This window comes from Rhodanobacter sp. UC4437_H4 (genome assembly GCF_052978425.1).
In genome coordinates this window covers 2,141,037-2,371,722 of the sequence record NZ_CM129673.1, presented here as the reverse complement: position 1 = coordinate 2,371,722, position 230,686 = coordinate 2,141,037, and the positions used below count along the sequence as shown (strand labels likewise).

Below are 230,686 nucleotides of genomic sequence, written 5' to 3'. Positions count from 1 at the left end.
CAGGCCACCGGCGACCGCGCCGTGCTCGACGTGCCGGTGTTCTACATCGAAGGCCGCGCGCTGCACGCCGGCGAGGAATCCTGGTACGACCTGCCGCAGCCCTCGGGCCTGTTCGAGCCGCTGTACAAGCACTGCGTGCGCGCGATCGAACGCAGCTTCATCCTGCGCGGCGAACGCGGCCTGCCGCTGATCGGCGGCGGCGACTGGAACGACGGCATGAACCGCGTCGGCGAAGGCGGTCGCGGCGAGAGCGTGTGGCTGGGCTTCTTCAGCTGCGAGGTGCTGCAGCGCTTCGCCGAGGTGGCGCGTGGGCACGGCGACGCGGCATTCGCGCAGCGCTGCGAAGAAGAAGTGGCCAGGCTTCGCGGCGCGCTGGAGCAGCACGCCTGGGACGGCGCCTGGTATCGCCGCGCCTGGTTCGACGACGGCACGCCGCTGGGCGCCGCCGGCAACCTCGAGTGCCGCATCGACTCGATCGCGCAAAGCTGGTCGGTGCTCTCCGGCATCGGCGCGCCGGCGCGCCAGCGCCAGGCCATGGAGTCGCTGGACCAGCACCTGGTGCGCCGCGACGCCGGCCTGGTGCAACTGCTGGACCCGCCCTTCGACAAGACACCGATGGACCCGGGCTACATCAAGGGCTACGTGCCCGGCGTGCGCGAGAACGGCGGCCAGTACACCCACGCCGCGATCTGGGCCACGATGGCCTTTGCCGAACTCGGCGACAGCGCCCGCGCATGGGAACTGCTGCGCATGATCAACCCGGTCGCCCACGGCACCGACGCCGGGCAGATGGACGTCTACAAGGTCGAGCCCTACGTGGTCAGCGCCGACGTCTATGCGGTTGCCCCGCACGTCGGCCGCGGCGGCTGGAGCTGGTACACCGGCTCCGCCGGCTGGATGTACCGGCTGATCGTGGAATCACTGCTGGGCCTGCGCCTGGAAGCCGGCACGCTGCGCTTCGCGCCGGTGCTTCCGGCGGAGTGGGAGGGCTTCACGCTGGACTACCGCCACCGCGACACGCTCTACCGCATCGACCTGCGCCAGAGCGACGCCGGCACGCCGGGCACCGTCTGGCTCGATGGCGAAGTGCAGGCCGACGGCCGCATCTCGCTCGCCGACGACGGCGCCGAGCACAGCGTGCAGCTCAACCATCCGCGCAGCCCCCCGCACCCCCTGTAGGAGCGCACCCCGTGCGCGATGCCTTCCCCCGCAAGATCCGTCACGCAACGCCACCCGCGCACGCGCCCACTCCCGTCCCGGTTCTGCCGTTCACCGATCCAGCGGACTCAACACCCCATGCCCGCCACGATTGAGCACATGCGTGTAGATCTGCGTGGTTCTCACGTCCTTGTGGCCCAGCAACTCCTGCACCGTGCGGATATCGCTGCCTGATTCCAGCAGATGGGTGGCGAAGGAGTGGCGCAAGGTGTGCGCACTCACCGGCTTGGCAATGCCTGCCTCGCGACACGCCTTCTTCAAAGCCCGCGCCAGCAAGGCATCGTCGAAATGGTGTCGCCGTTCGCAGCCATCACGGGGGTCGCGCGAGCGGCGAGCCGCCGGGAACACATACTGCCAACCGAACTCGCGCGGCGCCGATGGATACTTGCGTGCCAACGCAAACGGTAGCCAAACCGCACCAAAACCCTCCTGAAGATCGGCCTGATGCAACTGGCGCGCCCGCTCCATTTCGCGGCGCAAGGGCTCGGCCAGCGACCTTGGCAGCATGGTGTGACGATCCTTGCCGCCCTTGCCATCGCGCACGGTAATTTCGCCGCGATCAAAGTCCACGTCCTTCACGCGCAGACGCAGCGCCTCCATCAAACGCAGCCCCGCCCCGTACAGCAGGCTTGCCAGCAGCCAAGGCCGCCCATCCAGACGCGCCAGCAGACGCGTCACCTCATCGCGCGAAAGCACGGCAGGAACCCGCGCAGGCCGTTTGGCCCGGGTCACCCCTTCAAGCCAGGGCAGCTGCACCTGCAGCACCTCGCGATACAGGAACAGCAGCGCCGAAAGTGCCTGGTTCTGGGTGCTTGCCGCCACCTGTCCCTGCACCGCCAACTGCGACAGGAACTGCTCCACCTCAGCCGGCCCCATGTCGCGAGGGTGTCGTTTGCCGTTGGCCAGAATAAAACGGCGAATCCAGCCCACGTAAACGTGCTCCGTACGCAGACTGTAGTGCTTTACCCGAAGCACTCTCCGTACTTCGTCCAGCAGCCGCGGCGGCTTGCCTGCGCCAGCATGCATATCGGCGTTTTCGGGGCGATAAGGCATACACACCTCATTTCGCGAGATATGCAAACCAGCATCCGCTTTTGCGGCGGGCCAAGGCAGCCGGGCAAACTCTTGATGGAACGTAGGACTTCCCCGCTTGACGGCGCCGCAGCGGGCGCGGAGCATGGCGTGCATATGCCCCGATCTGGGGTCTACTTAGCGTTAGACCCACATGTCAGACAATATCGTAGTTCAATCGGATACACGCACAGCACTTGAAGAAGTTGCTGAATCATTGGTTGATCGTACTGACTACTGGCCTTGGTATCCCGATCAACGTCCCATCAGAGTCGCCTCAACGCTGGCTCAGCTCCGACGCCAGCTGCTAAAAGCAAATGATCTTGTTGCGCGGCACGAACTTAGAAACGAACGACCAATCTTCTATTCTGAGACGCCTGACGACTGGAACTGGCTTACTTACATTGTTGACCTTGATGTCATTCCAATTTACGAGGACGGGATCACAGTCTCATCTAGGAAGCTAATTGCCACGCCCAAGGAAATACCATACTTAGTTCGTTTCATAACGGCCACAGGAACAAACAACGGGTTGGATGTTGAGAACCATAACTTCGGGTATCACTTCCACTTTGGAAACGTAAAGCGGAACAAGCTACACCGGACAAACCTGCTTCTGACATTCAAGCCAACAGATCCCCACGGCCCAAGCGTTCCTCTATATGCAGAGAAGCACGGGAACTACACACCCATTGATGTTGCCACCATAGGCAGCAATAAGCGGCGACCAATCTACGACGTGTGTCATACGGAGATGACAAAGAGGGGCATCGCGAACTTCAAGACGCCCGCAAATGGATCAAGTATTTTTTATCCATAAATGCGGGTCTAACAATTCATTCAAGCCGACGCCGCTTCGCGGCGCGGCTTAATTCAGGTGTTAGGCCTGCATGTGCAAATGAGCCTTATAGTCCCAGCAATTTTTTTGCTCGCTTTGGCGGTCATTCTGCCGTTGTATGCGATGTACTTCATTTCGCTTCATCGCTTCGGAAAGGAGTTCAGGCAATTTCATCCTGGCCTCTACGAGAAATTGCTCGCGACAGGTCGTCCTTCGCTGTCTCCTGTCAACGGTAACTATCGGGCCTTCCAAGCCATCCAGTCTGGCAAAGTTTCAGTTGAAGCATTGAACCCTCTTGTGCTTTCTTCGTACCGACTCGCACGCAAAAGACTGCTGCTTGGCCTTTCGTGCTTCATGGTGTTGTTGTTTTCCGGCCTTGCTATAAGCCTCAACAAATAGGCTGTAAGGTAGGGCCTAACCAGTCATTCGAGGCGGACGGCTGCGCCGCCGCTCAATTCCAGCGTTAGCCTTCATCAATCAGCTACAGGGGATCTGAAATGGCAGCATGGTTCACCGTTCTTAAGGCGTCGCTCCCGTACGTCACTCAAATTGTCACAACGGCAATCCCGGCGTTCACATCAAAGCCAGAGGCAAGCAAAATCGACCCTGTGGTCGCAAAGCAGATTGAGGAGCTGCAATCTGCCGCGACAAAGAACGCCGAGTCAACGCAGGGTTTGGCGGAGAGGCTGCAACAAACGATTCAAGGGATTGAGGCTGCTGCTACCAATCTTCAGAAACAAGTAGCGACGTTCAAGGTGCTTTTATTTTCCTCATTCGTTATCTCGTTGCTCGCGTTAGCCACTTCTGTGTGGGCGGTCACGCATTGAAGTATCGCGGGTGCTCATGTTCATCTAGGCACCCACCGCAATCGGCTAACAATTCGTTCAAGGCGGACGGCTACGCCGCCGCTTAACTCAAGCGTTAGACGTTCTTGGAAGCTACAGGGGATGCATAGTGAAAACCGCCATAGTCATCGCACTCGTCGCCGTTGTCCTTAGCGCATGCGCATCCAACTCTGGCGTCGTCCAGATGGGCAACGACACGTACTTCATCTCCAAGCAAGCAGCAACTGGTTTCACTGGCTTGGGCAGCTTGCGCGGCGACGCCATGCGTGACGCCTATTCGCAATGTAGCAAGACCGGCAAGTCTGTTGAGGTCACCAACACCGATCAATCAAGCCCGCCATACTTGTTGGGCAATTTCCCCAGGGTAGACATCACCTTCCGGTGCGTTACAAAGTAAGCAACGTGCGGGGCACGTCTAACATCTCGTTCAAGGCGGACGGCTTCGCCGCCGCTTAACTCCAGCGTTATACCAACAGGGGGAAGTTCGGTGAACCCGGCAACTATTGTTTCTGGAGCACTGCTGTCTCAGATATTAATGGTTGCCATCCTGTTCGTGGGTGGCGGCATTCTCAGCGGCGCATCAACGCGCAATGCGTGGTGGAAAGGCGAGCGCGTGTATCGCGCCGTGTGGTGGGAGCTTCTAGTACTCCTATTGGTCACTGCGGGTGCTTTGGTCTTCACCGCGACCATGTCATCCGTTTGGTCTCCTCTCTTCCATGGCACGTCATTCTCTGGACTCAGTGATGGGCGTGCCCTTCTCATTGTGTTCGTCTTGGACATCATCGTGGTAACCCGGCTTGTGTACAGCACCGGTGGCAGTGTGGGCAGTCCGTTTCAGCCGCTTTTCTTTTTCATTCCCACAATCGCCCTTCTCCTTCGCGAGTCTGTGCTTAGAGAATCGTCATCTACTGCCTACTAATATCCGTCGCATTCCTTGTCCTTCTGTATCAGTCGGCACCACCGCCATCGGAACGTCCGGGTCGCGTCAAGCAGGCGTACGGGTTCGTCACCGTTGCCTGCCTAGCGCTCACAATGCTGGTTGGGGTGCTCACCCGCACGTAAAGTTAAGCGTATAACTACTCGTTCAAGGCGGACGGCTTCGCCGCCGCTTAACTCAAGCGTTAGGCTGCTGCTATTGGAGGTTAAGGCAAATGGACAAGTCGGTACTCATCGCCCGTGCAAATGCTGTTCTGCCCCAAGACTTGTGGGCAAATGAAAAGACTCTTCGGTCACCGCACTGGCTTGCAGCTAGGCGGGTCGAGCAACGACTTATCGGTAGGCTCGTTGCGCCCGGAATACTTCTTGGCGGCGCTGCGGCCTGGGCATTGCATGGCGGCCTTTTACTCGGCGCGGGGGCGGGTGTTGCTGCAAGCCTCGTGGCTGGCTTCTTATGGGTTGCGTGGCGTCGTCGCTCAGCAGCAGCCTAACATCTCGTTCAAGGCGGACGGCTTCGCCGCCGCTTAACTCCAGCGTTAGATCGTCGGGGAGCGTATGCGCAAGCCAGACAAACGACCTCAATTTGCGAAGCAGGCAGTGTCAGGTGGCACGCACACGAACGACGGTAAATCTACACGCCGATGCCTCGTGTGCGGCAAGAAAAAACGTATGTTTCCGCACGAGCGCATGTGCCTCCAATGCAGAGTGTTGCCACCCGAAGAACGCAAGCAAATTCGAGCAGCTCACGGCGGCAAGCGCAGGAGAAGCATCTACACAATTTCCGGCGGTCTCCCTTCGCTAGGTAAGCGAAACTAGGCACGCAATCTAACATTTCATTCGAGGCGGACGGCTTCGCCGCCGCTCAATTCCAGCGTTAGTCGGTAGCTCGTGTGGGTTCTTCGTTGCATGTGTTTCGCCCAGCCTCGCGCTGGCTTGTCGTCCGTCGCCGCAGCAAGTTTTCGCGCGGCATCGTCCCAAGCCTGGGCATTCAGAGCTGGCAGCTTTGGGGTAGTCGGTTGCTCAAGCTGTGCGTTCGTCGTGGCAGTCGTTGTCGCCCGAGCATGCAGCGTCGCAACCGTCTAACATCTCGTCCAAGCGGACGCGCGAAAAGCCGCGCGCCGCTTAACTCAAGCGTTAGGCTGCTGCTATTGGAGGTTAAGGCAAATGGACAAGTCGGTACTCATCGCCCGTGCAAATGCTGTTCTGCCCCAAGACTTGTGGGCAAATGAAAAGACTCTTCGGTCACCGCACTGGCTTGCAGCTAGGCGGGTCGAGCAACGACTTATCGGTAGGCTCGTTGCGCCCGGAATACTTCTTGGCGGCGCTGCGGCCTGGGCATTGCATGGCGGCCTTTTACTCGGCGCGGGGGCGGGTGTTGCTGCAAGCCTCGTGGCTGGCTTCTTATGGGTTGCGTGGCGTCGTCGCTCAGCAGCAGCCTAACATCTCGTTCAAGGCGGACGGCTTCGCCGCCGCTTAACTCCAGCGTTAGGCCGCTCAAAACGGTATCGTCGTAATCGCTGCATTTCTTTCAATTGCAAAGGGGAGTTGCTCATGAAGGTCTTCGAATCTGCGTTGCTTTTAGTCGTGGGTACGGTGTTGCTTACGTTCAGCGCCATCTCGCTTGGACTTTTCCCGCGCCCACTCACGCTCAGCAATCCCACGCTATTCGTTGAGGCGCTCGCCATCGCCGGCTTGGTTCTTTTCGGTCTTGGTGTACGCGGTCTCTATCGCGTTCATCGCGTCATTTCCGGCAACAGCTCGTACGCTCCGTCCCGCAGCGCAGCGGCCTAACCCGTCGTCCAAGCGGACGCGCGAAAAAGCCGCGCGCCGCTTAACTCCAGCGTTAGGTGCCGCAGAAACAATTCCGCTAAATGCAAGGAAAGAGCATGAGTGTCACACGCGTACTGGATAAAACAAGCAGCTTGGGGTCACTCGTTGCTGCCATGTCCTGTGCCGGCTGCTTTCCAGCACTTGGCTCGCTTGGTGTCGCACTCGGTCTTGGTTTTCTAGGGCAATACGAGGGCTTCTTGTTCAGAAAGTTGCTCCCTGCTCTGGCATTGCTGGCGCTCATAGTGAACGCATGGGCATGGTATCGGCACCGGCGCTTCGCACGCGGCCTGCTCTCAGTTCTTGGACCGCTCGCCGTTCTATCAGCGTTGCTTCTCTTCTGGAGCTACGACTGGAGCATTTACCTGTTCTACGCGGGCATTGCCCTCATGCTCGTCATGTCGGTCCTGGATCTTTTGCGCCCCGCCCGAGCTGCCCAATGTCCGCCCCCAAACTAGAATCGATCATCACTTGCCCAGAGTGTGGTGCCAGTGCATGCGAAACCATGCCCACCAATGCGTGCCAGTGGTTTTATGAGTGCACAGCTTGCCATGCCGTGCTCAAGCCCCTGCCGGGTGATTGCTGCGTGTACTGTTCTTATGGCACCGTCAAGTGTCCGCCCATCCAGCAGGGGGGTTCCTGTTGCACCGGCGGCACCTAACATTGCGTTCAAGCCGAAATTGCATCGCTACGCCGTCAACATGGCAGAAAGAGCTTGCCATGTTGCCAGCTACGCGCTGCAATTCGGCTTAACTTAGGCGTTAGACCTCACAGCAGATGACGTTGCACATGGACTTCTATATGGCCAAAACATTCCAGAAGGCTTGTTCCATTTGTGGCAGGACCTATCCCGCGCAAGAGTTCAGCTACGGCAACAAAGACAATCGGTCGTATTGCAGAGCTTGTGACAAGGCTGAGAAATCGGCGTACTCAGCAGGTGGCACCGAGGCGGCGCGCCAGTTCCGCGAGCAACAGCGTGCCAAGTGGCAGAGTAAGGTCTAACATTTCATTCAAGCCGACACCGCTTCGCGGCGCGGCTTAATTCAGGCGTTAGCCACCAAGGGGGAGTTGCAATGAACTTGTTGAATAGAACTGTCTTCGCCGCAATCATCGCCGCAAGTGCCACCGCGCAAGCCTCAGGCCCGCAGCCGCCCAGCCACGCGCAACACAGCTACTCCTTTACCTGCCCATCTGGCGCTAGCGGTCAGGTTAGCTACGCTGAAGACTCCGGCCATGCGGGACATTCTGGTCTCACCATGTGGGTCAACGGTCAATACATTCAGTCACAACAGAGGGTGGTAGCGGCGCTGCAGGGCAAGAGCATCAGTCAAGCGCGTGGTGGCTGCGACGGTGAAAGGACCACTGTGCTTTTGGAAGTCTCCGACCAGAAAGCGCCCGTGGGCACAGGGAATAACTGGGTCACTGTCCTCGTGGACCGTACTGGCCATGTCACTTGGGTTGGTGTCTAACTATTCGTCCAAGCGGACGGCCCATTCGGGCCGCCGCTTAACTCAGGCGTTAGGCCGCACAGGGGAGTATTGCGATGTTCCTAGATTCTAAAGAATCCGTGCTCAGCCAGATCCGCGCACTCACGGACTCTCAACCTAAACACAAGCCTATACGCATTGCGGTTGCATTTTGGGGGAATGGTGCCCAAGCGGTTTTTCATCCATCGAGGCAATACGAGGTGATCTGCAACCTAACGACCGGCGGAACAAACCCAGCTGTAATCCGAGATCTACGTACCATGCCAAATGTCCGAATCCGTCATTTGACCCAACTTCACGCGAAAGTCATTCTGGCTGACAAGCGAGCGATTGTTGGCTCCGCAAATTTTTCGGCCAACGGCCTTGGGTTCGAAGGGTCAGAGGTCGAAGGATGGCTGGAGGCGGCGGCCGTGATTGACGGAGCGGATGTAGACCGCTGGTTTGACCACTATTGGAGGACCTCCGCCGAAATTTCGGACGGCGATCTAGCTTTCGCGGAATTGATGTGGACCAACCGCACGCGACCCAACTTTTCCGAGCCTTCGCTTGACCACCAGCCCCAGATCCCTGAACCCGTTCCAGTGCTTCTGGAAGCAGATCTCTTCAAACCGCAAATTACCGGGGGCAATAAAATTCGCATGGCGGCTAGGGCAATTGAGCTGATCTATTTTGGAGAGATCGAGGCTGAGACGAAACGGAGTGTCTGGAATCCTGCATATGCAGCGAGTTTGGTGTGGACAACCGCTGGCAATAGCATTCGCACACGGATCGAGCACTGCGAATACTTTAAGACTCCTTCAGATGTCTTGGCGCGGGCAAAGCACGCGAAAACGATCGAGAAAGTTCACCGTTTCGTACAAGTCCTCTCTAGCCACACAGATGTCCCGCCCGCTGTTCGCTACTGGGCCGGCCAGTACATTCAGAGTATGGCCTAACAGTTCGTCCAAGCGGACGGCTTCGCCGCCGCTTAACTCCAGCGTTAGAACTCATGCCGACCAACACTGCAAGCACATGCTCAATAGTTGGCAAAACCTCGCGCCTAAGCCTTGCGTTCTTCGGTGAACCCCAAGTGTGCGCGAGCTGCGGGCATCCCATGGAGTTCGCTCGTACGTGGCAACGCGTTGCTTTGGCCGCGCAGATCATTCTGTCTTTCGCAGCCATTGTTTTGCTCGTCCGGGGAAGCAGCGTATTTACAAGTCTCAGCTGCATTGCAGCAGCTGTTGCCTTTCAGGTTGGCTTGTGGGTACTTGCTCCCATCCAGCATCAGTCGCCAACGTCGGTGAGGGCGCGAAATAGCTTCTATCTCGTCTGCACCATCGCACTCTTAGCATTCGCGGCATGGATGTTGTCGCACAATGTGTTCTAACCACTCGTTCGAGGCGGACGGCTACGCCGCCGCTCAACTCAAGCGTTAGGCGGCATTCCAGCCATACAGGGGGTTTCATGTCCAAGAAAGAAAGCTACGACCTCACTACTGCGGAGGGTGCTAAGAATGCTGCTGTGCTACTGGCAAAGCACTATCCATTTTTCGCACTAGGCGGCCCCATTGGGCTGCTCGCAAAGATCGCTTATGACAGAGTCTTTGAGTCCTCTGAGGACGTGGTTGCCGCACAGGCAAAAGCAGCCGCAGACATCATTCGAGCCGGCGCAGAGAACAACGCATCTGAAATTGACATCACACTGAGTCAAGAAGCTGGCGCACATTTCAAGGCTGACTTTGAGGGCAATCCAGTTAAATTCACGCTCGGCAAATCGGGCACCGTAAAGATGACGGTTAAGTACAAAGATGCCGCCTAACAATTCATTCAAGCCGAACCCGCTTCGCGGGTCGGCTTAATTCAGGTGTTAGGTGCCCACGGTGAAATTCCGCACTTTGACAAAGGTTCTCACCTTCCTTGTAGGCGCATGCATCGCCTTACTCGGGGTAGCTTGGGTCTTCATAGCGGCATCGGGCGCGGTCAAAACCGATCAAGTCGCAGGTTATGTTGCTGGTGTTGGGTTTTTGCTGATAGCAGCGCCACTTCTGGCATTTCCCTTCTCTTCTCGCGTCGCCAAGTCCTTGCTTGTTCTTGCCATGTTCGTTCTCGCGTTCGGCATGCTTTGGCTCGCATTCCAGTCCAACTCGTCTGCCAGTCATCCAGCGCTTGTCCAGGTGGCTGCTATCGCATTTGCTGTAATGTTGCTCGCACGTGTTGTTCTGGTTCTGCGCCGTAAACGTTCTGCGTTGGGCACCTAACCAGTCGTTCAAGGCGGACGGCTTCGCCGCCGCTTAACTCCAGCGTTAGACGTTCAAGAGCACGACCATCTTGATTCCGACAATCCTATTCAAAACCAAGCGTGTCGCTCTTTGGCTTTGGCTTGGTGCCGCTATTTGCATAGCATCGTCGGCGTGGGCAAATCACATGGGCTGGGGCACCGTCGCAAACATTCTCTCCGGTGGCATATGGCTTTTTGCCCTGTCTTTTGGTGCTTGCGTCGTTCTCACCATCGTTGTCATATGTATGCTGCTCTTCAGGTTCCTCATCGGTCGTCGCCGCAACGTCTAACAATTCGTTCAAGACGGACGGCTTCGCCGCCGCTTAACTCCAGCGTTAGTCGGTAGCTCGTGTGGGTTCTTCGTTGCATGTGTTTCGCCCAGCCTCGCGCTGGCTTGTCGTCCGTCGCCGCAGCAAGTTTTCGCGCGGCATCGTCCCAAGCCTGGGCATTCAGAGCTGGCAGCTTTGGGGTAGTCGGTTGCTCAAGCTGTGCGTTCGTCGTGGCAGTCGTTGTCGCCCGAGCATGCAGCGTCGCAACCGTCTAACATCTCGTCCAAGCGGACGCGCGAAAAGCCGCGCGCCGCTTAACTCAAGCGTTAGTCGGTAGCTCGTGTTGGTTCTTCGAGTGGTGTGTTTCGCCCAGCTTCGCGCTGGCTTGTCGTCCGTCGGCGCAGCAGCATTTCGCGCGGCGTCGCGGCAAGTCCTCAGCTTTCAGAGCTGGTAGTTTGTGGGGGTCGGTTGCTCATCGTTCTTCGCTTGTCCTGGCCCGCGGCCTCGCCCAAGCGCACCTCGTCGCAACCGTCTAACTTCTCATTCAAGCGGACGGCTACGCCGCCGCTTAATTCAAGCGTTAGACGGCACAACAAACGGAGGGTCGCTCGTATGGATTATCAGGCGCTGTGGATCATTGCAATCATCGGTACTGGAACGCTTGTTGGTGTCTTCTGGCGAATGAAAGGTGGTTTTGGGCCATTAAACTTAAGGGCGGTCGGTCTTGTCCTAATAGCGGTTATAGCGGCACTTTTAGCTGTCGCAAAAACGGACAACTTGAACGCGGCCATGGGTATTCTTGCTGCAATAGCAGGCTACCTTTTCGGTGCGAACGATAGATCGAATAAAAAAGAGTCGAGCGATTCTCACCTTGATGCTTCGGCGGCTACATTTGGGGACAATGCGCGTCTAGCGGGCCGTGACTTAAATGAAACGGTAAACAACATCAACGCACGTGTTCACGAACTAGGCGAGCTTCTGTCGCGCGAAGGAGCCAAGATTGATCGGCTTGTTGCATCCGAGGATGCTACACAATCTCGTTCGATGCAGTACTTGGTTAACACCATTTATGAACGTGGACTAGGCGAGGCAGGAAAAGCCATCGGTGATGTGGTAACGCACTGGGAGTCCGACGGCTGGAAGCTCATGGGTATTTCGTCGGACTACCAAGGTATGGACGGCATTTTTGTTCTGTTTCAGCGCCCGAGTGAACAAGGTGAACCACTGATGCATCTATATCACGGATCAAGCAGGCGAAATCCCTAGGGTGTCGTCTAACATCTCGTTCAAGGCGGACGGCTACGCCGCCGCTTAACTCAAGCGTTAGAGCGACCAGAGAGCATGTTGGCAATCACAACTATCACAATAGCCGTCTTGGCAGCTCTTCTTGCAACTTGGCGTTATGCGGTTAAAGCGGAGCCTCTGTCAGCATCGGTAGGCCGCTTGCGTTTTGTAGCATGCATCTTTGTTTTCGGTCCCTTGGCGCTCTACTCTTTCTATTTGCTGTACAACGCTGATCTGACGGGTACGTTTGCTTGTAGCTCAGCGCGCTGTGGTAGTAGCGATGCGCATCTGGCCACCGGGCCATTGCGTTACTGGTTGCTCTATTGCATGTACTGGTTTTTGGGTTTTGTCAGCACGTTTTTAGGTACTAGTGCAGCTGTGGTCGCCGTTAAGCGCAGCGCCAAGTCGCTCTAACAAATCGTTCAAGGCGGACGGCTGCGCCGCCGCTTAACTCCAGCGTTAGATCGTCGGGGAGCGTATGCGCAAGCCAGACAAACGACCTCAATTTGCGAAGCAGGCAGTGTCAGGTGGCACGCACACGAACGACGGTAAATCTACACGCCGATGCCTCGTGTGCGGCAAGAAAAAACGTATGTTTCCGCACGAGCGCATGTGCCTCCAATGCAGAGTGTTGCCACCCGAAGAACGCAAGCAAATTCGAGCAGCTCACGGCGGCAAGCGCAGGAGAAGCATCTACACAATTTCCGGCGGTCTCCCTTCGCTAGGTAAGCGAAACTAGGCACGCAATCTAACATTTCATTCGAGGCGGACGGCTTCGCCGCCGCTCAATTCCAGCGTTAGGCAACATGAGCAAGATTGCGGCGGGTCAATTTGCCGAGATGAGCGCCCCATTGCTTCGACTAACCGAAGCAAAGTACCTGTTTGAGCAATTCAAGTCCGCCCGTAACGCCGAGCCGAACCATGGCCTATTTCTGCTTACGGTCTACTTCGACTCTTTGTTGTTCTGCCTCATCTCAGTTGAAGAGATGGTGGATGAGAAAACTCGCAAAACCTTGCGCGGCCTCAACTCTTTCCTCTTCTTCAAGGCGCTCCGCAACATCACAACGCATCACAGCGTACTTTCGGGGGTGAAAGGAAAGTTCGCCAGGCCAATCTCACGCATCGTCTCTGTCGGAGTTGGCTGCAGGCCCGAGTTCTCTGAGCAGTTCTTCCTGATTCCTGAGAGGCTTAGGGAGATATTTGACAGCGTACTGGCGGAGCGTCCCGGCGAGCGACACACCTTGCAAGGTGCGCGCGACTACTTGGATCAACTAGAGGCAACGGGCACGCAAATAATGCTCGTAGAGACAGTACAAGCAGCGATCTCTGAGATTGAGGTGCATGTTGCCTAACAATGCGTTCAAGCCGAAACCGCTTCGTTACGGCAAAGGCATGGCAGGAAAAGCTTGCCATGCCTTTGCCTCCACTACGCGGTTCGGCTTAACTTAGGCGTTATGCCCCAATGAAAAGGTTACGCGGATGATTGCATTTCTTGGGTGGGGGTCTCTCGTTTGGGATCCAGGCGCCCTTCCCATCCATCGTCAATGGCACACCGATGGCCCATTTGTCCGTGCCGAGTTTCTTCGGCAGTCCAACAATGGGCGTCTTACCCTCGTCCTGGCGCAAGACGTAGAGCCAGTCCGTTCACTTTGGGCTACGTTTACTGGCTCTGACCTTGCTCAAGCACGCGAAGAATTGTGCAAGCGCGAAGGCATTCCTTCTAAAAATATAGAAGCATCTATTGGGTCATGGTCGCTAGGCGATGCAAATCCATCCCACGTTCTAGACCTTGAGCCTTGGGCAGCGGCGAGAGGTATCAAGTCCGTGGTTTGGACCGCACTACCGCCAAAATTCGCGGGCACAAGTAACACTGCCCCAACCATCGAGCAGGCCGTTTCATACCTTGCAGGGCTTACCGGGCCAGCTCGCGATCTCGCGGAGCAGTACATTCGTCGTACACCGTCTCAAGTAGACACTGCGTACCGTCGCCGCATTGAGGCAGCATTGGGGTGGTCACATGCTTAGCATCATCGTGTTGGGGCATAACATTTCGCTGCAGCCGACCGCCATCCCGCTACGCGGGCTGTCGGCGGCTGAGCTCAAGCGTTAGGCCGCAGAGGGGGCTGCAACGATGACTGAAATGCAAATGTGGGGAGTTATCGGCGGGCTGGTAGCCGCGGTGTGCGTTCTGGTGGGTGCACTGTCGAGACTTGAAGGTAAGCTCGCCCGTATCCAGCAGCAAAGTGATCGTCAGTTAGACATGCTTATTGCGCTGCTCCAGAGGAACGGCATTGATCCAGTTAGCCTCAATGTGCACTACTAAATCCGCCGCGCGGCCGCCTAACAGTTCGTTCAAGGCGGACGGCTTCGCCGCCGCTTAACTCTAGCGTTAGGGCCCATGACAGATTCACCGGGACACGGAACATTGGCAGTAGGCGGAGACTTCGCCAACGTCTTGGACGGCGAAGACTACTTGGCCATGCTCAACTCTCGAGACGAAGCAGCGGTAGTGCTCAAGGCTCACCTGATCCTTGAAGAGTTTCTCAATATCTGGGCGTCTAGGCTGACCGGCACTGAAGACTTGTTCGCCGGCGGATTCGTGAGCTTCAAGACCAAGCTGAGTATCGCCCGCAACTTGGGGCTCGCTCACGACCTGTACAAGGCTCTGGACAAGTACAACGACATCCGAAACAAGTATTCACACCGCAGGAAGTACCAAGCGGATGGCCAACTTGTCAGCTCCCTAGCCGGCGTAGTGGACGCTGCTGTCCCAAATCTGAAAATGGTCAGCTGCACGACTTTTAAGATTGAAAGCTCAGGCCTTGATCAGAACGGTGTACGAGATCAGATGAACTACGCCTGGCCGGAGTGTGATAACGGCAAGAAGTTCCTTATCATCCTTATCGTGCTCGTGTTGAAGCTTACCCACTGGATGCAGGTGTCTTTCCAAGAGCGCGGAATCAGTTACACGCTAATCACATCTCTACCCACGCATGATCGCGGTGGGCCCTAACAATGCGTTCAAGCCGAAGCCGCTTCGTTACGCAAAGCACATGGCAGGTACAGCTTGCCATGTGCTTCGCTCCACTACGCGTCTCGGCTTAACTTAGGCGTTAGGCCGTCAACAAACACCACAGGGGGGCGTGAATATGTTCAGGGCAATGGTTGCATCACTCGTGCTAGCCGCAACTTCTTTTGGTGCATACGCACAAAGTAGCTGCTACACAGACACTTATGGCAACACCACCTGCCGCGACAGTTCTGGTAACACAGTCCGCGGTTACACCGACACTTACGGCAATAGCACCTATCACGACAATAACGGCAATACAATTCGCGGCTACTCCGACAACTACGGCAATAGCACCTACCGCGACAACAGCGGAAATACTATCCGCGGCTATTCAGACGCCTACGGCAATAGCACCTATCGTGACAACAATGGCAATACGGTCCGCGGCTACACTGATGCCTACGGCAACAGCACTTATCGCGACAACAATGGCAATACTACTCGGTGCTACACAGACACTTACGGCAACACGACCTGCCACTGAGCCGGCCTAACCCATCATTCAAGCGGACGCGCGAAAAACCGCTCGCCGCTTAACTCAAGCGTTAGCAGGAAGAAAGAATGGACGGTCTCACCTTTACCGTTGGAATAGTGAAGGCACTGGCGTGGCCGGTTGCGATCGTCGTCATTGCACTGATATTTCGCAAGCAGTTAATTGGGCTGTTGGCTACGATCAAGCGTGGCAAGTTTGGCCCTGCGGAGGTCGAGTTTGAGCGGGGGGTGAGAGCAATCGAAGCGTCTGCCCCGGAGCTTCCTAGGGTTTCAACGTCGTCCGCGGCAGTCGAGCGCGCCACAATCAGTCCACGGCTTGCTGTCCTTGAGGCTTGGCTGCGGCTCGAAGATCAGGTCATAGACGTAGCGATGCGTCGTGGGCTTACTCAACCAACCGCGCATCGGTATGCTCGTGGTGCGTTTAAGGGGCTCAAACAGTCTGGCCTGCTCAAACCGGAGCACCTCCAGCTCCTGGAAGAGCTGGAGAATCTTCGCAATTGGGCAGTGCACTACCCCGAGTTTTCGCCAGATCCATCAGCAGTCGTGTCATACATCCAGTCGGCTGCAGCGCTGGGTGCGGAGCTTGAGGCGCTGGCACAGTGAGGCATATCTTCCTGCTAACAACTCAATCCAGCGGACGCAAACCCGCTGCGCGGGTTCGCGCCGCTGATTTCGGGCGTTAGGTGTCAAGACAAACATGGTCGAGTGTCCCTACTGTCACAAGCAAGCTATGTCCCAGCTCCGGAAGTCGTGTTTGGGACCCATCCTTACGGCTTCTTGCCGGTCTTGCCACAAGCCAGTCTCTGTACATCCGGCAGCCATGCTTGCTGTAACCCCGTTTCTGTTTAGCATCGTCCTTGCAGGGCTCGTCGTGTCTCAGGGCTGGTGGCTTACCGCCACTTCATTATTTGTCGGTGCTGCATGCATGTTCGCAATTCATGCGTTTCTCGTCCCACTGGTGCCGCGCGGCACCTAACCAGTCATTCAAGCGGACGGCTTCGCCGCCGCTTAATTCCAGCGTTAGGCCTCATGCCATATTTCCGTGTGCGTGTCGAAGGTAAGGACATTTCCGTCCCAATGGACGACACGATTGCAGTCGGGTTCTTCACAACTCGCGCAGTACGCGCGCAGTCGCCCGTGGAGGCAGTTGAGAAAGTACGCTCCATGCTCACCGCAGCCTGGACTACTGGGCCGTATGGAGCATGGAATAACGGAGCCGCTCCAACAATCCTTGTCGAAGAGGTCTGGCGTTCACCGTGGTACAAGAACATATTCTTCAAGAATGAAGGCCATGTCTTCTATCCAGACGGAGATGAGGAAGATGAGGCCTAACAATTCATTCAAGCCGACACCGCTTCGCGGCGCGGCTTAATTCAGGCGTTGAGGTTGTAGAAAAATTCGGTTTGCCAAGTTGATCGCGGCGGCGCCGAAAATCGCCCTCACAGGAGGCGCTAGAATCGACGCGCAGCACCTTGGGAGGGGTCGAAGTACCCCCGGAAATCGGCAAATTTCTTGACCAAGGACTTTTTCTACAACCTCGTTAGGGCCCACTTGGGGAGACCGTGGATGACTCGCCTTCCGGAAATGTGGAGCTGCATCCGCTCCGGCTTGCCGCGCGGCAAGTGGACCAGCCTGGATGATATTTACGCGCTAGTCTCTTCCAGCGTCGAGCTCGACCATGAAGATCATCTCCCACAGTCGCCCTCGTCTGACATCCCAAAGTGGAAGCGCAACGTCCGCAACGTCCTGCAGTACCGCAAGGGAACCGGCGAAATCCAGTGGGTCGGCAATGCCCGTTATAAGGTCTGAGGGTTCGCGCGCCGTGAGCCCTAACATTTCATTCAGGCGGACGGCTCCGCTGCCGCTCAACTCCAGCGTCAGACACCAATGCTCAGCAAAATGGCCAACCTGGTAGATCGCGGAATCTCCCATGGCTGCTTCGTGGCGGTTCTGCTGTTCGCCTGGCTCATGCTTGCACCGCTGTCGCTGCTGGCACTCCTGGGCCCTCCGGTATCTTTCTTGCTCGGCTTCAGTGGTCTGGCTGGACTGCTGGGGGCATCGACTCGCATTTTTCTCGGCCCACGTTTCTTCCTGCTGTCACGTGGGCGCCAACGACTCCTGGTTGGTTGTCTGGCCGTGGGAGCGGCAGCCACTTTTCTCGCGTTCGCTATCCTGCCCGCACGCATCTACTGGGCCACGCCGATCTGGTTTGTCAGCCTCGCAGGCATCCTGGTGCTGCTGGGCTCCATCACGGGCCCCGAGTCGGGTTCTCACCTTTCGTCCACGCGCACGCGCGGCGCGCGTCGCCGAGTTCAAGCGTCAGGCCACAAGACATGACTCTATCTTTCTCCGTACTTCCCCAACGCTTCGCAGTCGCCAGGCTGGAGCCGGGCGCTGAGGTGCCGAACGCCGTCCTGACTTCACGCGACTTCATGTCAATCACCCGGACGGATGAGGAGCTTTCGATCGTCTGCTCGGAGAGCATTGCAAACGACTTGACCAAAGTGGATCGACCATGGCGTGCGATCAAGGTGCATGGCCCATTTGCCTTTGATCAGACTGGAGTCCTGGCTGCATTCCTCGGCCCTCTCGCCAACGCCTCCATCGGCATCTTTGCAACCAGCACTTTCGACACGGACTACATATTGGTCAAGTCGGAGAATATCGAGCCTGCCATACAGGCACTGCAAGCGGCCGGCCACCGCTTCGTGGCCGCCTGACAATTTGTTCAGTCCGCAGCCGTTCAAGGAAGGCTGCCTGGGAAACTGCCTGAAGGCGCCGGATCCCGGCTTTCGCTGGCATGACGAGCAAAGGACGTGGTCAGAGAATCCTCAATCCGAGGATCAGACCTTGCCGGTAGAATGGCTATCTTCTGGAACGCGGTGCCCCGGTGTACGCACCACGTGCGGTGACGCTCAGCCCAGGCGCAGCCAGCGACGCACCGCGGCGAGGTTGCGGCGGCTGATCTCCGGGCTGTGTTCGCTGCCGTCGAGGCGGGCCAGCACGCGACCGTCGGGCAGGCTGCGCAGTCCGACCAGGCGCGTGCGTGGCACCAGGCAGTTGCGATGCAGGCGGATCAGCTGGTCGGGCCAGGCTTCCTCCAGCTGGCGCAGCGATTCCTCGATCAGCAGCTCGCCGCCGGCGTGCTGCACGACCACGTACTTTTCCTCGGCCAGGAGGCACACGACGTCGGCCAGCGCCACGCGGATCTCCTCGCCGCGCTGGCGGCCGCGCAGGAAGGCGCCTGATTCGCGCGGGGTCTCGTCGAGACGCCGCCGCGCGCGCTGCAGCGCGTCGCGCAGGCGCTCGAGGCGCACCGGCTTGAGCAGGTAATCCGCCGCGCCCAAGTCGAACGCCTGCAGCGCGTGCGCCTCGTAGGCGGTGCAGAAGACCACCTGGGGCCGCGCGCGCCCGGCCAGGCGCCGGGCCAGCGAGACACCGTCGATGCCGGGCATGTTGATGTCCAGCAGCAGCACGTCAGGCTGCAGTTCGTCCAGCGCCGCCAGCGCGGCTTCGCCGTCGGCGAGCGTGCCCACCAGCTCCACGTCGCTGCATTCGCCCAGCAGCGCGGCCATGCGTGCGCGGGCCAGCGGTTCGTCGTCGACGATCAGCACGCGCATCACGGCGATGCCCTCGGCAGGCGCAGCAAGACGACATAGTGGCCGCCCTGCGGCGCGGCCTCGACCACCGCGCGCGGCCCGTAACGGAACGCCACGCGCTGGCGCACGCTGCGCAGGCCGTGGCCGTTGCCCGCCACGCTTGGCTGCGGCGGCAGCGGGTTGCGGATCTCGATGCGGATGCCGTCACCGTCGCGGGCGCCGCCCAGCATCACCTCGCCGCCTTCGCGCAGCGGCTGGATGCCGTGGCGCACGGCGTTCTCCACCAGTGGCTGCAGCAGCAGGCGTGGCAGCGGGAAATCCGCCGGCAGGTCGTGCAGTTCGCGGCGGATGCGCAGGCGAGGGCCGAGCCGCAGCTGCTCGATCGCGAGGTAGCGCTCGATCAGTTCGAGCTCCTCGCCCAGCGTGCCGTCGCCGCGATCGGGCGAGCCCAGCGCGGCGCGGAACAGTTCGGACAGATCCTCCACCGTGCGCTCGGCCGCGGCCGGGTCGACGCGGATCAGCGCGGCCACGGTGTTCATGCTGTTGAACAGAAAGTGCGGGCGGATGCGCGCCTGCAGAGCCTCCACCTGCGCGCGGGTGACCGCGGCCAGGCGCGCCTGCCACTGCGCCAGCACGTAGAAATAGCGCAGCATGGCGGCGCCGAGCAGGGCCGCGATGATGGTGTTGTCGCGCACGAAGGCGATCATGGGGCTGCCGATCAGGCCGGTCTGCAGCGCGCCGTCGAGCCAGCGCGCGGTGGCGCTGGCGAGCAGCACGATCAGCACGATCAGCAGCCACACCGCAACGTACGGCATGTGTCCGGGCAGGCGCTGCAGCAGGTGGCGCAGCTTGCACAGCGCCAGCGCGACCACCATCGCCAGCCAGGTGACGAAGAACATGCTGACGCTGTAGGCGGGCCAGTCCTGGCGATCGTCGCGGGCCAGCCACATCACGGTCACCGTCAGCGCGCCCACCACGAACAGTGCGAACAGCGCCGGCAGCTGGCAGAAGTCCGGCAGCGGGCTGTGTTCGGCGCGGCCGCGGACGTCGCTGGCGGGCGTGGATTCGGGCATGCGGCAAGTATGCCGCATGCGTCCGGACTAGAGCCGGCGGGCGGTGCCCGCCCTACGCAGCGCGATGCAAGGCAGGCGCTCCCGCCATGGAGCTGCCTCAAGCGGTCAGCCGGGTGCCCAGCCAGTGGCGCAGGTCGGCGATTTCCTCGGCGCATACCGCATGGGCCATCGGGTAGCTGTGCCAGTCCACCGTGCAGCCCAGCGCCTGCAGGTGGTCGCGCGAATCGATGCCGCGTTGCATGACCACCACCGGGTCGGCGTTGCCGTGGGCCTGGAAGATCGGCGTGGCGGCATTGGCGGGGCTGCGCTCGCGCGCCACCACCTCGGCGATCGGCAGGTAGGTGGACAGCGCCACGATGCCGGCCAGCGTCTGCGCGTGGCACAGCCCGGCGGCCAGCGCGATCGCGCCGCCTTGCGAGAAGCCCGCCAGCACGATCCGCCCGGCGGGCACGCCGCGCGCGTGCTCGCGCGCGACCAGCGCCTCCACCGCGGCGATCGAGGCACGGATGCCGGCCTCGTCCTGCGGCGCGCGCGCGTCGAAACCCGCGATGTCATACCACGCCCGCATCGGCATGCCGTTGTTGACCGTCACCGGCCGCACCGGCGCGTGCGGAAACACGAAGCGCAACGCCGGCCAGGCGGGGTCGACCAGCTCCGGCACGATCGGCGCGAAGTCATGCCCGTCCGCGCCCAGGCCGTGCAGCCAGATGACGCTGTGGGTGGGGTTGGCGGCGGTTTCGTGTTCGACGGCGGGGAGGGTCATGGGGTGGATCGATGGCGGAGGAACGTCATCGTAGCAGTCCAGATGACAGCCCTGACGGGTAGGAGCCCGCTGGCGGGCGATGCTCCTGCTCTGGCCTTTGCGAATCCCAAATCCCGAATCCCTGCCTTCAAGGCATCGCCCGCGAGCGGGCTCCTACCCATCAGGGCGGCTACTTGCTGGTGTCCAGCCCCAGCTCGTGCGCGAAGAAGGTCAGGCCGATCGCGGTGTCGCCGACGCGCTGGCTGAACGGGGCGCCGATGCCGTGGCCGGCGTGCATGCGGGTCAGCAGCAGGATCGGCTCGTGCGACGTGGTGGCGTTCTGCAGGGCGGCGGTGAACTTGCGCGACTGCCACGGCGCCACGCGCGGGTCGTTCTCGCCGGTGGTCATCAGCACCGCCGGGTAGGCGGTGCGTGGCTTGACGTTCTGCAAGGGCGAGTACGCCAGGGTGGCCTTGAACTGCGCCGGGTCGGCGATGCTGCCGTACTCGGGGATGTTGTACGGGCCGTTGGCGAAGTCGGTCTCGTGGCGCAGCATGTCGTAGATGCCCACGCGCGCGACCACGGCGCGGTAGTCGGCGGGGTGCTGCACGATCTGCGTGCCCATCAGCAGGCCGCCGTTGCTGCCGCCGAGGATGCCCAGGTGCTGGCGGTCGGTCCAGTGGGTGTCGAACAAGGCCAGCGCGGCGGCGTGGAAGTCGTCGAACACGTTCTGCTTGTGCAGCTTCTGGCCCTGCGCATGCCACTGCTGGCCGTTCTCGTTGCCGCCGCGGAGGTTGGCGTAGGCGAGCACGCCGCCGCGTTCGAGCCAGGCCAGGTTGGCGCCGATGAAGCCGGGCTTGATCGGGATGTCGAAGCCGCCGTAGCCGTAGAGGATGGTCGGGCGCGCGCCGTCGGGCGTGATGCCGGGCATCGACAGCACGGTGACCGGGATCGTGGTGCCGTCCTTCGAGGTGCCTTCGATGCGCTGCACGACCACCTTCGAGTAATCGGCGGCGGGCTGCACCGCGAACACCGTTTTCAGCGTGCCCCGGTTGCCGTCGTATGCCACCCAGCGGGTGGGCGTGGTCCAGCCGCCGTAGCTGATCAGGGCGTCGGACCGGCCCGACTCGGAGGCGATGTCGCCGATGCCGATGCCCTGCGCCGGCAGCGGCACGCGTCGCACGACATTCGCGCGCGCGTCGTACTGCTCGATCCACCAGTCCGGACCCTGGCTGCGCACCACCAGGAAGCCGTCGCCGAGCGGGGCGATCTGCTGGATCGCGCCGTCGCGCTGGGCCAGCACCGGCGTCACCTTGCCGTCATCGGTGATGGCCACGATCCGGCCGCGCGGCGCGTCGTCGAACGCGGCCGCGTACAGCCGTCCATCCACCCACGCGGCGGTACGCACGTTGGCGTCGCGACCGAGCACGCGGGTGAACGTGCCGCCGCGGCGCACGAACACCTCGGCCGGGCCGCCATCGCCGTCGTAGGCGAGCACGGCGGCCTGCGCGGTGGCGGGGGAATCGACCAGCACGTATTCGGCGGTTTTCGAATAGCCGCGGCCGAACACCACGGCGTCGGCGTCGGCGGCCTGGCCCAGCGCGTGATGCACCAGGGTGGCGTCGAACTGCACCACCTCCTGGCCGGCGGCCGGCGGCGCGAAGCGCACGTAGGTGAAGCCGGTTTCGTCCGCGTCCCAGGCCACGCCCTGCGGCGTGGTGCCGCCGCCGGCCCAGGGCAGGGTGTCGGGCAGGGTCTTGCCGCTGGCCACGTCGAGCACGTGGAGCGTGGTCAGTTCGCTGCCGCCTTCGGCGGTGCCGTAAGCCAGGTAGCGTCCGCGCGGCGAGGGCCAGTAGCCGGTGATCGCGGTGCCGCCGTGGTCGGCGTTCGGATCGACCAGGGTCTTCGCCGCGCCCTCCGGCCAGGCCTGCGCCACCAGCACCGGCTGCGCCTGCGGCGGCGTCTGCTGCAGGTAGAACAAGGTGCCGCCGGCCAGCATCGGGCCGGAACGCGTGGTGGAGGTGATCGCCAGCTGCTGCACGCGCGCGGTGAGCGCCTTGCCTTGCGGCATCGCCGCCAGCGTCGCCTCGGTGTAGGCGTTCTGCGCGGCGATCCACTGGCGCACGGCCTGGTCGGCGGGGTTTTCCAGCCAGCGGTAGGGGTCGGCCACGCGCGTGCCGTGGATGGTGCTGGACGCGCTGCGCTGCGGCGACGGCGGCGGCAGGAGCGGCGATTCGCCGATCAGTGCCTGCTGGTGCGGCGCCTGGTGCGGCACGGCTTGCGTGGGCAACTGGCTGGCGACGGCGCCGTCGGCAACAAGCAGCAACAGGGCGAGGAGCGGGGCGTGGCGCATGGCGAGGATTTCCGGGGCAGGACGCGAATACCTGCGAGGGTAGCGCCAACCGCGGCCGCTGCGGCGGCGCTCCCCTGACTTTCGGCACACTCCCCGTCTCGTGGCGAACGCTAGGTTAGGGTGCTCTCTTGCCTGGGGAATGAAGATCATGCATCGCTTGCTGCTCGCCAGCCTCGCCGCTCTGCTGGCGCTTCCTGCCGCGGCGGCCACGCCGAACACCGGCGCATCGGCCCCGCTGGACCTGGAAACCATCATGGCCGACGCGGACTGGATGGGTCAGCCGGTGGAGAATCCCTACTGGAGCGTGGATGGCCGCAGCCTGTACTACGAACTGAAGCGCGACGGCAGCTCGGTGCGCGACCTGTACCGCGTCGACCCGGCCAGCGGCAGCAGCGTGAAGCTCGACCCGGCGGCGATGGCCGGCGCCGACGGTCCGGCGGTGTTCGACCGGGCGCACCGGCACGCCGCCTTCGTCCTGCACGGCGACATCTTCCTGGTCGACCTCGGCAGCGGCCGGCGCCAGCAGGTCACGCAGACCACGCAGCGCGAATCCTCGCCGCAGTTTTCCGCCGACGGCCGCGCGCTGCAGTACCGCTCGGGCACCGACTGGTACCGCTACGACCTGGCCCGTGGCGTCAGCGCGCCGGTGGCCGAGCTGAAGTTCGCCGACGACCCGCAGGCGAAGCAGCCCGACGAGTTGGGCCAGCTGCAGCTGGACCTGTTCAAGACCCTGCGCGCGATCAAGGCCGACAAGGAGGCGGTGCGCGAGCACACGCAGGCGCTGGAGGCGGCCGATGCCGGCCGCGCGCCGCGGCCGTTCTGGCTGGGCGGCAAGATCAAGGCGGTCGACAGCACGCTGTCGCCGAACGGCCGCTGGCTGCTGCTGGTGACCGAGCCCAAGCAATACAAGGCCGGCAAGGCCTCGGTGGTCAACCACTACGTCACCGACAGCGGCTACACCGAGGCGGAAGACGCGCGCAGCTACGTCGGCCGCGCCGATCCCGCGCCGCAGTCGCTGCTGCTGCTGGACCTGGCGCAGCACCAGAGCTACCCGCTGGCGACCGACACGCTGCCCGGCATCACCACCGATCCGCTGGCCGCCTTGCGCAAGCAGACGGTGGCCGCGCTGGAGAAGGCCGGCAAGAGCGAGCAGGCGAAGGCGCTGAAGGCGCCCGACGTGCGGCCGGTCACGGTGAACTTCCGCGGCTTCGCGTGGAGCGATGACGGAGCCAACCTGGCCGTGCAGCTGCGCGCGATCGACAACAAGGACCGCTGGATCGCCAGCGTCGATTTCGCGCGGCACGCGCTGGTCACTCAGCAGCGGCTGACCGACCCGGCCTGGATCAACTGGAGCTTCAACGACTTCGGCTGGCTCAAGGACGGCCGCACGCTGTGGTACCTGAGCGAGCAGGACGGCTACTCGCGGCTGTACGCCAAGCCGCTCGACGGCAAGGCGCGCGCGCTCACCGGCTCCGGCAGGTTCGAGGTCAGCGCGCCGCAGCTGAGCGAGGACGGTCAGTGGTTCTACGTGCTGGCCAACAAGGTTGCGCCGTACAGCTACGACGTCTACCGCGTGCCTTCCGCCGGTGGTGAGCTGAGCCGGCTGACGCAGCTCCAGGGCGTGGAAAGTTTCGTGCTGTCGCCGGACGACCGGCAGCTGGCCGTGCTGCACGGCTCGCCTTACCGGTTCGACCAGCTCGCGGTGGTGGATGCCGCCGGCGGCGCCGCGAAGGAGCTCACCCAGACCATGAAGAGCGCCTACCTGGCGCACGACTGGATCGCGCCGAAGATCGTCCAGGTGCCCTCCTCGCACGGCGCCGGGGTGGTTTATGCCAAGTACTACGGCCCGGCCGACGAGGCCGCCGCGCCGGCCTCGCGCCCGGCGGTGATCTTCATCCACGGCGCCGGCTACCTGCAGGACGTGACGCTGCAGGCCACGCCGTATTTCCGCGAGCAGATGTTCAACAACCTGCTGGTGCAGCAGGGCTACGTGGTGCTGGACATGGATTACCGCGGCTCGGCCGGCTACGGCCGCGACTGGCGCACCGCGATCTACCGCAACATGGGCCACCCGGAACTGGAGGACCTGCTCGACGGCAAGGCCTGGCTGGTCAAGCATCACGGCGTCGATCCGCAGCGCGTGGGCCTGTACGGCGGCAGCTACGGCGGCTTCATGACCGAGATGGCCTTGCTGCGCGCGCCCGGCGAGTTCGCCGCCGGCGCGGCGCAGCGTCCGGTCACCGACTGGACCAGCTACAACCACGAGTACACCTCCAACATCCTCAACGACCCGCAGCTCGACCCGGAGGCGTACAAGACCAGCTCGCCGATCGAGTACGCCGCCAACCTGCGCGACCCGTTGCTGATGCAGCACGGCCTGATCGACAACAACGTGATGGCCAGCGACACCATCCGGCTGTACCAGCGCTTCATCGAGCTGCACAAGAAGAACTTCTGGATGTCGCTGTACCCGATGGAACGCCACGGCTTCGTCCACGCCGATTCCTGGTACGACGAATACCGCCGCATCGACGAGCTGTTCGACACCTACGTGAAGCCGGTGCGCGAGCGCGCGCACTGAGCTACTGAACGCCACCGCCCGCCCGCGGCGGGCGGTGGCGCCGGGATCGCGTGCCGTGGCGGGCTACAATGGCCGGCCCTCCGCCTGCCCGGTACCGCCCGATGCCCCGCCTCCGCCTCGCCGAACCGCTCGTGATGCTGGCGACGGTGCTGCAGTGGCTGGTGCTGTCGATCGTCACCGGCGCGGTGATCGGGGTGGGCTGCAGCCTGTTCCTGCGCGCGCTGTTCGCCACCTCCGGGCACACCTATGCGATCTCGTGGTGGGCGCAGGCCGGGCTGCTGCTGGCCGGCGGCCTGGCCAACGGCCTGCTGCTGCATTACGGCTACCGCCTGCGGCGCAGCACGTTCGACGACTCGCCGATCGTGGCGGTCAACGAGCAGCGCGGCAAGATGCCGTTCCGCACCTTGTGGATCAAGCCGGTGGCGGCGCTGATCACGCTCGGCTGCGGCGGTTCGGCCGGCAAGGAAGGGCCGTGCTCGCACCTGGGCGCCAGCCTCGCGGCGGGCATCGGCCGGGTGCTGCACCTGAATCCGGAGCTGCGCAAGCGGCTGCTGGCCTGCGGCGTCAGCGCCGGTTTCGCCAGCGTGTTCGGCACCCCGATCGCCGGCGCGATCTACGGCGTGGAGATGCTGGCGATCGGCCGCATCCGCCACGATTTCCTGTTCCCCGGCATCGTCGCCGGGGTCACCGCGTTCGAGGTCAGCAAGGCGCTTGGCGTGCCCTACCCGGTCTACCACATCGCCTTCGTCGGCGATTTCACCGAACTGCTGTTCCTCAAGACGGTGCTGATCGGCATCCTGTGCGGCGCGGCGGCGTGGGTGTTCGTGGAACTGCTGCAGAGCATCCGCCGCGCGTTCGTCACCCTGCGCGAGCGCCGGGCGCTGTGGCCGCCGCTGCTGCCGGTGCTCGGCGGGGCGGTGCTGGCGCTGCTGATCCTGGTGGTGCCGACCGATTACCTGGGGCTGAGCCTGCCGCTGATGGATCGCGCACTGGACGGGCAGTCGATGCCGACGCTGGGTTTCCTGTGGAAGGCGCTGCTGGTGGCGATCACCCTGGGCTCGGGCTTCTACGGCGGCATCGTCACGCCGCAGTTCGTGATCGGCGCCGTGCTGGGCGGCGCGTTCGCCCCGATGCTGGGGCTGGCGCCCGCGCTCGGCGCGGCAGTGGGCCTGGTGGCGGTGGTGGCCTCGGCCTCCAACGCGCCGATCGCGGCGATCCTGATGGGCGTGGAACTGTTCGGAGCCGACTCGACCCTGTACGTGGCCGGCGCCTGCGTGGCGGCGTATCTCATCATCGGCCATCGCAGCGTGTATCCGGCGCAGCAGATCGCCTTCAGCAAGTCGTCGTGGATCTTCGCCCGCGCCGACCTGCCGGTGGGGCAGGAAAAGGTGCGCCTGTCCTACGGCCTGCTGCGCTGGTGGACCAAGCGGCGGCGGCTGCTGGGGCGACGCGACGACGATCGCCGGCTGTGAGCCGCAGGCTGCCGGGGCGGGCATAGAATCGGGGTTCCCTCCGCGCTTCGAGCACCGCCATGTCACGACGCAGCCTGAACCTGGACGACACCTTGTATCGCTACCTGCTCGATCACTCGCTGCGCGAGCATCCGCAGCAGGCGGCGCTGCGCGAGGCGACGCAGGCGCATGCCCGCGCGCGGATGCAGATCTCGCCCGAGCAGGGGCAGTTCATGGCCCTGCTGGTGAAGCTGACCGGTGCGCGGCGCTGCATCGAGGTCGGCGTGTTCACCGGCTACAGCGCGCTGTCGGTGGCGCTGGCGCTGCCCGCGGGCGGCTACCTGCTGGCCTGCGACGTCAGCGCCGAGTACACCGCCATCGGCCAGCCGTACTGGGCGCGCGCCGGCGTGGCCGCGAAGATCGACCTGCGCCTGGCGCCGGCGCGCGACACGCTCGATGAGCGCCTCGCCGCGGGCGAGGGCGCCACCTACGACTTCGCCTTCGTCGACGCGGACAAGACCGGCTACGACGACTACTACGAGCGATGCCTGCACCTGCTGCGCCCCGGCGGCCTGCTGGCGATCGACAACGTGCTGTGGAGCGGCGCGGTGGCGCAGCCGGCCGCGGATGAGGACACGCGCGCGCTGCAGGCGCTGAACGACAAGCTGCACCACGACGAGCGCATCGACCTGTCGATGCTGCCGCTGGGCGACGGCCTCAGCCTGGCGCGCAAGCGCTGAGCGCCGTGATTTCTTTCGACCATCCGGCCAGCAGGCGCGGTGCGGATTTTGCACCGGCTTCACCCGCGCGCAGGCAGACTTGCCGCGATGCGGCTTTCCGATCGGAGCGCATCGAACCACCGCCGGCCCGTCCCGGGCCCCGCGACTGATCGGCGTTTCGATCCACCCCGCCCCAACCGGAGAAACTCCCGCGATGGCAACATCCCGCTCGGACGCATTGGTCTTTTTCGGCGCCACCGGCGACCTGGCCTACAAGAAGGTCTTCCCGGCGCTGCTGGCGATGACGCGCGACGGCGACCTGGAGGTGCCGGTGATCGGCGTCGCCAAGTCGGGCTGGACGGTGAAGCAGCTGCGCCAGCGCGCGCTCGACAGCGTGCGGCAGGCGGCGAAGGAACACGGAGAGAAGCTCGACAAGGCGGTCTTCGACAAGCTGGCGGCGCGGTTGCAGTACGTCGACGGCGACTACGCCGACCCCGACACCTTCGCCCGCCTGCGCAAGGCGCTGGGCACGGCGAAGCGGCCGCTGCATTACCTCGCCATCCCGCCCGGCCTGTTCGGCACCGTGGTCAAGGGGCTGCAGCAGGCCGGCTGCGCCGATGGCGCGCGGGTGGTGGTGGAGAAGCCGTTCGGCCACGACCTGGCCTCCGCGCGCGCGCTCAACCGCACGCTGCGCTCGGTGTTCCCCGACGAGGCGATCTTCCGCATCGATCACTTCCTGGGCAAGGAAGCGATCATGAACCTGCTGTATTTCCGCTTCGCCAACTCCTTCCTCGAACCGATCTGGAACCGCGACCACATCGCCAGCGTGGAGATCACCCTGGCCGAGCAGTTCGGCGTGAAGGGGCGCGGCGCGTTCTACGATGGCGCCGGCTGCCTGCGCGACGTGATCCAGAACCACCTCATGCAGATCGTGGCGCTGCTGGCGATGGAGCCGCCGGCGTACCAGGGCTTCGAGGCGGTGCACGCGGAGAAGGCCAAGGTGTTCCAGGCGATGCGCCCGCTGAAGCCCGACGACCTGGTGCGCGGACAATACCGCGGCTACCGCAAGGAGCCGGGCGTGGCCAAGGGCTCGGACGTGGAAACCTATTGCGCGCTGCGCCTGTTCATCGACTCGTGGCGCTGGGGCGGCGTGCCCTGGTACCTGCGCTCGGGCAAGTGCCTGGCCGAGACGGCGACCGAGATCATGGTGGTGCTCAAGCCGCCGCCGCAGCAGCTGTTCGACGACGCGGCCACCAGTCCGGCCCGCGCCAACTACCTGCGCCTGCGCATCTCGCCCACCACCGCGATGGCGCTGGCCGCTCGGGTCAAGCGCGTGGGCAAGGATTTCGTCGGCGACCAGCGCGAGCTGTTGCTGATGGACGAGCAGACCGGCGAGGAACTGCCCTACGAGCGCCTGCTCGGCGACGCCATGGACGGCGACGGCGCGCTGTTCACGCGCGAGGCGGCGGTCGAGGCGGCGTGGCAGGTGGTCGACCCGGTGCTGACCCGTCACCATCCGGCGATCCCGTATCGCCCCGGCAGCTGGGGCCCGAAACAGGCCGATGCGCTGATCGCCGCCGACGGCGGCTGGCACAACCCGGTGCTCGACGGGCATGCGGAGCGCACGTCATGAGCGAGGCCGCCGCGCTGGTGTTCCTGCTGGACGTGGACAACACCCTGCTGGACAACGACCGCTTCGGCGCCGAGCTCGGCGACACCGTGGCCACGGCGTTCGGCGCCGAACAGCGCGATCGCTACTGGGCGATCTACGGGGAGCTGCGCGACGAGCTCGGCTACGCCGACTACCTGGGCGCGCTGCAGCGCTTCCGCAGCGGACTGGACAACGAACCGGCGCTGCTGCAGATGTCGAAGTACCTGCTGGAGTACCCGTTCGAGCAGCGGCTGTACCCGCACGCGCTGGAGACCGTCGCCCACCTGCGCTCGCTGGCGCCCACGGCGATCCTCTCCGACGGCGACATCGTGTTCCAGCCGCACAAGATCCGCCGCGCCGGCCTGTGGTCGGCGGTGCGCGGCGAGGTGCTGGTCTACATCCACAAGCAGCGCATGCTGGTGGCCACGCAGCAGCGCTATCCGGCCGCCCACTACGTGATGGTCGACGACAAGCCGCAGCTGCTGGCGGAGATGAAGCGCCAGCTCGGGCCGCGCCTCACCACCGTGTTCGTGCGCCAGGGCCACTACGCCGCCGCCGGTGAACACGAGCGCATCGAGCCGCCGCCGGACCAGACCATCGCGTGCATCGGCGAGTTGCGCGGGCGTAAGCTTGAAGACTTCCTGCCGAGCGCGCCCGTCATCGCGCTCGCGGCCGATTGAACGCGCCGGCGGCAGGGCGATCGACACATCGAACCGGAATCCCTGGAGCAAGCATGAAAGCGACCCGACAACTGCACGACCTCGGCCAGAGCCTGTGGCTGGACAACATCACCCGCACCCTGCTCGACGACGGCACCCTGGCGCGCTACATCAACGAGGATTCGATCACCGGGCTGACCTCCAACCCGAGCATCTTCGACAAGGCGATCGGCGACGGCGACGCCTACGACGCCGGCATCCACGCCAAGACCCTGGCCGGGCTCTCCGGCGAGAAGCTGTTCACCGAACTGGCGCTGGAGGACCTGCGCCGCGCCGCCGACCTGTTCGCGCCGGTGTACCAGCGCACCGGCGGGGTGGACGGCTGGGTCTCGATGGAAGTCTCGCCGCTGCTCGCGGCCGACACCGCCGGCTCGATCGCCGCGGCAAAACAGATCCACGCCGCCGGCAAGCGCGACAACCTGTTCGTCAAGATCCCCGGCACGCCCGAGGGCGTGGGCGCGATCGAGGAGTCGATCTTCCTCGGCATCCCGATCAACGTGACCCTGCTGTTTTCCTGCGCGCAGTACGAGGCCGCGTCGGAGGCGTACCTGCGCGGCATCGAGCGGCGCATCGAGGCGGGGCTCGACCCGCGCGTGCGCTCGGTGGCCTCGCTGTTCGTCAGCCGCTGGGACGTGGCCGCCAACGCGCAGCTGCCGGAGGCGATGCACAACCAGCTCGGCATCGCGGTGGCGCGGCAGGCCTATCGTTCCTACCGCCGGCTGCTGGCCTCCGACCGCTGGCAGAAGCTCGCCGGCGCCGGGGCGCAGCCGCAGCGCCTGCTGTGGGCCAGCACCGGCACCAAGGACCCGAAGGCCTCTGACACGCTGTACGTCGGTACGCTGGCGGCGCCCAACACGATCAACACGATGCCGGAGAACACCCTGCACGCGTTCGCCGAGCACGGCCAGCTCGACGGCGTGATGCCGCTGGACGGCGGCGACGCCGACGCGGTGGTGCGCAAGATCGCCCAGGCCGGGGTGGACGTCGACGCGCTGGCGGACAAGCTGCAGCGCGACGGCGCCGAGGCCTTCGTCAAATCGTGGAACCAGCTGCTGCAACGCATCGCCGACAAGGCCGCGGCACTGGGCGACAAGGGCCAGGGACCGGCGATGTCATGAACCAGCCCCTGCCGACCACGCTGCCCGCCTGGCGGGCGCTGCAGCAGCACGCCGCCGTCATCGGCCGCAAACATCTGCGCCAGTTGTTCGCCGACGATCCGCAGCGCGGCGAAACGTTCGCGCTGGCGGACGTCGAGCTGTACCTGGACTATTCCAAGCAGCGCGTCGACGCCGACACGCTGCGCCTGCTGCGCGAGCTGGCGCTGGCCTGCCACCTGCCGGAGCGCACCGCGGCGATGTTCCGCGGCGAGCGGATCAACCGCACCGAGGACCGCGCCGTGCTCCACGTGGCGCTGCGCGCGCCGCGCGGCGAGCGCATCGAGGTGGACGGCCGCGACGTGGTCGAGGACGTGCATGCGGTGCTCGACCGCATGGCCGCTTTCGCCGACCGCGTGCGCAACGGCGAGTGGCGCGGGCACAGCGGCAAGCCGATCCGCAACGTGATCAGCATCGGCATCGGCGGCTCCGACCTCGGCCCGGTGATGGCCTACGAGGCGCTGCGCGACTACAGCCGGCGCGACATGTGCTTCCGCTTCGTCTCCAACGTCGACGGCACCGATTTCGTCGAGGCCACGCGCGACCTGGATGCGGCCGAGACGCTGTTCATCGTCTGCTCCAAGACCTTCACCACGCTGGAGACGCTGACCAATGCGCACGCCGCGCGGGCCTGGTGCCTCGCCGCGCTGGGCGACGAGTCGGCGGTGGCGAAGCACTTCGTGGCGGTATCCACCAATGCCGCCGAGGTGGCAAAGTTCGGCATCGACACTGCGCAGATGTTCGGTTTCTGGGACTGGGTCGGCGGGCGCTACTCGATGGATTCGGCGATCGGCCTGTCCACCATGCTGGCGGTCGGGCCGGAGCATTTCCGCGAGATGCTGGCCGGCTTCCATGCCATGGACGAGCATTTCCGCCACGCGCCGTACGAACGCAACCTGCCGGTGCTGATGGGCCTGCTGGCGATCTGGAACAACAACTTCCTGGATGCCGCCACCGTCGCCGTGCTGCCCTACGAGCAGTACCTCAAGCGCTTCCCGGCCTACCTGCAGCAGCTCACCATGGAGAGCAACGGCAAGCGCGTCACGCTGGACGGCACGGCGGTGGACTACGCCACCGGCCCGATCTACTGGGGCGAGCCGGGCACCAACGGGCAGCACTCGTTCTACCAGCTGATCCACCAGGGCACGCGCCTGGTGCCGTGCGACTTCATCGGCTTCGCGCAGACGCTCAACCCGCTGGGCGACCAGCACGACCTGCTGATGGCGAACCTGATCGCCCAGGGCGAGGCGCTGGCCTTCGGCAAGACCACCGAGGAGGTGCGCGCCGCCGGCACCGACGCGGCGCTGGCGCCGCATCGCACCTTCCCCGGCAACCGCCCCAGCAGCACCCTCCTGGCCCGGCGCCTGACCCCGCGCGTGCTGGGCAGCCTGATCGCGCTGTACGAGCACAGCGTGTTCGTGCAGGGCGTGATCTGGAACATCGACTCGTTCGACCAGTGGGGCGTGGAACTGGGCAAGCAGCTGGCCAAGACCACCATCGCCGAGCTGACCGCCGCCGACGAGCCGAAGCTCGCCCACGACAGCTCCACCAACACCCTGATCCGCCGCTACCGCCAACTGCGCGACGGTCACACCTGACGTTTCATCTTCGCGGGAGCGCACTTGTGTGCGATGCCTTTCGTGACGTGACGGAGGGCATCGCGCACAAGTGCGCTCCTACGGGCATTCGCATTCCCATCGCAAGATTCCCGAGACCCCATGAGCCAGAACATCAGCCCGCTCGCCGGCAAGCCGGCGCCGAAGTCCATCCTGGTCGACGTGCCGAAGCTGCTCGCCGCCTACGCCGACACCCGGCCCGATCCGTCGGTGCCCGCGCAGCGCGTGGCATTCGGCACCTCCGGCCACCGCGGCAGCTCGCTGCAGGGCAGCTTCAACGAGTGGCACATCCTGGCGATCACCCAGGCGATCTGCGAATACCGCACCTCGAAGGGCATCGACGGCCCGCTGTTCATCGGCTTCGACACCCATGCGCTGTCGCAGCCGGCGTTCGAGAGCGCGCTGGAGGTGCTGGCCGCGCACGGCGTGCCCACCCTGATCTCCAGCGGCGGCGAGTTCACCCCCACGCCGGCGATCTCGCACGCGATCCTGGTGCACAACCGCGGGCGCACGAGCGGCCTGGCCGACGGCATCGTGGTCACGCCCTCGCACAACCCGCCGGACAACGGCGGCTTCAAGTACAACCCGCCCAACGGCGGCCCGGCCGACACCGACATCACCAAGTGGGTGGAGAACCGCGCCAACGCGCTGATCGAGGGCGGCCTGAAGGACGTGAAGCGCATGCCGTTCGCGCAGGCGCGCAAGGCGGCCACCACGCGCGAGCACGACTACCTCGACCGCTACGTGGCCGACCTCGCCAGCATCGTCGATTTCGACGTCATCCGCGGCGCCGGCGTGCACATGGGCGTCGACCCGCTGGGTGGCGCCGGTGTGCACTACTGGGCGCCGATCGCCGAGCGCTACCAGCTCGACCTCACCGTGGTCAGCGACGTGGTCGATCCGCAATTCGCCTTCATGAGCGTGGACTGGGACGGCAAGATCCGCATGGATCCGTCGTCGAAGTACGCGATGCAGCGGCTGATCGGCCTGAAGGACCAGTACGACGTGGCCTTCGCCTGCGACACCGACCACGACCGCCACGGCGTGGTCACCCGCTCTGCCGGGTTGATGGAGCCGAACCACTACCTGTCGGTGCTGGTCGACTACCTGTTCCGCCACCGTCCGCACTGGAGCGCGGACGCCGCGGTGGGCAAGACCGTGGTCAGCACCGCGCTGATCGACCGCGTGGTCAAGCGGCTCGGGCGCAAGCTGGTCGAGGTGCCGGTCGGCTTCAAGTGGTTCGCCGAAGGGTTGTTCGACGGTTCGCTCGGCTTCGGTTGCGAGGAAAGCGCCGGCGCCTCGCTGCTGCGCCGCGACGGCTCGGTGTGGGCCACCGACAAGGACGGCCTGGTGCCCTCGCTGCTCGCCGCCGAGATCACCGCGCGCGAGGGCCGCGACCCGGGCGAGCTGTACCGCCAGCTCACCGACGAACTCGGCCGACCCTTCAGCAACCGCGTCGAAGCCGCCGCCACCCCGGCGCAGAAGGCGAAGCTGGCCAAGCTCTCGCCCGACCAGTTGCACACTGATCGATTGGCCGGCGAGAAGATCGAGCAGGTGCTGGACAAGGCGCCCGGCAACGGCGCGGCGATCGGCGGCATCAAGGCAGTGGCCGCCAGCGGCTGGTTCGCCGCGCGCCCGTCGGGCACCGAGGCGATCTACAAGATCTACGCCGAGAGTTTCAAGGACGAGCGGCACCTGCAAGCCCTGCTCGACGAGGCCCAGAAGATCGTCGACACCGCCATCGCGTAGGGCGGGCACCGCCCGCCAGCCGTCGGCGGGAGCCGACGGCGCATCGCGTCCATTCCATCGGAGAAATCATCATGTCCCACGACCTCGACCAGCAATGCATCAACACGCTTCGCTTCCTGTCGGTGGACATGGTGCAGAAGGCCAACAGCGGCCACCCCGGCCTGCCGCTGGACGCCGCGCCGATGGCCTACGTGCTGTGGACAAAGCACATGAAGTTCCATCCGGCCGACCCGCACTGGCCGGACCGCGACCGCTTCGTGCTCTCCGCCGGCCACGGCTCGGCCCTGCTCTACAGCCTGCTGCACGTCACCGGCTACGACCTGTCGCTGGACGACATCAAGCAATTCCGCCAGTGGGGCAGCAAGGCGCCGGGCCATCCCGAGTACGGCCACACGCCGGGCGTGGAGATCACCACCGGGCCGCTCGGCCAGGGCCTGGCCAACGCGGTGGGCATGGCGATCGGCGAAGCGCAGCTGGCGGCCACCTACAACCGCGACGGCCACACCGTGATCGACCATCGCACCTGGGCCATCGTCAGCGACGGCGACCTGATGGAAGGCGTGGCCTCCGAGGCCGCCTCGCTGGCCGGCCATCTCAAGCTGGGCAAGCTGGTGTGCCTGTACGACGACAACTACGTCACCCTGGCCGCCGGCACCGACATCACCTTCTCCGAGGATCGCGCCAAACGCTTCGAGGCGTACGGCTGGCAGACGATCAAGGTTGATGACGGCAACGACATCGCGGCGATCGACCAGGCATTGAACGACGCCGTGGCGGAAACCTCGCGGCCCAGCCTGATCCTGGTGCGCACCCACATCGGCTACGGCTCGCCCAAGCAGGACAGCTACAAGGCGCACGGCTCGCCGCTGGGCAAGGACGACGTCAAGGCCACCAAGGAAAACCTGGGCTGGCCGACGGAACCCGATTTCCTGGTGCCCGAGCCCGCGCTGAAGCATTTCCACCAGGCCGGGCAGCGCGGCGCGCAGGCGCAGTCCGAATGGAACAGCCGTCTGGACGGCTATGCGAAGGCCTTCCCCGAACTGGCCGCCGAGCTGCGCGGGCGCCTGCGCGGCGAGCTGCCGGACGGCTGGGACGCCGACATCCCCGGTTTCGATGCCGACCCCAAGGGCATGGCCACGCGCGAGGCCGGCGGCAAGGTGATGAACGCGATCGCGCCGCATCTGCCGGCATTGTTCGGCGGCTCGGCCGACCTCGACTCCTCTACCTTCACCAACTTGAAGGGCTTCGGCGACTTCAATCCCGCGGCCACCAAGGGCCTCGACACGCAGGGTTCGGACAGCGCCGGCTGGAGCAACGCCGGCCGCAACCTGCACTTCGGCGTACGCGAGCATGCGATGGGCGCGATCGTCAACGGCCTGGCCGTGCACGGCGGCTTCATCCCGTACGGCTCGACCTTCCTGATCTTCTCCGACTACATGCGCCCGGCGATCCGGCTGGCCGCGCTGATGGGCGTGCACGCGATCCACGTGTTCACCCACGACAGCATCGCGCTGGGCGAAGACGGCCCCACCCACCAGCCGATCGAGCAACTGGCCAGCCTGCGCGCGATACCCAACCTCGTGCTGATCCGCCCCGCCGATGCCAACGAGACCGCGGTGGCGTGGAAGGTGGCGCTGGCCACCACCGGCAAGCCGGTGCTGTTCGCGCTGTCGCGGCAGAAACTGCCCACGCTCGACCGCAGCCGCTGCGCCAGCGCCGACGGCCTGCGCCAGGGTGCCTACGTGCTGCGCGATGCGAAGGACGGCCAGAAGCCGGCGTTGATCCTGATCGCCAGCGGTTCGGAGGTCGACCTGATCGTGCAGGCCGCCGAGCAGCTCGAAGGCCGAGGTATAGCCGTTCGCTGCGTGTCGATGCCCAGCTGGGAACTGTTCGAGGCGCAGTCGCAGGCCTACCGCGATGAAGTGCTGCCGCCTGACGTCACCGCCCGGCTGGCGGTGGAACTGGGCGTGGCCCAGGGCTGGCAACGCTACACCGGCGCCCACGGCGACATGCTCGGCATCGACCGCTTCGGTGCCTCCGCCCCGGCCGAGGTGCTGCTGCGCGAATACGGCTTTACCGTGGAAAACGTGGTGCAGCGGGCGAAGGCCTTGCTGCAGCGCTGACCGTCACACGGAGCCCTGCCAACGCGAAGGCTTGCGCGATCGCGTCGGCCGGCCTGGTTCCGATGCGTGCCGGTTCGAGCGGATCAGAGCAGCGGGATGTCTTCGGGCTTGTATGGATGGCCAAGCCCCTGCCGATATCGCGCCCAGCGGCCCATCTCGTCCGTGCGTGGGATGCCGTGATCGCGCAACCAGTGCTGACACTTGCGCTGCCATTCGATGACGTCAGGCTTGATGACGTCCGCGTAGTAGATGTCCTCGACCATCGGCATGCGGCCATAATTCGGCGTGCCGGGATCGGCCCTCATTCTGCGGGTGGGATCGGCACCGTGCTGTAGCAGCCAGTACGCCTGTTCGAAGTCGCCGTACTGCGTGTACCAGCTCAACACGGCGTCGTAGTCGTCGCGGCTGTAAAGCGGCTGGTTGATATCGGCACCGCGTTCGATCAGCAACTGCACGTTGGGCCAGACATGATGCAGCGTGGCGACGTAGGTGAGCTGCTCGTTGTTGGAGCTCATCGTGTTCGGATCGCCGCCGCGATCAAGCAGCAGCTTGAGGTAGCGCTGGTCGGGCAGGCCTGCAGCGAAGACCATGGCGTTGTTGCGCTGCTTGCCATACTTGCGCAGCGGTTCGACCTTGCGCGCATTGGGGTTGGCGCCGTTGTCCAGCAGCAGGCGCAGGCCGTCGAAGTTCTGGTTGATGATCGGCCAGGCGACCATCGGCATGTTGGCCTGGTCGAAGATCGTGTCGGGATTGACCCCCTCGTCCTTGATCAGGTGGCGGATGGCGGCGCCATGCTTGCGATCCACTGCTTGCGCCAGTTCCAGTGCCTTGCCCTGGAAGTGGTCGGTGGCGCGGAACGGTTGCCTGGCCGGTGGTGGCGGGATCGAACAGGCCACCAGGCCGCCGAGGATGAGCAGCCAGGCCACAGCCGCCGCGCGCAGATGTCGATGCCGACGTTCCATGTCGTGTCGCTTCCTTGGGGTTACAGCAGCGGGATGTCTTCCGGTTTGTACGGATCGCCCAGTCCCTCGCGATACCTTGCCCAACGACCCATTTCGTTCGTGCGGCGAATGCCATGGGTGCGCAACCAGTGCTGACACTTGCGCTGCCATTCGATGACGTCAGGTTTGATGACGTCCGCGTAGTAGATGTCCTCGACCATCGGCATGCGGCCATAATTCGGCGTGCCGGGATCGGCCCTCATTCTGCGGGTGGGATCGGCACCGTGCTGTAGCAGCCAGTACGCCTGTTCGAAGTCGCCGTACTGCGTGTACCAGCTCAACACGGCGTCGTAGTCGTCGCGGCTGTAAAGCGGCTGGTTGATATCGGCGCCGCGTTCGATCAACAGCTGCACGTTGGGCCAGACGTGATGCAGCGTGGCGACGTAGGTGAGCTGCTCGTCGTTGGAGCTCATCGTGTTCGGATCGCCGCCACGGTCGAGCAGCAGTTTGAGATAGCGCTGATCGGGCAACCCGGCGGCGAAGACCAAGGCGTTGTCTTCTCCCGCCTTGCCGCGCTCGCGCAGCGGCATCATCTTGCGCGCATTGGGGTTGGCGCCGTTGTCCAGCAGCAGGCGCAGGCCGTCGAAGTTCTGGTTGATGATCGGCCAGGCGACCATCGGCATGTTGGCCTGGTCGAAGATCGTGTCCGGGTTGACGCCCTCGTCCTTGATCAGGTGTCGGATGGCGGCGGCATCCTTGCGATCCACTGCTTGCGCCAGTTCCAGCGCCTTGCCCTGGAAGTGGTCGGTGGCGCGGAACGGTTGCCTGGCCGGTGGTGGCGGGATCGAACAGGCCACCAGGCCGAGGCCACCGAGGATGAGCAGCCAGGCCACAGCCGCCGCGCGCAGATGTCGATGCCAACGTTCCATGTCGTATCGCTTCCTTGGGATTACAGCAGCGGAATGTCCTTCGGATCGCTCGCCACGCCAAGCTTCTTGCGGTAGTCGCCCCAGACGCCCATTTCGGGCGTGCGCTGGATGCCATGGTCGCGCAGCCAGTGCTGGCACTTGCGCTGCCATGCCACGCCGTCGGGCCGCACCGGCGCGTAGTAGATGTCCTCGACCATCGGCATGCGGCCGTAATTGGGCGTGCCGGGGTCAGCCTTGATCTTGCGGGTCGGGTCGGCGCCGTGTTGCAGAAGCCAGTAGACCTCTTCAAAGTCTGCGTACTTGCTGTACCAACTCAGCACGGCGTTGTAATCGTCGTCGCTGTAAAGCGGCTGGTTGATGTTGGCGCCGCGCTCGATCAACAGCTGCACATTGGGCCAGACGTGATGCAGCGTGGCGACGTAGGTGAGCTGCTCGTCGTTGGAGCTCATCGTGTTCGGATCGCCGCCACGGTCGAGCAGCAGTTTGAGATAGCGCTGATCGGGCAACCCGGCGGCGAAGACCAAGGCGTTGTCTTCTCCCGCCTTGCCGCGCTCGCGCAGCGGCATCATCTTGCGCGCATTGGGGTTGGCGCCGTTGTCCAGCAGCAGGCGCAGGCCGTCGAAGTTCTGGTTGATGATCGGCCAGGCGACCATCGGCATGTTGGCCTGGTCGAAGATCGTGTCCGGGTTGACGCCCTCGTCCTTGATCAGGTGTCGGATGGCGGCGGCATCCTTGCGATCCACTGCTTGCGCCAGTTCCAGCGCCTTGCCCTGGAAGTGGTCGGTGGCGCGGAACGGTTGCCTGGCCGGTGGCGGCGGGATCGAACAGGCCACCAGGCCGAGGCCGCCGAGGATGAGCAGCCAGGCCACAGCCGCCGCGCGCAGATGTCGATGCCGACGTTCCATGTCGTGTCGCTTCCTTGGGGTTACAGCAGCGGGATGTCCTTCTCTTCACTGGGCAGGCCAAGTCTTTCGAGATCGGCCTGCATGGCCGGGCGTATCGGTGGCCGACCGATGCCATTGTCGCGCAGCCAGTGCTGGCACTTGCGCTTCCAATCGATTTCGCGAGGTTGGACCGGTTTGTAATAAATGTCCTCGACCATTGGCATGCGGCCGTAGTTGCGTGTGCCGGGATCGGCCTTGATCTTTCGAGTCGGGTCGGCACCGTGGAGCAGCAGCCAATAGGCCTGCTTGAAGTCACCGAACTCGGTGTACCAATTGAGCACGGTGTTATAGCCATCAGTGGAGTAAAGCGGCTGGTTGATATCGGCGCCGCGTTCGATCAACAGCTGCACGTTGGGCCAGACGTGATGCAGCGTGGCGACGTAAGTGAGCTGCTCGTCGTTGGAGCTCATCGTGTTCGGATCGCCGCCGCGATCAAGCAGCAGCTTGAGGTAGCGCTGGTCGGGCAGGCCGGCGGCGAAGACCAGGGCGTTGTCTTCTCCCGCCTTGCCGCGCTCGCGCAGCGGCATCATCTTGCGCGCATTGGGGCTGGCGCCGTTGTCCAGCAGCAGGCGCAGGCCGTCGAAGTTCTGGTTGATGATCGGCCAGGCGACCATCGGCATGTTGGCCTGGTCGAAGATCGTGTCGGGATTGACGCCCTCGTCCTTGATCAGATGGCGGATGGCAGCGGCATCCTTGCGATCCACTGCTTGCGCCAGTTCCAGCGCCTTGCCCTGGAAGTGGTCGGTGGCGCGGAACGGTTGCCTGGCCGGTGGTGGCGGGATCGAACAAGCCCCCAGAACCAAACCACCGAACACGACCAACAACAGCAACCGAGCGAAACGTCCCTGAATTCGCATGTGGCATACCCTAGTGAGTTGCCGAAAAGCTTACCCGATTGACGCGCCCGCGGACCATGTCCATAGTGCGAACCTCGTGCAGTCAGATGGATCTGTGCGGCTCATCATGGAATCAGGGAGAACGATCATGCCGACCATGCCCGGTGATCCGGTATTGCCCGAGCAATCGCCGCATACGCTGCAGGAAAAGATCGAACAGGTACGACAGCGGCAGGAATTGCTGGCGCAATGGCGCGCCACGGGCAATCCCGAGTTGATCGAACGCGCCGATGTTCTGGACGGGCTATACCATGCTCGCGACATGGCCGAGTTGGACGACGATGTCTACCGTTCTGGAGCGCATGAACCAGTCTCACCTGGCCTCGGCTGGATACGCATCAGCGAGCATCCCGAGTTGCTTGAACAGCGGATGGGTGTGGACTGGAGCGAGCATGAGATTAGAGACCGCCTTCAGCCTCTGCATTCCGACTTCCGGGCAGAGATCTACGTGCCAGACCCCAAGGTCTACGGACCGGAAGTCAACCCCGCCGTTGCGCTGAAGGGTTCGAATGGGCCGGTTGCGGTGCCGGATGGCAAAGGCGGCATTGTCCTGCGCGAGTCCGCGCTGGAGGACTGGATCGAAAATGGCCGTCAAGGTGTTGGTTTGGAGAGCGACCACGCCGATCGAGCGATGAAGTTGAGCACAGATTTAAAGCACGACTTCGAGGGAATATTCGATCTCACAGGTCACTCCAAAGGAGGAGCTGGCGCCAGCGCCGCTGCCGAGGTGACCGGCATGCCGACATACACGTTCAACAGTGCCGGGCTGCATCCCAACACCGCGCACCGTTACGTGGAGCAGCACGGTGGGACGCTCTACGGGACCTCGTCCATCCACAGCTACTACGTCCACGGCGAAATGCTCCACGACGCCCAGAGTGGCGCCCACGACATGGACGCGGTGACGCGGGCGCAGCTGGGACTGGCCGCGCGGCAGCTGGGCGAACTGGGACAGCTGGACGGCATGCAGGATCTGCTGCGCGCGCGACTCGCTCAGGCGCTGCCGTACGACCGCAAGATGCAGGACGACGCGATGGAGCTGGTGGCCTATCTCAGCTCCCATTCCGGCGCGAAGATCCTGGCCGGCGTGCCGCTCGCCGCCGGCGCCCACCCGATCGAACTGCCGCCGAAGATGCGCGATGCGCAGGGCCAGCTGGTGGATCGTCCGGCGCAGCCGTCGCTTGGCGAGCTCGGCGCCGATGCCGGCCCGCTGATGAACGTGGTGTCCGGCGCGCTTGCCGGCGGCGCGGGCGGCAAGCGCGTTGGCGATGCCATCGCTGCCGGCGGTCGCGGCATCGAGCACAACGCGCAGCGCACCGGCGACCACGTGCAGCGCGGCATGCAGGTTTTCGGCTACGTGCTGAACGAGGGCGTGCAGGGTCACGGCCGGCTGGTGGCGGGCGCCATGCATTACGGTGCCGCCGCGGTCGCCGACCTGCGCGTGGTGCACGGCGAGGTCCGCGCCTCGGTCGAGCGCGGGCTGGGCACGCTGGCGCAACTGAGCGCGGACCTGGACGGCGCCGTGCTTCGTGCGGGCAGCCATGTTCCCGGCTTGCAGGGTCTGCGCCAGGTCGCCGACAACGAGGCGCGCCTCGCCGCCGCCCGCGCCGGGCATCATCAGGCGCAGGCCGACCGCGAATGGCACGAGGCGCAGCGCGATGCCGGCGCGATACGCCGGTTCGCCGACGTGGGCGCGGATCGCGTCCGGCATGCATCGAGCGTCGCCGGGCAGACGCTGGAACGTGAGGCACGGCAAGGCGGCGCGCGCATCGGTGACGGTTATCGCGCCTACGGCGCATCGGTGCGCCGCGCCACCGAACATGCTCCCGAAGCCGGCGCCGCCGTCGGTGCCGTCGCTGGCGCCGGCGCGGTCGCCGCCGGCGAGCTGCTGACCCATCCGGCTGGAACCGTGCGGCAGAGCAGCCACGTCGCGCAGCATGGCGAGGCCACCGTGGCCGAAGCGGTCAACCGCCACAGCATGAAAGACACGGTGTTGCCCAGCCTGGATGCAGACATCCGTCGCCAGGAACACGCGGGCATGGCATTGCTCCACACGCTGCAGCGCCCCGCGACCTCCGCGCGCATGCCGGCGACGGTCGGACAGGACCCGAGCGCCTTTGTGCAAGGCATGCTGGATTCCGCGCAATCCGGCAACTGGGATGCCTTTCGCCAGGGCACAAGGACGCTGGCGAGTCTGCCGGCGGGGCAGGCGCTGCACGCCGAGGCCATGCTTGCCGTGGATCGCCAGCAGCAGGCGGCCGCGTGGCAGGCACTGTCACCCCAGCAGGCGGAGCCGCAAGCCGGCGCGCTGACGATGATGCGCTGAAGCGGCCGTCGGCATACAGGGAAGCCAAGCCATGAACGAGACCGAATGCATGACCCTGGTCAGCCAGGCCGCGCAGTTGATGGAGCAGTTCGAGCGACGATGCGACCACCTCGGCGGGCGCCTGCAGGGGCTGATGCAGGACATGCAGGCGCTGGCCACGCAACTGCCCCGCGTCGTGGAGCAGGCCGCCGATGCCTCCATGCAGGCGCTGCCGGCGCGGGTAGCCCACGAGACGCGCGAAGGGCTGGGGCAGGCCGTGCAGTACTACCGGCAGCACCTGCAGGCATCGGGCGAGGAGGTGTCCGGCAGCGCCCACGCGCTGGCCGAACGGATCGAGCGCCTGGAGCGACTGCACCGGCATCTGCTGTGGAAGACCTTCGGCGCGGTGGCGCTGTGCCTGGCCCTGCTGCTCGCCGGCGGCGCGTGGCTGTCGCTGCACTATCGCAAGGTCATCGAGCAGAACCAGCTTTCCGCGCAGTTGCTGAAGGCATACAACGATGCCGATGTGAATCTGTGCGATGGGCAGTTGTGCGCCCGCGTGGACCTCAAGGCGCCGCGTTTCGGCGAACGCCGGCAATACCTGCCGGTGCTGCCGCGCTGAGCCCGGCGCGACGCGTCAGCGCCGTTCCCGCAATTCATTCGCCTCGCGCGCCAGCAGCTCGATGCCGGCCCAGTCGCCTGCCGCCAGTTTGTCGGCGGGGGTGAGCCAGGAGCCGCCCACGCACAGCACGTTGGGCAAGGCCAGGAAATCCGTGGCGTTGGCGAGGCTGATGCCGCCGGTGGGGCAGAAGCGAATCTGCGGCAGCGGGCCGGCCCAGGCGCCGAGCAGCTTGTGGCCACCGGCGGGCACGGCGGGGAAGAACTTCAGGTGGCGGTAGCCGCGCTCGAGCAGGCTCATCGCCTCGCTGGCGGTGGCTGCGCCGGGCAGCAGCGGCAGCGTGCTGTCGTCGGCCGCATCGAGCAGGCGCGGCGAGATGCCGGGCGACACCGCGAAGCGGGCGCCGGCCGCTTGCGCCGCGCGCAGGTCGCCAGCGCCGAGCACGGTGCCGACCCCCACCGTGGCGCCTTCGACCTCCGCGGCGATCGCGCGGATCGCGTCCAGCGCCACGCTCGTGCGCAAGGTCACCTCGATCGCCGGCGCACCGCCGGCAACCAGCGCACGCGCCATCGGCACCGCGTCCCTCAGCGCATGGATCACCACCACCGGAATCACCGGCGCCAGGCGCATAGTGGCTTCGATCTGTTCCTGCTTCTGCTCGATGAGGCTGGTCATGACATGGCTCGGTGGGTTGATGATCGGCATTTTCGGCGCTGGGCGAGTGGAGAAGGCTGCGGACGCCTTCGCGGTGTAGGGCGGGCACTGCCCGCCGCTGCCGTTTGGCCGCGAAGTCGGGAGAAAAAGGCCGGCGGGCAATGCCCGCCCTACATCGCCTATAGCACCCCCGCGCCGAAATCGGCGCTGGTGGCGGCCTGCCGGAACAGGCCGAACAGCTCACGGCCCATGCCGGTGTGGTCGTGCGACAGGTCGGCGAGGTGCGGCAGGCGGGCGTCCAGTTCGTCCGTCTCGACAAGGACGTCCAGACGTCCATTTGCAGCGTCGAGCCGGATCATGTCGCCATCGCGGATCTTCGCGATGTTGCCACCGGCGACCGCCTCGGGCGTCACGTGAATCGCCGCCGGCACGCGGCCGGAAGCCCCGGACATGCGCCCGTCGGTGAGCAGGGCGATGCGGTGGCCGCGGTCCTGCAGCACCGCCAGCGTGGGGGTGAGCTTGTGCAGCTCGGGCATGCCGTTGGCGCGCGGACCCTGGAAGCGCACCACCGCCACGAAATCGCGGTTGAGCTCGCCGCGCTGGTAGGCGCCGGCGACCTCGTCCTGGTCGTTGAACACGATCGCCGGCGCCTCGATCAGCAGGCGATCCTCCGGCACCGAGGAGACCTTGATCACGGCGCGGCCGAGGTTGCCGTCGAGCAGGCGCAAGCCGCCGTCGGGGCGGAACGGCTCGTCCACGCCGCGCAGCACGCCACGGTTGCCGCTCTGCTTCGGCACGGGTTTCCAGCGCAGCGTGCCGCTGTCGTCCAGATACGGTACCTGCGCGTAGCCCTCCAGGCCGGTGCCGAAGATGGTCTTGACGTCGCCGTGCAGCAGGCCGGCGCCGAGCAGCTGGTCGATCAGGAAGGCCATGCCGCCGGCGTCGTGGAACTGGTTCACGTCGGCGTAGCCGTTCGGATAGACGCGCGCCAGCAGCGGGATCACCCCGGACAGCGCGTCGAAATCGTCCCAGCGCAACTGGATGCCCGCGGCCTGCGCCATCGCCACCAGGTGCAGCAGGTGGTTGGTCGAGCCGCCGGTAGCGTGCAGCCCGATCACGCCGTTGATGATGGCGCGCTCGTCGAGATGGTGGCCGAGCGGCAGGTAATGTCCGCCCAGTGCGCTGTTGGCGGCGACGCGGCGCACCACCTCGGCGGTGAGCGCGTCGCGCAGCGGCGTGTCCGGCGCGGTGAAGCTGGCGCCGGGCAGGTGCAGGCCCATGATCTCCATCAGCATCTGGTTGGAGTTGGCGGTGCCGTAGAAGGTGCAGGTGCCGGCGGTGTGGTATGACGCGGCCTCCGCCTCGAGCAACTCGGCCTTGCTCGCCTTGCCGTCGGCGAACGCCTGGCGCACTTTCGACTTCTGTTCGTTGGGGATGCCGCTGGGCATCGGGCCGCTGGGCACGAAGGCCGCGGGAAGATGACCGAAGCTGAGCGCCGCGATCAGCAGGCCCGGCACGATCTTGTCGCAGATGCCGAGGAACAGCGCGCCGTCGAACATGTCGTGCGACAGCGCCACCGCGGTGGCCAGCGCGATCACGTCGCGCGAGAACAGCGACAGCTGCATGCCGGCACGGCCCTGGGTGATGCCGTCGCACATCGCCGGCACGCCGCCGGCGACCTGCGCGGTGAAGCCAGCGTCGCGCGCTATCTGGCGGATCAGCGCCGGATAGCGTTCGTACGGCTGGTGCGCCGAGAGCATGTCGTTGTAGGCGGTGACGATGGCCAGGTTGGCGCGGTGGCCGTTGCGCAGCGCGTCCTTGTCTTCGCTGCCGCACGCGGCGAACCCGTGCGCAAGGTTGCCGCAGGACAGGTGCCCGCGCCGCGGCCCGCTGCGATCCACCGCGTCGATCCGCGCGAGATACGCCGCGCGCGTCTCGCGGCTGCGTTCGCGCAGGCGTTCGGTGACTTCGGCGACGACGGGATGCAGCGTGGTCATGATTCAAATCCAGAAATGAGTGAAGACGAGTGAGAAACGAGAGACGGCGGGAGTGGCGGGTGTGGTTCACTCATTTCTCACCCCTCCCCACTCGTTTCTCGCTCTCAAGGGCACCAGTACACCGCCACCGGCACGCGTTGCTGGGTCAGCACGGCGCGCACCGGATAGTCGCGCGCGGCACCCAGGCCAAGCCGCGCGTCGGCGAGTACGTCGCGCTTCTTCTCGCCGGCCACCAGCAGGTACAACGCGCGCGTTTGCAGCAGCGTGGGCAAGGTCAGCGTGATGCGCGGCTCGTCGGCACCGGGCGCGTGCATCGGCAGTACGCGCATGCTGCCGTGCGGGTCCAGCGCTTCGGCGAGGTGGTCGCCGCCGGGAAAGAACGAAGCGGTGTGGCCGTCGTCACCCATGCCCAACACCACCGCGTCGAACGGCAGCGGCAACGTGGCGATGCGTGCTTCGGCGCGGGCCAGGCCGGCCTCCGGGCTGGCGTCGCCGGTGTACAGCGGAATGAATGGCGCCGCGGCAGCGGCGTGCTGCAGCAGGTGCGTATGCACCAGTCGCGCGTTGGAGCGCACGTCGCTTTCGGGCACCCAGCGTTCGTCGACCAGGGTCACCTGCACCCTGGTCCAGTCCAGTGCCTGGCGCGACAGCTGCTCGAAGAAATCCTTCGGCGTGCTGCCGCCGGAGACCGCCAGCACGGCCTGGCCGCGTTGCGCCAGGCCGTCGCGCAGGCGTTCGGCCACGCGCTCGGCCAGCGCCACGGCTTGCGCCTGGCATCCGGTGAAGCTGTGGGTGGTGACGTTGGTGGGTGCGGACATGGCGGGTTCGATCGGCGGCGAGGTGATGCGTTCCAGTGTGGTTGGGGCGGCGCAGGCAGCAGGTGAAGTGCGCGCCTATTCGTTGTCGTCGTGCCAGGTGCGGCCGTCGCGCTCGATCAGCGCCACCGACGCGCTCGGCCCCCAGCTGCCGGCCGCGTACGGCCGCGGCGCTTCGCCGCTGTCGCTCCACGCGGCCAGGATGGGGCCGGCCCAGCGCCAGGCCGCTTCCACTTCGTCGCGGCGCATGAACAAGGTGGGATTGCCGCGCACCACGTCCAGCAGCAGGCGTTCGTAGGCGTCGGGCTGCGACACGCCGAACGCCTCGGCGAAGCTCATGTCCAACGGCACGTGGCGCAGGCGCAGGCCGCCGGGGCCGGGGTGCTTGATGGTCAGCCACAGCTTCACGCCCTCGTCCGGCTGCAGCCGCAGCACCAGCCGGTTCTGCGCCAGCGACCCGGAGGCGGCGTCGAAGATGGAATGCGGCACCGGCTTGAAGGTCACCGCGATCTCCGACACCCGATGCGCGAGGCGCTTGCCGGTGCGCAGGTAGAACGGCACGCCGGCCCAGCGCCAGTTGCCGATCTCGGCTTTCAGCGCGACGAAGGTCTCGGTATCGGATTTCGCGTTGCCCAGTTCCTCGCCGTAGCCGGGCACGCTGGCGCCCTCGGCCACGCCGGCGCGGTACTGGCCGCGCACGGTGAGCTGGCCGGCGTTGCTCGCGTCGATGGGCTTGAGCGAGTGCAGCACCTTGAGCTTCTCGTCGCGCACCGCGTCCGGCGCCAGCGACGAGGGCGGTTCCATGGCCACCATGCACAGCAGTTGCAGCATGTGGTTCTGCACCATGTCGCGCAGCGCGCCGGCACGGTCGTAATAGGCGCCGCGGTGGCCCACGCCCAGCGTCTCGGCCACGGTGATCTGCACGTGGTCGATGTGCGCGGAGTTCCACAGCGGCTCGAACAGCGCGTTGCCGAAGCGCAGCACCAGCAGGTTCTGCACCGTCTCCTTGCCGAGGTAGTGGTCGATGCGGAAGGTCTGGGTTTCGTCGAACACCTGGCCGACCGCGTCGTTGATCCGGTTGGCGCTGTCCAGGTCGCGGCCGATGGGCTTCTCCAGCACCACGCGCGACTTGCCCTGGTTCAAGCCGTAATGGCCCAGCCGCTTGCAGATGTCGACGAACAGTTCGGGCGAGGTCGACAGGTAGAACACCCGCACGTGGTCGGGCTCGGCGCCGATGAAGGCGGCGAAATCGTCCCAGCCCTCGTCCTTGCGCGCATCCAGCGGACGGTAGAACACCTGCTGCAGGAACTCGTCCAGCTGGCGGGCATCGCAGATCGCGATCAGCGCCTCGCGCAGTTGCGCGCGATAGCCGGCGTCGTCCAGCGCCTCGCGCGCCACGCCGACGATGCGGCTGCTGGGCGGCAATTGGTGGTCGAGAAAGCGGTGGAACAGCGCCGGCAGCAATTTGCGCGCGGCGAGATCGCCGGTGCCGCCGAAAATCACCAGGTCGAATGGCTCGACGGTTTGGGGGGAAGCAGTCACGCGATCACCTCGACTCGATGCCGGCTGGCGGGCCGCGGCCGGATGCCGCTGCCCGGGTTTTTGCCGATGGTACCAGTGAAATACCAGAGCGACTACCCGGTTGCATACGAATTCATCGGCGGCCCCAGCAGAACGATCCGCAGGCAGTCCCGTCACCCCCGTTCTCCCTGAGCGCAGGCCGTTCCCGCAGGCCGTACGCGGGGAGCAGCCAGGGATGGCTGTGCCTTGGGGAGCAAGGAAGTCGAAGGGTCCGGTCACCCGGCGATGCACTTCGACCCCGCTCGCCGGCGCGAGCCACGCTCGGTGCGAACGGCTGGGGATGGCCGAGCGTTTGCTGGCGGGCATATCGCACCGTCATGGCTTGCGGCCGGTGGATCGCTATTGGTATGGTGCGCGCCATGGAAACCACCTTGTCCAAGGAATACCGCCGGATCTGCCGCGACCCGGCCAATCACCAGCCGCTGGCCTACCTGCGACTGCGCCAGGCGATCCGCAACGTGGTGCAGCAGCACGACGTCGAGCCGGGCCACGCGCTGCCCAGCGAACGCGACCTGGCGCTGGTGCTGAAGCTCTCGCGGGTCACCGTGCGCAAGGCGATCGCCGGCCTGGTCGAGGAAGGCCTGCTGACCCAGCGCCACGGCGCCGGCACCTTCATCGCCGAGCGCATCGTCAAGCCGATGTCGCGGCTGACCAGTTTCACCGAGGACCTGCGCGAGCGCGGACTGCGCCCGCGTTCGGAGTTCTTCGAGCGGGTGATCGGCGAGGTGACGCCGGAGGAGTCGATGGCGATGAACCTCTCGCCCGGCTCGCTGGTGGTGCGCCTGCATCGCCTGCGCTACGGGCAGGACGAGCCGCTGGCGATCGAGCGCAGCGTGGTGCCGGCCAGCGTGCTGCCCGATCCGATGCTGGTGCGCGACTCGCTGTACGAGGCGCTCGAACAACTCGGCTGCCGCCCGCGCCGCGCGCTGCAGCGCCTGCGCGCGGTGTCGCTGAACGCGCAGCAGGCGCGGCTGCTGCACGTGGCGGTGGGCAGCGCCGGCCTGAACATCGAACGGCGCAGCTTCCTCGACGACGGCCGCGTGGTCGAGTTCACCACCTCCTGGTATCGCGGCGACATCTACGACTTCGTCGCCGAATTGCACACCGACTGAAGGACAAGCATGAACGCCAGCGACACCCTGATGTTCCGCGAAGCGCAGGAATCGGCCGCGGTAGTGGCGCGCCAGCTTGCCGCCAACGAAGCCGTGGTGAGCGCGCTGGCGCAGTCGCTGCGCGAGGCGCCGCCACGCTTCATCGTCACCTGCGCGCGCGGCAGTTCGGATCACGCCGCGGCCTACGCCAAGTACGTGTTCGAGACGCAGCTGGGCATCGCCACCGCCTCGGCGTCGCCCTCGGTGAGCTCGGTGTATGCCGCCGAGCAGCAGTGGCGGGACGCGCTGTTCATCGCGATTTCGCAATCGGGCAAGAGCCCCGACCTGCTGCGCACCGCAGAGGCGGCGAAACGTGCCGGTGCGCGCGTGGTGGCGCTGGTCAACGTGGTCGGTTCGCCGCTGGCCGCGCTGGCCGACACCGTGATTCCGCTGCACGCCGGGCCCGAGCGCAGCGTGGCGGCGACCAAGAGCTACCTCGCCGCGCTGGCCGCGGTGCTGCACCTGTGCGCGCGCTGGAGCGGCGACGCCGAACTCGACGCCGCGCTGCCGACCCTGCCCGACGCCTTGCGCAAGAGCTGGGATGCGGACTGGTCCAGCCTCCATGAAGGCCTGGTCGGCGCGCACAACCTGTTCGTGGTCGGCCGCGGCTTCGGCCTCGGCATCGCGCTGGAAGCGGCGCTCAAGTTCAAGGAAACCTGCGGCCTGCACGCCGAGGCGTTCAGCGCCGCCGAGGTGAAGCACGGCCCGATGGCGCTGGTCGGACCGGACTTCCCGGTGCTGTGCTTCGCCCAGGACGACGACACCCTGGCCAGCACGCTGGCGGTGGCGCGCGAGTTCCGCGGCCGCGGCGCGCAGGTCTTCGTTGCCGCGCCGGGCCAGCACGGCCCCGGCACGCTGCCGGTGCCCGGTGGCCTGCCCGCGCTGTGCACGCCGCTGCTGATCATCCAGAGCTTCTACCGCGCCGCCAGCGAGCTTGCGCTGCGCCGCGGTTTCAACCCCGACGTGCCGCCGCATCTGAACAAGGTCACGGAGACGGTTTGAGCATGCCGTAGGGCGGGCACTGCCCGCCGGCCTTTATTTTCGCGTGACGGGGAGCGGCGGGCAGTGCCCGCCCTACGAGGGTATTGCTCCTTCAGTCGCGCATCATCAACGGAATTCGCCATGCTTCACGCCCTCACCCACGCCCGCGTACTCACCCCCGACGGCTGGCGCGACGACCTCGCCGTGTTGTTGGATGGCGAGCGCATCGCCGAGCTGCTGCCGCCATCCGATCCGCGCGTGCGCGATGCGCAGCGGCAGGATCTCGCCGGCGCCATGCTGCTGCCGGGCTTCATCGACGTGCAGGTCAACGGCGGTGGCGGCGTGCTGTTCAACGAGGCACCGACGGTGGAGACGATCCGCCGCATCGGCGCGGCCCACCGGCGCTACGGCACCACCGGTTTCCTGCCGACCCTGATCAGCGATCGGGTCGAGGTGATGCGCGAAGCGCTGGCGGCGGTGGAACAGGCATTGGCCGAAGGCGTGCCGGGCCTTCTCGGCATCCACCTCGAAGGGCCGTACCTGGCGCCCGCCCGCAAGGGCGTGCACGACGCGAAGTACTTCCACGTGCCCGGCGCCGACGAGCTGGCCTTGCTGTGCGCACCCCATCGCGGCATCCGGCTGGTCACGCTGGCGCCGGACCGGGTGCCGCCAGCGAGCATCCGCGCGCTCGCCGCCGCCGGGGTGATCGTCTGCGCCGGCCATACCGCCGCCGACTACGAAACCACCCGCGCCGCACTCGATGCCGGCGTGCGCGGCTTCACGCATTTGTTCAACGCGATGACCCCGTTCGGCAGCCGCGAGCCGGGCGTGGTCGGCGCCGCGCTGGAAGATGCGGCGAGCTGGTGCGGCATCATCGTCGACGGCCACCACGTGCACCCGGCCAGCCTGCGTGTGGCGATCGCCGCCAAGGCCCGCGGCAAGATGCTGCTGGTCACCGACGCGATGCCGCCGGTCGGCGCCGACCGCCCCGACTACGTGCTCAACGGCGAAACCATCACCGTGAAAGACGGCATCTGCCAGACCGCCAGCGGCGTGCTCGCCGGCTCGGCGCTCGACATGGCCGCCGCCGTGCGCAACACCGTGCAGATGCTCGGCCTGCCGCTGGACGAGGCAGTGCGCATGGCCAGCACCTGGCCGGCCGAGTTCCTCGGTCTTGGCGCAAGCCGCGGCCGCATCGCGGCCGGCTGCCGCGCCGATCTGGTGGCGATGGACGATGCGTTGCGCGTGCAGCAAAGCTGGATCGGCGGCGAGGAGCGGGGCGAGAAGTGAGTGGAGAGGAGTGAGAGGTGAGAGAGAGCCAGCACCACGCCTCGACCCGCCTTTTCTCGTTTCTCACTCCTCTCCACTCACTCCCGCACCATTGCCCGAATGGGCGTCCGCCGCTACAGTGACGCGGTTCAGGTGTCCCGACGGTTCAACGCCCAAGGGATGAAACGGGAAGCCGGTGCGTGGTGTGCGAACACTGCAAGGCCGGCGCTGCCCCCGCAACGGTAAGCGAAAGACACGAACGGCGAAGGCCACTGTGCGATGCACGGGAAGGCGCCGTTCGCGGCGAGCGGAATCACCGCCCGCCACTCGCGAGCCCGGAGACCGGCCTGGACGCTCCTTGGTGGCTCGCGGTGGGCGAGGCCGGACCACGGCCTGTCTGTCCGTCGTTCCGTCCCCGTTTTTTCGCCCGGCTGCCATTCCCTCTGGACATGCGGCCGTGCGCGGGTGCGCGGCGAAGGAAAAAGAAGATGAAGAAGACCTTGCTGGCCAGCTTGCTGCTGGCCTGCGCCACCGGTGCCGGCGCGACCGGGCAGGACCCATCCGGGCAGGACCGCGCCATTTCGCTGGAGCCGGTGATCGTCACCGCCACGCGCACGCCGATCGACATCGGCGACTCGCTGTCGTCGGTGAGCGTGATCAGCCGCGCCGACATCGAGCGGCTGCAGCCGGTGTCGATCGCCGACCTGCTGACCGGCCTGCCCGGCGTGAGCTTCGCCAACGCCGGCGGCTACGGCCAGCAGACTTCGCTGTTCCTGCGCGGCGCCAATTCCACCCACACCCTGCTGCTGGTCGATGGCGTGCGGGTGGCTTCGGTCAGCGCGGGGCTGGCCGCGTTCGAGCAGATTCCGGTGGAGCAGATCGAACGCATCGAGATCGTGCGCGGCCCGCGCTCCAGCCTCTACGGCGCCGATGCGATCGGCGGCGTGATCCAGATCTTCACCCGCCGCGGCTCGCGCGACGGCGGCCTCGAACCGTCGCTGGCGCTCACCGCCGGCACCGACAAGCTGTTGCGCGGCCAGCTCGGGCTGTCCGGCGGCAGCGAACAGGGCTGGTACAACCTGGGCGCGGGCAGCCAGTACACCGGCGGCATCAACACCTGCCGCGTCGGCGCCGCCGCGGCCTTCGCCGGCTGCTTCACCGACGAGCCGGATCGCGATCCGTCGCGCAACAAGAACCTCAGCGCCAGCGGCGGCTACCGCTGGGACAACGGTGCCGAACTGACCGGCACCTGGCTGCGCAGCCTGGGTGAGGCGCATTTCGACGGCAGCTACCAGAACCGCTGGCGCACCGTGCAGCAGGTCGCCGGTTCGACCTTCGGCTTCCGTCCGCTGCAGGCGTGGAAGAGCACGCTCAGCGTGGGCCAGAACCTGGACCGCTACGACAACTACGAGAACGCGAGCTTCGTCGGCTACATCTATTCGCGCCGCAACCAGGCCTCGTGGCAGAACGACATCAACCTGGCCGCGGACCAGCTGCTGACGCTCGGCATCGACTGGCAGGGCGAGCACATCGACAGCGACACCGGCTTTCTCGCCACCCGCCGCCACGACACCGGCGCGTACGCGCAGTACCAGGCCACGTTCGGGCCGAACGAGCTGGCGCTCTCCGCGCGGCGCGACAGGAACAGCCAGTACGGCCACCACGACACCGGCGCACTGGCCTGGGGTTATCACTTCGACAGCGGCGTGAAGCTCACCGCCAGCTACGGCAGCGCCTTCCACGCGCCCACCTTCAACGATCTCTACTACCCCTACGGCAGCGGCAATCCGGACCTGAAACCGGAGACTTCGCGCAGCGCCGAGCTGGGCCTGAGCCGGCAGCACGATGGCTGGAACTGGGCGCTGAACGCCTACCAGACGCGCATCGACCAGCTGATCGCGCTGGACAGCCAGTACTTCCCGCGCAACATCAGCAAGGCGCGCATCCGCGGCGTGGAAGGCCAGTTTGGCGCCCGGCTCGGCGGCTGGCAGCTGCAGAGCTACCTGACCTGGCTGCAGCCGCGCAACGAGGATGGCGGCCCGAACGACGGCAACGTGCTGCCGCGCCGCGCCGAGCAGACGGCGCGCATCGACCTGGACCGCCGCTACGGCGCCTTCGGCGTCGGCGCCACGTTCAACGCCGCCGGGCACCGCTATGACGATGCGGCCAACGCACACCGACTGGGCGGTTACGCCACCACCGACCTGCGTGTGAGCTGGCAGTTCGACCGCGCCTGGCAACTGGAGGCGCGCCTGGCCAATGCGTTCGACCGCCACTACGAAACGGTCTGGTACTTCAACCAGCCCGGGCGCGAGCTGCTGCTGACCTTGCGCTACCGCCCCGGCGCGCGTTGATCGGCGGGGTGGCGGGCACTGCCCGCCGCTCCCGCGGCCGCCGGCATGCCGCAGGTCACTGCCGTCGGCCGGACCGGTGCCGTTATGCTTGGGCGACAGGGAGAGCCACGTGAACGCATTCGCACCGATGATCCGCCGCCCGGTCGGCACCTCGCTGCTCGCCATCGGCCTGATGATCGCGGGCGTGTGGGCCTATCTGCTGATCGGCGTGGCGGCGTTCCCGTCGATCGAGTTTCCCGGCGTGGCGGTGGTGGCGGGCATGCCCGGCGCCAGCGCGCAGACCATGGCCACCACGGTGATGGCGCCGCTGGAACGGCACATCGGGCGCATCCCCGGCGTGCAGTTCATGTTCTCCAGCGCCAGCGAAGGGCGCGCGCAGATCCAGGTGCTGTTCAAGTACGGGCGCTCCACCGATGCGGCTGCGCGCGACGTGCAGGCGGCGCTCAATGCCGCCGCCGCCGACCTGCCGCCGGGCATGCCGGCACCGCCGCAGTACTTCAAGTTCGATACCTCGACCATCCCGGTGCTGCTGGTCACGCTGACCTCCAGCAGCCTGCCGCCGGACCGCCTCTACGACCTCACCGACACCCTGCTCAAGCCCGCGGTGGCGCAGATCCCCGGCGTCGCGCAGGTGCAGGTCGGCGGCGGCACCCCGCACGCGGTGCGCATCGCGCTGAACGCCAACGCGCTGGCGATCAAGGGCATCACCACCAACCAGGTCGCCAACGCGCTGCGCGCGGCCAACGTCACCTCGCCGCAGGGCATCCTCAGCGACGGCGTCAGCCAGATGACGGTGACCGCCAACGACGCGCTGCACACGCCGGCGGATTTCGCCAGCCTGGTGATCGCCAGCAACAACGGCGTGCCGGTCCGGCTGGCCGACGTGGCCACGGTGAGCGGCGGGCAGCAGGACCAGTACGCCGCGGCCTGGTTCAACGGCACCCGCGCGGTGACCCTGCAGATCAGCAAGCGTCCGGACGCCAACGCGATCGCCGTGGTCAAGGCGATCCGCGCGGCGCTGCCCGGGCTCAGCCACGTGTTGCCCGCCGACGTGAAGATCACCCCGATCTTCGACCTCACCCCGACGACAGAATCGGCGCTGCACGAGGTCGAGGTGGCGCTGGGCATGAGCATCGTGATGGTGGCGCTGGTGATGCTGCTGTTCCTGCGCCGGCTGCGGCCGACCCTGATCGCCATGCTCAGCGTGCCGCTGTCGCTGGCCGGCGCGCTGATCGTGATGTGGATGCTCGGCTTCACCCTGAACATCTTCTCGCTGGTGGCGCTGGTGCTGTGCGTGGGTTTCGTGGTGGACGACGCGATCGTGGTGATCGAGAACATCGTGCGCCACATCGAGCAGGGCATGGCGCCGCTGCAGGCGGCGCTGACCGGCGTGCGCGAGATCGGTTTCACGGTGGTGTCGATCACGCTGTCGCTGATCGCCGTGTTCGGGCCGATGGTGTTCGGCGACAACATGTTCACCATGCTGATGCGCGAGTTCGCGGTGACCCTGGTCGCCACCATCGTGATCTCCGCGGTGGTCTCGCTCACCCTCACCCCGGCCCTGTGCGGGCGCAGCCTGGTGCACGAGCCGGAGGGCAGCCGCACGCCCGGGCGGCTGGAGCGGCTGGCCGAGCGCTTCGATGGCTGGCTGCTCGCGCAGTACCGGCGCGCGCTGGACTGGTCGATGCACCATCGCCGCCTGATGCGCTGGCAGCCCGCCGTGCTGCTCGTGCTCACCGGCGTGCTGGCGGTGCTGGTGGTGATGACCGCCGGCGGCGGCCTGATGCCGAAGGAGGACACCGGCCTGGTGCAGGTGCAGATCACTGCCGGCCCGAACATCTCGCCGACCCGGCTGACCACGCGCTCACGCGAGGTGGCCGCGGTGTTCCAGGCCGACCCGGCGGTGCTGGACGTATCCACCATCGTCAACGGCGGCAACGGCGCGCACCTGTTCGTCGACCTCAAGCCGCTGGGCGATCGGCCGGACGATCGCCACGTCACGGTGCAGCAGGTGGTCGACCGCCTCGCCGCCCACTTCAAGGGCGTCACCGACCTCGACGTGGCGGTGTCCGCGGTGCAGTTCTTCGGTGGTGGCGGTGGCGGCGGCCTGGGCGGCGGCAATGTCGGGCGCTACTCGTTCCAGCTCGACAGCCTGGACGGCACGCCGCTGCAGGAACCCACCCTGCATCTCGAACACGTCATGCGCGGCATGAAGCAGTTCAAGGATGTCACCAGCAGCTTCGACGGCATCGGCACCCAGCAGATGGTGCAGGTCGACCGCGCCGCCGCCGCGCGGCTGCAGGTGAGCATGGGCCAGATCGACTCGGCGCTGTACAACGCGTTCGGGCAGAACCAGATCTCCACCATCTATTCGGACATCAACCAGTACCGCGTGGTGCTGACCGCCGACCGCGGCGACGAGCTGAGCCCGCAGGGATTGCTCGGCACCTATGTGCGCAGCAGCCGCGGCGAGATGATCCCGCTCTCCGCGCTGGCCACGATCCAGCCGCACCTGGCACCGGCCACGGTCAGCCACTTCAACCAGCTCGAATCGGCCTCGATCAACTACAACCTGGCCGAGGGCATCACCCCGGCGGAAGGCCTGAAGCTGGTCGACCAGGCGATCTTCGCCGCCGCGCTGCCGAACGGCATCCAGCGCAAGTACACCGGCGAGAACCAGAACCTGGTCGACGCGCTGAGCGACGTGCTGTTGCTGCTGCTGGCGGTGATCCTGGTGATGTACGTGGTGCTGGGCGTGCTGTACGAGAGCCTGATCCACCCGCTGACCATCCTCTCCACCCTGCCCGCCGCCGGCATGGGGGCGTTCCTCGCCATGCTGGTGACCCACACCCAGCTGACCCTGATGTCGGTGATCGCGGTGCTGATGCTGATCGGCATCGTCAAGAAGAACGCGATCCTGATGGTCGATTTCGCCCTGGTCGCCGAACGCGAGCGCGGCCTGTCGCCGCCCGAGGCCATCCGCGAGGCCGCGCTGGTGCGCTTCCGCCCGATCACCATGACCACCCTGGTGGCGATGGGCGCGGCGCTGCCGCTGGCGGTGGGCTTCGGCTACGGCTCGGAGCTGCGCCAGCCGCTGGGCATCGCGATCCTCGGCGGCCTGCTGGTGTCGCAGCTGCTGACCCTGTTGAGCACGCCGGCGATCTACCTGTGGCAGCACGACCACCGCGAGCGCAAGGCGGTGCAGAAGCGCATCCGCGAGGAATTCCGCCGCGGCCGCCAGCCGCCACCGATGCCCGCCGTGCCCAAGGGCATGCCGGCGCTGCCCAAGTAGGCGGGAGCCGGAACTGGGGATGGGGCAATGTCGACCCCGATCACCGTCGAGGTCGGCCCGAGTATCTCGCTCACCCTGAGCGTTGCCGCGCAGCGGCGGAGTCGAAGGGCCGGGCCTGCGGGCGGCTTCGACTCCGCGCCTGCGGCGCTACGCTCAGCCCGACCGGTGTGGGGAGATCCACGCAAGGCGGGTACGGCCCCCGCCTTCCCCTCTCCCCGGCCCCGTCAGTCCAACCCCCTGCCTTCCGGCACGGTGCGTACTTCAGGCACATACGCCTCCGGATGCCCGGTGGCATAAAGCCGCCATGAAAGGAACTCCGCTGCCCACCGCTGGTCTTGCGTACTTGGCGCACGCGTGCGCCGTGCGCCGCTCCGCTTCCTCGCCGCGGGTATTCGCGTGAACGTGTTCGCCCCGTTGATCCGCCGCCCGGCCGGCACCTCGCTGCTTGCCGTCGGCCTGGTGCTGGCCGGGCTGTGGGCTTACCTGCTGCTCGGCGTGGCGGCGCTGCCCTCGCTGGACTTCCCCGGTGTCTACGTGGTGGCGAACATGCCCGGCGCCAGCGCGCAGACCATGGCCAACACGGTGATGGCGCCGCTGGAACGCCATCTTGGCCAGATCCCCGGCATCGACGACATGTACGGCAACGCCAACGAAGGCGCGGTGGGGATCGGCGTGCGCTTCAACTTCAGCCGCACCGCCGACAGCGCCGCGCGGGACGTGCAGGCGGCGCTGAATGCCGCGGCGGCCGACCTGCCCGCGGGCATGCCTTCGCCCCCGCAGTACTTCAAGTTCGATACCTCGCAGATCCCGATCCTCTTCATCACGCTGACCTCCGAGGGCATGCCGCAGGACAAGCTGTTCGACCTGGCCGACACCTTGCTGAAACCCGCCGTCGCGCAGATCGACGGCGTGGCCCAGGTGCAGGTGTTCGGCGGCACCCCGCACGCGGTGCGCATCGACCTGGACAACCGAGCGCTGGCCGCCAAGGACCTCACCGCCAACGACGTCGCCAACGCGTTGCGCGCAGCCAACGTCAACTCGCCGCAGGGCATCATCAGCGACGGTCGCACGCAGATGACGGTGAGCGCCAACGACGGCCTGCGCGAGCCGGCCCAGTTCGCCGACCTGCTGATCGCCGAGCGCAACGGCGCGCCGGTGCGGCTGTCCGACGTGGCGCATGTCTACTCCGGCCAGCAGGATCAATACCAGGCGGCGTGGTTCAACGGCGCGCGCACGGTCGGCCTGCAGATCACCAAGCGGCCGGAGGCGAACGCGGTGGCCACGGTGGCGGCGATCCGCGCGCGTCTGCCGCAACTGGCCGCCTCGCTGCCCTCTGACGTCAACATGCAGCCGGTGTTCGACCTCACCCAGACCACGCAGTCGGCGCTGCACGAGGTGAAGGTCGCGCTGCTGATCTCGATCGCGATGGTGGCGCTGGTGATGCTGGTGTTCCTGCGCCGGCTGCGGCCGACCCTGATCGCCATGCTCAGCGTGCCGCTGTCGCTGGCCGGCGCGTTCGTGGTGATGTGGATGCTCGGCTACACCCTGAACACCCTGTCGCTGGTGGCGCTGGTGCTGTGCATCGGCTTCGTCGTCGACGACGCGATCGTGGTGATCGAGAACATCGTGCGGCACATGGAGCAGGGCATGGCACCGCTGCCGGCGGCGCTGACCGGCGTGCGCGAGATCGGCTTCACCGTGGTCTCGATCACGCTGTCGCTGGTGGCGGTGTTCGCCCCGCTGCTGTTCGGCAACAACATGCTGATCATGCTGCTGCGCGAGTTCTCGGTGACGCTCACCGCCGCGGTGGTGATCTCGGCGATCGTCTCGCTCACCCTCACGCCTGCGCTGTGCGGCCACCTGCTCAAGCACGAGCCGGTGCCGGCGCCCCCGCCGGGGCGCATCGAGCGGGCAGTGGAGCGTTTCGATCGCGGCCTGCTGCGGATGTACGAAAGCGCGCTGGACTGGGCCATGCGCCATCGCCGGCTGATGCGCTGGCAGCCGCTGCTGCTGCTGTTCCTCACCTTCGCGCTGGGCGCGGCGGTGGTGAAGACCGCCGGCGGCACCTTCATGCCCGACGAGGACACCGGCCAGCTGCAGGTGGAGATCGACGCCGACGCCAACATCTCGCCCACCGTGCTGGCCGAGCGCGCGCGGCAGGTGCAGAAGATCATGCAGGCCGACCCGGCCGTGCTCGACCAGCTGACCCTGCTCGGCGGCAACGGTGCCGGCGGCGCGGTAGGCAACAGCGCGCAGATGTTCGTCGACCTCAAGCCGCGCGGCGACGGCCCGGGCGAGCGCGATGAAGGCATCAAGGCGGTGATCGAGCGCCTCTCGAAACAGTACGACCGCCTGCCCGACGTCAAGGTGTCGGTCAGCGCCTCGCAATTCCTCGGCGGCGGCGGCAGCGGCGACCGCGGCGGCCAGTACGAGTTCCAGCTCACCAGCACCCAGGGCAGCGACCTGCAGCCATGGGCGTTGAAGATGGTTCGCCAGTTGCGCACGCTGAAGGAGTTCCGCGACGTCAGCAGCCCGTTCGACCAGGTCGGCAAGCAGCAGCAGCTGCGCATCGACCGCGAGGCCGCCGCGCGGCTGCACGTCAGCGTGGGCGCCATCGACACCGCGCTGTTCAGCGCGTTCGGCCAGCGCCAGGTGTCGCAGATCTACTCCGACGTCAACCAGTACGCGGTGGTGCTCAACGCCAGCCCGAACGAGAACCTGAGCCCGCAGTCGCTGCTGAACATCCGCGTGCGCAGCGAGCAGGGCAAGATGATTCCGCTTTCCGCGCTGGCCACCATGGAGCCGGCGATCAGCCCGCTGCGCGTGCGCCACCACAACCAGCTGCAGGCGGTGACCATCAGCTACAACCTGGCCAAGGACGTCACCCAGGATCGCGGCGTGGCGCTGGTCGACCAGGCCGCCTTCGCGCTGCACCTGCCGGACGGCGTCAAGGTGGAATACACCGGCGCCAACCAGCGCCTCAAGCAGGCGCAATCGAACGGCATGGTGCTGCTGCTCGGCTCGATCCTGGCCATGTACATCGTGCTGGGCATCCTCTACGAAAGCCTGGGCCACCCGCTGACCATCCTCTCCACCCTGCCCGCCGCCGGCGCCGGCGCGTTCCTGGCGATGCTGGTCACGCAGACGCAGCTGTCGCTGATGGCGATCATCGCGATCCTGATGCTGATCGGCATCGTCAAGAAGAACGCGATCCTGATGGTGGACTTCGCCCTCGTGCGCGAGCGCGAGCACGGCATGTCCGCGCCCGAGGCGATCCGCGAAGCCGCGCTGGTGCGCTTCCGCCCGATCACCATGACCACCCTGGTCGCGATGGGCGCGGCGATGCCGCTGGCGATCGGCTTCGGCATCGGCTCGGAAATGCGCCAGCCGCTGGGCATCGCCATCGTCGGCGGCCTGCTGGTCTCGCAACTGCTGACTCTGCTCAGCACCCCGGCGATCTACCTGTGGAATCACGACCGCAAGATCCGCAAGGCGGCACGCAGGGAGCGCAAGGCGGAGAAAAAGCGGTTGAAGGCGTTGGCGCGTCCGCAGCCCGCGGCCTGACCGCCGTGGACCGGGCGATCGAGGATTCGCGCGGCTCCCGCTGCGCGCGCCGCTACGGCGTTCGGTTTCTGCGGGGTGGCTGCGTCACGGAATCGTGCTCCAGGCGCGGGCCCGGGCGGTCGTCATGTGCGCAGTTCGCCGGCGACGTGATCGATCAGCTCCCTCGTGTTCCTGCAGTACTCCGCTTCCAGGTCGATCCCGCACTTGTCCGCCAGCACGATGATCGACCACAGGCAGTCCGACAACTCGTGGCCAAGCTTCGCCTTGCAGTCGTCGATCTTGCGGACCCCCGCGTTCGCCTGGATCAGCTTCGCCAGGTCGCCGACGTCGCCCATGAAACCCAGCGCCAGCTCCTGCGTGGTCCAGGCGCGTCCGTACATCCTGGTTTCCAGCTGCTCGTAGAGGTCGTTGAGCCGCAGCGCGGATTTTTCCAGATCGGAAAAGTTCATGGGGACTCCAGGTGAAGACAGCATCGAGCAGTACCGCGCGGGCTCGCTGGTGCGCAGGGCAAATGGCGGTGGGCCGCACTAGCCACAACTAGCCGCCCTTCGCATCCGTGGTTGCAGCTGTGCCGTCGGCAATATGGACCGTACTGCAAGACGGAAGCGTCTTGTTTGCCACGCAGCCACGCACATCGGCACCCGACGGCGGCGCACCGACGTCCACGGCGTAACCCTCGGGCGCTTCCCTCGCGCGGCCGGTTGGCGTGCCGTCGACGAAGATGTTGAACGCACACACTCCGCTGGACGACTGGGTGCAGGTGAGCCGTGTTTCATTGTTCCCCACGGGATCGGCGCGGAACGAAATGGTGGAGGTGCAGCCGCCAACAACAAGCGCCAGCCCGATGACCACCAACCCCGAGATCCATGTATTTCGCTTGCTCACGGCACTTCTCCCTGGATGCCCCATGGGCAATGGTGCCACGCCCGAGACGACGATACGTGGCGTCGAGTGCCCGGAACAAGGACCGACTGGAGAACATGGCGAGACGCGCTTGCCGTGTCGCGAGGCCTGAGAAGCTTGGGGGTCAGCGGCGGATTCAACTCCCAAGTGCAGCGCGTTTGAGCAACCGCTCGAACACTTCTTGCGGTGTGCGATAGCCTAGCTGCCACGTGCCGCAGGATTCTGCCGCACTGTCTCGTGTAGTCATCCGCCTGATCCGCCCGCTTCGCAAGGCCGGTGCAAGGGCGTCACGCAGGGCACGAAGCCGATGGGCCAGAATCCCGAATTGTTGCGCCGCCTGCTGCGCGCGAAGGACCGGATGGACGCGGCCTCCCACGAGGAGTGGCCGGTCCGGCGGCTGGCGCAGGTGAGCGCGGTGTCGGCGGCGCACTTCGCGCGTTCGTTCCGGGAAGCGTTCGGCGTGCCGCCGCATCGCTATCTGCTCACGCGCCGGATCGAACGCGCCACGGCGCTGCTGCGCGATGGCGATCTGCCGGTCACCGAGGTCGCGCTGCGGACCGGTTGGAACAGCATCGGCACGTTCGGGCGGATCTTCCGCGACATCACCGGCGAGAGTCCGGGCGAATTCCGCGCGCGCCAGCGCGCGATCGGGCATGGACACGGACATGTTCCGGAATGCTTCGTGCGCGCCGCGCACCGGCCCGACCTCAGGAGCGCAGTTTCGGAGAAGCGCCGTCATGCGGCCCCGGGTAAAAAGGCACTCCAATCCACGGAGGTCCCATGACTCAAGGTGTCGATGTAGCCGGACTCTATGTCCGCGACCAGGATGAAGCGCTCGCCTTCTATGTCGCAAAGCTGGGCTTTGTCGTCAGTGCCGATGCGCGCAACGGCGACTATCGCTGGCTCACCGTGCAGCATCCGGAGCAGCCCTCGTTCCAGCTCGGTCTGTTCAGGCCGGGGCCGCCGGTCCACGACGCGGCGACTGCGCAGACGCTCTGCGAGATGGTGGCCAAGGGTGCGATGCCGCCGTTGGTGTTGGCGGTGGACGATTGCCAGGCCGCTTTCGAGCGGCTGCAAGCGCTGGGCGTGGAGTTCACGCAGGAGCCGATGCGCCGCTACGGCACCGTGGATGCAGGCTTCCGCGATCCCTCCGGCAATGGCTGGAAGATGATCGAGGCCAGGGCGAAGGGCGCGGCATGAGCGCGAGCCAGTGGATCCGCCAGAGCCACCGCTGGCTGTCGATCGTGTTCACCCTGACCGTGATCGCGAACTTCGCCTGGCGCGGGGTGAGCCCGCACGAACCGCCGGCATGGCTGACCTATGCGCCGCTGCCGCCGCTGTTCGCGCAGTTGTTCAGCGGCCTGTACCTGTTCGCGCTGCCGTACGCCGCGGCAGCGCGCCGCAGGGCCTGAGGCCGCGGGCGCGGCGCGTTCCCGGTCCCCGCCATCGGCAACTGCGGTTCGAGTGGCGAACAGCGAATCGAGTGCCGCGCGCCTACTTGCCGCCTGCCGTGACGCCGGGTCCGATGCTCGAACCGATGAAGTCGAGCATCTTCCCGTACAGCTCGGCGACATTGGCCTCGTCGTAGAAGCCGTGCATCTCGCCGGGCTTTTCCAGCCAGACGTGCGGCACGTGGCGCTTGAGCAGCGCCTCGTGCAGGTTCGTGCCCTGGATCGGCGGCACGCGCCGGTCCTGGCCGCCGACCACCAGCATCACCCGCGCCTTGAGCGCATCGAGCTGGTTGATCGGCGAGCGCTGCGCCAGTTGCGCCAAGTCGTCGCCCAGCTGGCGCTTCAGGTAATTCTCGCCGCTGACCGTTTCGGGAATGTCGCCGCGCCGGTACATCAGGGGCAGGTCGTAGATGCCGACGTAGCCGATCGCGCACTGGTAGAGGTCCGGCTCCTTCACCGCGCCTTCCAGCGCGGCATAACCGCCGTAGCTGGCGCCGTAGATGCACAGGCGCTGCGGGTCGGCGATGCCCTGGGCGATGGCCCAGCGCGTGGCGTCAGTGACGTCGTCCTGCATCTTGCCGCCCCACTCGCGCCAGCCGGCCTGCTCGAACGCGTAGCCGTAGCCGCCCGAGCCGCGGAAATTGACCTGCACCACGACGTAGCCGCGCGTCGCCAGCGCCTGCACGTCGGCGTCGTACTCCCAGCGGTCGCGCACGGAGAACGGGCCGCCATGGACCATCACCACCGTGGGCAGGTGCTTGTCCTGCTCATGGCCCGGCGGGTAGCTCAGGTAGCCCTGCAGCTTCATGCCGTCCCGCGCGGCGAACTCGAACGGCTGCTTGGTCGCCATCGACTGCGGATTGATCCACGGCGCGCGCTTGAGCAGCGGCGTCAGCCTTGCGGCCTTGGCGTCGAACAGGTAGAACGTGCCCGGATCGGCATCGGCCTCCACCAGCACCACGCTCAGGCTGCCATCGCTGGTGCCGGAGACGAAGCGCACGCTTTCGCCCGGGAACTGCTTCATCAGCGCCACCAGCATGCGTGCCGCCGGCGACTGCATGTCGAATGGCGCGATGCCGGCGCGGCCATCCATGTAGGCGACGCCGGCGATGTCGTCTTCGGCCAGCCCCTGCAGCAGGCCATCGGACTCGACCGTGGGGTTGCTCCACACCTCCTGCAACGTGGGCTTGTCTTCGCTCCAGCGGCAGATGCCGAAACCGCCGTTGGGGACCGGGCAGCTGAAGTACGCCCCGCTGTCATCACGGTCGAAGGCGATCGGCACGGAATGGCTGGCGCCCAGTTCGGGCATGGGCTTCCAGTCGCCGCCCCCGAGCGGCAGCTGGAACACCCGGACGTCGCCCTGCTCGTCCTCGCCCCGGGCAAAGCGGATCCGGCCCTGATGGTCGCCGACGAAAAATGCGTCGCGCATCGGCGCGGTGGTGATTTCCCGCAACTTGCCGGTGCGCACGTCCATGCGGGAGGCGGTGGCAAACACCCCGTGCTTGCCGTTGGCGTCCCACAGCCGGGTAGCGACCAGGATGTGTTTCGGATCGCCGGCAATGGTGCCGATGAACTCCGCCGAGCCGCGTTCGCTCACCACCTGCTTGACCAGCGTACCGGTGGTCATGCCGTCCTTGCGAAAGCCGTACAGCATGGTCGAGCCTGTTCCATCGGCATTGACCGCATACAACTCGCCGGTGGGCAACGGGCGGTCGTAGCCACCCAGCCGTGTCCCCACCGTGTACACCACGCGGGTGGGAGAGATCCACCAGAAGTCCGTCACCGCGTCTTCGTTGCGCTGGCGGATCAGCTGCCCCTTCTTGTCGGCCAGGCGAATCAGCGCCAGCAGACTGTGGCCATCCACCAGGGCGGTGGTGGCAAGGTACTTGCCGTCAGGCGAAATCTTCACGGCTTCGTATTGCATGTGCCGTGCGAGATCGGCAAGCGGTACCGGTTCGGCGTGCAGGAACGTGGCGCACAGCAGCACCAGCGCGACCAACCAGCGTCGAGTATCCATGGCGATTTCCCCTGTTTTGCGATGTGCGCGGCCGCGCTCCGCGGCCGTCCGGCCATCCGACTCTAATGCAAAGTGCGCGGCGGCAGGATCAGGACGCCGCCGTCGCCGCCGGCGCTGCCCCGATGCTGCGCAGCGCCGGGCTGCGCATGCAGCCCAGGGCGATCGCGGTGAGCAGCAAGCCGGCGCCGGCGAACAGGCCGGTGAGCGGGATCAGCCTGAGCAGGCTGCCGGCGATCGCGGCCGAGATCGGCCCCAGGCCCATGAAGGTGAACATCAGCACGCTCATGGCGCGGCCCATCATTTCCGGCGCCACGCGACGCTGGATCCAGCTGACGATGGCGATCTGCGCGATGCCGGCGAGCACGCCGGTGGCGGCCAGCAGCACCGCGCCGGTTACCGTCGCATGCACCAGCGCCAGTGTGGCCAAGGCCAGGCCGGCGAGGCTGTCGATGGTCAGCACCATCAGGCCGAGGCGGCCGCGCACGACGCGGCTGACCGGGCCGGAAAGGAAACTGCCCAGCAGCATGCCGCCGCCGTTGGCGGTCATCAGGATGCCGAGCGAGGCGGCGCCCAGATCCATCCGCGTATCGGCCAGCACCGGCAGGCCCACCTGCAGCGGACCGCCGACGAACACCGAGACCACCGCCGCGTAGAGCATGAATGCGCGCAGCGGCAGGTCGGCCCAGATCATCCGCACGCCGCTGGCCACGTTGGCCAGCACGCCGCCCGCGGCGGGTTTCGGATCGAAGTCGGCGGACACGCGGATCAGCAGCAGCGACGCCAGCGAGAAGGCGAAGCTGATCGCGTCGATGGTGAATGCCAGGCCCAGTCCCTCCGCATCCTGCAGCGCCTGCGGCTGTGCGCCGTGCGCGCCCGCGCTGATCACCACGCCGGCCAGCGCCGGACCGACGAACATGCTGAGCTGGCGCATGCCCATCACCAGCGCATTGGCCGGTTGCAGCTGATCCTTGCGCACCAGTTGCGGCAGGATCGCCGAGCCGGCCGGGTAGGCGAACGCGGTGGACAGGCCGATGCCCAGCGCGATCAGGTACACCAGCCACATGCGGATGTCGCCCAGCAGCACCAGCGCGGCCAGCAGCGCCACCAGCAGCGCGTTCGCCCCGCGCGCGGCGAGCAGCACGCGGCGCGGCGACAGCCGGTCCACCACCGCGCCGCCGATCAGCATGAACAGCGCACGCGGCAGTGCCATCGCCGCCAGCACCAGCCCCAGTGCGGCCGGGTTGCCGGTGAGTTTCAGCACCAGCCACGGCAGCGCCACCAGGGTGAACTGGTCGCCCAGCATCGAGATCGTGCTGCCGCCGAACAGCAGGCGGAAGTTGTGGTTGGCGAAAACGGAGTCGCGGCGGACAGACGGCATCGAGGGTTCCGGGTCGGGCAGGCCGACGGCGCAAGAGGCGTGTCGGCGAAAAAGCGGTCGGCGAGATGCGGGAAGGCCTGCCGTGCGGCATTGGCCAGGCGGGCGATGATCGCGCACCTCGGGCTCGGCCACCACTGTCACCGGTCGGTCGTCGCGCCGCGGCCGCAAGTCACGCGCACGATCCCCGGCGAGCTTGCTAAGGTAGGCGCCTTGCCCAGGAAGGAGTGCACCGGATGAACCTGCGCCTGCCGCGCCTCGTGCTGCTTGTCCCGCTGATCGCCTGCGCCGCGTGGGCCCCGCCCCCGGCCACGGCGGCGCAGCTGAGCATCCCCCCGATCCAGTACCACCAGCGCACCTTGCCGAACGGCTTGCAGGTGCTCAGCGTGGAGGATCACGCCAGCCCCAACGTGGCGGTGCAGGTCTGGTACCACGTCGGCTCCAAGGACGACCCGCAGGGGCGCTCCGGCTTCGCGCACCTGTTCGAGCACCTGATGTTCAAGAGCACGAAGCACATGCACGCCGAGCAGATGGACCGGCTCACCGAGGACGTCGGCGGCGCCAACAATGCCTCCACCGGCGACGACGTCACCAACTATTTCGAGATCGTGCCTAGCAACCATCTGCAGACCCTGCTGTGGGCCGAGGCCGAGCGGCTGTCCAACCTCAACGTGGACGAGAAGAACTTCACCTCCGAGCGCGCGGTGGTGGAGGAGGAATACCGCCAGAGCGTGCTGGCCAATCCGTACGGCAAGCTGTTCAACGCGATCGACCCGAAGTCGTACACGGTGCATCCGTATCAGCGCCCGGTGATCGGCAGCATCGAGGACCTGGAAGCCGCCTCGCTGCAGAACGTGATCGACTTCCACCGCACTTTCTATCGTCCGGACAACGCAACCCTGATCGTGGCCGGCGACTTCGACCCCAGGCAGCTCGATGCCTGGGTCGACCAGTATTTCGGCTGGATTCCCAGGCCGGCCACGCCGATCCCGCAAGTCACCGCGAAGGAGCCCGTACGCAAGCAGGACAAGCGCTACACCGTCACCAGCGAGACCGCCCCGCTGCCGGCGGTGGCGATGACCTGGCTGATCCCGCCGGCATCGGACAGCGCCGACCGCATTCCGCTGCAAGTGGCCGCCGCGCTGCTGTCGCAGGGCGATTCCTCGCGGCTGTACCAGTCGCTGGTGTATCGCCACCAGGTCGCGCAGGAGATCGGCGCGTTTGCCGACACCCGCGTGGGCCCGGGCCTGTTCACCGTCTACGCGGTGCTCGCCAGCGGCCATGAACCGGCCCAGGCGGAGAAACTGCTGAACGAGGAAATAGTCTGGCTGGCGACCCAGCCGATCGCCGACGCCGAGCTGGACAAGGTCAAGACGCAACTGCTCACCAGCGAACTGAAACAGCGCCAGACCGCGCAGGGCATCGCCTTCGCGCTCGGCCAGGCCAGCCTGATCGACGGCAACGTGCAGCACGTCAACGACGACCTGGCCGCGCTGCAGAAAGTCAGCGCGAACGAGGTGCATCGCGTGCTGCAGAAATACGTCACCAGCGCGAAGAAGGTGACCATCGACTACCTGCCGCAGGCCAAGGCCGCACCGGACACCGCCAAGGGAGCAGCGAAATGAGCCGCGCCAACCATTTTCGTCTGGCCGTCTTTACGGCCATCGCGCTGACCACCGGCATTGCTGCGGCAGCCGATTTCCCGGCCACGCCGCCGGCACCCGGTCCGGCGCCGCAGTTGAACGTGCCCACGCCCACCGCGCAGACCCTGCCCAACGGCCTGGAGGTCATCAGCGTGCGCCGCGCCAACCTGCCGCTGGTGACCGCGCAGCTGTGGGTGCGCCGCGGCGGCGAGATGGACCCGCCGCGGCTGGCCGGCCTGGCCGACCTCACCGCCAACCTGCTGAGCAAGGGCGCGGCGGGCAGGAGCGCGCCGCAGATCGCTGCCGCCGCCGAGGCGCTGGGTGGCTCGCTGGATGCTTCCGCAGGCTGGGACGAGAGCGCCATCGGCATCACCGTGACCACGCCGAAACTGCCGCAGGCGCTGGGCCTGCTGGCCGAAGTGGTGCGCCAGCCGGATTTCGCCGAGACCGAGGTGCAGCGCGCCCGCAGCCAGGCGATCGACGACCTGCGCCTGCAGCTGAGCCAGCCCACCGCGCTGGCCGCGCTGGCGGCCAACCGCGGCGTGTTCGGCGAAGGCGCCTATGGCCATTCGCGCCACGGCACGCCCGACTCGCTCAAGCGCATCACCCGCGCCGACGTGCAACGCCTGCACGACGCGCTGTACCGGCCGGACAACGCGATCCTGATCCTCGCCGGCGACATCACTCCCGCGCAGGCCTTGCAGCTGGCGCAGGCCAGCTTCGGCGACTGGGCCAAGCCGGCCACGCCGCTGCCGCCGCGCCCGGCCGGCAGCGCTGCCAGCCAGCTGCCGCCGATCCTGCTGATCGACCAGCACGGTGCCGGCCAGGCCGGCGTGGTCGCCGCGCACGCCGCGCCGCCGCGCCGCGACGACAGCTACTACGTCGGCAGCGTGGCCAACGCGGTGCTGGGCGGTTCGTACTCGGCACGCCTCAACGAGGAAATCCGCATCAAGCGCGGCCTCTCCTACGGCGCCGGCAGCCGGCTGCAGGGGCTGGGCGATGGCGGCGTCTGGCTGGCCTCGGCGCAAACCAAGAACCCGTCCGCGCCGCAGGTGGTCGAGCTGATGCTGGGCCAGTTCAAGCAGCTGGGCGACAGCCGCGTGGACGCCGATGAACTCGCTGCGCGCAAGGCCACCCTGATCGGCGCTTACGGCCGCAGCCTGGAGACCACCGCGGGGCTGGCCGGCGAGGTCGCCGAACTGGCGATCTACGGCGTGCCGCTCGACAGCATCGGCAAGTACGTCACCGAGGTGCAGGCGGTCACGCCGAAGCAGATCGAGAAATATGCCCGCAAGCACCTGGCGGCCGACGACCTGCACGTGGTGGTGGTGGGCGATGCCGCGCAGTTCGGCGCGGCGATCCGCAAGGATCATCCGCAGGCGGTGCTGCTGCAATCCACCGCGCTGGACCTGGACAGCCCCAGCCTGCAGGCGCCGGCCGGTCGCTGAAGTTCCGGCGGAACGCGCACGGGAACCCCTGCAACGGCAGGGGCATCCCGTGGCCGCGGGGCATCGCGGCAATCATTCTTCGCCACCCCTTGGTTTCACTTCGGTTCGACGTTATTTAGTGAACCATCAAGTTCACTAAAATTCCGCCCCGTCCGAGGTTGCCATGCACGTCCCGTTTTCCGCCCGCCTGCTGCTGCTGCTGGCGCTGGCGTCGTCTCCGCTGCCGCTGCTGGCGCAATCGGTCCATCTGCAGGTGCAGGGCGGGCGCAGCTACATGGATGGGCATGGCACTCCCGCGCTGTTCGTCGAAGCGGTGTTCGACGACCATGCGATCGGCGACAGCCGCTGGAGCCTGGCACCCGACGTCTCGCTGGGCTGGATCGACGGCCGCGACATTGCCCGCTTTCGCGACAATCGCTACCCCACCCGGGAGCAAGCCTGGCTGCTGGCCGCCGGTGCGCGCCTGCAGTACCGCACGGCCGATGGTGCGCCAGGCCACTGGTTCGCCAGTTTCCAGCCGGCGCTAAACAGCGCGCGCACGCAGGCGCTGAGCAGCCCGTACGAGTTCGTCACCACGCTCGGCTGGCAAGGGCACCGTTTCAGCTTCCAGATCCGGCACGTTTCCAACGCTCGCCTGCATCAGCCCAACCGCGGCGAGACCATGGCGCTGGTGGGCATCGGCTTCGATCTCTGACCGATCGCCTCAGTGCCCGCCAGCGACCGGCCGCGCCTTCGGTGTGAACGGCGGCTTGGCCAGCCAGATCACCAGCATCAGGCCGATGAAGATCCAGCCCAGCGCGTGGAACACCTCGTTGAACGAGATCTGGTAGCTCTGCTGGGTGATCATGCCGTTGATCACGCTGCCGCCCAGTTGCGGATCGCCGTGGCCCAGCTGCTGCATCGCGGCCTGGCTGACCGGGCTGTAGGGCGTGATGTGCTCGGCCAGCTGCTCGTGGTGGTTCACCGCGCCGCGGGTCCACATCAGCGTGGTGATCGAGGCGGAGAAACTGCCGCCCAGCGTGCGCAGGAAGGTCGACAGCCCGGAACCGGCGGCGATCTCGTCCTGCTGCAGGTCCGACAGCAGGATGGTCAGCGTCGGCATGAAGAACAGCGCCACGCCCAGGCCCTGCAGCAGCTGCACCATCGCCACGTGGTAGAAGTCGATCTGCAGGTAGAAGTCCGCGCGCATGAAGCAGGTCGCGCCCATCACCAGGAATGACGCCGCGGCGAGCAGGCGCAGGTCCATGCGGGTGGCGTACTTGCCCACGAAGAAGGTCAGCAGCACCGGGATCACGCCCAGCGGCGCGGTGGCGAAGCCGGCCCAGGTGGCGGTGTAGCCCAGGTTCTGCTGCAGCCACAGCGGCACCAGCAGCGCGATGGCGAAAAACGCTGCGTAGCCCAGCACCATCGCCACCGTGCCGGTGGTGAAGTTGCGGTGGCGGAACAGCTTCAGGTCCACGATCGGGTCGGGGTCGGTCAGCTCCCAGATCAGGAAGATCGCGATCGCGATGGCCGAGATGATGCTGGCCACGATGATGAAGTTGGAGTTGAACCAGTCCGCGTCGTTGCCCTTGTCCAGCACGATCTGCAGCGCGCCCACGCCGATGATCAGCGTGATCAGGCCGACGTAGTCGATGCGCGGGCGCTCGGTCTTCTCGACCTTGCCGCGCAGCTGGTTGGCCACCACCACGCTGGCGAAGATGCCGATCGGCAGGTTGATGAAGAAGATCCACGGCCACGAATAGTTCTCGGTGATCCAGCCGCCGAGGATCGGTCCGGCGATCGGCGCCACCACCGTCACCATCGCCAGCAGGGCCAGCGCCATGCCGCGCTTGGCCGGCGGGTAGATGCTGATCAGCAGGCTCTGCGTGATCGGGTACATCGGGCCGGCCACCGCGCCCTGCAGCGCGCGGAACACCAGCAGCATGCCCATGCTCTGCGACACGCCGCACATGAACGAGGAGGCCACGAACAGCAGCGTGCACGCGGTGAACAGGCGCACCTCGCCGAAGCGGCGGGTGAGGAAGCCGGTCAGCGGCAGCGAGATCGCCATGCTCACCGCGAACGAGGTGATCACCCAGGTGCTCTGGTCGTTGCTGACGCCGAGGTTGCCGGCAATCGTCGGCAGCGAGACGTTGGCGATCGTGGTGTCCAGCACCTGCATGAAGGTGGCCAGCGACAGGCCGACCGTGCTCAGTGCCAGATTGGGTGGGCGGAATGGGGTGGTCATGGCCGTGTCAGTCGGTGGGACGGGAGATCCCTCTCCCACCGGGAGAGGATGCCCGAAGGGCGGGTGAGGGTACGGGCGGAGCGCGTCGTCGCGGTCTCCGCCGAACCCTCTCCCCAACCCCTCTCACCCGCAAGGGGACTTCCTTCGGTCGCCGGGAGGGAGAGGGGCGATATCGCGTCATTTTTCGCCGGCCATGTTGGCGTGGATGATCTCCTTGATCGCCGCATCCGCCTTGGCCAGCTGCTGCTTGTAGATGTCGGTGCTGAAGGCGGGTTGCGAGGGCGCGCGCTGCGCCAGCGTGGGGCCGCTGCGGTCATGCAGGTTGACGTCCACGTTGAGCGACATGCCCAGCCGCAACGGGTGCTGCTCCAGCTGCTTCGGGTCGGTGAACACCACCCGCACCGGGATGCGCTGCACGATCTTGATCCAGTTGCCGGTGGCGTTCTGCGCCGGCAGCAGCGAGAACGCGCTGCCGGTGCCGATGCCCAGGCTCTCCACCTTGCCGGTGTAGCTCACCGCGCCGCCGTAGACGTCCGATTCGATCTCCACCGGCTGGCCGATGCGCATGTCGGTGAGCTGGGTCTCCTTGAAATTGGCGTCGATCCACACCTGGTGAAGCGGCACCACCGCCATCAGCGGCGTGCCGGGCTGCACGCGCTGGCCGACCTGCACCGAGCGTTTGGCCACATAGCCGTCCACCGGGGCCAGCAACTGCGTGCGCGCGTCGGCGAGGTAGGCGGCGCGCAGCTGGGCCGCCGCCACCTGCACGTCCGGGTGCGAGGCGACCACGGTGTCGTCGACCAGCACCTTGCTGGTCTGGTACTGCTGCTGCGCCGTGATGAGGGCGTTCTGCGCGGTGGTCAGCGCGTCGCGGGCATGCGCCAGTTCCTCGGTCGAGATCGCGCCGGACTTGGCCAACGCCACGCGCCGCTCGTAGTCGGAGCGCGCCTTCGCCACCGCCGTCTGGCTGGCGGCGACGTCGGCGTGTGCGCCGCTGACGCTGGAGTACAGGCCGCGCACCTTGCGCACGGTCAGCGCCAGGTTGGCCTTCGCCTCGGCCAGGGCCACGTCGGCATCGCTGGGGTCGAGTTTCACCAGCACGTCGCCGGCGTGCACCAGGTTGCCGTCGTCGGCGCCGATGCTGACCACGGTGCCGGGCACCTGCGGGGTGATCTGCACCACGTTGCCGTTGACGTAGGCGTCGTCGGTGCTCTCGTACCAGCGGCCTTCGAGGAAGTACCAGAGGCCCCAGCCAATGGCGGCGAGCAGCACTACCACGCCGAGCGCGCGCAGCAGCGCGCCGCGGGATTTCTTCGGCGCCGGCAGCGGCGGCCTGGACTCGGCCTTGCTCTCGTTCGAGTCGGATGAGGGTTGAGCAGACATGGGGGAAGCCTCAGCGATGCGCAAAAGTGGAAGATGACGGTGCCGGCGCGCCGGCCTGCGGCGGGTAGCCGTCGCGGGGTGCCTGATCCTGCGGGCGGTATCCACCGCGGGGTGCTTGACTCTGGGGGCGGTATCCACCGCCCAAGGCCTGGATCAACTGGATCGAACGGTCGACCTGTTGCGCCTGCAGCGCGGCCACGCCGCGGTCGGCGGCCAGCAGCTGCTGGCGCACGCTGAGCGCTTCCAGGTAGCTGCCGACGCCGGCCTGGTAACGCTGCAGCGCGAGATCCCACGCCTGCCGCGCGGCGGCCTGCGCGCGCTGCTGGGCAGCGAGCTGCCGCTGCAGCGATTGCGTCGCCGAGACGTCGTCGGCAACCTCGTTCACCGCGCCGACCAGGGTCTGGTTGTACTGCGCCACGGCCAGGTCGTACTGGGCGTCCTTGGCCGAAAGGTTGGCGCGCAGCCGGCCGCCGTCGAAGATCGGCAGGCTCAGCGAGGGGCCGAGCTGGTAGAAGCGCGCCGGCAGGGTGAACGGGTTGCCGCCGCCGAGCCGGAGCACGCCGGCCATCGCGCCGATGCTGATGTTGGGCAGGAACTCGGTCTTGGCCGCCTTGATGTCCTTGCCCGCGGCCTCGACCCGCCAGCGCGCGGCGACCAGGTCGGCGCGATGGCCGATCAGTTCCAGCGGCAGATTCTCCGGCACCGCCAGCTCGGCCGGCGCCAGCACCTGTGGACGGGTGATCTCGTCGCCGCGATCCGGGCCTTTGCCGAGCAGCACGGACAGCGCGGAGCGCGCAGCATCCACCGCGCGATCGGCCAGCGCGGCTGCCTGCTCATCCGTGGCCACTTCGGCCTCGGCCTGCTTCAGCACGATGCGGTTGTCGATGCCGGCGGCCACGCGCTGCGCGGTGAGCTGCTGCGACTGTTGCGCGCGTTTCAGCTCGCCGGCGGCCAGGTCCTGCTGGGCGAAGGCATAACCGAGTTGCGCATAGGCGCGGGCCACGTTGCCGGACAGTTCGATGCGCGCGGCGCGGGCCTCGACCTCGGCGGCACGCGACGCGCCCAGCGCGGCTTCCCACGCGGCGCGCTTGCCGCCCCACAGATCCAGGCCCCACTTGAAGCTGGCGTAGGCGTAGCTGGCCAGGTTGAAGTGGCCGCCGCCGGCATCGGCGGGCATCACCGTGGTCGGGATGCGCGCGCCGGAAACGCTGGCCCCGGCATTCACGCTGGGGCGGCGCGCGGTGTCGGCCAGGCCGGCGGCCGCCTGCGCCGCGCGGGCGCGCGCATCGGCCACGGCCAGGCCGGGGTTGTCGGCCAGCGCTTCGCGGATCAGCCGGTCGAGCTGCGGGTCGCCCAGTGCGCTCCACCAGTCGCTTTCGGGCCAGGCGGCCGCGATGTCGTTCGCGCCGAGATGGTGCGCGGCTTTCAGCGAGGCGGGGTCGAGCGGCGCGCCGTTCGGATGCAGGCCGCCGCTGCTGGCGCAGGCGGCCAGCGCGAGGGTCAGGGCGGTGGCAGCCGCAAGGTGATGCAGACGCATACGTGGGGGGCTCCGAGGGGGAGGGTCAGTTCTTGTCGCGAAGGGCGTGCAGCACGCGCTCCAGGTAGTCGTGCAACCGGGCCTGTTCGGCCTCGTCCAGCGAGCGCTGGGCGGCATTCAGCACGCGTTCGTTGCAGTCGGTCAGCTGCTGCCAGATCGCCTGGCCCGACTCGGTCAGCTCGATCCGCAACGCGCGGCGATCCTGTTCATGCGGGCAGCGGCGCAGGTAGCCCTTGCGTTCGAGCTGGTCGAGCTGGCGGGTCATCGCGCCGCCGTCCAGTTCGACCGAGCGGGCCAGCTCGCTGGCCGACATCGGGCCGAGCCTCGCCAACCGCTTGAGGATCAGGAACTGGGTGAAGCGCAGGTTCACGTTCTGCGCGGCCAGCTCGGCTTCCATCGCCCGCACGATCTCCGCGCGCACCAGCCCGAGCAGGATGCCCAGGCTTTCTTTCGGGGTGGCAAAGGCGAGCGACTCGGTATTCATGGCCGCGCATTCTATTGCCTCAAGTATATTTGTCAAGGCAAATATGTGCTGGAATGCTTTTGCCTTGGCAAGATGTCAGGCGGCACGCACCCGCTGGGCCTGCAGCTCGTCGCGCACCAGCGCGTGCAGCGCCGGATCGCGGAGGGTGAACAGTTCGAATACGCCCAGCGCCTGCAGGATCGGCAGTTGTGCCAGCAGGCGCGGTTCGGCTTCGCGGCGCACCGATTCCGGGGTGGCCGGATCCAGCATCAACTGGGCATGGATCACGAAATCGGTGAGCGCATCGATGCGTGGGGCATGGACGGGGGTGGGGACGGGGAGTAACGACATGTCGATCTCCTGCATGGGTTGGCACAAGGACGTCGGCGGGTGCCGCGTCGTGACAGGCTGCAAGACAGCGCGGCGGGCGTGGCGGCTGGGAGGTGCGCCGCGGACGGGCGTGACCGCATCGCCGGCGTCACGGTCACGTGTGGGCACATGACTTGGGGGACAGGCGACATTAGGTCGCTGCGACGTAGCATGGGAAGGCAGTCCCCACTGCTGGTACTCCCACTACCCGTTCCGGATCGCCCATGAAAGCATCCATGCAACGCACCGAGCTGAAGGCCTTCCTGCGCACGCGGCGTGCCGCGCTCACGCCCGAGGCGGCGGGTCTGCCGCGGGGTTCGCGCCGGCTGACGCCGGGACTGCGCCGCGAGGAAGTGGCGGCGCTGGCCGAGGTCGGCGTCACCTGGTACACGTGGCTGGAGCAGGGCCGTGCAATCAACGTATCGGCGGCGGCGCTGACCCGGATCGCCCGCGCGCTGTCGCTGTCGCCGACCGACGAGGCCTACCTGTTCGCCCTGATGGGGCTGTCGCGCACCGACGTGCCGGAACATCACTTCAGCCTGCCGCCGGTGATGCACGAGGTGCTGCGGATGTACCAGGCGCCGGCCTTCGTGCTGGACACGGTGTTCAACGTGCTGGCCTGGAACCGCATGGCCGAGTGCCTGTACGACTTCGGCGAGTTCGACGGCCCGTTCGCCGACAACCACCTGTGGAACGCGTTCATGAATCCGGCGCGGCGGCGGCTGTATCCGGATTTCGAGAACGGCGCGCTGAATCTGCTCGGCATGTTCCGCATGAACCAGGCGGCGCATCCGGAAGACCCGCGCTTCGCCCGGCTGACCGAGGCGCTGGCCGAGGCCAGCGCGGAGTTCGTCGAACTCTGGCAGCGCTGCCACACCGCGCCGCTGAGCGCGATCGTGGTGCCGTTCTTCCATCGCGAGTTCGGCGACCTCAGCATCCATTCGATGCGCCTGCCGATCCGCGACAGCGACCACGTCGATCGCGCCACCGCGTTCTTCTTCGCGCCGGCGAATGCCGAGACCGCGGCGAGCTTCGCGCGCGTCGCCCGGCGCCTCGCGGCGGAGCAGACCGCGCAATCGGCGTGATGCGGCGACCGTTGCCGCAGGGGCCATAATCTCCGCGATCCCGATTTCACCGCGAGGAGACGGACATGCCAAGCCCCGACGTGCGGGCGTTCTTCGACCAGGCCAGCCATACCTTCAGCTACGTGGCCTGGGACCCGGCCACCCGAAGGGCCGCCGTGCTCGATGCGGTGCTCGATTACGAGGCGGCCTCCGGGCGCACCGGCCACGCCGCCGCCGATGCCGTCATTGCGTTCGTGCGCGCCGAGGGGCTGACGCTCGATTGGGTGATCGACACCCACGTGCATGCCGACCACCTGTCGGCGGCGTCCTACGTGCAAGCGCGGCTGGGCGGCAAGCTGGCGATCGGCGAGCACATCCGCGAGGTGCAGGATACGTTCGGCGCGCTGTTCAACGCCGGCGACGGGTTCGCCCGCGACGGCAGCCAGTTCGACCACCTGTTCACCGATGGCGAGCGCTATCGGGTAGGCGGGATCGAGGCGCAGGCGATCCACACGCCGGGGCACACGCCGGCGTGCATGACCCACCTGATCGGCGACGCGGCGTTTGTCGGCGACACGCTGTTCATGCCCGACTACGGCACCGCACGCTGCGACTTCCCCGGCGGCGACGCGGCTACGCTGTACCGCTCGATCCGGCGCATCTTCGCGCTGCCGGAGGCCACCCGGATCTTCCTGTGCCACGACTACAAGGCCCCCGGCCGCGACGAGTTCGCGCACCAGACCACGGTGGCGGCCGAACGCCAGGGCAACATCCACGTGCATGACGGCATCGGCGAGGAGGAGTTCGTCGCCATGCGCCGCGCGCGCGATGCCACGCTGAAGGTGCCGCAACTGCTGCTGCCGGCGGTGCAGGTGAACATGCGCGCCGGCCGGTTGCCGCCGGCCGAGGACAATGGCGTGCGCTATCTGAAAATCCCGCTGGACGCGCTGTAGGCGTCCATCCCTTTCTACGGAGCATTGCATGCAGATCCATCCGCTTGCCGGTGCGCTGAGCGTCAGCGCGCAAATCGACGTCGACGACATCGCGGAACTCGCCGCGCAGGGTTTTCGCGGCATCGTCAACAACCGCCCCGACGGCGAGGAACCCGGCCAGCCGGACAATGCCACGCTGGAATCGGCGGCGCGTACCGCCGGCCTGGCCTGGCGGCATATCCCGGTGGCGGGCATGCCGTTCGCACCCGCGACCTTGCAGGAGTTCGGCGCGGCGCTGGAAGAACTGCCCGGCCCGCTGCTGGCGTTCTGCCGCAGCGGCACGCGCAGCAGCGCGCTGTGGGCGATGCTGGCGCCGGGCACGGCCGACGAGATCCTGGCCACGGCGCGCGCGGCGGGCTACGACCTGTCGATGCTGCGGCCGTGGCTGGGCTGACGCCTTGAGGCGCCGCCGCGCGCGGCGCGACTGACTCGCGTGCCGCTTGCGGCACAATGCGCGCTGTTTGTCGCGGGAGGGTCGGATGTTCTTCGTGCTGTTGAGCGTGTTGTGCAGCGTGGCGGTGTCGGTGCTGCTGAAGCTGGCGCGGCGCTGGCGCATCGACGTGAGCCAGGCGATCGCCTGGAACTACGTGGCCACCAGCGCGCTCACCGCGCTGCTGCTGCAGCCGTCGCCGGCGAGCCTGCGCGGCGGCGAGGTGCCGTGGCTGGCACTGGTTGCGCTGGGCATCCTGCTGCCCACGATCTTCCTGGCGCTGGCCGCGGCGGTGCGCCACGCCGGCATCGTGCGCAGCGACGCGGCGCAGCGGCTGTCGCTGCTGCTTTCCCTGCTGGCCGCGTTCGTGCTGTTCGGCGAGCAACTCTCCGCGTTCAAGCTCGGCGGCATCGCGCTGGGCCTGCTTGCCCTGCTGGGCATGGTCTGGCGCAGCGAACGCTCGCCGGCCGATCCCGGTGCGGCCGGCTGGCTGTATCCGCTGCTGGTGTTCGCCGGCTTCGGCGTGATCGACATCCTGTTCAAGCGCGTGGCCCTCGCCGGCGTGGCGCTGGGTACCTCGCTGCAGGCGATGTTCGCGCTCGCCCTGCTGGTCGCCTCCGCCATGCAGCTGTGGCGGCGCGCACGCGGCACCACCCGCTTCACCGCCCGTAGCGCCGGCGCCGGACTGCTGCTGGGCCTGGCCAACTTCGGCAACATCCTGTTCTACCTGCGCGGCCACCGCGCCTTGCCCGACCACCCGGCGCTGGTCTTCGCCAGCATGAACATCGGCGTGGTGGCACTGGGCGCGCTGGTCGGCCTGCTGCTGTTCCGCGAACGGCTGAGCCGGCTCAACCTCGCCGGCGTGGCGCTGGCGGCGGTGGCGATCGGGGTGCTGGCGCGCGGCTGACGGGTCGCCTGCCTGTGGATTTTGCCTATCGGCCAGCCATCGGGCGGGCCGGATCATCGACGCCGCTTCATCTCGCGCTCGCGAGTCGGGCGAACGCACCCGGTGAGGCATTTTCAAAGCGATCCAGCAGCAACTTCACGAAGGCGGCCACGCGGGCGCTCAGGTGGCGATGCGAGGGATACAGGGCCCAGACTTCGACCGAGTGGTCGGCGAGCGCGCCCCAGTCGAGCAGCCGGCCCGCGTCGATGTCGGCCTGGACCAGCGAGCGCGGCATCGCGGCGGCGCCCACGCCGGCGAGCACCGCATCGTGGATCATCGCCATCGACGACAGACGCAGCACCGTATGCGTGGCGATGCGGCGCACGCTGCGTGCGCGACTGAGCTGCCAGGTCGCATCGGGCGGCGTGCGCGACAACGTGATTGCGGGCACCACGGCGTCACTTCTTCCCGCTGGCCGCAGCAGTGACGGCGTGGCCACGACCACCATCACGTCGCGCAGGAAGCAGCGGCCGGCCAGGTCGGTCGAGGGGTCGGGGTTGGCGCGGATGATCAGGTCGAAATCGTCATCCACCGGATCGACGAAGCGATCCTCGGTGACCACTTCCAGCTGCACCTGGGGGTAGGCGAGCGCGTAGTCCGCGGCGATGCGGCCCAGGCCGCGCTGGCCGAACAGCACCGGCGCGCTGATGCGCAGACGGCCGCGTGGCGTGCCGATGCTCCCGCGCAACGCCTCGCCCACTTCGTCGATGTGTTCCAGCAGCGACTGCGTCCGTTCCTGCAGCTCGCGTCCCTCCGGCGTCAGCCGGAGCGTGTGGCCGCCGCGCTCGAACAGGCGAACGCCCAGCGCATCCTCCAGCTGGCGTACCCGTCGCGACAGCGTGGCCTTGGGTCGGCCGGTGGCCCGGGCGGCGCGGCCGAAGCCGCCGTGTCGCGCCACGTCGTTGAAATCGGCCAGGGCGAGCAGATCCACGGGTGTTCCATGAGCGAGACGGGATGTCCAGATTATGCGGCTATCGGGACGCTTCGTGAAACATCAGGATGGCGCTGTCCAACACTTCCAAGGAGATCCCCATGAACATTCTCGTCACCGGCAGCACCGGCACCATCGGCAGCCTCGTCGTCCGCGGCCTGGCCGCACAGGGCGCCAGCGTCCATGCGCTGACGCGCAACCCGGACCAGGCGTCGTTCCCCGACGGCGTCATCGCGGTCAAGGGCGACATGACCGATGTCCCCTCCATGCGTGCCGCACTGAAGGAGGCCGACACGCTGTTCCTGCTCAACGCCGTGGTTGCCGATGAAGTGACCCAGGCCATCGGCACGCTGAGCCTGGCGCGCGAGGCCGGCATCAAACGCATCGTGTATCTGTCGGTGCTCAACAGCGACAGATACACCGACGTGCCGCATTTCACCGGCAAGTACACGGTGGAGCGGATGATCGAGCAGTTCGACCTGCCGGCGACCGTGCTGCGCCCGTCCTACTTCATGCAGAACGACGCGATGCTTCGCGACGGCCTGTTGCAACAGGGCCGCTACGGCATGCCTATCGGCAACGTCGGCGTGGCGATGGTCGACGTGCGCGACATCGCCGAGGTCGCGGTGGCCGCGCTGCTGCGTCGCGCGCGAGCGGCGGCGCCACTGCCGCGCGAGGTGATCGAGATCAGCGGGCCGGACGTGCTGACCGGCGATGCGCTGGCGACGATCTGGTCCGGCGTGCTCGGCAGGCCGGTGACGCCTGCGGGCAACGACCTTGATGCCTGGGAGACTTTCATGGCCGGCCTGATGCCGTCCTGGGCAGCCCATGACCTGCGCCTGATGCTGGCGCGGTTCCATGTCGACGGCATGCTCGGCAAACCTGGCGCGGCGGAAATCCTCACTGGCCTGCTCGGGCATCCGCCGCGCCGTTACCGCGATCTTGCCGTCGAACTGGCCACGGCCTGGCAGGCGGGGTGAGGGCATGGGCGCCGGGCGAACGGCGCGGGCACCCGGGGCGCCATCCGCGCCCCGTTCCGCGTGAACCTCACGGCGTGCGCGATCCCGCATACGCCGCCACCGCAATCATGTCGTCGACGGTCAGCTGCGAGGCTTCCAGCCGCATCGGCGCGGCGGCGGGATTCGAACGCTGGCCAGCGCGGAACAGCAGCAGCTCGCGCACGATATAGGTCGGCGAGCGTCCGGCCAGCGGCGGAATGAGGTCCGTGCCCTGCAGCTTCGCGCCGTGGCAGGACTCGCAGGCTGGCGCCGCGCTGCTGCCGTTGGCCGCGATCACCGCGCCACGCGCGATGCTGCCGGGCGGCACGTAGGCGACATAGCGGGTGCGGTCGCTGCCGTATCGATAGTCATCGAAGGACACCGGTACCTCGACGATGCGCTCGCCCAGCGGTTCGCGCGCGCCACCCCGATCCGGCACCTGCACGAATTCCATCCAGTGGATCTTCGGCACGTTCGCGCTTTCGACCACGCGCGTATGCGGCACGAACTTCAGCCGCGAAAAATAGCCGGCGGCGAGCTGCAGGTCGTCGTCGCTGAGGCTGCGCGCCTCGTCGGCCATGTCCTGCGTGGTGCGCGGCGCGCTCGCCCCGCGCTGGCCGTGCCGGAACGCGGCCACCTGTTCGAGGATGTAGCCCTTCGGCAAACCCATGATCTGCGCGGTCGCGGGAACGCCGGCGCCATTCACCATGTGGCATTCCGCGCACGGCCATGGCCAGCCGGGCTGGCGATCGACGGTGACGATCGGTGGCGCGGCCGAATGGTCCTGCGGGAACCAGTCGGGAACGAAGTGCTCGACGTCCAGTTGCGCCTGCGTGTAACTGCGCGTGCTGCCCGCCACGTGAATGATTCTGGCCGGGTCGGACTTCGGCGCGTGCGGGTCCGGCGGCGGAAATCGCGGAAACGCCCATGCCTCGGCCGCGTCAATCTCCGCGTCTGGCGATTCCCCGCCGACCGGAGCGTGGGTCGCGAGCACGGGGAACACCTGGCACAGAAGAGCCGTGGTGATGAGCGTCGTCCACTTCCTGCCTTCGATTCGCATGTCGTTCCCCTTGCCGGTTGAAAAACTCCACGCTGCGCCGGTGTGAGCTGGCGCTATCGGTCACAAAGCCGGGCGGCCGGGTTCATGAGCAAACAAATGCCTGCGCACCGGGGGCCGGCGTGGGCTTGCACAGGTCCGGCCAGCCGTACTGCTTCCAGTACGCGAGCATGCCGAGGCGTTGCGCAAAGCCCTGAAAAGCGGGATCGCGGCGCGCCCGGCGCGACCAGGGTTCCGGCTGCCACAGCCAGTTCAAATAGGCGTCGGACAGTCCGCTGTGGCCGTGCTCATACAGATCGAATGAACGCGCCGGTGCGCCGAGTTGCAGCAGCATGGTCGGCGCCCAATTGTCATCGGCGTGCGTGGCGACGATCTGCAATGCGGCCTGGCGTTGTGCGGCATCGCCGTAGGTGCCGCGGTAGATCTCCTGCAAATCCGCGCGGGAAATCTTCGTGCCCATCTCGCTGGTGGAGCTTGCGAAGTCCCGCGCGGAAGCCTGCACGTCGCCGTGCGCGGCATCGTAGAACTCCAGCATCAACGCGCCGAACGCCGAATCCGCCACGCCGGCGCGATGGACGTAGGCCAGCGCGCCGGCCTGATCGCCTTCGCGCCAGCGCAGCATGCTCTTGTAGAACAGCAGCAGGGGATTGGCCGGATCGTCGACGAGCGCCGCATCGATGCGCGCCTCTGCGGTGCGGGTGCGGCCCATCGCGGCGAACTCGTTGGCGGCCCAGTAGTTGACCGCGGAGTTCTCCGGCGCCAGCTTCAGCGCCCGCTGCATCGGTTCCACCATGGCCGTGTAGTGGCGCTGCGAAAACTGGTTGTAGCTGAGCGCGGCATAGGCTTCCGCATCGCCCGGATCGAGCGCCAATGCACGATGGGCGGCATCGTCGGATGTCTTCCAGCTCGCGTTCCAGTCACCGGCTACATATTGCGGCAGCACCGCGTTGGCCACGGCGAGCTTGGACCAGGCGCGCGCGAAGCCTGGATCGAGGGCCGTCGCCTGCTGCAACAAGGCAATCGCGCGCGGCAGGCTGTCGCCCACGCGGCGATTCACCAGTTCCTGCGCGGTGACGAAATCCGCGTATGCGTCCGCGCTGCGGGTGGCCACCGGCACCAGCCGCGTGTTGCCGACATCGCCCAACACCACTTTCAGATGCTCGGTGATCGCCCGGGCGATCCGCTCCTGCAGGTCGAAGATGTTGTCCAGGTTGCCGTCGTAACTCTGCGACCATGCCTCGAAACCGTCGCGGGTGCGGATCAGTTGCACGCTGATCCGCACCGCCTGGCCCTGCGTGCGCACCGAACCTTCCAGCACGTTGGCCACATCCAGCGCCTTGCCGATCGTGCGCAGGTCGGCATTGTGGTCGCCGTAATAGAACGAGGAGGCGCGCCCGGCGACGCGCAGATCCTGCACGCGCGCCAGCGCATTCAACAGTTCCTCGGCCATGCCGGCGGAGAAATAGCCGTGATCGTGGGCGGGACTCAAATCCTCGAACGGCAGCACGGCGATGGATTTTGCCGGAACGATGGACCCCGGACCGTCGCCCAATCCCGCGCCCTTGCGCCACACAAACGTATTTGTCAGCAGCAGCACGACCGCGACCAGCAGCACGCCGATGATCCACTTGTCCAGCTTGCGGCCAGTGGCGTGCGCGATGGAATCGCCCGCCGCGATCTCGCTCTCGCGCCTCAGGCCTTCAGGCGTGAATTCATAGAACCACGCGAACGCGATCCAGAACGGGAACCCGATGGCCGCCGCAATCAGGAACCACCGCGTCGCCCAGTCCGGCAACCCGACCGCCGGGCTGAACTGCGACAGGCCCTGCCCGAACGCCCACACCGTGCCCGCGTAGAGCATGGCGGCGCGCCATACGTTGCGGCGCTTGAGTTCGGAAATGAGTGAGGGCCGCGCGCTCATGGCGTGCCGGACTTCTCGGGCGTGTATGGCAGGTCGATCTTCTTCAACACCGCCATGAAGCGCGAATCGTTGCGGATCGGGTCGAACGCCCGATTCCAAAGCAGTTGTGGCGTTGCGCTGTCGCCATTGACCGCAAACTCCCCGAGAACGGCGAGTGCGTGCTCGTTTTCCCTCAGCGCGACCAGGAACAATGCGTGCACGATTGCGTCATGGCGGAGATCGACCAGCGCAGGTGACGTCTCCAGGACCTCGACCGCGCTCGGACGCAAATGCGGATCGGCGATGCCGCGCACCAACAGCGCGCTGACATCGGGGTGGTACGGGCTCGACAGGCGCATCTGCCGTTCCGCCTCGGGATAGCGATGCAGGGAGAGATACACCCACAGCGCGATGCGGTGCCCCAGCAGTCCGTCCGGATGCGCGGCCAGTGTGCTCTCGATCTGTTTCAACGCGGCATCATCGCGATGCAACACGAACAGAAGCTGCGCACGCACGGCGCCACTGACACCGGAGAGCGGATCGCGCTGCAGGGCCCGGTCGATTTCCGCCAGGGCGGGTTCGATTTGACCGACCGCGTACAGGAATTGCGCGTATTGATCGACCGCTTCGGCGTCACCGGGCGCCAACGCGAGCGCGCGTCGCAACGCGCGATCGGCATCGGCCCAATGCATCTGGTTGGTGTAGACGATGCCCTGCGCGACATAGGCCAGAGCGACGTCAGGATCCAGCGCAAGCGCATGCTGTGCGGCAGCCAGCGCGTGCGTATCGGCGGTCTCTTCCGAACCCGAAGTATACGAAGGCAGCAATGCCTGCGCTTCGGCCAGCGCCGCCCATGCTTGCGTGTAGTCGGGATCAATCTTCACCGCCTGCTGGAAGGCGTCACCGGCCTCGCTCACGGAACGCACGGCCAGCAACGTCAATCCGCGCAGATAAAAATCGTGTGCGCGCGGCTCAACGGCTTTTTGTGCGACGAGCGACTGACCGCTTCCGCCCGCCAACTGCACTTTGAGCTTGTCCGCGATCGCCTGGGAGATTTCATCCTCGACCGCGAAGATGCTGGTCAGCTTGCGATCGTATTTTTCCGACCACAGGTGATAGCCGCTGCGCGTGTCGATCAGCTGCGCGGTGATGCGCACCTCGTCGCCGGATTTCTGCACGCTGCCTTCCAGCACGGTGGCGACGTCCAGCACGTCGCCGACCTTGCGCAAGTCCTCGGCCTTGCCCTTGAACGCAAAAGCGGACGTGCGCGCGGCGACCTTCAGGTGCGGCAACTGCGCCAGCGCGTCCAGGATTTCCTCGGTGATGCCGTCGCTGAAGTAGTCGTTTTTCGGATCTCCGCTCATGTTGACGAACGGCAGCACCGCGATGGACTTGGCGGGCAGTGTTGGCGCGAGTGATGCGCTCGTGGATGGCCCGGCCGTCGGCGGGTTGGCGCGAACCGTCGACGTGGATGCTGCCGCGACACCCTGCATCGGCTGCCTGGCGTCGTGCTGGAAATGCCACCAGCCAAGTCCCGCGATGGCAGCGACCAGCACGCCGATCAGGCCGACCGCGACGCCGGCGTGGCGCGCCGGTGATGGCGCCATCGAATCGGTGCCGATGGTGCCGTCCGTGCGCACGATACCTCGGGGCGTGGCATCGAATGCCCATGCCAGCACCAGCGCGATCGGGAAGCCGAGCAGGATCAGCAATACCACCGCCTGATCGATCCAGTCCGGCAGATGGAACACCGGCAGCACCTGCGTCGCCACCTGGATCAGCAGCCAGCCGACAATGGCATACGCAGCCGCCACGCGATACACGTGGCGGCGCCTGATCTCTCGCCAGAATCCCCGCTGGGCCATGGGCATGCGCCGAGTCGCGAAAGCGCGTCGTCCCTGCTCGTTCCGCGGCGGCATTCTGGCATAGATCGCGGGGCTTTCCGCTGCCTTCGGCCAGTCCGTGGCCGCGGCTTTTGCAGCCACGCAAGTTCCTGCGCAATGACTTCTGGCGGATGAAGGCCGGCCGGGGTGGAGCCTAAGCTCGGCGCTTCGCCTGCCGGATGCCAGCCCATGCGCAAACTTCCCCTCGCCGCGGTGCTTGCCGCGCTGCTGCTCACCTCGACGGCCTTTGCCGGCACGGACAAGAAGGACGACAAGGCGCCCCCCGAGTCGAAGCCCGACGCGGCGCTGGTGCAGCCGCAGTCCTCGACCAGCGAGGGGTCGGTGTCGGTCGAGGGCAAGCGGGTCGACTACAAGGCGGTGGCCGGCACGCTGGTGCTGCACGGCAGCGGCGACAAGGAGGACGAGCCGCAGGTCAGCATGTTCTACGTCGCCTATTTCAAGAAGGGCGTCGATGCCGGCAAGCGGCCGGTCACCTTCATCTACAACGGCGGTCCCGGCTCGGCCACGGTGTGGCTGCACATGGGCGCGTTCGGGCCCAGGCGGGTGGTCACCAGCGACGACACGCACACGCCGGCGGCGCCGTACCAGCTGGTCAACAACGACTACAGCCTGCTCGATGCCTCCGACGTGGTGTTCATCGATGCGCCCGGCGCCGGCTTCAGCCGGCTGATCGCGAACGACGAGGACAAGGCCAAGCGCGAGGAGCAGATGAAGGACCGGCGCAAGGCGATCTACGGCGTCGACGGCGACGCGCATGCCTTTGCCCAGTTCATCACCCGCTTCCTGTCGAAGTACGACCGCTGGAACTCGCCGAAGTACCTGTTCGGCGAAAGCTACGGCACCACCCGCTCGGCGGTGCTGGCCAACATCCTGGAGAACGAGGACAGCGTCGACTTGAACGGCGTGATCCTGCTCTCGCAGATCCTCAATTTCGACACCAGCATCGACGGGCCGGAGTTCAATCCGGGCGTCGACCTGCCGTATGAGCTGGCGTTGCCGACCTTCGCCGCCACCGCGTTCTACCACCACAAGTTGCCGCAGCAGCCGGCCGCGCTGGAGCCGTTCCTGCGCGAGGTGGAGCAGTACGCGCTGGGCGAGTACGCGCAGGCGCTGATGGCCGGCTCGCGGCTGCCCGAGGCGCGCAAGCAGGCGGTGGCGGAGAAACTGCACCAGTACACCGGGCTGCCGGTGGCGTACCTGCTGAAGGCGAACCTGCGCGTCAGCGGCGGCATGTTCGAGCACGAGCTCCAGGCGGGCGACGACACCACCACCGGCCGGCTCGACACGCGCTTCTCCGGCCCGACGATCGATCCGCTGGGCAAGGCTTCCGAATACGACCCGCAATCCTCGGCGATCAGCTCGGCCTACGTGTCCGCGTTCAACGATTACGTGCGGCGCGAGCTGAAGTTCGGCCAGGGCCGACAGTACCGGCTGTTTGCCGACATCGACCATTGGGACTTTTCGCACAAGGCGCCGGGCGTCCAGGGCGAGGCGCTGCAATCCTCGACCAACGTGATGCCGGACCTGGCGATGGCGATGAAGACCAATCCGGGTCTCAAGGTCTACCTCAACGGCGGCTACTACGATCTGGCCACGCCCTACTTCGCCGCCGACTACGAGATGCACCACCTGCCGATCCCGGCCAGCCTCGAAGCCAACATCAGCTATGCGTGGTATCCGTCCGGCCACATGGTGTACGCGCACGCGCCGTCGCTGAAGCTGCTGCACGACAACGTCGCCCGCTTCATCGAGCAGACCGACAACGTGAAGTAATCGCCCGCCCTGGGGGCGATGGCCGGCTGTTCAGCGCCGTGAGGTGGTGTGCCGCGGCGCGGTGGAACCGCGCACGACCAGTTCCGGGCTGAAGCCCTCGTTGGTGCCTTGCGCCGGCTCGCCGTGGGCGGCGCGCTGCAGGTCGCCGATCAGGCGTTGCGCGGCGTGGCGGGCGATCTCCTCGGTGGCCTGGCGGGCGGTGGTCAATGCCGGCCAGGACTGCTTGGAGAACGGGCTGTCCTCGAAGCCGGCGATGGAGAGCTCGTACGGCACGTTGATGCCGTCCGAGTGCGCCGCGGCCAGCACGCCGGCGGCGATCTCGTCGTTGGAGCCGAAGATCGCGGTGGGCCGGTCCTTCAGCGCCAGCAGCTTGCGTGCGCCGCGGAAGCCGTCGTCGAAGGTGAAATCGCCGGGCAGGATCAGCTTGCGGTCGAGCGCGATGCCGTAATCCTTCAGCGCATCCTCGTAGCCCTGGTAGCGCTCCGGGCTGGAGCGGTGCTCGCGCCCGCCCCACAGGAAGCCGATGCGCTGGTGGCCGAGCTGGATCAGGTGTTCGGTGATCGCATAAGCCGCGTCGCGGTCGTCCACGTAGACGCAGGGGTAGCCATCCTGCGGGTCCTTGCGCGCGGAGATGATGCGGATGAACGGAATCCCGGCGTCGCTCAACGCCTGGATCAGCGCGGGCTGCTCGGACATCGGCGGCGCCAGCACCAGCCCGGCCAGGTGCGAGCGGCGCACCAGCGTGCACAGCTCCTCGGCCAGCGTCGGCGAGGAGGAATCGCAGGGATGGATCTGCAGGCCGAAGCCGCTGGAGCGGCACACCGACAGCACGCCGCGCTGCAGGTTGATGATGTAGTGCGCGTTCGGGTTGTCGTAGACCAGGCCGATCGCATAGGCACGCGTGCTGCGCAGGCTGCGCGCGGTGGGGTCGGGCTGGTAGCCGAGCGCGTCGATCGCCTGCTGCACCCGCTCGCGCGTGCGCGCATGCACCGAGGGCTCGTTGTTGATGACGCGCGACACCGTCTTCAGCGAGACGCCTGCCCGTTCCGCGACATCCTTGATGGTGGCGCTGCGCACCGCTGGACCTCGTGCATCGTGAGTGGGGCGCCGGCAGCGCCATGTGCCGACACCGCCGCACAGCCGGTGTGCGGCGGCGTGTGCATCCTAGCGTATGGCCCCGGGACTGGCGAACGGCGCGATCACGGTGCCGCGCGCCGCTGGCCCACGCGGTGGCCGGCCAGTCCGAAGTACAGGATGTACAGGTAGCACGGCACCATCAGCACGGTGAAGGCGAGCTGGAAGTCGATGTGCTGCTTCAGGTGCACGAACAGCTGCGGCACCACCGCGCCGCCGGCGATCGCCATGATCAGCAGCGCCGAACCGCGCTCGGTGAGGTCGCCCAGGCCCTTGATCGCCAGCGGAAAGATCGCCGGCCACATCATCGCGTTGGCGAAGCCCAGCGCGGCGACGAAGCCGACCGAGACGTAGCCGTTCGTGAGGTAGGCGCCGATCGAGAACAGCACGCCGAGCACCGCCGATACCGCGAGGTAACGCTGCTGCGAGATGTAGCGCGGGATCAGCACCAGGCCGACCAGGTAGCCGGCCAGCATGCCGCTCAGGGTGAACGCGGTGAAGACCTTGGTGCGGTCCAGCGGCAGGTGGAAGCCGGCGCCGTAGGTGCCGATCGCGTCGCCGGCCATCACCTCCACGCCGACGTAGAGGAACAGGCACAGCACGCCCAGCCACAGGTGCGGAAAGCTGAAGATGCTGCCGTGCCCGTGGCCGATCGCGCGCTCGCTGTTGGCGCCTTCCGGCGTGATCTCCGGCAGCGACGAACGCGCGATCCAGATCGCCAGCACCACCAGCAGGCCGGCCATCACCATGTACGGCGTGTGCACCTTGCCGGCGAAGGCGTTCAGCAGCGCCTCGCGCGCCTCGACGGTGGGCGCCGCGGCAACCTGCTCGCCGAAGCTGCCGATGCCGCTGAGCACCAGCGCGCCGAACACGAACGGCGCCAGCACGCCGGCCACCTTGTTGCAGATGCCCATGAACGCGATGCGCTGCGCGGCGCTGTCGATCGGGCCAAGGATGCTGATGTACGGGTTCGATGCGGTCTGCAGCAAGGACAGCCCGGCACCGATCACGAACAGCCCGGTCAGCGCGCCGGCGAACACGCGCAGGCTGACGAACTGGCCGAACAGCACGGCGCCGACCGCCATCACGAACAGGCCCAGCGCCATGCCTTTCTTCATGCCGGTGCGACGCAGGATCATCGAGGCGGGCAGCGAGAACACCAGGTAGGAAATGTAGAACGCGAACGGCACCAGGAACGCATAGGCGTCCTCGACCTGGAACGCCAGTTTGACGAAGGTGATCAGCGGACCGTTGAGCCAGGTCACGAAGCCGAAGATGAAAAACAGCAGGCCGATGATCAGCATCGGCCCGAGTTGCTGCTGCCGGGACGGCGCGGCCGCCAGTGTGGTGCTCATGGTGGTGGATCTCCCCGGGTGCAGTGTCGCTGCGGCCGGCTGGCCGTGCTGACAGGAATGTCTCCTTATTCCGCAAAAAGTGCAACGTTGTCAATCGACGCCGGCGACGGGACATCGCTGCGGCGGATGGTCGAGCGCATCCACCGCCGTTCGGATCGCATCGTTGCGGCAGTGCAACAGGTGGTCCGGGCCGCCAGGCGGCCATGAATATGGCTTGCACAAAGCCTCCAGGCGCACACTTGAAGCAACCTCGCAGGTTGCCATGACAGCTTTGCTGCGACGCCACAGCCGCGTCGCGAAATTGGACGACGATCACAGTTGACAACGTTGTCATCTTGACCACAGACTCGCCCTCCATCAGGCCGGCGTGCGGCCGCGCCGAGTGACCGGCGCACGCGTCGGGATCGCAGCGGAGTTTCGGGAGATCGTCCGTGGGGGAAGTCGCCAACCAGCGCCATGCCGTGTCGCCGTCGACCACCGTGCCGGTCGCTGCGGCGTCGTCGGAGCGGGTATCTGCGGCGTCGGACGGCGAGGCGGCGCAGCCGTTCCTCGCTGCCGATGTCGGCGGCACGCATGCGCGGGTCGGCCTGGTCAGCAGCTGCGGCGATGCGCACGGCCCGGTCAGCGTGCTGCACTTCCGCCGCTACGCCTGCGCCGAGTGGCCCGACCTCGCCGCGATGCTGCGCGACTTCGTCGCACAACTGGCGCACACGCCGCACGCGGCCGCGGCCGCCGGCATCCGCGAATGCGCGGTGGCCTGCGCCGGTTACGTGCTGGACGACGCGATCGTCAACGGCAACCTGGCCTGGCCGGTGTCGATCCGCGCGATCCGCGACGCGCTGGGCATCCGGCGGTTGGCCGTCATCAACGACTTCGAGGCGGTGGCCTATGCCACCCAGTTCCTCGACGCGGCCGATACCCGCTGCATCATCGAGGCGCCCGCACCGCCGCCGGGGCCGGTGCTGGTGATGGGTCCGGGCACCGGGCTGGGTTCGGCGGTGCTGTTGCCGGGCTCGCCGCGCGCCCGCGTGCTGGCCACCGAGGCGGGACAGATCTCGCTGGCGCCGGGCACCGAGCGCGAGATCGAGATCCTGCGCCTGCTGCGTCGCGAGCGCAGCCACGTCTCGTTCGAGGATGCGCTGTCCGGGCCGGGCCTGCTCAAGCTCTACCGCGCGCTGGCCGAACTGCACGGCCGCGCGCCGCGCTGGAGCACGCCGGCCGAAGTCACCGCCGCGGCGCTGGAAGGCCGCGACCCGGTCGCCCGCGAAGTGCTGGAGATTTTCTGCGGCCTGCTCGGCAGCTTCGTCGGCGATCTCGGCCTGCTCTACGGCGCCCGCGCGATCTACCTGGCCGGCGGCATCCTGCCGCGCATCCACGATTTCCTGCTGGCGAGCACGTTTGCCGAGCGCTATTTGAACAAGGGCGTCATGCGCGCCTGGCTGCAACAGGTTCCGGTTCGACTGATTGAGCACGGCCAGCTTGGTGTCATCGGCGCCGCAGGCTGGTTTCTGGATGAAGGGCGCAACCCCAGGCAAGGAGCTTGAGATGAGCCCGATCCCGCAGCACGGCGCCACGCCCACCGTCGTTGTCCGCTGTCCACCGCCACCACGCGTCACCCACAGTCCGCGACCGCATCCACGCCGGTCCTGATTCGATCCAGCCTCTTGAGGGGAGGAACACCATGAACCATCGCAAGACATTGCTCGCCGCCAGCATCATCACCGGTCTGTGCGTCTCCGGTGCGTTGTTTGCGCAGGACAGCACGGCCGCGGCCGACGCCAACCAGCCGAAGAAGACCAACGTCAAGGAACTGGCCACGGTAACCGTCACCGGCATCCGCGACAGCGAGGCCGAATCGCTGGCGTTGAAGAAGGCCGCCGATGCGCACGTGGAGGTGGTCACCGCCGAGGACATCGGCAAGCTGCCGGCCAAGAACGTGGCCGACACGCTGCAGCGACTTCCCGGCGTCAGCGTCGGCACCTCCAGCGCGGGCGAAGGCGGCTTCGACGAGAACGACCGCGTCAGCCTGCGCGGCACCGCGCCCAGCATGACCCAGACCCTGGTCGACGGCCACAACATCGGCACCGGCGACTGGTTCGTGCTCAACCAGACCGCCACCGTGGGCCGCAGCGTCAGCTACAGCCTGCTGCCGGCGGAGATCGTCAGCGAGGTGGTGGTGAACAAGACCTCCGAGGCGCGCCTGGTCGAGGGCGGCGCGGCCGGCACGGTCAACATCATCACCCGCAAGCCACTGCAGTTCGACAAGCCGGTGACCGTGCACGCGTCCGTCGGCGGCGTCTACTCCGACCTGCCCGGCACCACCAAGCCGCAGTTCAGCGGCCTGTTCAACTGGAAGAACGACGCCGGCACCTTCGGCGTGATGGCGCAGGCGTTCTACGAGGAGCGCAGCCTGCAGCGCAACGGCCAGGAAGTGCTCGGCCTGGAGCAGCTCAAGAGCACCGACGCCATCGTCGCCGCGCACCCGGATCTGAACGGCGTCTACTTCCCCAGCCTGATCGGCAACGTGCTGTTCACCCAGAAGCGCAAGCGCACCGGCGGGTCGGTGGACGTGCAGTTCAAGCCGACCGACAACGTGACGGTCAACCTGAACGGCTTCTACAGCAAGCTCAAGGCCAACAACTTCAACCGCAACTACATGATGTGGGCCACCCACTTCGTGCACGGCGCCACCAACCTCCAGCCCGGCTACGTCGTGGCCAACAACACGTTGACGAATGCCGTCTTCTCGCCCAGCAACGACGCGACGAACTACGGCATCTACGACCAGATCTCGCGCGAGGCCTCCGCCTCGACCCGCTTCTTCACCGCCGACGTCGACTGGCGCGCGAGCGACCGCCTGAGCTTCTCGGCCCAGCTCGGCACCACCAAGGGCGAAGGCTCCAGCCCGAAGCAGGACGTGCTGGAACTGAACACCGCGCCGGGCACCGGCGCCGCATGGGATTTCCGCGGCACCGGCAAGCCGGTCAACTGGTCGCTGGGGCCGGACAACAGCTCGCCGGCGGCCTCGGGCGTCAGCGCCAACTGGATCTTCGGCGAAGGCGGCATCAACGTCGAGGACAAGGAGAACTGGGGCAAGATCGACGGCGAGCTGGACTTCGACGACAGCACCCTGGCCTCGCTGCAGTTCGGCGTGCGCTACGCCGACCACACGCGCGAGAACCCCTATGCGTTCGCGCAGGGACCGAACGGCGGCGACTGGAGCAACCCGGCCAACTTCCCCGCCAGCTTCGGCCATTACCCGGGTGATTTCGGCAGCTCGCTGGGCGGCTCGTTCCCGACCAATATCTGGTACTACTCGCAGGCCGACCTGGCCGCCTACGACTCGAAGTACGCCAACCGCGGGCCGGAGCGGCTGTACCCGAACGACATCTACAAGGTGAACGAGAAGGACGGCGCGATCTACCTGCAGGCCAACTTCATCGGCGACCGCTGGAGCGGCAACGTGGGCGTGCGCTACGTGCACACCAAGCAGGCGGTGAACTACACCAGCACCTCGCCGCAGGAGACCGAAGTGCAGGGCCCGATCCTCGGCTCGGCGTTCTTCCCGGCCGGCTACTACTGGAACACCAACAACGCCAGCTACAGCAAGGCGCTGCCCAGCGCCAACCTGAAGTTCAACCTGACCGACGACGTGCTGGCGCGCGTGGCGGTGTCGCAGACGCTGACCCGGCCGGACTACTCGGCACTGGCCGGCACGGTGTCGCTGGATGACACCGGCCACACCGGCAGCGGCGGCAACCCGAACCTGAAGCCGCTGATCTCGACCAACTTCGACGCCGACCTGGAGTGGTATTTCGCGCCGCGCGGCCTGTTGTCGGCCGGCGTGTACCAGATGTCGCTGCAGAACTACGTCACCTTCGCTTCCGAGTCGCGCCTGTACAAGGACATGCCGGCCAGCACGGCGGCAGGGCACGATGTCTACTCGGCCTACCAGGTGAACATCCCCAGCAACGTCGACGGCAAGGTGCGCGGCGTGGAGTTGAACTACCAGCAGCCGATCGGCGACAACTTCGGCGTGGCGCTCAACTACACCTACGCCACCGGCAACGCCGACAACGGGCAGGACCTGCAGGGCACCTCGAAGAACACCGCCAACGCATCGGCCTTCTTCGAGAACGACAAGTTCAACGCGCGGGTGAGCTACACCTACCGCTCGTCGTACTTCGCCGGCCCGGACCGCGGCGGCTTCTTCTACATGCAGGGCACCGGCTACCTGTCCGCGTCGCTGGGCTACAGCATCAACGACTGGATGTCGGTGTCGCTGGACGGCCTCAACCTCAACAGCCCGAAGCTGCGCTACTACGTCAAGGGCGACGGTTACGGCATCCAGCCGCGTTCGACCTACATCAACGGTCGCCAGTACTACCTGAACCTCCGCTTCAAGTTCTGACGCAACGCCGCGGCATGGCGCGCCACGGACGGCGCGCCGACACCCTCCCCGTGCGGGCCCCGGCATTGGTTGGCGGGCCCGCTTTTTTTTGGCGTCGCATGGTGGCCCTGCGTGGCACCATGCGAGCGCGCACCGGAGAATGCGGATGACCCGTCGATGCCTGCCGACCCTGTATTGCCTGCTCGCGTTGCTCATGCTGCTGCTGCCACTGCCGCCGGCAAGCGCGACGGCCGCAGCGCCCTCGCTGATTCCGCTGCCTGCGCAACTCGTGCCGGGCGACGGCAGCTTCCGCGTCGACGCCGCCACCACCATCGTGGTGGCCGACCATGACCCGGCCACCACGCAGGCCGCGCACTACCTGATCGACCTGCTCTCGCGCACGCGCGGCCTGACGCTGCAGCCTGGCGGCGGCGCGAAACGCGCCATCGTGCTGCGGCGCGACCCACAGGCGCCGGTGGCGCAGGCCGGCGGCTATGCGCTCGATGTCGACACCCACGGCATCCGCGTCAGCGCGCGCGACGACGCCGGCCTGTTCCACGGCGTGGTCACGCTGTATCAGCTGCTCACGCCCGATGCCGCGCGCGGCGCGGTGGACGTGCCGGCGCTGTCCATCCGCGACTGGCCGCGCTTCGCCTGGCGCGGCGTGATGCTGGATTCGGTGCGGCATTTCCAGAGCGTGGCCGAAGTAAAAACCCTGCTCGACCAGATGGCCCAGCACAAGCTCGACGTGCTGCACTGGCATCTCACCGACGACCAGGGCTGGCGCATCCAGATCAAGCGTTATCCCGAGCTGACCAGGATCGGCGCGTGGCGCACGCCGCCGGACGCCGGCAGGGATGGCGAGCCGCAGCGCTACGGCGGCTTCTACACCCAGACCGAGATCCGCGACGTGGTGGCCTATGCCGCCGCGCGCCACATCACCATCGTGCCGGAGCTGGACATGCCCGGCCACGCGCAGGCCGCGGTGGCCTCGTATCCGCAGCTCGGCGTCACCGGCAAGCGTCCTGCGGTGTCCGTCGACTGGGGCGTGAACCCGTATCTGTACAACGTCGACGATGCCACCTTCGCCTTCATCGACAACGTGCTCGACGAGGTGATGGCGCTGTTCCCGTCGACCTACATCCACGTCGGCGGCGACGAGGCGATCAAGGACCAATGGCAGGCGTCGCCCGCGGTGCAGGCGAAGATGCGCGCGCTCGGCATCCGCGACGAGAACACCCTGCAGGGCTGGTTCATCGGCCGCATCGGCCGGTACCTGCAGCAGCACGGCCGCAAGCTGATCGGCTGGGACGAGATCCTCGAAGGCGACAAGCTGCCGGCCGACGCCACCGTGATGTCCTGGCGCGGCATCGACGGCGCGATCAAGGCCGCGCTGCTGGGCCACGACGTGGTGATGTCGCCCGCGCCGGACCTCTATTTCGACCACGTGCAGAGCGCGCTGGCCGACGAGTACGCCGGCCGCCTCGGCGTGGAATCGCTGCAGGACGTGTACGGTTTCCAGGCCATTCCCGGCGTGCTCGACGCGCGCCAGGCGAAACACGTGCTGGGCGTCCAGGCCAATTTCTGGACCGAGCACATGCCCGGTTTCGCCCACGTCGAGCACGCGGCGTTCCCACGGCTGGATGCGCTGGCCGAAGTCGCCTGGTCGCCGGACGCCCGCCGCGACTGGAGCGACTTCCTGTCGCGCCTGCCCGGCCAGCTCGCGCGTTACCGCGCCCAGCAGATTTCCTACGCCGACGGCGCCTTCGCGGTGGAGATCGCCACCGATCGCAACGTGGCGCTGGCCACCGGCCGTGCCACCGTCACGCTGGCCAGCCAGACCGGGTTCGGCGCGATCCGCTACACGCTCGACGGCAGCGCGCCCACCCCGGCCTCGCCGCGCTACGAGGCGCCGTTCAACGTGACCCTGCCGGTGACCGTGCGCGCCGCCAGCTTCGCCGCCGACGGCAGCGCGCTGGCTGCGCCGCGTGAACGGGTGCTCAGCCGCGCGGGGTTGCTGAGCCTTGCGGGCAACACCTTGCCCAACTGCCCCGGCAGCGACTTCCGCCTGCGCGTGCAGCCGTCGCCCGATGCGCTCAGCACCCAGCCGGTCTATGCGGTGAACGTGTTCGACAGCTGCCAGCTGTTCCCCGCCACGCGCATGGATGGCGTCGCGGCGATCCACGTCGACGCCGTGCGCCTGCCGCGCAACTTCGCGCTGGCGCACGAGCAGAAGCTGGTGGTGTCGCGCCCGCACGCCACGCCGTTCGGCGAACTGGTGGTGCATGCCGATCACTGCGACGGACCGGTGCTGGCGTCGATGCCGTTGCCCGATCCCGCGCACAGCCCGCGGCGCTTCAGGCTCGACGCGAAGCTGCCTGCGCAAAGCGGCGAACACGGCCTGTGCCTGATCTACACCGCGCCGATCGACGGGGCGCTGTACGCGCTGGAGAAGGTGTCGCTGCAGGCCACGCCATGAGCGCGTCGCATGCACGGTGCGGCGGCGTGGCATGAGCGCGCGGTCCACACGCCTCGCCTCGCTCGACGCGCTGCGCGGCTGCACGGTGGCCGCGATGCTGCTGGTCAACGACCCGGGCGACTGGGGTCACGTGTACCGGCCGCTGGAGCATGCGCAGTGGAACGGCTGCACGCCGACCGACCTGATCTTTCCGTTCTTCCTGTTCGTGGTCGGCGTGTCGGTGGCGCTGGCAATCCTGCCGCGGCTGGAGCGGGGTGCGTCCGCCGCCGAGCTGACCCGCGCGGCGATGTGGCGGGCCGCGCGCATCGTGCTGCTCGGCCTGGCCATCAACCTGCTGGCGACGTGGCTGCTGCCGGATCGCGGCATGCGCATTCCCGGCGTGCTGCAACGGATCGGCGTGTGCTTTGCCGCGGTGGCGCTGTTCGCCATCCGCACGCGGCCGCGCACGCAATGGTGCGCGATCGCCCTGCTGCTGCTCGGCTACTGGGGGCTGCTCGAACTCGGCGGCACGCTGGCGCCGTGGGCCAATCTCGCCAGCCGCACCGACAGCGCGGTGTTCGGCCACTACGTCTGGTCGATCGATCCGCTCAGCGGTCGCGGGCACGATCCGGAAGGCCTGCTCAGCACCTTGCCGGCGCTGGCCACCACCTTGCTCGGCCTGCGCGCGGGCTGCTGGTTGCGGCGCGGGCGGCTCAAGGCGCTGGGGCTGGGCGGTCTGCTGTCGCTGGCTCTCGGTGCGGGGTGGTCGCTGGTGCTGCCGTTCAACAAGAACCTGTGGACGCCCTCGTTCGTGCTGTGGACGGCCGGCTGGGCCGTGCTGGCGCTGCTGGCCTTCCACTGGCTGGTCGAGCGGCGCGGCTGGCCGCCGCTGGGGCGGCGCTTCGGCGTCAACGCCATCGCCGCCTATGCCGGCTCGGAGGTCATGCAGATCGTGCTGCCCGCCCTGGGCCAGGCCGCGTGGTACCGCACGGTGTTTGCGGGCTGGATGACGCCGCGCTTTGGGCCGTATGTGCCGTCGCTGGCATTCGCCGTGGTTTTCCTGGCGTTCTGGTGGCTGGTGGTGTGGGCGATGGATCGGCGGGGCATCTATCTCAAGCTGTGATTCGGCGAACGACGCAGGGCGGGCACCGCCCGCCGGCTTCTCCACCCAAAAGCGACGGGCGGTGTCGTGTCTACCGGCGTTGGTGCATGGCCCGGATCAGCAGACCCATCAACAGCAGGCCCAGCACCACGCCGAGGGCGGCGCCCCACAGCGCACCGACGTCGCCACCGACCAGGTAGCCCACGCCCGCGCCCAGCGGAAACAGCAGCAGCACCGGCAGGCAGCCCATCAGGATGCCTGCCGTATCGTGGCATCCGGTGCCGACGGGTGGCGCAGCAATACCGCACGCGCGCGTTGCCATTCGGCGGCGGACAGCTCGATCAGCGCCACCGGCTTGCCGCCGACCAGCGCGGCGATCGGCATGCCGTCGCGGTACAGCACGCGCGAGCCGGCCAGTGCCGGCACCTTGTCGCCGACCAGCACGGTGCCGACCAGGTTCAGCGGATCGCTGCCGCTGACGCAGACCAGCTCGTCGTCGTCCGCGCGCTGGCGGATCGCGCGCAGCGGCGCGATCGCCTCGGGCAAGGCAAACTGCTCGCCGACCAGGCCTTCGACGAAACGGCCGCCGCGGATTTCGCCGCGCGCCTCCAGGCGGTGGTACACGCGCAGCAGCTCGCGCCACGACGGCAGCCACGGCGCCTCGCGCTCCAGCAGCTTCCAGAACACCACGCCGTAGCGGCGCAGCAGGGTACGCGCAATATGTTCAATCGCCTCGGGCCCGGCCTTGGCGTCCGTGGCCGGGCCGCGCGCCAGTGCCCAGCGCCCCGCATCCTCGATCCCGCCAAATGCGTGCCGGCGCATGCGCCGGTGCCGTGTGCCGTCGCGTTTCGCCGCCGGCAGCAGCAGGGCGCGCAGACCGGCGAAGCTGTCCGCGCTGATCCGGCCGGCGGCCACCAGCTCGCCCAGCGCGTCTTCCAGCTCCGGCCGCAACAGGCGGGTGTCCACCAGCAACTCGTCGAAGAACAGCGCACCATGCTCGCGCAACGCCTCGGCCACGGCCTGGGCGCGCGACGACAGCAGGATGTCCTGCGGCTCGCCCGCGGCGACGGCCGTCCAGACGGCCATCTCCCGCCGGGGCAGCAGCACGATCGGCGTACTGCGCACCGGCCCGCCACCACCGCCGCCGCCGCTGCGCAGCCGGCTCCAGGCGATGCGGCCGGAACGGCACAGCTCGTCCAGCCAGCTGATCGAGTAATCGCCCACGCGCGCTGGCAGGATCTCCGCTTCCCACGCGCCGGCCGCGGCCTCGTAACCTTCCAGCTGTGCCAGCGTGGCGACCAGCGCATCGGGGCCGTTCAAGCGGGTGGCCGCCGACACGTGCTGCCAGTCGAACAGGAAGCGCATCAGCGCGCGCCGGCTGACCGGCTCGATCTCGCGGCGCAGGCGGCCGATGGTGTAACGGTGGATGCGTGCCAGCAGATGGCGCTCGCACCATTCGGTGTCGCCGGCGTCGGCGGTGAAGCGGCCCTGCATCACGTAGCCTTCGGACTGCAGCCGCAGCAGCGCCTGCTCGACTTCGCCGGTCTCGACGTGGAGGGATTGCGCCAATCCGTTCACGGTGACCGGGCCGAGTCCGCCGAGGCGGTGGCGCACGAGTTCCAGCAGCGCGTCCTCGCGCGTCCAGGGCTGCGCGGCGTATTCGGCGGGTGCGGCGATCGGCGGTTGCATCGATGCCGCAGGATGCAGCGCCTGCCACAGCGGAAGTTGTTCGGCAGACGTCCATGCGTCGCCGAGCCGGGTGGCGCGCTTCGCCTTCGCCAGCGCCTGCAGTCGCTCGTTCCAGTCGGGGTTGGCGGCGACTTCATCGGCGGTGACGAAACCCAGCAAGGTCAGCGCCTCGTGCATCTCGTCGGCGTCGCGCACCTGCGGCCAGGCTTCCTCGCGTACGGCGGCGATCGCCTCGGGATCGAGCCGGCCCAGATCGTCGGCGCTGTCGGCGTCGTTCCAGCGGCGCGTCTGCACGGCCTGGGTGCGGCGCTCCTCCAGCGGCGCGTCGTCGAGGAAGGCGTACGGTGCCGCGTTCAACACCTCGGCGGCGAGCGGGCTGGGTGCGGTGAGGTCGCGTGCGACGATGGCGATCTCGCCGGCCTCCAGCTGGCGCAGGATCGCCAGCAGGCCGTCCACGTCCATCGCCTCGCGCAGGCAGTCGTGCAGGGTCTGGTTGACCAGCGGGTGATCCGGCACCTCGCGCTCGCCCACGATGTTTTCCAGGCAGGCGACCTGATCGGGGAACACCGCGGCGAGCAGGTCCTCGCTCTTCATCCGCTGCAGCGGCGGCGGGGTTTTCTTGCCACCGGTGAAGCGCGGCAGCGCCAGCGCGGTCACCGCATTCCAGCGCCAGCGCGCGGGGAACAGCGGCGCGTCGAGCAGGGCCTGAATCAGCACATGCTCGGCGGTGTTCGAGTGCAGGTAATGCGCCACTTCCTCCAGCGGAAAGCTGTGGCTGGTCGACAGCGACAGCACGATCGCGTCCTCGGTCGCCGCCGCCTGCAGCTCGAAGTTGAACTGGCGGCAGAAGCGCTTGCGCAGCGCCAGCCCCCAGGCGCGGTTGATGCGGCTGCCCCACGGCGTGTGGATCACCAACTGGGTGCCGCCGGATTCGTCGAAGAAGCGCTCCAGCACCAGGGTATGCTGGCTCGGCAGCACGCCGAGCGCGGCTTTCGCGCGGGCGAGGTAGTCGACGAGTTGCTGCGCGGCGGCGTCGGGGAGGCCCAATTCCGCACGGAGCCATTCGAGCGCTCGGGTATTGCTCCCCTCTCCCGTCGGGAGAGGGGTTGGGGGAGAGGGTTCGGGCGAGCCGGAATGTTCGGCGACAACCGTACCCTCACCCCTGCCCCTCTCCCAAGGGGAGAGGGGTTCAAGCCGCGCGGAGATTTCCTCGCGCAGCCGCGACACGCCGAACGACAGTTCGTCGCTGCGCCCCGGTGCCTCGCCCAGCCAGAACGGAATGCTCGGCGGCGCGCCGTGCGCGTCCTCCACGCGCAGCCGGTCGCGCTCGACGCGCTGGATGCGGTAGCTGGCGTTGCCGAGCTGGAAGATGTCGCCGGCCATGCTCTCGACCGCGAAATCCTCGTTCACCGTGCCGACGATGATCGCCTGCGGTTCCAGCACCACCTTGTAGTCGGCGGTGTCGGGAATGGTGCCGCCGGAGGTCAGCGCGGTGAGCCGCGCGCTGCGCCGCGGGCGCAACTGGCGGTTCACCGCGTCGCGATGGATGTACGCCGCGCGCGGGCCCTGGCGGGTGGTGAAGCCTTCGGCCAGCATGCGCACAACTGCGTCGAAATCGGCTCGGGCGAGATCGCGGTACGGGTACGCCCGACGCACCAGCGCGTACAGCGCGTCCTCGTCCCACTCGGCGCAGGCGACCTCGGCGACGATCTGCTGCGCCAGCACGTCCAGCGGCTGCGGCGGCATCACCAGCGCGTCGAGTTCGCCGCGGCGCACGCAGTCGAGCAGGGCGGTGCATTCGATCAGGTCGTCGCGGGTGGCCGGGAACAGCCGCGCCTTCGGCGTGCCGTCGATGCTGTGGCCGGAGCGGCCGGCGCGCTGCAGGAACGCGGCGATCGAGCGCGGCGAGCCGAGCTGGCAGACCAGGTCGACTTCGCCGATGTCGATGCCCAGCTCCAGCGACGCGGTGGCCACCAGCACCTTCAGTTCGCCGCGCTTGAGCCGCTGCTCGGCGTCCAGCCGCAGCTCCTTGGCCAGGCTGCCGTGATGCGCGGCGACGTGCTCCTTGCCGAGCCGCTCGGACAGGTGCCGCGCGGCGCGCTCGGCCATGCGCCGCGTGTTGACGAAGACCAGGGTGGTGCGGTGCGCGTGCACCAGCTGCGCGAGGCGGTCGTAGACCAGCTCCCAGCTGTCGTTCGACATCACCGCTTCCAGCGGGACGGGCGGGACTTCGATGGCGAGGTCGCGCGGGCGGGTGTGGCCCGTGTTGATGATGGTGCACGGATCTTCCTTCTCCCCCTCGGGGAGAAGGGAGTGCTGAGCGCCGACCAGAAAGTCGGCGACTTTTTCTATGGGCTTCTGCGTCGCCGACAAGCCGATCCGCAGCAGGCGCCGCTGGCACAGCGACGCCAGCCGCTCCAGCGACAAGGCCAGATGCGAACCGCGCTTGCTGCCGGCGATGGCGTGGATCTCGTCGACGATCACCGTGCGCACGCCCGCCAGCATGGAACGGCCCGAGGCCGAGCCGAGCAACACGTACAGCGACTCCGGCGTGGTCACCAGGATGTGCGGCGGCTGCTTGCGCAGCAGGTTGCGTTCGACCTGCGGGGTGTCGCCGGTGCGCACGGCGGTGCGGATCGCCACGTCGGGCAGGCCGAGCTTTTCCAGCTCGGCGCGGATGCCTTCCAGCGGCGCTTCCAGATTGACATGGATGTCGTTCGACAATGCTTTCAGCGGCGACACGTAGAGCACCGTGGTGGCGTCGGCCAGCACGCCGCCGTGCGCCACGCCCTCGCGCACCAGTTCGTCGATGGCGGCGAGGAAGGCGGTGAGCGTCTTGCCGGAGCCGGTCGGCGCGGCGACCAGGGTGTGCTGGCCGGCGCGGATCGACGGCCACGCCGCCGCCTGCGCCGCGGTGGGTGCGGCGAAGCTGCGGCGGAACCAGGCGGCGACCGCCGGGTGGAAGGCTTCGAGGATTCGGGAGTCCATGCGCGGCGGCACCGGTCGGGGCGGTGGCGGGGAGTGGGACACCCGATCATATATGGGGGCCGCGGCTGCCGTCGCAACCGGCGCGCAGCGGTGCGCGGTCGGCGCGGGCATGTCAGTATTCGCGCTCCATCGGCGCATCGCGTGGAGGCGCTGCAGGACGGTGATCGAACGGGAGGAAGCGGTGCAGGCGCCATCGGATTCGCGGAGCGAGGAAACCGGAGTCACCAGCTGGCAGACCATGGCCGATGGCCAGCGCCTGCTGTTGCGCGACTGGCCGCGACAGGGGGCGCGCGGGGCCGTGCTGTTCGTGCATGGCCTGGGCGAACACAGCGGCCGTTACGATCGCGTCGCCGCGTGGTTCAACCAGCGCGGCTATGCCGTGCGCGGCTACGACCAGCGTGGCCACGGGCAGTCGCCCGGGCGGCGCGGCGCGCTGCGCCATCGCGACGACCTGCTGGCGGATCTGGCGGCGGTCTATCAGGAGTACGCGCGCGCCACGCCGCACCAGCCGCTGCTGCTCGGCCACAGCATGGGCGGTCTGGTGGCCGCGCGAGCCGTGCTCGACGGCGCGCTGGCGCCGCCGGCGCTGGTGCTGTCCTCGCCGGCGCTGCGCACTCACGAATCGCCGCAGATGATCCGGCTGGCCGCGATACTCGGCCGCTGGCTGCCGAACCTGCCGCTGCGCAACGGGCTGGATGCCGGCAAGCTGTCGCACGATCCGCAGGTAGCCGCCGACTACCGCGCCGATCCGCTGCGCCACGGCTGGATCACCCCGCGGCTGGCCGATTTCATCTTCCGCGAAGGCGCCGCCTGCATCGCCGATGCCGCCGAGCTGGCCGTGCCCACCCTGCTGCTGGTGGCCGAGAGCGACGCACTGGTCGACCCCGCCGGCAGCCGTGCCTTCGCCAGGGCGGCGGCATCGAGCGGCCAACTGACCACGCGCTTCTTCGCCTCGCTGTACCACGAGCTGTTCAACGAAACCGAACCGGGCCGCGGCCAGGTGCTGATGCAACTGGGCGACTGGCTGGGTCGGCAGTTGCCTCGTTGAGAAAACGCGCGTGCCCGATCCGTGCCATCGGCCCGCCATGAATGGCGGCGATACTTCGATCCAATCTCAGGGAGAGACCACCATGTACGCACGATCGTTTGCGCGCTTTGCGCGGGTATGGCCAGTCCTGTTGTCGGGCCTGTTGCTGGTCGCCTGCGGGCGCGGCCATGACGGCCATCCGCCCACGCTGCAGGGTGCGCCGGGCACGGCCGCCTCGGCGGCGCCGGCGCCGGCCGCAACCAGCTTCGCCCTGCTTTCGGCCAGCTCCCGCAGCAGCGACTCGCGCACCGCGCTGACCCTGCGCTTCAACGCCACGCTGGCCTCGGCGCAGGCGTTCGACACGCTGATCGCGGTGACCGGCCCGAACGGCGAAGTGGTCAGCGGCAGCTGGAGCCTCGACAACGACGGCAAGACGCTGAACTTCCCGTTCGTGCAGGCGAACACGCGCTATGCGGTGCAGCTCAAGGCCGGCCTGCTCGCCGCCGACGGCCGCACCCTCGGCCACGCGGTGAAGCACGACGTGTACTCCGGCAACCTGCCGGCGGCGGTCGGCTTCGCCTCGCACGGCAGCGTGCTGCCGGCGCGCGGCACCCGCGGCCTGCCGCTGGTGTCGATGAACGTGCACGACGCCGACGTGGAGTTCTTCCGCGTGCGCGACGACGCGCTGTCCGACCTGTTCTGCGCGTACCCGCGCAACGGCCATCGCGACAGCTACGAACTCGACCACGACGTCGCCTACTACAACAGCTGCGGCGAAGGGGATGATCGGCGCAGCCGCATGCCGATCACCGAAATCGCCGACTCGGTCTACGCCAACCACTACACCCTGGGCGGCGAACCGAACGAGCGCGCCGTGACCTACCTGCCGGTGCAGAACATCAAGGAGCTGGCGCAGCCGGGCGTGTACATGGCGGTGGTCAAGGCCGGCGGCACGTTCAAGGACGGCTACGACACCGCCACCTTCTTCGTCAGCGACCTCGGCCTGCACCTGCGCGTGTACCGCGACAACGTGCTGCTGCACGTGGCCTCGCTGCGCGACGGCACGCCGGTGAATGCGGTGGACATCGAGATCCGCGACGCGGCCGGGCGCAGCAAGCTCAAGGCCACCACCGGCGCCGACGGCAACGCGCTGCTCGCGTACAAGGTCAGGGCTTCCGACGTGCTGGTGGCGCGCCACGGCAAGGACGTCTCGGTGCTGCCGTTCAACCGGCCGGCGCTGGACGTGTCCAACTTCGACATCAGCGGCCGCAGGCAGGCGCCGTTCGAGGTCTACGCCTGGTCCGGCCGCGACCTGTACCGTCCCGGCGAGACGCTGCGCGCCTCGGCGCTGCTGCGCGACGACGACGGCAAGCCGATGAAGGCGCAGTCGCTGTTCGTGCGGGTGAAGCAGCCGGACGGCCGTACCCTGGTGGAAAAGCGGCTGGAGCCGCAGCAGCTCAACTACTTCGAGCTGAGCCAGGCGATCCCGGCCGACGCGCCGACCGGGTTGTGGCAACTGGAGTTCCGCCTCGATCCTTCAGCCAAGGAGACCGTGCAGGCGTTCCCGTTCCACGTCGAGGAGTTCCTGCCCGAGCGGCTCAAGGTGGATTTGTCCAGCCCGCAGCAGCGGCTGGCGCCGGGCGAGCCGCTGAAGCTGAAGGTCGCCTCCAGCTACCTGTACGGCGCGCCGGCCGACGGCAACCGCTTCACCGCGAAACTGCTGGTGGCGCCGGAAGTGCATCCGCTGGAGAAGATGAAGGACACCTTCTTCGGCAACCCGCTGGTCGAGCTGCCGAAGAGCGCCGACGACGTGGTCGACGCGAAGCTCGACGCGCAAGGCGTGCTGGAGCAGGACGTGGCGCTGCCCGACGACGTGAAACCGGTCGCGCCGCTGGCGGTGACCCTGTCCGGCAGCGTGTACGAGAGCGGCGGCCGCGCGGTGACGCGGCTGCTCAAGCGCACCTATTGGCCGGCCGACGCGCTGGTCGGCGTGCGCCCGCTGTTCGATCCGAAGCAGGGCGCGGAGAGCGAAAGCCCGGTCGGTTTCGAGATCGTGCGCGCGAACGCGGACGGCGCGCTGGTCGCAGGCAGCCACCTGAAAGTGCGCCTGCAGCGCGAGCTGCGCGATTTCTACTGGCTGTACGAGCGCGATGGCGGCTGGCAGTCGAATGCGAACCAGCGCCTGCAGCTGATCGAGGAGAAGGACGTCGACGTGGCCGCCGGCAAGTCGGCCCAGGTGGAATTCCCGGTGCAGTGGGGCAGCTACCGCGTCGAGGTGTACGACCCGGCCACTAAACTCACCACGGTGTTCCCGTTCTTCGCCGGCTACAGCTGGGACGACGAGAACCTGGGCAAGGAAGCGCGCCCGGACAAGGTCAAGCTGCAGCTGGACAAGGCGCGCTACCGCGCCGGCGACAGCATGAAGGTCACGGTGACGCCGCCGCAGCCCGGCCCCGGCGTGCTGCTGGTGGAATCGGACCACCTGCTCTACACGAAGAACATCGACGCGAAAGCCGGTGCCACCTTCGAGATCCCGGTGACCAAGGAGTGGGAACGCCACGACGTCTACGTGACCGCCCTGGTGTTCCGCGGCGGCGAAGCGGCCGAACACACCACGCCGGCGCGCGCGATGGGCGTGGAATACGTGGCGATGGACCGCAACGACCGGCGCATTCCGCTGAAGCTCGATGCGCCCGCGCTGATGCGCCCGGGCAATCCGCTCGAGGTCGGCGTGCAGGCCACCGGTCTGGCCGGGCAGAAGGCCTTCGTCACGCTGTCGGCGGTCGACCAGGGCGTGCTCAACATCACCGACTACCCGGTGCCCGACGCGTGGGCGTGGCTGTTCGCCAAGCGTGCCCTGAGCGTGGATGCGTACGACCTGTACAGCCGCATCATCGAGGCGATGGACGGCGCCGAGGCGAAGCTGCGCTACGGCGGCGACATGAGCGGTGCGGCGTTGCCGAAGGCCACCCGGCTCAACCCGAAGGTACAGATCGTCGACCTGTTCGCCGGCCCGGTGGCGTTCGACGCGCAGGGCAGGGCCACGCTGCACGTCGACGTGCCCGACTTCAACGGCAGCCTGCGCCTGGCCGCGCTGGCGTACACCGACAGCCGCTACGGCAACGCCGACGGCGCGGTCACCGTGCGTGCGCCGCTGGTGGTCGAGCCGAGCACGCCGCGGGTGATGGCGGCCGGCGACCAGGCGATGATCAGCCTCGATCTGAAGAACCTGTCTGGCAAGGACGGCACCGCGAAAGTGAGCGTCAAGGGCGGCGGCCCGATCACGGTGGACAAGGCCACCCAGAGCGCGGCGTTGAAGGATGGCGCCGGCACCACCCTGCACATGCCGGTCACCGCCGGCGCGGGCGCCGCGGTGGCGACGGTGGACATCCACGCCGAGCTCAACGATTACAGCGTGGACCGCCACTTCGAATTTGCGGTGCGCCCGGCCTGGCCGGAAACGGTAAGCACCACGCCCATGGCGCTGGAGGCCGGCAAGCCCGAGCACCTCGGCGCCGCCGCGATCGCCGGCCTGTTGCCGGCCACGGTGAACGCGCGGATCACCCTGAGCACCTTGCCGCCGCTGCCGTATGCGGCCGCGCTGCGCGACATGCTGCGCTACCCGTACGGCTGCATCGAGCAGACCACCAGCAAGGGCTACGCCGCCTTGATTCTGGACGGCCAGACGGCCAAGGCATTGGGCGCGCAAGTGATGAGCGACGCCGTGCGCAAGGCCGCGGTGGACGGCGCACTGTCGCGGATCGCCTCGTTCCAGGCCAGCAACGGCCACTTCAGCTTCTGGGGCGGCAGCAGTCCGATCGTCACCTTCACCACGCCGTACGTGGTCGACTTCATGCTGGACGCGCGCGACGCCGGCTTCGCGGTACCGCAGGACGTGCTGCAGAAAGCGCTGCAGCGGCTCAACGACGACCTGCTCGCCGGCGGCCACCCGTACTACGAGTACGAGCAGCACGACCATCTGCGCATCGCCGACGAGGCGTACTCCGGCTTCGTGCTGGCCCGCGTCAACCGTGCGCCGCTGGGCACGCTGCGCGCGATCTTCGACAACGAACGGCAGAAGCTGATCGCGCCGCTGCCGCTGGTGCACCTGGGCATCGCGCTGAAGCTGATGGGAGACACCGAGCGCGCGCAGAAGGCCGTGGACGAGGCGTTCGCGTGGAGCAAGGAGCGCCCGTGGTACGTCGGCGATTACGGCTCTGACCTGCGCGACCTGGCGCTGATGGTCGCGCTCACCCACACCTACGGCATGAGCAAGCCCGCCTACGACGCCAAGCTGGTCGACTGGGCGCGCAACGCCACCGCGAACGTGCGGGTGCGCCAGCAGCAGGACAAGGATTACCGCTGGTCGTGGTCGTACCTGAGCACGCAGGAGCAGGCGGCGATCGCCCGCGTGGCAGCGGCGTTCGATGCGAAAAGCAACGCCCCGCTGGCCGCCACGCTTACGGTGAACGGCAAGACCGAACAGGCACCGGACCAGCGCGTGTGGAGCCGCGCGCTCAGCGTGGCCGAGCTCAGCGCCGGCGTCAGCGTGCAGCCGACCAGCGACGCGGCGATCTTCGCCACGCTCGACGTGGCCGGCATCCCGCAGCAGGCACCGCCGGCCGACGCCAGCCAGATCGACGTGCGGCGCAGCTACTTCACCACCGACGGCAAGCCGTGGAGCGGCAGCCAGTTGAAGGAAGGCGACACGCTGATCGTCGAACTGAGCATCGAGGCGCGCATGAACGTCCCCGACGCCCTGGTCACCGATCTGCTGCCGGGCGGCCTGGAGGTGGAGAACCTCAACCTCGGCGGCGCGCAGTCGTGGTCCGGCGTGGTGATCGACGGCATCGAACTGGACCAGCACGCCGCCGCCGCGCAGATCGTGCACGAGGAGTACCGCGACGACCGTTACGCCGCCGCCCTCAACCTCAGTCGTGGCGACAAGGCCCGCGTGTTCTACCTGGTGCGCGCGGTGACGCCGGGCACGTACACCGTGCCGCCGCCGCTGGTCGAGGACATGTACCGCCCGGCGATTCGCGGCATCGGCAAGGTCGAACCGGCGAAGATCACCGTGGTCGAACCGTAGGAGCTCGCCCCGGGGGGTGATGCTCCCGGGTGGCTCTTGGAACAGAAAGGCTGGTTGGAGTCGCGGCATGCCCTTCGACTTCGGCCTGCGGCCTACGCTCAGGGCGAACGGTGTGGAAGACCGTTCACCCTGAGCGTAGCTCGCGTCAGCGAGCGAAGTCGAAGGGCCCCACCATGACCAACGCCAACCCGTTCCGCCGAAGATCCCGCCTCAAGCACGGGCTACGTGTCTTCGCGATTGTCTTCATCGGCGCCGTGCTCGTCGCGTTCGCCCTCGACCGCCTGTTCCCGCTGCATTTGCCCGCGCCCGACACCGGCAGCACGGTGGTGCTGGCACGCGACGGCACGCCGCTGCGCGCGTTTGCCGACAGCGACGGCGTGTGGCGTTACCCGACCACGGCGAAGCAGGTCTCGCCGCTGTACCTGAAAGCGCTGCTGACCTACGAGGACCGCTGGTTCTACCGCCATCCCGGCGTCAATCCCTACGCCTTGCTGCGCGGTCTCGCCGGCGGCCTGCGCCATGGCCGCATCGTCTCGGGCGGTTCGACGCTGACCATGCAGGTGGCGCGGATCATCGAACCGATCCCGCACAGCTTCCGCGGCAAGCTGGTGCAGATCTTCCGCGCGCTGCAGCTGGAAGTGCACCTGAGCAAGCCGCAGATCCTCGACCTGTACCTCAACCACGCGCCGTTCGGCGGTCCGATCGAAGGTGTCGAGGCGGCCTCGTGGGCGTACCTGGGCAAGCCGGCCAGCCGGCTGTCGCACGCCGAGGCGGCGCTGCTGGCGGTACTGCCGCAATCGCCGAGCCGGCTGCGGCCGGATCGCCATCCCGAGGCGGCGCGCGCCGCGCGCGACAAGGTGCTGCGCCGCATGCGCGACCTCGGCGTGTGGAGCGCGGATGAGGTGCGCGACGCAGCGATCGAACCGGTGGTGGCGCGTTCGCTGCGCGCGCCGTTGTCCGCGGCCTTGCTGGCCGAACGCCTGCACCGCGCACAGCCGCAGGCGCGGCGAATCCGCAGCACCATCGACGCCAACCTGCAGCGCGCCGCCGAAGACCGCGTGAGCACGTATTTGTCGCGGTTGCCGGCACACACGTCGGCGGCGCTGCTGGTGGTCGACAACGCGACGCTGGAGGCGCGCATCTACGTCGGCACCAGCGACTTCGCCGATCCGCAGCGGCACGGCTACATCGACATGGTGAACGCGCCGCGCTCGCCCGGCTCGACGCTGAAGCCGTTCCTGTACGGCCTGGCGCTGGACGACGGCCTGATCCACTCGCAGAGCCTGCTGGTCGACGCGCCGCAGGACTTCGGCGGCTACAAGCCGGGCAATTTCGACGAGGCGTTCTCCGGCCCGGTCAGCGCCGCCGAGGCGCTGCAGCGCTCGCTCAACGTGCCGGCGGTGGATGTGCTGGATCGGGTCGGGCCGAACCGCTTCGTGGCGCGACTGGCCAACGGCGGCGTCGACCTCGGCCTGCCGGCCGGTGCGCAGCCGAACCTGTCGATCATCCTCGGCGGCGCGTCCACGCGACTGGAAAACCTGGTCGGCGCGTACACCGCGTTCGCCAACGGCGGCCTCGCCGGCACGCCGCGCTACACCATGGAACAACCGGCGCGCCCGCGCCGGCTGCTGTCGCCCGGCGCGGCGTGGATCATCCGCGACATCCTCGCCAGCAACCCGGCCGACGTCGAGGGCGGCCCGCTCGCCGGCGCGATCAACCGGCACGCCACGGTGGCGTGGAAGACCGGCACCAGCTACGGCTACCGCGACGCCTGGTCGATCGGCGTCACCGACCGCTGGACCGTCGGCGTGTGGATCGGCCGCCCGGACGGCACGCCGTCGCCCGGCCAGTACGGCGCGGTGACCGCGTTGCCGCTGCTGTTCCAGATCGTCGACATGCTGCCCTCGCGCGGCGGCCACGCGCGTGCGCAGCCGGCCAGCGTCAGCCGGCGCGACATCTGCTGGCCGCTCGGCGGCGCGGCGGAGAACACCCCGCCCGACCTGTGCCGCCAGCGCCGCAGCGCCTGGGTGCTCGACGCCGCCTTGCCGCCCACCTTCGCCGAACGCGATCTCGGCGCGTGGTCCGCCGGCCTGCTCCGCTTGCGCGTCAATGCGAAAGGCCAGCGCCTCAGCGGCGCCTGCCACGCCGCGCACGAACGCACGATCCAGCTCGCGCGCTGGCCCGCGCTGGCCACGCCGTGGCTCCGCGTCGACGACCGCGCCGCCGCGGCGCTGCCGCCGCTCGCCCCCGGCTGCGCACCCGATTCGCTGGACCGCGCCACGCCGATCCGCATCGCCGGCTTGGCCAGCGGCGTCACCCTGCGCCGCGCGCCGAACAGCGACCAGCCGCTGCGCGTGACCCTGCGCGCCCTCGGTGCCGAGGGCGAAGTGCAATGGCTGCTTGACGGCCGCCTGCAAGGCAGCAGCGTGGGCGCCGCCGTACAATCCCTCGTGCTGCACCGGCCCGGCCCGCACACCGTCACCGCGCTGACCCGGGACGGCGCCTTCAGCGCCGTGCGCTTCCGTGTGGCGGACTGAAATCGCGCCGGCGTGAACCTCGCGCCGCCGGCGTGGTCAACGAGCCGCACGACCGGGCGAATTGCGCGCCAGAATGGCAACCGGGCGTCGTGTTGCCGCGTTCTCCCCGTACCGGAGTCTCCATGCGCATCCTGCTGGTGGAAGACGATCCCTCCATCGCCGAGGGCATCCGCGCCTCGCTGCGCCAGGGCGGCCACGCCGTCGACCACGTGGCGGACGGCAGCCAGGCGGACGCCGCGCTGCGCGATCACGGCTACGACCTGCTGGTGCTGGATCTGGGCCTGCCGGGGCTGGATGGCAGCGAGGTGCTGCAGCGCCTGCGCCGCCGCGGCAAGGGCCTGCCGGTGCTGGTGGTGACCGCGCGCGACGGCCTGGCCGAACGCATCCGCGTGCTCGACCTCGGCGCCGACGACTACCTGGTCAAGCCGTTCGCGCTGAGCGAGTTCGAGGCGCGCGTGCGCGCCTTGCTGCGCCGGGCCAGCAGCCAGGGCAAGCCGGAACTGCAACTGGGCCGGTTGCGGCTGGACCTGCCCGGCCACCGCGCCTGGGTAGATCGCCGGCCGCTGGAGCTGACCGCGCGCGAGTTCGGCCTGCTCGAAGCGCTGGCGCTGCGCGCCGATCGCGTCACCAGTCGCGCGCAACTGATCGAGGCGCTGTGCGACTGGGACCAGGAACTGACCGACAACGGGCTGGACATCGCCATCCATCGCCTGCGCCGCAAGCTGGACGGCAGCGGCACCGGCGTGCGCACCATCCGCGGCCTGGGCTATCTGCTGGAGGAGCTGGCCGACGCCGGCGGCGCCGCATGAAACGCCCCGCGCCCGCGCGCCCCAGCCTGCGTCGGCGACTGCTGGTGTTCCTGCTGATCCCGATGGCGACGCTGCTGCTGCTTGATGCGCTGCTGAGCTACGGCGTGGCGCTGGGCTACGCCAACCGGGTGCACGACCGCGACCTCGCCGACGATGCGCGCACCCTCGCCAAGCTGCTGCAAAGCAACCCGCTGGGCGGCCGGCTCTCGCGGCAGGCGCGCTTCCTGCTCGAATACGATCCGGACGGGCGCAGCTACTTCAGCGTGCGCAGTTCCAGCCAGGGCCTGCTCGCCGGCGACGACCGGCTGGCCGCGCCACCGACGCCGCCCGCCGAAGGCGTGCCCGCGCTGTACGACACCCGCCTGGACGGCCACGCGCTGCGTGCGGCCACCGTGCGCGAAGACATGCCGGGCGATGCCGCCGGCCAGCTCACCGTGACCGTGGCCGAGACGCTGCACGATCGTCGCGAACAGGCCCGCGAGATCCTGTTGCTGGCGGTGGTGATGCAGACCCTGCTGATCGCCTGCGTGCTGTCGCTGGTCTGGTTCGGCGTGCGTCGCGGCCTGCGCGTGCTCGATCCGCTGACCGCGCGGCTGGCCGCCCGTTCCAGCGAGCTCACCCCGATCGACGGCCCGGACGTGCCGCAGGAGATCCAGCCGCTCACGCGCACCATCGACGCGCTGTTCGGCCGCCTGCGCGACATGCTGGCGCTGCACGACCGCTTCATCGCCGATGCCGCGCACCAGCTGCGCACGCCGCTGGCCGGCCTGAGCCTGCACGCCGACCGCGCGCTGGCCGATCCCAGCCCGGCGAACCAGGCCGACGCGCTCGCCCATATCCAGCGGTTGACCCGGCGCGCCGCGCGCACCGCCTCGCAACTGCTGGCGCTGACCCGTGCGCAGGCGGCGCCGCCGGAGGGTGGCGAGCAGCGCCTGATCGACCTGGCCCGGCGGGTGCCCGAGATGGTCGCCCAGCGCGTGCACGAGGCGATCCGCGCGGGCATCGACCTCGGCTACGAGGGTGGCACGGCGCCGTTGTGGGTGCTCGGCGAACCCGCCGGCGTGCAGGATCTGCTCGACAACCTGATCGACAACGCGGTGCGTTACGCCGGCCATGGCAGCGAGATCACCGTGCGACTGCGCGCGCGCGACGACGGCGGCGCCAGCCTGCTGGTCGAGGACAACGGCCCGGGCGTGCCGCCGGACCTGCTGCCGCGGCTGAGCGAACGCTTCTTTCGCGTCGGCGCCAGCGCCGAGCCCGGCAGCGGGCTGGGCCTGGCCATCGTGCAGCACATCGCCGGCCGCCATGGTGCCGAGCTGCTCTTCCGCAACATCGAGCCGCACGGCCTGCAGGTGGCCGTGCACTTTCCGCCGCCGCCCGCCGCGGTGGGCGCGCCGCCATGAACACCGCCGTGGCCGGCGCCGCGGGCGATAAGGCCGGCGAAAGATTCGCACACCACAATGGGGCTCCGACTTCTGCCCCGGCGCCCGCGCACGTCCTGCGCGGCCCGCCGCCATGGAACATGCCCGCCGAGTTCGCCCGCCTGAACCCCGCTGCATCCGGCCCGTGCAGGCGCCTCCGCCCGCTGCTGTGCGCGCTGCTGCTGTGCGCATTGGCCGGCTGCGCCGAGCCGCTGCCGAAGCTGGCACCGCCGCAGTCCGCCCAGTGGCGGCATGCGACCGCCTCGGCGCCGGCGGCGGCGACCGACCCCGCGCTCTGGTGGCATGCGTTCCACGATCCTGCGCTCGATGCGCTGGTCGAGCGCGCGCTGGCCGACAACCTCGACGTGGCGCAGGCGGTCGAGCGCCTGCGCGCGGTGCGCATCCTGCGCCGGCACGCGACCGATCGCTACCGGCCCGGCCTTTCCGCACGCACCGGCGAGGCGGTCGACCCGGACGCCAGCGCCTCGTTCTTCGTTGCCGGCTTCGATGCCAGCTGGGAACTGGGCCTGTTCGGCCGCGCCGAGGGCAGCCGCCGCGTGGCGCAGGGCGAGCTGGACGCCGGTGTCGCCGACCTGCGCGCGGCGCGGGTCAGCCTGGTCGCCGAGGTGGTGCGCGAATGGATCGGCCTGCGCACCGCGCAGCGACAGGAGCAATTGCTGCAGCAGGTGGCTGCCGAGCGCGCGCGCGCCTGGCAGTTGCTGCAGACACGCCAGCGCCTGCAACTGGCCGCGCCCGCCGCGGTGGATCAGGCCGCGGCCGCCAGCGCGCAGGCCGAGGCCGCGCTGGCGGCGCCGCGCCAGGCGATCGATGCCGGCGCCCAGCGGCTGGCCGTGCTGCTCGGTCGCGAGCAACCCGATCCGGCCTGGCTGCAGCGCGCGCCGCCGCCCGAACTCGGCGCATGGCGGCTCGGCGCCACCCCGGCCGACCTGCTGCGCACGCGCCCGGAGATCGCCCGCGCCGAGGCCGACGTGCTGCGCGCCGCCGGCGAACTGGCGCTGGCCCACGCCGACATGTTCCCCAGCATCGGCATCGGCGGCTCGCTGGTGTGGGCCACCGACATCAACAACAACCACCGCTTCTCCACCACTCCCAACGCGATCGCCTCGCTCGGCCCGATCATCAGCATCCCGCTGTTCGACTGGGGCATGCGGGTGGCGGCGCACCACGCCAGCGCGCACCAGCTCAAGGCCAGCGTGCTGGCCTATCGGCAGGCGGTGCTGCAGGGCGTGGCCGAGGTGGAGACGGCGCTCGGCAGCCTGCAGCAGGAGGGCGAGCGCGAGCGCCACGACCAGGCCGCGTGGCAGGCGTTGCAACACGCCGACCAGGTGCTGCGCCAGCGCGTGGCGCTGCGGCTGGACAGCCCGCTGCAGCAGATCGACGGCCGCATCGCCGCGACCCAGGCGGCGCTGGAACTGGACGACGCGCGGGCCGCCCGCGCTCTGGCCTACGTGGCCTTGTTCAAGGCGCTCGGCGGTGCGCCGCCTCCGGCGGCAACGACGGCGCCGATCGCCGCGGCCACTGCCACGGCACCGCGCTGATGGTTGCCCTCGCGCGCAAGACGCTGGTCTACGAATGGCGCCGGTTCCTGCCGGCGATGCTGGCGGTCGGCTTCGCCGGCCTGCTGCAACTGCTGCAGATCGCGCTGGTGCTGGGCATCTTCGGCAGCACCAGTGTGTACGTCACCGGGTCGGCGGCCGAGGTCTGGGTGGGCTACCCCGGCACGCAGAGCGTCGGGCTCGGCCGCGCGATCGACGCGGACGTGGCCTCGCACCTGCAGATGGACCCGCAGGTGCAGCGGGTCGAGCCGTATCTGTGGGTCGACGGCGACTGGCGCGGGCCGCGCGAGACCGGCGGCGTCTCGGTGTTCGTCTCCGGCATCGACCCGGCGGCCGACGGCCTGATGTTCGCGAAGGTGCTGCCGCCCGCATTGCGCGCACGGCTGGCCGAACCCGATGCCATCGTCATCGACCGCTCCGCGCTGGACCAGCTCGGCGTGGACGTCGGCCAGAGCGCCACCATCAACGGCCATCGGGTGCGCGTGGTGGGCATCGGCAGCGGGCTGCGCGCGCTGGGCGGGGTCAACGTGCTGTGTTCGCTGGAAACCGCGCGCGAGCTCGACAACGATCCCACCGACACCGGCCCGACCTACCTGGTGGCGAAGCTGCGCGATCCGGCGCAGGCCGAGGCGGTGGCCGCGCGCCTGCGCGGCGCCACCGCGTTCGGCCCGTACACCGCCTGGAGCGCACGCGATTTCGCCAAGCGCTCGGTGCGCTACTGGCTGTTCGACACCGGCGCCGGCGCCGGCGTGCTGTTCCTGGCCGGCATCGTGTTCCTGGTCGGCACCGTGATCACCAGCCAGACCCTGATCGCCGCGGTCAACGGCTCGGTGCGCGAGTACGCCACGCTCAACGCGCTCGGCGTGGGCGTCGGCGCGCTGCGCAAGGTGGTGCTGGAGCAGGCGTTCTGGGTCGGCGCGCTGGGCCTGCTCGGCGCCAGCGTGCTGGGCATCGTGCTGATGCTGCTGGCGCGCAGCCAGGACGTGCCGGTGGTGCTCAACGTGGCGGCGGCGCTGGGCTGCATCGTGCTGGTGATGGGGCTGGCCGCCGTGTCCGGGCTGGCCGCGATGCGCAGCCTGCGCCGCGCCGATCCGGCCAACCTGCTGCGATGAGCGCGATGCCCGCCACCACCGAAACCGCGCGCGTGCCGTCGCTGCAGGCCGACAACGTCAGCAAGGCGTTCGTCTCCGGCAACCAGCGCACGCAGGTGCTGGACGGCCTGTCGCTGAGCATCCACGCCGGCGAACTCACGTTGATCTCCGGCCCGTCCGGCTGCGGCAAGAGCACCTTGCTGGCGGTGCTCAGCGGCCTGCAGAAGGTGGACGGCGGCCGCGTGCGCGCGCTCGGCAGCGAGCTGGGCCAGCTCGACCTGCGCGCGCTGGAGCGTTTCCGCCTGCAGCACACCGGCTTCGTGTTCCAGGGCTTCAACCTGTTCCCCGCGTTGAATGCGTTCGAGCAGGTCGAGCTGCCGCTGAACCACATGGGCCTGTCGCGCGACGAGGCGCGCCGGCGCGCGCGGCAATCGCTGGAGGAGGTCGGGCTGGCGCATCGCATGCGGCTGCGTCCGTCCGAACTGTCCGGCGGCGAGAAGCAGCGCGTGGCGATCGCCCGCGCATTGGCCAAGCAGCCCGAGCTGCTGTTCGCCGACGAGCCGACCAGCGCGCTGGATGCCGCCAACGGCCAGGTCATCATCGACATCCTGCATCGCATCGCGCACACCCACGGCACCACCGTGCTGTGCGTCAGCCACGACCCGCGGCTGGTCGTCCACGCCGACCGCGTGCTGGCGATGGAGGACGGCCGCATCCTCAGCGACCGGCGCCCCGCGGCACCGGCCATCGATCCCCAGGAACCCGCCCCATGACCTCGCTCGCACCGCATTCCCCGCACCGCCGCGCGCTCCGGTTTGGCATCCTCGCGCTGGGCGTCGCCGGGCTGCTCGGCGGCTGTTCGCAGCCGGGCGACGCACCGGTCGGCGCCGCCGCACCGGTCGCCCGTTACGCCGCGGTGGCGCGTGGCCGGATCGACATCGAGGGTGGCCTGCTGGAACTGTCGATGCCGCGCGAAGGCGTGCTCGCCACGGTGGCGGCGCACGAGGGCGACCGCGTGAAGCGGGGCCAGTTGCTGGCCGCACTGGATACGCACCCGGCGCAGCTGGCGGTGGACGCCGCACAGGCGCAACTGGAGCAGGCGCAGGCACAGCTCAAGCTGCTCGGCGTCAAGCAGCAGGCGGCGCGGCAGCGCGCGCAGCGCCTGGCCGCCGCCGCGGCTGCCGGCGCCGGCGACGGCCAGAGCGCCGACGATGCGCGCGAGGCGGCGGCCCAGCTCGACGCCGAGCAACTGGCCGCGCGCGCCGCGCAGGACATGGCCACGCAGAAGCTGCAGGAGGCCCGCTATGAGTTGCAGCAGCGCAGCCTGCACGCCCCGTTCGACGCCCAGGTGGTGCACGTGGCGGCGCAGCCCGGGGCGAGCGTGTCGCCGGGCTCCGGCGCGCTGTTCACCCTGCTGCCGGACAAGCCGCGCATCGTGCGCGCCGAGCTCAACGACAGCTTCGTCGGCGCGGTCCACCCCGGCATGCCGGCCGAGGTCAGCGCCGACAGCGACCGCGACGGAAGCCACTGGGCCGCGCACGTGCTGCGCATCGGCCAGGTGTACGGCCCGGCCACGCTGGAGAACGACCCGCAGGTGCGCGCCAACGCACGCACCGTGGAGTGCGTGCTGACCTTCGACCAGCCCTCGTCGCTGCGCATCGGCCAGCGCGTGGTGGTGCGTTTCGACAAGCCCGCCGGTGCGGCGAAAGACTGAGGAAACCGCGCCCGGCGATCATGCTGGCGGCAAACCGCCACGATTCCGTCCCGCCAGGCCTGCGCGTGATCCAGCAAACCGACTTCTTCCTCGAGGGTGGCCGCCGCGGCGTGCTGCTGATCCACGGCCTCACCGGCACGCCGATGGAAATGAAGCTGCTCGGCAAGGGCCTGAACCGCGCCGGCTTCACCGTGCACGGCATGCAGCTGGCCGGGCATTGCGGCAGCGCCGACGACCTGCTCGCCACCGGCTGGCACGACTGGTACGCCAGCGTGCAGCAGGCCGCCGACGATCTGCTCGGCAAGGTCGATCAGCTGTTCGTCGGCGGCCTGTCGATGGGCGCGCTGCTGGCGTTGAAACTGGCCGCCGATCGTCCGGGGCAGGTCGCCGGCGTGGGCGTGTACGGCGCCACCTTCCGCTACGACGGCTGGAGCATTCCGCCGCTGGCGCGGCTGTCGTTCATGCTGCCGCTGCTGAAGAAACTGGGCATCGGCCGCGGCCGCAGTTTCATGGAGCAGCCGCCCTACGGCATCCGCGACGAGCGCCTGCGCGCCCAGGTCAGCGCGGCGATGCTCGGCGGCGACAGCGCCGCCGCCGGGCTGCCCGGCAACCCGTGGTACTCGCTGGCCGAGATGTACGGCCTGGCCGCCAGCGTGCGCCGCCAGCTGCCGCAGGTGACCGCGCCGTGCCTGGTCGCCCACGCCAGCGACGACGACGTCGCCAGCCCGAAGAACGCCGAGCTGGTGGTGCGTGCGGTCAGCGCGCCGACCGAGCTGCTGCTGCTCGACGACAGCTACCACATGATCACCATCGACAAGCAGCGGCGCACCCTGATCGAGCGTTCGGCGGCGTTCTTCGACGGCATCGCCGCATCGCGCGCGGCGGCCTGACCATGCCGGCGGCGGGCGCCATCTCCCCCCTCGTTGCCAGTCTCTGGCTGCTCAACATCGTGCTCGACACCGGCGGCCAGCTGGCGTTCAAGGCGGCGGCGGGCGACCCGACGGCCGGCGATGGCCTGGCGCGCTGGAAGTACATGGCGTCGCGGCCGTGGCTGTGGCTCGGCATCGGCAGCTACGTGGCCGAGTTCCTGGTGTGGATCGCCTTCCTCTCGCTGATCCCGCTGTCCGAGGGCGTGCTGCTCGGCTCGATCAACATCGTGGCGATCATGCTGGCCGGGCGCTTCCTGTTCGGCGAGAGACTCACCCGGCTGCGCGTGGCCGGCATCGCGCTGGTCACGCTGGGCGTGGCGATCGTGGGGCTGGGCGCATGAAGCGCTTCTACCTGTTCGGCTTCCTGCTGCTGATGGGCTTCGACACGCTGGCGCAGATCAGCTTCAAGTATGCCGGCACCCAGGCGCTGCCGGTGGAGGCGAGCCCGGCGTGGCTGCTGCGCGTGTTCGGCCAGCCGTGGGTGTACGGCGCGGTGGTCGGCTACGTCGGTGCGTTCTTCACCTGGATGGCGCTGCTGAAACACGCGCCGATCGGCCCGGCCTTCGCCGCCTCGCACCTGGAGGTGGTGTCGGTGATGCTGCTGTCGGTGTGGCTGTTCGACGAACACCTCACCGCCGCCCGCGTGCTTGGCGCGATCGCGATCATCGCCGGCATCGCCTGCCTCGGGCTGGCCGAGAGCCGCGAGCACGCGCCGGAAGCGGCCGTCATCTGAACGCAGGCCACGCGCTGCCCATGCTGCCCCGCCGCCGCCACGAATTGCCGCCCACCGCCGGCCTGCCGCTGCAGCTGGCCGACCTGCGTCCCGGTGCGCCGACGCTGGCCGCCGACGTCGCCGCGCTGCTGGGCTTGCCGCCGCTGGCACTGACCTGCTCCGGCACCGCCGCACTTCTGCTTGCGCTGGCCACGCTGCGGGAACTGCAGCCGCAACGCCGTCGCGTGGTGGTGCCGGCCTTCACCTGTCCGCTGGTGGCGATCGCCGTGCGGCAGGCGGGACTGGAACTGCAATTGTGCGATCTCGCGCCCGACCACCATGACCTGGACCCAGCCGCGCTGCGTGCCGGCTGCGACGAACGCACGCTGGCGATCGTGCCGACTCACCTGGGCGGCCGTGTCGCCGACGTCGACGCTGCGCTGGTCGTCGCGCGCCAGGTCGGCGCCTACGTCATCGAGGACGCCGCGCAGGCGCTGGGCGCCCGCCGCGACGGCGTCAGCGTGGGGCTGGCCGGTGACGTGGGCTTCTTCAGCCTGGCTGCCGGCAAGGGTCTGTCGATCTACGAAGGCGGCCTGCTCACCGCGCGCGATCCCGCGCTGCGCGAGCGGCTGGCCGATGCGGCGGCGCGCGTGCCGCGGCAGTCCGGCTGGGAATGGCGCCGGTGTTTCGAACTGCTCGGCTACGCCGTGCTGTACCGGCCGTGGGGGTTGCGGCTGGCCTATGGCAATCCCTTGCGCCGCGCGCTGCGCCGCGGTGACGAGATTGCCGCGGTGGGCGACGATTTCCCGCCGACGATCCCGCTGCATCGCGTCGGCCGCTGGCGGCAGGCGGTGGGCGCGCATGCCGCTGCGCGCCTGCCGGCGTTCCTGGCGCACACCGCCGCGCAGGCGCAACGCCGGCTGTCGCGACTGCGCGACATCCCCGGCGTGCAGGTGCTGGATGACCCGCCGCACGCCCGCGGCACCTGGCCGTTCTTCGTGCTGCTGCTGCCCGACCAGCGCCGCCGCGACGCCGCGCTGGCGCAACTGTGGCAAAGCGGCCTCGGCGTCAGCCGCCTGTTCATCCACGCCCTGCCCGACTACCCCTACCTCGCCGGCGTGGTTCCCGCCGCGGATGTGCCGCACGCGCGCGACTTCGCCGCACGCAGCCTCACGGTCGGCAACAGCCCGTGGATGGACGCGGCGGACTTCGAGGCAGTCTGCGGCGTGCTGGAGGCGGTGCTGCGCTGAGACGCTGACGATGGCGCTCCCGTCGTCACTCCCGCTTTCACGGGAATGACGCCATCGGCAGATTCGCAATCGCCGCCAGCAACTGCACGTTCAGCGCATGCTGCTGCGCCTGCCAGCCGGCGAGCTGCGCGGGGTCGACCGCCGGCTGCGCGTCCATCGCGGAGAGCTTGCGCTTCCACCAGCTGCGATAGTGGTAGTGCGAGATCTCGCCGTTGATGTCGCTGCCGACCAGGCCGCGACGCAGGCTGCCGACCAGCGCCAGCGCGTGGTCGAGTTGCAGCCGGCCCTGGTCCCAGTTCGTGCGCGCCACCTCGGGCGCGAACACGTCCTTGTCGATCGACAGGTAACTCGGCAGCGTCTGTGTACGCTGGCTTTCGACGAAGGCATCGAGCATGGCCTCCGCCGTGTCGAAGCCATGGAACGCCGGCGCCAGGCCGAGTCGCCGCGACCAGCCGGTATCCACGCCGATGCTCCAGTAGCTCAGCCTGCCGCGCCGCAATGGCGTCAGGTAGTTCTCCCACGCATGCCCGGCGCCGATGTCGGCGGAGGTGATGCCGAGCACGTGCACGTGGCTCACCTGCGGCAGCAGCGCCACGCGGCGCACCCACGAACCGCAATGGACGCCGAACGGGAAGCGCATGTTGTCCGGGTGGTTGTCCAGCACCACCACCTGGAACGGCGCGTTGCCGCGCAGGCGCGCGATCAGCGGCCAGCTCAGGTGGTGGAAGTCGCCGCTGCCGGTGAACACGGTGCCGTGGCTCGTCGGCAGCAGCTCGTCGAGCACGCGCGCGAAGCGCCGCATCGTCGCCAGCGAACAGCCGAAGCGGATCGCCTCCTGCCAGCGTTCCAGCGGCAGCACCAGCCGGTCGCGCAGGGGGCCGACGGAGTGGTCGATGTCCAGCACGATCGGCTGGTTCGAAAGCTCACTCATCGGCGCTCGCCTCCCGCCACTGGCGGTCGCTTTCGAAATGACCGCCGAGGCGACGCAGCAAGGCGCGCAGCAGCGGGTTGCGCGCGTACACCGCGTGGCGGGTGAAGCTCATCCGCGCGCCGAGAAAGGCTTTCACTTCCGGATCGGTCCAGCCGGCCACGTAATGCGTCAGCCCGCGCCGGCGCGCGTGCTCGAGGTTGTGCATCCAGCTGACGAAGTACAGGTTGTGCTCGCGCGCCTGCGGATAGGCAAAACCGACGTACTTGTCGATCAGCTTGCCGGCGTGTTCGTAGCAGAGGTTCCAGCCGATCATCGCGCCCCCGTGACGGTAGACGAACACCACGCCGCCGCTGGCGGCATCCTGCAGCAGGGTGCGGAAGAAGGCCGCGGTGGGCCGGTCGAAGTGGATCGTGCTTTGCGCGTAGACGTTGTCGAACAGCGCGTGGAACGCCGCCAGCGTCGCCTCGTCGCGAAAGCGCGCGTCGCCGGTCGGCACCGCCTCGACCTCCAGCGCGGCCCGCGCACGCAGTTTGCGCCGGATGTTCTTCCGCCGGCCGTGCGACAGGCGGGCCAGGTACTCGTCCTCCGAGTCGAAGTCGATCGGCACCCAGGCCAGCGCCTGGCCCTCCAGCAGCACGAAACCCGCGGCCGCGCAGGCGCCGGCGAAGGCGTGCGCATACGCGTTGTCGGCGTCGCCGAGCAAGGGCGAGTCGTGCGCGATGTCCTTCACGATCAGCAGCCGGCACTGGCGCCCGAAGGCGGCCTTCAGTCCCTGCGCCAGCGCCGCGGGCGCAACCCCCGGCGGCAACGGCGCGTACTCGGTCACGGTGCTGCCGGCGAAGCGCGTGCGCCAGCGCAGCAGCGCCCGCCAGTGGCGGTACAGCGGCAGCGCGGCCACCCGGCGGCGCAGCGCGTCGTCGGCGGTGGTCAGCAGGTCGAACGGCGCCACGAAGGCCGGCATGCCCTGCGGCGAGCGGTCCACCGCGAAACCGGCCGGCGGTTCGGCCGTGAACGCCGCCAGCAGCGCGTCCGGCTCCAGTTGCGCAATGAAAGGCATGAGTAAGCGAGCGTGCCTAGACTGGGGCCGTCAGCTTGCGTCAGCCACCTTGCGCCAGCCTTCCATTGCCGCCTGCCACCCGGGACATGCCATGAATGCCACCACCCAGCAGCAAGTGTTCGAGATCATCGCCAAACAGGCCAAGACCGACGTCGCCAACGTGAAACCCGACTCCACCCTGAAGGACCTGGGCATCGCCTCGCTGGAGGCGATCGAGTTGATTTTCGACATCGAGGAGCACTTCAACATCAACTTCCCCGACCAGCAGGGCGCCAACTTCGACCGCGACACCGCGCAGAGCCTGGTCGACGCGGTGGACAAGGCGCTGGCCGACAGGGCCGGTGCCGGCGAAGGAGCCGCCTGATGCAAGCTCTGCCGTTGCGCCGCGTGGTGATCACCGGCATGGGCGCGATCAGCCCGCTCGGCGTCGGCGCCGCGGCGCTGTGGCAAGGCCTGCGCGAAGGGCGCAGCGCGATCGGTCCGCTGCGCCACCCCGACGCCGAACGGCTGCGCGTGAAGGTCGCCGCGCAGGTACCGGCCAGCTTCGATCCGGCGGCCAATCTCGACGAGCGCATCCTGCCCACGCTCGACCGCACCTCGGAATTCGCGCTGCACGCCGCGCGCGAGGCGGTGGCGCAATCCGGGCTGGAGTTCGCCAATCACGGGCTGGGCCTGCGCACCGCGGTGGTCGTCGGCACCGGCGTCGGCGGCGAGACCACCCAGGACGAGCAGAGCCGGCGCCTGTACGGCGAAAACGCCCAGCGCGCGCACCCGCTCACCATCGTGCGGCTGATGACCAACGCCTCGGCCAGCCAGATCAGCATCGCCTGGGGTTTGCGCGGCCCCACCTTTGCCGTGGCCAGCGCCTGTGCCTCGGCCAACCACGCGATCATCCAGGCCGCGCAGATGATCCGCTGCGGCATGGCCGACGCCGCCGTCACCGGCGGCACCGAAGCCTGCCTCACCTACGGCGCGCTGCGCGCATGGGAAGCCATGCGCGTGCTGGCCGACGACACCTGCCGCCCGTTCAGCGCGAACCGGCGCGGCCTGGTGCTGGGCGAGGGCGCCACCATCTTCGTGCTGGAATCGCTGGAGCATGCGCGCTCGCGCGGCGCCACCATCCTCGCGGAACTGGCCGGCAGCGGCATGACCGCCGACGCCAGCGACATCGTGATGCCCAGCGCCGAAGGCGCCGCGAACGCGATGCGCCAGGCACTGGACGACGCCGGCCTCGCGCCGCAGGATGTCGACTACATCAACGCCCACGGCACCGGCACCCAGGCCAACGACGTCACCGAGACCAAGGCGATCCGCCTCGCCTTCGGCGAACACGCCAACCGCCTCGCGGTGTCCTCCACCAAGTCCATGCACGGCCACGCCCTCGGCGCCTCCGGCGCACTGGAACTGGTCGCCGCCATCGGCGCGCTGCGCGAAGGCGTGGTGCCGCCCACCGCGAACCTGGACCGAGTCGATCCGGCCTGCGATCTCGACTATGTGCCGAACGTGGCGCGCGAGATGCCGGTGCGGGCGGTGCTCAGCAACTCGTTCGCGTTCGGGGGGTTGAACGCGGTGTTGGCGTTGAAGCGGGCGCCCTGAGCGGGGCGCCTCAAACAAGCTTGCCTCTCGCTCGTCATTCCTGCGAGACGCTTTTCAACAGCCGAAGGCTGGTCAGGCAGGAGTCGCACTTCAGCCCTCGCGCAAGACGACGCATGCCTTGTAGGAGCGCGCTTGCGCGCGATGCTCTTGTTCGGTGCACCGGTACTTCAGAGCAAGAGCTTTCGTCTGCCTGCGGCAGCCGAGTTACTTTCTCTTTGCGTGGCCAAAGAGAAAGATAACCAAAGAGAAAGGCCACCCCGCTTGGCGCTTGCCGGGCATCCTGCCCGGCAAGTCCGTGAGCCGGGGCCGGGCTTTTCGACAGGGCATCCTGCCCTGGCGAAAAGGAGCCGACATCCCTGTCGGCTCCCGCTGTGCGGCCTGTCGACCCCGACTCACCGCCGCACAGGGGCCCCGGTAGAGCAGCGGGCCATCCTGGCCCGCACTTTCAGAAAAAGCCGGGGCAAAGCCACAGCACCGCGTGCGGACTGTCATGTGCCTTCACAAGGGCAAGAGTTGCAGAGCGACCGCTTGCGACCCAAAGCTGACACCCGCGCAGTAAGCCCACAAAGGCAGTTTCTGACTGCTATCGCAGCCCAGACCCTTAGTTGGTATGCTCAAACGGCTACAAGGGCATTAGCCAACCTTACTAGGTCGCATGAAGAAGATACTCCGGGGTAACAGCAACCTTGCGCGAAAAATCGGCGCCGATGGAGTGGACTTTCTCGAACACGCCGCCCGAGCCGTTAATCGCCTTATGCCGCACTTGGAGCTTGGCGCATGGATCGAAGGCGCCTGGAGCGAGGCGCGAGTTTCCTGGACCTCTTCGACGCGCGACGCAGTCCGCATCACGTTAGCCATCGGTCAAGAATCAGACACTGGATCGAGATCCCTCGTAGCGATTGCGAAGCGCCGCCATGGCAGCAAGACAGCTGGCTACACGGTCTCCCTTCGAGAGCACAACCTTTGCGATTTGATTGCCAAGCGGATTTCCAAGGTGATGAGCCGCATCCCGGTGGAGTCCAGCGACGGGGTTTCAATTCGCACCCTACGCGACGCCTTTGAAGAGCACGTAATCGCCGCACACCTACAAGAAGTGTGGAAAGTGCGGTTGCCGCTGGGATCCGTGCTGCGGGAGCTGCACAAACTCTCCGAGCAAAGCTACGAGAACAAGTCGTATAACTTCGGCTGCATCTTGGACACAAGCCTAGGTGCAACTGTAGATGATGCCGATTTGGCCAGCTTTCCGCTGGAATTCCTTCAGGCGAAGCGATACAAGGCGCTCTCGGATGGCTTCCGGACTGCGTATGTCGTCTCCACCAACGGCGAAGTTGCGGACTTGGTGGATCTTGAGCAGTTCGAACGCCAAGGGCTCACAGAGAAACATTTCTTCCCAAGTTGGTCGGAACGTATCGCCCGCGCTAGTCGAGCTGGAAAGTACGGGATCGCCTTGAGTCGGCAGGGGGATATCTTAATTTTTGAAGAGGGCACGTTGCGCTTTAGCTACCGTTTCGGTCGCTGGCAGTTTTGGAACCATCGGTTCTTGCTCGAACTCCTGCGCGACCAAGCCCGAGCACAAGGAGTCAATCAATCACAGCTGGGACGGGTAATCGGACCGATCTACCGAGCTGCACTGGACATTTCCTTCCGCCGGTCGGGCGGGCTCTTCGTCATCCTTAAGAACCGAAACAACGTTCGAAAGTTAGTCCGAAGCGGCGATGGAATTGGGGACGATCGCCGCCTCGCGGCTGATGCAGACTTCGATAACATTTTCGACGGAAAAACGATCAAGACATTGCATCGTGCAATTGCCGTGGAATTGGCGTCACTCGACGGCGCGATTGTAATCGACAACGCTGGCCGAATCAGAGCTTATGGTGCTGTTCTCAAATCCGGTGGGAAGGGCATAAAGAAGGGAAGGCGCGTCGAAGGAAGTCGCACCCAGGCAGCCATTGCGGCATCCCATTTTGGCCTAGCCATAAAGATTAGCTCCGACGGGGACATTACGGTTTTTGCGGGTGGCGGCGAGTTCATCTCGGTTTGATTACTGATTACTCCGCCCCCGATGCTTGGGGTGGGTGTTCGCCCTTCGGGAGGTTGGCGGCGCTCCTCCGCCTTGAAACATTGTGCGCAAACCACCAGATATAGTAGGGACGAGCCTACCGAGAGCGCGTATATGGGGATTGTGAAGCCGTTTCGGGTCCTGTGCCTGGACGGCGGCGGGATGCGTGGTGTTTATCAGACGAAGTACCTCGACACGTTCGCACAGCGGCTTCGCGTCTCTGGGGCTGAAGAGATCGATCCGGGTCGGGCATTTGACCTGTTGGTAGGCACCAGTACCGGCGGGATTGTCGCCTGCGCCTTGGCGGCAGGCATCCCGCTCCACAAGGTGTTGGCGCTGTACCAAGTACATGGTCGGGAGATTTTCCCACGGCAGCGGATGCGCGCAGTACCGAAGCTGGGCAAATACGTCCGCGGCCTATTCTCCGGTCTTGCCGCAGGCGATCAAGCCTTGCGTGCCGTGCTCACCGATGCCTTCGGCATCGAAACCATGGAGCAAGTCTACGCGCGCCGCGGCATCGGCCTAGCCATCACCACCGTGGATCTGAATCGCCATGCCGCTGTGGTGTTCAAAACGCCGCACATGGACCGTCTCAACGGGCGCGACAACGACCGGCTATTGGTGGACGCCTGCATGGCGACCAGTGCTGCCCCCATCCTGCGATCGATCGCACGCCTGACCGAGCCCGGTAGCGGCGGGGCCACTGTCGACTACGTGGACGGTGGCTTGTGGGCGAACAACCCGGGCGCGGTGGGCATGATCGAAGCGCACGAGATCCTGCGGCGGCGCGGTGAGGCTGATCGTCCGATCCACCTGTATATGCTCGGCACGCTTCCAGTGCAGGGCGGCGAAGAACTCAAGAGTGCCAAGAAATTGCACCGCGGGGCGCTGGGCTGGGACAGCGGCCTCAAAGCCATCGCCGCGAGCATCAACGCACAGGCGGTCGCATACGACTACCTCGCGCGGAAAATTGCGGAACTGCGGGGGCATGACAGCTTCGCCTTCCGTCTGCCGGCGCAATGTCCGTCCGGCGAACTCCACAAGTATTTGGAAAACATGGACGACGCGCGTCCCAAGGTGCTCAACGCGCTCGCCCGGCAAGCCATCTCCGACGTCGATTTCGCTTGGGCGACGACTGAATCAGACGATCGGATGAGCGCGTTCCGCGCTGCACTTGCGGGTGCGTCCGATCCCAGTCGCCAGCAGCCCGAGGCACAAACCCATGACCACCATTGACTGCAACAAAGAAATGAAGGGGTATCACGCGGACAAGGTGAACCTCTCGAACGACGACCAGACGGAGATGCGCAACCGCCGCGACAACGGCCGGACGCGACTCAAGAACGGGTTGACCAAGGCCGGCCATTCCTTGCCCAAGGAGTTCAGTTCGCAGGGCTCCTATGCGATGCGCACCATGGTTCAGGATGATGCCTGCGATTACGACATCGACGATGGCGTGTATTTCGACAAAGAAGATCTGAAAGACGCCAACGGTGACTATCTCAGCGCGCGTGACGCCCGCATGCGAGTTCGCAACGCACTGAAGGATGACCGGTTAGCCTACGACTCAGTGATCAAGACCAATTGCGTGCGCCAGCAGTATCCGGATGGGTACCACATCGACATTCCGGTCTACCGCACGATCCGCGCTAAGGACATCTGGGGAAACGAGGTCGTCGAATATGAATTGACCAGCGGCGATGACTGGGTCAAGTCGGATGCCCGCAAGGTGACGCGCTGGTACAACGATGCAGTCGGCTCAGAACTGAAGACGGGGCAGTCCGATACCAGCCAACTGCGGCGGATCACCAAGCTGACCAAGAAGATGGCCCGCAGCCGCGTCGCCTGGAAGAAGAAGACCACCAGCGGCATCTGTATCTCGAAACTGGTCGTGAACCACTTCGTGGCGCGCCCCGGCCGGGACGATGACGCCTTGCGCGACACCTGGAAGGCGATCAAGGGGCAACTGGTTTTCAGCCAACGCATCGACCATCCGGTGTATACGGACAAGAATCTCGCGGAGGAAGGCGACGAGTGCGTGATCTTCTTCCGCGATTGTCTGGGCGATGCGCTGGAGACACTCAAAATCCTCGACGAGTACGACTGCACGCGCAAGAAGGCTAGCGACGCTTGGGACAAGGTATTCAACACGGACTATTTCAGCGTCCAGGTCGCCAAGGACACCGCTGCGGCCAAGTCCTTGCTCCAGCCTGCCGCCTCCACTGCCGCCAGCCTCACTTTCCCTAGCCGCCCGGTGGTGCCGAACAAGTCCTCAGGCTTCGCCTGATGAAATGGGCCATGGATGACCCCACGCGCTTCCTGCGCGAGCGCGCGGAACTTGATCGCCTCGAAGCCGAAGGCGCTTGGCTGAGTACCGCTTGGCGCATGTCTCCGGAAGGCTCGATCGCGGTCGATCTCGACATGGCCATCCATGGTCGCGTCTTTGCGGCACGGATGACTTATCCAGACACGTTCCCTGCGTCGCCGCCCTATATCTGTCCGCGGGACAAGTCTGAGCGATGGTCCAACCACCAGTATGGTCTTGGCGGCCCGCTGTGCCTGCAATGGCGGGCAGACAACTGGCATCCTAATGTGACCGGTGCGGACATGGTGCGTAGCGCACACGAGTTGCTGTGCACCGAACAGCATCCTGAGTTGCCGAACGCGGTGCCGTCGGCACATCGCCTAACGGCGGGACAGGAAATGCGCGGATCGAACCGGCGCTTCGTGGCCACCGCCGAACTCCTCGCCAGGTGTATGGCACTTCCGCTGTCGTCCCGAACCAGACTGAAATCGGCGATCGTGTACAACTGGGGTGCAGTCGTCATGTTCGCGGCGAAAGTTGCCGACGCAGAGGACGTGCTGCAAGACGTAACCGATCTTCCGAAGGGCATCACCACATCACTTCCGCTGTTTTCGCTGCCCGGCGATGGATGGATATTCCGCAGTGATGCCTTCGACATGCGGCAAGCGATCGAATCCGCCGAGACGCTAATACGGGTGCTGGCAGAGGCCGGATTCGCTACTGACGACCTCCTAGTGCAGGAGGCGGGCAAGTACAAAGCCAAGACCATCGTGTTGTTTGGCACTGCATTGCCGTCGCTGCGGGTGTTCTTGATCGACTCAGGCGAGCAGCCAGAGTTGCTGGAGCATAGGATCGTCTTGCCATCGCTTTCCGGCCTCAGGTTGTCAGGAGAAGCACAGCAACTGGCCAATGTCCGCGTCGGCATCGTCGGGCTCGGATCAATGGGCAGCAAGATCGCAGTTTCATTGGCCCGATCCGGTATCCGCTGTTTCCTGCTGATCGACGACGACTACCTCATGCCTGGCAACACTGTGCGGCATGAGTTGAACTGGACCCACATGGGCGTGCATAAAGCACGGGCCGTGAGCGATGTATTGTCCTTGGTTGTCGCGGGGGTGCAGGCGGATGCCAGAACCACACGTATCGCCGGTCAGGAATCGCCGGTGACGACCGCGGCAGCACTCAAGGATCTGTCCGGCTGCGACCTATTGATCGATGCCACGGCCAATCCGGAAGTCTTCCTGCTGCTGGCAGCGCTTGCGAAGCAGTACGGAACACCGTTGTGCTGGGGCGAGATATTTGCTGGCGGCTACGGCGGGATGATCGCGCGGGCACGCCCGGGGCGCGATCCGAACCCATTGGCCGTCCGCGACGCCTACCACGCATACTTGGCGACCCTTCCCGACGCGCCCTTCAAGAGCGCCGCAGGCTACGACGGGACCGAAGAACAACCGCTGATCGCTTACGACAGCGACGTTGGCTTCGTCGCGACCGCGCTGACCCGGCTGGTGATCGATACCGCATTGTCTCGGGACCCTAGCGAGTTTCCGTACTCGGTGTATCTATTGGGCATGCGTCGCGAGTGGATCTTCGAGGCACCATTCGATACGCGCCCGATCGACGTGCAGGGCCAGGGCTGGGAGCGCGACGAGAACGCCGGGAGTGGCGAAGACAAGCTAGCCGTCGTCGAGGCCTTACTGAGGATGTGCGAAGGAAAACATGGTGTTAACTCTGATCCTTCCATCTGAACAACATGAACTGCTGCTTTCAGCGCTCCGGAAGGCGGGTCTGCGTGAGATCGGTGGAATCCTCATGGGCGAGCATGCCGGACAAAACCTCTTCATCATCCGCGAGATGACTGTGCATCGTCGCGGTGCGTTCGCCTCATTCATTCGGCGGATCGAGGATGCCATCGGAAGGATTCACGCGTTCTTCCATGAGACAGGGCACGACTATGCGCGATTCAACTACATCGGCGAATGGCATTCGCATCCGTCATTTGCACCGTATCCAAGCAGGACCGATGATCAGTCTGTGCTGCAAATCGTACAGGACGAATCCGTTGGCGCAAACTTTGTGGTTCTGCTGATTGCAAAGCTTGGATCCGATGGGGAACTGATTTCCACCGTTCACACCTACCTTCCTGACGGTATGCGGATACGGTCTAATCTTAGGTTTCAAGAGGGAGCCGAGTGAGAATCTAGTCGTCAAATGTCCGCTTCTGGCCGATAGAAGACGCTCCCTTTGCTCGCCGCGCCCTGCTCTCGCAACCGCGCAGCGGTTGCGCACCGAGTGCGGGCTAGGATGGCCCGCTGCTCTACCCGGGGCCCCTGTGCGGCGGTGATCCGGGGGCGACAGGCCGCGCAGCGGGCGAGTCCATGGATGGACTCGCCTTTTCGCGCGGGCAGGAGCCCGCTCGAAAAGCCCGGCCCCGACTCACGGACTTGCCGGCAGGATGCCCGGCAAGCGCCAAGCGGGGTGGCCTTTCTCTTTGGTTATCTTTCTCTTTGGCCACGCAAAGAGAAAGTAACTCGGCTGCCGAAGGCAGACGAAAGCTCTTGCTCTGACGGCCCGCCAAGCAAAAGCATCGCGCGCAAGCGCGCTCCTACAACGCATGCGTCGTCTTGCGCGACGAGTGAAGTGCCATGCCTGCCTGACCAGCCTTCGGCTGTTGAGAAGCGCCTCGCGGGCATGACGGATGTGAGGGTGCGATGCCTGTCTTCGCCGGCATGGCGGGGAGAGGGAAAAAGTCGCGGGCATGAAAAAGGCCCGGCAGCCACCTGCCGAGCCTTTGATCCACGCCGCGCAAATCAGCCCTTCTTGGCCTTCGTCAGCAACTGATCCAGCAGCGCGATCGCCAGATCGATCTCCTCGTGCGTGATGTCGAGCGACGGCGCGAAGGTGATCACGTTCTTGTACCAGCCGCCCACGTCGAGCACGAGGCCGATCTTCTTGCCGTTGTGTTCCAGGTCGCCGGCGAGGCCGATGTCGACCATCCTGTCGAGCAGCGCCTTGTTCGGGGTGAAGCCGTCGTCGGTGCAGATCTCGGCGCGCAGGGCGAGGCCGAGACCGTCGACGTCGCCGATTTCCTTGTGCTTCTTCTGCAGCTCGCGCAGGCCGTCGAGGAAGTGCGCGCCTTTCTTCGGCACGCTGGTCTCGTAGTCCAGCTCGTAGCCCATCTTGATGACTTCGAGGCCGAGCGAGGTGCCGAGCGGGTTGGAGTTGAAGGTGGAGTGGGTGGAGCCGGGCGGGAAGATGGTGGGGTTGATCAGTTCCTCGCGCGCCCACAGGCCGGACAGCGGGTTGAGGCCGTTGGTGAGCGCCTTGCCGAACACCACGATGTCGGGCGTCACGCCGAAGTGCTCGATCGACCACAGCTTGCCGGTGCGCCAGAAGCCCATCTGGATTTCGTCGGACACCAGCAGGATGCCGTACTGGTCGAGCACCTTCTTCAGGCCCTTGAAGAAACCCATCGGCGGGACGACGTAGCCGCCTGTGCCCTGGATCGGCTCGACGTAGAACGCGGCGTACTCGCACTGGTTGGTCTTGGGGTCCCACACGCCGTTGTATTCGGTCTCGAACAGGCGCGCGAATTGCTGGACGCAGCTGTCGGAATATTCTTCGGCCGTCATGCCCTTGGGGCGGCGGAACGGGTACGGGAACGGCAGGAACATCGCGCGCTCGCCGAAGTGGCCGAAGCGGCGGCGGTAGCGGTAGCTGGAGGTGATCGACGAGGCGCCCAGGGTGCGGCCGTGGTAGCCGCCCTCGAAGGCGAACATCAGGCTCTTGCCGTTGCGCGCGTTGCGCACGATCTTCAGCGAATCCTCGATCGCCTGCGCGCCGCCGACGTTGAAGTGCACGCGCCCGTCCAGGCCGAACTTCTTCTTCGCGTCCAGCGCCACCGCCTTGGCCAGCTCGATGCGGCTCTGGTGCAGGTACTGGCTGGCCACCTGCGGCAGCAGGTCGATCTGCTGCTTCAGCACGTTGTTGAGGCGCTTGTTGGCGTAGCCGAAGTTGACCGCCGAGTACCACATCTGCAGGTCGAGGAACGGCACGCCGGCGGTGTCGAACATGTAGCTGCCTTCGCAGCTGCGGAAGATCTTCGGCGGGTCGACGTAGTGCACGGTGTCGCCGAAGGAGCTGTATTTCGCCTCGTCGGCGAGCAGCTGGGCGTCGTCGATCACGACGGCAGCGTTCTTGTCGAAAACATTCATCGGAAGTCCGGGGTCGGTAAAGGAGTGGATCGCGTGGGCCGGCCGGTCAGGCCGTGGTCGCCGGCGCAGGGGGGGCGGGCTGGCCGGACAGGCTGCCGTCCAGCAGCTGCGGCAGCAGGTCGAGCGCATCCTCGAAGCCGGTGATCGGCACGTAGGGGATGCCGGCGGCGCGGCAGTGCTCGATCAGGCGGTGCTTGGCGAACACGAAGTCGACGCGGTCGGCGGCGCAGAAATCCGAGGCGCCATCGCCGATCAGCAGCGTCTTCGCGCCGCCCGCGCGGGCCTGCGCCACGCAGGCGCACTTGCAGGTGCCGCTGCGGCAGCCGTCGGCCTGGAACGGCGAAGTGAGCTGCCATTGCTGCGGCGGCGTGGCCGGCGCCAGGTGGTTTGCCGCCAGCGGCAGGTCGTCCAGGCCGTAGCGGGCGAGAATCTGCCGGATCGCGACGTCGAGGCCGTCACTGACCACGCGGATCGGCACGTTCAACTCGCGCGCCTTCGCCACGAAACCCGGGAACGCGTGGTCGATCCACATCCCGGCCAGGTGCGTGTCCAGTTCGGCGCGGCTCATCTGCAGCAGCGCGACCTGGCCGGCCATGCATTCGCGCGAACCGATCCGGCCGGCGCGCCAGTCCTGCTCCAGCACTTCCCAGCCGGGGCGGCCGAAGCGATCGAGCAGCGAGTCGATCACGTCCTCGACGGAAATGGTGCCGTCGAAATCGCACAGGATGGTCCAGCCGGAAACGGGCATCGCTCACTCAGGTCGGCAACAGTGGAGCGGAAGCTTAGGCAACCTGCCTTTCCATCGCCTTTCCGTTGCCGGGCGCGTGCCGTGGCCGGTTTCTAAGCAAACGGAAAGCTGGCCCGCGTAGCGTGGGAAGGCAGAGACCAGCCGGCTTGCCTGGTCGGGAAGAGGACCATGCGTGCGCCATCGTTCCTGCTGCTGTGCCTTGCCTTGCTCGCCTCGACCGGTGCGATGGCCGCGAGTGGCCCGCTGGGCATCGACCATCGTATCCACTACGACAACCGCGGCATCTGGAACCGCACGGACCAGAACGCGCTGGTCTACGGCACGGTCGCCACGGTGGTCGGCGGTGCGCTGGCCTTCGGCGACCACGACAAGCTGGGCGACACCTTCTGGCGCTCGGTGGACGCGCTCGCGGTGACCGCGGTGGCCAGCGAGGGGTTGAAGCTCACCTTCCAGCGCGAACGCCCGTCGCAGACCAGCGACCCGAACCGCTGGTTTGCCGGCACGCACGCGCAGAGTTTTCCCAGCGGCGAGGTGGCGGCGATCTCGGCGGCCGTCACGCCGTTCATGGTGAACTACGGCCACGACCATCCCGCGGTCTACGCACTGGCCCTGCTGCCGGTCTACGACGCCGTGGCGCGGGTGAAGACGCACGGCCACTGGCAGAGCGATGTCCTGGTGGGCGCGGCGATCGGCACCGGCGTGGGCCTGTGGGCCGCGCATCGGGATTCGCCGCTGATCATCGGCTGGCTGCCCGGCGGCTTCCAGGTCGGCTTCATCCATCATTTCAAGTGATGCGAGGGACGCAATCCGTCACCGGGGCTCCGACTGCGCACTCGTGGCGCGCTATCGTGGCGTCCATGATCGGGCGCAACCACGGCGGATGGATCGGTCTGATGCTCGCCACGCTGCTCGGCGTGGGGGGCTGCGCTACCTACACCGACCTGCCGCTGGACGGCGGCGCCGGTGCGTCCGGCGTGGCCCGGCTCAGCGCGCCGACCGCGGAGATGCCGCTGCCCGCGTGGTCGACACACCGGTTCGATCCGGCCGATGGCCTGGATGTCACCGAGGTGGCGATGCTGGCGGTGGCCAACAGTCCGCAGCTGCGACTCAAGCGCGACGAGCTGGGCGTCGCGCGGGCGCAGGCGTTCGCCGCCGGGCTGCTGCCCGATCCGCAGTTGGCGGTGTCGGCGGATGTTCCGCGCCATTCCGGCGCCGGCTTCGTCACCGCCTACAGCCTCGGCCTCAGCGAAGACATCGGTGCCTTGCTGACGCGCTCCTCGCGCCGCGCCGCCGCGCGCGACCAGGTCAACCAGGTCAACCTCGACCTGCTGTGGGCCGAGTGGCAGACGGTGGCGCAGGCGCGGCTGCTGTTCGACCAGGTGCTGAACCTGCGCGCGCAGCAGGCGCGACTCGAGCGCGAGCAGGAGGCCGTGGCGACGGTGGATACCTACATCCGCGCCGCGCTGGACGCGGGCAACCTCACCTACGACAGTGCCAGCGCCGGGCTCAATACGCAGGCCGACGTGCGCAAGCGGCTGGCCGAGACGGCGATCGCGCTGCACCAGGCACAAGGCGACCTGCATCAGCTGCTCGGCCTGGCACCCGCGGTGAAGCTCGACCTGGTCGGCGCGCCCTGGCTCGATCAGCCCACGCCGTCGCAGGTGCAAGCGGCGCTCGACGACCTGCCGCGGCGGCGACCGGACCTGCTGGCCCTGCAGGCCGGCTACCAGTCGCAGCAGGCCAGGCTGCGCAGTGCGATCCTGGCCCAGTTCCCCGCGCTGAACATCGGCTTCAACACGGCACGCGACACCAGCGCGGTGTACACCAACGGGCTGAGCATCGGCATCACCCTGCCGTTGTTCGATCGCAACCGCGGCAACATCGCGATCGAGCGGGCGACGCGCCAGCAACTGCATGACGACTATGCGGCGCGCGTGCTGGCCACACGCAGCGACATGCAGCGCATCACCCGCGACCTGGCCACGCTCGACCGGCAACTCACCGGGCTGGACGCGCATGCGCGGCAGCTCGACCTGGCCGGCGCGTCGGCCGAACGCGCCTGGCAGGCCGGCACGCTGGACTGGCCGACTTACCTCGCGATTCGCGCCAGCGCGCTCGCAGCCGACCTCGACCTGCTGGCCGTGCGCCAGGAACGCGCCCGGCAGTCGATCGCGCTGGATGCCCTGCTCGGCAACACCGACCTCGTTGCCGCCCATCCCGATGCCACCCAGGCTGCCACGCCATGAATCGCTTCGTCATCCTGCCTGTGCTGGGCGTCCTCCTGCTGGCCGGCCTGTTGTCGGCTTGCGGCAACGCGGCCCCGGATGACGACGAGGCCGCCGCGCCCGCCGGCGGTGTCGTCGCGGTCACCACCGCCATGCCTGTGCAGACGACGTTTCACGACACCATCGAAGCCTGGGGCAGCGCCGCCGGCGATCCGCAGCGCGCACGCACGATCAGCCTGGCGCACGGCGGCCAGATCACGGCATTGCATGCATCGGCGGGACAGGCGGTGGAGCGCGGCGCGCCCCTGCTGACGATCACCCCGGACCCGGCCGCGCGCAGCGCCTGGCAGCAGGCGCAGAGCGCGCTGACGCTCGCCGCCGGCGAACTCAAGCGCACCGAACGACTGGCGGCGCAGCGGCTGGCCACGCAATCGCAACTGGCCGCGGCGCGCAAGGCGCTGGCCGATGCGCAGGCGACGCTGGACGCACAGCGCGCGCTCGGCGGCGGCGCGGCCAGCGAAACCGTCGAGGCGCCGGCCGCCGGCGTGGTCACCGCGCTGCGGGTCGGCCTGGGCGAGCGGATCGCCGCCAATGCGCCCCTGCTCGATTTCACCCCGACGCATGCGCTGCTCGCGCTGCTAGGCGTGCAGCCGGACGATGGCCCGCGCCTGCAGCCCGGCATGGCGGTGCAGCTGCGTGCGGTGTACGGCACGCAGACGTTCGCCGGCACGCTGCGCATGGTCGGCCAGTCGATCAACCCGCAGAGCCATCTGCTCGATGCCCAGGTCGAGCTGCCGGCCGCCGCCGGCGCCAGCCTGGTGGCGGGCGCGCCGCTGCAAGCGCAGATCCGCACCACCGATTTCACCGCGTGGTCGGTGCCGCGCGCCGCCGTGCTGCATGACGCGCGCGGCGACTATCTGTTCCAGGTCGAGCATGGCCATGCCAAACGGGTCGACGTGACAGTGCGCAGCGCGCAGGGCGATCCGGTGGGCGTGGCCGGGCCGCTCGATCCGAAGGCGAAGGTGATCGTGCTCGGCGTGTACGAACTCGACGACGGCGACGCGGTGCGGGAGTCGGTCAAGTGAGCCTCACCGCATGGATGCAGCAGCATCGTCGTTCGCTGCTGTTCCTGGCGCTGATGCTGGCACTCGGCGGCGTCGCCAGCGCGTTCCTGATGCCGGTGGCGCTGTTCCCGAACGTGTCGTTCCCGCGGGTGCAGCTGACCCTGGATGCGGGCGACCGCCCGGCCGACCAGATGGCGATCGAGGTGACCACGCCGGTGGAGGAGGCGGTGCGCCGGGTGCGCGGCGTGCGCGACGTGCGCTCCACCACCAGCCGCGGCAGTGCGGATATCGCGATCAGCTTCGACTGGGGCGCGGACATGGCCGGCGCGCTGCAGGAGGTCAACGGTGCGGTGAGCCAGGTGTTGCCGCAGCTGCCGGCAGGCACGCAGATCGCTTCGCGCCGGATGGACCCGACCACCTTCCCGGTGCTGGCCTACAGCCTGCGTTCGCACACGCTGTCGCCCAGTGCGCTGCATGATCTGGCGCAGTACCAGTTGCGCCCGCTGCTGAGCGGCATCAACGGCGTCGCCCACGTCGACGTGCAGGGCGGCGAGGTGGCCGAGTTCCACGCCGACGTCGATCCGGGCAAGCTGCGCGCGCTGGATCTGAGCCTGGCCGAGGTGTCGGCCGCGGTGAGCCACGCCGCCACGATCCAGGCGATGGGCCGCGTCGCCGACCACTACAAGCTCTACCTGCTGCTGGCCGACAACCAGCCGAAGACGCTCGCCACGCTGCGCAACATCGTGTTGCGCGCCGGCCCGGGTGGCGTGGTGCGGCTGGGCGACGTGGCGCGGGTCAGCCTGAGCCACGTGCCGCAGTGGATCCGGGTCAATGCCGACGGCCAGGACGCGGTACTGCTGCAGGTCTACCAGCAGCCGGCCGGCAACAGCGTGCAGATCGCCCGCGACGTGAGGCAGCGCCTCGCCGGGTTCGCGCCGCAGATGCCGGCGGGGGTGACGGTGGCCAACTGGTACGACCAGACCCAACTGGTCACCGGCGCGGCCAGCAGCGTGCGCGACGCGATCCTGATCGGCATCGTGCTGGCCGGGCTTGTGCTGTTCGTGTTCCTGCGCAATACGCGGATGATCCTGATCGCGCTGATCGTGGTGCCCGCCGTGCTGGCGATCACCGTGCTGCTGCTGCGCGTGCTCGGCATGAGCTTCAACATGATGACCCTGGGCGGCATGGCCGCGGCGGTCGGGCTGATCATCGACGACGTCATCGTGATGCTCGAGCACATTACCCGCCGGCTGCACCAGGGCGAAGGGCATCTGCACGATCGCATTGCCGGCGCGGCACGGGAGTTCACCCGCCCGCTGACCGGTTCCAGCGCCGCCACCGTGGTGATCTTCCTGCCGCTGGCCTTCCTTACCGGCGTCACCGGCGCGTTCTTCAAGGCGCTGTCGCTGACCATGGCCAGCGCGCTGATCATTTCCTGGCTGCTGACCTGGGTGGCGGTGCCGCTGCTGGCCGAACGCCTGCTCGACCAGCGCCATCTCGCCGAGCGTCCGCGCTCGCGCTTCACCACGCGGATGATGGACGGCTACCACAAGCTGCTGGCGCGCTGGCTGCGACGCCCCGCGCTGGTGTTGCTGCTGCTCGTGCCGCTGATTGCGCTCGGCGGCTTCGCGTACACCCGGGTCGGTACCGGCTTCATGCCGAAAATGGACGAGGGCGGTTTCATCCTCGACTACCTGTCCAAACCCGGCACCTCGCTGGAGGAAACCAACCGCCTGCTCAACCAGGTCGAGACGATCATCCGCGCCAACCCCTGGGTCGACACCTATTCGCGGCGCACCGGCCTGCAACTGGGCGGCGGTCTCACCGAGGCGAACCAGGGCGATTTCTTCGTGCGCCTGAAGAGCGGCTCGCGTCCTTCCACCGAGGAGGTGATGACCCAGGTGCGCACGGCGGTCGAGGCGCAGGTGCCGGGGCTGGACATCGACCTGGCGCAGTTGATGGAGGACCTGATCGGCGACCTGGTGGCGGTGCCGCAACCGATCGAGGTGCAGTTGTACGGCGATGACCCGGACCAGCTCGAGGCCACCGCCACGAAAGTTGCCGCGGCGATCGGCAAGATCAACGGCGTGGTCGGCGTGCTCGATGGCATCAACCCGGCGGGCGACGCGCTGACCGTGCAGGTCGACCCGGCGAAGGCGGCGCTGCAGGGGCTCGATCCCACCGCCGTCACCGACCAGGTCGCCGCCGCGATCGACGGCACGGTCGCCGCGCAGCTGCCGGTGGACGGCAAGGTGGTCGGTGTGCGCGTGCGCCTGCCCGAAGGCGCGCACCAGCGGCTCGACCAGGTGGCGGCGCTGCCGATCCGCGCCGCGGACGGCCATCTGTTTCCGCTGTCGCAGGTGGCCACGCTGCGCCAGGTGCAGGGCCAGCCCGAGATCACCCGCAACAACCTCAAGCGCATGGTGGCGGTGACCGGCCGGATCAGCGGCCGCAGCCTCGGCGCCGCCATCGCCGACGTGAAGCAGGTGCTGGCCCGCCCGGGGCTGTTGCCCAAGGGCATGTTCCACCAGCTCGGCGGCGTCTACCAGCAGCAGCAGGCGGCATTCCGCGGGCTAACCATCGTGCTGCTGGCGGCGATCGCGCTGGTGTTCACCCTGCTGCTGTTCCTGTACGAGAGTTTCCGCGTGGCGCTGGCGATCCTGGCGATGCCGCTGCTGGCGCTGCCCGGCGTGTTCATCGGGCTGTGGCTGACCGGCATCGAACTGAACATCTCCTCGATGATGGGCATGACGATGATCGTGGGCATCGTCACCGAGGTGGCGATCTTCTACTTCTCCGAGTTCGATGACGCGCAGCGTCGCCTCGCGCTGCACGACGCCCTGCACGACGCCGGCACGCACCGCACCCGGCCGATCCTGATGTCGACCCTCGCCGCGATCCTGACCCTGTTGCCGCTGGCGCTGGCGCTCGGCCAGGGCTCGCAGATGCAGCAGCCGCTGGCGGTGGCGATCATCGCCGGCATGCTGCTGCAGCTGCCGCTGGTGCTGCTGGTGATGCCGGTGCTGTACGCGCTGCTGCGTCGCCACGACACGCCACCCGCTGCAAACGGACCTGCGCCCGCAGGCTGATGTTCTCCGTCCCCACGCCAAGGTGACTGCCATGCAAACGCAAAGACTGCTTCGCTCCCTCGTGCCGGCCGCGCTGGCCTTGCTGCTCGCGCCGGTGGCTGGCCGTGCCGCATCGCCTGCCCCGGTACCGCGGTTGTTGTCGACTCTGCCGCTGGGTGGCGCGGGCGGCTGGGATTACCTCAGTTTCGACGCGGCGCCGCGGCACCTGTTCGTCAGCCGCGGCGATCGCGTGCTGGTGATCGATGTCGACGCGAACCGGCAGATCGGCACGATTGCCGATACCCCCGGCGTGCATGGCATCGCGATCGCCGACGACCTGCAGCGCGGTTTCACCAGCAACGGCAGGAGCGCCTCGGTCACCGAGTTCGACCTGCGCACGTTCAAGCCGCTGGCGACCATCGGCGGCACCGGCGAGAACCCCGACGCCATCGTCTACGACGTCCCCTCGCATCACGTGCTGACCTTCAATGGCAGGAGTCATTCGGCCAGCGTGATCGACCCGGCCAGGGACGCGGTGATCGCCACGATCGCGCTGCCCGGCAAGCCCGAGTTCGCGGTGTCCGATGGCGCCGGCCACATCTACGACAACGTCGAGGACAAGGCCGAGCTGGTCGAGATCGACACCGCCGCCGACACGGTGCTGCACGTATGGCCGCTGGCCGGGTGCGAATCGCCCAGCGGGCTGGCCATCGACCTCGTGCACCATCGGCTGTTCTCGGTCTGCGACAACCGGCTGATGGTCGTCACCGATGCGCGCGACGGCCACCAGGTCGCCCGCGTGCCGATCGGCGACGGCCCGGATGCGGTGGTGTTCGACGCCGCCGCGTCGACGATCTACAGCTCCAACGGCGAAAGCGGCACGATCACCGCCATCCACCAGGACGACGCGGACCACTATCGCGTCAGCGCCACCATCGCCACCCAGGTCAGCGCGCGCACGCTGACGCTGGACCCGAAGCTGCACCGGCTCTATCTCTCCGCCGCGCGTTTCGGCAGCGCGCGGCAGCCGAATGGCCGGCACACGATCGTGCCGGGCAGCTTCGCCGTCCTGACCGTGGGGCAGCCTTGACGGTTGCGGCGACCAGCCCATGCCGGCCCGCCCCCGGTGCGGGCTTCACGCGTGACGTTGCGCCTGATCGAGGGAGGGTGAGGCCGGTTCGCTGATCGCGCGCGACGACGACAACCGCGCACACCAGCGCGCGGCGGTGACCGCCACGGCCGCGGCATTCATGCCGCGGGTATCCAGCGCGGCATTGGCGCCGCCATGCGGCCCGTACTTGGCTGGATCGGTCACCGAGAACAGGCCCAGCGTGGGCGTGCCGCTGGCGGCGGCCAGGTGCATGACGCCGCAGTCGGCGCTGATGAAGCCGTCCATGCAGGAGATCATCGCGGCCATCCGGCGCAGGTTGCGCGAGTAGTACGGCGCCAGTTGCGAGCCGAGCTGCGAGCGCCCATGCGCCGCCAGCATGTCCACCAGCTGCACCTGCGGGCACAGCGACTGGAACGTGTCCACGAACTGCCGCCACCAGTCCTCGCTGTAGCACTTGGCACCGGTGGCGTTGGGGAAGATCGCCACCGTCATGTCGCGGTGCCCGCCTGCCTCGCCACGGACCCGCGCCAGTGTCTTGGCCGCCGCCTGCTTCTCGCCGGTGGTCAGGTCGAGATTGAGTCGGGGATAGTCGGCGGCGATCGTGCCGGCATACGCCTGGCGCAGCAGGAACACGCCGCGGTCGGCCAGGTGGGCAGGCCACGTCAGCGCATGCCATGCGGAGGCGGGATTCACCAGCGCATCCGGAAATCCCAGCTTGTGCCTGGCCTGCGCCATGGCCAGCGCGATCCGCCCCGACTGCGAGCCGTTGCAGGCGTCGATGGCGAGGTCGTAGCGGCATCGTCGCAGCGCGCGCAATACCCCGGCGGAGTACCACAAGTGCCGGGCGATCTTCTGCGGCAACGCGAAAACGTCGTGGACACTGAACCGGTTCGCGTACAGACAGGCCGTGGCGTGGCTGCCGAGGATGTCGATCTCCGCGCCCGGATAAAGCGTCTCGATCTCCGCGATAAGCGGGCTGATCAGCACACTGTTGCCCAGCCGGTGATTCGGGCGGCAGACCAGCACCCGATGAATGCCGGTGGTCGGCAAGCCACCCGGAGCGCACAACTGGCCACCCACCTTGTGGAACATCCGGCGCAGCATCCAGCTCACCGCAACCCGTCGCCAGGCATCTTTCGGGAGCGATCGCTTGAGCGAACCGGTGGCCGTTGGCGGCACGGCGACGAACTGGCGGACGATAGCGGTGATGGTCATGACGCCAGCATGAGGCACGTCGCTTTCAGCTCGCTTATCGACCGGTGAGGATCTGGTTAAGGCAACGCACGAACCGTGCCCCGATGCCCGTCATTCCCGCTTTCGCGCACCGTTGTCCGGAATGAATCCGCAGGCACCCCGGCCGCTCATCGCAGCCTGCCGCACGGACTGGTTCCGGGTGACCGCTCCAGCGCGTCGTCAGGGATGCCTCAATCGTTGTCCGCGCCTTCCAGCGAGTTCTCCAGCACCTTGCCGGTCTTTGCGTCGACGCCGACCTCGTGCGTCGCCTTGGCGGAGCTGATGTCGAACGAGTAGCGCAGGCCGCTGCCGCCGGGCTCCTGCTCCAGCTCCTCCTTGACGATCTTGCCGGGATACGCCTTCAGGGCGATGTCGCGGGCATGACTCATGTCGATCTTCGCCTGCGTCTTGAGATTCGCCGGCGGGGCGGCTTGCGCCGGCAGGGTGGCGCTGGCCGCCAGCAGGGCCAGCGCGAGGGAAACAACCAGTACGTTGCGCATGTTCATTCCTTCAGTCATGGGGGAATGACAGCGTCGCCGAACAAGCTTCGTGGACGCTTAGGGATGCTCTGATCTATTCCGCGCACCCGGCATGACGTCCAGAAGGCCCGCAGGGTGTGTTGCGTGGCGCAGGGCAGACTGGTCGTCTGTTCAAGCTACGCGGCGCAGCCTGCGGGCCTTCTGGACGTCACCCCATCATTTGATTCAATGCGTCGGGGCCGCGCTGTATGCACGCAGCGGTTCGCCCCAGCGTCTAGACAGACGGCCAGTCTGCCGTCGCCGCTGCGACAAACCGCTGCGCGCATACAGCGCGGTGACGGGTACGCGGAATAGATCAGGGCATCCCGGGTGCCGGCCGGATGCGGCGGTGTTCCTGCTCAACCCGGCAGTCGCCATCTTCCGCGAGGCCGATGCGGAGGGATGCCCGTGCTGCCGGCCTTCGAGGTGCTCGCGGCGGTCAGCAGGTGCACGAAGCGGGCCGCGATCACGCCGGTGCTGAAGCGCTCGCGGACGAAGGCCTCGGCCGCCACGCCCATCGGCAGTCGGCGCGACGGGTCGCACATCGCCACGATGGCGGCACGCCATGCTTCGACGTCGCCGGGCGGCAGCAGCACGCCGGTGACGCCGGGCTGCAGCGTTTCCGGGATGCCGCCGATGTCGCTGGCCAGCACCGGCAGGCCGGCGGCCTGCGCTTCCACCGAGACGCGGCCGAAGGTCTCCGTCGCGATCGACGGGAAAGCCAGCATCGACATGGCGCTGTAGTACGGGTGGATGTCGTTGGCCCAACCCGGGAAATGGTGGCGGTTGCCCAGCGGATGCGCGGCGGCGCGCTCGCGCAGCGCCTGTGCATCCGGGCCGTCGCCCAGCCACAGGCAATGCAGTCGCGGCTGCTGCGCCATCGCCGCGGTGGCGGCGTCGAACAGGGTGAAGATGCCCTTGCCCCGCTGCATCCGGCCGCAATAGCCGAGCACGACGGGGTCGCCGAAGATGTCCAGGCTGCGCAGGATCGCACTGCGCTGCACCTGGTCGTGCCGGCACAGCGCCATGTTCACCGGGTTGTACAGCACCTGCACCAGGCCGGGCGGCACGCCGCGTTGGAGATAGGCGCGGCGCGCGTGGCGCGACACGGCGAAGAAGCGGTGCGCCAGCCGCGGCAGCAGCCAGGCCGAGACGCGCTTCATCGGTGGCACCCGGTGGCGGAACAGCACGACCGGGATGCGCAACAGCCGGCCGATCACGATCAGCGGCCAGTACTCCTTGCCGAAGTTGCCGACCAGCCAGTGCGGCCGCAGCTGCCGCGCCGCGCGCAGCACCGCGGCGAAGCCGCGCAGGTCCAGCGCATTGCGGAACGTGGCGCGGTGCAGTTGCACGGCGGTGTCGGCAAGCTGCTGTTCGATCAGTCCGTCGGCGGCCGTGACCACGCCGACCTCGTGGCCGGCCTCGGCCAGCGCCTGCGCCAGCGCGACGAAATGGGTGGCCGCGCCGGTATGCTCCGGGTTGGTGCCGACCAGCAGGAATTTCATGCGCGGCGATCCTCGTAGCCGGTCAGCACGCGCGCCGCGAACTGCGGCAGCAGGTGGTGCCGCGCCACCTGTATCCGCGGCAGTCGCCACAGGTCGGCGCCGGCCACGGCGCGCCCGCGGCGCGTGGTGGTGGCCGCCGCGTGGCCGGCTTCGCGGGCCACCGCGACCACGCGCTCGTCGAGGTCGCCGTAGGGGTAGCAGAACTGGGTCACCGCGCAGCCGAGGCGATCCTCCAGGTCGGCCTTGCAGCCGTGGATCTCGCCGTGCAGGACGGCGTCCGTACATTGGCTGAGCCGCGGATGGCTGCGCGTGTGCGCGCCGATCTCCATGCCGGCGTCGTTCCAGCGGCGCATGTCCGCGGCGGACATCAGCGGCTTGCGGATGCCGAGCCGTTCGGCGTCCCACGTGTTGAAGCGGCCGATGCTGCCGCTGACCATGTAGATCGTGGCGCTGAAGCCGAACGACTGCAGCACCGGCAGCGCCGCGTCGAGGTTGTCGACGTAGCCGTCGTCCAGCGTGATGGCGACGACCCGTCCGCGGCGTTCGCCGCGCAGGTACGGCAATGCCGCCGACATCGACAGGCCGGCGTATCCCAGCTGCTGCAGCAGCCACATCTGCCGCGCGAATCTGGCCGGGCTGACATACAGGCTGCGGTAGCTGCGCAAGCCTGCGGGGGTTGCCGCGATGTTGTGATACATGAGCACGGGCACGATCTGGCCGCCCGCCTTTCCCGCCTTGTCCATGCCTGGTTCCGCCGCACCCGGGTTTGCCCGCCACCGGCACGCATCGGCCGGGGTCATCGGCCGGCATTCTCCGGGCGGCCGGCTTTCAGCCGGCTTACGGAGGCGCAGGCTGGCGTTTCAGTGTCGTGACGGGCGCTTCGCTCAGTCGTTGCGCGGGATGCTCACGTGCACGCGCAGGCCGTGGCCGAACGGCGAATCGAGCAGCTCGATGCTGGCGCCGTGCAGCTCGGCGGCGCGCTGCACGATCGACAGGCCGAGACCGTAGCCTTCGCCGCGGCTGCTCGATTCGCGGTGGAAGCGGGCGAACACGGCGGCGCGCCGTTCGGGCGGGATGCCGGGGCCATCGTCGGCCACGTCGATGGTGGTGGTGACCACGCCCTGCGCAATCGACAACTGCACCTGGCCGCCGGCCGGCACGTGGCGCATGGCGTTCTCGATCAGGTTGCGCAGCAGCGCGGCCAGCGCGGCCTCGTGGCCCTGCACCTGCAGCGGGTGGTCGTCGTGGCTGAAGCCCAGCTCGGCGCCGCTTTCGGCGATCACCGGAGCCAGCTCCTCGATCACGTCGCTGGCCACGCGCACCAGGTCGACCGGCTGGCGCTGCTCCAGCGCGGTGCCGGATTCCAGCCGCGCCAGCGCCAGCAACTGCTCGACGCGCCGCGCCAGCGCGGCCACGTTGTGGCGCGCGCCGGCCAGGCTGGCCTCCGCTTCGGCGGGATCGCGGGTGGCCATCGCGCTCTCGATGTTGAGCATGATCGAGGCCAGCGGCGTGCGCAGCTCGTGCGCCACGTCGGCGCTGAAGCGATGCTCGCGCTCCAGTGCATCGGCGAGGCGCTGCAGTTGCCCGTTCAACGCGTCGAGCACGGGCTGCAGTTCCAGCGGTGCATGCTCCAGCACGATCGCCTCGCGGCTGCCCAGCTTGCGCGAGGCCAGTGCGCCGGTCAGCGACTGCAGCGGGCGCAGGCCGCGCCGCACCGCCCAGCCGACCAGCAGGCCGAGCAGCGGCAGGCCGATCAGCAGCGGCAGGGCATGGTCGAACCACAGCGCGCGCAGGATGTCGTGGCGGCTGTCATAGCGCTCGCCGGTGCGGATCACCAGGCCATCGCGCGGGTCGGACAGGGTGAACAGGCGCCAGCGGTAGCCGTCGGCGCGGATGTCGCGGTATTCGCCGTCGCCGGCTTGCGGCGCGGGCAGCGCGGCGAGGTTGGTGGTGGCCATCACCAGGCGGCCGGCGCGGTCGAATACCTGGAAGCCGACCTCGGACTCGAACGTGTGGCCGCGCCGGCGCATGGCCTGCACCGCGGGCGCCTCGATCGGCACCAACTGGCCATGCTGGCCGTGGCCGCGCAACACGTCGGGGCCTTCCTGGCCGAGGATCACCTGCAGCGTGCGGGCCGACTGCGCCAGCCGGCCGTCGGACAACTCGTTCACCTCCTGCATGGTGCGCCGGAAGCTGAGCACCGCCAGCGGCAGCAGCACCGCCAGCATCACGCCGATGATCAGCCAGCGCAGCCGGCCGCGCAGGCTGGGCTGACTCATTCGGGCTCCCGCGGGATCATGTAGCCGAAGCCGCGCACGGTGCGCACGGTGTCGTAGCCGAGTTTCTTGCGCAGCGTATGCACCAGCACCTCCAGCGCGTTGTCGCCGACCACGGTGTCCAGACCATACAGCGAGTTCACCAGGCTTTCGCGGCGCACCAGCTTGCCGGCGCGTTCCAGCAGGATCTGCAGCAGGGCGAACTCGCGCCGGGTCAGTTCGATCGCCTCGCCGCGACAGGTCACCTGCGAAGTGCCCAGGTCCAGCGCCAGCGCGCCGACCTCGATGCGGTTGACCGCCAGGCCCTGCGCGCGCCGGCTCAGCGAGCGGATGCGCGCGCACAGCTCGTCGAGGTGGAACGGCTTGATCAGATAATCGTCGGCGCCGGCATCGAGTCCGTGCACGCGCGCCTGCAGGCCGTCGCGCGCGGTCATCACGATCACCGGCGTGGTGACGTGGCTGCGGCGCGCCTCGACCAGCACGTCGAGGCCGTCCTTGCCGGGCAGGCCGAGGTCGAGCAGCACCAGGTCGGCGGTTTCGTCGCGCAGCGCGATGAGCGCCTCGCGGCCGTCGCGCAGCCAGCTCACCGTATAGGCGAGGCGTTCCAGCGCGCGCTGGATGGCGGCGCCGAGCTGGGCGTCGTCCTCGACCAGGATGATGTGCACGAACAGGCTCCGGTGTGGCGGCGGCCCGGCGGATTATCCGTGTGCCGGCTTAAGAAGTGCTTATGGCGCAGTCGACACGTCAAGAGCCGGTGGCTGCGCGGTCCGCGCGGAGGCGCTCGACCGGGTGCCGCCGGCAATCAGTCGGGCCCGGCCGGGCGCAACAGCTCGTCCAGCGGCTGCGCCTTGCCGAACAGCCAGCCCTGGGCAAACGCCACGCCGTGCTGACGCAGGAACTCGGCCTGGGCGTGGGTCTCCACCCCTTCGCTGATCAGCGTGAGCTTGAGCGAGCGCGCCATCGCGATGATGTGCAGCACCACTTCGCTGGTGACCGACCCGGTGCCGATGGCGTCGACGAAGATCTTGTCGATCTTCAGGCAATCGGCGCGCAGCTGGGTCAATTGCGACAGGCCGGAAAAGCCGGTGCCGAAGTCGTCGATCGCCACCCGGATGCCCAGCGCATGGATGCGCGCGATCGTGCGGTTGGCGCTGGCCGGGTCGACGAAGGAGCTCTCGGTCACCTCCACCACGATGTTGTGCACGCCGATGCCGGGCGTGGTCAGCAGGCGCTGCAGGTGCTCGACGACTGCGCCGGACAGCAGGTCGCTCGGCGCCAGGTTGACGCTGATGTAGCAGCCCGGATATCGGCTGAAGAAGCGTGGCCCGTCGATGGCGACGCGGGCGAGCACGTATTCGGTGAAGCGGGCGGTCAGTCCGCAGTCGGCCGCGGCCTGCACGAACAGCGCCGGGCGCATGCCGATCTGCTTGTTGGCGGGCCAGCGCAAGAGTGCCTCGGCCCCGGCTATCGTGTTGGAGCCCAGCTCGACGATCGGCTGGTAGTACAGCACGAACTCCTGCCGGTTCAGCGCCGCCCGCAGCAACGCGGGCAGCGACGCACGCTGGCGCGCGAACATGACGATCGCGCCGACCAACGCCGCGCCCAGTGCCAGCCCGACGGGAAGCAGCAACAGGGCGAGCTCGCGCAGGCGGGAGCTCAGGTAGGCACGCGGAATCGCCGCGTAGGCGCCCACGTCGAAGCGTTCCGATCCCTGGATCGCCACCAGGTAGCCGCCGTCGTAGAAGATCGCGCGGGCTGCCTTGCCGTGCTGCTCCAGCCATGCCGGGTCGAAGTGGCCGTCACGGGCCCAGACCTTGCCGGCGCTGCGCCCGAACACGCCCTGCGCAAGGCCCGGCACGGAAGGCGTTTCGACCAGCAGGTTGTCCGGGTGAACCGCGGTGGCGTAATGGTCGCCGCTGAGCACCACGAACGGACGGCTGCCGTCGATGGAAACCCCGAAGTGCACCCGCGTGCCCTTCGGGCTCACGTACGCCGGTGGCCCCATCTGCAGGCCGTCGGCCTGCGGGCCGATGGCCGAGCAGGTGATGCGATCGCCGGAGACGTAGCCGGCCGCCTGCACGTAGTCGTAATCCAGCAGAATCCGGCGCAACTGCGCGCGTTTGGCCTCGGAGCACGTGCCGGAGGGATTCAACTCGGTCAACCGCTGATAGGCGGCCGCGGACTGTTCGCCCACCGCTTCCGTGCGATGGATGATGGCGCTGGCGATGTTCGATGCCTGGGCGCCGGCTTCCTCCATCGACTGGTGGCGGGCGATCAGCAGTGCCGCCACCAGCGGCAGGGCGATGGCCACGGTGCACAGCGTCAGCGCGATGGTGGTGGCAAACCGCCTTGGCATCGTTTCCCCTTGCCGCGCCCAGGTCCGGACGGCTCGTCGGAGCCTCGATGATGCACCAACGCTGCCGGCGTGCCTATCCGCTCATGCGCCGGCGGCACGCCTCAGAAGCGCAGGTGGACGAACAACGAGGGACCGTCAAGTTTCATGTCGAGGTTGGCGTGGTAGGCGTGCTTGCGCTGGTGCAGCACCACGCGGCTGTAGCCGTATTCGGCGCCGAAGCCCAGGTGTGGCCACGGCAGCCATTCCACGCCCAGCGCGGCGTTCACGATGTGGCCGCTGAGCCGGCCGCCGTTCTTCTTCACCCCGGCGGCGTCGGCATACATGCGCCACTGGTCGTTGAACGCATGGCGCCAGCCGAGCTGCAGCATCGGTGCCCAGGCGCCGTCGCTGGTGCCGGAGGAGACCTGCCCGACCGGCTCGCCGTTGACGCTGGCCTCGCCGCTGATGGCGGCGTGCACGCGGTAGTAGGCGCCGCCCAGGCCCAGCCCGAACACGTCGTTGCCGTGGCCGAACCACCAGCGCCAGGAGGCGCTGCCGAAATCGAAGTTCAACTTGCCGCGCACCGTGGCGGCGGCCTCGTAGTCGTTGCCGGCGTAGCTGATCGAGCGCGCCAGGCTCTGGCTGCGCGAGCGGTTGACGCTGTAGTAGTCGAGCGAGAAACCCTGGCTGTCGCCGACCAGGAAATCCAGTCGCGCGCGCGGCACGCGCTTGCGGTCGTTGAAGCCGAGATCGTTCTCCAGGCTGAAGTTGCCGCCGTACCGGCCGCCCGGATCGCTGGCGCCGAGCGTGGTGTCGACGTGCGCGTCGTAGCCGCCCAGCCACAGGCTGACGCGATCGAGTGCAGGCGACTGCTGCGCGCCGGCGAGCCCGCTGCCCAGCGCCAGCGGCAGGAGAGCGGCGAGGCGCAGCGCATGGCGGGGCCGACGAAGAGGTGGACAGGTCATCGATCATGTCTCCGGATGGGTGCGAGGCAACGCATGCGCGCGGCCATCCCGGGATTCCACGGGTGATGGTACGAACAGGTGGTGTGCAAGCGCCGTGCAGGGCCGTTGCCGCTTGCGCGCGGCGAACGATAGAATCGGGCGAGGAGTCCGGACGGTTCTGGCCGCCACGCTCCCAGCCCAGAGGTGAGTGCATGCGGGTGATCGCGACGATGGCCTGCCATGCCGCGCGCCTGCATGACAGCTGGTTCGAGGCGGTAGCCGTGCGTGATGCACCCGGGCGCCGGTCCGGTGACGGGCGACACCGACGATCTTTCCATCGAACGCAGTGAGCGATGCCCGACAACCTCATCCCAGGCGCCATCCTCTGCCTGCCTTTCGCGGCGGCGGCGGCGACGTGGCTGATGCGCGAGCGCGGGCACAATCGCGCCGCCTGGCTGATGACCGGCGCCGCGCTGCTCGGCCTGGCGCTTTCGTTGTGGCTGGCCCCGGCGATCCTCGCCGGCGAGGTGCTGCGCCAGACCATCCCGTGGGCACCGTCGCTGGGTCTGGACCTGGTGCTGCGAGTGGACGGCTTCAGCTGGCTGATGCTGCTGCTGATCTGCGGCATCGGCGCGCTGGTGGGCGTGTACGCGCGCTACTACATGTCGCCGGACGATCCGCTGGCGCGCTTCTTCGCGCTGCTGCTGGCGTTCATGGGTTCGATGCTGGGCATCGTGATGTCCGGCAACGTGATCCAGCTGGTGTTCTTCTGGGAGCTGACCAGCCTGTTCTCGTTCCTGCTGATCGGCTACTGGCACCACGGCGCGTCGGCACGCGACGGCGCGCGGATGGCGCTGATCGTCACCTCCGGCGGCGGCTTCTGCCTGCTCGCCGGCATGCTGCTGCTGGGGCACATCGCGGGCAGCTATGAACTGGACGCGATCCTCGCCGCGGGCGAGGCGGTGCGCGCGCACCCGTGGTACACGCCGACCCTGCTGCTGATCCTGCTCGGCGCGTTCACCAAGAGCGCGCAGTTCCCGTTCCACTTCTGGCTGCCGCAGGCGATGTCTGCGCCCACGCCGGCGTCGGCCTACCTGCATTCGGCCACCATGGTGAAGGCCGGCGTGTTTTTGCTGGTGCGCTTCTGGCCGGTGCTGGGCGGCACCGACCAGTGGTACTGGATCGTCGGGGGCGTGGGCCTGGTCACGTTGATCCTGGGCGCCTACGCGGCGATGTTCGAGCAGGACCTGAAAGGCGTGCTGGCCTATTCGACGATCAGCCACCTGGGCCTGATCACCATGTTGGTGGGGCTGGGCAGCACGCTGGGCGTGGTGGCGGCGATCTTCCACATCGTCAACCACGCCACCTTCAAGTCCTCGCTGTTCATGGCCGCCGGCGCGGTCGACCACGAGGCCGGCACGCGCGACCTGCGCAAGCTCGGCGGCCTGTACCGGGTGATGCCGGTCACCGCCACGCTGGCGCTGGTGGCCGGCGCGGCGATGGCCGGGGTGCCGTTGTTGAACGGTTTCCTCTCCAAGGAGATGTTTTTCGCCGAGACGCTGGCAGTGCGCCAGGGCCCGCTGCTGGACGCGATCTCGGTGGTGATCGCGGTGGCGGCCAGCGCATTCGGCGTGACCTACTCGATCCGCTTCGTGCGCGGCGTGTTCTTCGGTCGCATGCCTGCCGACCTGCCGCGCGAGCCGCACGAGCCGCCGCTGTGGATGCGCTTGCCGATCGGCTTCCTCGCGCTGGCCTGCCTGCTGGTGGGCGTGCTGCCGGGGCGGGTGATCGGACCCACCTTGCACGCGGCGGCCGGCGCGGTGCTCGGCGCGGAGATGCCGGCGTACAGCCTGGCGGTGTGGCACGGCCTGACCACGCCGCTGCTGATGAGCGTATTCGCCTTCGCCGCCGGCTGCCTGCTGTTCGCCAGCCTGCGCCGTCGCTTCGATGCCATCGAGACGGCGCCGCTGACCAGCCGCTTCAGCGGCAAGCGGATCTTCGAGCGCGCACTGGCGGTGTTCGCGGCGGACTGGCCGCAGCGGATCGAACGGCTCTACCCGAGCCGGCGGCTGCAGTCGCAGTTGCTGTGGATCGTGCTGCTCGCCCTGCTGGCCGCCGTGCTGGCGGCAACCACGGCACCGCTGGATTTTCGCCCGCACTGGTCCAGCATCGATCCGGCGTTCGCCCTGCTGTGGCTGCTCGGCGCGGCCTGCGCGATCGGCGCGGCAACCCAGGCCAAGTTCCACCGCCTCGCCGCGCTGGTGCTCAGCGGCGGCGCCGGGCTGGTCTCGTGCGTGAGCTTCGTGTGGCTGTCGGCGCCAGACCTGGCGGCGACGCAGCTGCTGGTGGAGGTGGTCACCACCATCCTGATCCTGCTCGGCCTGCGCTGGCTGCCCAAGCGCATTGCCGGGTTCACGCCCGAGGGGTGGCGCCAGCGCTTCCGTCGCCGCCGCGACATCGTGATCGCGCTGGCGGTGGGCGTCGGCGTGGCCAGCCTGGCCTACGCCGCGATGATGCATCCGGTGGCCGATTCGATCTCGCGCTTCTTCCTCGAACAGGCGTACACCGAGGGCGGCGGCCACAACGTGGTCAACGTGATCCTGGTCGACTTCCGCGGCTTCGACACGCTGGGCGAGATCAGCGTGCTGGCGATCGTGGCGCTGACCGTGTTCGCCTTGCTGCGCCGTTTCCGCCCGGCCGCCGAAAGCATCAGCGCGCCCCAGCAGCAACGCCAGCAGACGGTACTGGAGGCGGACGGGCCCGGCCGCGCGGCGGACCGATCGCTGACCGACTACCTGATGATCCCCGGCCTGATCATCCAGTTGATGGCGCCCGTGATCCTGCTGTTCGGGCTGCACCTGTTCCTGCGCGGGCACGACCTGCCGGGCGGCGGCTTCGTCGCCGGCATCACCGTGGCGGTGGCGCTGATCCTGCTGTACATGGCGCGCGGCGCGCGCTGGGTGGAGTCGCGCCTGCGCGTGCTGCCGCTGCGCTGGATCGGCGCCGGGCTGCTGCTGGCCTTGTTCACGGGCTTAGGCTCGCTGGTATTTGGACGTCCATTCCTGACCAGTCATTTTCAGTACCTGGCGCTGCCGCTGTTCGGCCGCGTGCCGCTGGCGACGGCGCTGCTGTTCGACCTTGGCGTGTTCGCCACGGTGGTGGGCGCGACCATCCTGATGCTGATCGCGCTGGCGCACCAGTCGCTGCGGCGTCCGCGCCAGGTGTCGGCCGCCGCCGCGGAAGGGGAGGGCTGATGGAACTGGTGCTGGCCGCCGCGATCGGGATTCTCGCTGCCTCCGGCGTGTGGCTGCTGCTGCGTCCGCGCAGCTTCCAGGTGATCATCGGGCTGACCCTGATTTCCTATGCCGTGAACCTCTTCATCTTCTCCATCGGCGGCCTGCGCACCGGCGCCGATCCGGTGCTGCACGAGGTGGCCGGCAACGTCGCGCAGTACACCGACCCGCTGCCGCAGGCGCTGGTGCTCACCGCGATCGTGATCGGTTTCGCCACCACCGCGCTGTTCCTGGTGGTGCTGCTGACCTCGCGCGGGCTGACCGGCAACGACCACGTCGACGGCGAGGACGGCACGCCGTGAGCCAGCACCTGGTCGTCGCGCCGATCCTGCTGCCGCTGCTCATTGCCGCGCTGCAGCTGCTGGTGGGCGAGAAGCGCCGGCGCACGGCGCTGGCGCTGAGCATCGCCTCGTGCGTGGCGCTGGTGCTACTGGCCGCCGCGCTGCTGCTGGAGGTGTCCGCCGACGGCGCGCTGGCGGCGGTCTACCGCATCGGCGACTGGCCGGCGCGCTTCGGCATCGTGCTGGTGGCGGACCGGCTCTCGGCGCTGATGGTGCTGCTCACCAGCGTGCTGGCGCTGGCGTTGCTGCCGTATGCGCTGGGTCGCTGGCAGCATCGCGGCGGCCATTTCCAGCCGCTGCTGCAGTTCCTGCTGATGGGCTTGAACGGCGCCTTCCTCACCGGCGACCTGTTCAATCTTTTCGTGTTCTTCGAAGTGCTGCTGGCGGCGTCCTACGGCCTGGCGCTGCACGGCTCCGGTGCGCGGCGGGTCAGCGCGGGGCTGCATTACATCGCGGTCAACCTGACCGCCTCGATGCTGTTCCTGCTCGGCGTCAGCCTGATCTTCGGCGTCACCGGCACGCTCAACATGGCGGCGCTGGCCGAGCTGATCCCGCACGTGCCGGAGCGCACCCGCGCGCTGCTGCATGCGGGCGCGGCGCTGCTCGGCGTGGCGTTCCTGATCAAGACCGCGATGTGGCCGCTCGGCTTCTGGCTGCCGCGCACCTACGCGGCCGCGGCGCCGGCGGTGGCCGCGATGTTCGCGCTGATGACCAAGCTCGGCATCTACGTGCTGCTGCGCCTCGGCCTGCTGCTGTTCGGCGCTGGCGCCGGGCCCGCCTCGGCGCATTTCGGCAGCGCGTGGATGCTGTGGGGCGGCATGGCCACGCTGGTGGCCGGCACCATCGGCATGCTGGGCGCGCGCGACCTCGGCAAGCTGGCCGGCTACAACGTGGTGGTCTCCGCCGGCACCCTGCTCGGCGCGATCGGCCTGCAGCAGAGCGCGGTGACCGCCGGCGCGCTGGCCTACCTGGTGATCTCCACCCTGGCGATCGCCGCGTTCTTCCTGATTGCCGGCCTGCTCGCCTCCGACGGCGACGACGACACCGACGACACGCTGAGCCTGGAACCGTACGAGCAGCCCGGCGAAACCCCCGCGAACGAGAGCCTGTACGCGCAGGAGGACGAGAGCCGCGTGGTGATCCCGGCGCCGATCGCGATGCTGGGCCTGAGCTTCTCGGCCTGCGCGGTGCTGCTGGCGGGGCTGCCGCCGCTGTCCGGTTTCCTGGCCAAGTTCGCCCTGCTGGCGCCGATGCTCGATGACGCCGGGCGCGGCGCGCAGCTGCTGTTCGCGCTGGTCGTGGCGGCCGGTTTCTGCACCGTGACCGCGCTGTGCCGCGCCGGCATCCAGATCTTCTGGGTCGAGCCGGAGCGGATCTTTCCGAAGGTGCGCCTCACCGAGAGCGTCTCCGTCGCGCTGCTGCTGGGCCTGTGCCTGCTGCTGACGGTCTGGCCCGAGCGGCCGCTGCACTATTTGCGCGACACCGCCGCGCAGCTGCATGCGCCGGGCAACTACATCCACGCCGTGCTGCCGGGCGCCGAGGTCGCACCATGATCCGCCGCTGGCTGCCGCATCCGCTGCTGTCCGCGCTGCTGGCGCTGATCTGGCTGATCTTCAACCAGAGCGTGTCGCCCGGCACCGTGCTGCTCGGCATCGTGCTCGGCATCGTGCTGGGCCGGATGCTCGACCTGCTGGACCCGCCCAAGGCGCGGCTGCGCCACTATCCGTTGCTGCTGCGCCTGTTCGTGCGCGTGGTGCTGGACATCGTGCGCTCCAACCTCGCGGTGGCGCGCATCGTGCTGTTCAACAAGCGCCCGTTGCACTCGGGTTTCGTGGCGATCCCGCTGGAGTTGACCGACCATTACGGCCTGGCCGTGCTGTCGTGCATCATCACCTCCACCCCCGGCACGATCTGGGTCAGCTACGACTCCGACGCCAACATCCTGCTGATCCACGTGCTGGACCTGGTCGACGAGGCCGGCTGGATCGACTCGATCAAGCAGCGCTACGAACGCCCCCTGCTGGAGGTTTTCCAATGAGCCACGAACTGCTCGACGTGTCGATCCGCGCGGCGCAGATCCTGCTGCTGCTGGCGATGGCCTTCTCGCTGATCCGCATGGTGCGCGGCCCGCGCGCGCAGGACCGCGTGGTGGCGCTGGACGCCCTGTACGTCAACGCGATGATCCTGCTGCTGACCATCGGCATCCGCAGCGGCAGCATGCTCTACGTCGAGGCCGGCCTGATCATCGCCCTGCTCGGCTTCGCCAGCACGGTGGCGCTGTCGAAATTCCTGATGCGCGGGCAGGTGATCGAATGAGCCACCTCGACGCCCTGCCGCCATGGGCAGCCATCATCGTCGCCGTGCTGATGCTGCTCGGCGCGCTGTTCGCCTTCGTCGGCTCGCTCGGCCTGCTGCGCCTGAAGAACTTCTACCAGCGCGTGCACGCACCCACGCTGGGCACCACGCTGGGCACGTTCTTCATGCTGGCCGCCTCGATCACCTGCTTCTCGGTGCTGCACGGCCGGCCGATCTTCAACGAGGTGCTGATCGGCGTGTTCCTCACCCTGACCACCCCGATCACCCTGATGCTGCTGGTGCGCGCCGCGCTGTACCGCGACCGCGAGGAAGGCTCGCAGGACGTGCCGCAGCTGACGTCGCACGACTGATTGGGCGAGAGCGCTGACGGAGCCGGACCGAGGCGAACGTGCCGGCCCGGCGATCCGATGCCGCGGCGAACCGCCTGCCGTATCCGCTAGAACACCCTGTCGCCCGGCCTCGTCACGCGCGATCCCGCGTGTGACGAAGCCAAGCCATGGTCATGCATGCAATCGTTTTTCGAGATCGGGCACCGGAACGAACACGAAGGCCTTTCCTTCGCGGGATTGGCGCAGGAACCCTTCGGCCACCAGGGCAAGCAGGTCGGCCCTGGCGGTCTGGTATGACGTGCCGTGGCTTCTACGGTGCATTTCGATGGTGAAGACCTTTCCCGGGTTCTTGAGGGCGTTCAGAAGGAGCGCTCTTTGCCTGTGGTTGATCTGGTGAGCCAACGGGCTGCCGGGTTTGAGCAGCGCCGCGGCGGCTGCCTGCTCATTCTGTTTTCGGGTGATGTAGCGATGAACGCCGTCGATGGCTTCGAGAATGGCGGTCAGCTGGTGAGCCACGAAATAGGTGGTGTCTCCCTCATCAGTCTCCGTGTACAGGTATGACCGCATGTATTGGGCGGGCGCCCGTTTCAGGATGCTCGATATCGACAGATACTCCGCCATCCAGAAACCCGATCTCAGCAGCGACCAGTAGAACAACGTCCTGGCGGTCCGGCCATTTCCGTCGACGAACGGATGGTCGTAGCCGATCTGGAAGTGGATCAGGATCGCCCTGACCACCGGATGCACGAAGTGCTCGCCGTCGTCCGACTGGTTGGCGAAGTCGCAAAGGGACTGCAGGCGCTGCTCGAGCTCCCGTGCCGGTGGAGGCACGTGGAGAACGCGACCGGTCTCGTCCTCGATGACGATGTCTTCCGAGGGCAACCGGAACCTTCCCGCGCATCCCTCGTCCTCGAGCGTTCCGTCGGTCAGTTTGCGGTGGATCTCGAAAACCGCCGCAGGGGTCAGCGGCCGCTGCCTCCATGCTTTCAGTTCGCGCATGGCCAGGTAGTTGTTGTAGATCATGCGTTCGCCGTAATCACGCGGCTCCCGCCCACTGCGAAGCATGTCTTTTGCGACTTGGGTGGTCGTGGCAGCTCCCTCAAGCTGCGACGAAGTCATCGCTTCTTCCATCAGGGATCGAACGAGGTAATGTTCGCGGGTGACTTCTGATTGAGATGCCTCCTGGCCACGAAGCGCGCCAGCGGCATCACGGCCAATCAGGAACAGGTTTCGCTGGATGCTGTCACTCGGAACGACGGTGAATGGGTTGCCCGCCTTGTCCTTCAACGGCATTTCCTGGCGCAACCCGCGGCGCGCCATCTTGATTCCCAGCCACCATTCTTCAGGCGTCAGGTTCTCGGGTGGCGTGAGATGGCGCAGCTGATCCCAGTGCTCGTATCGTCCCTTGACCTCGGGGCCAAGCTTGGCGAGAAGTATCTTGCGGACGTCGGAACGCTCGAACAGGTCGCCGAGCGCCGGGGGTGGCATGGGGAGTTTCATGGGGCACCTGTCAATTTGCTACTAATTGATAGCGTAATTAGTAGCAAATTGACAGTGCCATGCGCCGGCTTCGCGACGGGCCGCCCGTACGCCATGAACCCAGAGCGGGCGGTACCTCCTCCACCCGCAATATGTAGGAGCCCACGCTTGTGGTGTGCAGACCCGATAGCCGACGAGGTGGTGGTGATCAGCCTGCTTGGGCGGCGGCTGCCATCGGGGCCGGGCACCTGGGCGCCGAAGGCCGGCTGGCCTTTGGTGTGCGTGACACCAGTTCGAACTGCCGGCCCGCGCTGTACCGCGACCGCGAGGAAGGCTCGCTGGAGGTGCCGCAGCCGACGCGAGAGGGCTGAACGCGGCAGGGCCGATGCGAAGCTGGCCCTGCCGCGAACCGGCGCGGCGATTACAGCGTGCGCTCGAACTCCTTCACCTGGCGCTGCGCCTCGTCGCGGGCGATGCCGTAACGCTCCTGCACCTTGCCCACCAGGTATTCGGTGTTGCCCTCGGCACGGGTCAGGTCGTCGTCGGTCAGGTCGCCCCACTTGGCCTTGATCTTGCCGGTGAGCTGTTTCCAGTTGCCTTGGATGCGGTCGTTGTTCATGTGTGTCGACTCCGTGTTGGGGACTCGCGGCGGGGGCTTCCGGGGGAAACCCTCCCGCGCCACCCACTCTCCGGAATCCGTGTGAGCGGCGGGTCGTCAGTTCGTGTAGAGGGGGCGGGGGCGTTCATGATGGGCAGGTCGCGGGTGCGCCTGCCGCGCCGGATCAGCGTTTGCCGAATGCGCTGTCGGCATCGTCCTCGAGCGCGGCGATCACGGCGGCGGTGTCCTGGTCCAGCACCGGCGCGGCAAACGGCGCCGGTCCCGGCGTGCGGCCGAAGCGGATCGACTGGGCGACGCCGCGGTAACGGCCCACCAGCGGGTGCTCGAAGGTGTCGATGATGCCCTGCGATTGCACTTGGGGGTGGTCGAACATGTCCTCGATCCGTCGCGCGGCGGCGCACGGTACCTCGTCGCCGAACAGGTCCTCCCATTCCAGCGCGCTGCGCGCGGCGAGCGCCGCGTGCAGTTGCGGCAGGATCTCGGCGAAGTGCTGCGCGCGCTTGCGCACGGTGTCGTAGCGCGGATCGTCGGCCAGCGCGCCGAGGCCGGTCTTCGCGCACAGCGCCTTCCAGAAGCGCGCCGTGTTGGCCGAGATGTAGATCCAGCCATCGCGCGTGGGGTGGATGCCGGTGACTCCGCCGGAGCGCATGTCGCGGCCGATGTCGAGCGACTCGCCCTCGGCCCAGATCATCCGCGCCGACTGCATGGTCAGCGCGCTGCGCAGCAGCGACACGCCGACGAACTGGCCCAGGCCGCTGCGCTCGCGTTCGTACAGCGCCGACGACACGCCGGCGGCCAGCAGCGCCGCGGCGTAGTAGTCGACCACCGAGCCGTAGATGATCTCCGGCGGCCCGCCGCGCTTGCCCTGCAGCGTGCACATGCCGGTCATGGTCTGCAGCACCTGGTCGTAGCCGGCCTTGTCTTTCAGCGGGCCGCTGTCGCCGTAGCCGGTGATCGCGCAGTAGACCAGCCGCGGGTTGATCAGGCTCAGCTGCTCGTGGCCGATGTGCAGGCGCTCGGGCACGCCGGGGCGGAAATTGTGTACCAGCACGTCGGCATCGCGTACCAGCTTCAGCAGTGCGGCGTGGTCGTCCGCACGCTTGAGGTCGAGCACGATGCCGCGCTTGCTGCGGTTGACGCCGAGGAAGGCGCGGCTCTCGCTGGGAAGCGTGGAAGGGTACTGGCGCAGGTTGTCGCCGCTGGGCGGCTCGACCTTGATCACGTCCGCGCCCTGGTCGGCCAGCAGCGAACAGGCGTATGGCCCGGCGATGTAGGCGCTCAGGTCCAGCACGCGCACGCCGCCCAGCGGGCCGTGGCGGGCGGCGTTCGACTCAGGCGGGGAGGTTTCCATGCGCGATGCATCCATCGGGATCGGGGTGGTTGCTGCGGGCCACTGTGCACCATGCCCCGGCGGGGAAACAGGCGGGACGGCTATGTTCTGGCGCCACAAATTCTTGTGTGATGCGCGCGGCCCGGCGCGCTGGCGGCGTCATCCGGCGGGCTCAGGTGCCAGCGGCAGCCAGCACAGCCGCCAGCTACCGTCGACACGGCCACCGGCGGCGAAGTACGGCGTGAATTCCAGCGGTGCGCGATAGCCCGGGTCCAGCACGATGCGCGGCGCGCTGTCGCCCGCTGCGGGTTGCAGCGCCAGCCATTGCGCGCGCGGCGCGTCGGGCAAGCGCAGGGTTTCCTCGACCTTGAAGCCGTCGACCAGTCCCGTGGCATACACCAGCGGGCCGCAGGTGATGGCGGCGTACTCGAAGTGCAGCACTTCCTGGCGCACTTGGCTGCCGTCCGGTGCGCGCGACTCCTGCACGTTGCGGTTGATCGCGCGATGCAGCTGCGGCCGCATCGGAAAATGCGCCAGCAGTTCATCGCCGTCGCGCCATTCCCGTTCGAGCATGGCGTAATGTCCCGGCACCAGGGCGACGCTGGCATCCGCGCCGTTGATCGTGAGCGTGGCGTCCGTGGCCCACGACGGGATGCGCAACTTCAATGCGAAGTGCGCCGGGCGCGACATGGCGAGGCGCAGGCGGATATCGCCGGGATACGGCCAGGCAGTGTCCTGCACGATACGCAGCTCGCTGCCGGCGAGTTTGAACCCCGCTTCGCCGGGGCCGTAGAGGTTGACCGCGATACTGCCGTCGACAGCTTGCCGGTAGGCAAGGGCAGGCAGCTCCTCCAGCGCCATCGCGCCGCTGGACTTGCAGCAGCGCCAGTAGGTGGTGTGCACGCGGCGGCCGTTCGGGAACACGTAGTAGCACCAGTCCTCGCCGTTGGGCGCCTGCGCGCCGAGCAGGTCGTTGTACGCGGTGCGTTCGATCTCCTCCGCGTAGCGCGCCTCGCCGGTGATCGCCAGCAGCTCCCGGTTCAACTGGATCCACGCCAGCGACGAGCAGGTTTCCACGTAACCGTAAGGGCTGAACACGCCAGCCGGGTTGAACACCTCGCGCGAGCGATGGCCCACGCCGCCCCACGGCCCGCCGCCCAGGGTGAGGTGGTGCTCGCGGATGCTGCGCCAGGCGTGCTCCACCGCGCGGCGGTAATCCGCGTTGCCGGTGGCACGATGCAGCTTGGCCAGGCCGACCAGGTTCCACGCCAGCTGATAGGCCTTGCCGGTGGCGATGGTGGAAACGTCCGCGCCCTCCAGCGCACGCGTGAGCAGCGCCAGCTCGGGGTGGCCGTTCGCCTGCTGCAGCACGCGCTGCGCCAGTTCGAGATAACGCGGTTCGCCGGTGGCGAAGTACAGCTCGGTGGCCGGGTCCATCAGCACCGTCGCCGACAGGCCGTGGTGGTTGCCCAGCTCGGTGATGTCGATGCCGCCGTCGGTCAGTGTGTGCCGGCACAGGTCGCCGATCCGGCGCGCGGCTTCGAGGTAGTGCGGCGCGGGGAAGTGCCGCTGCACTTCGAGCAGGCCGAGGATCAGGTAGGCGTGCGTCCAGATGTCCCAGGTGCGCACGCTGGGGGCGCCGTCCCAGCTGGCCGGCTTCGGCGGCTGCGGGCGCATGAAGCGGTGATCCGGCGCGTAGGTGCCGAGGTAGCCGTCGGCCTCCTGGATCGACACCAGGTAGTCGGCGACGCGCAGCACGTTCGCGCGCAACGCGGCATCGCCGCTGCGCGCGGCCGCCTTCGCCGCGGCGACCAGCCACTTGCCGGCGTGCTCGCCGTACCAGTCGCCCTCGCGGTTCTCGTTGCGCCGCTCGGGCGCGAACAGCGCGATCGCGGGGCTGTGTTCATCGACGATGAAATGCGCGAGCCGGCCGCGCAGGTTGGCGGCCAGCGCCTCGCCGAGCAGGCCGTCGAGCTGCACGCGGGTCGCCGCTGCTTCGCTCATGCTGCATCCACCACGCAGCGGAAGCCGACGCTGCCGGAGCGGTCCTTGCACGGCGCCATCAGCAGGTACTTGCCGTGCTGGTCGAGCCGGTACGCCTGCGGGAAGTACCAGTGCGAGGTCTGCGGCTGGTAGCTGCTGCCGCCGCGAAGGATCGCGGCGCGGGTGTGCGCGTCGGCGTACTCGTCGGTCCATTGCCAGACGTTGCCGACCAGATCGAGCAGGCCGAACGGGCTGGCCGCGGCGGGATGCGCGTCGATATCGTCGGGCGCGCGCAGCGTGCGTCCGCGGTTGGCGGCGGGCACCATCGTCTCGTCCCAGTCGTTGCCCCACGGGTAGCGTCGCCCGTCTTGGCCCTGCGCGGCGTACTGCCATTCCCATTCGTGCGGCAGGCGCTTGCCGGCCCAGGCCGCGTAGGCGCGCGCGTCCTCGATCGCGACCCAGGTCACCGGCTTGTCGTCCCAGCCCGGCGGCGGCGCGCCGTCACGCCAGTGGCGCAGGAAGTTGTGCGGGTCGCGCGGCTGCCAGCCGCTGGCCTGGAGGAATTCGCGGAACTGCGCATTGGTCACCGGCGTGCGGTCGATGAAGAACGCCGGCATCTGCATCCGGCGGCGATGGCTGCGGCGCGCGCTGTCCTCCCACGGGTACTGCACGTCGTTGCCTTCCCAGGTCTGGCCCTCGATCTCGACACCGCCGACCACGAAGTCGAACGTGCCGGCGGGAATCGCCAGCATGCCGGGCGGGGCTTCGGCAGCGGGGCGGGTGGGCGCGATCGGCACCAGCTGCTGCGGCAGCGAACGCCACTGGGCCGACAGCGACTGCAGCGGCACGGACGAGAGTTCGCGCATGCGCGCAAGGAAGGCGTCGAGTCCATCGATCGCGGCGCCCGGCGAGAGCGCCAGCAGCGCGCCGAAGCCGCGGCCCTCCAGCGCGAAGTCGAACACCGCGCGATCGCCGTCCAGCCGTGGCTGCAGCGGCACGCCGTGCCAGGCGTCGTAGTACTGCGCGCCGTCGCGATGCGGCAGCGCGATCTGCTCGCCGCTCACCGCGTATTCGTGGCGGTTGACCAGGGTCCACAGCGTGTAGCCGTCGGTCGGAAAGCGGCTGGCGAACACGCCGGCCTGCAGTGTGCGCTCGTACGGTCGCCAGTCCAGGCTGACCATCGCCGCCGCGAACTGGCGTTCGATCGAAGCGATCCGGCGCAGCGCTTCGGCGTCGCGCGGGGTGAACTGGTTCCAGATGCCCCAGACATTTTCCCAGGCGTTGTAGCCGATGCCGTTGAAGAAGATGTACTGCAGGTCGTGGTTGCGATCGCGGCCCCAGCGGTTCTCGTAGTTGATCATGTGGCGCGGCTCCAGCCACTTCCACTTGGCCACCGGCGGGATCGCCTCGTTCGGCGCCTTCTTGCCCCAGCTCTGCACGTTCCAGATCAGCTGCTCCTCGGCGCTGATGGTGGACTCCGGCTGCAGCACCACCGGGCAGCCGAGCGCGTCGCAGGCGTCGAAGAACGCGCGCGGCACGCCGTTGTAAGTGTCGCCGTTGATGCCGTCGGCGCCGACCGCCTTGACCAGTTCGGCGATCGCCTGCCAGTCGTTCTGTTCCGCCTCGCGCGTGCCGTGGTCCCACGGCATGGTGGGCAGGAACACGCGCACGCCGCGGCGGTGGAAATCGTCCACCGCGCTTTTGAGACCATCGAGGCCGCCGGGCAGATCGTGCGCGAGATCGGTCTTGTTGCGGTCGTCGATGCCGATATTGGGGTAGACGAACCAGAGCAGCACGCTGTCGATGCCGCCGAAGCGTGCCTCGAGATCGTCCAGGTAACGGTCGACGGTGTACTTGCCGGCCACCGGATCGTAGAAATAACGATCCTCCACCATCATCTGCGCGTGCACGAAATTGCGCTGCGCCCACTGCAGCTCGGGGCGGCGGTAGTTGGCGTCGTCGTAGCCTATCCGCACGAGGTGCTCGCGGCGCCAGTCGGTCAGCTCGCGGACCCAATCGTCGACGCAGCCGTCCACGTCCGTCTTCCAGTGGCCGATCTCGGCGAACGGCCAGCCCGGCGCCTTGCCCGGGGTGGGCAGATAGCGGCCGGTGGTGACGTGGGAGAACTTGAATTCGTGCGTCACGCGCGGGGCGGCGGTGTGGTCGGGCGAATCGGGGTCGGTGCTCATCGGGTACTCGGTAAAGCCGTGCGTGGTGAAGTCATGGCAGCGCCTGGTAGACCAGATCGTAGAAGTTGCGGCTGATCCGTGGCAGGTCCCTGCCGCCATCCTCGCGCGGCAGGTGCTGCAGCATCAGGATCGCCAGCAGGTGCTCGTGCGGATCGATCGTGTAGTAGGTCGAGGCCGCGCCGCTCCAGCCGAACTGGCCGGGCGAGCCGAGCTGGCCGCGGCGGGCCGGATCGAGCACCACGTAACCGCCGAGGCCGAAGCCCTCGGCGTCGCTGAACTGGGTCACCGGCGGGTCGAGCATGGTGAGGTGGTTGCGCAGCATCAGCTCCACCGTCTTGCGGCCGAGCAGTTGGTGTCCGTCCAGCGTCCCGCCGTCGAGCAGCATCTGGGCGAAGCGGGCATAGTCGCCGGCGGTGGAATACAGGCCGCCGGCGCCGCTGTCGTAGGCGTTGAGCGGCTCGCCGGGATGCCGTGCACTGGTGGTGTCGGCGATCTCCAGCTTGCCGGCCGCGCTCATCCGGGTGAGATCGACCACGCGCGCGCGCTGTGCCGCCGGCACGCTGAAGCCGGTGTCGTGCATCGCCAACGGCTCGAAGATGCGCTGGCGCAGGAAGCGGTCGAACGATTGCCCGGAGACCACCTCGACCACCCGCGCCAGCAGTTCCAGCGAGGCACCGTCGTAGCCGAAGCGCGTGCCGGGGTCGGCGGCCAGCGGCACGCGGCTCATGCGTTCGGCGAAGCCGCGCAGGTCGCTCGCGCCGTGCGGGTCGATGCGCTCCATCAGCGTGACCGCTTGCTCGTCGCCCTTGACGCCAGCCGGATAACCCGCGGTATGGGTGAGCAGCGCATGCAGGGTGACGGGCTTGTCCGCTGCGCGCAGTTTCGGCGCGTCGGCGGTGCCGCCGACCATCACCTGCGGCGCCTGGAAGCCCGGCAGGTAGCGTGACAGCGGATCGTCCAGGGTGAGCTTGCCTTCCTCCACCAGCATCATCACCGCGACCGAGGTCACCGTCTTGGTCATCGAGTAGATGCGGAAGATCGCGTCCCTGCGCATCGGCTCGCGCCGCGCCAGGTCGCGATGGCCGTAGGCCTGCCAGTCCACGATGCGGCCGTTGCGAGCCACCAGGGTGACGCCGCCGAGGTAGCCGTCAGCGCCGGTCGCCCTGTCCATGAAGTCGTGCAGGCGCTGCAGGCGCACCGCCGAGACGCCTTGCGTGTCGGCACGGGCCGCAGGCAGCGGCGCCGCTGCCCGCGCCGGCAGCACGGTGGCCAGCAGGCAGGCGACCACCAGCACGGCGCGAAGGCGGCTGCCGGATCGGGTGTTGGCGTCGGCTCGGCTCATCGAGGTCTCGCCGGCCGCGGCATCCCGGGGGAGGGACGAGGATGCCGCGGCCCGTATGGCGTCACGTTCCCGGGGATCAGAACGTGATCGTATACGTCAGCGAGGTGACGCGGCCGCGACCGGACCAGTAGTTCTGGTATCCGACCACCTGCGAGGTGCTGAGGACGTAGAACTTGTCCAGCAGGTTCTCCACGCCGAGCGAGAGCTGGCCGTAACGCGGGAAGGCGTAATTCACGCCCAGGTTGAACAAGGTGTAGCCGCTGGTGTGTTCCTCGTAGCTGTAGGTGGCGCCGTCGTAGGCGCGGGTGTCGCTGCCGGACACGTGGCGGCCGAACAGCGAGGTGAAACCGAGGTTGGCGTCGGCGTTGGGCAGGAACTTCCAGGTGATCGAGCCGGCCAGCTTGTCCGGGCTGATGTCGAAGATGCCCAGCGGCTTGTTCATGCCGCCGGCCGGGTACAGGCCGCCCGGGCTGGCGGCCCAGAACGCGGTCTCGCCGGTGATGTGCGAGTAGACGCCGCTCACCTTCCACTGCTCGTCGAAGCGCCATTCGCCGGTGAGCTCGGTGCCTTCGATGCGTACCGGTGCGCGCGACAGGATGTAGTCGTTCGAGTTCGGGTCGACCGCCAGCGAGGAGCCGAACGGCGACTTGGAGATGTAGTGGGTGGCGCCGAACGCAGCGTGCTCGCCGTGCCAGTTGAAGCCGAACTCGGTGTTCTTGTAGATGATCGCGGCCAGGCCGCTGATGCGGTCGACGGACTGCCCCGGCACGCTGATGTTGCGCAGCGGGATGCCGATGTTGGGCAGGGTGAAGCCCTCGCTGTACGAGCCGAACACCGACCACTGGCTGCCGATGCGCCAGATTGCGCCGAAGTTTTTCAGGTTCTCGGTGTACTTCACGCCGCCGCCTTCCACGAACACGCTGTTGCGGTAGGGCGTGGTGGTGTAGTCGTTGACGTGCAGCTTGTCGTCCTCGCGGCGGAAACCGGCGCTCAGCGTGATCGGGCCGACGTCCCAGGAGAGCTGGCCGTAGGGCGCCGTGCTCTTGTAGTGCATCGGCGGCACCCAGATGCGGTTGGTCAGCGCCAGCCGTTGCTGCGCCTCGTCCTTGACCACGTCCACGCCCACCTGCAGTTGCAGGCCCGGCACGGTGAACAGCTCGCCGCGCGTCCATGAGGTGCGCAGGCCGCTCTTCTTCGAGGTGATCTCCGACTGGTCCCAGATCCGCTGGTCGTCGGGGATGGGCGGCGCGATGAGCTGCTTGTCGTCGCCGTTCTCGGGCAGGAAGCGCATCGCCTGGTCGGCATGGTAGGCGGTGGCCACCAGCGAGCCACCGAGGAAGTCGCTGTTGCTGTACTCGACGCTGTACTGCTCGAAATCGTTGAACGCGTCCAGCGAGCCGTGCAGCTGGCCCTTTTCCGAGGTGTTGGTGAACGGCACGGCGCACGGCGGGTCGTCGGTCGGGCCGCGGCAGCCCAGCACCTGGACATAGTCGCCCTTGCCCTCGATCTTGAAGTGGCTGTAGGTCGCCTGCAGCCGCTGCGTGTCGCCCTGGCCGAAGTTGACGCCGCCCTTGAGGAACAGGTTCTTCGAGGTGGAGTCGGCCACCGAGCCGCTGCCGCTCAGGCCGATGCGGCGCCCGTTGCCGTCGTAGGTGATGCCGCGGTCGAGGTAGGAGGCGGCGACCAGCAGGTCGTACGAACCCTGCTTCAGCGCGTACGTGCCGCCCACCTTCCAGCCGCCGCTGTCGCGCGGGCCCTGGGTCTGCAGGCGGGTGCTGAGCGTGGTCTCGCTGCCTTCCTTGTCCGGCACCTTGGAGATGTAGTTGATGATGCCGCCGGCCGCGCCGATGCCTTCGGAGGCGGAGGGGCCGTTGATGACCTCGACGCGGCCGATGATGCCCATGTCGGTGAAGGTGGCGTTGCGCGAGCCGTCGCGCAGCGGCGAGCCCTGCGGGATGCCGTCGAACAGGCGCAGCGGAATGCGGCCGCGCAGCGTCTCGCCGCTGCTGCTCATCATCTGCGACGACTCGGCGTAGCCGGGCACGGTGCGCGTCAGCACGGCGGTGGCGTCCTCGGTCACGGTCAGGGTCTGCTGGATCTCCTCCTTGGTCACCACCGTGATCGCGCCGGGGATCTCGTCCACCGCCTTGGGGCTGCGCGTGCCGGTGACGATGACCTCGCCCAGCTCGGTGGCCCGCTTCTTCGCCGACTTCGCTTGGTCGTCGGAGGACGTGGCGGCCTGGTCCTGGCCAGACGGAGCCCCGTCACCCGTGCTAGCGGCAACCTGGGCGGACGCATCGGCGGCGAGGGAGTAGACCAGCAGGATGCCGCTTATTGCTACGCAAAGTGGTTTGATCATGGCCTGTCTCGTGATGGTTCAGGTGGCCGCGAACGAAGCTCGCGGTGAACGCGCCGTCTCTGCCCGCGCACCATCGCGGTGCGCGTCCCGGTCGGTAGCCGTATTCCCCTCCCGCCGTGCAGATCCTCATGCGCGAGGCTAGGCGTTTGCCGGCGGACGTGGAACCGTCGCTGGCTATCTTCAGAGGCTAGCTTTTGTTGCTTGAGCAAGGCGGGCCGTGGCCCGGCTCAGCCCCGGCCGGCGGCCTGCCGCTGTTGCATGGCCTGGCGGCTTTCCTGCAACAGCACGGTGACCAGGCGCACGCGCACGCTGGAGCGTGACCACACGATGCCGATGCGCCGCGGCACCGTGGGCGCCGGCAACGGGATGCGCGCGAGCTGCACGCCTTCGGGCCACGGGTGCGCCCAGTCCGGCACCAGCGACACGCCGAGGCCGCGGTCGACCATCACCGCGATCGCGTTGAGTGCGTTCAGCTCGAAGCGCTCGTGCGGCACGATGCCGTGGCTGCGCAGGTACTCGTCGGCCTGGCGGCCGCCCCACTGGTTGCGGTCGTAGCGGATCAGCGGCTGCGTCGCGAGCAGTTCGTGCGGGTCGCGTTCGGCCATGCTTCTCGGCGCCAACACAATCAACGGCTCCTCGCGCAGCAGCAGCCATTCGCAGGTCTTGGGCAGGGCAAATGGCGCCTGCAGCACCATGGCTGCGTCGAGGTCGCCGGCTTCCACCGCGCGGTAGAGCTCGGCCGAGTAGCCGGGCTTGATGAACACGTTGATCTGCGGAAACGTCTCGACCATGCGCGCCAGCACGTCGGGCAGCAAGCCCGCCAGCGCCGTGGGGCAGGCGCCCAGGCGCAGCTCGCCGGAGACCGCGTTCTCGTTGGCCACGCTGCGCAGGTCGGCCACGTGGCGCAACAGGTCGCGCGAGCGCTGCAGGATGCGCGAGCCTTCCTCGGTGACGCTGACCGTGCGGCCGACGCGGGCGATCAGGGTGGCGCCGATCTCCCGCTCCAGCGTGCGGATCTGCTGCGCCACCGCCGCCGGCGTGATGTTCAGCACGCGCGCGGCGGCGGCCATCGAGCCCTGGTCGACGACGGTGATGAAGGTATGCAGGAACTGGGTTTCCACGGCGCCTCGCGGATCTGGGCGGCAGGTCAGCGGAGCCTGCCGGTCGTTGCCATCATGCCGTGTCCGGCGGCTTCGCGGGGAGTGCTCGAAGGCACACTCAGTCGGCGCGGTCGGCGTAGATGGTCAGCCCCTTCAGCGAGCGCGCGGGCGCAGGGAAGCACAGGCTGGCCAGGTAGCCGATCACGATGCACAGCGCGATCGAGATGGCCAGGTAGAAATACGGGTGCACCAGCTTGAACCACCACGCCACCAGGGTCAGGCAGATGCTCGCACCGATGCCGATGGCGACGCCGGGAGCATTCGCGCGGCGGGTGAACATGCCCAGCGTGTAGGCGCCGGCGAAGCCGCCGCCGAGCAGTCCGGCCAGCTCGATCGAGACATCGAACAGCGAATGGATGTCGTAGCGCGACAGCAGCACGGCCAGCCCGATCGCGATCAGCCCGACCATGACGCCGGCGACTTCCGCGAACAGCACGCTCTTCTTCGGCGTCGGGTGCTTCACCAGCTTCTCGTAGAAGTCCACCGAGGCCAGCGTGGACACGCTGTTGATGATGCTCGACAGGGTGGACATGGCGGCAGCGAAGATGCCGGCGATGATCAAACCGGTGACGCCCATCGGCAGTTCGGCGGCGATGAACAGCGGGAAGGTGGCGTCGATCGGCAGGGTCGGGTTCATCCGCTCGGGATGCGATTTGTAGTACACGAACAGCGCCGTGCCGATCAGGTAGAACACGAAGCCGCCCGGAATCATCACCGCCGCGAACATCCACACCGAACGGCCGGCCTCCTTGTCCGAGCGCGTGGACAGGATGCGCTGCATCAGCACCTGGTCCTTGGGAAAGGTCAGCACCACGTCGAACAGCACCAGGAACACGAAGCCCCACACCGTGGCCTTGGTCAGGTCGAAGCGGAAATCCAGCAGGTGCATCTTGTGCTCGGCCATCGCCGCGTGCATGAAGGCGGGCACGCCGCCGTGGATGTGCGTGATGATGAAGCCGATCGCGAACAGCGCGCCGCCGAACATCACGAACACCTGCACGAAGTCGGTCCAGATCACCGCCTTCATGCCGCCCAGCGTGGTGTAGAGGATGGTGAACACGCCCATGATCAGCACGCTCCACACCACGTCGATGCCGGTGATGGTGGCGATCGCCAGCGCCGGCAGGAACAGGATCACGCTCATCCGGCTGCCGATCTGCATCACGATGCACAGCGCGCTGGCGAGCATGCGGATGGCGGGATGGAAGCGTGTTTCCAGGTACGAGAACACGCTCATCAGGTCGAGCCGGCGCAGCAGCGGTACCACCCACACCGCCACGAACATCAGGCCGAGGACAGCGATCAGGTTGTTGGTGAGGTACTGCCAGTTGGTCTCGAAGGCCTTGGCCGGGATCGCGATGAAACTGATCGAGCTGGTGTTGGTGGCGTACAGGCTGATGCCGGCCGCCCAGAACGGGATGCTGCGGCTGCCGACGAAGAAGCTGGCAGTGGAGGTGCGTTTCTCGCGCAGGTAGAAAAACAGGCCGATGCCGACCATGGCCGCCAGGTAGACCAGGATCACCACCCAGTCCAGCCAGCGCAGCAGCAGCTTGGTCGACTCCACACGCGCATAACCGAAGTCGACGCGCTGTCCGCCCGCATCACGCTGTGCCCAGAACATGCCGTCGGTCCAGGCGCCGGTCGCAACGACATCAGCGGGCGCGGCACCCGGCAGCGCGGCCCAGGCGGTGGTGATGACCTGGAAGGTCATCAGCTTCGTCGAGGCGGCGGCGTCCACCAGATAGAGCGCATTCGCCTGCCCCAGCGCGTGCCCGGAGCCCGGCACCACATGGCCCGGCACCCGGCCGCGCTCGGTCCAGCCCGTGTCGGCGTTCCAGCGGAGCAGGCGTTCGGCGGTACCGGAAGCATCGGCCACGGTGACGAACACGGCCGCGGACTGGGCGACGAGGGAGGTCGGCGCCCCGCCACCCGGCCAGCCGCCGACCCTGCTCCACTGCGGTTGCTCTGTGTTCGTCTGCAGCTGCAACAGCCGCGTGGTGCCGTCGGTGCCGAGGCCGGCGACGGACAGCGTGTCGTTCGCCCACGCCCCGTGCGCGTCATGCAGCGGCTCGGGCAGGGCGGGCAGGCGCTGCCACTGCAGCGTGTCGCCGCGCAGGCGCAGCCGGGCCACGCCGGTCACCCCGCGGGCATCGGGAGCGGTGATCAGCACCCAGGCCTGCGTTCCGCCTTCGACGATGCCGTCCGGGGCAACGGCGACGCCGGTCGGCGATGACAGGCGGCGCCAGGCCTTGCGTGCGTCGTCGAGTCGCCAGGCTTCGTCGGCGGCCATGGCGAGCGGTTGCCCGTCGACGAGGGCGATGGCCCGCAGCGGTTTCGTGGTTTCCAGCGCGGGCAGCTGTCCGTCCTGCACCGGTGCCAGGCTCTGCGCGTGCAACGGTGCGATCGCCAGGAACAGCAGCGTGCACAGCCACGGCACGACCCGGCGGGGGCGGCCGCGCATCAGTCCGCCCGGCGCGCGGTGGCGAGCAGGGCCTGCGCGCGCTTCAGGAACGGCAAGTCGATCATCCGTCCATCCACCACGAAGGCGCCGCGCGATGGCGCCTGGACCGCGGCCTCGACGATCCGGCGCGCCAGCGCCAGCTCCGCCTCCGAGGCGGCGAAAGCGGCGTTGGCCAGCGCCACCTGCCGCGGATGGATGCAGGTCTTGCCGATGAAGCCGAGTCGCCGCGCCATGTACGCCTCCTCGCGATAGCCGGCGTCGTCGTCGAGCAAGGCGTAGGCGCCGTCCATCGCGAACACCCCGGCCTGGGCCGCGGCCACGCGCAGGGCGAACATCGCCGCATGCACGTTGCGCGGGTCGGCGCGGTCGATGCCGTGCGGCTCGAACAGGTCGCCCAGGCCCAGCTGCAAGCCGGCGACGCGCGGATGCGCGGCGGCGATGCGTGCCGCGGCGGCCAGTGCCCGCGGCGTCTCGATGTTCAGCAGCAGGCCGATCGGTTGCGCCACGCCGTTCGCGTGTTCCGCCTGCTCGATCGCGGCCACGGCCGTCGCCACGGCTTGCGGCGATTCGATCTTGGGCAGGTTGAGCAGGGTGACGCCGGGACGGACGACCGCGGCGAGGTCCGCCGCGAAGTGCGGCGAGTCCGGTGCGTTGGTGCGCACGATGATCAGCTTGGCTGCCCGCGGGACGGCGTCACCGGCGATGAAGTCCGCCACCGCCGCGCGCGCCTCGGCCTTGCGGTCCTCGGCCACGGCGTCTTCCAGATCGAACGACAGCGCATCGGCCTCGCCGGCCAACGCCTTGGCGAACAGCTCCGGCCGTGCACCGGGCACGAACAGCTTGCTACGCATCGGCTTGCCCGCCTGTCGCCATCCTCGTCATGACGGGCAGTGTGCGGCATGGCACGACGGCAATCGAGCCGATGCGCCATGTTCAAAAGATAGTTTTTCTATCGAACAGATGACTGGCGTCGGCGGCGCATCGCGCTCTTCATCGGGTCAAGCTGCGTTGCGCACGTCGTCGTGCTCCATTCGGGGCGGACACCAGCCGGCGTGAAAACCGGACGCTCGCCGCCCGCCCAGTTTTCACGCATCGGGGTGTGTGCCTTGTCGACGGATCCGACGATCCGGACGTTCGACTCACGACGGATCTACGCAGCCGGCGGCGCCATCGCCAGTGCGATGGCGAGCGAGGGGACCCCACACTTCCTCACCCGGCCATGTTCGGATTGCTTGCGAGATGACGCGTACGAATGCGTGGCAGGCCGCCGCTTACCCACGGAGAAGGTGGTGCGTGCCGTATCGTGTGGTGAGATTCAATGGGCCCATCCTTTGCGTCAGCTAAGGTTCCCCATTGACGGCTTTTGCGAGAAGATAGACCGTGCAGGGCTTAGCATTGCTTCCGGCGTCGACCCGCCCAAAAAATTTGAGACCGATGGTTCGTTGAGGGAACGCGATAGGGGGAGGCGGTAAGGTGCTATCGCCATTCAAAGAATCAATAACGTCGCGGGACGAGATGCAACCATTCCGATTTGTCGACTTGTTTGCCGGCCTAGGCGGCTTTCATGTGGCCCTTGCCCGCATGGGCGGCCAATGCGTGTTCGCCGCTGAGTGGAAGGAGCATCTGCGAGAACTTTACGAAACGAACTTCGGATTGAAGCCAGAGGGCGACATCACGAAAGTCCATCCGAAGGATGTTCCCGATCACGATCTGCTGACAGCCGGCTTCCCGTGCCAGCCATTCTCCAAGGCTGGTGAGCAACTCGGTTTCGAGTGCACCGAGCAAGGCAACCTCTTTTTCAATGTCGCTGCCATCCTCAAAAAGAAGAAGCCCACGTACTTTGTCCTTGAAAACGTTCCTAACTTGCTAAAACACGACAAGGGTCGTACTTGGGGAGAGATCCAGAAGATTCTTGGCAAGAATAAAAACGGGCTGGGCTACGATATCCGTGCCGAGCGATTCTCGCCTCACAACTTCGGCATTCCGCAGATTCGCGAGCGCGTCTACATTGTAGGCTCATTGCTACCGCTGGACGACTTTGAATGGCCCAAAACCAGCGACGTCGAGACGAACATCGGCGCTGTGCTCGACGACAACCCGCCTGATGCGAAGCAACTGTCCGCTCGGGTTAACGAATGTCTAGTTGTCTGGGACGAGTTTTTGAAGGCTTGTCCGCCCGATGTGGAGCTACCTTCGTTCCCTCTGTGGTCTATGGAATGGGGTGCGACCTACCCGTACGAAGTGACGACGCCACATGCCCGCAAGGAATCCTTCGGAATGGATGGCCTGAAAGGCTTCAAGGGTAGCCATGGTACGAAGCTTGGCTATTTACGCACACTGGAGGAGCGTTGGGCCGCATTGCCCAGTCACGCTCGCACGGCCGAAATGGAGTTCCCGAAGTGGAAACAGGACTTCATTCGTCAGAACCGCCAGTTCTACCAAGACAATAAGGTATGGATTGACCCTTGGCTACACAAGATTCTGAAGTTCCCATCAAGTCTCCAGAAGTTCGAGTGGAACATAAAAGGGGGGGAACGCAATATTTGGGATTACGTCATCCAGTTTCGCGCTTCTGGCGTCCGCGTCAAACGTCGTACAACCGCACCGAGCCTGATCGCGATGACGGACACCCAGGTGCCCATCATCGGGTGGCAGAAGCGTTACATGACGCCACGCGAGTGTGCTCGACTCCAAAGCCTAGATAGCCTCAACCAGCTTCCGAAGAGCCCAACTCAAGCGTTCGCAGCGCTGGGCAATGCGGTGAATTCCAATGTCGTGGAGATGGTCGCTCAGGCGTTGCTGGCAACGCGGCATACCGTCGAGGCTACTGATCCGGCGCGGCTGCGCGAAGCGGGAACGGTCGAATGCAGGTAACTCCAGATCCACAGCTGACCAAGTCGATTGAAATCCGGCCCGAAGTCACGATGTTGTCAGTGCTTCGGCACCTGAACTACAAGCCTTGGTATGCCATCGCGGAGTTCATCGACAACGCACTGCAGAGCTACCTTGCGAATCGAGCGGCTCTCGAAGCCATCCACGGAGAGAACTTTCACCTCGAGGTCGACGTTCGTATCGACACGAACGATCCGGGCCTCATAGTCGTCACCGACAACGCGGCTGGCATCTCCGCTGCCGACTTCCCTCGAGCCTTCAGGGCCGCACAGGCTCCCCCCAATCGCAGCGGCCTATCTGAGTTCGGAATGGGGATGAAGAGCGCGGCGTGCTGGTTCGCGGAAAGGTGGAGCGTTCGAACCAAGGCCATTGGCGAGTCACTTGAGCGCACGATTCATTTCGACATCCGCCACATCGTCGACAACAAGATTGAGAGCCTGAAGACCGAGCCGCGGGACGTAGACAATTCGTCGGCGCACTACACGGTGGTGACGCTGCGCGGGTTGCATCATGTCCCTCAGGGCCGGACGCTCGGGAAAATCAAGGAGCATCTCGCGAGCATTTATCGGGTGTTCCTAAGGGATGGTCGGATGATCTTGAAGTTCAACGGCGAGCCGTTGAACTACGCGGCCGTGCCCATCCTTACTGCGGCCACCTACACGGCGCAGGGAGCACCGGTTCAAGGGCCGGACACCAAGCCTATTCACTGGCGCAAAGACATCAACCTCGACTTCGGCAAGGGCCAGAAGATCACCGGCTTTGCCGCGCTTCGTGAGGTCGGTTCGACTCCGTTCGCCGGCTTCGCGCTCTTCCGTCGAGACCGCCTCATTGAAGGTAGCTACGATGAAACCTATCGACCAAGCCTCATCTTCAAGCAGACCAACAGCTATCCCTACCAACGTCTCTTCGGGGAGCTTCACGTCGAGGGCTTTGAGGTCAGTCACACGAAGGATGGCTTTCGCTGGGAAGAGTACGAGGACATCATTCTCGAATTCTTGAAAGACCAACTGGAGGCTAGCCCGCTGAACCTGTTGGCCCAGGCGGAAAACTATCGAGCCCTACCTTCGAAAAAGAACATCGAGTCGCGCGCCGCGGCTGCTACAGCCTCGGTTTCTGATTACATAGAAAAGGATGTAGCGCCGCTCCTGGTTGAGGCGAAGACTAATCCAGCGGAGCCTCTGCCACTGCCGCAGGTGCTACCGCCGAGTGCGCTGCAGGCTTCGGAACGAACAGTCTCCGTCAACGATGGCAACTGGGATTGGGTCATTACAATTCGAACATCAGTAGACCCCGCGCGCGAGGACTGGGTCTCGCTGGCTAAACAGGAATCGTTGAAGGGTGACATGGATAACACGCGACGTCTGGTCGTGGAGTTATCGCTCGCACATCCGTTCTCGACCGAGTTTCTCGGGACTAACAACGAGAACATTGAACTCTTCCTTCGAATTGCCACCGCAGTTTGCATCGCACTGGTCCTTTCGGAGGACATCACAGGGCAGGCCCCCGAGGCCGTCCTATACCACTTCAACTACCTGATGCGTGGTTTTTTGAGCTGTGCTTCGATAACCAAGGATGACCAACGATGACCACCTCAATCAAAATTCTCAGAACCATCAAACCGCCTCTCCGCTGGGTACCTGAGCAGCGCGACTTCACTACGGAGTTTCTGCAGAGCAAGTCGAAAGATCCGAACGGCCCGAATTACGAAGATCTGACAAATGGCGCGGATTCAGTTCTGCAAGAAGCACAGCGCATTCTCGGGCGCTGCCTTCCGCCCACCAAGCCAGGTACTCCCGAGACCGGCCTCGTCGTGGGATATGTGCAAAGCGGCAAGACACTCTCATTCGAGACAGTCATTGCCTTGGCCCGTGACAACGGCTACGGCGTGGTCATAGTCCTTGCGGGTACGAAGAACAATCTGCGTGACCAGTCTGAAGAACGCCTTAAGAAAGATTTCGGCATAGAAGACGGTGGTGACCATTGGTACCACTGGTCCAACCCCACGATATCGGTCAAGAGCCAGATTGAGAACCGATTGACCGCTTGGAAGAGGAAGCCGACGAAGAAGGCTCTACTCATTACCGTGCTCAAGCATGGTGGGCACTTGGAGAAGTTGGCCACTGTCCTCAAGAGTGTTGACCTCAGCACGGTGCCTTGCCTCATCATCGACGATGAGAGCGATCAAGCGAGCCTCAACACGAAGGCCGCGCGCATCAAGGCAGGCTTGGCAGCCATCACCGACGTCAGTACGACCTATAAGTCCATCCTGACGCTGCGCGCGGTGTTGCCGCACCACTCCTATTTGCAGTACACGGCCACGCCTCAGGCGAACCTGCTGCTCGCGCAGACAGACTTCCTTAATCCGAATTTTGCCGAACTTGTCACACCAGGTAATGCCTACACCGGAGGCAAGGCCTTCTTCTTGGACAACCCAAATCTCATTGCGGACATCCCTCCACGGCAAGTTCCGGGGCCAAACAACATTGTCCCTAGTCCGCCGAAGACGCTACTCGACGCCCTGCGCTTCTTCTTGCTCGCCGCGGCCCATCATTCGCTGACACGAGGAAAGGGGTTAAAGGCAAAAGATCGCAACCGATCAATGATGGTTCACCCAGCCATCGCAACCACCTCGCACAAGATCTACAAGGCCTGGATTGATAAGGCGCTTAAAACGCTGAAAAGCATGGTGGAGCGGCAGTTCGCGAGCGACCCTATCGCGGCGACGCTGCTCTTCAAGGCTGAGTACGAATCACTAGTCAAGACCTTCCCTAAGATTCGCTCGCTACCAGAGTTGGTTGCCGCGATGGTCGACGAAGTCTTCGACGACCTTAATGTCGTTGAAGTTAACGGCACGAAGGACGCTGAGAAAAAGGTCAACTGGAAGGCGACGAAGTATTGGATTTTGGTGGGCGGCGCGAAGCTAGATCGGGGATACACGGTCGAAGGTCTGTGTACCACTTACATGCCCAGGCCACTCGGGACTTCCCCGGCCGCGGATACGCTGCAGCAGCGTGCTCGCTTCTTTGGCTACAAGGCACCATACCTTGGTCTGTGTCGCGTTTTCGTCCAAGGCACTGTCAAGGCCGCGTTCACTGAGTACATCGAGCACGAGGAGTGCGTGCGTGACGCGCTGACAGCCAATAGAGGCCAACCATTGGCGCGCTGGCGTCGAGACTTCATCTTGACCGAACGGTTAAAGCCGACGCGTGCCAACGTTATCGGTCTGGGGGTTCGCCGGATTCCAGTCAATGGGTGGCTCGTACCATCGGTTATGCAACGGGATGCGAATGCTGCGGCTGCGAATCGAACCCTGTTGGGTTCAGTGGTCCCCAAGTGGGAGAGGGCTTACGGCTCGCCGGTGAACGCGGCCACGGTCCTCAAAGGAGTGACCAGCTCCCCGCACGATGTGATTGAAGCCGTACCGCTGCTAGCTGTTCTTGAAGACTTTCTGCTGCATGTAAACGTAAGAGATCCAAGCGACGCAGAACAGCACATTGCAATGCTGATTGCGTTGTCCTCAATGCACGACAAGGATCCATCGCTGAAGGTCGATGTGTTCCTCATGAACAGACTGCAGACCGGCTACCGTACTCGCGTTGCGGGTCATGGGCTTCCTGCAAGCCATCCCTTTGCACCCATCAACCAGTACTTCAGCCAAAGCGCGGGCACCATCAACGATCGCGATCATTGTTTCAGTGATCGCATCAGCCTGCAACTGCGCAAGTTCAGCCTAGGTACGCACCAACGAGACCCGAGCAAGGCCGACATCAAGGACGTGGCCTGGTTCGCGTTGAACGTGCCATCGAAACTGCGCAAGGCGCTTCTGATCGAGGAAAGACGCTGAGATGGATCTGTTTGCTGGCTTCGCCGACCTTCCCTTGGCGCAGTCCACTGCGGATCTCGTCGCTGTTGCCCTGTCGACACAACGACGTGACTTCCTTGCCAAGGCAGCTGATGGCAGCCCAGTTTTTTTGTTACACGACGCGAGCCCAGCGACTTATTTCCCCGCGATTGAACTGAAGAACATCTCCGTCCAGTTCCACAGTACCTGCCGAGTGACGACGACCGATGGCACTCTTGAGGGCCAGTTTGCAGTCATCGCATGTGACGCAACGGTTCCGGAGTTACATGAAATTTTTGTCCGCTGCTTTTCGGCAGCGGTCGAGCAGCTTCCGGCGGCGTCGACCACCGAAAATCTGCAGCATTGCATTCAGGCGTTACTAGACCTCTTTCGCGTGTTGGGCCTGCCCGGTAGTCGAGAAGTGGCTGGGCTATGGGCCGAACTCTTCGTGATGTCCAAGTGCAATAACGTGGCTCAAGCACTTCGAGCTTGGCACGCGGGCCCGTTCGAGCGGTTCGACTTCACTTGGCCCAACGGCCGTCTTGAAGTCAAGGCGGCCGTCAAGGAGCAGCGCGTGCATGAGTTCGCGCTTGAGCAGTTGCAGCCACCCATCACAGGTGGTGGATTTGTGGTTTCTCTTCTCCTTCAGCCGATGAATGGGGGAGTCGGCGTGACTGACTTGGCCAACCTCATCGAGCAGCACGTCTCCGTTGAATCCAAACTCAGGCAGAAGCTCTGGGAGAACATTGCCGCAGCACTTGGAAGTGACTTTTCGGAGGGACTAGACCGCCGCTTCGACCCGTCATTTGCTGAGCGCAGTTTCTCCATCTATGCCATGGGCGACGTTCCGGCACCCGAGCAGCCTCGTGACCCTCGAATCACCGGCATGCGCTTCCGAGTGGATCTTTCATCTGTGCAGTCGTCGCTAGTCGGTAGTCCAAGGAATCTGCTTCATAGCTTGTTCGGATGAGCAACTCTCGCGTCCTAATCGTGATATCGCTGATCGGGTTTTAGAAGGCCTCGTGCACAACGGTACAAGCGCTACGGTGTGGGGATGATCCATCTGAAGGAGTTGGCAATTCCGGCCAATTATGGTTTCCAGAACAAATTGGGGGAGGTGGCGCAGGATGGTGGGCCCACCAGGACTCGAACCTGGAACCAAGGGATTATGAGTCCCCTGCTCTAACCATTGAGCTATAGGCCCGCGAGCGTGGGAGTTTACCGTAGGGCGCGGCGCGCCCACGAGGCCGGACCTTCGCCGGAACGAAGAAGCCCCGCGTCGGCGGGGCTTCCTGGCAGGCGCGGCGGGTTGTCCGGTCATTGTCTGGCTTGCTGGGGCACCTTGCGCACCTTGTCCATCGGGTAGCCCAGCGCCTGCACCCGCGCCAGCAGCGCGTCGTAGTCGGCCTGCGCGATGGTCGGCGTGCGCGCCATCACCCACATGTAGTCGCGCGCATCGCGTGCCACGATGACCTGGCTGTAGTCGTCCTTCAGCCAGGCCACGATGTACTGCGCCTTCAGCGGCCAGAATACCTGCACGCCCCACACCGCGTTGCCGGTGCCGGGCTTGACGAAGCCGGTGGAGTGGATCTCCTTGCGTTCGCCGTCGAAGCTGCCGTTGCGGAAGTGGAACGAGGTGGCGACGTTGCCATCGGGCCTCAGCGTGTAGACCTCGACCGCGTTGTACGCGTTCTTCTCGAAGCGGGTGGGGATGGTGGCGATCACGTACCAGTCGCCCATGAAGCGGGGCAGGTCGACATGGGCCACCGGCGTGATCGGCGGCAGCTCCCTGGCGAAAGTGTTGACGTTGAACAGCATGAGGCAGGCCAGCAAAAAGGTCGTCAGGATTCTCATGGCGTCTCCGCGGCGATCGAGGGGCGGGTGTCGACCGCGGGGCGCACGAAGCGGTAGTGCGCGACCAGCCACTGCTGGCCGTCGGCGTAGCCGAACAGCTCGGCGCAGGACATCCAGAACATGCGCCAGCGCTGGAACCACAGCGGCGCGGCCTTGCTGCCGTAGGCTTGCGCCAGCACCTTCATCACCTCGTCGTGGTGCGCATCCTGGTTGGCCAGCCAGTGGTTGGCGGTGCGCTGGTAGTGCGTGCCGTCGACATGCCAGCGCTGCTCGATGTGCAGCGCGGACTGGAACCACAGCAAGGTGTCCGACGCCGGCATCAGCCCGCCGGTGAAGAAGTGCCGGCCCATCCAGTTGTCGTCGCCCTCGGTCTCGAACGGATACATCGCGGTGCGGTGCGCGAAGATGTGCACGAACAGTTTGCCGCCGGGTTTCAGCCAGCCGGCGATGCGGTTCAGCAGCGTCTCGTAGTTGCGCATGTGCTCGAACATCTCGATCGACACGCAGCGGTCGAACTGCGCCGGATCGAGTTGCAGCGCGTTGACGTCGCAGGTGATCACCTGCACGTTGAACAGGCCACGTCGGCGGCATTGCGCCTCGATGTGCTGGCGCTGCGGGGTGGAGTTGGATACCGCGGTGATCCGCGCGCTCGGAAAATGCTCGGCCATCCACAGGGTCAGCGAGCCCCAGCCGCAGCCGAGTTCGAGTATCGACTGGCCATCGGCGAGCTGGGCGCGTTCGCTATACAGCCTGAGCATCGCCTCCTCGGCCTGGTCCAGCGACTCGTCGCCGCGCGGGTAGTAGCAGGACGAATACTTCAGGCGCTTGCCCAGGCAGAGCTCGAAGAATGCCGGCGGCAATTCGTAGTGCTGCGCGTTGGCCGCGTCGGTGTGGATCGCCACCGGGCTGTGGCGCAGCATCTCGATGCGCTGCGCATATCGCTCGGCTTGCGCGTCCAGGTCACCGGCCTGTTCCTCGCGCAGCCGTTGCGCACACAGTCGGCGGATGCCCTGGCGCAACAGCGCGTCGGGGATGCGGCCGCGTTCGGCCATGCCCAGCAGGCCTGGCGCGGGGCGCTCGCTGGCCAGTTCGGTGGAAGCGGGGGTGGTCATCGTGAGGGCCTCTTGGGAAACCAGGGAATCAACATGGGAGTGGTGCGTTGATAATCGCGGTAGTCCTCGCCGCGCGTGCGCAGCGCCTGTGCCTCGGTGTACGGCACGCCGCTGATCCAGCGCAGGAACACGTACATGACCAGCGGCCCGGACCACGCCAGCCAACCGATCGGCGAACCGAACGCCAGGCAGGCGTAGGCGAACCAGTGCAGCCATTCGAAGAAGTAGTTCGGGTGGCGCGAATACCGCCACAGGCCTTCGCGGCAGGTGCGTCCGCGGTGGGCCGGATCGGCGCGGAAGCGTGCCAGCTGCGCGTCGGCGATCGACTCGCCGAGCATGCCCAGCAGCCAGATGGCCACCGCCGCGGCCAGCCACGGCGCGGACGCCTGCGGGTTGCGCGCGACCGCCGCGAACGGCAGCGCGAACAACACGATCAGGAAGGCCTGGAACTGGAAGAAGGCGAAGAACTTCCACTGCGCGCCCTGCCAGTGCGCGCGCAGGTTGCGATAGCGACCGTCCTCCGCTTCGCCACGCACGCGCCGCCAGAGGTGCAGGGACAAGCGCAGGCCCCACGCGCCGCCGAGGCATGCCAGCATCGCGCGTGTCCACGGCGCGCCGCTGCCGGTGAACGCCAGCAGGACGGCGCTGCCGCCCACGCCTGCCGCCCACAGCACGTCGACGATGCCCGCATTGCTGCGCCGGCGCTGCCATTGCCAACCCAGCGTCATCATCAGCGCGGCCAGCAGCCACACGATCAGAAGTTGCCACCAGGGATTCATGCGCGGGCTCCTCGCGTTGCCGACCGCGGCTGCGTCGAGGCGCTGCCGAGGCGCGCCAGCCACGCCAGCGCCGGTGTCGCCAGCGCCCAGCCGAGCGCCAGGGCCAGCAGCGCGCGCCACGTCGGTTCGGCAAACGTCACCACCTGCCAGCCGCGCGCCGCACCCAGATAGGCCAGCGGACCGCCGACCAGCCCCAGCAGCGCCGCCAGCCACAGCCGCGTCTGCAGGTAGCGCAGGGACTGGCTGAAGGTCAGCGCGAAGGTCACCCACAGCGCGAGAATCCACGCCGGTGCCAGCGCCGGGTTCGGCCAGCCGGCCGCGTAATCGGCCAGCCCGCTGCGACTGAGCGTACCGTCCAGCAGGAAACCCATCACCAGTCCGGCGGCCATCAGGGCGAGATCGACGCGGACGTTGCGGGCGCAGGCCAGCTGCACCAGCGCGTAGACCAGCATGCCGAGCACGCCCGGCCACGCCAGCCCGTGACCTGCGCCGATCACCGCGACAAACCACACGGCCTGGTAGCCGATCAGGCTGAGCCAGAAACTCATGCCGGTCGGCCCGGCGACGATGCGGCAGGGCGGTGGCCCGGCTTGGCCATCAACAGGTGCGCCACGCCGATCGAGCGTTCGCGGAAGCCGCCTTCGCAATACGCCAGGTAGAACTCCCACAGGCGCACGAAACGTTCGTCGAAGCCCTGCGCGCGCACTTGCGGCAGGCGGGCCATGAAGCGCTCGCGCCATGCCTTGAGCGTCTGCGCGTACGAACTGCCGAAGTCCTCCAGCCGGATCAGGCCGAGGTCGCTGGCGCGCGTCTTGGCCGCGAGCAGCGCGCTGATGGAGGGGATGAAGCTGCCGGGAAACACGTGGCGCTTGATGAAGTCGACCGACCTCAACGCCTGCGCATAGCGGTGGTCCTCGATGGTGATCGCCTGCACCAGCGCCAGGCCCTCCGGCTTCAGCAGGCTGCCGAGCTTGCCGAAATAGACGTCCAGATACGGGGCGCCGATCGCCTCGACCATCTCGATCGAGACCAGCTTGTCGTACTGGCCTTCGAGGTCGCGGTAATCCTCCAGCAGCAAGGTGACGTGCCCCTCCATGCCGGCTTCGGCGACGCGCTGGCTGGCCAGCGCATGCTGCTCGCGCGAGATCGTGGTGGTGGTGACATGGCAGCCGTAGTGCTGCGCCGCGTACAGCGCGAAGCCGCCCCAGCCGGTGCCGATCTCGATCACCCGGTCGGCGGGCTGGAGGTCGAGCTGGCGGCAGATCCGCTCCAGCTTCCGTGCGGAAGCGGTTTCCAGCGTGTCGGCCGGGTCGCTCCAGATCGCCGAGGAGTACATCAGGTCCGCCGAGAGGAACAGGCTGAAGAAATCGTTGCCCAGGTCATAGTGCGCGGCGATGTTGCGGCGGCTGCCGTTGCGGGTGTTGCGACGCAGCGCGTGCCACAGCCGCATCGCCATGCCGCCGAGTCGGGCCAGTCCGCTTTCCATGCCGTCGAGCAGGTCGCGGTTGCGCACCAGCAGCTGGATCAGGCCGACCAGGTTGTCGCAGCGCCACTGGCCGTCCATGTACGACTCGCCGGCGCCGACGCTGCCATGACGCGCCACTGCGCGGTAGAAGCCCGGGTCCAGCACCTGCAGGTGGATCTGCAGCGTGGGCTGCGCACTGGCGGGTTCACCCAGCTCCGCCGTGCCGCAGGCGTCGCTCAGCACCAGCCGGCCGTGGCGCAGGCCGCGCATCCGCTCGAGCAGTTGCCGGCGCAGGAAGCGATCGAGCCCGCCGAATGCGGCGTCGTCGCGGGTACGGGTGCTGGCGATATCGTTCATGGCAAACCTCGGGAGCGTTCGTTTCAGTCGGCAGGGCGCGCGGGCGGCGCCGGATGGTCGTGCACCGGATTGCGCTTCAGCCACAGCCGCAGTGCATGCCAGTGGATCGCGCCGACCACCTGAGCGGTCATCAGCGGATAGCGCCAGAGCACGCGCGCCAGCGACGCGCCGGTCAGCGGCAGGCGCTGCAGGTTCAGCGTGGCGTCGAACGTGCGCCGGCCTTCGCGCATCACGTTCATGTGCACGCGCAGGTCCTCGGCCGGCACGGTGAAGCGCCAGTCGTAGGTGCAGTCCATCGGCATGAAGGGCGACACGTGGAAGGTCTTGGCAAAGTTCCAGTGCAGTGCGCGGCCATGCACCTGTGCGTCCTCGACCGGCAGCACATAGGCGTGGCGCTGCTTCCACGGCGTGTTGGTGATTTCGGCCAGCACCGCCAGCAGGGTTTCGCCATCCTCGGCGAAGCAGTAGTAGAAGCTGACCGGGTTGAACACCATGCCGGCGTAACGCAGGTGGGTGAGCAGGCGGATCGGACCGCTCGGCCGCGTGCCGGTGGCTTGCTCCACCCGCTGGCGCACCGCATCGGTCAGCGACAGGGTCGCCGGTCCCAGGTAGTCGCTGCGGCGGAACTGCGCCAGGTTGCGATGCGTGGTCGACCACAGCCAGCGCTCGGCGAATATCCGCTCGACCTCGTCCAGGTCCAGGTACAGCTGGGCCATGCGATAGCTGAACGCGTGTGCGTGCGGCTCATGCCGACGGTGGCGCACCACGCCTTCGTACACGGCGCTGGCCAATCGCAGCTTCGAGCTGGCCGGCTTCGTCGTCACGCCATCAGCTCCGCCTGGTGCGATCGGGTCGCCGCCGCCGGCGCATGGTCCGGTGGCCAGTGCACGCCCAGCGCCGCAGCCACCTCGACCGCGCTGCGCATGCCGTCCTCGTGGAAACCCCAGCCCCAGTACGCGCCGGCAAACCAGGTGCGGCGCCAGCCCTGGATTTCGGCCTTGCGCGCCTGCGCCTGCACCGAGGCGCGGGTGTAGACCGGATGGTGGTAGCGCATGCGCGCCAGGACCTTGGCCGGGTCGATTGCCTCGCTGCGATTCAGGGTGACCACGAAGGGCTCAGGCGAGGCGATGCCCTGCAGCAGGTTCATGCAGTAGCTGACCGTGCACGGCGCGGCGGGATCGCGCGGCAGCCACGCATTCCAGGCCGCCCACGCCTTGCGCCGGCGCGGCAGCACGCTGGCGTCGGTGTGCAGCACGGTGTCGTTGGCCTGGTAGGTCATCGCGCCCAGGATCGATTGCTCGCGCTCGTTCGCGTCGCCCAGCAGGCGCAGCGCCTGATCGCTGTGGCAGGCCAGCACCAGCTGGTCGAAATGCTCCACGCCCGCCGCGCTGCACAGCTCGACGCCGCCAGCGTGGCGCAGGATCGAATGCACCGGACAATTCAGCCGCTCGCGCACCGGCCAGTGCGCGCGCAACGCCGCCACGTAGGTCGACGAGCCGCCCTTCACCACGCGCCACTGCGCACGTCCGGCCAGTTGCAGCATCTGGTGGTTGGCCATGAACTGCACCAGGTAACGCGCGGGAAACTGCAGGATCTGCGTGGGCGGCGACGACCACAGTGCCGAGGCCATCGGAATCAGATGTTCGTCGCGGAACGCGGCGCCGTAACCGTGCTGCAGCAGGTAATCGCCGAGGCTGGTCGTGTCCTCGGGCGTGAGCAACAGCGCGGGTGCCTCGCGGTAGAAGCGGGCGAGGTCGCGCACCATGCCGAGGAAGCGCGGCGACAGCAGGTTGCGGCGCTGGCAGAACAGCGTATCCAGCGTGGTGGCGTTGTACTCCAGCCCGCTGGCCTCGCTGTGCACCGAAAAGCTCATCGTGGTCGGCTGCGAGGCCACGCCCAGCTGCGCGAACATCCGCGTCAGCAGCGGATAGTGCGCCGGGTTGTGCACGATGAAGCCGCTGTCGATGCGGTAGCTTTTTCCGGCCTGCTCCACCTCGTGCGTATGGGTGTGCCCGCCGAAATAGTCATTGGCCTCGAACAGCGTCACCTCATGCTTGCGCGACAGCAGCCACGCCGACGCCAGCCCCGCGATGCCCGACCCGACCACGGCGATGCGCATCGCTCAGCTCCCCGCCCTGGCCAGCACCCACGCCGGCACCGGTTTCAACCCGCGCACCAGGCCCAGCATCGCCATCAGCTTCAGTCCGTACCAGGTCACGTCGACTTCCCACCAGCGGAAGCCCTGGCGACTGGAGCCGGGGAAGAAGTGGTGGTTGTTGTGCCAGCCTTCGCCGAACGTCAGCAGCGCCAGCCACAGGTTGTTGCGGCTGTCGTCCTTCGTCGCGTAACGACGACGGCCGAAGCGATGCGCCAGCGAGTTGATCGTCACCGTGGCGTGGAACAACACGATGGTGGATACGAAGAAACCCCACACCAGCATCTGCCCGCCACTGGTGCCCAGCTGCGGCGCCACGTGTTGCAGCAACGCGCCCAGCCCGTACATCGCCATGGCCAGCAGCAGCGGCACCGCGATGTCGAAGCGGTCCAGCCAGCGCAGCTCGGGATACTTCGCCAGATCCGGCACCCGCGTGAGATCCGTGCGGAAATTGCGCGGGGTCAGGAACCAGCCGACATGGCTCCACAGGAAGCCGTGCACGCGCGGCGAATGCGGATCGGCCGGCGTGTCCGCAACCCGGTGGTGCTGCCGGTGATGCGCCGCCCACCACAGCGGTCCGCGTTGCACGCAGGACGCACCGATCAGCGCGAACACGAATTGCACCGCGCGCGAGGTCTGGAACGAGCGGTGCGAAAAATAGCGGTGGTAGAAGCCGGTCAGCGCGAACATGCGCAGCATGTAGAGCGCGCCCGCCACGCCCAACGCGACCGGCGACACGCCGACCCGGATCACCCCGAGGCAGGCTAGGTGCATCGCGACGAACGGGGCCGCGCGCAGCCAGTCGATCCGGTCCTCGCGGCGCTCGTCGATCTCCACCACGGTGCTGGTGTCGAACCAGCGGCGCAGCGTACGGGCCGCCCAGGAGCGCTCCACGGCCGCCACGGCGCCATCGGCGGGTGCCTGAGGGGGCGAGGGAGTTGCAGGCGATGTCGATCGGGCGGCCATCAGGGAAACATCCGGTGAGCGGTTCATTGACGCATACGGCGCGAATGGCGCCGCGGATGCATGCGGATGCGAAGCCGTCGTTCACGCCACCTCGCGGCGGGGTGTGCTGTTCAGTGCCGATCTCGCCTTGCCGGCGACGGGCGACGCGCAGGCAGCGAGCATCAAGATCTTCGTGGCCGCGCCGATACCGCATTGCGCAACGAGTGAAAAATCGCAAAATGGGTCACCAATCGAGTCGTTGCCGCATCCATGCAGGACACGCCTTGGGTGAGCCAAGGAGTTCGCATGTCCAGTACCGATCTCGCCTTGCCCGGGCCGCAGTCCATCGCCGACCCATCGTCGGCGCTGGAAACCGTGTCTCGCCCCCTGCTGCGCGTGGTCCAGCACATCACCGGCATGGAAACCAGTTTCGTGACCGCGATTGACTGGGAAGCGCAGCGGCAAGACGTGCTGTTCAGCCTGAACACCGGGGAGTTGCAGATCGTCGAGAAAAGCCAGACCGCCTGGCATGACTCGATGTGCCGCTCCATGTTCCTCGCCGGCCAGGCGGCCAGCATGGACGTGGGCCGCGACGTGGTGGCCACGGGCGACGCGCAGACAGCGGGCATCAAGAGCTTCGTCGCCGTGCCGATCCTTGCTGGCGACATCACGATCGGCACGGTATGCAGTGCCAGCCGCCGCCCGATCGGGTTGAGCGGGGACCAGGTCGAGGCCTTGCAATGCATTGCCGACGCCGTGCAGCAGCTGCTGCAGATCGAGCTCGAGAAGACCCTTGCGCTGAGACGGGCAACCGCTGCCGAGCAGGAGGCGCGGGAAGCAATCGAAGAGGCCAGCCGGAACGCGGTCGAAGTCGAGCGCATGGCCCACCTGGCGCATACCGACGACCTCACCGGCCTGCCGAACCGGCGCGCGTTCGTCGCCCGCTGGGAGGACACGCTGGCGCGCTCCGGCCGTCTTCATTACGGCATCGGCGTGCTGCTGATCGACGCCGATCGCTTCAAGACGATCAACGACACGATGGGTCACCACATGGGCAACGAGGTGCTGGCCGCCGTCGGTGCATCGCTTCGCCAGGCGGTGCGCGGCGAGGACTTGATTGCACGCCTTGGCGGTGACGAATTTGCCATGGCCATCTGCAGTGCCAGCGGCGAGGAACTGGTCAGCCGGGCGCAGTTGATCCGGCAAAGTTTTGCGGCGATTACCGCCGGGCTGGGCGTCGATTCCACGCTCAGCATCGGCATCGCCCACAGCAAGAACGGTTCGCGTCACGAGCTGCTCGCTGCCGCCGACCGGGCGCTGTACCGCAGCAAGGCCGCCGGTGGCGACCGCGCGACACTCTCGGACGGCGACGACACCTGAGCAGCCAACCCTGCCTCAGCGGGCAAGCGCGCCGTAGGCATCCAGCGCCTGCTGGCGCGATTGGCCGAGATCGACCATCGGTGGGGGGTAGCCGCTGCGTTGAAGCAGGGCGGCGTCCTTCCACGGCTCGTGGAGCAGCGCTGCGGGCGCAGCGGCCAGTTCCGGCAACCAGCGGCGCAGGTAGGCGCCATCCGGATCGAACTTGCGTGCTTGCGTCACCGGGTTGAACACGCGGAAGTAGGGCGCCGCGTCGGCGCCGCAGCCGGCCACCCACTGCCAGCCCAGCGTATTGTTGGCGAGGTCCGCGTCGACCAGGGTGTCCCGGAACCAGCGCGCGCCGTGCTGCCAGTGCTGGCGCAGGTTCTTGGTCAGGAAACTGGCCACGACCATGCGCACGCGGTTGTGCATCCAGCCGGTGTGCCACAGCTCGCGCATGCCGGCGTCGACCAGCGGGACGCCGGTGCGGCCGCGTTGCCAGCGTTCCAGCAAGGCCTGATCCGCGGACGCCCACGGGAAATCGTCGAAGCGCGGATTGAAGTTGTCGGTGGGCGTGTGGGGAAAGTGATACAGCAGGTGATGGGCAAATTCGCGCCAGCCCAGCTCGCGCAGATACGGCTCGATGTCGGGGCGGCGTGTGGCGTCGGCGGCACGGGCGCGAAGATCGAGTTCGAAGTGGATTTGCCGCGGCGAAATCTCGCCGAAGTGCAGGTGCGGCGACAGCCGCGAGGTGCCATGGCGCGCGGGCAGGTCGCGTGCGTGCGCGTAGTCGCCGATGGCGTCGTCGGCGAATATCTCCAGCAACTCCTGCGCGCCGGCTTCGCCCGGTTGCCAGCTGGCGGCCAGGCCATCGGCCCAGGCGATGCGCGGCAGCAGCTCGAGTGCCGCCAGCGGCAGGCTGCCGGACAAGTCGCGCCAGCCCGGCACGCGTGGCGCGGGCAGCGGTCCGGTCGCCTGCAGTTGCGCACGCAGGTTGCGCCAGTACGGCGTGAACACCTTGTACGGCTGGCCTTGCTGGGTGGCGATCTGCCATGGCTCGCACCACAACGCGGCGTTGTGGCTGTGCACCGCGACGCCGTCGGCCTGCAGGGCGCTCTTGATGCGCGTGTCACGCTCGATCGCGGCCGGCTCGTACAAGCGGTTCCAGTACACCGTGCGTGCACCGCTGCGGTCGATCAGCTCGCGCAGGGTGCCCAGCGGCTCGCCACGACGCAGGTGCAGGGCGGCGCCGGCATCGCGCAAGTCGTGGTCCAGCGCCAACAGCGAATGGTGCAGCCACCAGCGGCTGGCGGCGCCGGTGGAGCCGGCGTCGTCATCGGCATGGATGAAGACCGGCAGCACCCGTGCGTGTTGCGTACAGGCCGCGCTCCACGCCGGGTTGTCGGTGAGGCGCAGGTCGCGCCGGAACAGCACCAGCGCCGTGTCCATCGCGTCGCGCGCGGACACGGTTCTAGAAGCCGAACAGCGGTTGCAGCGTGCGCGCGAGCCAGCCGGAGAACTTCAGCGGCGCATCGGTGGCGGCCACGCAGATGCACGGCACGCCGGGCGAGGTCACCGGCTGGTGCAGGGTTTCGCCGTCCAGGTCGGCCACGTCGCCGGGGCCGAAGTGACCGAGCAGGTCGTCGTAGGCGCCGTCCAGGATCATCGTCAGCTCGCTGCCGCCGTGGCTGTGCAGAGGCAGTTTGCTGCCTGGCGCGATGCGCAGCAGCATCAGGTCGCCGCCAGCGATGCCGCCGGCGCGAATGCGCTGCACGCCCGGCGCCACGCGCTTCCAGCGCAACGCGCGCAGGGACTGGCCGAACCACGGGTGCAGGGCGCGCGGCAGGCGATCGGGATCGCGGGCATCGACGGCCTCGGGCGGCAACGCCGCCTGCCCGGTCTCCGGCTCGGCATCGAGCCGGGCCAGGATCGCGATGCGCGCATCCTCCGCCGGGCCTTCTGCGCGTTGCTGTTGCAGCAGGGCACCGCCGATCTGGTCGGCGTCCCGCAGATGCGCGCGGCACTCCGCGCAGCGTTCCAGATGAGCCGCCGCAACCACCGCCAGCGCGGCGGGCAGGGCGCCGGCGGAATAGCCGATCAGGGTGGCGTCGTCGAGGTGACGATTCGGCTTCATCGCGCGCCCCTCATGCTGCCCTGCAGTTTGGCGAACGAGCGCCGCAGCGAGGATTTGACCGAGCCCAGCGGCATGTCCAGCTCCCGCGCGATCTCGCTGTGGCTTTTGCTTTCGAGGTAACACATGCGAACCAGCTTGGCCTGCACCGGGGGAAGTTGATCGATGGCCTGCTTCAACAGGTCCTGGTCGAAGGAGGATTCGGGCTGCGAGTCGAGCCGGCCGGATTCGAGCTGGTCGAGCTGGTCCAGGCCTTCCTGGATCGGCGACCAGTGCGGTTCCCTGCGCACGTGGTCGATGTAGAGGTTGCGCGCCACGCGATACAGCCAGGTGGCGAGGCTGGCGCGCGCCGGATCGAACATCGCGGCCTTGCGCCACAGCGTCAGCAAGGCCTCCTGCACCAGCTCGTCGGCGATCGATTCGGGCACGCCGAGGTTGCGCAGGTAGCGCTGCAGGCGTGGCGCGAAGTGATCGAAGATGCGCATGAAACTCGCGCGGTCACGCTGCGCGGACACGGCGGCCATCTGCGTCGACCAGTAACGTGCGTCAGGCATGGCGTGGTTCACGGCGGCAGGCACGGGTCGTATCGCCCGAAAGGGCGTCACCTCGGTGGCAGAGCGATCCGGACCCATCATACGCAACTTTCCGCTGGCGACCGGGGCCACATGCCCGACGATCGGACATGCTCCCTGTCACAGGCATACGGCGGGCGCGGCCATTCGGATTCAACCGCATCGAAAATCGCCGGCGAGCGGCCGGGCAAAAGAAAGCCCCGCACGTGGCGGGGCTGTTCCGGTGGTGCGTTGGCGTGCGCCTACTCGACGTCGAGGAACGAGCGCAGCTGTTCGGAGCGGCTCGGGTGGCGCAGCTTGCGCAGCGCCTTGGCCTCGATCTGGCGGATCCGCTCGCGGGTGACGTCGAACTGCTTGCCGACCTCTTCCAGGGTGTGGTCGGTGTTCATGTCGATGCCGAAGCGCATGCGCAGCACCTTGGCCTCCCGCGGGGTGAGCCCGGCGAGCACGTCGCGCACGGTTTCCATCAGGCCGGTTTCCGTCGCCGAATCGATCGGCGAGCTGGCGTTGCCGTCCTCGATGAAGTCGCCCAGGTGGGAATCCTCGTCGTCGCCGATCGGGGTTTCCATCGAGATCGGTTCCTTCGCGATCTTCAGCACCTTGCGGATCTTGTCCTCGGGCATCTCCATTTCCTTGGCCAGTTCCTCCGGCGTCGCCTCGCGGCCGAACTGCTGCAGCATCTGGCGGGAAATGCGGTTCAACTTGTTGATCGTCTCGATCATGTGCACCGGGATGCGGATGGTGCGCGCCTGGTCGGCGATCGAGCGGGTGATCGCCTGGCGGATCCACCAGGTGGCATAGGTCGAGAACTTGTAGCCGCGGCGGTATTCGAACTTGTCCACCGCCTTCATCAGGCCGATGTTGCCTTCCTGGATCAGGTCGAGGAACTGCAGGCCGCGGTTGGTGTACTTCTTGGCGATCGAGATCACCAGGCGCAGGTTCGCCTCGACCATTTCCTTCTTGGCGCGGCGGGCCTTGGCCTCGCCACTGGCCATGGCGCGGTTGATGTCCTTGATGTCGATCAGCGGCAGGAACAGCTTGCGCTCGATCGCGGCCAGCTTCTCCTGCTCGGCGTCGATCGCCTCGCGGTAGGTCTTGATGTTCGGCGACCACTTCTGCCGCTTGCGGCTGAGCTCGGCGACCCACTCGAGGTTGCCCTCGTTGCTGGGAAACGCCTTGATGAACTCGGCCTTGGGCATCTTCACCTGCTTGACGAAGATGTCCAGCAGCACGCGCTCGTGGTGGCGGATGTCGCCCACCACCTCGCGCAGCTTGCGCACGAAGCCGTCGATCAGGGCGCTGGGCAGCTTGAGCTTGAGGAACTCCTCGGCCATCTGGTCGCGCAGCTTGACGATCTTCTTGTCGGTGATGCTGGCGGCTTTCGGCGCGGCCTTCTGGAACTTGGCGTAGTACTCGCGCAGCAGCTCCATGCGGCGCTTGACCTCCTCCGGGTCCGGACCGGTGGGGCCGGCTTCTTCCTCTTCGCTGGAGTCGTCGGAATCCTCGTCGTCGCCATCGGATTCCTCGTCCAGGCCAAGCTCGGCGGCCTCGGCGGCGGCGGCTTCCTTCTCCTTGCGGGCGAGGTCGGCGGCTTCCTCCAGGTCGAGGAAGCCGGCCAGGATCTCGCTGAGGCGGCGCTTGCCGTCCAGGTGCTGGTCGTATTCCTCCAGCAGCAGCTCGATGGTCAGCGGGAAACTGGCCAGTGCGGTCTGCACCTGGCCCAGGCCTTCCTCGATGCGCTTGGCGATGGCGATCTCGCCCTCGCGGGTGAGCAGCTCGACCGTGCCCATCTCGCGCATGTACATGCGCACCGGGTCGGTGGTGCGGCCCACTTCGGCGTCCACGGCGGAGAGCAGCGCCACGGCCTCTTCGGCGGCGGAGTCGTCATCGCCCGGGCCGCCGCCGGGGGCGGCGCTGTCGGAGATGGTGTCGGTATCCGGCGCGGCGTCATGGACTTCGATGCCGACGCCCTTGAGCACCGCCATGATGTCTTCGATCTGCTCCGGGTCGACGATGTCGTCGGGGAGGTGATCGTTGATCTCGGCGTAGGTCAGATAGCCCTGCTCCAGGCCCTTCGAGATGAGTGCCTTGATTTCCGACTGTTGCTCATGGGGAGCTTTGCTGTTCATGGATTGACCGACCGCCAAAGGGGTGCAAGAACCGGACATTATAGCGATGTGCTGCTTTTCTGACCAGTTTTCAAGTGAAAAATTCTGTCGTCTGCCGCGTCGGACGACACGCAAAATTCGAGCCAGACCGCGGTGTTGGCGCTGTCTGCGGGGTGCCGCGCGGCACCTCGGTCAGGCAGTGTCCAGCCAGAAGGTGACCGGGCCGTCGTTGACCAGCTGGACCACCATATGGGCACCGAAGCGTCCGGTTTCCACCCTCGGATGGGCAACCCGCGCCAGTCCCAGCAGGTAGTCAAACCAGTGGCGCGCATGCTCGGGCGCGGCGGCGCGGGTGAAGCTGGGGCGCATCCCCGAGCGGGTGTCGGCGGCCAGGGTGAACTGGCTGACCAGCAGCAGGCCGCCGCCGGTGTCGCGCAGCGAGCGGTTCATGCGGCCGGCATCGTCGGCGAACACGCGGTAGCCGAGCAACCGTTCCAGCATGCGCCGGGCCTGCGCCTCGCCATCCTCCGGCTGCACCGCGACCAGCGCGAGCAGGCCGGCGTCGATCGCGCCGACGGTCTCGTCCTCGACCCGCACGCTGGCGGAGGTCACGCGCTGGATGAGGGAGATCATGGGGTGGCCGGGAATGGGGAATCGGGAATGGGAAAAGCATAGCGCCCGGCGGCTGATGCCACGCAGTCGGGCGAGCCCATCCGGTGCGCACCTGACTATTCCCATTCCCGATTCCCCATTTCCGGCCCAGCTACACTTTCGCTCATGCGTTTCGACATCTACATGATCTATCTGCTGTTGCGCCTGCTGGCGCTGTTGCCGTTGCGGGCGCTGCATGGCATCGGGGCGGGGCTGGGGCGGCTGGTGCTGTGGCGCGGGGGGCGCACGGCCCATCACACCGCGGTGAACCTGCGGATCGCGCGGCCGTTGCCGGACGCGGTGCGCCAGCGCGAGCTGCTGCGCGAGGTGATGGGCGAGAGCGGCAAGTCGATCACCGAGATCGTCAAGGTGTGGGGCGGTGGCGCCGAACGCGCGCTGGATCTGGTGCGCGAGGTGCGCGGTGAGGCGCTGCTCGATGCCGCGCTGGCGGCGGGCAGGGGCGTGATCATTGCCGCGCCGCACCTGGGCTGCTGGGAGTTGCTGAACTACTGGCTGTGCCGCAAGACGCCGATGGCGATCCTGTACCGGCCGCCGCGCATCGCCGCCATCGAGGGCCTGCTGCGCAAGGTGCGCGGGGCGCTGGCGCCCGAGCAGATCCGCGCCGACGGCGCCGGCGTGCGCGCCTTGTACAAGCGGGTGGCCGCCGGCGGCGCGGTGGGCATCCTGCCTGACCAGAAGCCGCGCGCGGGCGAGGGGCGGCTGGCCCCGTTCTTCGGCCGCGATGCGCTGACCATGGTGCTGCTGCCGCGGCTGGCCGCACGCACCGGCGCCACGGTGCTGTTCGCCTTCGCCGAACGCTTGCCCGCCGGCGCGGGCTACCGCATCCACCTGCGCGAGGCGCCGCCCGGCATCGCCGATGCCGACCCGCAGGTCGCCTGCACGGCGCTCAATCGCGGCGTGCAGGATTGCGTCGAGCAAGCGTTCGCGCAGTACCAGTGGCAGTACAAGCGCTGGTCGGCGGTGGGCCTGGTCAGTCCGTACGACGACGAGAGGCGTCAGGACTGAGCCGCGTCGCCCGGCGCGGGCGATTTCTCCAGCCGGCGCAGGAACACGGTCATCTCCTTTTCGGCCTGCTTGTCGCCGCGTGCGCCGGCGGCGGCGATGCCGCGACGCCAGGCGTCGGCCGCCGAGGCGGGCTCGCCGCTGGCGAGTCGCGCCTTGCCCAACAGTTTCCACGCGGCCGAATAGGTCGGGTCGAACTCCAGCGCGCGTTCGAGTGCTGCCACCGCACCGGCGGCGTCGCCCGCATCAAGCAGGGCGCTGCCCAGCGAGTAGCGCAGCAGCGCGCCATCGCGCGGGCCGTCGCATTGGCGGCGCAGATTGTCGAGCAGGGCGTTCAAGGCAGGCGGTAGCGGCGTTCGTCGGCCGGATAGAGCTGGGTCGGCTGTGCCGGTTCCGGCGGCGTGTGGCCGGCGCGCAGATCGGCCAGCGAACTGGCCGTCCAGATCACCACCCACGACGAGCGGAACGGCTGCGCCAGCAAGGCGTAGCGCAGGTCGGCCGGGGTCAGGTGGTCCGGCCGGTCGACCACCAGCGCATCGGGATGCGCGCGTGCGTAATCGGCCAGCGCCTGGTCGCCGTACAGCTCGGTGATCGGCCGGGTCAGCCGGCCGGCGAAGTGGAACTCGCCGGCGTAGCTGCCCATGAAGGCCAGCGGGTGGCCGGCCTGCTCGGCGCGGCCCAGCAGTTCGGCCGACGGGCGCAGGTCCCAGCGCGGCCACAGGGTCAGCGTGAACAGCGCATTCAGCGCGAACACGCCGATCAGCCCGGCCACCGCCAGCCGGCGCAGCTCGCCGCGGCCGCGCATCAGCAGCAGGATGCCGAGCAGCAGGAAGATCACGCTGAAGTAGCGGCTGTACGGCGCGACCGTGTGCGCCCAGTCGCCCTGCACGACGGCGTGCTCCACCAGCATGGGCAGCGCGAACAGCAGCAGCGCGAAGACGATCCCCCCCACGCCCAGCGGCCAGGTGCCGATCGCGTAATGGTTGGCCAGCGCGGCGCGGCGCTCGCGCAGCACGGCGATCGCACCGGCCATCAGCAGAGCCACGCCGGCCAGCTCCGGCAGCGGGTAATACAGCTGCTTGCCGCTGATCAGCGAGAACACCACGAATGCGGGAACCAGCCAGCACAGCGCGAAGCGCAGGCCCGATTCCAGCGGCCGGCGCAGCCCGGCCACGGCCACCCACGCGCGCGGCCAGCCGCTGAACGGGAACAGCAGCACCGGCAACCACAGCACGTAGAACCAGAACGGTTCGGCGTGGTTCTGCAGATCCTTGCCTTCGGACAGTTTGTCGACCACGCGCCCGGCGGTCTGGGTGAAGAACAGCCGTTCGCGATAGGCGTCCCCCCCGACCAGGCCGGCCGGCAACGCCCATGCCAGCAGCATCGCGCCGCCGAGCAACAGCGACAGCACGCCGGAGCCGTACCAGCGCGCGCGATGCTCGCGCGCCCATTCGTTCCACAGCGGCCCGAGCAGCCACGGGAAGGCGACGTGCAGCAGCATCACCGGGCCCTTGGTCAGCAACCCCAGCCCCACGCAGACGCCGAACAGCAGCCAGCGCGGCTCGACCCGTCGCGGCTTCGGCGTAAGGCACAGCAGCGCGGCCAGCACCCAGACCGCCAGCAGCACGTCGTACATGATCTGCAAGGCGAACAGGAACGCGTAGCCGAACGCCAGCAGCATCCACGGCGCGGCCTTGGCCATCCACGGCCGGTGCGGGAACAGCCGCCGCGCCAGCAGCGACACCAGCACCAGCTGTGCGCCGCCGAACAGCACCTCCAGCACGCGCGGCCACACGTCGCTGACGCCGAACACGAACCAGCCGGCCTCGATCAGCCAGAACAGCAGCGGCGCCTTCTCGCTGTACGGCGCGCCGTTGATGTGCGGCACCAGCCACTGGCCATGGCTGAACATGTCCCAGGCCACCGCCAGCGTGCGGGTGGAATACAGCGGCATCGGGCCGTGCGCGAAGATCGCCAGCAGCGCCACCAGCATCCACAGCGGCAGCCACGGCCAGACCGCGCGCAGGTGTTCGGAACGGCTGAAGGAGCTGGGCGGCACGGGGTGCACTCGCGGTGGGAGAGAAGGATTCTAGCCTGCGACCGGGTCAGGGCATCGCTAGGCCGGACCCCAGTAGCCGATGCGGCGACGCAGTTTCAGCTTGCGCCACAGGTTGAGCGGCTTGCGCCGGCGGTTGCGACCGCCGCGGGCGAGAAAATCGTCGATCGCGTCGAGCACGCGCTCGCTGGAGCGGCCGTCGCGGCGCGGATGGATGGCGTTGCCATAGTCGGCGATCGCCTGCATCAGTTCCGGCGGCCGCGCCAGCGCGCGTTCGATCGCCGGCTCGAAGTCCTTCGCGTCGTCGATGTCGAGCAACTGCGGCCCGGGGCGCCGGTTCTTGAATGTCACCACCGGCTTGCCGGTGAGCAGGAACTCGTTGAGCGCCGAGGAGGTATCCGAGCACATCATGTCGACTTGCGGGAACAGCTCCAGGATGTTGTCGTTCTCGGCGAAGGTGAGGTACTCGTTCTGCAGCGCCTTGAACTTCGCCGTGGTCTCCGGGTTCATCTTCGGATGGAAGGTGACGATCCAGTGCCAGCGACCGTCGCGCGACAACCGCTTCACTTCCTCGTACAACGTCTCGGCGGCACTCCACGACGGCGAAAAGGTGGAGTGGTAGAGGATCACCGGCGGCCGGCGCACCGGCGGCAGCGGACCGGCGATCTCGCGCATGAACGGGTCTAGCTTGGGCCAGCCGGTCTCGGTCACCGTGAAGTGGCCGAGCCGGTCCGCCAGCGCCTGGAACTGGGCGGTATCGCGTGGACCGGTGGTGCAGTAGAGATCGAAGAAACCGCGGATGTAGATGTGGCGCGGCTTGCCCGCATCGAAACCGTGGAACACCTCGACCTTCACGCCGGTGAAGAAATGCGGCAGGTGATTGCCCGGGGTCAGCACGGCGTCGGGCTTCCATGCGCGCACGCCGGCCACGTCGAGCAGGCGCTCGCCCTCGACCAGATCCTCGGCGCCGGGGCCGTCGAAAAACCACGCCGCCTCGCCGCCGCGGGCGCGCACCGCCTCCTGCAGCGGGCGCAGGATGGCCAGCGCGTAGCGCTCGGAGCCGTACATCAGGTAGCGTCTGGGACTGTTCATTCGATGCTCGCGCCCTGCGCGCGCAGCGCGCTGGCGGCCTGTTCGACGGATGCCGGGTTGCGCGTCATCTCGTAGTAGCGCATGCGCTTGTACAGTGCGTAGCTGGCGGCGGTCTGCGCGATCACGAAGCCGCGCCAGCCATCCAGGCAGGCCAGCCGGAACAGGTAATCCTTGAGGAAAGCCAGCACGTAGACGAACGGCGCCTGCCACATCCGCGCCGGCTTGCCCTTGTCCAGCCAGTCGCGGCATTTCAGCTCGGCGTACTGCAGCACCTTGAGCTGCTTGTGCACCAGGGTCGGGTTGTTGGTATGCAGGAAGCTGCCGCGCAGGGTGGGCGCGGGGCCGTCGAACTGCAGCGATTCGTGCACGCGCGCATCGCTCCAGCGCGCACGGCCGCGGTGGTACAGGCGGGCCATGCGCTCGCCCGTGGCTGGCCGGTACCAGCGCATCGGCGCGCCCATGTAGACCGTGCTGCGGCGCAGGTACGCGGCGGCAGCGTGGCCGGCCATCAGTGCGGGCAGGCGCCGCTGCAGTTCGTCGGCGAGGTCGCCGCCGAGGTATTCGTCGGCGTCCAGGACCAGGATCCAGTCGTGCGCGCACTGGCCGGCGGCGAAATTGCGCTGCGGCCCGAAACCCAGCCAGTCCTGGTGGACGACGCGCGCGCCATGCGCCTGCGCGATCGCCACGGTGTCGTCGTCGCTGCCGCAATCGACGACCAGTTTCTCGGCGGCAAACGGCACGCTGTCCAGGCAGCGGGCGATGTGGGCCGCCTCGTTGCGGGTGATCACGGCGAGGGTCAGGGGAAACGCGGGCATGGCGGCGATTCTAGCCGAATCATGCGAGTGGTCCGCCGCTGCGTTATGCTGTGAATGCGGAGTGAATTCCGTGGCTGGCGTGCGATTGGAGGGATTCCGGACGCCGCAGCCTCCTGGAGCGGTTGCCGTGGGACGGCGTAAGGGGCGCAGGGCGCCCACAGTCAGCGTCAGGTTCGCCGCAAGCCGGATATCGGCGCGGATCGTCCGACGCGAGACATGGAAGCGGAACATCGCGTCCGCCAGCGGCCGGAGGCCGCATCCAATGCAGTCTTCATGTACCGCTGTGGGGGGCATGCCATGCGCATCAGTGTTGCCGTGATCACCTATAACTGGCCCGAGGCGCTGGAACTGGTGCTGCGCGCGCTGGCCAGCCAGACCGAACTGCCGCACGAGGTGATCGTCACCGACGACGGCTCGCGCCCGGCCACCAGCGAACTGCTGCGACGCCTGGCGCACGACTATCCGGTGCGGCTGGTGCACCTGTGGCAGCCCGACGACGGTGCGCGCATGAGCCGCGCGCGCAACCGCGCAATCGCCGCCGCGCAGGGCGACTACATCATCCTGCTCGACGGCGACATGGTGGTCGAGCGGCATTTCATCGCCGACCATCGCCGCTTCGCCCGGCACGGCTGCTTCACCCAGGGTTCGCGCGTGCTCACCGATGCCCGCTCGGTGCAGGAGATGCTGGGCCGCGGGCCGACCTTTCCGGATTTCTTCCGCCGCGGCATCGACCGTCGCCGCCACACCGTGCGCCTCCCGCTGCTCGCCCATCTGTTCGCCCGTCCGAGCATGCGCCAGCGTGGGATCAAGAGTTGCAACATGGGTTTCTGGCGCGACGACCTGTTGCGCCTCAACGGTTTCAACGAAGCGATGACCGGCTGGGGTCGCGAGGATACCGAACTGGCCGTGCGCGCCTTCCACGCCGGGCTGCTGCGCCGCGACCTGCGCCTGGGCGCGCTGGCGGTCCATCTCTACCACCCCACCCGCAAGCACCTGGTGGACAACCCCAACGACCGCATCCTGGCCGAGACGCGGCAGCGCAACCTCGTTCGTTGCGAACGCGGCGTCGAGCAGTACCGCGACGAGTTTGCCGTCGCGCCGCTCGACCTGCGCGCGGTCGTTGCACCGACCCCGTTGCGGGCATCGATGCACGTGGGTCACGTGGCCGCGCCACCGGCCGCCGCCACTGCGTAGGATGGTCGTCCGCGTCGGTCAGGCCGCGGCCACCCGCGGCGGCTCGCGGTGGCGCAGCCAGGCAAGTCGCAGCGCCAGCCCCAGCACCACGAAGAAATAGAACGACTGCGTCATCACCCGGTAGAACACCGCGTCGGTGAGCGCGCAGAGCATGTACAAGGCGATCACGCCGACGCCGACGGCGGCCGGCAGCGCCACTTCGTCGTCCGCATCCAGCACGCGCCGGCTGAAGTAGCGCAGCGGCACCAGGAACACCGCCAGCAGCACCAGCAGACCTGGCACGCCGCCGGTGGCGGCCGCTTCCAGATACTCGTTGTGCGGCTGGTTGTAGCGTTCGATCGCGGCATGGCTGCGGCCGGCGGCGACCTCCTCGCGCGTATACGCGTCGAATTGGCCCACGCCGATGCCCACCAGCGGGTGTTCGCCGAAGGCGCGCGCCGCGGTGCGCCACATCTCCAGCCGCTCGATCACGGCGCCGCGGGTGGCCTGGCTATGGTCGAAGCGGGTGACCTCCGGCGCGATGGCCTGGAACCGCTCCACCATTTCGCCGCGCATGCCGAAGGTGACGGTCCCGGCCACCACAGACACGGCACCGACCAGCAGCAGGCTGGAGCGCCAGTGTCCGCAGCGCCGCGCGTGCAGCAGCACCAGCAGCAGGAACACCGGCGCAAATGCCAGCAGCGGGCCGCGGCTCTGGGTCAGCAGCGCGCCGTACATGGCGCAGCCCATCGCCACCAGATGCAGCCAGCGTTCCCGGCGCCCCGTGCCGCGCGCCAGGAATTGCACCAGCGCCATCGTCGACAGGCCCAGCAACACCGTGGCCAGTTCGATCGAGGCCGACGGGCCGCCATTGAGGCCGTGCGGACGGTCGATGCCGAGCGCGTAGGCCTGCACCACGGCGGCCGCGCCCAGCACGATGGCGCCGAGGCTGAAACCGGCCCACACCACGCGCATCCGCAACGGCAGGCTGAAGCACGCCGCCACCACCAGGAACAGCAGAATGTGCGCCGGGCGATCCAGCGGTCGCCAGCCCAGGTCGTGCAGCAGCACGTTGAAGATCACGAATCCGATCATCGCCAGCGCCACCGCCACCGGCGGCCACGCCGCGCGATAGCTGCGCCGGATCGAGGCGGTGCTCGCCACCAGCGCCAGTCCAAGCAGGAACAGCAGCGCCGGCGGCAGCGCCTTGATCCCCCAGTCGATCGAGAACGACAGCGGCATCAGGGCCAGCAGGATCGACACTGCCCACGCCGGCCCGGGGCGCGCGAACACCTGCGCGAGGCGGGTATCGGTCATGCGCGCGTCACACTCGCGAAGACCGCCGCGAGACAGGCTGGGCGGCGTGGAGAGGAAGTGGTGCGGTTCATTCGTCGTCGTCGCCTGCGGTACGCGGGATGCACCCGGGTATTACCGCGTCGTGCCTGAACATCCACCACTCGCGGCGGTTGGCGTGGCCGACATGGATCGCCCGCGCGCGATCCACGCAAGCGCCCATCGCCTCGTCCAGGCTGAAGATCCAGCGTTGCGCGGGATCGCCCTCGAGCCAGGCGATCGCCTCGGCGTACTGCCGCGGCCACGGTTTGCGGAAGCCGAACTCGGTCACCGGGCCCTGCGCCATCAGCAGGTTCTGCTCCTTCCATGCGAGCAGGCCGATCGTGGCCTGCGGGCCGGCGATGGCGCGCGCCTCGACCATCACGTCGCGCGCCGAGCGGTCGCCGTTGAGTAGCGGATAGCCCCACACCCCATACACGCTCCACAGCACGCCGGCGAACAGCAGCCATCCCAGCGGCGCGCGGCGCACCCGCGTCAGCGCGGCGATGGCGAGGCCAGCCACGCCGATGGCCAGCAGCATCCACCAGATCCGCGGGTCCAGGCTCTGTTCGATCTTCAGCGCCCAGGCCGGGTGGCGATGGATCGCCAGCGCCGAGGCGGCGGCCAGCGTGCCGGCCAGCAGCACGGTCAGCGCGAATACCGCGATGCGCACGCCGCGCCGGCGCAGCAGGCCGGGCAGCAGCGGCGCCAGCGCCAGCGCCACCATCGGCAGCGCCGGCAGGATGTAGACGTCGCGCTTGCCGGGGCTGAGCGAGAAAAACAGCAGCACCAGCACGGCCCAGCCCAGCGGCAGCAGGAAACGCGCATCGCGTCGTTTCAGCCGGCGCCACCACGCCGGCAGCGCCCACGGCAGCAGCAGCGACAGCGGCAGCCAGTCGACCACGATGATGCCGAGGAAGTAGAACGGCGAATGGATATGGCCGGTGGGCGTGGCGTAGCGGTGCACGGTCTGCCCGAACAGGATGTTCTGCACGTACTCGGCGTGCTGCGGGTCGCCGTCGGCATGGGCGATCAGCAGCATCGGCAGCAGCCAGCCGAGGATCGCGACGAAGAACAGCGCCAGCCCGCCGGCCCAGCGCCAGCCGCCGGTGGGCAGCGCGAGGTGCCGCCAGTGGCCGCGGCGCGCGACCATGTACGGCACCAGCATCAGCAGGGCCAGCACGCCCACGCCCTTGGTCGCCACGCCCACGCCGGCGAAGAAACAGCCCACGGCGAACCAGCGCCAGCACGGCCCCAGCAGCAGATGGCGCAGCAGGCCGTAGTTGGCCAGCGTCATCCAGCCCAGCAGCAGCGGGTCGATCTGCGCGTTGCGCATCTGGTAGGTGAAGTGGATCGTGACCAGCAGCGTGGCCGCGGCCAGCAGCGCGCTGCGGTGACCCCACAGCCGCCGAGCCAGGTCGTAGACCAGTGCCAGCGCGCCCAGCGCGGCGAGCAGCGAGGGCAGCAGGAAGGCGATGCGCCAGTGGCCGGTGAGGTAGTAACTGAGCGCCTGCAGCCACATGAACACCGGCGGCTTGTCCGGGTACAGCTCGTGGCCGCGGTGCGGGAACAGCCACTGGCCGTGCTCGACCATCCATTGCGCGACCAGCGCGAAGCGCGGTTCGTCCGAAGGCCACGGATCGCGCAACCCCAGCCCGGCACCGAGCACCAGCAAGGCGAACGCGCCGAACACGACCAGCTCCCAACGGGCATCGCGCAACCACAACGGACGGGCGCGGGACAAGGGCACCGGGGGATTCACGATGAAGGGAGTTCCGCTGCGGGGACAGGGAGGGCAAGCATAAACGGCCGGCGCGATCCCGCACAGCCCCGCCCTGTGGCGGCGCGGCCGCGAGGTGCTCAGCCGCGCTTGTGCACCACCGCGTAATACATGCCGTCGAGATCGCCGTCGCCGGGCAGGATCTGCCAGCCCACCGCGGCGGCCTGGCCGATCGGCAGGCTGAGCGGCACGGCCTGGGCATCCGCTTGCTGCGCCAGCCACGTGCCGACCACGGCCTCGTTCTCCGCGCGCAGCACCGAGCAGGTGATGTAGACCAGCCGCCCGCCCGGCGCCAGCAATGGCCACAGCGCGGCGAGGATGCGCCGTTGCTGCGCGCCCATCGCGGCGATATCGCTCTCGCGCCGGTGCAGGCGCACGTCCGGTCGCCGGCGCAGCACGCCGGTTGCCGAGCATGGGGCATCGACCAGGATGCGGTCGAACAGCTGGCCCTTCCACCAGCGCGCGGGCACGCCGGCGTCGCCGACCACGATCTTCGCGTCCAGCCGCAGCCGCATCAGGTTCTGCCGGATGCGTTCGGCGCGCGCGGGTTCGAACTCCAGCGCGGTGAGGTCGATCTCGGCGCGCTCCAGCAGATGGCAGGCCTTGCCGCCGGGCGCGGCGCACGCATCCAGCACGCGCAGGCCGTCGCGCAGCTCGGCGAGGTCGGCGGCGACCTGGGCGGCACCGTCCTGCACCGCGAAGTGGCCGGCGTCGAAGCCGGGCAGCCGGGTGACGTCGGTGCTGTGCGGCAGCACCAGCGCGTTGGCCAGCCACGGGTGGGCGCTGGCCGCGTGACCGGCAGCCTGCAGTTGGCCGATCAGCGTGTCGCGCTGGCAGCGCCGGCGATTGACCCGCAGCATCAGTGGCGGCTCGCCGTTGTCGGCCGCCATCACCGCGGCGGCCTGTTGCGGCCAGTCGCGTTCGAGCGCCGCGGCCAGCCAGGCGGGGTGGGCGTGGCGCGTGGCGGGGTTGGCGTCGAGCGCGGCCAGCCGCGCGGTCCGTTCGCGCTGCCAGCGGCGCAGCACGGCATTGACCAGGCCGGCGAGCTGCGGGCGCTTCAGCGCACGCACCGCCTCCACGGTGGCCGCCACGGCGGCGTAATCCTGCAGTTCGAGGATTTCCAGTTGCACCAGCCCCAGCACCAGCAGCGCATGCACCGCCGGGTCTTTGGGGCGCAGGGATTTCTCCAGCAGGCCGTCGATGGCCGGGTCGAAGCGCAGCCACCAGCGCGCGCCTTCGCTGAGCAGGGCCATCAGCAGCGCGCGGTCGCGCGGATCGGCCAACCTCGGCGCGTTGCGCTCCATCACTTCGCGCAGCGAGGCGCCGCGCAGGGCGATCTCGGCCAGACCCCTGGCGGCGAGGGCGCGGGTATCGGTTTTCACGGGCGCGGGCGCAGGTCGGGGCGGGCGTTGAGGTAGTCCGTCGCGCCGATGCGCTTGCCGCCGGCGCGCTGCACCGCGGTGATGCGCAGGGCGCCGCTGCCGCAGGCGACGTCGATGCCTTCGCGCCCGGCCGCCAGCACACTGGCCGGGGCGGCATGGTGGTCCACTTCGATGGCGCGCGCGGCCCAGATCCGCAGCGATTCGCCGGCGATCTCCGCCTCGGCTACCGGCCACGGGTCGAATGCGCGCACCTGGCGTTCCAGCTCGATGGCCGGACGGCGGAAGTCGAGCTTCGCCTCGGCCTTGTCCAGCTTGTGCGCGTAGGTCACGCCGTCGGCCGGCTGCGGCGTGGCGACCAGCGTCTCGCCCGCCAGGGTACGACGCAGGCCCTCGGCCAGCAGCTCGGCGCCCAGCGCGGCGAGGCGGTCGTGCAGCGAGCCGCCGGTGTCGTCGCGGCGGATCGGGGTGCGCCGCCGCAACAGCACCGGACCGGTATCGAGGCCGGCCTCCATCTGCATCAGGTCGACCCCGCTCTCGGCGTCGCCGGCGAGGATTGCGCGCTGGATCGGCGCGGCACCGCGCCAGCGCGGCAGCACGCTTGCGTGCACGTTCCAGCAACCCAGGCGGGGGATCGAGAGCACTTTGCGCGGCAGGATCAGGCCATAGGCGACCACCACCAAAAGGTCGGGGCGGTAATCGGCGAGCCGCTGCTGCACGTCGGCGGATTTCAGCGACTCGGGCTGTTCCACGGTCACCCCGGCGGCCAGTGCGGCCTGCTTGACCGGGCTGGGCGCCAGCTTGCGGCCGCGGCCGGCCGGGCGGTCGGGCTGGGTATAGACGGCCACCAGCTCCGCGCCGCTGTTGCGGCACGCCTCGAAGCAGGGCACGGAGAATTCGGGGGTGCCGGCAAAGGCCAGCCGCAGGCCGGCGCTACTCAAGCACCCGCCGCCTGCTTGCGCTGCTTGTCGAGCCGCTTCAGCAGCAGGCTGCGCTTGAGCGGCGACAGGTAATCGACGAAGACCTTGCCGTCGAGATGGTCCATCTCGTGCTGGATGCACACCGCCAGCGGGCCTTCGGCTTCCACCACGATCTCCTTGCCGTCCACGTCCTGCGCCTTGACCTTCACCTTCAGCGCGCGGGTGACGTCGGCGTACAAGCCGGGAAACGACAGGCAGCCCTCCTGGTAGACCTGCGAGCCATCCTTTTCCAGCAGCTGGGCATTGATCAGCGCCAGCGGCTGGTTGCGCCCCTCGCTCATGTCGGTCACCAGCACCCGCTGGTGCACGTTGACCTGGGTGGCGGCCAGGCCGACACCGTTGGCCGCGTACATGGTTTCGAACATGTCGGCCACGAACTGCTTCAGCTTCGCGTCGAACGCGGTGACCGGCGCGGCGCGGGTGCGCAGGCGCGGGTCGGGGAACTCCAGGATGGAAAGTACGGACATGGCATCACCTCGGCGTCGAAAGTGCGGGCGACTTGGTAAAAATCCCACCCCGACGCGATCTAGAATGTGCATCATTGTACGTCGGCAAGCACGCGAGCGCAGACGATTTTCGCCAACCCGCGCCGGTTGCGCGGGTTAACCATTCGGTTACACTCGACCGAGCATCTGGGGAAGGGGGATTCCCGCCAATGATCAGAAAGACAATCGTGTTGCTGGCCGGCATGCTGGTCACCCTGACCGTCTATGCCGCGGGCGCGCAATTGCGTGCCAATCACCCCGACAGCTACACCGTTCGCCGTGGCGACACGTTGTGGGACATCTCCGCCAAATTCCTGGCCAAGCCGTGGTTGTGGCCGGAGATCTGGCAGGCCAACCCGCAGGTGCGCAATCCCCACCTGATCTATCCCGGCGACGTGCTCAACCTGTCCTTCATCAACGGCCCGAGCCTGCGGCTGGAGCCCGGCGTGCATCGCGAAGGCGAGGCGGTGCCGGCGATTCCGCTCAGCCAGCTGAAGATGTTCCTGAAAGACATGCGGGTGATGGATTCCAACGCGGTCAGCTCCGCGCCCTACGTGGTCGGCCTGGAAGAGAACCGCCTGCGCGGCGCCGTCGGCCAGAACCTTTACGTGCGCGGCTTGCAGGGCGAGCCGGGCCAGCGCTGGGCGATCGTGCGGCCCAGCCACGTGTTCCGCGGCTTCGACCAGAACGATCCGGCCGATGCCGACCTGGTGGCGCACGGCCTGGACAGCAACGCGGCAATGGTCAATGCGCCGTGGCGCGAGGATTCGCGCAACGACGGCCACTATGGCAAGGGCGACGACCTCGGCGTCGAGGTGACGGTGATCGGCACCGCCGAGACCCTGCGCACCGGTGATCCGGCCACCCTGCTGCTGCTCGACTCCACCCGCGAGATCCGCAGCGGCGACCGCATCATGCCGATCGACGAGCATCCGTACGACGCGTACTACTACCCGCATGCGCCGAAGTCGCTGCCGGCCGACGCCAAGGTGATCGGTTTCGCCGACGCCCTGCGCGCGGCGGGTTCGCGCCAGGTGGTGCTGCTCTCGGTGGGTGCCCGCGACGGCGTCGACAACGGCACCACGTTCTCGATCTTCGAGCCCGGCGAGACCATCCACGACGATGTGGCCAGCAACAGCTGGAACCGCGGCGTAGGCGAAAAAGTCAAGCTGCCGGACGAGTACGTCGGCCACGTCATGGTGTTCCGCACCTTCGACCGGGTCAGCTACGGCCTGGTGATGGACAGCCTGCGCCCGGTACACGCCGGCGGCCGGCTGACCATGCCCGAATAGCGGCCATCGCAACGGCATCCTCCTACACGACGGCGCGGCCACCACCGCGCCGTCTTCGTCTGCGGTCGCTGCGTACACTCCCGGGCATGCATGATCCGCACCCTGATGACGACCACCGCGCCTGGCTGACCGCGCTGCGCACGCCCGGGCTCGGTCCCGGCGGCCTGCGCCAGTGGCTGGATCGCGGCGACGGCGACATCCATGCCGCGCTGGCGCAGTTGCGCCGTGACGGTGCCGGGCTCGATTCCGCCGCGCTGGCCTGGCTGGAGCACCCGGACGAGGCGCGCCTGGCGCAGGACCTGGCCTGGCTGGCCGAGCCCGGCCACCGGCTGCTGCGGTGCACGGATGCGGATTTCCCGCCGCAACTGGAGCACATCCCGCAGCCGCCGGCGGTGCTGTTCGTGGCGGGCGATGCGAGCCTGCTGCTGCATCCGCAGGTGGCCATCGTCGGCGCGCGCGCAGCCAGCGCCAGCGGCATGGCGCACGCGCGGGCGTTCGCCCGTACGCTGGCCGAGGCGGGTTTCACGATCACCAGCGGCATGGCCGACGGCATCGACGGCGCGGCACACGCCGCCGCACTGGATGCCGGCGCGAAGACGCTGGCGGTGATCGGTACCGGGCCCGATCGGGTGTATCCGCGCAAACACCACGCGCTGGCCCGGCGCCTGGTCGAACACGGCGCGCTGGTCAGCGAATTTCCGCCCGGCACGGCGGCGCGGGCCGACCATTTCCCCCGCCGCAACCGGATCATCTCCGGGCTGGCGCTGGGGGTGCTGGTGGTCGAGGCGGGGCTGCGTTCGGGTTCGCTGATCACCGCGCGACTGGCCGCCGAGCAGGGCCGCGAGGTGTTCGCGCTGCCAGGATCGATCCACAATCCGCTGGCCAGCGGCTGCCACCGGCTGATCCGCGATGGCGCGCGACTGGTGGAATGCGCGGCGGAAATCGTCGAATTGCTGGCCCCCGCGGCGCGTTCACTGGGCCTCGAACTGGCCGCTCGGCTGGGTGGCGAGGAGGTCGGAACCGTCACGACGGCGACCGCGGCGGACGCCGATTATCGACGATTGTTGTCCGCACTTGGCCACGAACCGGCGACAATGGATGAACTTGTGCAGCGCACCGAGCTGTCGGCCGCGGCACTGTCCTCGATGCTGCTGATGCTGGAACTGGACGGGCGCATCGAACGCCGGTCGGGCAACGCCTACCAGGTCATGCCCACGTCCCTGCGGGCTTGACAGCCGAAGCCATGGCGTGGTTTCAACTATATATATGTCCGGCACGGAAGCGCCGGTGGTTCACTTTTGGATATCCCGCTTCATGGCAAAAAACCTGCTCATCGTCGAATCACCGGCCAAGGCCAAGACGATCAACAAATACCTCGGCAAGGACTTCCAGGTCCTCGCATCCTACGGTCACGTGCGCGACCTGAAGCCGAAGGAGGGCGCGGTCGACACCGAGCACGGTTTCGCGATGGCCTACGAGGTGATCGAGCGCAACCAGAAACACGTCGACGCGATCGCCAAGGCGGCTCGGGAGGCTGACGACATCTATCTGGCGACCGACTTGGATCGCGAAGGCGAGGCGATCAGCTGGCACATCAGCGAGATCCTGAAGGAGCGCGGCCTGACCAAGGGCAAGCAGCTGCACCGGGTAGTGTTCTCCGAGATCACGCCGAAGGCGATCAAGGCCGCGGTGGCCGCGCCGCGCCAGCTCTCGCACGACCTGGTCGACGCGCAGCAGGCGCGCCGCGCGCTGGACTACCTGGTCGGCTTCAACCTGTCGCCGGTGCTGTGGCGCAAGGTGCAGCGCGGGCTTTCCGCCGGCCGCGTGCAGTCGCCGGCGCTGCGCATGATCGTCGAGCGCGAGGAAGAGATCGAGGCGTTCAAGGCGCGCGAGTACTGGACCGTGGAAGCGCAGCTCAAGCACGTCGAAGGCGACTTCAGTGCGCGGCTGTCGCGTCTCAACGGCAAGAAGTTCGAGCAGTTCGACCTCACCAACGAAGCCGATGCCCAAGCCGCGCGTGCGGCGCTGAAGCAGGCCGCACGCGGCCAGCTCACGGTCAGCGACGTCACCTCGAAGGAGCGCAAGCGCCGCCCGGCCGCGCCGTTCACCACCTCCACCCTGCAGCAGGAGGCTGCGCGCAAGCTCGGCTTCACCACCAGCCGCACGATGAAGGTGGCGCAGGGCCTGTACGAAGGCGTGGCGCTGGGCGACGAGGGCAACGTCGGCCTGATCACCTACATGCGTACCGACTCGACCATGCTCGGCGACGACGCGATGGCCGAGCTGCGCCAGCTGATTGCCCGCGACTTCGGCGCGAAGGCGCTGCCGGACGCGGCGCAGGTATACAAGACCAAGTCGAAGAATGCGCAGGAAGCGCATGAGGCGATCCGCCCCACCTCGGCGATGCACACGCCGAAATCGGTGGCCGCCTTCCTCAACGACGACCAGCGCAAGCTGTACGAGCTGATCTGGAAGCGCACCGTCGCCTGCCAGATGATCCATGCCACGTTGAACACCGTCACGGTGGAGTTCGCGTTGCCGGACGCCCCCGGTGGCGACGCCTCGTTCCGCGCCAGCGGCACCACCGTGGTCGATCCCGGCTTCCTCGCCGTATACGAGGAAGGCCGCGACCAGAAGACCGCCGAGGACGACGACGAAGGCCGCCGCCTGCCGCGGCTGGCGAAAGGCGAGGCGGTGCCGCTGCATGAGATCGTCGCCGACCAGCACTTCACCGAGCCGCCACCGCGCTACTCCGAGGCAAGCCTGGTCAAGGCGCTGGAAGAACATGGCATCGGCCGCCCGTCGACCTACGCCAGCATCATCCAGGTACTGCAGAACCGCGAATACGTGTTCCTCGACAGCCGCCGCTTCAAGCCCAGCGACGTGGGTCGCGCGGTGAGCAAATTCCTCACCCAGCACTTCACCCAATACGTCGATTACGACTTCACCGCCAAGCTGGAGGACGAGCTCGACGCGGTCAGTCGCGGCGAGGAAGCCTGGGTGCCATTGATGCAGCGCTTCTGGCTGCCGTTCAAGCAGCAGGTGGACGAGAAGGCCGAGTCGGTCGACCGCAGCGAGGCCACCGGTGCGCGCGAACTGGGCAGCGATCCGAAGACCGGCAAGCCGGTGTTCGTGCGGCTGGGCCGCTTCGGGCCGTATGCCGCGATCGGCGACAAGGACAGCGACGAGAAACTGCAGTTCGCCTCGCTGCGCCCGGGCCAGAGCATGCACACGATCAGCCTGGCCGAGGCGCTGGAGCTCTTCAAGCTGCCGCGCCAGCTCGGCCAGGCGGACAACGGCGACGAGGTCAGCGTCGGCATCGGCCGTTTCGGCCCGTTCGTGAAGCAGGGCAGCATCTACGCTTCGCTCAAGCCCGAGGATGATCCGTACACGATCGAACTGCCGCGTGCGCTGCAACTGGTGGCCGACAAGCTGGAGATGCTGGCCAACCGGATGATTCTCGATTTCGGTAACGGCGTGCAGGTGCTCAATGGCCGCTACGGTGCCTACATCACCGATGGCGAGAAGAACGCACGCATCCCGAAGGAGCAGGAACCGAAGCTGCTGACCGAGGCACAGTGCCTCGAACTGCTTGCCGCCGCGCCGGTGAAGAAGGGCCGCTTCGGCAAGAAGACGGCGACCAGGAAAGCCGCCGCGAAGAAGGCCGCGCCGGCGAAGAAGGCCGCAGTGAAGAAGGCCGCGACGAAGAAGGCGCCGGCGAAAAAGACGGCCGCGAAAAAAGCCGCAGCGAAGAAGACCGCCACGAAGAAGACCGCGGCGAAGAAGTCTCTTGCCGGCAAGGCCGGCGCCTGATGCTGCAGCGTTTCACGCTCGACGAAGTCGATGCTGCTGCTGCACTGCTGCATGGCGGCGGCGTGCTCGCCTATCCGACCGAGGCGGTGTTCGGCCTCGGCTGCGATCCGTTCGACCGCGGCGCGTTCGAGCGGGTGTTCGCGCTGAAGCAGCGCCCGTCGACGCAGGGCGTGCTGCTGATCGCGGCGGACTTCAGCCAGGTCGAACCCTGCATCGACTTCGCGGCGGTGCCCGATGCGGTGCTGCGGCAGGTGCGCGCCAGCTGGCCGGGGCCGTACACGTGGATTTTCCCGCGCTCGGCATGGGTGCCCGACTGGGTGGCCGGCGCGCATGCCGGCGTCGCGCTGCGGGTCAGCGCGCACGAACCGACGGCGTTACTGTGCCGTGCCTTCGGCGGCGCGCTGGTGTCGACCAGCGCCAACCCGCACGGGCAGCCGCCGGCCCGCGCCGCGCAGACCGTGGCCGAGTATTTCGGCGATACCCTGGACGGCCTGCTGGATGCCCCGCTGGGTGGCCAATCCAGCCCCACGGTGATTCGCGACGCACTTTCGGGCGCTATCATCCGCGCCTGAACGTGCGGGGGGAGCGCACGTCGGGGCATTCACGCCACCGTCCGCGTGGCGGCGCGATGCTGCCGCACGCCATTTGAGCATCCACGGAGACAGCCGTTTGGTTACCGTCCACGACCCGCGCCAGCGCGAGCTTCCACCGCTGCTGCCCTTGCTGGCGGCTGCGGACCCGGCGCGGGTGGTGGCCTGGCGGGAGGGCGAGGCGATCAGCGCCGGGCACTTCCTCGCCGAGGTCCGCGCGGTGGCGGCGTCGCTGCCGCACGCACCGGCGGTGGTGAACCTGTGCGAGGACCGCTACGCCTTCCTGGTCGCGTTCTGCGCGGTGGCGTTGCGCGGCCAGGCCAACCTGCTGCCGTCCTCGCGTGCGCCGCAGGCGGTGGACGAGGTGATGAAGGCTCACCCCGGGTGCCACGCGCTGGGCGATCAGCGGCTCGACCCGGCGCCGCCCGGTTATCAGCAACTGCCGTCGTTCGACGGGCCGCGACCGGCGCACGTCGAGGCGCCCTGGCCGACCTTGCCGGCCGACCGGGTGGTGGCGATCGGCTACACCTCCGGCTCCACCGGCACGCCGATGCCGAACCCGAAGACCTGGGGCAGTTTCCACGCCAGCAACGCGGGCAACCTGGCGCGGCTGCATGCCATTGTCGGCGAGCGCTTCGAGCTGGTCGCCACGGTACCGCCGCAGCACATGTACGGCATGGAGATGTCGGTGCTGTTGCCGCTGCTGGGCAATGTCGGCGTGCACACCGGCCGCCCGTTCTTTCCCGCCGACGTGGCCGCCGCGTTGGCCGCGGTGCCGGCACCGCGGGTGCTGGTGACCACGCCGGTGCATCTGCGCGCGCTGATCGATTCGGGCATCGAGCTGCCGGCGGTCGCGGCGATGGTATCGGCCACCGCGCCGTTGCCGGTCGGGCTGGCGCGCGCCGCCGAGCAGCGCTTCGCCGCGCCACTGCTGGAAGTGTTCGGCTCCACCGAAACCTGCGTATTCGCCAGCCGCCGCCCCACCGTGGACGAAGACTGGCTGCTGTACGACGACGTGACCCTGCACCCGCAACCCGATGGCACCGCGGTCGAGGCGCCGCAGCTCGGCGCGCCGGTCAGCCTGGCCGACCTGGTCAGCCTGTCGCGCGACGGCCGCCGTTTCCGCCTGTGCGGACGGCATGCCGACATGCTGGAGATCGCCGGCAAGCGCGCCTCGCTGGCCGACCTCACCCGCCGCCTGCTGGCGATTCCCGGCGTGCGCGACGGCGTGGTGTTCCAGCACGGTGACGGCGACGCGCTCGGCGTGCACCGCATCGCCGCGCTGGTGGTGGCGCCGGAGCTGGACGAGCACGCCATCCTCGACGCGCTGCGTCGCGCGATCGATCCGCTGTTCCTGCCACGCCCGCTGAAGCGGGTGGCCGCCTTGCCGCGCAACGAAACCGGCAAGCTGCCGCGCGCGGCACTGCTGGCGCTGCTGCAACCGCCAGGCTGACGCCCGGGCGGCGGATCGCTGCCGCTACAATGGGCGACTGCGCCGGGTGGCGAGCGGGAGTGCGGCAATGAAGGTTCTGGTCATCGGCAGCGGCGGACGCGAGCACGCGCTGGCGTGGAAGCTCGGGCAGTCCGTGCAGGTCGACGAGGTGATCGTGGCCCCCGGCAACGCCGGTACCGCGCGCGAACCGGGCGTGCGCAACGCCGAGGTCGCGATGAACGACCTCGATGGCCTGCTGCAGTTGGCGAAACGCGAGAAGGTCGGGCTGACCGTGGTCGGCCCCGAGGTGCCGCTGGTGGCCGGCGTGGTCGACAAGTTCCGCGCCGCCGGCCTGCGCATCTTCGGGCCGCGCGCGATCGCCGCGCAGCTGGAAGGTTCCAAGGCGTTCGCCAAGGATTTCCTGCAGCGGCACAACATCCCCACCGCGCACTACGCGGTGTTCACCGAACTCAATCCCGCGCTGGCCTACGTACGCCGGCAGGGCGCGCCGATCGTGATCAAGGCCGACGGCCTCGCTGCCGGCAAGGGCGTGGTGGTGGCGCTGACCCTGGCCGATGCGGAACTGGCGCTGCACGACATGCTCGGCGCGCACGCGTTCGGCGACGCCTCGGCGCGGGTGGTGATCGAGGAGTTCCTCGACGGCGAGGAGGCCAGCTACATCGTGATGAGCGACGGCAGCCACGCGTTGCCGATGGCCTCCAGCCAGGACCACAAGCGCCGCGACGAGGGCGACCTCGGTCCGAACACCGGCGGCATGGGCGCGTACTCGCCGGCGCCGGTGGTCACGCCGGAGGTCGAGCAGCGCATCCTGAAGGAAGTGATCGAGCCGACCCTGCGCGGCATGGCGGCCGAGGGCGCGCCTTTCATCGGCTTCCTCTACGCCGGCCTGATGATCGACAAGTCCGGCGCGCCGAAGGTGATCGAGTTCAACGTGCGCTTCGGCGACCCGGAAACCCAACCGATCTTGTTGCGGCTGAAGTCCGATCTGGTCGAGCTGATCGACGCCGCGCTGGACGGCCATCTGGCGCAGACCCGCGCGCGCTGGGACAGCCGCCCCTCCATTGGCGTGGTGATGGCCGCCGCCGGTTACCCCGGACGCGTGCGCACGGGCGATTCGATCGCGGGCCTGGACGACATCGACGATGGCGACGTGAAGGTGTTCCACGGCGGCACCGCCCGCGACGCGCAGGGTCGCGTGGTGACGTCGGGCGGGCGCGTGCTCTGCGTGTGTGCGCTGGGCAGCGATCTTGCCGCGGCGCGCGAGCGCGCCTATGCGGCGGTCGGCAGGCTGCGCTGGGAGGGTGCGTTTCACCGCCGCGACATCGCCCATCGCGCCTTGCATCGACGCTGAAAGCGCTGCAGCGCCGGCATGCAGCGTACGCGCGCGCACGGCGGGCAGGCGGGGATTGACTTTTCCGCGCCCGCTTTTTTGCGATATGCTTGCAGGCTCCCCCGCGTAGAGTCGTGGCGCCACCAGGCCCGCGCGACCACGTGTCGATTTCACGCATAAAGAGGTTTCTGGCATGCGCAAGACGGTTTTGTCGCTGGTATCGGTTGCTGCGCTGGCCCTCGCCGGCTGCCAAGGTTCGTCGTCGGATCAGGCCGCAAACGGCGGTCCCGCCAACGCCGAAAGTGCGGCCAAGGTATCGATCCCCAGCGAAGTCAGCGGCACGATCTCCCTGCGCGCAGGTACGCCGCAGCCTTCGGACAAGGCAACGCTGGTGCTGAACCTGGTCGATGTCTCCTCCACCGCGGTCGGCTCCGCGCCGCTGGCCACCAAGACCTCGCCGGCCGGCAGCTTTCCGCAGCCGTTCAAGCTCACCTTCAATCCGGCCGACGTCAAGCCGAACGACCTGTACGTGGTGCAGGCGATCCTGACCGACGGCGAGCGCCAGTACGTGATGCCGATCCAGGCGCCGGTGCTGGCCAAGGGCAGCCAGAACGACGCGGTGTCGATCCAGCTGGTCGCCGAGCAGACCCCCGGGGAAAAATTGCTGGCCGCGTTCGACGACGTGCAGAAGCAGCTCGGTGCGATGAAGGTCAATCACGGCACCAAGCTGGAGAAGGACGCCTCGCGCGGCTGGCAGCTGTTCCGCCAGGACGGCCAGATCCAGTTCATCCGCGAGCTGGTCGAGTACACCAAGGACGGCTTCACCAGCACCGACTATGCCTACAAGGACGGCAAGCCGTGGGCGATCGTGCAGCAGCACATGGCCAGCCGCGACGGCAAGCCCTCCTCGATCGACCGTGCCGGCTGGAGCGATGACGGCACGCTGGTGCTGAAGCAGCACCAGGTCGGCAGCGACGTGCAGCCGCTGGACCCGGCCGAGGCGGCGAAGCTCAAGCAGGAGGCGATGACCATCCTCGGCCTCGCCACCAACGGCAAGAACAAGTAAGTCGCTGCAGACTCTCCCGCGTCGAGCGGGAAGCTCGCAAAGAAAAAGCCGCCCGCATCAGCGGGCGGCTTTTTCATGGATGTGACCCGGCCCGGGCCGGCCGAGTCGCGGCCTGGCCGGATCAGAGGTCGATCCGCACGCCCATGTTGACGCTGTTGTACTTCTGGCTGTTGTCGCCGAAGCGGCCGCTGTAGCCGATCCAGCTTTGCACGCTGGGGGTCAGCCGGGCGGACAGCCCCAGCGTGGCGGCGCCCCAGCTCTGGTCGGGGCTGAAGCCGGTCAGCGCGAAGCTGCCGTTCATGCTGTTGAGGCCGGCGCGGACCTCACGTGCATCGGCCTTGCTGTCGTGGTTCCAGCCCAGTTCGGCATACGGCGACATCACCAGGTTGTTGACCTGCCACTGGCCGCGCAGGCGCCAGCCCAAGGTGGATATCAGCGAGTCGCGCTGCTGGCGGCCGAACCACATCGCGCTGCTGTCGTTGCCGCTCTCGCTGTAGCCGCTGATCTTCACGGTCTCCCAGTCGACGGTGGCGAACGGGCCGGTCTGCAAGTCGTTGCCCAGCTCGAACCACCAGCCGCCGGTGACGCCGCCGCCAAGGTGCGAGCCGTCGGTCTTGCCGGTCTCGGTGCGCTGCATCGCGCCGATGTTCATGCGGCGCTCGATGTCCTTGAAGTTGGACTGGCCGAAGTTGACGTAGCCGCCCACGTAGCCGCCACCGTTGTGGTAGCCGACGTAGCCCAGGCCGCTGACGTCCTGCAGCTTGTAGCCGCCGCCGCCGGAGAAGTCGGCGTTGTGCTGGCCGACGCCGAGCGCCACGCCGGCAGTGACGTGCTCGCCGGCGAAATAGTTCGCGCCCAGGGTGAAGTTGAGGTTGTCGCTGTTGGTGCGCGGCGAGTTGTTGCTGGCGTCGAAGCGTTGCCGGGCGTAGTCGATGTTGACGAAGGTGCGCACGTCGCCGTCCTTGCCGGTGGTCAGCATCTGGTCGCGCATCACGCGGTTCTGCACGGCGCTGGCCGCCAGCGGCGCTTCGCCGAGCAGCGAGATCTGCTCCGGCGCGTGGATCACCGACAGCACGTACTGGCCCAGCATGGCGTGGGCGGCGGTGGTCGGGTGCACGCCGTCGGCGAACAGGTAGGTCTGGTCGGCGCCGGCCGCGTAGCTGTACGGCAGGCCCGAGCCCTGCGGGCCGCACTGCACCGAACTGGAACCGGCGCCGCAGGCCGGCGCGGTGACGTTGCTGAAACCGTAGGCGCCCGGGTTGGCGATCACTTCGTTGAGCAGCGCGTAGGTGTTCGCCGGGATGATGTTCAGGCCGTTGTTGCTCAGTTGCGCCAGGCCGCTGTTGAGCACGCCGTTGTAGAGCACGGCGAGCTGGCTGGCGCCGGCCTGTGCGGTGGCGCCGCCGAGCGCGGCCTGCGGGGTCTTGCCGAGATCGGGCAGGTTGTAGACCAGCACGTATTTCGCGCCGGCCGCCTGCAGGCCGGCGAGCACGCCAAGCTCGGTCTGCGCCGCATTGACCGCGCCGGCGGAGATCGCGTTCGGATCGCTCAGCGTACCGCTCAGGTAGAAGATGTCGTTGGCGCCGCCCCAGACCTGGTACAGCGCACGCGAGTCGGCCTTGCCGCCGTTCGCGCCGAGGTACATCTGCAGCTGCTGGGCGATGGTCGGTACCGCGGCGACGTTGTTGACGAAGCCCGCGCCGCCCCAGGCGTAGTCGGTGCCGCCGGCCGCCGACGGCGCCAGCGTGAAGCCCAGGCCCGTCGCCACGTTCTCCGCCGCGGTGGTGCCCGGGTTGGTGGTGAAGCGCAGCGGCGGCTGGATCGCCGGTGCGCTGGCCAGCGAGATGTTGCCGTTGTCGCTCAGGCTGTCGCCGAAGACGATGACGTTGCTGAAATCGGCGGCTGCGGCGGCCGTGCTGAACAGCATGGCGGTTGCGATGGCGCCGGCCAGATGGCGGGTGCGAAGCATGGAAGTACTCCTCGGCCGGGATGGCCTTGTTCGTTGCGGGTTACGGTACGGTATTCCATACGGAACCGCATGCTGCAGCGCATCGCCGCCGCAGGCGGATGGTGGTCGGCGTTCAGCGCTTGCCGGCGCGCGCGAACGCGTCGGCGAAAGCGTTGCTGGCGGGCGCGGCCGCGGGCTTGGGTGCGCCGCCCCCCGGACGCGGGCCGCGGCCGTCGCGCGAGCCGCCACGGGCATCGCTGCCGGCGCCCGGACGGCTGCCGCGCGCCTGCCCCGGTTCGTCGTCCAGGCGCATGCTGAGGCCGATGCGCTGGCGAGGAAGGTCCACCTCCATCACCTTGACCTTGACGATGTCGCCGGCCTTCACCGCGTCGCGCGGGTCCTTCACGAAGCTGTGCGACAGCGCCGAGACATGCACCAGGCCGTCCTGGTGCACGCCGATGTCGACGAAGGCACCGAATGCGGCGACGTTGGTGACGCGGCCTTCCAGGATCATCCCGGGCTTCAGATCCTTCACGTCCTCGACGCCTTCGGCAAAGCGCGGCGCCACGAACTCCGGGCGCGGGTCGCGGCCGGGCTTTTCCAGCTCTTTCAGGATGTCGCGCACGGTCGGCACGCCGAACTTTTCATCGGTGAATTGCTCGGGCTTGAGCCCGCGCAGGAAGCCGGCGTCGCCGATGATGTTGCGCACCTCGCGGCCGCACTGGGCGATGATCCGCTCGACCACCGGGTAGGCTTCCGGATGCACCGCGCTGGCGTCCAGCGGGTTGTCGCCGTCGGGCACGCGCAGGAAACCGGCGCACTGCTCGAAGGCCTTGTCGCCGAGCCGCGGCACCTTCAGCAGCGCCTTGCGGTTCGGGAACGGGCCGTTCGCATCGCGGTGCTTCACCACATTCTCGGCCACCGATGCCGATAGCCCGGCCACGCGCGACAGCAGCGCGGCCGAGGCGGTGTTGACGTCCACGCCGACGGCGTTGACGCAGTCCTCCACCTTGGCGTCCAGCGCGCGCGCCAGCTTGATCTGGTTCACGTCGTGCTGGTACTGGCCCACGCCGATCGCCTTCGGCTCGATCTTCACCAGTTCGGCCAGCGGGTCCTGCAGCCGTCGCGCGATCGAGACGGCGCCGCGCAGGCTCACGTCCAGTCCGGGGAACTCCTTCGCGGCGAGTTCGGAGGCCGAATACACCGAGGCGCCGGCCTCGCTCACCACGATCTTCGACAGCTTCGCGTCGGCCAGCTTCCTGATCAGCTCGCCGGCCAGCTTGTCGGTCTCGCGCGAGCCGGTGCCGTTGCCGATCGCGATCAGGTCGACGTTGTGCTGCTTGCACAGCTTCGCCAGCGAAACCAGCGATTCGTTCCACTGCCGGCGCGGCTCCAGCGGGTAGATCGTGTCGGTGGCCAGCAGCTTGCCGGTGGCGTCGACCACCGCCACCTTGCAGCCGGTGCGGATGCCGGGATCGAGCCCCATCACGGTCTTCGCGCCGGCCGGTGCGGCCAGCATCAGGTCCTTCAGGTTGTCGCCGAACACGCGGATCGCCTCGTCCTCGGCGCCTTCGCGCACGCGGCCGAACAGGTCCAGCGTGAGGTGCAGGTGCAGCTTCACGCGCCAGGTCAGGCGCACGGTCTCGCGCAGCCAGGCGTCGGCGGCACGACCGCGGTCGTGGATGTTCGCGTGCGCCGCGACGCGGCCCTCGCCCTCGGCGTGGCCCTGTTCGCTGTCGGCGGCGGGCGCCAGTTCCAGTTCGATCACGCCTTCGTTGCGCGCGCGCATCAGCGCCAGCAGGCGGTGCGAGGGGATCTTGCCGATCGGCTCGACGTGGTCGAAGTAGTCGCGGAACTTGGCGCCTTCGTTCTCCTTGCCCGCGACCACCTTGGCGCGAATCTGCCCTTGCGACCACAGCCAGTCGCGCAGCTCGCCGACCAGGTGCGCGTCCTCGGCGATCGCTTCCATCAGGATTGCGCGCGCGCCGTCGAGTGCGGCGCGCACGTCGGCCACGCCCTTGTCCGCATCGACGAACGCTTCGGCGAAGGCTTCCGGCGATCGCGTGGGATCCTCGCGCAGGCCAGTTGCCAGCGGTTCCAGCCCGGCCTCGCGGGCGATCTGCGCCTTGGTGCGGCGCTTGGGCTTGTACGGCAGGTACAGATCCTCCAGCCGCGCCTTGGTGTCGGCGGCGAGGATGTCCGCCTTCAAGGCGTCGTCGAGCTTGCCCTGTTCCTCGACGCTGGCGAGGATCGCCGCGCGGCGTTCTTCCAGTTCCCGCAGGTAGCGCAGGCGTTCTTCCAGCAGGCGCAGCTGGGTGTCGTCGAGGCCGCCGGTGACTTCCTTGCGGTAGCGCGCGATGAACGGCACGGTGGCGCCGCCGTCGAGCAGGTCCACCGCCGCGCGCACCTGTTCGGTCTTCGCGGCGATGTCGTGGGCAATGCGTTGTTCGATGCTGGGCATGGGTGGAGCGTTCCTGGCGGCGGCGCGGTGCCGCCGAATGAAAAGGTCAAGCCGTTGATGATAACAAGCGCCCGGGAATCGTCGGCGCGCCAATGAAAACGGCGCCGCGGACGAACCGCGGCGCCGTGTGTGGAACAAGGCCGATCAGGCGCTGAAGGAGTTGCTCTTGCCGGTCGCAGTGGCATCCGGCTTGAACTCGCTGGCGCGGCCGTTGAGCACCAGAGTGCTGCAGAGCATGTCGTGCAGAGCCTGCTTGCGGCGCGTCCAGCCGGCCATCATGAAGCCGATGAAGAGGATGATCGTGCTGAGGAACTTGGCCAGGTAGCGGCCCAGTGCCCGCCAGAAGCTGATCCGCCGGCCTTCGAGGTCGGTGACGCGGATGCCCAGTGCCAGCTTGCCCAGCGTGGCCTGCCACGGCGAGCTTTCGCACACGGCGAAATACAGCCAGGTCAGCACGGCGGTGAGCAGGATCGCCGTGCCCATCGTCGCGTAGTACTGGCCGTAGGCGGCGAGCATCACGTGCGGATCGCCGGGCGCCGCCATCATCGCCTGCTTCATCGTTTCCTGCGCGGCACCGTCGCCCATCGAGCGCATGATCACCAGGTTGTTGGGGATGTACAGCACGATCGCGTCGAGGATGTACGCCGCCAACCGCTTCCAGAAGCCGGCGTAATCCTCCAGCACCGCGGCGGTGGTCTGCGGCAGCGCCTGCAGCGGGGTGGCCGGTGCCGCGTAGGGGTTGTCGGCAGGCGGAGTGGCGGCCGGTACCGCGTCGCGGAACAGTACCGACAGCGGCTGCCAGTCGGCGAGGCCTTCGTACCAGGCGAGATCGTCGGGGCTGACCTTGCCGCTGCGCAACCACTCGCGCACGTCACTTTCCTTGTATGGCCCATGCCGTTCGCCGTCGCGGCCGATCCAGATTTCCATTGCGCACTCCCCGGGGCTGTGTGGAGTGCGCATGATGCCATGAGTGCGCGCGCCGGCGCTGTGCCGGGAGCAGGGGGTGATTCTCAGGCTGCGTCGCGGCGCTTCAGGTGGACCAGCAGCAGCGAGATCGCCGCGGGAGTGACGCCGCTGACGCGCGCGGCCTGGCCCAGCGTCGCCGGCAGCGAGCGTTTGAGCTTGAGCAGCACTTCCGCCGACAGCCCGCGCACCTTGTCATAGTCGAAGTCGGCCGGGATCGCGGTGTGTTCGTGCCGGCGCTGGCGCTCGATCTCTTCGCGCTGGCGTTCGAGATAGCCGGCGTACTTCACCTGCACCTCGACCTGCGCCGCCACGTCCTGGCGCGCCACCGGCGGGCCGAACCCGGGCACGCCGGCGAGGCTAGCGTAGTCGAGTTCGGGCCGGCGCAGCAGGTCGACCGCGCTGGTTTCGCGGCTGAGCGCGATGCCGAGCTGGCGCTCGAGCGCCGCACCCAGTGCATTGGCCGGCGCGGCGCACAGACCGCCGAGGCGCTGCAGTTCCCGCTCGACCGCCTCGCGCCTGGCGCGCAGCGCCTCGACGCGTGCCGGCGGCACCACGCCCAGCGCGAAACCCTGCTCGGTCAGGCGCAGGTCGGCGTTGTCCTCGCGCAGGTGCAAGCGGTATTCGGCGCGCGAGGTGAACATGCGGTACGGCTCGATGGTGCCGTTGCTGGTGAGGTCGTCGATCAGCACGCCGATGTATGCCTCGTCGCGGCGCGGATACCACGGTGCCTTGCCCTGCACGGCCAGCGCGGCGTTGAGCCCGGCGAGCAGGCCTTGCGCGGCGGCTTCCTCGTAGCCGGTGGTGCCGTTGATCTGGCCGGCGAAGTACAGGCCGGGGATCGCCTTCGTTTCGAGCCAGGGGTGAAGTCCGCGCGGATCGAAGTAGTCGTACTCGATGGCGTAGCCGGGGCGGGTGATGTGGGCGTGCTCGAAGCCGGGGATCGAGTGCACCAGCGCCAGTTGCACGTCGTAGGGCAGCGAGGTGGAGATGCCGTTCGGATAGATCTCGAACGTGTCCAGTCCTTCCGGCTCGATGAAGATCTGGTGCGACGGCTTCTCGGCGAAGCGCACCACCTTGTCCTCGATCGACGGGCAGTAGCGCGGGCCGACGCCCTCGATCTGGCCGGTGTAAAGCGGCGAGCGGTCCAGCGCGCCGCGGATGATCTCGTGGGTGCGCTCGCTGGTGTGGGTGATCCAGCAGCTGACCTGGCGCGGATGCTCGGCGCGGTTGCCGAGATAGGAGAACACCGGCGCGGGATCGTCGCCGTGCTGTTCTTCCAGCCCGCTGAAGTCGATGCTGCGGCTGTCGATGCGCGGCGGCGTGCCGGTCTTCAGCCGGTCGGCGGCGACCGGCAGCTCGCGCAGCCTTTGCGCCAGCGTGCTGGCCGGCGGATCGCCGGCGCGCCCGCCGGCGTACTGCGCCTGGCCGATGTGGATCTTGCCGGCGAGGAACGTGCCGGCGGTAAGCACCACCGTGCGCGCGTCGAAGGCGAGTCCCATCTGGGTGACCACGCCGCAGACGCGGCCGTTCTCGATGATCAGGTCGTCCACCGCCTGCTGGAACAGTTCGAGGTTCGGCTGGGTTTCCACCATGCGCCGGATCGCCGCCTTGTACAGCGCACGGTCGGCCTGGCAGCGGGTGGCGCGCACGGCCGGGCCCTTCGAGGCGTTCAGCGTGCGCCACTGGATGCCGGCAAGGTCGGCGGCGTGGGCCATGGCACCGCCCAGCGCGTCGATCTCCTTCACCAGGTGGCCCTTGCCGATGCCGCCGATGGCCGGGTTGCAGCTCATCTGGCCGATCGTCTCGATGCTGTGGCTGAGCAGCAGGGTGCGCGCGCCGGTGCGCGCGGCGGCCAGCGCGGCCTCGGTGCCGGCGTGGCCGCCGCCGATCACGATGACGTCGTAGCAGGTGGGGTGACGCATGCTGTTGCCCGGAGCGCGCAAAAGTGACAAAAGTGGGCGTCATGGTAACGCGATACGTCTGCCGTCGAAGATTGCCTGAAAGTGGCATGGATCGTGCTTCATCCGGCTTGCACTTTCATGGGCAGACGCTGCGCGAGGATCGCGCGCCGAGGTCGAGCGGACAGGGGTTCGATCGCGTACCGTGAGAGGAAGCAAGACGGCACCTTCGGGTGCCGTCGTCTTTTGTGGCGCCGGTGGATGCGCGATGCGACGCCAGGCCCGGAAACACGAAGCCCCGCGGCATGCGCGGGGCTTCGTGTCATGTAGATCTGGCGCCAGGCGGTCTCAGGAACAGGGGGAATCCAGGATGACCGTATTGCCGGGCGCCAGAAAGCGATGGGAATTCGAAGGTGAAACGTGAGGTTGATCTTCGCCGGAAACGCGTGAACGAAGGGTGACTGAAAGGGGACTTTATGCCGGCTCGCGGCAACAGCTGACGCGGGACGTCAGTGTCGCGGCAGACGCGGCAGGTTGGCTGTGACGGGAATCACACATTGGCACGGGTGATGCTTGTTCATCACTACCCACCCATTGACCCATTCAGGAATTCGCCATGGACATGAACTTCGATTTCCAGCCCGTCTATCCGCATCACGACCTGCTGGTCGAGATCGGCGAGGTGGAGATGGCGATGGACCACCTGAGCGAGTTCGACAACGACGTGCGCGACGACATGCAGCCGGACCTGGAATCGCGCATGCAGAGCCTGCTCGAGGCGCTGGACCACCTGGCCGTCTGAAATGCCGGCTGCCGCCGCGCGGCGTCGATGCCGTGCGCGCCAGGCAGCCGAAGCGATCGGCCGCTGCCCGCATGCGTCGCGCGGATTTCAGTGGTTCAGCACGTTGCCGATGATTTCGCCCAGGTTGCGTGACAGGCCGGCGCTGCCGGCCAGCTCCGCAATCGCCGTCCGCGCCAGCGCACGGCGCCCCGGTTCCAGCCGCTGCCATCCGTTGAACGCCGTGGCCAGGCGCGCCGCCACCTGCGGGTTGAGCGCGTCCAGCGTACCCAGCCGCTCGGTCAGGAACCGATAGCCGGCGCCGTCGGCGCGATGGAATCCGCTGGGGTTGCCGCGCACGAACGAACCCAGCAGCGACTGCACCCGGTTCGGGTTGTGCAGGGTGAACGCCGGGTCCTTTTCCAGTCGCATCACGCGCGGCAGCGCCGCGTTGCCGGGCAACTGCGCCTGCACCGCAAACCACTTGTCCAGCGCCAGTGCATTGCCGGCGTGGCGCTCGCGATAGTCCGCCAGCGCCTGTTCGCCCGCAGCGGACTGGCCGCGCACCAGCACCGCGAGCGCGGCGAGGCGGTCGGTCATGCCCGGCGCGTCGTGGTACTGCGCCGCGGCCAATGGCTGCGCGCGTTCGCTGGCGCAGGCCTCCAGCAACTCCAGCAGGCGGCGGCTGAGTCGACGGCTGGCCTGGCTGGCGGCATCCAGCGCGGTCGAGCGGCGTGCGGCCAGCGTGCGATAGCGCTGCTCCAGCGCGTCGGCGCCGAGCCGTTCGGCCAGCCTGCGTTGCAAGGCCTGGCGCAGCTGGTGGATGCGCTCGGGATCGACAGCGCCTTCGCGTTCGGCCAGTTCGATCTCGCCCGGCGGGGTGAGCAGGTCGGCCAGCAGGGCATCGTCCATGTTGCCGTCGGCGAACAGGCGGGCCAGCGCATCGCCCCAGGCCTGCAACGAGGTGTCGGTGCCGCCGTCGCGCAGGTTCTCGTAGGCGCGTGCGGCCAGCAGCTGGCCCGCTTCCCAGCGGTTGAAACCATCCGGGTCGTGCGCCAGCAGCAGCGCCAGTTCGGCCGGCGTGTAGTCGCATTCCAGGATCACCGGGGCCGAAAAGCCGCGCAGCAGGGATGGCACCGGCGGCGCGTCCACGCCGGTGAACACCAGTGCCTGCTCGGCCTGTTCCAGCACCACCACGCGTTCATTGCCGGCGTCGTTCGCCTCGCCGGCCAGTTGCAGCGGCAGCATGCGGCCGTCGCTCGCGAACAGGGCCAGCTTCACCGGAATCGGCAGCGGCGCGCGGGCCGACTGGCCGGCGACGGCCGCCGCGTGCTGGCCGAGGGTCAACGTGTACTCGCGGCGTGCAGCGTCGTGCTGGCCGTGCGCGCGCAGCCGCGGCGTGCCGCTCTGGCCGTACCAGGCCAGGTACGCCATCAGATCGACGCCGTTGGCTTCGCCCAGCGCGCCGAGGAAATCCTCCAGCGTGGCGGCGCGACCGTCGTTGCGTTCGAAATACAGGTCCATGCCGCGGCGGAAACCATCCGCGCCGAGCCGCCCGGCCAGCATGCGCACCAGCTCGGCGCCTTTCTCGTACACCGTGGCGGTATAGAAGTTGTTGATCTCGCTGTACTGCGCCGGGCGCACCGGATGGGCCAGCGGGCCGGCGTCCTCGGGGAACTGCGCGCGGCGCAGCAGGGCGACGTCCTCGATTCGCTTGAGCGGCGCGGAATTCATGTCGGCCGAAAAGCTCTGCTCGCGGAACACCGTGAGGCCTTCCTTCAGGCTGAGCTGGAACCAGTCGCGGCAGGTGACGCGGTTGCCGCTCCAGTTGTGGAAATACTCGTGTGCGACGACCGCCTCGACGTGGCGGTACTCGTCGTCGGTGGTGGAGTCCGGATCGGCCAGCAGGTATTTCGCATTGAAGATGTTGAGGCCCTTGTTCTCCATCGCGCCCATGTTGAAATCGTGGGTGGCGACGACGTGGAACACGTCGAGGTCGTAGTTGCGCCCGTAGCGCTGCTCGTCCCAGCGCATGGCGCGTTCCAGCGCGTCCAGCGCATAGCCGCAACGGCCGATCGCGTCGGCCTCGGCCCAGATCTTCAGCTGCACGGCGCGGCCGTCGGCGGTGCGATAGTCGCGCCCGATGCTTTCCAGGTGGCCGGCGACCAACGCGAACAGGTAGCTCGGTTTCGGGTGCGGATCGACGAATCGCGCCCAGTGCCGGCCGTCCTCCAGCTCGCCGGCGCCGGCCGGATTGCCGCCGGCCAGCAGCACCGGGAAACGGGTGCGGTCGGCACGCAGGGTCACGGTGTAGGTCGACAGCACGTCGGGGCGGTCGGGGAAGAAGGTGATGTGGCGAAAGCCCTCGGCCTCGCACTGCGTGAGCAGGAAGCCGCTCTCGCGCGGGCCGGACAGGTACAGGCCCTCCAGTGCGGTGTTGGCGGCCGGGTGCACGCGGACGCGGGTTTCCAGCACGCTGCCGTCGTGCGCGCCGTCGATCTCCAGCACGCTGCCGTCGTAGCGGTACGCCTCGGTATCCAGCTGGCGACCATCGAGCGCGATCGACACCAGTTGCAGGTTCTCGCCATCCAGCCGCAGCGGCAAGGGTTGCGCCGGATCGCGGCGCAGGTGCAGGCGTGCGGCGATTTCGCTGGCGTCGATGCCGAGCTCGACCTCCAGTTCGATCGACTCGACGCGCCAGGCGGGCGGCTGGTAATCGCGCAGCCGGATCACCGGACCGGCTTGCTGGGGAAGTGCGTGCATGAGCGGAACAACGTGGGTGGGGGATGGATCAGGCTAACATGGGCAAGTTCAACCGCAGGAGAATCCGGTGACTGCTTCCGGCTCGACCCGCTACGGCGTGGAGCGTTCCTGGCTGGGCACGCAGCCCGTCGTGGCGTTGCACGATCACGCGGGAAACCGCCACGTGCGCGTGGCCTTGCATGGCGCCGCCCTGCTCGGTTTCGAGGTGCCTTTCGGCGACGGCCTGCACGAACTGGCCGACGGCTACCACGATGCCGACGAGGTGCAGCGCCGCCCGGGCTCGCGCTTCGCGATCATGGTGCCGTTCGCCGGTCGCGTCGCCGATGCGCGCTACCGCTTCGACGGCGTGGCGCAGGATCTCGATCCCGGCGTGACCGGCAGCGAACGGGCCAGCCGTCACGGCTTCGTGCGCGATGCGTTGTTCGAGATCGAGCAACTGGCCGCCACCGATACCGCCGCCAGCGTGCGGTTGACCACCGCGGCGATTCGTCCGCGCCCGGGCTACCCGCACGCGATCGACCTGGCGGTCGAGTTCACCCTGGATGATGCCGGGCTCGGCCTGGACGCGTGCATGAAGAACGTCGGCGACACTCTCGCCCCGTGCTTCTTCGGCTGGCATCCGTACTTCCGGCTGCCTGGCGGTGGCCTTGTCGACGACTGGCCGCTGCAGATTCCCGCGCAGACGCTGATCCGCACCGGCGCCGACCTGATCGCACTGCCCGGCGCCGCCGCCTACGTCGCGCTCGACGATGCGCCGGCGCTGGATTTCCGCGAGCCACGGCAGATCGGCGACAGTATCCTCGATCAGGGCTACACCGACCTCGAGGCCGATGCGGACGGTCGCATCCGCACCCGCCTGGGCGATCCGTCGCACGGCTTCGCGCTCGCGCTGTGGCAGGAGCGCGGCATGATGCACGCGTTCACCGCCGACACGGTGGCGCGCGACGTGCGCCGCGCGGTCGCGCTGGAGCCCATGGAATGCATGGCCGATGCGTTCAACCGGCCCGAGTGCTCCGACGCGATCGCGCTGGCACCCGGCGCCACGCGCCATTTCCGTTGCGGCATCGAGGTCGTCGGCGCATGAGCCATTCCATCGAAGAGCTTCCCGAGCTGGCGCAGGTTCGCGCCGCGGCCACGCGCATCGCGCCGCATGCGCGAGTGACGCCGGTGATGTGCAGCCCGGCGCTGGATGCGCTGAGCGGCGCCAGACTCTATTTCAAGTGCGAGCACCTGCAGCGCGGCGGTGCGTTCAAGTTCCGCGGTGCCTGCAACGCGGTGTGGTCGCTGGATGAGGAGCAGGCCGCGCGCGGCGTGGTCACCCATTCCTCCGGCAACCACGGCAACGCGCTGGCGCTGGCCGCGGCCACCCGCGGCATCGCCGCCCACGTGGTGGTACCCGAGGGCGCGGTGCGCGCCAAGCTCGCGGCGATCGAACGCGCCGGTGCCACCCTGCACCGCTGCGCGCCGACCCAGGCGGCGCGCGAGGCGATGTGCGAGGAGGTGCGCCGCGCCACGGGTGCGGAGCTGGTGCATCCCTATGCCGACAGCCGGGTCATCGCCGGACAGGGGACGGTCGCGCTGGAGCTGTTGCAGCAGATTCCCGAGCTGGATGCGTTGATCACCCCGGTCGGCGGCGGCGGGCTGGCCAGCGGCGTGGCGATCGCCGCGCACGGCATCGACCCGGCACTGGCGCTGTTCGGCGCCGAGCCGCTCGGCGCCGACGACGCGGCGCAGTCGATGGCGCACGGCGAGCGCGTCACCACGGTGGTGCCGGACACGGTCTGCGACGGCCTGCGCGCGCTGGTCGGCGAACGCAACCTCGACGCGTTGCGCGCACACCATGTCGAGATCATCACCGTCAGCGACGCCGAGACGATCGCGGCGATGCAACTGCTGTGGTCGGAACTGAAGCAGGTGGTGGAAGTCTCCAGCGCCACCGTGCTGGCGGCGATCCTGCAGCAACCGGCGCGCTTCGCCGGTCGCCGCGTCGGCGTGGTCATCACCGGCGGCAACGTCGACCTGCAGGCCTTGCCGTGGAGCTGGAAGTGAGTGGAGAGGAGCGAGAAGTGAGAGAGAGCGGCAGGATCGCCGCGCCCTGCTGTTCTCTCACTTCTTACTCCTCTTCACTCACTCCTGAGCCTTGCGCCCCAGCCCGCTGACCGCGAGCAGGCCCAGCAGCACGAACGCGATGCCGGTGGCTTCCAGTGACGACGGCTGCTCGTGCAACAGCCACCAGGCCAGCAGCACGCTGAGCACGGGCACGCCGAGGCTGGACACGCTGGCCACCGTAGTCGGCAGCCGCTGCAACACGATCGACCACAGCCACCAGGCCGCCGCCGACGCCAGTACCGCGCTGTAGGCGAGACCGCCGATGAAGGCCCAGTTCCACACCAGCGGTCGCTGCGGCATCACCAGCGCAAGCAACCCCAGCACCACGCCGCCAGCCAGCATCTGCCAGGCAGTGAGGCTGAGCACGTCCGGCGCGTGGCGCTGGAACAGGCGCTTGCTGAGCACGGTGCCGGTGGCCCAGGCGAGTCCACCGAGAATGGCCAGCACGGTGCTCGCGGCGCTGCCCATCGGCCGCCAGGGTTCGATGATGCACAGCAGGCCGATGGCCGCCAGCGCCAGGCCGAGCCAGTGCCGCGGCGTTGGCCGGTCGCCCAGCAGCAGCCACGCCAGCAGCACTGCCCAGAACGGCATGGTGTAGGCGAGCAGGGCCACGTGGCCGGCACCGCCGTCGAGCAGCGCCCACTGCTCCAGGCCCTGGAAAGCGGCGGTCTGGCACAGTCCGATCAGGATCGTCGGGCCCAGCGGCGGCGGCCGCAGCGAGCGTCCCGACAGCAGCAAGGCCGCGAACAGCACCCCCGCGCCAAGCAGGTAGCGCAGCGCGGCGAAATCGAACGGGCCGGCCCAGGCCAGCACCTGTTTCATCACGATCCAGCTGTAGGCCCACAGCACGATGGTGACGAGCATGGCCAGCACGGCGCCGCGCTGGGGTGACGGGGAAGGCGGCATCGACATGGGCCAAAAGAGGGGCGACAAGTGTAATGGCCTCCGTTACGGTTGGCGGATCGACAGCCACATGAAGTCGCCATGAGCAAACGCGCCGAACCCACCCGCTGCCACTGGGCCGCCGCCGCCGACGCGCTGATGTGCGCCTACCACGACACCGAATGGGGCGTGCCGCTGCATGACGACCGCGGCCTGTTCGAGTTTCTCTGCCTGGAAGGAGCCCAGGCCGGCCTGTCCTGGCGCACCGTGCTGGCCAAGCGCGCGCATTACCGCAAGCTGTTCCACGATTTCGAGATTCCCCGCGTCGCCGCGATGAGCGACCGCGAACTAGAGAAGGTGCTGCTCGACCCGGGCATCATCCGCAATCGCCTGAAGGTGTACTCGGCGCGCGACAATGCGCGCGCCGCGCAGGAGGCGATCGCGGAGTTCGGCAGTCTGGACGGCTATTTGTGGTCCTTCGTCGAGGGCCGCACCGTGGTCAACCGCTGGCGCGAACCGGCCGAGGTGCCGGCCACCACCGCGGAGTCCGACCACATGAGCAAGGCGCTGAAGAGGCGCGGCTTCCGCTTCGTCGGCAGCACCATCTGCTACTCGCTGATGCAGGCCACCGGGATGATCGACGATCACCTGGTGGGCTGCTTCCGGCACAAAGCCGGCGGCGCCGCGCGCTGATCAGTCCGACAGCGCCAGCACGCAGTCGTCGGCGCCGTAGCTGCGGCAGCACACGGCGAAGATCGACAGCTCGCGGCCGTCCAGCACCGGCGCCAGCAGACCCTCCAGAAAACCGCTGAAGAAGATGCAGCCGGAGTGGCCGGCTTCCCCGCACAGCGGACTGTGGCGAATGTGCAGTTGGCTGCCTTCCTGCTCCACCTCGACCAGCGCGCGCAAGGCCGGTACGCCAAGCTGTGCGATCGCCTGGTCCAGGTTCAGCCGTCCACCCGGGTTCGGCTCGCGCTGGCCGACCCACGCGCCGATGCACCGGCCAGCCAGTGCCAGCGAGGGTTCGCGCGCCGCTTCGGCCACCGCGCGATCCAACTGCTGCAGCCGCGGCATGATTTGCGGGTACTCGGTGGCCAGTTTCGCCAGCAG

The 230,686-nt window shown here is 67.7% G+C and carries 185 protein-coding genes, 1 tRNA gene and 1 riboswitch (2 of these 187 only partly in view); of the genes, 104 read left to right on the top strand and 82 right to left on the bottom strand.

The genetic code is table 11. The features are described from left to right. Positions 1–1,179, top strand: partial view of a GH36-type glycosyl hydrolase domain-containing protein gene (locus tag ACVCL3_RS10855; protein ID WP_447101283.1) — the end only. It extends 7,470 nt beyond the left edge of the window; the window shows 1,179 of its 8,649 coding nt (coding positions 7,471–8,649); its start codon lies off the left edge, out of view; its stop codon occupies positions 1,177–1,179. 90 nt (positions 1,180–1,269) lie between these two features. On the opposite strand, the gene ACVCL3_RS10850 is transcribed toward ACVCL3_RS10855, so the two are convergent. Then, a complete protein-coding gene (locus ACVCL3_RS10850; protein ID WP_447097646.1) occupies positions 1,270–2,271 on the bottom strand; it encodes an integron integrase in 1,002 nt (333 codons plus the stop codon). A gap of 172 nt (positions 2,272–2,443) precedes the next feature. On the opposite strand from ACVCL3_RS10850, the gene ACVCL3_RS10845 reads away from it, so the two are divergent. From ACVCL3_RS10845 to ACVCL3_RS10745, 21 genes are all read left to right on the top strand, one after another. Beyond that, positions 2,444–3,109 carry a hypothetical protein gene (locus ACVCL3_RS10845; RefSeq protein WP_447101282.1) on the top strand — a complete coding sequence of 222 codons (666 nt, stop codon included), beginning with the start codon at positions 2,444–2,446 and terminating at the stop codon, positions 3,107–3,109. A gap of 78 nt (positions 3,110–3,187) precedes the next feature. Then, a complete protein-coding gene (locus ACVCL3_RS10840) occupies positions 3,188–3,526 on the top strand; it encodes a hypothetical protein (protein WP_447099257.1) in 339 nt (112 codons plus the stop codon). Between the two features lie 98 nt (positions 3,527–3,624). Beyond that, positions 3,625–3,954 (top strand): hypothetical protein, encoded by a 330-nt coding sequence (locus ACVCL3_RS10835; RefSeq protein ID WP_447101281.1) that lies wholly within the window; start codon positions 3,625–3,627, stop codon positions 3,952–3,954. Between the two features lie 127 nt (positions 3,955–4,081). Continuing rightward, the gene (locus tag ACVCL3_RS10830) at positions 4,082–4,369 is read left to right on the top strand and encodes a hypothetical protein (RefSeq protein ID WP_202946749.1); all 288 of its coding nucleotides are present in this window, start codon (positions 4,082–4,084) and stop codon (positions 4,367–4,369) included. A 90-nt stretch (positions 4,370–4,459) separates the two neighbouring features. Next, positions 4,460–4,891, top strand: a complete 432-nt coding sequence (locus ACVCL3_RS10825; RefSeq protein ID WP_447101280.1) for a hypothetical protein — start codon at positions 4,460–4,462, stop codon at positions 4,889–4,891. 1,568 nt (positions 4,892–6,459) lie between these two features. Next, positions 6,460–6,699 (top strand): hypothetical protein, encoded by a 240-nt coding sequence (locus tag ACVCL3_RS10820; RefSeq protein ID WP_447101279.1) that lies wholly within the window; start codon positions 6,460–6,462, stop codon positions 6,697–6,699. A 95-nt stretch (positions 6,700–6,794) separates the two neighbouring features. Beyond that, positions 6,795–7,193: an organomercurial transporter MerC gene (merC, locus tag ACVCL3_RS10815; protein ID WP_332618362.1), complete on the top strand. Its 399-nt coding sequence runs from the start codon at positions 6,795–6,797 to the stop codon at positions 7,191–7,193. Next, a complete protein-coding gene (locus ACVCL3_RS10810; RefSeq protein ID WP_447101278.1) occupies positions 7,175–7,396 on the top strand; it encodes a GDCCVxC domain-containing (seleno)protein in 222 nt (73 codons plus the stop codon). The genes merC and ACVCL3_RS10810 overlap by 19 nt, the downstream gene beginning before the upstream one ends. 882 nt (positions 7,397–8,278) lie before the next feature. Next, complete coding sequence (locus tag ACVCL3_RS10805) at positions 8,279–9,157, top strand: phospholipase D family protein (protein ID WP_447107226.1); 879 nt, start codon at positions 8,279–8,281, stop codon at positions 9,155–9,157. Between the two features lie 508 nt (positions 9,158–9,665). Further along, positions 9,666–10,019, top strand: a complete 354-nt coding sequence (locus ACVCL3_RS10800; RefSeq protein WP_447101276.1) for a hypothetical protein — start codon at positions 9,666–9,668, stop codon at positions 10,017–10,019. 61 nt (positions 10,020–10,080) lie between these two features. Then, on the top strand, positions 10,081–10,458 hold the full coding sequence (locus ACVCL3_RS10795; RefSeq protein WP_447101275.1) for a hypothetical protein: 378 nt from the start codon (positions 10,081–10,083) through the stop codon (positions 10,456–10,458). Positions 10,459–11,359: 901 nt separating this feature from the next. Beyond that, the gene (locus ACVCL3_RS10790; protein ID WP_447101274.1) at positions 11,360–12,013 is read left to right on the top strand and encodes a hypothetical protein; all 654 of its coding nucleotides are present in this window, start codon (positions 11,360–11,362) and stop codon (positions 12,011–12,013) included. Positions 12,014–12,088: 75 nt separating this feature from the next. Next, a complete protein-coding gene (locus ACVCL3_RS10785; protein ID WP_447101273.1) occupies positions 12,089–12,445 on the top strand; it encodes a hypothetical protein in 357 nt (118 codons plus the stop codon). A gap of 392 nt (positions 12,446–12,837) precedes the next feature. Further along, complete coding sequence (locus ACVCL3_RS10780) at positions 12,838–13,383, top strand: hypothetical protein (RefSeq protein ID WP_447101272.1); 546 nt, start codon at positions 12,838–12,840, stop codon at positions 13,381–13,383. A 779-nt stretch (positions 13,384–14,162) separates the two neighbouring features. Beyond that, positions 14,163–14,354, top strand: a complete 192-nt coding sequence (locus ACVCL3_RS10775; RefSeq protein ID WP_447101271.1) for a hypothetical protein — start codon at positions 14,163–14,165, stop codon at positions 14,352–14,354. A 75-nt stretch (positions 14,355–14,429) separates the two neighbouring features. After that, the gene (locus ACVCL3_RS10770) at positions 14,430–15,044 is read left to right on the top strand and encodes a hypothetical protein (protein WP_447101270.1); all 615 of its coding nucleotides are present in this window, start codon (positions 14,430–14,432) and stop codon (positions 15,042–15,044) included. A 130-nt stretch (positions 15,045–15,174) separates the two neighbouring features. After that, the gene (locus tag ACVCL3_RS10765; RefSeq protein WP_447101269.1) at positions 15,175–15,588 is read left to right on the top strand and encodes a hypothetical protein; all 414 of its coding nucleotides are present in this window, start codon (positions 15,175–15,177) and stop codon (positions 15,586–15,588) included. Positions 15,589–15,665: 77 nt separating this feature from the next. Further along, positions 15,666–16,199: a hypothetical protein gene (locus tag ACVCL3_RS10760; protein ID WP_447101268.1), complete on the top strand. Its 534-nt coding sequence runs from the start codon at positions 15,666–15,668 to the stop codon at positions 16,197–16,199. A 963-nt stretch (positions 16,200–17,162) separates the two neighbouring features. Next, entirely contained in the window at positions 17,163–17,405 is a 243-nt protein-coding gene (locus tag ACVCL3_RS10755) for a hypothetical protein (protein WP_447101267.1), read from the top strand. A gap of 90 nt (positions 17,406–17,495) precedes the next feature. Beyond that, complete coding sequence (locus ACVCL3_RS10750; protein ID WP_447101266.1) at positions 17,496–17,933, top strand: hypothetical protein; 438 nt, start codon at positions 17,496–17,498, stop codon at positions 17,931–17,933. Further along, a complete protein-coding gene (locus tag ACVCL3_RS10745; RefSeq protein WP_447101265.1) occupies positions 17,930–18,316 on the top strand; it encodes an ACT domain-containing protein in 387 nt (128 codons plus the stop codon). The genes ACVCL3_RS10750 and ACVCL3_RS10745 overlap by 4 nt, the downstream gene beginning before the upstream one ends. Before the next feature lie 195 nt (positions 18,317–18,511). On the opposite strand, the gene ACVCL3_RS10740 is transcribed toward ACVCL3_RS10745, so the two are convergent. The 4 genes from ACVCL3_RS10740 to ACVCL3_RS10725 all read right to left on the bottom strand — a co-directional run bounded on the left by ACVCL3_RS10740 (position 18,512) and on the right by ACVCL3_RS10725 (position 23,363). Next, the gene (locus ACVCL3_RS10740) at positions 18,512–19,216 is read right to left on the bottom strand and encodes a LytR/AlgR family response regulator transcription factor (RefSeq protein WP_447101264.1); all 705 of its coding nucleotides are present in this window, start codon (positions 19,214–19,216) and stop codon (positions 18,512–18,514) included. Continuing rightward, positions 19,216–20,268: a sensor histidine kinase gene (locus ACVCL3_RS10735; RefSeq protein WP_447101263.1), complete on the bottom strand. Its 1,053-nt coding sequence runs from the start codon at positions 20,266–20,268 to the stop codon at positions 19,216–19,218. Before ACVCL3_RS10735 ends, ACVCL3_RS10740 begins: the two co-directional genes overlap by 1 nt. A gap of 97 nt (positions 20,269–20,365) precedes the next feature. Further along, the gene (locus tag ACVCL3_RS10730; protein WP_447101262.1) at positions 20,366–21,031 is read right to left on the bottom strand and encodes an alpha/beta hydrolase; all 666 of its coding nucleotides are present in this window, start codon (positions 21,029–21,031) and stop codon (positions 20,366–20,368) included. Positions 21,032–21,200: 169 nt separating this feature from the next. Beyond that, positions 21,201–23,363 carry a prolyl oligopeptidase family serine peptidase gene (locus ACVCL3_RS10725; protein ID WP_447101261.1) on the bottom strand — a complete coding sequence of 721 codons (2,163 nt, stop codon included), beginning with the start codon at positions 23,361–23,363 and terminating at the stop codon, positions 21,201–21,203. Between the two features lie 148 nt (positions 23,364–23,511). On the opposite strand from ACVCL3_RS10725, the gene ACVCL3_RS10720 reads away from it, so the two are divergent. The 9 genes from ACVCL3_RS10720 (at position 23,512) to tkt (ending at position 37,126) form a co-directional block, all read left to right on the top strand. Next, a complete protein-coding gene (locus tag ACVCL3_RS10720) occupies positions 23,512–25,944 on the top strand; it encodes a S9 family peptidase (RefSeq protein WP_447101260.1) in 2,433 nt (810 codons plus the stop codon). Positions 25,945–26,045: 101 nt separating this feature from the next. Beyond that, positions 26,046–27,416, top strand: a complete 1,371-nt coding sequence (locus tag ACVCL3_RS10715; RefSeq protein ID WP_447101259.1) for a chloride channel protein — start codon at positions 26,046–26,048, stop codon at positions 27,414–27,416. Between the two features lie 59 nt (positions 27,417–27,475). After that, entirely contained in the window at positions 27,476–28,135 is a 660-nt protein-coding gene (locus tag ACVCL3_RS10710; protein ID WP_447101258.1) for a class I SAM-dependent methyltransferase, read from the top strand. 193 nt (positions 28,136–28,328) lie between these two features. Then, a complete protein-coding gene (gene zwf / locus ACVCL3_RS10705; protein ID WP_447101257.1) occupies positions 28,329–29,747 on the top strand; it encodes a glucose-6-phosphate dehydrogenase in 1,419 nt (472 codons plus the stop codon). Further along, positions 29,744–30,445 (top strand): HAD family hydrolase, encoded by a 702-nt coding sequence (locus ACVCL3_RS10700; RefSeq protein ID WP_447101256.1) that lies wholly within the window; start codon positions 29,744–29,746, stop codon positions 30,443–30,445. Before zwf (ACVCL3_RS10705) ends, ACVCL3_RS10700 begins: the two co-directional genes overlap by 4 nt. 53 nt (positions 30,446–30,498) lie before the next feature. Next, the gene (tal, locus tag ACVCL3_RS10695; RefSeq protein WP_447101255.1) at positions 30,499–31,602 is read left to right on the top strand and encodes a transaldolase; all 1,104 of its coding nucleotides are present in this window, start codon (positions 30,499–30,501) and stop codon (positions 31,600–31,602) included. Beyond that, complete coding sequence (gene pgi / locus ACVCL3_RS10690) at positions 31,599–33,236, top strand: glucose-6-phosphate isomerase (protein ID WP_447101254.1); 1,638 nt, start codon at positions 31,599–31,601, stop codon at positions 33,234–33,236. The genes tal and pgi overlap by 4 nt, the downstream gene beginning before the upstream one ends. Before the next feature lie 120 nt (positions 33,237–33,356). Beyond that, positions 33,357–35,003, top strand: a complete 1,647-nt coding sequence (gene pgm / locus ACVCL3_RS10685) for a phosphoglucomutase (alpha-D-glucose-1,6-bisphosphate-dependent) (protein ID WP_447101253.1) — start codon at positions 33,357–33,359, stop codon at positions 35,001–35,003. Between the two features lie 71 nt (positions 35,004–35,074). Next, on the top strand, positions 35,075–37,126 hold the full coding sequence (tkt, locus tag ACVCL3_RS10680) for a transketolase (protein WP_447101252.1): 2,052 nt from the start codon (positions 35,075–35,077) through the stop codon (positions 37,124–37,126). Between the two features lie 83 nt (positions 37,127–37,209). Here tkt and ACVCL3_RS10675 read toward each other — a convergent pair whose 3' ends face one another. Genes ACVCL3_RS10675 through ACVCL3_RS10660 form a run of 4 tightly spaced genes read right to left on the bottom strand, consistent with a single transcriptional unit; the run spans position 37,210 to position 40,770 of the window. After that, the gene (locus tag ACVCL3_RS10675) at positions 37,210–38,088 is read right to left on the bottom strand and encodes an ankyrin repeat domain-containing protein (protein WP_447101251.1); all 879 of its coding nucleotides are present in this window, start codon (positions 38,086–38,088) and stop codon (positions 37,210–37,212) included. 20 nt (positions 38,089–38,108) lie between these two features. Continuing rightward, positions 38,109–38,996, bottom strand: coding sequence for an ankyrin repeat domain-containing protein (locus tag ACVCL3_RS10670; RefSeq protein WP_447101250.1), 888 nt, complete (start codon positions 38,994–38,996; stop codon positions 38,109–38,111). Between the two features lie 20 nt (positions 38,997–39,016). Then, on the bottom strand, positions 39,017–39,901 hold the full coding sequence (locus tag ACVCL3_RS10665) for an ankyrin repeat domain-containing protein (RefSeq protein ID WP_447101249.1): 885 nt from the start codon (positions 39,899–39,901) through the stop codon (positions 39,017–39,019). A gap of 20 nt (positions 39,902–39,921) precedes the next feature. Beyond that, positions 39,922–40,770: an ankyrin repeat domain-containing protein gene (locus ACVCL3_RS10660; RefSeq protein ID WP_447101248.1), complete on the bottom strand. Its 849-nt coding sequence runs from the start codon at positions 40,768–40,770 to the stop codon at positions 39,922–39,924. 154 nt (positions 40,771–40,924) lie between these two features. Here ACVCL3_RS10660 and ACVCL3_RS10655 point away from each other — a divergent pair, with 154 nt between their 5' ends. Together ACVCL3_RS10655 and ACVCL3_RS10650 are read left to right on the top strand one after the other, a co-directional pair. Continuing rightward, positions 40,925–43,162 carry a hypothetical protein gene (locus ACVCL3_RS10655; RefSeq protein ID WP_447101247.1) on the top strand — a complete coding sequence of 746 codons (2,238 nt, stop codon included), beginning with the start codon at positions 40,925–40,927 and terminating at the stop codon, positions 43,160–43,162. A gap of 31 nt (positions 43,163–43,193) precedes the next feature. Next, positions 43,194–43,763: a relaxation protein gene (locus tag ACVCL3_RS10650; RefSeq protein WP_447097613.1), complete on the top strand. Its 570-nt coding sequence runs from the start codon at positions 43,194–43,196 to the stop codon at positions 43,761–43,763. A 15-nt stretch (positions 43,764–43,778) separates the two neighbouring features. Here the strand turns inward: ACVCL3_RS10650 and eda are convergent, their stop codons facing one another. From eda to zwf (ACVCL3_RS10630), 4 genes are all read right to left on the bottom strand, one after another. Then, a complete protein-coding gene (gene eda / locus ACVCL3_RS10645; RefSeq protein ID WP_447097612.1) occupies positions 43,779–44,435 on the bottom strand; it encodes a bifunctional 4-hydroxy-2-oxoglutarate aldolase/2-dehydro-3-deoxy-phosphogluconate aldolase in 657 nt (218 codons plus the stop codon). A 158-nt stretch (positions 44,436–44,593) separates the two neighbouring features. Next, positions 44,594–46,411, bottom strand: coding sequence for a phosphogluconate dehydratase (gene edd / locus ACVCL3_RS10640; protein WP_447097611.1), 1,818 nt, complete (start codon positions 46,409–46,411; stop codon positions 44,594–44,596). Between the two features lie 104 nt (positions 46,412–46,515). Further along, positions 46,516–47,229, bottom strand: a complete 714-nt coding sequence (gene pgl, locus ACVCL3_RS10635; RefSeq protein WP_447101246.1) for a 6-phosphogluconolactonase — start codon at positions 47,227–47,229, stop codon at positions 46,516–46,518. A 75-nt stretch (positions 47,230–47,304) separates the two neighbouring features. Continuing rightward, entirely contained in the window at positions 47,305–48,768 is a 1,464-nt protein-coding gene (gene zwf, locus ACVCL3_RS10630; protein ID WP_395120872.1) for a glucose-6-phosphate dehydrogenase, read from the bottom strand. A 398-nt stretch (positions 48,769–49,166) separates the two neighbouring features. Here zwf (ACVCL3_RS10630) and ACVCL3_RS10625 point away from each other — a divergent pair, with 398 nt between their 5' ends. The 6 genes from ACVCL3_RS10625 to ACVCL3_RS10600 all read left to right on the top strand — a co-directional run bounded on the left by ACVCL3_RS10625 (position 49,167) and on the right by ACVCL3_RS10600 (position 61,418). Further along, positions 49,167–49,919 carry a GntR family transcriptional regulator gene (locus ACVCL3_RS10625; protein WP_136259285.1) on the top strand — a complete coding sequence of 251 codons (753 nt, stop codon included), beginning with the start codon at positions 49,167–49,169 and terminating at the stop codon, positions 49,917–49,919. Positions 49,920–49,928: 9 nt separating this feature from the next. After that, a complete protein-coding gene (locus ACVCL3_RS10620) occupies positions 49,929–50,960 on the top strand; it encodes an SIS domain-containing protein (protein ID WP_447101245.1) in 1,032 nt (343 codons plus the stop codon). Between the two features lie 120 nt (positions 50,961–51,080). Further along, complete coding sequence (gene nagA / locus ACVCL3_RS10615; RefSeq protein WP_447101244.1) at positions 51,081–52,229, top strand: N-acetylglucosamine-6-phosphate deacetylase; 1,149 nt, start codon at positions 51,081–51,083, stop codon at positions 52,227–52,229. A gap of 113 nt (positions 52,230–52,342) precedes the next feature. Then, positions 52,343–52,573, top strand: a riboswitch (cobalamin riboswitch). A gap of 123 nt (positions 52,574–52,696) precedes the next feature. Next, positions 52,697–54,562, top strand: coding sequence for a TonB-dependent vitamin B12 receptor (btuB, locus tag ACVCL3_RS10610; protein WP_447101243.1), 1,866 nt, complete (start codon positions 52,697–52,699; stop codon positions 54,560–54,562). Between the two features lie 109 nt (positions 54,563–54,671). Next, positions 54,672–57,854 carry an efflux RND transporter permease subunit gene (locus tag ACVCL3_RS10605; RefSeq protein ID WP_447101242.1) on the top strand — a complete coding sequence of 1,061 codons (3,183 nt, stop codon included), beginning with the start codon at positions 54,672–54,674 and terminating at the stop codon, positions 57,852–57,854. Positions 57,855–58,250: 396 nt separating this feature from the next. After that, a complete protein-coding gene (locus tag ACVCL3_RS10600; protein ID WP_447101241.1) occupies positions 58,251–61,418 on the top strand; it encodes an efflux RND transporter permease subunit in 3,168 nt (1,055 codons plus the stop codon). 122 nt (positions 61,419–61,540) lie between these two features. Here ACVCL3_RS10600 and ACVCL3_RS10595 read toward each other — a convergent pair whose 3' ends face one another. After that, on the bottom strand, positions 61,541–61,867 hold the full coding sequence (locus ACVCL3_RS10595) for a nucleotide pyrophosphohydrolase (RefSeq protein ID WP_395120879.1): 327 nt from the start codon (positions 61,865–61,867) through the stop codon (positions 61,541–61,543). Positions 61,868–61,955: 88 nt separating this feature from the next. Next, positions 61,956–62,303, bottom strand: coding sequence for a hypothetical protein (locus tag ACVCL3_RS10590; protein WP_447101240.1), 348 nt, complete (start codon positions 62,301–62,303; stop codon positions 61,956–61,958). A gap of 325 nt (positions 62,304–62,628) precedes the next feature. Between ACVCL3_RS10590 and ACVCL3_RS10585 the strand changes: the two genes are divergently transcribed. Genes ACVCL3_RS10585 through ACVCL3_RS10575 form a run of 3 tightly spaced genes read left to right on the top strand, consistent with a single transcriptional unit; the run spans position 62,629 to position 63,733 of the window. Next, positions 62,629–63,105: a helix-turn-helix transcriptional regulator gene (locus tag ACVCL3_RS10585; RefSeq protein WP_447101239.1), complete on the top strand. Its 477-nt coding sequence runs from the start codon at positions 62,629–62,631 to the stop codon at positions 63,103–63,105. Next, positions 63,102–63,521, top strand: a complete 420-nt coding sequence (locus tag ACVCL3_RS10580) for a VOC family protein (RefSeq protein WP_447101238.1) — start codon at positions 63,102–63,104, stop codon at positions 63,519–63,521. Before ACVCL3_RS10585 ends, ACVCL3_RS10580 begins: the two co-directional genes overlap by 4 nt. Beyond that, entirely contained in the window at positions 63,518–63,733 is a 216-nt protein-coding gene (locus ACVCL3_RS10575; protein WP_447101237.1) for a hypothetical protein, read from the top strand. The genes ACVCL3_RS10580 and ACVCL3_RS10575 overlap by 4 nt, the downstream gene beginning before the upstream one ends. Before the next feature lie 82 nt (positions 63,734–63,815). Here ACVCL3_RS10575 and ACVCL3_RS10570 read toward each other — a convergent pair whose 3' ends face one another. Both ACVCL3_RS10570 and ACVCL3_RS10565 read right to left on the bottom strand, forming a co-directional pair. Further along, the gene (locus tag ACVCL3_RS10570; RefSeq protein WP_447101236.1) at positions 63,816–65,789 is read right to left on the bottom strand and encodes an alpha/beta fold hydrolase; all 1,974 of its coding nucleotides are present in this window, start codon (positions 65,787–65,789) and stop codon (positions 63,816–63,818) included. A gap of 88 nt (positions 65,790–65,877) precedes the next feature. Next, the gene (locus ACVCL3_RS10565) at positions 65,878–67,167 is read right to left on the bottom strand and encodes an MFS transporter (RefSeq protein WP_447101235.1); all 1,290 of its coding nucleotides are present in this window, start codon (positions 67,165–67,167) and stop codon (positions 65,878–65,880) included. Positions 67,168–67,400: 233 nt separating this feature from the next. On the opposite strand from ACVCL3_RS10565, the gene ACVCL3_RS10560 reads away from it, so the two are divergent. From ACVCL3_RS10560 to ACVCL3_RS10550, 3 genes are all read left to right on the top strand, one after another. After that, a complete protein-coding gene (locus ACVCL3_RS10560) occupies positions 67,401–68,789 on the top strand; it encodes a M16 family metallopeptidase (protein WP_447101234.1) in 1,389 nt (462 codons plus the stop codon). Continuing rightward, on the top strand, positions 68,786–70,255 hold the full coding sequence (locus ACVCL3_RS10555) for a M16 family metallopeptidase (protein WP_447101233.1): 1,470 nt from the start codon (positions 68,786–68,788) through the stop codon (positions 70,253–70,255). The genes ACVCL3_RS10560 and ACVCL3_RS10555 overlap by 4 nt, the downstream gene beginning before the upstream one ends. Before the next feature lie 163 nt (positions 70,256–70,418). Next, the gene (locus ACVCL3_RS10550) at positions 70,419–70,949 is read left to right on the top strand and encodes an acyloxyacyl hydrolase (protein ID WP_447101232.1); all 531 of its coding nucleotides are present in this window, start codon (positions 70,419–70,421) and stop codon (positions 70,947–70,949) included. A gap of 9 nt (positions 70,950–70,958) precedes the next feature. Here ACVCL3_RS10550 and ACVCL3_RS10545 read toward each other — a convergent pair whose 3' ends face one another. The 5 genes from ACVCL3_RS10545 to ACVCL3_RS10525 form a co-directional block, all read right to left on the bottom strand. Further along, positions 70,959–72,485, bottom strand: a complete 1,527-nt coding sequence (locus ACVCL3_RS10545; RefSeq protein ID WP_395120890.1) for a DHA2 family efflux MFS transporter permease subunit — start codon at positions 72,483–72,485, stop codon at positions 70,959–70,961. A gap of 177 nt (positions 72,486–72,662) precedes the next feature. Further along, positions 72,663–73,868 (bottom strand): HlyD family efflux transporter periplasmic adaptor subunit, encoded by a 1,206-nt coding sequence (locus ACVCL3_RS10540; RefSeq protein WP_447097596.1) that lies wholly within the window; start codon positions 73,866–73,868, stop codon positions 72,663–72,665. 10 nt (positions 73,869–73,878) lie between these two features. Next, positions 73,879–75,405, bottom strand: a complete 1,527-nt coding sequence (locus ACVCL3_RS10535) for an efflux transporter outer membrane subunit (RefSeq protein ID WP_447101231.1) — start codon at positions 75,403–75,405, stop codon at positions 73,879–73,881. A 25-nt stretch (positions 75,406–75,430) separates the two neighbouring features. Then, positions 75,431–75,889 carry a MarR family winged helix-turn-helix transcriptional regulator gene (locus ACVCL3_RS10530; RefSeq protein ID WP_395120893.1) on the bottom strand — a complete coding sequence of 153 codons (459 nt, stop codon included), beginning with the start codon at positions 75,887–75,889 and terminating at the stop codon, positions 75,431–75,433. 75 nt (positions 75,890–75,964) lie between these two features. Further along, a complete protein-coding gene (locus ACVCL3_RS10525; protein ID WP_447097594.1) occupies positions 75,965–76,219 on the bottom strand; it encodes a hypothetical protein in 255 nt (84 codons plus the stop codon). Positions 76,220–76,461: 242 nt separating this feature from the next. Here ACVCL3_RS10525 and ACVCL3_RS10520 point away from each other — a divergent pair, with 242 nt between their 5' ends. The 4 genes from ACVCL3_RS10520 to ACVCL3_RS10505 all read left to right on the top strand — a co-directional run bounded on the left by ACVCL3_RS10520 (position 76,462) and on the right by ACVCL3_RS10505 (position 79,630). Further along, the gene (locus ACVCL3_RS10520; RefSeq protein WP_447101230.1) at positions 76,462–77,322 is read left to right on the top strand and encodes a helix-turn-helix transcriptional regulator; all 861 of its coding nucleotides are present in this window, start codon (positions 76,462–76,464) and stop codon (positions 77,320–77,322) included. A 65-nt stretch (positions 77,323–77,387) separates the two neighbouring features. Next, complete coding sequence (locus ACVCL3_RS10515) at positions 77,388–78,254, top strand: MBL fold metallo-hydrolase (RefSeq protein WP_447101229.1); 867 nt, start codon at positions 77,388–77,390, stop codon at positions 78,252–78,254. Between the two features lie 28 nt (positions 78,255–78,282). After that, positions 78,283–78,687 (top strand): TIGR01244 family sulfur transferase, encoded by a 405-nt coding sequence (locus ACVCL3_RS10510; protein WP_447101228.1) that lies wholly within the window; start codon positions 78,283–78,285, stop codon positions 78,685–78,687. An 85-nt stretch (positions 78,688–78,772) separates the two neighbouring features. Next, positions 78,773–79,630, top strand: coding sequence for an EamA family transporter (locus ACVCL3_RS10505; protein WP_447101227.1), 858 nt, complete (start codon positions 78,773–78,775; stop codon positions 79,628–79,630). 67 nt (positions 79,631–79,697) lie between these two features. On the opposite strand, the gene ACVCL3_RS10500 is transcribed toward ACVCL3_RS10505, so the two are convergent. Further along, complete coding sequence (locus ACVCL3_RS10500; RefSeq protein ID WP_447101226.1) at positions 79,698–80,600, bottom strand: LysR family transcriptional regulator; 903 nt, start codon at positions 80,598–80,600, stop codon at positions 79,698–79,700. A 101-nt stretch (positions 80,601–80,701) separates the two neighbouring features. Between ACVCL3_RS10500 and ACVCL3_RS10495 the strand changes: the two genes are divergently transcribed. After that, on the top strand, positions 80,702–81,580 hold the full coding sequence (locus ACVCL3_RS10495; RefSeq protein ID WP_447101225.1) for an NmrA family NAD(P)-binding protein: 879 nt from the start codon (positions 80,702–80,704) through the stop codon (positions 81,578–81,580). A gap of 67 nt (positions 81,581–81,647) precedes the next feature. Here ACVCL3_RS10495 and ACVCL3_RS10490 read toward each other — a convergent pair whose 3' ends face one another. From ACVCL3_RS10490 to ACVCL3_RS10480, 3 genes are all read right to left on the bottom strand, one after another. After that, entirely contained in the window at positions 81,648–82,457 is an 810-nt protein-coding gene (locus ACVCL3_RS10490; protein ID WP_447107225.1) for a c-type cytochrome, read from the bottom strand. Positions 82,458–82,740: 283 nt separating this feature from the next. Further along, on the bottom strand, positions 82,741–84,576 hold the full coding sequence (locus tag ACVCL3_RS10485) for a tetratricopeptide repeat protein (protein WP_447101223.1): 1,836 nt from the start codon (positions 84,574–84,576) through the stop codon (positions 82,741–82,743). Then, on the bottom strand, positions 84,573–86,540 hold the full coding sequence (locus ACVCL3_RS10480) for a hypothetical protein (protein WP_447101222.1): 1,968 nt from the start codon (positions 86,538–86,540) through the stop codon (positions 84,573–84,575). Before ACVCL3_RS10480 ends, ACVCL3_RS10485 begins: the two co-directional genes overlap by 4 nt. A gap of 87 nt (positions 86,541–86,627) precedes the next feature. On the opposite strand from ACVCL3_RS10480, the gene ACVCL3_RS10475 reads away from it, so the two are divergent. Continuing rightward, a complete protein-coding gene (locus ACVCL3_RS10475; protein ID WP_447101221.1) occupies positions 86,628–88,232 on the top strand; it encodes a S10 family peptidase in 1,605 nt (534 codons plus the stop codon). 30 nt (positions 88,233–88,262) lie between these two features. Here ACVCL3_RS10475 and ACVCL3_RS10470 read toward each other — a convergent pair whose 3' ends face one another. Together ACVCL3_RS10470 and ACVCL3_RS10465 are read right to left on the bottom strand one after the other, a co-directional pair. Then, positions 88,263–89,309: a LacI family DNA-binding transcriptional regulator gene (locus tag ACVCL3_RS10470; protein ID WP_395120906.1), complete on the bottom strand. Its 1,047-nt coding sequence runs from the start codon at positions 89,307–89,309 to the stop codon at positions 88,263–88,265. A 122-nt stretch (positions 89,310–89,431) separates the two neighbouring features. Then, the gene (locus ACVCL3_RS10465) at positions 89,432–90,721 is read right to left on the bottom strand and encodes a sugar MFS transporter (protein ID WP_447097584.1); all 1,290 of its coding nucleotides are present in this window, start codon (positions 90,719–90,721) and stop codon (positions 89,432–89,434) included. Positions 90,722–91,152: 431 nt separating this feature from the next. Here ACVCL3_RS10465 and glk point away from each other — a divergent pair, with 431 nt between their 5' ends. The 4 genes from glk to ACVCL3_RS10445 all read left to right on the top strand — a co-directional run bounded on the left by glk (position 91,153) and on the right by ACVCL3_RS10445 (position 98,692). After that, complete coding sequence (gene glk, locus ACVCL3_RS10460; RefSeq protein WP_447101220.1) at positions 91,153–92,265, top strand: glucokinase; 1,113 nt, start codon at positions 91,153–91,155, stop codon at positions 92,263–92,265. 137 nt (positions 92,266–92,402) lie between these two features. Next, positions 92,403–95,132, top strand: coding sequence for a TonB-dependent receptor (locus tag ACVCL3_RS10455; RefSeq protein WP_447101219.1), 2,730 nt, complete (start codon positions 92,403–92,405; stop codon positions 95,130–95,132). Between the two features lie 145 nt (positions 95,133–95,277). Then, a complete protein-coding gene (locus ACVCL3_RS10450) occupies positions 95,278–97,590 on the top strand; it encodes a beta-N-acetylhexosaminidase (RefSeq protein ID WP_447101218.1) in 2,313 nt (770 codons plus the stop codon). Between the two features lie 31 nt (positions 97,591–97,621). Beyond that, positions 97,622–98,692, top strand: a complete 1,071-nt coding sequence (locus ACVCL3_RS10445) for an acyltransferase family protein (RefSeq protein WP_447101217.1) — start codon at positions 97,622–97,624, stop codon at positions 98,690–98,692. A 70-nt stretch (positions 98,693–98,762) separates the two neighbouring features. On the opposite strand, the gene ACVCL3_RS10440 is transcribed toward ACVCL3_RS10445, so the two are convergent. Continuing rightward, positions 98,763–98,921, bottom strand: coding sequence for a hypothetical protein (locus tag ACVCL3_RS10440; protein ID WP_395120912.1), 159 nt, complete (start codon positions 98,919–98,921; stop codon positions 98,763–98,765). Continuing rightward, on the bottom strand, positions 98,921–103,348 hold the full coding sequence (locus ACVCL3_RS10435; RefSeq protein WP_447101216.1) for a DEAD/DEAH box helicase: 4,428 nt from the start codon (positions 103,346–103,348) through the stop codon (positions 98,921–98,923). The genes ACVCL3_RS10440 and ACVCL3_RS10435 overlap by 1 nt, the downstream gene beginning before the upstream one ends. Positions 103,349–103,586: 238 nt before the next feature. On the opposite strand from ACVCL3_RS10435, the gene ACVCL3_RS10430 reads away from it, so the two are divergent. From ACVCL3_RS10430 to ACVCL3_RS10370, 13 genes are all read left to right on the top strand, one after another. Further along, positions 103,587–104,396: an alpha/beta hydrolase gene (locus ACVCL3_RS10430; RefSeq protein WP_395121310.1), complete on the top strand. Its 810-nt coding sequence runs from the start codon at positions 103,587–103,589 to the stop codon at positions 104,394–104,396. A gap of 82 nt (positions 104,397–104,478) precedes the next feature. Continuing rightward, a complete protein-coding gene (locus tag ACVCL3_RS10425; RefSeq protein ID WP_447101215.1) occupies positions 104,479–109,464 on the top strand; it encodes an alpha-2-macroglobulin family protein in 4,986 nt (1,661 codons plus the stop codon). Positions 109,465–109,637: 173 nt separating this feature from the next. After that, a complete protein-coding gene (pbpC, locus tag ACVCL3_RS10420) occupies positions 109,638–112,001 on the top strand; it encodes a penicillin-binding protein 1C (RefSeq protein ID WP_447101214.1) in 2,364 nt (787 codons plus the stop codon). Positions 112,002–112,123: 122 nt separating this feature from the next. Then, the gene (locus tag ACVCL3_RS10415) at positions 112,124–112,810 is read left to right on the top strand and encodes a response regulator (RefSeq protein WP_395120916.1); all 687 of its coding nucleotides are present in this window, start codon (positions 112,124–112,126) and stop codon (positions 112,808–112,810) included. After that, positions 112,807–114,213, top strand: coding sequence for a sensor histidine kinase N-terminal domain-containing protein (locus tag ACVCL3_RS10410; RefSeq protein ID WP_447097575.1), 1,407 nt, complete (start codon positions 112,807–112,809; stop codon positions 114,211–114,213). Before ACVCL3_RS10415 ends, ACVCL3_RS10410 begins: the two co-directional genes overlap by 4 nt. Before the next feature lie 119 nt (positions 114,214–114,332). Further along, on the top strand, positions 114,333–115,790 hold the full coding sequence (locus tag ACVCL3_RS10405) for a TolC family protein (protein WP_447101213.1): 1,458 nt from the start codon (positions 114,333–114,335) through the stop codon (positions 115,788–115,790). Continuing rightward, positions 115,790–116,920: an ABC transporter permease gene (locus ACVCL3_RS10400; protein WP_136257706.1), complete on the top strand. Its 1,131-nt coding sequence runs from the start codon at positions 115,790–115,792 to the stop codon at positions 116,918–116,920. Before ACVCL3_RS10405 ends, ACVCL3_RS10400 begins: the two co-directional genes overlap by 1 nt. Before the next feature lie 5 nt (positions 116,921–116,925). Next, positions 116,926–117,672 carry an ABC transporter ATP-binding protein gene (locus ACVCL3_RS10395; RefSeq protein ID WP_447101212.1) on the top strand — a complete coding sequence of 249 codons (747 nt, stop codon included), beginning with the start codon at positions 116,926–116,928 and terminating at the stop codon, positions 117,670–117,672. Further along, a complete protein-coding gene (locus ACVCL3_RS10390; RefSeq protein ID WP_447101211.1) occupies positions 117,669–118,613 on the top strand; it encodes an efflux RND transporter periplasmic adaptor subunit in 945 nt (314 codons plus the stop codon). The genes ACVCL3_RS10395 and ACVCL3_RS10390 overlap by 4 nt, the downstream gene beginning before the upstream one ends. Positions 118,614–118,678: 65 nt before the next feature. Continuing rightward, positions 118,679–119,503, top strand: coding sequence for an alpha/beta hydrolase (locus ACVCL3_RS10385; protein WP_136257703.1), 825 nt, complete (start codon positions 118,679–118,681; stop codon positions 119,501–119,503). Between the two features lie 2 nt (positions 119,504–119,505). After that, the gene (locus ACVCL3_RS10380) at positions 119,506–119,883 is read left to right on the top strand and encodes an EamA family transporter (protein WP_136257702.1); all 378 of its coding nucleotides are present in this window, start codon (positions 119,506–119,508) and stop codon (positions 119,881–119,883) included. Beyond that, positions 119,880–120,275, top strand: a complete 396-nt coding sequence (locus tag ACVCL3_RS10375; protein WP_447101210.1) for an EamA family transporter — start codon at positions 119,880–119,882, stop codon at positions 120,273–120,275. The genes ACVCL3_RS10380 and ACVCL3_RS10375 overlap by 4 nt, the downstream gene beginning before the upstream one ends. 20 nt (positions 120,276–120,295) lie before the next feature. Then, positions 120,296–121,504, top strand: a complete 1,209-nt coding sequence (locus ACVCL3_RS10370) for a DegT/DnrJ/EryC1/StrS family aminotransferase (RefSeq protein ID WP_447101209.1) — start codon at positions 120,296–120,298, stop codon at positions 121,502–121,504. 37 nt (positions 121,505–121,541) lie between these two features. Here the strand turns inward: ACVCL3_RS10370 and ACVCL3_RS10365 are convergent, their stop codons facing one another. Together ACVCL3_RS10365 and ACVCL3_RS10360 are read right to left on the bottom strand one after the other, a co-directional pair. Continuing rightward, on the bottom strand, positions 121,542–122,435 hold the full coding sequence (locus tag ACVCL3_RS10365) for a hypothetical protein (RefSeq protein WP_447101208.1): 894 nt from the start codon (positions 122,433–122,435) through the stop codon (positions 121,542–121,544). Further along, positions 122,428–123,492, bottom strand: coding sequence for a peptidogalycan biosysnthesis protein (locus ACVCL3_RS10360; RefSeq protein ID WP_447101207.1), 1,065 nt, complete (start codon positions 123,490–123,492; stop codon positions 122,428–122,430). The genes ACVCL3_RS10365 and ACVCL3_RS10360 overlap by 8 nt, the downstream gene beginning before the upstream one ends. Positions 123,493–123,583: 91 nt before the next feature. Between ACVCL3_RS10360 and ACVCL3_RS10355 the strand changes: the two genes are divergently transcribed. From ACVCL3_RS10355 to ACVCL3_RS10325, 7 genes are all read left to right on the top strand, one after another. Further along, positions 123,584–123,856 carry an acyl carrier protein gene (locus ACVCL3_RS10355; RefSeq protein ID WP_136257697.1) on the top strand — a complete coding sequence of 91 codons (273 nt, stop codon included), beginning with the start codon at positions 123,584–123,586 and terminating at the stop codon, positions 123,854–123,856. Further along, complete coding sequence (locus ACVCL3_RS10350) at positions 123,856–125,088, top strand: beta-ketoacyl-[acyl-carrier-protein] synthase family protein (RefSeq protein WP_447101206.1); 1,233 nt, start codon at positions 123,856–123,858, stop codon at positions 125,086–125,088. The genes ACVCL3_RS10355 and ACVCL3_RS10350 overlap by 1 nt, the downstream gene beginning before the upstream one ends. 655 nt (positions 125,089–125,743) lie before the next feature. Continuing rightward, positions 125,744–127,129, top strand: coding sequence for a hypothetical protein (locus tag ACVCL3_RS10345; RefSeq protein WP_447101205.1), 1,386 nt, complete (start codon positions 125,744–125,746; stop codon positions 127,127–127,129). 132 nt (positions 127,130–127,261) lie between these two features. Further along, positions 127,262–128,383, top strand: a complete 1,122-nt coding sequence (locus ACVCL3_RS10340; protein WP_447101204.1) for a patatin-like phospholipase family protein — start codon at positions 127,262–127,264, stop codon at positions 128,381–128,383. Next, a complete protein-coding gene (locus ACVCL3_RS10335; protein WP_447101203.1) occupies positions 128,370–129,434 on the top strand; it encodes a cyclic GMP-AMP synthase DncV-like nucleotidyltransferase in 1,065 nt (354 codons plus the stop codon). Before ACVCL3_RS10340 ends, ACVCL3_RS10335 begins: the two co-directional genes overlap by 14 nt. A gap of 11 nt (positions 129,435–129,445) precedes the next feature. Then, positions 129,446–131,200 carry a ThiF family adenylyltransferase gene (locus ACVCL3_RS10330; RefSeq protein ID WP_447101202.1) on the top strand — a complete coding sequence of 585 codons (1,755 nt, stop codon included), beginning with the start codon at positions 129,446–129,448 and terminating at the stop codon, positions 131,198–131,200. Beyond that, positions 131,172–131,648 (top strand): Mov34/MPN/PAD-1 family protein, encoded by a 477-nt coding sequence (locus ACVCL3_RS10325; RefSeq protein WP_447101201.1) that lies wholly within the window; start codon positions 131,172–131,174, stop codon positions 131,646–131,648. The genes ACVCL3_RS10330 and ACVCL3_RS10325 overlap by 29 nt, the downstream gene beginning before the upstream one ends. Before the next feature lie 614 nt (positions 131,649–132,262). Here the strand turns inward: ACVCL3_RS10325 and ACVCL3_RS10320 are convergent. Continuing rightward, the gene (locus tag ACVCL3_RS10320) at positions 132,263–133,666 is read right to left on the bottom strand and encodes an aspartate aminotransferase family protein (RefSeq protein ID WP_447101200.1); all 1,404 of its coding nucleotides are present in this window, start codon (positions 133,664–133,666) and stop codon (positions 132,263–132,265) included. 46 nt (positions 133,667–133,712) lie between these two features. Then, entirely contained in the window at positions 133,713–134,414 is a 702-nt protein-coding gene (locus tag ACVCL3_RS10315) for an MtnX-like HAD-IB family phosphatase (RefSeq protein WP_447101199.1), read from the bottom strand. Between the two features lie 168 nt (positions 134,415–134,582). On the opposite strand from ACVCL3_RS10315, the gene ACVCL3_RS10310 reads away from it, so the two are divergent. From ACVCL3_RS10310 to ACVCL3_RS10290, 5 genes are all read left to right on the top strand, one after another. Then, positions 134,583–135,206 (top strand): phosphatase PAP2 family protein, encoded by a 624-nt coding sequence (locus ACVCL3_RS10310; protein ID WP_447101198.1) that lies wholly within the window; start codon positions 134,583–134,585, stop codon positions 135,204–135,206. 65 nt (positions 135,207–135,271) lie between these two features. Further along, positions 135,272–136,660 carry a TolC family protein gene (locus tag ACVCL3_RS10305; RefSeq protein ID WP_447101519.1) on the top strand — a complete coding sequence of 463 codons (1,389 nt, stop codon included), beginning with the start codon at positions 135,272–135,274 and terminating at the stop codon, positions 136,658–136,660. Then, positions 136,657–137,724 carry an efflux RND transporter periplasmic adaptor subunit gene (locus tag ACVCL3_RS10300; RefSeq protein WP_447101197.1) on the top strand — a complete coding sequence of 356 codons (1,068 nt, stop codon included), beginning with the start codon at positions 136,657–136,659 and terminating at the stop codon, positions 137,722–137,724. Before ACVCL3_RS10305 ends, ACVCL3_RS10300 begins: the two co-directional genes overlap by 4 nt. Next, complete coding sequence (locus tag ACVCL3_RS10295; RefSeq protein ID WP_447101196.1) at positions 137,721–140,792, top strand: efflux RND transporter permease subunit; 3,072 nt, start codon at positions 137,721–137,723, stop codon at positions 140,790–140,792. Before ACVCL3_RS10300 ends, ACVCL3_RS10295 begins: the two co-directional genes overlap by 4 nt. A 31-nt stretch (positions 140,793–140,823) precedes the next feature. Beyond that, entirely contained in the window at positions 140,824–141,861 is a 1,038-nt protein-coding gene (locus tag ACVCL3_RS10290; RefSeq protein ID WP_447101195.1) for a YncE family protein, read from the top strand. A gap of 45 nt (positions 141,862–141,906) precedes the next feature. Here the strand turns inward: ACVCL3_RS10290 and ACVCL3_RS10285 are convergent, their stop codons facing one another. The 8 genes from ACVCL3_RS10285 to ACVCL3_RS10250 all read right to left on the bottom strand — a co-directional run bounded on the left by ACVCL3_RS10285 (position 141,907) and on the right by ACVCL3_RS10250 (position 150,714). Then, positions 141,907–143,097, bottom strand: a complete 1,191-nt coding sequence (locus ACVCL3_RS10285) for a glycosyltransferase family 9 protein (protein ID WP_447101194.1) — start codon at positions 143,095–143,097, stop codon at positions 141,907–141,909. 209 nt (positions 143,098–143,306) lie between these two features. Then, complete coding sequence (locus tag ACVCL3_RS10280; RefSeq protein ID WP_447101193.1) at positions 143,307–143,615, bottom strand: PepSY domain-containing protein; 309 nt, start codon at positions 143,613–143,615, stop codon at positions 143,307–143,309. Positions 143,616–143,992: 377 nt separating this feature from the next. After that, complete coding sequence (locus ACVCL3_RS10275) at positions 143,993–145,138, bottom strand: glycosyltransferase family 4 protein (protein WP_447101192.1); 1,146 nt, start codon at positions 145,136–145,138, stop codon at positions 143,993–143,995. Further along, positions 145,135–145,881 (bottom strand): polysaccharide deacetylase family protein, encoded by a 747-nt coding sequence (locus tag ACVCL3_RS10270; protein ID WP_447101191.1) that lies wholly within the window; start codon positions 145,879–145,881, stop codon positions 145,135–145,137. The genes ACVCL3_RS10275 and ACVCL3_RS10270 overlap by 4 nt, the downstream gene beginning before the upstream one ends. A 141-nt stretch (positions 145,882–146,022) precedes the next feature. Next, a complete protein-coding gene (locus tag ACVCL3_RS10265; protein WP_447101190.1) occupies positions 146,023–147,417 on the bottom strand; it encodes an ATP-binding protein in 1,395 nt (464 codons plus the stop codon). Continuing rightward, complete coding sequence (locus tag ACVCL3_RS10260; protein ID WP_447101189.1) at positions 147,414–148,079, bottom strand: response regulator; 666 nt, start codon at positions 148,077–148,079, stop codon at positions 147,414–147,416. The genes ACVCL3_RS10265 and ACVCL3_RS10260 overlap by 4 nt, the downstream gene beginning before the upstream one ends. A gap of 137 nt (positions 148,080–148,216) precedes the next feature. Beyond that, positions 148,217–149,770 carry an EAL domain-containing protein gene (locus ACVCL3_RS10255; protein ID WP_395120950.1) on the bottom strand — a complete coding sequence of 518 codons (1,554 nt, stop codon included), beginning with the start codon at positions 149,768–149,770 and terminating at the stop codon, positions 148,217–148,219. 101 nt (positions 149,771–149,871) lie between these two features. Then, entirely contained in the window at positions 149,872–150,714 is an 843-nt protein-coding gene (locus tag ACVCL3_RS10250; protein ID WP_447097554.1) for a hypothetical protein, read from the bottom strand. 332 nt (positions 150,715–151,046) lie between these two features. Here ACVCL3_RS10250 and ACVCL3_RS10245 point away from each other — a divergent pair, with 332 nt between their 5' ends. The 6 genes from ACVCL3_RS10245 to mnhG are packed head-to-tail and all read left to right on the top strand — an operon-like array spanning position 151,047 to position 156,993. Then, complete coding sequence (locus tag ACVCL3_RS10245) at positions 151,047–153,947, top strand: monovalent cation/H+ antiporter subunit A (RefSeq protein WP_447101188.1); 2,901 nt, start codon at positions 151,047–151,049, stop codon at positions 153,945–153,947. Further along, entirely contained in the window at positions 153,947–154,288 is a 342-nt protein-coding gene (locus ACVCL3_RS10240) for a Na+/H+ antiporter subunit C (RefSeq protein ID WP_395120953.1), read from the top strand. The genes ACVCL3_RS10245 and ACVCL3_RS10240 overlap by 1 nt, the downstream gene beginning before the upstream one ends. Beyond that, on the top strand, positions 154,285–155,880 hold the full coding sequence (locus tag ACVCL3_RS10235; protein WP_395120954.1) for a monovalent cation/H+ antiporter subunit D: 1,596 nt from the start codon (positions 154,285–154,287) through the stop codon (positions 155,878–155,880). Before ACVCL3_RS10240 ends, ACVCL3_RS10235 begins: the two co-directional genes overlap by 4 nt. Next, the gene (locus ACVCL3_RS10230; protein WP_447101187.1) at positions 155,877–156,365 is read left to right on the top strand and encodes a Na+/H+ antiporter subunit E; all 489 of its coding nucleotides are present in this window, start codon (positions 155,877–155,879) and stop codon (positions 156,363–156,365) included. Before ACVCL3_RS10235 ends, ACVCL3_RS10230 begins: the two co-directional genes overlap by 4 nt. Next, the gene (locus ACVCL3_RS10225) at positions 156,362–156,643 is read left to right on the top strand and encodes a K+/H+ antiporter subunit F (RefSeq protein ID WP_395120956.1); all 282 of its coding nucleotides are present in this window, start codon (positions 156,362–156,364) and stop codon (positions 156,641–156,643) included. The genes ACVCL3_RS10230 and ACVCL3_RS10225 overlap by 4 nt, the downstream gene beginning before the upstream one ends. After that, the gene (gene mnhG / locus ACVCL3_RS10220) at positions 156,640–156,993 is read left to right on the top strand and encodes a monovalent cation/H(+) antiporter subunit G (protein WP_447101186.1); all 354 of its coding nucleotides are present in this window, start codon (positions 156,640–156,642) and stop codon (positions 156,991–156,993) included. The genes ACVCL3_RS10225 and mnhG overlap by 4 nt, the downstream gene beginning before the upstream one ends. Positions 156,994–157,143: 150 nt before the next feature. Here mnhG and ACVCL3_RS10215 read toward each other — a convergent pair whose 3' ends face one another. From ACVCL3_RS10215 to ACVCL3_RS10170, 10 genes are all read right to left on the bottom strand, one after another. Further along, positions 157,144–158,472 (bottom strand): Fic family protein, encoded by a 1,329-nt coding sequence (locus ACVCL3_RS10215; RefSeq protein WP_447101185.1) that lies wholly within the window; start codon positions 158,470–158,472, stop codon positions 157,144–157,146. A 400-nt stretch (positions 158,473–158,872) separates the two neighbouring features. After that, entirely contained in the window at positions 158,873–159,070 is a 198-nt protein-coding gene (locus ACVCL3_RS10210) for a CsbD family protein (RefSeq protein WP_395120959.1), read from the bottom strand. A gap of 163 nt (positions 159,071–159,233) precedes the next feature. Continuing rightward, positions 159,234–160,421 carry a CaiB/BaiF CoA transferase family protein gene (locus ACVCL3_RS10205; RefSeq protein WP_395120960.1) on the bottom strand — a complete coding sequence of 396 codons (1,188 nt, stop codon included), beginning with the start codon at positions 160,419–160,421 and terminating at the stop codon, positions 159,234–159,236. Positions 160,422–160,559: 138 nt separating this feature from the next. After that, complete coding sequence (locus ACVCL3_RS10200; RefSeq protein WP_447101184.1) at positions 160,560–162,404, bottom strand: glycoside hydrolase family 127 protein; 1,845 nt, start codon at positions 162,402–162,404, stop codon at positions 160,560–160,562. Further along, complete coding sequence (locus ACVCL3_RS10195) at positions 162,401–164,572, bottom strand: formylglycine-generating enzyme family protein (protein ID WP_447101183.1); 2,172 nt, start codon at positions 164,570–164,572, stop codon at positions 162,401–162,403. The genes ACVCL3_RS10200 and ACVCL3_RS10195 overlap by 4 nt, the downstream gene beginning before the upstream one ends. Positions 164,573–164,603: 31 nt before the next feature. Then, on the bottom strand, positions 164,604–165,914 hold the full coding sequence (locus ACVCL3_RS10190; RefSeq protein WP_447101182.1) for a serine hydrolase domain-containing protein: 1,311 nt from the start codon (positions 165,912–165,914) through the stop codon (positions 164,604–164,606). A 76-nt stretch (positions 165,915–165,990) separates the two neighbouring features. Further along, a complete protein-coding gene (locus tag ACVCL3_RS10185; protein WP_447101181.1) occupies positions 165,991–168,273 on the bottom strand; it encodes a TonB-dependent receptor in 2,283 nt (760 codons plus the stop codon). 227 nt (positions 168,274–168,500) lie between these two features. After that, positions 168,501–169,394 (bottom strand): LysR substrate-binding domain-containing protein, encoded by an 894-nt coding sequence (locus ACVCL3_RS10180; protein ID WP_447101180.1) that lies wholly within the window; start codon positions 169,392–169,394, stop codon positions 168,501–168,503. A 97-nt stretch (positions 169,395–169,491) separates the two neighbouring features. Continuing rightward, positions 169,492–171,894, bottom strand: coding sequence for a sodium:solute symporter family transporter (locus ACVCL3_RS10175; RefSeq protein WP_447101179.1), 2,403 nt, complete (start codon positions 171,892–171,894; stop codon positions 169,492–169,494). After that, a complete protein-coding gene (locus ACVCL3_RS10170) occupies positions 171,894–172,745 on the bottom strand; it encodes an HpcH/HpaI aldolase/citrate lyase family protein (RefSeq protein ID WP_447101178.1) in 852 nt (283 codons plus the stop codon). Before ACVCL3_RS10170 ends, ACVCL3_RS10175 begins: the two co-directional genes overlap by 1 nt. A gap of 664 nt (positions 172,746–173,409) precedes the next feature. On the opposite strand from ACVCL3_RS10170, the gene dcm reads away from it, so the two are divergent. Genes dcm through ACVCL3_RS10150 form a run of 4 tightly spaced genes read left to right on the top strand, consistent with a single transcriptional unit; the run spans position 173,410 to position 179,597 of the window. Further along, positions 173,410–174,768 (top strand): DNA (cytosine-5-)-methyltransferase, encoded by a 1,359-nt coding sequence (gene dcm / locus ACVCL3_RS10165; protein WP_447101177.1) that lies wholly within the window; start codon positions 173,410–173,412, stop codon positions 174,766–174,768. After that, the gene (locus ACVCL3_RS10160) at positions 174,759–176,372 is read left to right on the top strand and encodes an ATP-binding protein (RefSeq protein WP_447101176.1); all 1,614 of its coding nucleotides are present in this window, start codon (positions 174,759–174,761) and stop codon (positions 176,370–176,372) included. The genes dcm and ACVCL3_RS10160 overlap by 10 nt, the downstream gene beginning before the upstream one ends. Next, on the top strand, positions 176,369–178,630 hold the full coding sequence (locus ACVCL3_RS10155) for a Z1 domain-containing protein (protein WP_447101175.1): 2,262 nt from the start codon (positions 176,369–176,371) through the stop codon (positions 178,628–178,630). The genes ACVCL3_RS10160 and ACVCL3_RS10155 overlap by 4 nt, the downstream gene beginning before the upstream one ends. 1 nt (position 178,631) lies before the next feature. Beyond that, positions 178,632–179,597 carry a PD-(D/E)XK motif protein gene (locus ACVCL3_RS10150; protein WP_447101174.1) on the top strand — a complete coding sequence of 322 codons (966 nt, stop codon included), beginning with the start codon at positions 178,632–178,634 and terminating at the stop codon, positions 179,595–179,597. Between the two features lie 158 nt (positions 179,598–179,755). Here the strand turns inward: ACVCL3_RS10150 and ACVCL3_RS10145 are convergent. The 9 genes from ACVCL3_RS10145 to ACVCL3_RS10105 form a co-directional block, all read right to left on the bottom strand. Next, positions 179,756–179,831, bottom strand: a tRNA-Ile gene (locus ACVCL3_RS10145). A 113-nt stretch (positions 179,832–179,944) separates the two neighbouring features. Further along, positions 179,945–180,481, bottom strand: coding sequence for a lipocalin family protein (locus tag ACVCL3_RS10140; RefSeq protein WP_395120968.1), 537 nt, complete (start codon positions 180,479–180,481; stop codon positions 179,945–179,947). Beyond that, positions 180,478–181,593, bottom strand: coding sequence for an SAM-dependent methyltransferase (locus ACVCL3_RS10135; protein WP_447101173.1), 1,116 nt, complete (start codon positions 181,591–181,593; stop codon positions 180,478–180,480). Before ACVCL3_RS10135 ends, ACVCL3_RS10140 begins: the two co-directional genes overlap by 4 nt. Beyond that, on the bottom strand, positions 181,590–182,372 hold the full coding sequence (locus ACVCL3_RS10130; protein ID WP_447101172.1) for a DUF1295 domain-containing protein: 783 nt from the start codon (positions 182,370–182,372) through the stop codon (positions 181,590–181,592). Before ACVCL3_RS10130 ends, ACVCL3_RS10135 begins: the two co-directional genes overlap by 4 nt. Next, positions 182,369–182,920 (bottom strand): DUF2878 domain-containing protein, encoded by a 552-nt coding sequence (locus ACVCL3_RS10125; RefSeq protein WP_447101171.1) that lies wholly within the window; start codon positions 182,918–182,920, stop codon positions 182,369–182,371. The genes ACVCL3_RS10130 and ACVCL3_RS10125 overlap by 4 nt, the downstream gene beginning before the upstream one ends. Further along, the gene (locus tag ACVCL3_RS10120) at positions 182,917–184,194 is read right to left on the bottom strand and encodes a class I SAM-dependent methyltransferase (protein WP_447101170.1); all 1,278 of its coding nucleotides are present in this window, start codon (positions 184,192–184,194) and stop codon (positions 182,917–182,919) included. The genes ACVCL3_RS10125 and ACVCL3_RS10120 overlap by 4 nt, the downstream gene beginning before the upstream one ends. Before the next feature lie 23 nt (positions 184,195–184,217). Then, positions 184,218–185,018 carry a DUF1365 domain-containing protein gene (locus ACVCL3_RS10115; RefSeq protein WP_447101169.1) on the bottom strand — a complete coding sequence of 267 codons (801 nt, stop codon included), beginning with the start codon at positions 185,016–185,018 and terminating at the stop codon, positions 184,218–184,220. Continuing rightward, complete coding sequence (locus ACVCL3_RS10110; protein WP_447101168.1) at positions 185,015–186,313, bottom strand: NAD(P)/FAD-dependent oxidoreductase; 1,299 nt, start codon at positions 186,311–186,313, stop codon at positions 185,015–185,017. The genes ACVCL3_RS10115 and ACVCL3_RS10110 overlap by 4 nt, the downstream gene beginning before the upstream one ends. Before the next feature lie 3 nt (positions 186,314–186,316). Beyond that, positions 186,317–187,315, bottom strand: coding sequence for an acyl-CoA desaturase (locus tag ACVCL3_RS10105; protein WP_447101167.1), 999 nt, complete (start codon positions 187,313–187,315; stop codon positions 186,317–186,319). A gap of 285 nt (positions 187,316–187,600) precedes the next feature. On the opposite strand from ACVCL3_RS10105, the gene ACVCL3_RS10100 reads away from it, so the two are divergent. Further along, positions 187,601–188,674: a sensor domain-containing diguanylate cyclase gene (locus ACVCL3_RS10100; RefSeq protein ID WP_447101166.1), complete on the top strand. Its 1,074-nt coding sequence runs from the start codon at positions 187,601–187,603 to the stop codon at positions 188,672–188,674. A 15-nt stretch (positions 188,675–188,689) separates the two neighbouring features. Here ACVCL3_RS10100 and ACVCL3_RS10095 read toward each other — a convergent pair whose 3' ends face one another. From ACVCL3_RS10095 to dtd, 5 genes are all read right to left on the bottom strand, one after another. Then, positions 188,690–190,099 carry a cryptochrome/photolyase family protein gene (locus ACVCL3_RS10095; protein ID WP_395121312.1) on the bottom strand — a complete coding sequence of 470 codons (1,410 nt, stop codon included), beginning with the start codon at positions 190,097–190,099 and terminating at the stop codon, positions 188,690–188,692. A 22-nt stretch (positions 190,100–190,121) separates the two neighbouring features. Beyond that, the gene (locus ACVCL3_RS10090) at positions 190,122–190,784 is read right to left on the bottom strand and encodes a ChrR family anti-sigma-E factor (protein ID WP_395120977.1); all 663 of its coding nucleotides are present in this window, start codon (positions 190,782–190,784) and stop codon (positions 190,122–190,124) included. Next, a complete protein-coding gene (locus ACVCL3_RS10085; protein ID WP_395120978.1) occupies positions 190,781–191,335 on the bottom strand; it encodes a sigma-70 family RNA polymerase sigma factor in 555 nt (184 codons plus the stop codon). The genes ACVCL3_RS10090 and ACVCL3_RS10085 overlap by 4 nt, the downstream gene beginning before the upstream one ends. A gap of 260 nt (positions 191,336–191,595) precedes the next feature. Then, positions 191,596–193,482, bottom strand: coding sequence for an RNA polymerase sigma factor RpoD (gene rpoD, locus ACVCL3_RS10080; RefSeq protein ID WP_447101165.1), 1,887 nt, complete (start codon positions 193,480–193,482; stop codon positions 191,596–191,598). A 171-nt stretch (positions 193,483–193,653) separates the two neighbouring features. After that, entirely contained in the window at positions 193,654–194,094 is a 441-nt protein-coding gene (gene dtd, locus ACVCL3_RS10075) for a D-aminoacyl-tRNA deacylase (RefSeq protein ID WP_447101164.1), read from the bottom strand. A 144-nt stretch (positions 194,095–194,238) separates the two neighbouring features. Between dtd and ACVCL3_RS10070 the strand changes: the two genes are divergently transcribed. Further along, entirely contained in the window at positions 194,239–195,138 is a 900-nt protein-coding gene (locus ACVCL3_RS10070; protein ID WP_447101163.1) for an LpxL/LpxP family acyltransferase, read from the top strand. On the opposite strand, the gene ACVCL3_RS10065 is transcribed toward ACVCL3_RS10070, so the two are convergent. From ACVCL3_RS10065 to ACVCL3_RS10050, 4 genes are read right to left on the bottom strand one after another with little or no spacing between them, the layout of a single operon-like run. Then, positions 195,129–195,473, bottom strand: a complete 345-nt coding sequence (locus ACVCL3_RS10065) for a tetratricopeptide repeat protein (RefSeq protein ID WP_395120982.1) — start codon at positions 195,471–195,473, stop codon at positions 195,129–195,131. The two genes, ACVCL3_RS10070 and ACVCL3_RS10065, sit on opposite strands and share 10 nt — an antisense overlap. Further along, positions 195,470–197,194 (bottom strand): ArnT family glycosyltransferase, encoded by a 1,725-nt coding sequence (locus tag ACVCL3_RS10060; protein ID WP_447101162.1) that lies wholly within the window; start codon positions 197,192–197,194, stop codon positions 195,470–195,472. The genes ACVCL3_RS10065 and ACVCL3_RS10060 overlap by 4 nt, the downstream gene beginning before the upstream one ends. Before the next feature lie 57 nt (positions 197,195–197,251). Continuing rightward, a complete protein-coding gene (locus ACVCL3_RS10055; RefSeq protein WP_447101161.1) occupies positions 197,252–198,283 on the bottom strand; it encodes a CDP-glycerol glycerophosphotransferase family protein in 1,032 nt (343 codons plus the stop codon). Beyond that, a complete protein-coding gene (locus ACVCL3_RS10050) occupies positions 198,280–199,098 on the bottom strand; it encodes a glycosyltransferase family 2 protein (RefSeq protein ID WP_395120985.1) in 819 nt (272 codons plus the stop codon). Before ACVCL3_RS10050 ends, ACVCL3_RS10055 begins: the two co-directional genes overlap by 4 nt. Before the next feature lie 297 nt (positions 199,099–199,395). Here ACVCL3_RS10050 and ACVCL3_RS10045 point away from each other — a divergent pair, with 297 nt between their 5' ends. Then, the gene (locus ACVCL3_RS10045) at positions 199,396–200,292 is read left to right on the top strand and encodes a glycosyltransferase family 2 protein (protein ID WP_447101160.1); all 897 of its coding nucleotides are present in this window, start codon (positions 199,396–199,398) and stop codon (positions 200,290–200,292) included. Positions 200,293–200,310: 18 nt separating this feature from the next. On the opposite strand, the gene ACVCL3_RS10040 is transcribed toward ACVCL3_RS10045, so the two are convergent. The 5 genes from ACVCL3_RS10040 to def form a co-directional block, all read right to left on the bottom strand. Beyond that, positions 200,311–201,588 (bottom strand): O-antigen ligase family protein, encoded by a 1,278-nt coding sequence (locus tag ACVCL3_RS10040; RefSeq protein WP_447101159.1) that lies wholly within the window; start codon positions 201,586–201,588, stop codon positions 200,311–200,313. A gap of 67 nt (positions 201,589–201,655) precedes the next feature. Further along, positions 201,656–203,365 carry an ArnT family glycosyltransferase gene (locus tag ACVCL3_RS10035; RefSeq protein ID WP_447097534.1) on the bottom strand — a complete coding sequence of 570 codons (1,710 nt, stop codon included), beginning with the start codon at positions 203,363–203,365 and terminating at the stop codon, positions 201,656–201,658. A 98-nt stretch (positions 203,366–203,463) separates the two neighbouring features. Beyond that, the gene (rsmB, locus tag ACVCL3_RS10030; protein ID WP_447097533.1) at positions 203,464–204,765 is read right to left on the bottom strand and encodes a 16S rRNA (cytosine(967)-C(5))-methyltransferase RsmB; all 1,302 of its coding nucleotides are present in this window, start codon (positions 204,763–204,765) and stop codon (positions 203,464–203,466) included. Further along, positions 204,762–205,688, bottom strand: a complete 927-nt coding sequence (gene fmt / locus ACVCL3_RS10025) for a methionyl-tRNA formyltransferase (RefSeq protein WP_447101518.1) — start codon at positions 205,686–205,688, stop codon at positions 204,762–204,764. Before fmt ends, rsmB begins: the two co-directional genes overlap by 4 nt. Before the next feature lie 11 nt (positions 205,689–205,699). Beyond that, entirely contained in the window at positions 205,700–206,209 is a 510-nt protein-coding gene (gene def, locus ACVCL3_RS10020) for a peptide deformylase (RefSeq protein ID WP_447101158.1), read from the bottom strand. Between the two features lie 188 nt (positions 206,210–206,397). On the opposite strand from def, the gene ACVCL3_RS10015 reads away from it, so the two are divergent. From ACVCL3_RS10015 to ACVCL3_RS09985, 7 genes are all read left to right on the top strand, one after another. Then, entirely contained in the window at positions 206,398–207,519 is a 1,122-nt protein-coding gene (locus tag ACVCL3_RS10015) for a LysM peptidoglycan-binding domain-containing protein (protein ID WP_447097531.1), read from the top strand. 86 nt (positions 207,520–207,605) lie between these two features. After that, entirely contained in the window at positions 207,606–208,751 is a 1,146-nt protein-coding gene (gene dprA, locus ACVCL3_RS10010) for a DNA-processing protein DprA (RefSeq protein ID WP_447097530.1), read from the top strand. A gap of 82 nt (positions 208,752–208,833) precedes the next feature. Next, on the top strand, positions 208,834–211,332 hold the full coding sequence (locus ACVCL3_RS10005; RefSeq protein ID WP_447101157.1) for a DNA topoisomerase I: 2,499 nt from the start codon (positions 208,834–208,836) through the stop codon (positions 211,330–211,332). Continuing rightward, complete coding sequence (locus ACVCL3_RS10000) at positions 211,332–211,904, top strand: L-threonylcarbamoyladenylate synthase (RefSeq protein ID WP_447101156.1); 573 nt, start codon at positions 211,332–211,334, stop codon at positions 211,902–211,904. Before ACVCL3_RS10005 ends, ACVCL3_RS10000 begins: the two co-directional genes overlap by 1 nt. 97 nt (positions 211,905–212,001) lie before the next feature. Further along, the gene (locus tag ACVCL3_RS09995) at positions 212,002–213,375 is read left to right on the top strand and encodes an AMP-binding protein (protein WP_447101155.1); all 1,374 of its coding nucleotides are present in this window, start codon (positions 212,002–212,004) and stop codon (positions 213,373–213,375) included. A gap of 67 nt (positions 213,376–213,442) precedes the next feature. Further along, entirely contained in the window at positions 213,443–214,726 is a 1,284-nt protein-coding gene (gene purD, locus ACVCL3_RS09990; RefSeq protein ID WP_447097526.1) for a phosphoribosylamine--glycine ligase, read from the top strand. Between the two features lie 172 nt (positions 214,727–214,898). Next, positions 214,899–215,771 carry a YbaY family lipoprotein gene (locus ACVCL3_RS09985; RefSeq protein WP_447097525.1) on the top strand — a complete coding sequence of 291 codons (873 nt, stop codon included), beginning with the start codon at positions 214,899–214,901 and terminating at the stop codon, positions 215,769–215,771. Positions 215,772–215,892: 121 nt separating this feature from the next. Here ACVCL3_RS09985 and ACVCL3_RS09980 read toward each other — a convergent pair whose 3' ends face one another. From ACVCL3_RS09980 to mnmG, 4 genes are all read right to left on the bottom strand, one after another. Next, on the bottom strand, positions 215,893–217,740 hold the full coding sequence (locus ACVCL3_RS09980) for an autotransporter domain-containing protein (RefSeq protein ID WP_447101154.1): 1,848 nt from the start codon (positions 217,738–217,740) through the stop codon (positions 215,893–215,895). A gap of 112 nt (positions 217,741–217,852) precedes the next feature. Next, a complete protein-coding gene (locus tag ACVCL3_RS09975) occupies positions 217,853–220,180 on the bottom strand; it encodes a Tex family protein (protein WP_447101153.1) in 2,328 nt (775 codons plus the stop codon). 144 nt (positions 220,181–220,324) lie between these two features. After that, on the bottom strand, positions 220,325–221,107 hold the full coding sequence (locus ACVCL3_RS09970; protein ID WP_447097522.1) for an RDD family protein: 783 nt from the start codon (positions 221,105–221,107) through the stop codon (positions 220,325–220,327). An 83-nt stretch (positions 221,108–221,190) separates the two neighbouring features. Continuing rightward, the gene (gene mnmG / locus ACVCL3_RS09965; RefSeq protein WP_447101152.1) at positions 221,191–223,068 is read right to left on the bottom strand and encodes a tRNA uridine-5-carboxymethylaminomethyl(34) synthesis enzyme MnmG; all 1,878 of its coding nucleotides are present in this window, start codon (positions 223,066–223,068) and stop codon (positions 221,191–221,193) included. A 592-nt stretch (positions 223,069–223,660) separates the two neighbouring features. Between mnmG and ACVCL3_RS09960 the strand changes: the two genes are divergently transcribed. Continuing rightward, a complete protein-coding gene (locus ACVCL3_RS09960) occupies positions 223,661–223,846 on the top strand; it encodes a hypothetical protein (RefSeq protein WP_395121002.1) in 186 nt (61 codons plus the stop codon). Positions 223,847–223,933: 87 nt separating this feature from the next. Here ACVCL3_RS09960 and pepN read toward each other — a convergent pair whose 3' ends face one another. Then, a complete protein-coding gene (gene pepN / locus ACVCL3_RS09955) occupies positions 223,934–226,585 on the bottom strand; it encodes an aminopeptidase N (protein ID WP_447097520.1) in 2,652 nt (883 codons plus the stop codon). Positions 226,586–226,652: 67 nt separating this feature from the next. On the opposite strand from pepN, the gene ACVCL3_RS09950 reads away from it, so the two are divergent. Then, positions 226,653–227,669 (top strand): aldose epimerase family protein, encoded by a 1,017-nt coding sequence (locus ACVCL3_RS09950; protein ID WP_447101151.1) that lies wholly within the window; start codon positions 226,653–226,655, stop codon positions 227,667–227,669. Further along, positions 227,666–228,634, top strand: a complete 969-nt coding sequence (locus ACVCL3_RS09945; RefSeq protein WP_395121005.1) for a pyridoxal-phosphate dependent enzyme — start codon at positions 227,666–227,668, stop codon at positions 228,632–228,634. Before ACVCL3_RS09950 ends, ACVCL3_RS09945 begins: the two co-directional genes overlap by 4 nt. 78 nt (positions 228,635–228,712) lie before the next feature. Here the strand turns inward: ACVCL3_RS09945 and ACVCL3_RS09940 are convergent, their stop codons facing one another. Further along, on the bottom strand, positions 228,713–229,558 hold the full coding sequence (locus tag ACVCL3_RS09940; RefSeq protein WP_395121006.1) for a DMT family transporter: 846 nt from the start codon (positions 229,556–229,558) through the stop codon (positions 228,713–228,715). A gap of 120 nt (positions 229,559–229,678) precedes the next feature. Here ACVCL3_RS09940 and ACVCL3_RS09935 point away from each other — a divergent pair, with 120 nt between their 5' ends. Beyond that, on the top strand, positions 229,679–230,269 hold the full coding sequence (locus ACVCL3_RS09935; protein WP_447101150.1) for a DNA-3-methyladenine glycosylase I: 591 nt from the start codon (positions 229,679–229,681) through the stop codon (positions 230,267–230,269). Here ACVCL3_RS09935 and ACVCL3_RS09930 read toward each other — a convergent pair whose 3' ends face one another. Further along, positions 230,270–230,686: the 3' portion of a hypothetical protein gene (locus ACVCL3_RS09930; protein WP_447101149.1), read on the bottom strand. It continues 597 nt past the right edge of the window; only the last 417 of its 1,014 coding nucleotides appear in the window; the start codon falls outside the window, past its right edge; the stop codon is at positions 230,270–230,272.

What these genes read in the sequence shown, in the direction of transcription:
- ACVCL3_RS10085 (WP_395120978.1), bottom strand. Translation starts at nt 191,335, where the DNA reads ATGCCTGACGCACGTTACTGGTCGACGCAGATGGCCGCCGTGTCCGCG.
- ACVCL3_RS10170 (WP_447101178.1), bottom strand. Translation starts at nt 172,745, where the DNA reads ATGCGTAGCAAGCTGTTCGTGCCCGGTGCACGGCCGGAGCTGTTCGCC.
- ACVCL3_RS10740 (WP_447101264.1), bottom strand. Translation starts at nt 19,216, where the DNA reads ATGCGCGTGCTGATCGTCGACGACGAACCGCTGGCCCGCGCACGCATG.
- mnmG (WP_447101152.1), bottom strand. Translation starts at nt 223,068, where the DNA reads ATGCGTCACCCCACCTGCTACGACGTCATCGTGATCGGCGGCGGCCAC.
- ACVCL3_RS10745 (WP_447101265.1), top strand. Translation starts at nt 17,930, where the DNA reads ATGACTCTATCTTTCTCCGTACTTCCCCAACGCTTCGCAGTCGCCAGG.
- ACVCL3_RS10155 (WP_447101175.1), top strand. Translation starts at nt 176,369, where the DNA reads ATGACCACCTCAATCAAAATTCTCAGAACCATCAAACCGCCTCTCCGC.
- purD (WP_447097526.1), top strand. Translation starts at nt 213,443, where the DNA reads ATGAAGGTTCTGGTCATCGGCAGCGGCGGACGCGAGCACGCGCTGGCG.
- ACVCL3_RS10000 (WP_447101156.1), top strand. Translation starts at nt 211,332, where the DNA reads ATGCTGCAGCGTTTCACGCTCGACGAAGTCGATGCTGCTGCTGCACTG.
- ACVCL3_RS10355 (WP_136257697.1), top strand. Translation starts at nt 123,584, where the DNA reads ATGAATGCCACCACCCAGCAGCAAGTGTTCGAGATCATCGCCAAACAG.
- ACVCL3_RS10700 (WP_447101256.1), top strand. Translation starts at nt 29,744, where the DNA reads ATGAGCGAGGCCGCCGCGCTGGTGTTCCTGCTGGACGTGGACAACACC.
- ACVCL3_RS10175 (WP_447101179.1), bottom strand. Translation starts at nt 171,894, where the DNA reads ATGCGCGGCCGCCCCCGCCGGGTCGTGCCGTGGCTGTGCACGCTGCTG.
- dtd (WP_447101164.1), bottom strand. Translation starts at nt 194,094, where the DNA reads ATGATCTCCCTCATCCAGCGCGTGACCTCCGCCAGCGTGCGGGTCGAG.
- ACVCL3_RS10525 (WP_447097594.1), bottom strand. Translation starts at nt 76,219, where the DNA reads ATGTCGTTACTCCCCGTCCCCACCCCCGTCCATGCCCCACGCATCGAT.
- ACVCL3_RS09935 (WP_447101150.1), top strand. Translation starts at nt 229,679, where the DNA reads ATGAGCAAACGCGCCGAACCCACCCGCTGCCACTGGGCCGCCGCCGCC.
- ACVCL3_RS10625 (WP_136259285.1), top strand. Translation starts at nt 49,167, where the DNA reads ATGGAAACCACCTTGTCCAAGGAATACCGCCGGATCTGCCGCGACCCG.
- ACVCL3_RS10435 (WP_447101216.1), bottom strand. Translation starts at nt 103,348, where the DNA reads ATGGACTCCCGAATCCTCGAAGCCTTCCACCCGGCGGTCGCCGCCTGG.
- ACVCL3_RS09970 (WP_447097522.1), bottom strand. Translation starts at nt 221,107, where the DNA reads ATGGAAATCTGGATCGGCCGCGACGGCGAACGGCATGGGCCATACAAG.
- ACVCL3_RS10150 (WP_447101174.1), top strand. Translation starts at nt 178,632, where the DNA reads ATGGATCTGTTTGCTGGCTTCGCCGACCTTCCCTTGGCGCAGTCCACT.
- ACVCL3_RS10430 (WP_395121310.1), top strand. Translation starts at nt 103,587, where the DNA reads ATGGCCGATGGCCAGCGCCTGCTGTTGCGCGACTGGCCGCGACAGGGG.
- ACVCL3_RS10455 (WP_447101219.1), top strand. Translation starts at nt 92,403, where the DNA reads ATGAACCATCGCAAGACATTGCTCGCCGCCAGCATCATCACCGGTCTG.
- ACVCL3_RS10110 (WP_447101168.1), bottom strand. Translation starts at nt 186,313, where the DNA reads ATGCGCATCGCCGTGGTCGGGTCGGGCATCGCGGGGCTGGCGTCGGCG.
- ACVCL3_RS10440 (WP_395120912.1), bottom strand. Translation starts at nt 98,921, where the DNA reads ATGGGCTGCCTGCCGGTGCTGCTGCTGTTTCCGCTGGGCGCGGGCGTG.
- ACVCL3_RS10095 (WP_395121312.1), bottom strand. Translation starts at nt 190,099, where the DNA reads ATGGACACGGCGCTGGTGCTGTTCCGGCGCGACCTGCGCCTCACCGAC.
- ACVCL3_RS10580 (WP_447101238.1), top strand. Translation starts at nt 63,102, where the DNA reads ATGACTCAAGGTGTCGATGTAGCCGGACTCTATGTCCGCGACCAGGAT.
- eda (WP_447097612.1), bottom strand. Translation starts at nt 44,435, where the DNA reads ATGACCAGCCTCATCGAGCAGAAGCAGGAACAGATCGAAGCCACTATG.
- ACVCL3_RS10775 (WP_447101271.1), top strand. Translation starts at nt 14,163, where the DNA reads ATGACTGAAATGCAAATGTGGGGAGTTATCGGCGGGCTGGTAGCCGCG.
- ACVCL3_RS10495 (WP_447101225.1), top strand. Translation starts at nt 80,702, where the DNA reads ATGAACATTCTCGTCACCGGCAGCACCGGCACCATCGGCAGCCTCGTC.
- ACVCL3_RS10240 (WP_395120953.1), top strand. Translation starts at nt 153,947, where the DNA reads ATGGAACTGGTGCTGGCCGCCGCGATCGGGATTCTCGCTGCCTCCGGC.
- ACVCL3_RS10200 (WP_447101184.1), bottom strand. Translation starts at nt 162,404, where the DNA reads ATGAGCGAAGCAGCGGCGACCCGCGTGCAGCTCGACGGCCTGCTCGGC.
- ACVCL3_RS10725 (WP_447101261.1), bottom strand. Translation starts at nt 23,363, where the DNA reads ATGCGCCACGCCCCGCTCCTCGCCCTGTTGCTGCTTGTTGCCGACGGC.
- ACVCL3_RS10325 (WP_447101201.1), top strand. Translation starts at nt 131,172, where the DNA reads ATGGTGTTAACTCTGATCCTTCCATCTGAACAACATGAACTGCTGCTT.
- ACVCL3_RS10380 (WP_136257702.1), top strand. Translation starts at nt 119,506, where the DNA reads ATGCCGGCGGCGGGCGCCATCTCCCCCCTCGTTGCCAGTCTCTGGCTG.
- ACVCL3_RS10820 (WP_447101279.1), top strand. Translation starts at nt 6,460, where the DNA reads ATGAAGGTCTTCGAATCTGCGTTGCTTTTAGTCGTGGGTACGGTGTTG.
- ACVCL3_RS10185 (WP_447101181.1), bottom strand. Translation starts at nt 168,273, where the DNA reads ATGATCAAACCACTTTGCGTAGCAATAAGCGGCATCCTGCTGGTCTAC.
- ACVCL3_RS10545 (WP_395120890.1), bottom strand. Translation starts at nt 72,485, where the DNA reads ATGACCACCCCATTCCGCCCACCCAATCTGGCACTGAGCACGGTCGGC.
- ACVCL3_RS10135 (WP_447101173.1), bottom strand. Translation starts at nt 181,593, where the DNA reads ATGACCACCCCCGCTTCCACCGAACTGGCCAGCGAGCGCCCCGCGCCA.
- ACVCL3_RS10190 (WP_447101182.1), bottom strand. Translation starts at nt 165,914, where the DNA reads ATGAGCCGAGCCGACGCCAACACCCGATCCGGCAGCCGCCTTCGCGCC.
- ACVCL3_RS10125 (WP_447101171.1), bottom strand. Translation starts at nt 182,920, where the DNA reads ATGAGTTTCTGGCTCAGCCTGATCGGCTACCAGGCCGTGTGGTTTGTC.
- ACVCL3_RS10675 (WP_447101251.1), bottom strand. Translation starts at nt 38,088, where the DNA reads ATGGAACGTCGGCATCGACATCTGCGCGCGGCGGCTGTGGCCTGGCTG.
- ACVCL3_RS10555 (WP_447101233.1), top strand. Translation starts at nt 68,786, where the DNA reads ATGAGCCGCGCCAACCATTTTCGTCTGGCCGTCTTTACGGCCATCGCG.
- ACVCL3_RS09975 (WP_447101153.1), bottom strand. Translation starts at nt 220,180, where the DNA reads ATGCCCAGCATCGAACAACGCATTGCCCACGACATCGCCGCGAAGACC.
- ACVCL3_RS10450 (WP_447101218.1), top strand. Translation starts at nt 95,278, where the DNA reads ATGACCCGTCGATGCCTGCCGACCCTGTATTGCCTGCTCGCGTTGCTC.
- ACVCL3_RS10425 (WP_447101215.1), top strand. Translation starts at nt 104,479, where the DNA reads ATGTACGCACGATCGTTTGCGCGCTTTGCGCGGGTATGGCCAGTCCTG.
- def (WP_447101158.1), bottom strand. Translation starts at nt 206,209, where the DNA reads ATGTCCGTACTTTCCATCCTGGAGTTCCCCGACCCGCGCCTGCGCACC.
- tkt (WP_447101252.1), top strand. Translation starts at nt 35,075, where the DNA reads ATGTCCCACGACCTCGACCAGCAATGCATCAACACGCTTCGCTTCCTG.
- ACVCL3_RS10780 (WP_447101272.1), top strand. Translation starts at nt 12,838, where the DNA reads ATGAGCAAGATTGCGGCGGGTCAATTTGCCGAGATGAGCGCCCCATTG.
- ACVCL3_RS10710 (WP_447101258.1), top strand. Translation starts at nt 27,476, where the DNA reads ATGTCACGACGCAGCCTGAACCTGGACGACACCTTGTATCGCTACCTG.
- ACVCL3_RS09960 (WP_395121002.1), top strand. Translation starts at nt 223,661, where the DNA reads ATGGACATGAACTTCGATTTCCAGCCCGTCTATCCGCATCACGACCTG.
- ACVCL3_RS10715 (WP_447101259.1), top strand. Translation starts at nt 26,046, where the DNA reads ATGCCCCGCCTCCGCCTCGCCGAACCGCTCGTGATGCTGGCGACGGTG.
- ACVCL3_RS10360 (WP_447101207.1), bottom strand. Translation starts at nt 123,492, where the DNA reads ATGCCTTTCATTGCGCAACTGGAGCCGGACGCGCTGCTGGCGGCGTTC.
- edd (WP_447097611.1), bottom strand. Translation starts at nt 46,411, where the DNA reads ATGACCACGCTGCATCCCGTCGTCGCCGAAGTCACCGAACGCCTGCGC.
- ACVCL3_RS10445 (WP_447101217.1), top strand. Translation starts at nt 97,622, where the DNA reads ATGAGCGCGCGGTCCACACGCCTCGCCTCGCTCGACGCGCTGCGCGGC.
- ACVCL3_RS10620 (WP_447101245.1), top strand. Translation starts at nt 49,929, where the DNA reads ATGAACGCCAGCGACACCCTGATGTTCCGCGAAGCGCAGGAATCGGCC.
- ACVCL3_RS10015 (WP_447097531.1), top strand. Translation starts at nt 206,398, where the DNA reads ATGATCAGAAAGACAATCGTGTTGCTGGCCGGCATGCTGGTCACCCTG.
- merC (WP_332618362.1), top strand. Translation starts at nt 6,795, where the DNA reads ATGAGTGTCACACGCGTACTGGATAAAACAAGCAGCTTGGGGTCACTC.
- ACVCL3_RS10395 (WP_447101212.1), top strand. Translation starts at nt 116,926, where the DNA reads ATGCCCGCCACCACCGAAACCGCGCGCGTGCCGTCGCTGCAGGCCGAC.
- ACVCL3_RS10475 (WP_447101221.1), top strand. Translation starts at nt 86,628, where the DNA reads ATGCGCAAACTTCCCCTCGCCGCGGTGCTTGCCGCGCTGCTGCTCACC.
- ACVCL3_RS10225 (WP_395120956.1), top strand. Translation starts at nt 156,362, where the DNA reads ATGAGCCACGAACTGCTCGACGTGTCGATCCGCGCGGCGCAGATCCTG.
- ACVCL3_RS10485 (WP_447101223.1), bottom strand. Translation starts at nt 84,576, where the DNA reads ATGAGCGCGCGGCCCTCACTCATTTCCGAACTCAAGCGCCGCAACGTA.
- ACVCL3_RS10100 (WP_447101166.1), top strand. Translation starts at nt 187,601, where the DNA reads ATGTCCAGTACCGATCTCGCCTTGCCCGGGCCGCAGTCCATCGCCGAC.
- ACVCL3_RS10300 (WP_447101197.1), top strand. Translation starts at nt 136,657, where the DNA reads ATGAATCGCTTCGTCATCCTGCCTGTGCTGGGCGTCCTCCTGCTGGCC.
- ACVCL3_RS10120 (WP_447101170.1), bottom strand. Translation starts at nt 184,194, where the DNA reads ATGAACGATATCGCCAGCACCCGTACCCGCGACGACGCCGCATTCGGC.
- ACVCL3_RS10560 (WP_447101234.1), top strand. Translation starts at nt 67,401, where the DNA reads ATGAACCTGCGCCTGCCGCGCCTCGTGCTGCTTGTCCCGCTGATCGCC.
- pgl (WP_447101246.1), bottom strand. Translation starts at nt 47,229, where the DNA reads ATGTCCGCACCCACCAACGTCACCACCCACAGCTTCACCGGATGCCAG.
- ACVCL3_RS10405 (WP_447101213.1), top strand. Translation starts at nt 114,333, where the DNA reads ATGCCCGCCGAGTTCGCCCGCCTGAACCCCGCTGCATCCGGCCCGTGC.
- ACVCL3_RS10160 (WP_447101176.1), top strand. Translation starts at nt 174,759, where the DNA reads ATGCAGGTAACTCCAGATCCACAGCTGACCAAGTCGATTGAAATCCGG.
- ACVCL3_RS10835 (WP_447101281.1), top strand. Translation starts at nt 3,625, where the DNA reads ATGGCAGCATGGTTCACCGTTCTTAAGGCGTCGCTCCCGTACGTCACT.
- ACVCL3_RS10720 (WP_447101260.1), top strand. Translation starts at nt 23,512, where the DNA reads ATGCATCGCTTGCTGCTCGCCAGCCTCGCCGCTCTGCTGGCGCTTCCT.
- ACVCL3_RS10045 (WP_447101160.1), top strand. Translation starts at nt 199,396, where the DNA reads ATGCGCATCAGTGTTGCCGTGATCACCTATAACTGGCCCGAGGCGCTG.
- ACVCL3_RS09940 (WP_395121006.1), bottom strand. Translation starts at nt 229,558, where the DNA reads ATGCTCGTCACCATCGTGCTGTGGGCCTACAGCTGGATCGTGATGAAA.
- ACVCL3_RS10230 (WP_447101187.1), top strand. Translation starts at nt 155,877, where the DNA reads ATGATCCGCCGCTGGCTGCCGCATCCGCTGCTGTCCGCGCTGCTGGCG.
- ACVCL3_RS10585 (WP_447101239.1), top strand. Translation starts at nt 62,629, where the DNA reads ATGGGCCAGAATCCCGAATTGTTGCGCCGCCTGCTGCGCGCGAAGGAC.
- ACVCL3_RS10595 (WP_395120879.1), bottom strand. Translation starts at nt 61,867, where the DNA reads ATGAACTTTTCCGATCTGGAAAAATCCGCGCTGCGGCTCAACGACCTC.
- ACVCL3_RS10650 (WP_447097613.1), top strand. Translation starts at nt 43,194, where the DNA reads ATGAACGAGACCGAATGCATGACCCTGGTCAGCCAGGCCGCGCAGTTG.
- ACVCL3_RS10535 (WP_447101231.1), bottom strand. Translation starts at nt 75,405, where the DNA reads ATGCGTCTGCATCACCTTGCGGCTGCCACCGCCCTGACCCTCGCGCTG.
- ACVCL3_RS10755 (WP_447101267.1), top strand. Translation starts at nt 17,163, where the DNA reads ATGACTCGCCTTCCGGAAATGTGGAGCTGCATCCGCTCCGGCTTGCCG.
- ACVCL3_RS10215 (WP_447101185.1), bottom strand. Translation starts at nt 158,472, where the DNA reads ATGAAACTCCCCATGCCACCCCCGGCGCTCGGCGACCTGTTCGAGCGT.
- ACVCL3_RS10800 (WP_447101276.1), top strand. Translation starts at nt 9,666, where the DNA reads ATGTCCAAGAAAGAAAGCTACGACCTCACTACTGCGGAGGGTGCTAAG.
- ACVCL3_RS10750 (WP_447101266.1), top strand. Translation starts at nt 17,496, where the DNA reads ATGGCCAACCTGGTAGATCGCGGAATCTCCCATGGCTGCTTCGTGGCG.
- ACVCL3_RS10275 (WP_447101192.1), bottom strand. Translation starts at nt 145,138, where the DNA reads ATGAAATTCCTGCTGGTCGGCACCAACCCGGAGCATACCGGCGCGGCC.
- ACVCL3_RS10515 (WP_447101229.1), top strand. Translation starts at nt 77,388, where the DNA reads ATGCCAAGCCCCGACGTGCGGGCGTTCTTCGACCAGGCCAGCCATACC.
- ACVCL3_RS10790 (WP_447101274.1), top strand. Translation starts at nt 11,360, where the DNA reads ATGGATTATCAGGCGCTGTGGATCATTGCAATCATCGGTACTGGAACG.
- ACVCL3_RS10850 (WP_447097646.1), bottom strand. Translation starts at nt 2,271, where the DNA reads ATGCCTTATCGCCCCGAAAACGCCGATATGCATGCTGGCGCAGGCAAG.
- ACVCL3_RS10365 (WP_447101208.1), bottom strand. Translation starts at nt 122,435, where the DNA reads ATGAGTGAGCTTTCGAACCAGCCGATCGTGCTGGACATCGACCACTCC.
- ACVCL3_RS09980 (WP_447101154.1), bottom strand. Translation starts at nt 217,740, where the DNA reads ATGCTTCGCACCCGCCATCTGGCCGGCGCCATCGCAACCGCCATGCTG.
- ACVCL3_RS10130 (WP_447101172.1), bottom strand. Translation starts at nt 182,372, where the DNA reads ATGAATCCCTGGTGGCAACTTCTGATCGTGTGGCTGCTGGCCGCGCTG.
- ACVCL3_RS10350 (WP_447101206.1), top strand. Translation starts at nt 123,856, where the DNA reads ATGCAAGCTCTGCCGTTGCGCCGCGTGGTGATCACCGGCATGGGCGCG.
- ACVCL3_RS10005 (WP_447101157.1), top strand. Translation starts at nt 208,834, where the DNA reads ATGGCAAAAAACCTGCTCATCGTCGAATCACCGGCCAAGGCCAAGACG.
- ACVCL3_RS10570 (WP_447101236.1), bottom strand. Translation starts at nt 65,789, where the DNA reads ATGGATACTCGACGCTGGTTGGTCGCGCTGGTGCTGCTGTGCGCCACG.
- mnhG (WP_447101186.1), top strand. Translation starts at nt 156,640, where the DNA reads ATGAGCCACCTCGACGCCCTGCCGCCATGGGCAGCCATCATCGTCGCC.
- ACVCL3_RS10410 (WP_447097575.1), top strand. Translation starts at nt 112,807, where the DNA reads ATGAAACGCCCCGCGCCCGCGCGCCCCAGCCTGCGTCGGCGACTGCTG.
- ACVCL3_RS10340 (WP_447101204.1), top strand. Translation starts at nt 127,262, where the DNA reads ATGGGGATTGTGAAGCCGTTTCGGGTCCTGTGCCTGGACGGCGGCGGG.
- rpoD (WP_447101165.1), bottom strand. Translation starts at nt 193,482, where the DNA reads ATGAACAGCAAAGCTCCCCATGAGCAACAGTCGGAAATCAAGGCACTC.
- btuB (WP_447101243.1), top strand. Translation starts at nt 52,697, where the DNA reads ATGAAGAAGACCTTGCTGGCCAGCTTGCTGCTGGCCTGCGCCACCGGT.
- tal (WP_447101255.1), top strand. Translation starts at nt 30,499, where the DNA reads ATGAAAGCGACCCGACAACTGCACGACCTCGGCCAGAGCCTGTGGCTG.
- ACVCL3_RS10465 (WP_447097584.1), bottom strand. Translation starts at nt 90,721, where the DNA reads ATGAGCACCACACTGGCGGCCGCGCCGTCCCGGCAGCAGCAACTCGGG.
- ACVCL3_RS10530 (WP_395120893.1), bottom strand. Translation starts at nt 75,889, where the DNA reads ATGAATACCGAGTCGCTCGCCTTTGCCACCCCGAAAGAAAGCCTGGGC.
- ACVCL3_RS10670 (WP_447101250.1), bottom strand. Translation starts at nt 38,996, where the DNA reads ATGGAACGTTGGCATCGACATCTGCGCGCGGCGGCTGTGGCCTGGCTG.
- ACVCL3_RS10520 (WP_447101230.1), top strand. Translation starts at nt 76,462, where the DNA reads ATGAAAGCATCCATGCAACGCACCGAGCTGAAGGCCTTCCTGCGCACG.
- nagA (WP_447101244.1), top strand. Translation starts at nt 51,081, where the DNA reads ATGCTTCACGCCCTCACCCACGCCCGCGTACTCACCCCCGACGGCTGG.
- ACVCL3_RS10415 (WP_395120916.1), top strand. Translation starts at nt 112,124, where the DNA reads ATGCGCATCCTGCTGGTGGAAGACGATCCCTCCATCGCCGAGGGCATC.
- ACVCL3_RS10655 (WP_447101247.1), top strand. Translation starts at nt 40,925, where the DNA reads ATGCCGACCATGCCCGGTGATCCGGTATTGCCCGAGCAATCGCCGCAT.
- dprA (WP_447097530.1), top strand. Translation starts at nt 207,606, where the DNA reads ATGCATGATCCGCACCCTGATGACGACCACCGCGCCTGGCTGACCGCG.
- zwf (WP_447101257.1), top strand. Translation starts at nt 28,329, where the DNA reads ATGGCAACATCCCGCTCGGACGCATTGGTCTTTTTCGGCGCCACCGGC.
- ACVCL3_RS10735 (WP_447101263.1), bottom strand. Translation starts at nt 20,268, where the DNA reads ATGCCCGAATCCACGCCCGCCAGCGACGTCCGCGGCCGCGCCGAACAC.
- ACVCL3_RS10305 (WP_447101519.1), top strand. Translation starts at nt 135,272, where the DNA reads ATGATCGGGCGCAACCACGGCGGATGGATCGGTCTGATGCTCGCCACG.
- ACVCL3_RS10400 (WP_136257706.1), top strand. Translation starts at nt 115,790, where the DNA reads ATGGTTGCCCTCGCGCGCAAGACGCTGGTCTACGAATGGCGCCGGTTC.
- ACVCL3_RS10050 (WP_395120985.1), bottom strand. Translation starts at nt 199,098, where the DNA reads ATGCCCGCGTTTCCCCTGACCCTCGCCGTGATCACCCGCAACGAGGCG.
- ACVCL3_RS09985 (WP_447097525.1), top strand. Translation starts at nt 214,899, where the DNA reads ATGCGCAAGACGGTTTTGTCGCTGGTATCGGTTGCTGCGCTGGCCCTC.
- ACVCL3_RS10070 (WP_447101163.1), top strand. Translation starts at nt 194,239, where the DNA reads ATGCGTTTCGACATCTACATGATCTATCTGCTGTTGCGCCTGCTGGCG.
- ACVCL3_RS10760 (WP_447101268.1), top strand. Translation starts at nt 15,666, where the DNA reads ATGGACGGTCTCACCTTTACCGTTGGAATAGTGAAGGCACTGGCGTGG.
- ACVCL3_RS10140 (WP_395120968.1), bottom strand. Translation starts at nt 180,481, where the DNA reads ATGAGAATCCTGACGACCTTTTTGCTGGCCTGCCTCATGCTGTTCAAC.
- ACVCL3_RS10270 (WP_447101191.1), bottom strand. Translation starts at nt 145,881, where the DNA reads ATGGACAAGGCGGGAAAGGCGGGCGGCCAGATCGTGCCCGTGCTCATG.
- ACVCL3_RS09945 (WP_395121005.1), top strand. Translation starts at nt 227,666, where the DNA reads ATGAGCCATTCCATCGAAGAGCTTCCCGAGCTGGCGCAGGTTCGCGCC.
- ACVCL3_RS10335 (WP_447101203.1), top strand. Translation starts at nt 128,370, where the DNA reads ATGACCACCATTGACTGCAACAAAGAAATGAAGGGGTATCACGCGGAC.
- ACVCL3_RS10510 (WP_447101228.1), top strand. Translation starts at nt 78,283, where the DNA reads ATGCAGATCCATCCGCTTGCCGGTGCGCTGAGCGTCAGCGCGCAAATC.
- ACVCL3_RS10090 (WP_395120977.1), bottom strand. Translation starts at nt 190,784, where the DNA reads ATGAAGCCGAATCGTCACCTCGACGACGCCACCCTGATCGGCTATTCC.
- ACVCL3_RS10370 (WP_447101209.1), top strand. Translation starts at nt 120,296, where the DNA reads ATGCTGCCCCGCCGCCGCCACGAATTGCCGCCCACCGCCGGCCTGCCG.
- ACVCL3_RS10770 (WP_447101270.1), top strand. Translation starts at nt 14,430, where the DNA reads ATGACAGATTCACCGGGACACGGAACATTGGCAGTAGGCGGAGACTTC.
- ACVCL3_RS10205 (WP_395120960.1), bottom strand. Translation starts at nt 160,421, where the DNA reads ATGGAAACCTCCCCGCCTGAGTCGAACGCCGCCCGCCACGGCCCGCTG.
- ACVCL3_RS10845 (WP_447101282.1), top strand. Translation starts at nt 2,444, where the DNA reads ATGTCAGACAATATCGTAGTTCAATCGGATACACGCACAGCACTTGAA.
- ACVCL3_RS10575 (WP_447101237.1), top strand. Translation starts at nt 63,518, where the DNA reads ATGAGCGCGAGCCAGTGGATCCGCCAGAGCCACCGCTGGCTGTCGATC.
- ACVCL3_RS10250 (WP_447097554.1), bottom strand. Translation starts at nt 150,714, where the DNA reads ATGACCTGTCCACCTCTTCGTCGGCCCCGCCATGCGCTGCGCCTCGCC.
- ACVCL3_RS10330 (WP_447101202.1), top strand. Translation starts at nt 129,446, where the DNA reads ATGGATGACCCCACGCGCTTCCTGCGCGAGCGCGCGGAACTTGATCGC.
- ACVCL3_RS10280 (WP_447101193.1), bottom strand. Translation starts at nt 143,615, where the DNA reads ATGCGCAACGTACTGGTTGTTTCCCTCGCGCTGGCCCTGCTGGCGGCC.
- ACVCL3_RS10565 (WP_447101235.1), bottom strand. Translation starts at nt 67,167, where the DNA reads ATGCCGTCTGTCCGCCGCGACTCCGTTTTCGCCAACCACAACTTCCGC.
- pbpC (WP_447101214.1), top strand. Translation starts at nt 109,638, where the DNA reads ATGACCAACGCCAACCCGTTCCGCCGAAGATCCCGCCTCAAGCACGGG.
- ACVCL3_RS10315 (WP_447101199.1), bottom strand. Translation starts at nt 134,414, where the DNA reads ATGCCCGTTTCCGGCTGGACCATCCTGTGCGATTTCGACGGCACCATT.
- pgm (WP_447101253.1), top strand. Translation starts at nt 33,357, where the DNA reads ATGAGCCAGAACATCAGCCCGCTCGCCGGCAAGCCGGCGCCGAAGTCC.
- ACVCL3_RS10730 (WP_447101262.1), bottom strand. Translation starts at nt 21,031, where the DNA reads ATGACCCTCCCCGCCGTCGAACACGAAACCGCCGCCAACCCCACCCAC.
- ACVCL3_RS10105 (WP_447101167.1), bottom strand. Translation starts at nt 187,315, where the DNA reads ATGGCCGCCCGATCGACATCGCCTGCAACTCCCTCGCCCCCTCAGGCA.
- ACVCL3_RS10210 (WP_395120959.1), bottom strand. Translation starts at nt 159,070, where the DNA reads ATGAACAACGACCGCATCCAAGGCAACTGGAAACAGCTCACCGGCAAG.
- ACVCL3_RS10055 (WP_447101161.1), bottom strand. Translation starts at nt 198,283, where the DNA reads ATGAACAGTCCCAGACGCTACCTGATGTACGGCTCCGAGCGCTACGCG.
- ACVCL3_RS10505 (WP_447101227.1), top strand. Translation starts at nt 78,773, where the DNA reads ATGTTCTTCGTGCTGTTGAGCGTGTTGTGCAGCGTGGCGGTGTCGGTG.
- pepN (WP_447097520.1), bottom strand. Translation starts at nt 226,585, where the DNA reads ATGCACGCACTTCCCCAGCAAGCCGGTCCGGTGATCCGGCTGCGCGAT.
- ACVCL3_RS10390 (WP_447101211.1), top strand. Translation starts at nt 117,669, where the DNA reads ATGACCTCGCTCGCACCGCATTCCCCGCACCGCCGCGCGCTCCGGTTT.
- ACVCL3_RS10805 (WP_447107226.1), top strand. Translation starts at nt 8,279, where the DNA reads ATGTTCCTAGATTCTAAAGAATCCGTGCTCAGCCAGATCCGCGCACTC.
- pgi (WP_447101254.1), top strand. Translation starts at nt 31,599, where the DNA reads ATGAACCAGCCCCTGCCGACCACGCTGCCCGCCTGGCGGGCGCTGCAG.
- ACVCL3_RS10245 (WP_447101188.1), top strand. Translation starts at nt 151,047, where the DNA reads ATGCCCGACAACCTCATCCCAGGCGCCATCCTCTGCCTGCCTTTCGCG.
- ACVCL3_RS10785 (WP_447101273.1), top strand. Translation starts at nt 12,089, where the DNA reads ATGTTGGCAATCACAACTATCACAATAGCCGTCTTGGCAGCTCTTCTT.
- ACVCL3_RS10345 (WP_447101205.1), top strand. Translation starts at nt 125,744, where the DNA reads ATGAAGAAGATACTCCGGGGTAACAGCAACCTTGCGCGAAAAATCGGC.
- ACVCL3_RS10040 (WP_447101159.1), bottom strand. Translation starts at nt 201,588, where the DNA reads ATGACCGATACCCGCCTCGCGCAGGTGTTCGCGCGCCCCGGGCCGGCG.
- ACVCL3_RS10255 (WP_395120950.1), bottom strand. Translation starts at nt 149,770, where the DNA reads ATGCCAAGGCGGTTTGCCACCACCATCGCGCTGACGCTGTGCACCGTG.
- ACVCL3_RS10665 (WP_447101249.1), bottom strand. Translation starts at nt 39,901, where the DNA reads ATGGAACGTCGGCATCGACATCTGCGCGCGGCGGCTGTGGCCTGGCTG.
- ACVCL3_RS10285 (WP_447101194.1), bottom strand. Translation starts at nt 143,097, where the DNA reads ATGACCATCACCGCTATCGTCCGCCAGTTCGTCGCCGTGCCGCCAACG.
- ACVCL3_RS10290 (WP_447101195.1), top strand. Translation starts at nt 140,824, where the DNA reads ATGCAAACGCAAAGACTGCTTCGCTCCCTCGTGCCGGCCGCGCTGGCC.
- ACVCL3_RS10195 (WP_447101183.1), bottom strand. Translation starts at nt 164,572, where the DNA reads ATGAGCACCGACCCCGATTCGCCCGACCACACCGCCGCCCCGCGCGTG.
- ACVCL3_RS10310 (WP_447101198.1), top strand. Translation starts at nt 134,583, where the DNA reads ATGCGTGCGCCATCGTTCCTGCTGCTGTGCCTTGCCTTGCTCGCCTCG.
- ACVCL3_RS10265 (WP_447101190.1), bottom strand. Translation starts at nt 147,417, where the DNA reads ATGAGTCAGCCCAGCCTGCGCGGCCGGCTGCGCTGGCTGATCATCGGC.
- ACVCL3_RS10540 (WP_447097596.1), bottom strand. Translation starts at nt 73,868, where the DNA reads ATGTCTGCTCAACCCTCATCCGACTCGAACGAGAGCAAGGCCGAGTCC.
- ACVCL3_RS10810 (WP_447101278.1), top strand. Translation starts at nt 7,175, where the DNA reads ATGTCCGCCCCCAAACTAGAATCGATCATCACTTGCCCAGAGTGTGGT.
- ACVCL3_RS10320 (WP_447101200.1), bottom strand. Translation starts at nt 133,666, where the DNA reads ATGAATGTTTTCGACAAGAACGCTGCCGTCGTGATCGACGACGCCCAG.
- ACVCL3_RS10550 (WP_447101232.1), top strand. Translation starts at nt 70,419, where the DNA reads ATGCACGTCCCGTTTTCCGCCCGCCTGCTGCTGCTGCTGGCGCTGGCG.
- ACVCL3_RS10840 (WP_447099257.1), top strand. Translation starts at nt 3,188, where the DNA reads ATGAGCCTTATAGTCCCAGCAATTTTTTTGCTCGCTTTGGCGGTCATT.
- dcm (WP_447101177.1), top strand. Translation starts at nt 173,410, where the DNA reads ATGCAACCATTCCGATTTGTCGACTTGTTTGCCGGCCTAGGCGGCTTT.
- ACVCL3_RS10375 (WP_447101210.1), top strand. Translation starts at nt 119,880, where the DNA reads ATGAAGCGCTTCTACCTGTTCGGCTTCCTGCTGCTGATGGGCTTCGAC.